At 73.1% G+C, this 227119-nt stretch carries 203 protein-coding genes, 3 rRNA genes and 1 riboswitch (2 of these 207 cut by a window edge); of the genes, 116 read left to right on the forward strand and 90 right to left on the reverse strand.

What is annotated here, in order from left to right; all coding sequences use genetic code 11:
* Positions 1–329, forward strand: the end of a protein-coding gene (locus AC5WAM_RS31660) for a CPBP family glutamic-type intramembrane protease (protein ID WP_495519620.1). 406 nt of this gene lie to the left of the window's left edge; the window shows 329 of its 735 coding nt (coding positions 407–735); its start codon lies off the left edge, out of view; the stop codon is at positions 327–329.
* Between the two features lie 23 nt (positions 330–352).
* Here AC5WAM_RS31660 and AC5WAM_RS31665 read toward each other — a convergent pair whose 3' ends face one another.
* The 5 genes from AC5WAM_RS31665 to AC5WAM_RS31685 all read right to left on the reverse strand — a co-directional run bounded on the left by AC5WAM_RS31665 (position 353) and on the right by AC5WAM_RS31685 (position 5721).
* Positions 353–1801 (reverse strand): peptidoglycan D,D-transpeptidase FtsI family protein, encoded by a 1449-nt coding sequence (locus AC5WAM_RS31665; RefSeq protein WP_495519621.1) that lies wholly within the window; start codon positions 1799–1801, stop codon positions 353–355.
* Positions 1802–1864: 63 nt separating this feature from the next.
* Positions 1865–2524, reverse strand: a complete 660-nt coding sequence (locus tag AC5WAM_RS31670; RefSeq protein WP_495519622.1) for a response regulator transcription factor — start codon at positions 2522–2524, stop codon at positions 1865–1867.
* A 42-nt stretch (positions 2525–2566) separates the two neighbouring features.
* The gene (locus AC5WAM_RS31675) at positions 2567–3841 is read right to left on the reverse strand and encodes a sensor histidine kinase (protein WP_495519623.1); all 1275 of its coding nucleotides are present in this window, start codon (positions 3839–3841) and stop codon (positions 2567–2569) included.
* Positions 3838–4839 (reverse strand): hypothetical protein, encoded by a 1002-nt coding sequence (locus AC5WAM_RS31680; RefSeq protein ID WP_495519624.1) that lies wholly within the window; start codon positions 4837–4839, stop codon positions 3838–3840. Before AC5WAM_RS31680 ends, AC5WAM_RS31675 begins: the two co-directional genes overlap by 4 nt.
* 108 nt (positions 4840–4947) lie before the next feature.
* Complete coding sequence (locus tag AC5WAM_RS31685) at positions 4948–5721, reverse strand: IclR family transcriptional regulator (protein ID WP_138959035.1); 774 nt, start codon at positions 5719–5721, stop codon at positions 4948–4950.
* Between the two features lie 166 nt (positions 5722–5887).
* On the opposite strand from AC5WAM_RS31685, the gene AC5WAM_RS31690 reads away from it, so the two are divergent.
* Entirely contained in the window at positions 5888–7417 is a 1530-nt protein-coding gene (locus AC5WAM_RS31690) for an aldehyde dehydrogenase (NADP(+)) (RefSeq protein WP_495519625.1), read from the forward strand.
* A 4-nt stretch (positions 7418–7421) separates the two neighbouring features.
* A complete protein-coding gene (locus AC5WAM_RS31695) occupies positions 7422–8048 on the forward strand; it encodes a DUF1349 domain-containing protein (protein ID WP_366792374.1) in 627 nt (208 codons plus the stop codon).
* Positions 8049–8136: 88 nt separating this feature from the next.
* Here AC5WAM_RS31695 and AC5WAM_RS31700 read toward each other — a convergent pair whose 3' ends face one another.
* Positions 8137–9255: a Gfo/Idh/MocA family protein gene (locus AC5WAM_RS31700; RefSeq protein WP_495519626.1), complete on the reverse strand. Its 1119-nt coding sequence runs from the start codon at positions 9253–9255 to the stop codon at positions 8137–8139.
* A gap of 62 nt (positions 9256–9317) precedes the next feature.
* Here AC5WAM_RS31700 and AC5WAM_RS31705 point away from each other — a divergent pair, with 62 nt between their 5' ends.
* The 3 genes from AC5WAM_RS31705 (at position 9318) to AC5WAM_RS31715 (ending at position 11737) form a co-directional block, all read left to right on the forward strand.
* Positions 9318–9728: a winged helix-turn-helix transcriptional regulator gene (locus tag AC5WAM_RS31705; RefSeq protein ID WP_495519627.1), complete on the forward strand. Its 411-nt coding sequence runs from the start codon at positions 9318–9320 to the stop codon at positions 9726–9728.
* Positions 9729–9782: 54 nt separating this feature from the next.
* A complete protein-coding gene (locus tag AC5WAM_RS31710) occupies positions 9783–10532 on the forward strand; it encodes a DsbA family oxidoreductase (RefSeq protein WP_495523683.1) in 750 nt (249 codons plus the stop codon).
* A 113-nt stretch (positions 10533–10645) separates the two neighbouring features.
* A complete protein-coding gene (locus AC5WAM_RS31715) occupies positions 10646–11737 on the forward strand; it encodes an aminotransferase class V-fold PLP-dependent enzyme (RefSeq protein WP_495519628.1) in 1092 nt (363 codons plus the stop codon).
* Here AC5WAM_RS31715 and AC5WAM_RS31720 read toward each other — a convergent pair.
* Positions 11727–12221: a MarR family winged helix-turn-helix transcriptional regulator gene (locus AC5WAM_RS31720; protein ID WP_495519629.1), complete on the reverse strand. Its 495-nt coding sequence runs from the start codon at positions 12219–12221 to the stop codon at positions 11727–11729. The genes AC5WAM_RS31715 and AC5WAM_RS31720 overlap by 11 nt on opposite strands.
* A 190-nt stretch (positions 12222–12411) precedes the next feature.
* On the opposite strand from AC5WAM_RS31720, the gene AC5WAM_RS31725 reads away from it, so the two are divergent.
* Entirely contained in the window at positions 12412–13473 is a 1062-nt protein-coding gene (locus tag AC5WAM_RS31725) for an alkene reductase (RefSeq protein WP_495519630.1), read from the forward strand.
* A gap of 52 nt (positions 13474–13525) precedes the next feature.
* Here the strand turns inward: AC5WAM_RS31725 and thpD are convergent, their stop codons facing one another.
* The 5 genes from thpD to AC5WAM_RS31750 form a co-directional block, all read right to left on the reverse strand.
* Positions 13526–14425 (reverse strand): ectoine hydroxylase, encoded by a 900-nt coding sequence (gene thpD, locus AC5WAM_RS31730; protein WP_495519631.1) that lies wholly within the window; start codon positions 14423–14425, stop codon positions 13526–13528.
* Between the two features lie 63 nt (positions 14426–14488).
* The gene (locus AC5WAM_RS31735) at positions 14489–14893 is read right to left on the reverse strand and encodes an ectoine synthase (protein WP_366792381.1); all 405 of its coding nucleotides are present in this window, start codon (positions 14891–14893) and stop codon (positions 14489–14491) included.
* Positions 14894–14949: 56 nt separating this feature from the next.
* Entirely contained in the window at positions 14950–16221 is a 1272-nt protein-coding gene (gene ectB, locus AC5WAM_RS31740; protein WP_495519632.1) for a diaminobutyrate--2-oxoglutarate transaminase, read from the reverse strand.
* An 81-nt stretch (positions 16222–16302) separates the two neighbouring features.
* The gene (gene ectA / locus AC5WAM_RS31745) at positions 16303–16860 is read right to left on the reverse strand and encodes a diaminobutyrate acetyltransferase (protein WP_495519633.1); all 558 of its coding nucleotides are present in this window, start codon (positions 16858–16860) and stop codon (positions 16303–16305) included.
* 385 nt (positions 16861–17245) lie between these two features.
* Positions 17246–18349 carry a pyridoxal-phosphate-dependent aminotransferase family protein gene (locus tag AC5WAM_RS31750; RefSeq protein ID WP_495519634.1) on the reverse strand — a complete coding sequence of 368 codons (1104 nt, stop codon included), beginning with the start codon at positions 18347–18349 and terminating at the stop codon, positions 17246–17248.
* A gap of 98 nt (positions 18350–18447) precedes the next feature.
* Here AC5WAM_RS31750 and AC5WAM_RS31755 point away from each other — a divergent pair, with 98 nt between their 5' ends.
* Both AC5WAM_RS31755 and AC5WAM_RS31760 read left to right on the forward strand, forming a co-directional pair.
* Positions 18448–19536 carry an amidohydrolase family protein gene (locus AC5WAM_RS31755; protein WP_495519635.1) on the forward strand — a complete coding sequence of 363 codons (1089 nt, stop codon included), beginning with the start codon at positions 18448–18450 and terminating at the stop codon, positions 19534–19536.
* A 356-nt stretch (positions 19537–19892) separates the two neighbouring features.
* Positions 19893–20816 (forward strand): SCO1860 family LAETG-anchored protein, encoded by a 924-nt coding sequence (locus tag AC5WAM_RS31760; protein ID WP_495519636.1) that lies wholly within the window; start codon positions 19893–19895, stop codon positions 20814–20816.
* 646 nt (positions 20817–21462) lie between these two features.
* Here AC5WAM_RS31760 and cobC read toward each other — a convergent pair.
* Positions 21463–23073 carry an Rv2231c family histidinol phosphate aminotransferase CobC gene (gene cobC / locus AC5WAM_RS31765; protein ID WP_495519637.1) on the reverse strand — a complete coding sequence of 537 codons (1611 nt, stop codon included), beginning with the start codon at positions 23071–23073 and terminating at the stop codon, positions 21463–21465.
* A gap of 102 nt (positions 23074–23175) precedes the next feature.
* Here cobC and AC5WAM_RS31770 point away from each other — a divergent pair, with 102 nt between their 5' ends.
* A complete protein-coding gene (locus AC5WAM_RS31770) occupies positions 23176–23904 on the forward strand; it encodes a ZIP family metal transporter (RefSeq protein ID WP_138959018.1) in 729 nt (242 codons plus the stop codon).
* A gap of 44 nt (positions 23905–23948) precedes the next feature.
* On the opposite strand, the gene AC5WAM_RS31775 is transcribed toward AC5WAM_RS31770, so the two are convergent.
* The 8 genes from AC5WAM_RS31775 to AC5WAM_RS31810 form a co-directional block, all read right to left on the reverse strand.
* Positions 23949–25301, reverse strand: a complete 1353-nt coding sequence (locus tag AC5WAM_RS31775; RefSeq protein WP_495519638.1) for a cobyrinic acid a,c-diamide synthase CobB — start codon at positions 25299–25301, stop codon at positions 23949–23951.
* On the reverse strand, positions 25295–25903 hold the full coding sequence (gene cobO / locus AC5WAM_RS31780; protein WP_366792389.1) for a cob(I)yrinic acid a,c-diamide adenosyltransferase: 609 nt from the start codon (positions 25901–25903) through the stop codon (positions 25295–25297). Before cobO ends, AC5WAM_RS31775 begins: the two co-directional genes overlap by 7 nt.
* The gene (locus AC5WAM_RS31785) at positions 25903–27912 is read right to left on the reverse strand and encodes a putative cobaltochelatase (protein ID WP_495519639.1); all 2010 of its coding nucleotides are present in this window, start codon (positions 27910–27912) and stop codon (positions 25903–25905) included. The genes cobO and AC5WAM_RS31785 overlap by 1 nt, the downstream gene beginning before the upstream one ends.
* Positions 27913–28036: 124 nt before the next feature.
* Positions 28037–29569, reverse strand: a complete 1533-nt coding sequence (locus tag AC5WAM_RS31790; protein WP_495523684.1) for a cobyric acid synthase — start codon at positions 29567–29569, stop codon at positions 28037–28039.
* Positions 29566–30525, reverse strand: a complete 960-nt coding sequence (locus AC5WAM_RS31795) for a cobalamin biosynthesis protein (protein ID WP_495519640.1) — start codon at positions 30523–30525, stop codon at positions 29566–29568. The genes AC5WAM_RS31790 and AC5WAM_RS31795 overlap by 4 nt, the downstream gene beginning before the upstream one ends.
* Positions 30526–30681: 156 nt before the next feature.
* Positions 30682–30766, reverse strand: a riboswitch (cobalamin riboswitch).
* Positions 30767–30926: 160 nt separating this feature from the next.
* Complete coding sequence (locus AC5WAM_RS31800) at positions 30927–31154, reverse strand: hypothetical protein (protein ID WP_366792392.1); 228 nt, start codon at positions 31152–31154, stop codon at positions 30927–30929.
* 12 nt (positions 31155–31166) lie between these two features.
* On the reverse strand, positions 31167–32432 hold the full coding sequence (locus AC5WAM_RS31805; protein ID WP_495519641.1) for an inorganic phosphate transporter: 1266 nt from the start codon (positions 32430–32432) through the stop codon (positions 31167–31169).
* Positions 32433–32646: 214 nt separating this feature from the next.
* The gene (locus AC5WAM_RS31810) at positions 32647–33384 is read right to left on the reverse strand and encodes a lysozyme (protein ID WP_495519642.1); all 738 of its coding nucleotides are present in this window, start codon (positions 33382–33384) and stop codon (positions 32647–32649) included.
* A gap of 196 nt (positions 33385–33580) precedes the next feature.
* Between AC5WAM_RS31810 and AC5WAM_RS31815 the strand changes: the two genes are divergently transcribed.
* The 3 genes from AC5WAM_RS31815 (at position 33581) to AC5WAM_RS31825 (ending at position 37095) form a co-directional block, all read left to right on the forward strand.
* Positions 33581–34276 (forward strand): class II aldolase/adducin family protein, encoded by a 696-nt coding sequence (locus tag AC5WAM_RS31815; protein WP_495519643.1) that lies wholly within the window; start codon positions 33581–33583, stop codon positions 34274–34276.
* Positions 34277–34373: 97 nt separating this feature from the next.
* Complete coding sequence (locus AC5WAM_RS31820) at positions 34374–35501, forward strand: alpha/beta hydrolase family protein (protein WP_366792396.1); 1128 nt, start codon at positions 34374–34376, stop codon at positions 35499–35501.
* 88 nt (positions 35502–35589) lie between these two features.
* Positions 35590–37095 (forward strand): hypothetical protein, encoded by a 1506-nt coding sequence (locus AC5WAM_RS31825; RefSeq protein WP_495519644.1) that lies wholly within the window; start codon positions 35590–35592, stop codon positions 37093–37095.
* Between the two features lie 37 nt (positions 37096–37132).
* On the opposite strand, the gene AC5WAM_RS31830 is transcribed toward AC5WAM_RS31825, so the two are convergent.
* Both AC5WAM_RS31830 and ypfJ read right to left on the reverse strand, forming a co-directional pair.
* Positions 37133–37543 carry a VOC family protein gene (locus tag AC5WAM_RS31830; protein ID WP_495519645.1) on the reverse strand — a complete coding sequence of 137 codons (411 nt, stop codon included), beginning with the start codon at positions 37541–37543 and terminating at the stop codon, positions 37133–37135.
* A 77-nt stretch (positions 37544–37620) separates the two neighbouring features.
* Positions 37621–38511 carry a KPN_02809 family neutral zinc metallopeptidase gene (gene ypfJ, locus AC5WAM_RS31835; RefSeq protein ID WP_172387511.1) on the reverse strand — a complete coding sequence of 297 codons (891 nt, stop codon included), beginning with the start codon at positions 38509–38511 and terminating at the stop codon, positions 37621–37623.
* A gap of 375 nt (positions 38512–38886) precedes the next feature.
* On the opposite strand from ypfJ, the gene AC5WAM_RS31840 reads away from it, so the two are divergent.
* From AC5WAM_RS31840 to AC5WAM_RS31850, 3 genes are all read left to right on the forward strand, one after another.
* A complete protein-coding gene (locus AC5WAM_RS31840) occupies positions 38887–40485 on the forward strand; it encodes an ABC-F family ATP-binding cassette domain-containing protein (RefSeq protein WP_366792399.1) in 1599 nt (532 codons plus the stop codon).
* A 414-nt stretch (positions 40486–40899) separates the two neighbouring features.
* The gene (locus tag AC5WAM_RS31845; protein WP_030684175.1) at positions 40900–41121 is read left to right on the forward strand and encodes a helix-turn-helix domain-containing protein; all 222 of its coding nucleotides are present in this window, start codon (positions 40900–40902) and stop codon (positions 41119–41121) included.
* 139 nt (positions 41122–41260) lie between these two features.
* Entirely contained in the window at positions 41261–42073 is an 813-nt protein-coding gene (locus AC5WAM_RS31850) for an enoyl-CoA hydratase/isomerase family protein (RefSeq protein ID WP_495519646.1), read from the forward strand.
* A 56-nt stretch (positions 42074–42129) separates the two neighbouring features.
* Here the strand turns inward: AC5WAM_RS31850 and AC5WAM_RS31855 are convergent, their stop codons facing one another.
* Entirely contained in the window at positions 42130–43002 is an 873-nt protein-coding gene (locus AC5WAM_RS31855) for a nucleopolyhedrovirus P10 family protein (RefSeq protein WP_495519647.1), read from the reverse strand.
* Between the two features lie 92 nt (positions 43003–43094).
* Between AC5WAM_RS31855 and AC5WAM_RS31860 the strand changes: the two genes are divergently transcribed.
* The 5 genes from AC5WAM_RS31860 (at position 43095) to amaP (ending at position 45628) form a co-directional block, all read left to right on the forward strand.
* Entirely contained in the window at positions 43095–43589 is a 495-nt protein-coding gene (locus AC5WAM_RS31860; protein ID WP_495519648.1) for an Asp23/Gls24 family envelope stress response protein, read from the forward strand.
* 125 nt (positions 43590–43714) lie between these two features.
* Positions 43715–43900, forward strand: a complete 186-nt coding sequence (locus AC5WAM_RS31865) for a hypothetical protein (protein WP_138959002.1) — start codon at positions 43715–43717, stop codon at positions 43898–43900.
* A 3-nt stretch (positions 43901–43903) separates the two neighbouring features.
* Positions 43904–44299: an Asp23/Gls24 family envelope stress response protein gene (locus AC5WAM_RS31870; protein WP_366792403.1), complete on the forward strand. Its 396-nt coding sequence runs from the start codon at positions 43904–43906 to the stop codon at positions 44297–44299.
* Positions 44296–45042: a DUF6286 domain-containing protein gene (locus tag AC5WAM_RS31875; protein ID WP_495519649.1), complete on the forward strand. Its 747-nt coding sequence runs from the start codon at positions 44296–44298 to the stop codon at positions 45040–45042. The genes AC5WAM_RS31870 and AC5WAM_RS31875 overlap by 4 nt, the downstream gene beginning before the upstream one ends.
* A gap of 7 nt (positions 45043–45049) precedes the next feature.
* Positions 45050–45628: an alkaline shock response membrane anchor protein AmaP gene (gene amaP, locus AC5WAM_RS31880; protein WP_366792405.1), complete on the forward strand. Its 579-nt coding sequence runs from the start codon at positions 45050–45052 to the stop codon at positions 45626–45628.
* Positions 45629–45943: 315 nt separating this feature from the next.
* Here amaP and AC5WAM_RS31885 read toward each other — a convergent pair whose 3' ends face one another.
* A complete protein-coding gene (locus AC5WAM_RS31885) occupies positions 45944–46699 on the reverse strand; it encodes an SDR family oxidoreductase (RefSeq protein WP_366792406.1) in 756 nt (251 codons plus the stop codon).
* Positions 46700–46704: 5 nt separating this feature from the next.
* Complete coding sequence (locus tag AC5WAM_RS31890) at positions 46705–48498, reverse strand: glycoside hydrolase family 15 protein (protein WP_495519650.1); 1794 nt, start codon at positions 48496–48498, stop codon at positions 46705–46707.
* 142 nt (positions 48499–48640) lie between these two features.
* On the opposite strand from AC5WAM_RS31890, the gene AC5WAM_RS31895 reads away from it, so the two are divergent.
* Positions 48641–48916, forward strand: a complete 276-nt coding sequence (locus AC5WAM_RS31895; protein ID WP_366792408.1) for a hypothetical protein — start codon at positions 48641–48643, stop codon at positions 48914–48916.
* A gap of 22 nt (positions 48917–48938) precedes the next feature.
* Here the strand turns inward: AC5WAM_RS31895 and AC5WAM_RS31900 are convergent, their stop codons facing one another.
* From AC5WAM_RS31900 to AC5WAM_RS31915, 4 genes are all read right to left on the reverse strand, one after another.
* Positions 48939–49730, reverse strand: a complete 792-nt coding sequence (locus AC5WAM_RS31900; RefSeq protein WP_495519651.1) for an SURF1 family cytochrome oxidase biogenesis protein — start codon at positions 49728–49730, stop codon at positions 48939–48941.
* Between the two features lie 165 nt (positions 49731–49895).
* Complete coding sequence (locus AC5WAM_RS31905) at positions 49896–50129, reverse strand: metallothionein (protein ID WP_078869160.1); 234 nt, start codon at positions 50127–50129, stop codon at positions 49896–49898.
* Between the two features lie 64 nt (positions 50130–50193).
* Entirely contained in the window at positions 50194–51237 is a 1044-nt protein-coding gene (locus AC5WAM_RS31910; protein WP_495519652.1) for a DEDDh family exonuclease, read from the reverse strand.
* A 77-nt stretch (positions 51238–51314) separates the two neighbouring features.
* Positions 51315–51953 (reverse strand): TetR/AcrR family transcriptional regulator, encoded by a 639-nt coding sequence (locus AC5WAM_RS31915; RefSeq protein ID WP_495519653.1) that lies wholly within the window; start codon positions 51951–51953, stop codon positions 51315–51317.
* An 82-nt stretch (positions 51954–52035) separates the two neighbouring features.
* On the opposite strand from AC5WAM_RS31915, the gene AC5WAM_RS31920 reads away from it, so the two are divergent.
* The 7 genes from AC5WAM_RS31920 (at position 52036) to AC5WAM_RS31950 (ending at position 58800) form a co-directional block, all read left to right on the forward strand.
* A complete protein-coding gene (locus AC5WAM_RS31920; protein ID WP_138958944.1) occupies positions 52036–52833 on the forward strand; it encodes an acetoacetate decarboxylase family protein in 798 nt (265 codons plus the stop codon).
* Positions 52833–53717 (forward strand): SDR family NAD(P)-dependent oxidoreductase, encoded by an 885-nt coding sequence (locus AC5WAM_RS31925; RefSeq protein WP_495519654.1) that lies wholly within the window; start codon positions 52833–52835, stop codon positions 53715–53717. The genes AC5WAM_RS31920 and AC5WAM_RS31925 overlap by 1 nt, the downstream gene beginning before the upstream one ends.
* A gap of 9 nt (positions 53718–53726) precedes the next feature.
* A complete protein-coding gene (locus AC5WAM_RS31930) occupies positions 53727–55085 on the forward strand; it encodes an amidohydrolase family protein (protein ID WP_495519655.1) in 1359 nt (452 codons plus the stop codon).
* Complete coding sequence (locus AC5WAM_RS31935; RefSeq protein ID WP_495519656.1) at positions 55082–56308, forward strand: amidohydrolase family protein; 1227 nt, start codon at positions 55082–55084, stop codon at positions 56306–56308. Before AC5WAM_RS31930 ends, AC5WAM_RS31935 begins: the two co-directional genes overlap by 4 nt.
* 24 nt (positions 56309–56332) lie before the next feature.
* Positions 56333–57043: a VIT1/CCC1 transporter family protein gene (locus AC5WAM_RS31940; RefSeq protein WP_366792415.1), complete on the forward strand. Its 711-nt coding sequence runs from the start codon at positions 56333–56335 to the stop codon at positions 57041–57043.
* 102 nt (positions 57044–57145) lie between these two features.
* A complete protein-coding gene (locus tag AC5WAM_RS31945) occupies positions 57146–58039 on the forward strand; it encodes a sterol desaturase family protein (protein ID WP_366792416.1) in 894 nt (297 codons plus the stop codon).
* Entirely contained in the window at positions 58036–58800 is a 765-nt protein-coding gene (locus tag AC5WAM_RS31950) for a lysoplasmalogenase (RefSeq protein ID WP_495519657.1), read from the forward strand. Before AC5WAM_RS31945 ends, AC5WAM_RS31950 begins: the two co-directional genes overlap by 4 nt.
* On the opposite strand, the gene AC5WAM_RS31955 is transcribed toward AC5WAM_RS31950, so the two are convergent.
* The 5 genes from AC5WAM_RS31955 to AC5WAM_RS31975 form a co-directional block, all read right to left on the reverse strand.
* A complete protein-coding gene (locus AC5WAM_RS31955; protein WP_495519658.1) occupies positions 58769–59842 on the reverse strand; it encodes a CopD family protein in 1074 nt (357 codons plus the stop codon). The genes AC5WAM_RS31950 and AC5WAM_RS31955 overlap by 32 nt on opposite strands.
* A gap of 102 nt (positions 59843–59944) precedes the next feature.
* On the reverse strand, positions 59945–61456 hold the full coding sequence (locus AC5WAM_RS31960) for a CoA transferase (RefSeq protein ID WP_495519659.1): 1512 nt from the start codon (positions 61454–61456) through the stop codon (positions 59945–59947).
* Between the two features lie 7 nt (positions 61457–61463).
* Positions 61464–62030, reverse strand: a complete 567-nt coding sequence (locus tag AC5WAM_RS31965) for a hypothetical protein (RefSeq protein ID WP_495519660.1) — start codon at positions 62028–62030, stop codon at positions 61464–61466.
* Positions 62031–62119: 89 nt separating this feature from the next.
* Complete coding sequence (locus tag AC5WAM_RS31970) at positions 62120–63670, reverse strand: S8 family peptidase (RefSeq protein ID WP_495519661.1); 1551 nt, start codon at positions 63668–63670, stop codon at positions 62120–62122.
* Positions 63671–63684: 14 nt separating this feature from the next.
* Positions 63685–65268 carry a S8 family peptidase gene (locus AC5WAM_RS31975; protein ID WP_495519662.1) on the reverse strand — a complete coding sequence of 528 codons (1584 nt, stop codon included), beginning with the start codon at positions 65266–65268 and terminating at the stop codon, positions 63685–63687.
* 359 nt (positions 65269–65627) lie between these two features.
* On the opposite strand from AC5WAM_RS31975, the gene AC5WAM_RS31980 reads away from it, so the two are divergent.
* From AC5WAM_RS31980 to moaA, 3 genes are all read left to right on the forward strand, one after another.
* On the forward strand, positions 65628–65996 hold the full coding sequence (locus tag AC5WAM_RS31980; protein ID WP_366792423.1) for a DUF485 domain-containing protein: 369 nt from the start codon (positions 65628–65630) through the stop codon (positions 65994–65996).
* Positions 65993–67654 (forward strand): monocarboxylic acid transporter, encoded by a 1662-nt coding sequence (locus AC5WAM_RS31985; protein ID WP_249401666.1) that lies wholly within the window; start codon positions 65993–65995, stop codon positions 67652–67654. Before AC5WAM_RS31980 ends, AC5WAM_RS31985 begins: the two co-directional genes overlap by 4 nt.
* A gap of 157 nt (positions 67655–67811) precedes the next feature.
* On the forward strand, positions 67812–68804 hold the full coding sequence (moaA, locus tag AC5WAM_RS31990; RefSeq protein ID WP_495519663.1) for a GTP 3',8-cyclase MoaA: 993 nt from the start codon (positions 67812–67814) through the stop codon (positions 68802–68804).
* Between the two features lie 27 nt (positions 68805–68831).
* Here the strand turns inward: moaA and AC5WAM_RS31995 are convergent, their stop codons facing one another.
* Both AC5WAM_RS31995 and AC5WAM_RS32000 read right to left on the reverse strand, forming a co-directional pair.
* Positions 68832–69068, reverse strand: coding sequence for a hypothetical protein (locus AC5WAM_RS31995; RefSeq protein WP_138958932.1), 237 nt, complete (start codon positions 69066–69068; stop codon positions 68832–68834).
* A gap of 178 nt (positions 69069–69246) precedes the next feature.
* Positions 69247–69636 (reverse strand): DUF3099 domain-containing protein, encoded by a 390-nt coding sequence (locus AC5WAM_RS32000; protein ID WP_495519664.1) that lies wholly within the window; start codon positions 69634–69636, stop codon positions 69247–69249.
* A 213-nt stretch (positions 69637–69849) separates the two neighbouring features.
* On the opposite strand from AC5WAM_RS32000, the gene AC5WAM_RS32005 reads away from it, so the two are divergent.
* On the forward strand, positions 69850–70125 hold the full coding sequence (locus AC5WAM_RS32005; RefSeq protein ID WP_366792428.1) for a GlsB/YeaQ/YmgE family stress response membrane protein: 276 nt from the start codon (positions 69850–69852) through the stop codon (positions 70123–70125).
* Between the two features lie 74 nt (positions 70126–70199).
* On the opposite strand, the gene tyrS is transcribed toward AC5WAM_RS32005, so the two are convergent.
* From tyrS to AC5WAM_RS32020, 3 genes are all read right to left on the reverse strand, one after another.
* The gene (gene tyrS, locus AC5WAM_RS32010) at positions 70200–71465 is read right to left on the reverse strand and encodes a tyrosine--tRNA ligase (RefSeq protein ID WP_366795888.1); all 1266 of its coding nucleotides are present in this window, start codon (positions 71463–71465) and stop codon (positions 70200–70202) included.
* Between the two features lie 60 nt (positions 71466–71525).
* The gene (locus AC5WAM_RS32015) at positions 71526–72920 is read right to left on the reverse strand and encodes a metallopeptidase TldD-related protein (protein ID WP_495519665.1); all 1395 of its coding nucleotides are present in this window, start codon (positions 72918–72920) and stop codon (positions 71526–71528) included.
* Between the two features lie 88 nt (positions 72921–73008).
* Positions 73009–74532, reverse strand: coding sequence for a TldD/PmbA family protein (locus AC5WAM_RS32020; protein WP_495519666.1), 1524 nt, complete (start codon positions 74530–74532; stop codon positions 73009–73011).
* Between the two features lie 242 nt (positions 74533–74774).
* On the opposite strand from AC5WAM_RS32020, the gene fabG reads away from it, so the two are divergent.
* The 3 genes from fabG (at position 74775) to AC5WAM_RS32035 (ending at position 76776) form a co-directional block, all read left to right on the forward strand.
* Positions 74775–75494, forward strand: coding sequence for a 3-oxoacyl-[acyl-carrier-protein] reductase (gene fabG, locus AC5WAM_RS32025; RefSeq protein ID WP_366795885.1), 720 nt, complete (start codon positions 74775–74777; stop codon positions 75492–75494).
* 5 nt (positions 75495–75499) lie between these two features.
* Positions 75500–76273, forward strand: a complete 774-nt coding sequence (fabI, locus tag AC5WAM_RS32030) for an enoyl-ACP reductase FabI (protein ID WP_366795884.1) — start codon at positions 75500–75502, stop codon at positions 76271–76273.
* Positions 76274–76380: 107 nt separating this feature from the next.
* Positions 76381–76776 carry a hypothetical protein gene (locus tag AC5WAM_RS32035; RefSeq protein WP_366795883.1) on the forward strand — a complete coding sequence of 132 codons (396 nt, stop codon included), beginning with the start codon at positions 76381–76383 and terminating at the stop codon, positions 76774–76776.
* A 12-nt stretch (positions 76777–76788) separates the two neighbouring features.
* On the opposite strand, the gene AC5WAM_RS32040 is transcribed toward AC5WAM_RS32035, so the two are convergent.
* Complete coding sequence (locus AC5WAM_RS32040) at positions 76789–77469, reverse strand: FadR/GntR family transcriptional regulator (RefSeq protein WP_495519667.1); 681 nt, start codon at positions 77467–77469, stop codon at positions 76789–76791.
* A gap of 149 nt (positions 77470–77618) precedes the next feature.
* Between AC5WAM_RS32040 and AC5WAM_RS32045 the strand changes: the two genes are divergently transcribed.
* From AC5WAM_RS32045 to AC5WAM_RS32060, 4 genes are all read left to right on the forward strand, one after another.
* Entirely contained in the window at positions 77619–79004 is a 1386-nt protein-coding gene (locus AC5WAM_RS32045; RefSeq protein ID WP_495519668.1) for a CynX/NimT family MFS transporter, read from the forward strand.
* A gap of 123 nt (positions 79005–79127) precedes the next feature.
* Positions 79128–79244, forward strand: coding sequence for an SGM_5486 family transporter-associated protein (locus AC5WAM_RS32050; RefSeq protein ID WP_107065829.1), 117 nt, complete (start codon positions 79128–79130; stop codon positions 79242–79244).
* A gap of 191 nt (positions 79245–79435) precedes the next feature.
* Positions 79436–79657: a hypothetical protein gene (locus AC5WAM_RS32055; protein ID WP_366795880.1), complete on the forward strand. Its 222-nt coding sequence runs from the start codon at positions 79436–79438 to the stop codon at positions 79655–79657.
* Between the two features lie 129 nt (positions 79658–79786).
* Positions 79787–80305, forward strand: a complete 519-nt coding sequence (locus tag AC5WAM_RS32060) for a SixA phosphatase family protein (RefSeq protein WP_366795879.1) — start codon at positions 79787–79789, stop codon at positions 80303–80305.
* An 82-nt stretch (positions 80306–80387) separates the two neighbouring features.
* Here the strand turns inward: AC5WAM_RS32060 and serB are convergent, their stop codons facing one another.
* A complete protein-coding gene (serB, locus tag AC5WAM_RS32065; RefSeq protein ID WP_366795878.1) occupies positions 80388–81656 on the reverse strand; it encodes a phosphoserine phosphatase SerB in 1269 nt (422 codons plus the stop codon).
* Positions 81657–81973: 317 nt separating this feature from the next.
* Positions 81974–83764, reverse strand: coding sequence for a streptophobe family protein (locus AC5WAM_RS32070; RefSeq protein WP_495519669.1), 1791 nt, complete (start codon positions 83762–83764; stop codon positions 81974–81976).
* Positions 83765–84072: 308 nt separating this feature from the next.
* Here AC5WAM_RS32070 and AC5WAM_RS32075 point away from each other — a divergent pair, with 308 nt between their 5' ends.
* Complete coding sequence (locus tag AC5WAM_RS32075; RefSeq protein ID WP_495519670.1) at positions 84073–86712, forward strand: ABC transporter ATP-binding protein/permease; 2640 nt, start codon at positions 84073–84075, stop codon at positions 86710–86712.
* A 136-nt stretch (positions 86713–86848) separates the two neighbouring features.
* Here AC5WAM_RS32075 and AC5WAM_RS32080 read toward each other — a convergent pair whose 3' ends face one another.
* Positions 86849–87538 carry a transglycosylase SLT domain-containing protein gene (locus AC5WAM_RS32080; RefSeq protein WP_495519671.1) on the reverse strand — a complete coding sequence of 230 codons (690 nt, stop codon included), beginning with the start codon at positions 87536–87538 and terminating at the stop codon, positions 86849–86851.
* Between the two features lie 601 nt (positions 87539–88139).
* Here AC5WAM_RS32080 and AC5WAM_RS32085 point away from each other — a divergent pair.
* From AC5WAM_RS32085 to AC5WAM_RS32100, 4 genes are all read left to right on the forward strand, one after another.
* Positions 88140–89285, forward strand: a complete 1146-nt coding sequence (locus AC5WAM_RS32085; protein ID WP_366795874.1) for a GAF domain-containing sensor histidine kinase — start codon at positions 88140–88142, stop codon at positions 89283–89285.
* Positions 89278–89952 (forward strand): response regulator, encoded by a 675-nt coding sequence (locus AC5WAM_RS32090; protein WP_242716196.1) that lies wholly within the window; start codon positions 89278–89280, stop codon positions 89950–89952. Before AC5WAM_RS32085 ends, AC5WAM_RS32090 begins: the two co-directional genes overlap by 8 nt.
* A 196-nt stretch (positions 89953–90148) precedes the next feature.
* Positions 90149–90394: a chaplin gene (locus AC5WAM_RS32095; RefSeq protein WP_495519672.1), complete on the forward strand. Its 246-nt coding sequence runs from the start codon at positions 90149–90151 to the stop codon at positions 90392–90394.
* A 122-nt stretch (positions 90395–90516) separates the two neighbouring features.
* Complete coding sequence (locus AC5WAM_RS32100; RefSeq protein WP_495519673.1) at positions 90517–90759, forward strand: chaplin; 243 nt, start codon at positions 90517–90519, stop codon at positions 90757–90759.
* Between the two features lie 356 nt (positions 90760–91115).
* On the opposite strand, the gene AC5WAM_RS32105 is transcribed toward AC5WAM_RS32100, so the two are convergent.
* Entirely contained in the window at positions 91116–91919 is an 804-nt protein-coding gene (locus tag AC5WAM_RS32105) for an Rv1486c family protein (RefSeq protein ID WP_495519674.1), read from the reverse strand.
* Positions 91920–92051: 132 nt separating this feature from the next.
* On the opposite strand from AC5WAM_RS32105, the gene AC5WAM_RS32110 reads away from it, so the two are divergent.
* The 3 genes from AC5WAM_RS32110 to AC5WAM_RS32120 all read left to right on the forward strand — a co-directional run bounded on the left by AC5WAM_RS32110 (position 92052) and on the right by AC5WAM_RS32120 (position 94415).
* Positions 92052–92843 (forward strand): ABC transporter ATP-binding protein, encoded by a 792-nt coding sequence (locus AC5WAM_RS32110; RefSeq protein WP_138958914.1) that lies wholly within the window; start codon positions 92052–92054, stop codon positions 92841–92843.
* A 48-nt stretch (positions 92844–92891) separates the two neighbouring features.
* Entirely contained in the window at positions 92892–93320 is a 429-nt protein-coding gene (locus tag AC5WAM_RS32115) for an NfeD family protein (protein ID WP_366795872.1), read from the forward strand.
* 147 nt (positions 93321–93467) lie between these two features.
* Positions 93468–94415, forward strand: coding sequence for an SPFH domain-containing protein (locus AC5WAM_RS32120; RefSeq protein WP_242716188.1), 948 nt, complete (start codon positions 93468–93470; stop codon positions 94413–94415).
* Positions 94416–94481: 66 nt separating this feature from the next.
* On the opposite strand, the gene AC5WAM_RS32125 is transcribed toward AC5WAM_RS32120, so the two are convergent.
* From AC5WAM_RS32125 to AC5WAM_RS32135, 3 genes are all read right to left on the reverse strand, one after another.
* Positions 94482–94988 carry an HNH endonuclease gene (locus AC5WAM_RS32125; protein ID WP_366795871.1) on the reverse strand — a complete coding sequence of 169 codons (507 nt, stop codon included), beginning with the start codon at positions 94986–94988 and terminating at the stop codon, positions 94482–94484.
* Positions 94989–95143: 155 nt separating this feature from the next.
* Positions 95144–95683, reverse strand: coding sequence for a YbhB/YbcL family Raf kinase inhibitor-like protein (locus tag AC5WAM_RS32130; RefSeq protein WP_366795870.1), 540 nt, complete (start codon positions 95681–95683; stop codon positions 95144–95146).
* 105 nt (positions 95684–95788) lie between these two features.
* Positions 95789–96571: a sporulation protein gene (locus tag AC5WAM_RS32135; protein WP_366795869.1), complete on the reverse strand. Its 783-nt coding sequence runs from the start codon at positions 96569–96571 to the stop codon at positions 95789–95791.
* 201 nt (positions 96572–96772) lie between these two features.
* Between AC5WAM_RS32135 and AC5WAM_RS32140 the strand changes: the two genes are divergently transcribed.
* From AC5WAM_RS32140 to AC5WAM_RS32165, 6 genes are all read left to right on the forward strand, one after another.
* On the forward strand, positions 96773–97414 hold the full coding sequence (locus AC5WAM_RS32140; protein WP_495519675.1) for a DNA-3-methyladenine glycosylase: 642 nt from the start codon (positions 96773–96775) through the stop codon (positions 97412–97414).
* 555 nt (positions 97415–97969) lie between these two features.
* Positions 97970–99495: ribosomal RNA gene (locus tag AC5WAM_RS32145) — 16S ribosomal RNA — on the forward strand.
* A 319-nt stretch (positions 99496–99814) separates the two neighbouring features.
* Positions 99815–102935, forward strand: a 23S ribosomal RNA gene (locus AC5WAM_RS32150).
* 133 nt (positions 102936–103068) lie between these two features.
* Positions 103069–103185: ribosomal RNA gene (gene rrf / locus AC5WAM_RS32155) — 5S ribosomal RNA — on the forward strand.
* The 16S, 23S and 5S rRNA genes sit together here, the layout of an rRNA operon.
* Before the next feature lie 243 nt (positions 103186–103428).
* Positions 103429–104649: a hypothetical protein gene (locus tag AC5WAM_RS32160; protein ID WP_495519676.1), complete on the forward strand. Its 1221-nt coding sequence runs from the start codon at positions 103429–103431 to the stop codon at positions 104647–104649.
* Complete coding sequence (locus tag AC5WAM_RS32165; RefSeq protein ID WP_366795762.1) at positions 104586–105314, forward strand: tetratricopeptide repeat protein; 729 nt, start codon at positions 104586–104588, stop codon at positions 105312–105314. Before AC5WAM_RS32160 ends, AC5WAM_RS32165 begins: the two co-directional genes overlap by 64 nt.
* Positions 105315–105475: 161 nt before the next feature.
* On the opposite strand, the gene AC5WAM_RS32170 is transcribed toward AC5WAM_RS32165, so the two are convergent.
* Positions 105476–106753, reverse strand: a complete 1278-nt coding sequence (locus AC5WAM_RS32170; protein WP_495519677.1) for a DUF1015 family protein — start codon at positions 106751–106753, stop codon at positions 105476–105478.
* A 71-nt stretch (positions 106754–106824) separates the two neighbouring features.
* Between AC5WAM_RS32170 and AC5WAM_RS32175 the strand changes: the two genes are divergently transcribed.
* Positions 106825–107865 (forward strand): HAD-IIA family hydrolase, encoded by a 1041-nt coding sequence (locus AC5WAM_RS32175; RefSeq protein WP_495519678.1) that lies wholly within the window; start codon positions 106825–106827, stop codon positions 107863–107865.
* Positions 107866–108012: 147 nt separating this feature from the next.
* Here AC5WAM_RS32175 and AC5WAM_RS32180 read toward each other — a convergent pair whose 3' ends face one another.
* Positions 108013–108162 carry a hypothetical protein gene (locus AC5WAM_RS32180; protein WP_495519679.1) on the reverse strand — a complete coding sequence of 50 codons (150 nt, stop codon included), beginning with the start codon at positions 108160–108162 and terminating at the stop codon, positions 108013–108015.
* 44 nt (positions 108163–108206) lie between these two features.
* Here AC5WAM_RS32180 and AC5WAM_RS32185 point away from each other — a divergent pair, with 44 nt between their 5' ends.
* From AC5WAM_RS32185 to AC5WAM_RS32200, 4 genes are read left to right on the forward strand one after another with little or no spacing between them, the layout of a single operon-like run.
* Positions 108207–109250, forward strand: a complete 1044-nt coding sequence (locus AC5WAM_RS32185; protein WP_495519680.1) for a FecCD family ABC transporter permease — start codon at positions 108207–108209, stop codon at positions 109248–109250.
* Positions 109247–110275, forward strand: coding sequence for a FecCD family ABC transporter permease (locus tag AC5WAM_RS32190; RefSeq protein ID WP_495519681.1), 1029 nt, complete (start codon positions 109247–109249; stop codon positions 110273–110275). Before AC5WAM_RS32185 ends, AC5WAM_RS32190 begins: the two co-directional genes overlap by 4 nt.
* On the forward strand, positions 110272–110451 hold the full coding sequence (locus AC5WAM_RS32195) for a hypothetical protein (protein ID WP_495519682.1): 180 nt from the start codon (positions 110272–110274) through the stop codon (positions 110449–110451). Before AC5WAM_RS32190 ends, AC5WAM_RS32195 begins: the two co-directional genes overlap by 4 nt.
* Entirely contained in the window at positions 110448–111263 is an 816-nt protein-coding gene (locus tag AC5WAM_RS32200) for an ABC transporter ATP-binding protein (RefSeq protein WP_138958902.1), read from the forward strand. Before AC5WAM_RS32195 ends, AC5WAM_RS32200 begins: the two co-directional genes overlap by 4 nt.
* Here AC5WAM_RS32200 and AC5WAM_RS32205 read toward each other — a convergent pair.
* The gene (locus AC5WAM_RS32205) at positions 111247–111594 is read right to left on the reverse strand and encodes an SCP2 sterol-binding domain-containing protein (RefSeq protein WP_366795755.1); all 348 of its coding nucleotides are present in this window, start codon (positions 111592–111594) and stop codon (positions 111247–111249) included. The two genes, AC5WAM_RS32200 and AC5WAM_RS32205, sit on opposite strands and share 17 nt — an antisense overlap.
* Positions 111595–111636: 42 nt before the next feature.
* Here AC5WAM_RS32205 and AC5WAM_RS32210 point away from each other — a divergent pair, with 42 nt between their 5' ends.
* The 3 genes from AC5WAM_RS32210 to AC5WAM_RS32220 are packed head-to-tail and all read left to right on the forward strand — an operon-like array spanning position 111637 to position 113694.
* Entirely contained in the window at positions 111637–111969 is a 333-nt protein-coding gene (locus tag AC5WAM_RS32210) for a hypothetical protein (protein WP_495519683.1), read from the forward strand.
* Between the two features lie 7 nt (positions 111970–111976).
* A complete protein-coding gene (locus AC5WAM_RS32215; RefSeq protein ID WP_366795753.1) occupies positions 111977–112792 on the forward strand; it encodes a TlyA family RNA methyltransferase in 816 nt (271 codons plus the stop codon).
* Positions 112789–113694, forward strand: a complete 906-nt coding sequence (locus tag AC5WAM_RS32220; RefSeq protein ID WP_138958898.1) for an NAD kinase — start codon at positions 112789–112791, stop codon at positions 113692–113694. Before AC5WAM_RS32215 ends, AC5WAM_RS32220 begins: the two co-directional genes overlap by 4 nt.
* Before the next feature lie 112 nt (positions 113695–113806).
* Here AC5WAM_RS32220 and AC5WAM_RS32225 read toward each other — a convergent pair whose 3' ends face one another.
* Positions 113807–115159: an FtsX-like permease family protein gene (locus AC5WAM_RS32225; protein ID WP_495519684.1), complete on the reverse strand. Its 1353-nt coding sequence runs from the start codon at positions 115157–115159 to the stop codon at positions 113807–113809.
* 182 nt (positions 115160–115341) lie between these two features.
* Between AC5WAM_RS32225 and recN the strand changes: the two genes are divergently transcribed.
* Both recN and AC5WAM_RS32235 read left to right on the forward strand, forming a co-directional pair.
* Positions 115342–117084: a DNA repair protein RecN gene (gene recN / locus AC5WAM_RS32230; protein WP_495519685.1), complete on the forward strand. Its 1743-nt coding sequence runs from the start codon at positions 115342–115344 to the stop codon at positions 117082–117084.
* Between the two features lie 351 nt (positions 117085–117435).
* Positions 117436–118575: a glycosyltransferase family 4 protein gene (locus tag AC5WAM_RS32235; RefSeq protein WP_366795750.1), complete on the forward strand. Its 1140-nt coding sequence runs from the start codon at positions 117436–117438 to the stop codon at positions 118573–118575.
* 42 nt (positions 118576–118617) lie between these two features.
* Here AC5WAM_RS32235 and AC5WAM_RS32240 read toward each other — a convergent pair whose 3' ends face one another.
* Both AC5WAM_RS32240 and AC5WAM_RS32245 read right to left on the reverse strand, forming a co-directional pair.
* Positions 118618–120276, reverse strand: a complete 1659-nt coding sequence (locus AC5WAM_RS32240; protein WP_495519686.1) for a PucR family transcriptional regulator — start codon at positions 120274–120276, stop codon at positions 118618–118620.
* Between the two features lie 120 nt (positions 120277–120396).
* Positions 120397–122208 (reverse strand): glycoside hydrolase family 15 protein, encoded by a 1812-nt coding sequence (locus AC5WAM_RS32245; protein WP_138966288.1) that lies wholly within the window; start codon positions 122206–122208, stop codon positions 120397–120399.
* Between the two features lie 463 nt (positions 122209–122671).
* On the opposite strand from AC5WAM_RS32245, the gene pyrG reads away from it, so the two are divergent.
* The 9 genes from pyrG (at position 122672) to AC5WAM_RS32290 (ending at position 133666) form a co-directional block, all read left to right on the forward strand.
* A complete protein-coding gene (pyrG, locus tag AC5WAM_RS32250; protein WP_138958892.1) occupies positions 122672–124321 on the forward strand; it encodes a CTP synthase in 1650 nt (549 codons plus the stop codon).
* 85 nt (positions 124322–124406) lie between these two features.
* Positions 124407–125033: an NUDIX domain-containing protein gene (locus AC5WAM_RS32255; RefSeq protein WP_366795748.1), complete on the forward strand. Its 627-nt coding sequence runs from the start codon at positions 124407–124409 to the stop codon at positions 125031–125033.
* Between the two features lie 198 nt (positions 125034–125231).
* A complete protein-coding gene (locus AC5WAM_RS32260) occupies positions 125232–127418 on the forward strand; it encodes a tetratricopeptide repeat protein (protein ID WP_495519687.1) in 2187 nt (728 codons plus the stop codon).
* A gap of 134 nt (positions 127419–127552) precedes the next feature.
* Positions 127553–128677, forward strand: coding sequence for an alanine dehydrogenase (gene ald, locus AC5WAM_RS32265; RefSeq protein WP_150510259.1), 1125 nt, complete (start codon positions 127553–127555; stop codon positions 128675–128677).
* A 468-nt stretch (positions 128678–129145) separates the two neighbouring features.
* The gene (locus AC5WAM_RS32270) at positions 129146–130168 is read left to right on the forward strand and encodes a ParA family protein (protein ID WP_495519688.1); all 1023 of its coding nucleotides are present in this window, start codon (positions 129146–129148) and stop codon (positions 130166–130168) included.
* Positions 130153–130716 (forward strand): hypothetical protein, encoded by a 564-nt coding sequence (locus AC5WAM_RS32275; protein WP_171075685.1) that lies wholly within the window; start codon positions 130153–130155, stop codon positions 130714–130716. Before AC5WAM_RS32270 ends, AC5WAM_RS32275 begins: the two co-directional genes overlap by 16 nt.
* A gap of 17 nt (positions 130717–130733) precedes the next feature.
* On the forward strand, positions 130734–131837 hold the full coding sequence (locus AC5WAM_RS32280; RefSeq protein WP_495519689.1) for a segregation and condensation protein A: 1104 nt from the start codon (positions 130734–130736) through the stop codon (positions 131835–131837).
* Positions 131838–131842: 5 nt separating this feature from the next.
* The gene (scpB, locus tag AC5WAM_RS32285) at positions 131843–132484 is read left to right on the forward strand and encodes an SMC-Scp complex subunit ScpB (RefSeq protein ID WP_366795763.1); all 642 of its coding nucleotides are present in this window, start codon (positions 131843–131845) and stop codon (positions 132482–132484) included.
* Positions 132485–132496: 12 nt separating this feature from the next.
* Positions 132497–133666 carry a pseudouridine synthase gene (locus AC5WAM_RS32290; RefSeq protein WP_366795745.1) on the forward strand — a complete coding sequence of 390 codons (1170 nt, stop codon included), beginning with the start codon at positions 132497–132499 and terminating at the stop codon, positions 133664–133666.
* 193 nt (positions 133667–133859) lie between these two features.
* Here AC5WAM_RS32290 and AC5WAM_RS32295 read toward each other — a convergent pair whose 3' ends face one another.
* From AC5WAM_RS32295 to AC5WAM_RS32310, 4 genes are read right to left on the reverse strand one after another with little or no spacing between them, the layout of a single operon-like run.
* Complete coding sequence (locus AC5WAM_RS32295; protein ID WP_495519690.1) at positions 133860–134606, reverse strand: nucleotidyltransferase domain-containing protein; 747 nt, start codon at positions 134604–134606, stop codon at positions 133860–133862.
* 21 nt (positions 134607–134627) lie between these two features.
* The gene (locus AC5WAM_RS32300) at positions 134628–135083 is read right to left on the reverse strand and encodes a Rieske (2Fe-2S) protein (RefSeq protein WP_495519691.1); all 456 of its coding nucleotides are present in this window, start codon (positions 135081–135083) and stop codon (positions 134628–134630) included.
* The gene (locus tag AC5WAM_RS32305) at positions 135080–135661 is read right to left on the reverse strand and encodes a DUF6529 family protein (protein ID WP_366795742.1); all 582 of its coding nucleotides are present in this window, start codon (positions 135659–135661) and stop codon (positions 135080–135082) included. Before AC5WAM_RS32305 ends, AC5WAM_RS32300 begins: the two co-directional genes overlap by 4 nt.
* A gap of 41 nt (positions 135662–135702) precedes the next feature.
* Positions 135703–136389, reverse strand: coding sequence for a hypothetical protein (locus AC5WAM_RS32310; protein WP_495519692.1), 687 nt, complete (start codon positions 136387–136389; stop codon positions 135703–135705).
* A 191-nt stretch (positions 136390–136580) separates the two neighbouring features.
* Between AC5WAM_RS32310 and AC5WAM_RS32315 the strand changes: the two genes are divergently transcribed.
* The 5 genes from AC5WAM_RS32315 to der all read left to right on the forward strand — a co-directional run bounded on the left by AC5WAM_RS32315 (position 136581) and on the right by der (position 141369).
* Entirely contained in the window at positions 136581–137024 is a 444-nt protein-coding gene (locus AC5WAM_RS32315; protein WP_495523685.1) for a YidB family protein, read from the forward strand.
* 180 nt (positions 137025–137204) lie between these two features.
* Complete coding sequence (locus tag AC5WAM_RS32320; protein ID WP_172386453.1) at positions 137205–138290, forward strand: prephenate dehydrogenase; 1086 nt, start codon at positions 137205–137207, stop codon at positions 138288–138290.
* Between the two features lie 174 nt (positions 138291–138464).
* Positions 138465–139154: a (d)CMP kinase gene (cmk, locus tag AC5WAM_RS32325; RefSeq protein ID WP_172386473.1), complete on the forward strand. Its 690-nt coding sequence runs from the start codon at positions 138465–138467 to the stop codon at positions 139152–139154.
* Between the two features lie 56 nt (positions 139155–139210).
* Positions 139211–139798 carry a lysophospholipid acyltransferase family protein gene (locus AC5WAM_RS32330; RefSeq protein WP_495523686.1) on the forward strand — a complete coding sequence of 196 codons (588 nt, stop codon included), beginning with the start codon at positions 139211–139213 and terminating at the stop codon, positions 139796–139798.
* 74 nt (positions 139799–139872) lie between these two features.
* Positions 139873–141369 carry a ribosome biogenesis GTPase Der gene (gene der / locus AC5WAM_RS32335; RefSeq protein WP_366795656.1) on the forward strand — a complete coding sequence of 499 codons (1497 nt, stop codon included), beginning with the start codon at positions 139873–139875 and terminating at the stop codon, positions 141367–141369.
* 91 nt (positions 141370–141460) lie between these two features.
* Here the strand turns inward: der and AC5WAM_RS32340 are convergent, their stop codons facing one another.
* Together AC5WAM_RS32340 and AC5WAM_RS32345 are read right to left on the reverse strand one after the other, a co-directional pair.
* Positions 141461–141799, reverse strand: a complete 339-nt coding sequence (locus tag AC5WAM_RS32340; protein ID WP_216678164.1) for a hypothetical protein — start codon at positions 141797–141799, stop codon at positions 141461–141463.
* A 112-nt stretch (positions 141800–141911) separates the two neighbouring features.
* The gene (locus tag AC5WAM_RS32345; RefSeq protein WP_366795657.1) at positions 141912–142703 is read right to left on the reverse strand and encodes a DUF8842 C-terminal domain-containing protein; all 792 of its coding nucleotides are present in this window, start codon (positions 142701–142703) and stop codon (positions 141912–141914) included.
* Between the two features lie 536 nt (positions 142704–143239).
* Between AC5WAM_RS32345 and AC5WAM_RS32350 the strand changes: the two genes are divergently transcribed.
* The gene (locus AC5WAM_RS32350) at positions 143240–143890 is read left to right on the forward strand and encodes a LysM peptidoglycan-binding domain-containing protein (RefSeq protein WP_495519693.1); all 651 of its coding nucleotides are present in this window, start codon (positions 143240–143242) and stop codon (positions 143888–143890) included.
* 131 nt (positions 143891–144021) lie between these two features.
* Positions 144022–144642 carry a transglycosylase family protein gene (locus AC5WAM_RS32355; RefSeq protein ID WP_495519694.1) on the forward strand — a complete coding sequence of 207 codons (621 nt, stop codon included), beginning with the start codon at positions 144022–144024 and terminating at the stop codon, positions 144640–144642.
* Here AC5WAM_RS32355 and AC5WAM_RS32360 read toward each other — a convergent pair.
* From AC5WAM_RS32360 to AC5WAM_RS32370, 3 genes are read right to left on the reverse strand one after another with little or no spacing between them, the layout of a single operon-like run.
* Positions 144617–145324 carry an ABC transporter ATP-binding protein gene (locus tag AC5WAM_RS32360; RefSeq protein WP_495519695.1) on the reverse strand — a complete coding sequence of 236 codons (708 nt, stop codon included), beginning with the start codon at positions 145322–145324 and terminating at the stop codon, positions 144617–144619. The two genes, AC5WAM_RS32355 and AC5WAM_RS32360, sit on opposite strands and share 26 nt — an antisense overlap.
* Positions 145321–147954, reverse strand: a complete 2634-nt coding sequence (locus tag AC5WAM_RS32365; protein WP_495519696.1) for an ABC transporter permease subunit — start codon at positions 147952–147954, stop codon at positions 145321–145323. Before AC5WAM_RS32365 ends, AC5WAM_RS32360 begins: the two co-directional genes overlap by 4 nt.
* Positions 147955–147958: 4 nt before the next feature.
* Positions 147959–148507, reverse strand: coding sequence for a hypothetical protein (locus AC5WAM_RS32370; RefSeq protein WP_495519697.1), 549 nt, complete (start codon positions 148505–148507; stop codon positions 147959–147961).
* A 125-nt stretch (positions 148508–148632) separates the two neighbouring features.
* Here AC5WAM_RS32370 and AC5WAM_RS32375 point away from each other — a divergent pair, with 125 nt between their 5' ends.
* The 5 genes from AC5WAM_RS32375 to AC5WAM_RS32395 all read left to right on the forward strand — a co-directional run bounded on the left by AC5WAM_RS32375 (position 148633) and on the right by AC5WAM_RS32395 (position 153922).
* Positions 148633–149193, forward strand: a complete 561-nt coding sequence (locus AC5WAM_RS32375) for an MTB12 C-terminal domain-containing protein (protein ID WP_495519698.1) — start codon at positions 148633–148635, stop codon at positions 149191–149193.
* Between the two features lie 3 nt (positions 149194–149196).
* Positions 149197–150507, forward strand: a complete 1311-nt coding sequence (locus tag AC5WAM_RS32380; protein ID WP_495519699.1) for an ABC transporter substrate-binding protein — start codon at positions 149197–149199, stop codon at positions 150505–150507.
* Positions 150508–150669: 162 nt separating this feature from the next.
* Complete coding sequence (locus AC5WAM_RS32385) at positions 150670–151935, forward strand: glycosyltransferase family 4 protein (RefSeq protein ID WP_366795664.1); 1266 nt, start codon at positions 150670–150672, stop codon at positions 151933–151935.
* Complete coding sequence (locus tag AC5WAM_RS32390) at positions 151932–152792, forward strand: hypothetical protein (RefSeq protein ID WP_366795665.1); 861 nt, start codon at positions 151932–151934, stop codon at positions 152790–152792. The genes AC5WAM_RS32385 and AC5WAM_RS32390 overlap by 4 nt, the downstream gene beginning before the upstream one ends.
* 74 nt (positions 152793–152866) lie before the next feature.
* A complete protein-coding gene (locus tag AC5WAM_RS32395) occupies positions 152867–153922 on the forward strand; it encodes a helix-turn-helix transcriptional regulator (protein ID WP_366795666.1) in 1056 nt (351 codons plus the stop codon).
* On the opposite strand, the gene ctaD is transcribed toward AC5WAM_RS32395, so the two are convergent.
* Positions 153807–155498, reverse strand: a complete 1692-nt coding sequence (ctaD, locus tag AC5WAM_RS32400; protein WP_138958863.1) for an aa3-type cytochrome oxidase subunit I — start codon at positions 155496–155498, stop codon at positions 153807–153809. The two genes, AC5WAM_RS32395 and ctaD, sit on opposite strands and share 116 nt — an antisense overlap.
* Before the next feature lie 539 nt (positions 155499–156037).
* On the opposite strand from ctaD, the gene AC5WAM_RS32405 reads away from it, so the two are divergent.
* Positions 156038–156253: an I78 family peptidase inhibitor gene (locus AC5WAM_RS32405; RefSeq protein ID WP_495519700.1), complete on the forward strand. Its 216-nt coding sequence runs from the start codon at positions 156038–156040 to the stop codon at positions 156251–156253.
* Positions 156254–156356: 103 nt separating this feature from the next.
* Here the strand turns inward: AC5WAM_RS32405 and AC5WAM_RS32410 are convergent, their stop codons facing one another.
* Together AC5WAM_RS32410 and AC5WAM_RS32415 are read right to left on the reverse strand one after the other, a co-directional pair.
* A complete protein-coding gene (locus AC5WAM_RS32410; RefSeq protein ID WP_495519701.1) occupies positions 156357–157385 on the reverse strand; it encodes a phosphatase PAP2 family protein in 1029 nt (342 codons plus the stop codon).
* A gap of 275 nt (positions 157386–157660) precedes the next feature.
* Positions 157661–158806 carry a glycosyltransferase family 39 protein gene (locus AC5WAM_RS32415; RefSeq protein ID WP_495519702.1) on the reverse strand — a complete coding sequence of 382 codons (1146 nt, stop codon included), beginning with the start codon at positions 158804–158806 and terminating at the stop codon, positions 157661–157663.
* 318 nt (positions 158807–159124) lie between these two features.
* Here AC5WAM_RS32415 and AC5WAM_RS32420 point away from each other — a divergent pair, with 318 nt between their 5' ends.
* Positions 159125–160744 carry an MFS transporter gene (locus AC5WAM_RS32420; RefSeq protein WP_495519703.1) on the forward strand — a complete coding sequence of 540 codons (1620 nt, stop codon included), beginning with the start codon at positions 159125–159127 and terminating at the stop codon, positions 160742–160744.
* A 191-nt stretch (positions 160745–160935) separates the two neighbouring features.
* Complete coding sequence (locus tag AC5WAM_RS32425; RefSeq protein ID WP_366795671.1) at positions 160936–162132, forward strand: acyl-CoA dehydrogenase family protein; 1197 nt, start codon at positions 160936–160938, stop codon at positions 162130–162132.
* Positions 162133–162141: 9 nt separating this feature from the next.
* On the opposite strand, the gene AC5WAM_RS32430 is transcribed toward AC5WAM_RS32425, so the two are convergent.
* Positions 162142–162585 (reverse strand): cell division protein SepF, encoded by a 444-nt coding sequence (locus tag AC5WAM_RS32430; RefSeq protein ID WP_138958856.1) that lies wholly within the window; start codon positions 162583–162585, stop codon positions 162142–162144.
* 386 nt (positions 162586–162971) lie between these two features.
* Between AC5WAM_RS32430 and AC5WAM_RS32435 the strand changes: the two genes are divergently transcribed.
* Complete coding sequence (locus AC5WAM_RS32435) at positions 162972–164213, forward strand: DUF5685 family protein (RefSeq protein WP_495519704.1); 1242 nt, start codon at positions 162972–162974, stop codon at positions 164211–164213.
* 33 nt (positions 164214–164246) lie between these two features.
* Here AC5WAM_RS32435 and AC5WAM_RS32440 read toward each other — a convergent pair whose 3' ends face one another.
* Complete coding sequence (locus AC5WAM_RS32440; protein WP_495519705.1) at positions 164247–165197, reverse strand: ABC transporter substrate-binding protein; 951 nt, start codon at positions 165195–165197, stop codon at positions 164247–164249.
* 647 nt (positions 165198–165844) lie between these two features.
* On the opposite strand from AC5WAM_RS32440, the gene AC5WAM_RS32445 reads away from it, so the two are divergent.
* From AC5WAM_RS32445 to AC5WAM_RS32500, 12 genes are all read left to right on the forward strand, one after another.
* Complete coding sequence (locus AC5WAM_RS32445) at positions 165845–166708, forward strand: amino acid ABC transporter permease (protein ID WP_495519706.1); 864 nt, start codon at positions 165845–165847, stop codon at positions 166706–166708.
* On the forward strand, positions 166705–168489 hold the full coding sequence (locus tag AC5WAM_RS32450) for an FAD/NAD(P)-binding protein (protein WP_366795676.1): 1785 nt from the start codon (positions 166705–166707) through the stop codon (positions 168487–168489). The genes AC5WAM_RS32445 and AC5WAM_RS32450 overlap by 4 nt, the downstream gene beginning before the upstream one ends.
* Positions 168490–168515: 26 nt before the next feature.
* Entirely contained in the window at positions 168516–169601 is a 1086-nt protein-coding gene (locus AC5WAM_RS32455) for an LLM class flavin-dependent oxidoreductase (protein ID WP_366795677.1), read from the forward strand.
* On the forward strand, positions 169598–170977 hold the full coding sequence (locus tag AC5WAM_RS32460) for an NtaA/DmoA family FMN-dependent monooxygenase (protein WP_495519707.1): 1380 nt from the start codon (positions 169598–169600) through the stop codon (positions 170975–170977). Before AC5WAM_RS32455 ends, AC5WAM_RS32460 begins: the two co-directional genes overlap by 4 nt.
* Before the next feature lie 6 nt (positions 170978–170983).
* Positions 170984–171787, forward strand: coding sequence for a DUF1684 domain-containing protein (locus AC5WAM_RS32465; protein WP_495519708.1), 804 nt, complete (start codon positions 170984–170986; stop codon positions 171785–171787).
* A gap of 302 nt (positions 171788–172089) precedes the next feature.
* Positions 172090–172989, forward strand: a complete 900-nt coding sequence (locus AC5WAM_RS32470; RefSeq protein ID WP_495519709.1) for a S1 family peptidase — start codon at positions 172090–172092, stop codon at positions 172987–172989.
* A gap of 114 nt (positions 172990–173103) precedes the next feature.
* On the forward strand, positions 173104–174021 hold the full coding sequence (locus tag AC5WAM_RS32475; protein ID WP_495519710.1) for a slipin family protein: 918 nt from the start codon (positions 173104–173106) through the stop codon (positions 174019–174021).
* A 288-nt stretch (positions 174022–174309) separates the two neighbouring features.
* Complete coding sequence (locus AC5WAM_RS32480) at positions 174310–175395, forward strand: S1 family peptidase (protein ID WP_366796283.1); 1086 nt, start codon at positions 174310–174312, stop codon at positions 175393–175395.
* 419 nt (positions 175396–175814) lie between these two features.
* The gene (locus tag AC5WAM_RS32485) at positions 175815–176771 is read left to right on the forward strand and encodes an ABC transporter permease (protein WP_249401657.1); all 957 of its coding nucleotides are present in this window, start codon (positions 175815–175817) and stop codon (positions 176769–176771) included.
* Between the two features lie 56 nt (positions 176772–176827).
* Positions 176828–178603, forward strand: a complete 1776-nt coding sequence (locus tag AC5WAM_RS32490) for an ABC transporter substrate-binding protein (RefSeq protein WP_495519711.1) — start codon at positions 176828–176830, stop codon at positions 178601–178603.
* Positions 178604–178606: 3 nt separating this feature from the next.
* Positions 178607–179599, forward strand: a complete 993-nt coding sequence (locus AC5WAM_RS32495; RefSeq protein ID WP_495519712.1) for an ABC transporter permease — start codon at positions 178607–178609, stop codon at positions 179597–179599.
* On the forward strand, positions 179596–181275 hold the full coding sequence (locus AC5WAM_RS32500; RefSeq protein WP_495519713.1) for a dipeptide ABC transporter ATP-binding protein: 1680 nt from the start codon (positions 179596–179598) through the stop codon (positions 181273–181275). Before AC5WAM_RS32495 ends, AC5WAM_RS32500 begins: the two co-directional genes overlap by 4 nt.
* A gap of 132 nt (positions 181276–181407) precedes the next feature.
* Here AC5WAM_RS32500 and AC5WAM_RS32505 read toward each other — a convergent pair whose 3' ends face one another.
* Positions 181408–184212 (reverse strand): M4 family metallopeptidase, encoded by a 2805-nt coding sequence (locus AC5WAM_RS32505; protein WP_495519714.1) that lies wholly within the window; start codon positions 184210–184212, stop codon positions 181408–181410.
* A gap of 162 nt (positions 184213–184374) precedes the next feature.
* Between AC5WAM_RS32505 and AC5WAM_RS32510 the strand changes: the two genes are divergently transcribed.
* A complete protein-coding gene (locus AC5WAM_RS32510; RefSeq protein WP_495519715.1) occupies positions 184375–185478 on the forward strand; it encodes a helix-turn-helix domain-containing protein in 1104 nt (367 codons plus the stop codon).
* Positions 185479–185577: 99 nt separating this feature from the next.
* On the opposite strand, the gene AC5WAM_RS32515 is transcribed toward AC5WAM_RS32510, so the two are convergent.
* The 3 genes from AC5WAM_RS32515 to AC5WAM_RS32525 all read right to left on the reverse strand — a co-directional run bounded on the left by AC5WAM_RS32515 (position 185578) and on the right by AC5WAM_RS32525 (position 188634).
* Positions 185578–186012: a subtilase-type protease inhibitor gene (locus tag AC5WAM_RS32515; RefSeq protein ID WP_366789580.1), complete on the reverse strand. Its 435-nt coding sequence runs from the start codon at positions 186010–186012 to the stop codon at positions 185578–185580.
* Positions 186013–186350: 338 nt separating this feature from the next.
* A complete protein-coding gene (locus tag AC5WAM_RS32520; protein WP_366789581.1) occupies positions 186351–187499 on the reverse strand; it encodes an AAA family ATPase in 1149 nt (382 codons plus the stop codon).
* A 106-nt stretch (positions 187500–187605) separates the two neighbouring features.
* On the reverse strand, positions 187606–188634 hold the full coding sequence (locus AC5WAM_RS32525; protein WP_495519716.1) for a DUF3533 domain-containing protein: 1029 nt from the start codon (positions 188632–188634) through the stop codon (positions 187606–187608).
* A gap of 148 nt (positions 188635–188782) precedes the next feature.
* On the opposite strand from AC5WAM_RS32525, the gene AC5WAM_RS32530 reads away from it, so the two are divergent.
* The 4 genes from AC5WAM_RS32530 to AC5WAM_RS32545 all read left to right on the forward strand — a co-directional run bounded on the left by AC5WAM_RS32530 (position 188783) and on the right by AC5WAM_RS32545 (position 195314).
* Entirely contained in the window at positions 188783–192304 is a 3522-nt protein-coding gene (locus AC5WAM_RS32530; protein WP_495519717.1) for a DNA polymerase III subunit alpha, read from the forward strand.
* Positions 192301–193269 (forward strand): DNA polymerase Y family protein, encoded by a 969-nt coding sequence (locus AC5WAM_RS32535; protein WP_495519718.1) that lies wholly within the window; start codon positions 192301–192303, stop codon positions 193267–193269. Before AC5WAM_RS32530 ends, AC5WAM_RS32535 begins: the two co-directional genes overlap by 4 nt.
* Positions 193270–193575: 306 nt before the next feature.
* A complete protein-coding gene (locus AC5WAM_RS32540; RefSeq protein WP_366789585.1) occupies positions 193576–194253 on the forward strand; it encodes a pentapeptide repeat-containing protein in 678 nt (225 codons plus the stop codon).
* 188 nt (positions 194254–194441) lie between these two features.
* Positions 194442–195314 (forward strand): esterase/lipase family protein, encoded by an 873-nt coding sequence (locus AC5WAM_RS32545; protein ID WP_366789586.1) that lies wholly within the window; start codon positions 194442–194444, stop codon positions 195312–195314.
* 3 nt (positions 195315–195317) lie between these two features.
* Here the strand turns inward: AC5WAM_RS32545 and AC5WAM_RS32550 are convergent, their stop codons facing one another.
* Positions 195318–196262 carry a lytic polysaccharide monooxygenase auxiliary activity family 9 protein gene (locus AC5WAM_RS32550; protein WP_495519719.1) on the reverse strand — a complete coding sequence of 315 codons (945 nt, stop codon included), beginning with the start codon at positions 196260–196262 and terminating at the stop codon, positions 195318–195320.
* 156 nt (positions 196263–196418) lie between these two features.
* A complete protein-coding gene (locus AC5WAM_RS32555) occupies positions 196419–197105 on the reverse strand; it encodes a response regulator (protein WP_366789588.1) in 687 nt (228 codons plus the stop codon).
* Positions 197106–197268: 163 nt separating this feature from the next.
* Between AC5WAM_RS32555 and AC5WAM_RS32560 the strand changes: the two genes are divergently transcribed.
* Genes AC5WAM_RS32560 through AC5WAM_RS32575 form a run of 4 tightly spaced genes read left to right on the forward strand, consistent with a single transcriptional unit; the run spans position 197269 to position 200873 of the window.
* Positions 197269–198264, forward strand: coding sequence for a Bug family tripartite tricarboxylate transporter substrate binding protein (locus AC5WAM_RS32560; protein WP_495523687.1), 996 nt, complete (start codon positions 197269–197271; stop codon positions 198262–198264).
* On the forward strand, positions 198261–198872 hold the full coding sequence (locus tag AC5WAM_RS32565) for a tripartite tricarboxylate transporter TctB family protein (protein ID WP_495519720.1): 612 nt from the start codon (positions 198261–198263) through the stop codon (positions 198870–198872). The genes AC5WAM_RS32560 and AC5WAM_RS32565 overlap by 4 nt, the downstream gene beginning before the upstream one ends.
* 1 nt (position 198873) lies before the next feature.
* Positions 198874–200382 (forward strand): tripartite tricarboxylate transporter permease, encoded by a 1509-nt coding sequence (locus AC5WAM_RS32570; protein ID WP_495519721.1) that lies wholly within the window; start codon positions 198874–198876, stop codon positions 200380–200382.
* Positions 200379–200873, forward strand: coding sequence for a GNAT family N-acetyltransferase (locus AC5WAM_RS32575; RefSeq protein WP_495519722.1), 495 nt, complete (start codon positions 200379–200381; stop codon positions 200871–200873). Before AC5WAM_RS32570 ends, AC5WAM_RS32575 begins: the two co-directional genes overlap by 4 nt.
* A 115-nt stretch (positions 200874–200988) precedes the next feature.
* Here AC5WAM_RS32575 and AC5WAM_RS32580 read toward each other — a convergent pair whose 3' ends face one another.
* The 4 genes from AC5WAM_RS32580 to AC5WAM_RS32595 form a co-directional block, all read right to left on the reverse strand.
* A complete protein-coding gene (locus AC5WAM_RS32580) occupies positions 200989–202167 on the reverse strand; it encodes a GDSL-type esterase/lipase family protein (RefSeq protein WP_495519723.1) in 1179 nt (392 codons plus the stop codon).
* Between the two features lie 221 nt (positions 202168–202388).
* Entirely contained in the window at positions 202389–202958 is a 570-nt protein-coding gene (locus AC5WAM_RS32585; protein ID WP_138958829.1) for a TetR/AcrR family transcriptional regulator, read from the reverse strand.
* Positions 202959–203020: 62 nt separating this feature from the next.
* A complete protein-coding gene (locus AC5WAM_RS32590) occupies positions 203021–203551 on the reverse strand; it encodes a ribonuclease FAU-1 family protein (protein WP_366789593.1) in 531 nt (176 codons plus the stop codon).
* Positions 203532–204464, reverse strand: a complete 933-nt coding sequence (locus AC5WAM_RS32595) for a GNAT family N-acetyltransferase (RefSeq protein WP_366789594.1) — start codon at positions 204462–204464, stop codon at positions 203532–203534. The genes AC5WAM_RS32590 and AC5WAM_RS32595 overlap by 20 nt, the downstream gene beginning before the upstream one ends.
* 69 nt (positions 204465–204533) lie before the next feature.
* On the opposite strand from AC5WAM_RS32595, the gene AC5WAM_RS32600 reads away from it, so the two are divergent.
* Positions 204534–204917, forward strand: coding sequence for a GntR family transcriptional regulator (locus tag AC5WAM_RS32600; protein ID WP_495519724.1), 384 nt, complete (start codon positions 204534–204536; stop codon positions 204915–204917).
* 41 nt (positions 204918–204958) lie between these two features.
* Here the strand turns inward: AC5WAM_RS32600 and AC5WAM_RS32605 are convergent, their stop codons facing one another.
* The gene (locus AC5WAM_RS32605) at positions 204959–206053 is read right to left on the reverse strand and encodes a DUF5925 domain-containing protein (protein WP_495519725.1); all 1095 of its coding nucleotides are present in this window, start codon (positions 206051–206053) and stop codon (positions 204959–204961) included.
* A 133-nt stretch (positions 206054–206186) separates the two neighbouring features.
* On the opposite strand from AC5WAM_RS32605, the gene AC5WAM_RS32610 reads away from it, so the two are divergent.
* Complete coding sequence (locus tag AC5WAM_RS32610; RefSeq protein WP_495519726.1) at positions 206187–207608, forward strand: GH39 family glycosyl hydrolase; 1422 nt, start codon at positions 206187–206189, stop codon at positions 207606–207608.
* A gap of 49 nt (positions 207609–207657) precedes the next feature.
* Here AC5WAM_RS32610 and AC5WAM_RS32615 read toward each other — a convergent pair whose 3' ends face one another.
* The 6 genes from AC5WAM_RS32615 to AC5WAM_RS32640 all read right to left on the reverse strand — a co-directional run bounded on the left by AC5WAM_RS32615 (position 207658) and on the right by AC5WAM_RS32640 (position 216229).
* The gene (locus AC5WAM_RS32615; protein ID WP_495519727.1) at positions 207658–211611 is read right to left on the reverse strand and encodes a lipopolysaccharide biosynthesis protein; all 3954 of its coding nucleotides are present in this window, start codon (positions 211609–211611) and stop codon (positions 207658–207660) included.
* The gene (locus tag AC5WAM_RS32620; protein ID WP_366789598.1) at positions 211604–212407 is read right to left on the reverse strand and encodes a polysaccharide deacetylase family protein; all 804 of its coding nucleotides are present in this window, start codon (positions 212405–212407) and stop codon (positions 211604–211606) included. Before AC5WAM_RS32620 ends, AC5WAM_RS32615 begins: the two co-directional genes overlap by 8 nt.
* A complete protein-coding gene (locus AC5WAM_RS32625; RefSeq protein ID WP_495519728.1) occupies positions 212404–213411 on the reverse strand; it encodes a glycosyltransferase family 2 protein in 1008 nt (335 codons plus the stop codon). Before AC5WAM_RS32625 ends, AC5WAM_RS32620 begins: the two co-directional genes overlap by 4 nt.
* Positions 213408–214304, reverse strand: coding sequence for a glycosyltransferase family 2 protein (locus AC5WAM_RS32630; protein ID WP_495519729.1), 897 nt, complete (start codon positions 214302–214304; stop codon positions 213408–213410). Before AC5WAM_RS32630 ends, AC5WAM_RS32625 begins: the two co-directional genes overlap by 4 nt.
* Before the next feature lie 430 nt (positions 214305–214734).
* A complete protein-coding gene (locus AC5WAM_RS32635) occupies positions 214735–215838 on the reverse strand; it encodes a GNAT family N-acetyltransferase (protein WP_495519730.1) in 1104 nt (367 codons plus the stop codon).
* Between the two features lie 34 nt (positions 215839–215872).
* Positions 215873–216229: a hypothetical protein gene (locus tag AC5WAM_RS32640; RefSeq protein WP_495519731.1), complete on the reverse strand. Its 357-nt coding sequence runs from the start codon at positions 216227–216229 to the stop codon at positions 215873–215875.
* 234 nt (positions 216230–216463) lie between these two features.
* Between AC5WAM_RS32640 and AC5WAM_RS32645 the strand changes: the two genes are divergently transcribed.
* Entirely contained in the window at positions 216464–217285 is an 822-nt protein-coding gene (locus AC5WAM_RS32645) for an SGNH/GDSL hydrolase family protein (protein ID WP_366789603.1), read from the forward strand.
* 40 nt (positions 217286–217325) lie between these two features.
* On the opposite strand, the gene AC5WAM_RS32650 is transcribed toward AC5WAM_RS32645, so the two are convergent.
* From AC5WAM_RS32650 to AC5WAM_RS32665, 4 genes are all read right to left on the reverse strand, one after another.
* Positions 217326–219047, reverse strand: a complete 1722-nt coding sequence (locus AC5WAM_RS32650) for a serine/threonine-protein kinase (RefSeq protein WP_495519732.1) — start codon at positions 219045–219047, stop codon at positions 217326–217328.
* A gap of 31 nt (positions 219048–219078) precedes the next feature.
* Entirely contained in the window at positions 219079–220473 is a 1395-nt protein-coding gene (locus AC5WAM_RS32655) for a nickel transporter (protein WP_495519733.1), read from the reverse strand.
* A 110-nt stretch (positions 220474–220583) separates the two neighbouring features.
* Positions 220584–221927: a tetratricopeptide repeat protein gene (locus AC5WAM_RS32660; RefSeq protein ID WP_495519734.1), complete on the reverse strand. Its 1344-nt coding sequence runs from the start codon at positions 221925–221927 to the stop codon at positions 220584–220586.
* 1 nt (position 221928) lies between these two features.
* Complete coding sequence (locus AC5WAM_RS32665) at positions 221929–223473, reverse strand: DUF4331 domain-containing protein (RefSeq protein WP_495519735.1); 1545 nt, start codon at positions 223471–223473, stop codon at positions 221929–221931.
* A 206-nt stretch (positions 223474–223679) separates the two neighbouring features.
* Between AC5WAM_RS32665 and sigK the strand changes: the two genes are divergently transcribed.
* The 3 genes from sigK to AC5WAM_RS32680 all read left to right on the forward strand — a co-directional run bounded on the left by sigK (position 223680) and on the right by AC5WAM_RS32680 (position 225429).
* On the forward strand, positions 223680–224222 hold the full coding sequence (gene sigK / locus AC5WAM_RS32670) for an ECF RNA polymerase sigma factor SigK (protein ID WP_495519736.1): 543 nt from the start codon (positions 223680–223682) through the stop codon (positions 224220–224222).
* 77 nt (positions 224223–224299) lie between these two features.
* Positions 224300–225043 carry an anti-sigma factor gene (locus tag AC5WAM_RS32675; protein ID WP_495523688.1) on the forward strand — a complete coding sequence of 248 codons (744 nt, stop codon included), beginning with the start codon at positions 224300–224302 and terminating at the stop codon, positions 225041–225043.
* Between the two features lie 116 nt (positions 225044–225159).
* Positions 225160–225429, forward strand: coding sequence for a hypothetical protein (locus AC5WAM_RS32680; protein WP_138958812.1), 270 nt, complete (start codon positions 225160–225162; stop codon positions 225427–225429).
* A gap of 186 nt (positions 225430–225615) precedes the next feature.
* Here AC5WAM_RS32680 and AC5WAM_RS32685 read toward each other — a convergent pair whose 3' ends face one another.
* On the reverse strand, positions 225616–227119 hold the 3' portion of the coding sequence (locus AC5WAM_RS32685; RefSeq protein ID WP_495519737.1) for a helix-turn-helix transcriptional regulator. The gene runs 1355 nt beyond the window's last position; 1504 of the gene's 2859 nt are visible here — the last part of the coding sequence; the start codon falls outside the window, past its right edge — the gene reads right to left on this strand; the stop codon is at positions 225616–225618.

Consider the following 227119-nt stretch of genomic DNA (forward strand, 5'->3'; position numbering starts at 1 on the left):
AGCGGCGGCTCGCCGTCGCCGCCGCCGTGACCGACGGGATCTGCGCCGAGTTCGTCTACCGCGGCCTGCTCATCGCCTTCGGCGTCGGCGCCCTCGGCCTGCCGCTGTACGCGGCCGCCGCGCTGTCGCTCGTCGTGTACGCGCTCGCCGGGTGGTACCAGGGCGGCACGGGCGTGCTCGTCTTCGCCCTCTTCGGGACCCTGCTCACCGGCCTGTACCTGGCCACCGGCAGCCTGCTGCTCCCCGTCGCCGTGCACGTCATGCTCTCCGTGCGCGACCTGACGATCCCCGCGCCCGACCTGCCGTACGCGCGGCGCGGCACGGCGTGAGCGCCCCGTAGGGGGCGCGGGCCTCAGCGCAGCGCGGCCCGCATCATGGCCGTGGCGATGGGGGCCGCCAGGCCGTTGCCGCTGACCTCGGAGCGGGCCGCGTCGGAGGACTCGACGATGACCGCGACGGCGACCTCCTTGCCGTCGGAGCCCTTGGCGTAGGACGTGAACCAGGCGTACGGCGTCTTGCTGTTGTTCTCGCCGTGCTGGGCGGTGCCCGTCTTGCCGCCCACGGTCGCCCCGCTGATGCGCGCGTTCGTCGCCGTGCCCTTCTCGACGACCGACTGCATCGCGGACGCGAGCTGATCGGCGGTGGACTCGCTGACGACGCGCTCCGAGCCGGTGTCCTCGTCGTAGTTCTTCAGGACGTCGCCGTCGGCGGTCGTGGTCTTGGAGACCATGTGCGGGGACTTCAGCTCCCCGCCGTTGGCGATCGCGGCCGACACCATGGCCATCTGCAGCGGCGTCGCGGTCACGTCGAACTGGCCGATGCCGGTGAGGCCGGTGCTCGCCTTGTCCATGTCCTTCGGGTAGAGGCTGACGCCCGCGCGCACCGGCACGTCCAGCTTCTCCGCGTTGAAGCCGAACTTCTCCGCCTGGGCCCGCAGCTTGTCCTGGCCGAGGTCGACGGCGAGCTTGGTGAAGACGTTGTTGCACGACCACTGGAGCGCGGTGCGCAGCGAGGCGTTCTCGCAGGGCGCGGACTTGACCTCGTTCGGGATGGACGTGCGCGTGCCGGGCAGCGTCCACGGGTCCGGGCTGTCGGTCCTCTGGTCGACCGAGTCGTACAGGCCGTCCTCCAGGGCGGCCGCCGCGACCACCAGCTTGAAGGTCGAGCCGGGCGGCAGCGGCTGGCGCAGCGCGCGGTTCACCATCGGCTTGTCCTCGTCGCCGGTGAGCGCCTTCCACGCGTCGCCGTCGTTGGAGCCGCTGATCTTCGACGGGTCGTACGACGGCGTGGAGACCATCCCGAGGATCTTGCCGGTCTTGGGGTCGATGGCGACGGCGGCGCCCTTCTTGCCGCCGAGCGCCTTGTACCCGGCCTTCTGGACGGCCGGGTCGATGGTGGTCACGACGTCACCGGGGTCGGCACGCTTGTTGGTGAGCGTGTCGAGCGGGTTCTTCAGCCGGTTGTCGCTGCCGTCCAGGAGGTCCTTGTAGATGCCTTCCAGCTGCGTGGCGCCGTACACCTGCGAGCTGTAGCCGGTGACGGACGCGTACAGCTGCCCGTCCTTGTACGTGCGCTTGTACGCCAGGTCGCCGCCCGACGTGCGCTTGGAGCCGGTGACGGACTCACCGGCCACGATGATGTCGCCGAGCGGGTTCGCGTAGGTCCTGATCGCGTTCCGTTTGTTCAGCTTGTCCTCCGCGAGCGCCTTCGAGTCGTGGAACTGCACCCAGGTGGCCCGCACAAGCAGCGCGACCACCAGGAGCAGCGTGAAGACCGCGGTGTGCCTGATCGTCTTGTTCATCCCTGACAAGGACGAGCATCCGGGGCCGGGACGTTCCCGGCTTGGAGGGATGTGTCCTGTTTCTCAGGCGTTCTTCATGAAGCCCGCCTCGTACGCCGCGATCACGGCCTGCGTGCGGTCCCGGGCGCCCGTCTTCGCGAGGACCGCCGCCACGTGCGTCTTGACCGTCGCCGGGCCCACCTCCATGCGCCCGGCGATCTCGGCGTTGGTGAGCCCGGCCGCCATCAGCCTCAGGACCTCGCGCTCGCGCCCGGTGAGCCGGGCCACCCAGGGGGCCTGCGCGGTCGTGGCCCGCGCGTGTTCGGCGGCCAGGGCGCGCACGGCCGCGGGGAACAGCAGCGAGTCGCTGCGCGCGACCAGGCGCACCGCCTGCACCAGGGAGTCCGCGTCGGCCCGCTTGAGCAGGAAGCCGGACGCCCCGGCGCGGAGCGCCTCGTACACGTACGCGTCGTTCTCGAAGGTGGTGACGGCCACGACGCGCGGCGGCTCCGCCATCGTCTGGAGGATCTGCTCCGTGGCGCGGATGCCGTCGACCTCCGGCATGCGCACGTCCATCAGGACCACGTCGGGCCGCAGCTCCCGGACGACGGACACCGCCTCGGCGCCGGTCGCCGCCTCGCCGACGACCTCCAGGTCGGGCTCGGCGGTGAGGATGACGCGCAGCGCCGTGCGCACCATGCGTTCGTCGTCGGCGAGCACGATGCGCAGCGGGGTGTCGGTCATGGGCGGGCCTCCAGGTGGGTCACGCGGGCAGCGGGCGGGCGGTCAGGCGGGCGGTCGCAGCGGCAGGCGTACGCGCAGCCGCCACACCCCGGCCTCGGGCCCGGAGGTGGTGGTGCCGCCGAGCAGCCGGGCCCGGTCGGCGATGCCGCGCAGGCCGTGGCCGCCGCCGGTCCGGTCGGCCGTGGTGTCGGGCGGCGCCGACGGCAGCGGGTTCTCGGCGCTCAGGTCGAGGCCGGTGTCGTCGCGCGTGATCCGCAGCGTCACGGCGGTGTCGGCGCCGCCGTGCTTGAGGGCGTTGCTGAGGGCCTCCTGCACGATGCGGTAGGCCTCGCGGGACACCATCGGCGGCAGCGCGTCGGCGCCGCCGGGGCCGAGGGCGACGGCGGCCTTCACGCGCAGGCCGCCCGCGCGGGTGCGGCGCAGCAGGCCGTCCAGGTCGGCGGCGAGCGTGGGCGCGGGGGCCGTCGAGGCCCGCTGGTCGCCCTCGCGCAGGACGCCGAGGACCGCGTCCAGCTCGCCGACGGTGCGCCGGGTGGTGTCCTCGATGGCGGCGAGGGCCTCGCGCACGAACTCCGGGTCGTGGTCGAGGACCCGGCGGGCGGCGCTCGCCTGGAGCGTGACCGCGCTCAGCGCGTGGCCCACGGAGTCGTGCAGCTCGCGGGCTAGGCGGTTGCGCACGGCGAGGTCGGCGGCGCGCTGCTCGGCGGCGGCCAGCCGGTCGGCGTGCGTGGGCCCGAGCAGCAGTGGCGCCCACCGCGCGAGCAGCCCGCCGGCGACCGCCGCGCACCCGGCGAGCACGAGGAGGCACGCCGTGCCCGAGACCGGTGCGAGGACCAGCGTCCAGGGGCCGCGGAGGCGATCGGGGAGACCGAGCCAGGAGTCCCACCCGCCCACGGCGAGGGGCAGCACGAGCTGGAACGCCGCGAACGGCACGAGCCCGAGCGTCATCCCGCTGATGATCCCGCCGAACCCGAGGTGCAGCGTGAACCACAGGGCCGTGCGCTCGCGCTCCTGGCGGGTGCGCGGCGGCCCGTCGGCCAGCGCCTCGTCCGGCACCCCGCACAGCGCCCGCACCGCCGCCACCGACATGGGCCGGGTCAGCGGGAACAGCGCGGTGACCGCGGCCAGCGGCAACCCGATGGCGAACGCGAGGAGTTGGGCGGAGAACGAGCCGAAGAACCGGTCGTCGCCGAAGAGCGGGCCCGACAGGATCGACCCCACGAAGACGTACGGCATGGCGAGCGCGCCGCCGAGGACCAGATGGATCCACCGGCGGCGCGCCCGCCGCCCGAGCAGGGCGGAGCCGACGCGTCTCACGCGGCTCCACCGCCGCCCGCGCGCTCCTTGAGCAGGCGCACGCCGACGGTGGCCACGAGCGTTCCGATGATCATCTGCACAGCGTAGGACAGGACCATGGCCGTCGTCGGCTGCTCGGCCGCGTCGGCCGCGGGCCCGAGCGAGGCGATCAGCAGCCAGGCGCCCCAGCACGCCACCGCCCCCGACCCCAGCCAGGCGAGCGCCAGCGGCACCCGCACGGGCAGCGCGCGCCCCCACCGGAAGGCGAGCGCCAGGGCGCCCGCCGCGGCCGCCGCGAGGTAGCAGGCCTCCAGTGTCTGCAGGACGTAGAAGTCGCTGGTGCGCTCCGCGGCCCGGGACGCGTTGAGGCCGAGCGTCGAACCGCTCGCCCACAGGAGCCGCAGGGTCGCCGGGTACAGCGCGAGGACCGCCGCGGCGAGCGCGCACCACCGCGCGCCCCGGCCGGGAGCCGCGAGCCCCGCCACCCGGCCGCGCCACACGTGGCCCCAGCGGTCGCGTGCGTAACCGGCGAACAGCAGGCCCAGGCTGAGGCCTTGGAGGATGAAGCCGCCGTACACCACCCCGAAGACCCACTCGTCGAGGAACGGCTCGCGGCCGGTGTCCTCGGCGCTGTTCACCGAGCCGCCGAGCGCCCGCACCGCGAGCTGCGCCGGGAACCCGGCCATGATCGGCGCGAGCAGTCCGGTGGCCGCCCACATCGGCAGGGCGAGCAGCCACGCCGGGACGCGGTGCCCCCAGGGCCGGGTGAGCAGCAGCGCGAGGACGATCACGGCCGCGTCCATGAGCACGGTCAGGGTGTTGGCGGCGACGATGACGCCGCGGTGGTCGAGCAGCGCGCTGCCCTCCGGGATGCCGATGTGGCTGCCGGCGATCCAGGCCGCTTTCAGGGACAGGTACGGCAGGCAGGAGACGATGGCGACGGCGCGCAGGACGCGGCGGGTCCGGCCGGTCCTGTCGGCGGCGGGGAGACCGGAGGCGGGGACGAGGATCTGGGTCATGCCTCCAGGCTGGCGCGCGGCGGATCGCGCCACCTCCTGCCCGGCGACGAACCGCCTCCGCCGCGCGGGGGAGGCGGCCCGCCGCCGAAGAGGAGGTCGAAGAGGAGGTCAGAGCCGCCGCGTGGCCAGGGTGAGCCGGTCGCGGGCGTCGAAGAGGGCGTCCTTGACCATCTGCTCGTGCGCGGGCGTGAGCCGGGCCACCGGCACGGAGCAGCTGATCGCGTCCCGCGCGGGCGTGCGGTAGGGGATCGCCACGCCGAAGCAGCGCAGGCCGAGGGTGTTCTCCTCGCGGTCCACGGCGAAGCCCTGTTCCCGCACGGTGCGCAGCTCCTCGATGAGCTGCTCGCGGTCGGTGATCGTGTTCTCGGTCAGGGACGGCAGCGTCTCCGGCAGGAGCTTGCGCACCTGCTCGTCGGTGTGGGTGGCGAGCAGCGCCTTGCCGAGCGAGGTGGAGTGCGCGGGCAGCCTGCGGCCCACGCGCGTGAACGGGCGCAGATAGTGCTGGGACTGGCGGGTGGCCAGATACACCACGTTCGTGCCGTCGAGCCGCGCGAGGTGGATCGTCTCGGTGGTGTCGTCCGAGAGCCGGTCGAGCGTGGGCCGGGCCGCCGCGACGACCTCGTCGCCGTCGATGTACGACGTGCCGACGAGCAGGGCCCGCACCCCGATGCCGTACCGCGTGCCGGTGGCGTCGGTCTCGATCCAGCCCAGCTCGACGAGGGTGCGCAGCAGCATGTAGAGGCTGGACTTCGGGTAGCCGACCGCCTCTTGGACGTCGGCCAGGGAGTGCATGCCGGGGCGGCCCGCGAAGAACTCGAGCAACTCCACCGTCCGCACCGCGGACTTGACCTGCGCGCCCCCGCCCGTCTCAGCAGCCGCCATCGCCCTTGACCCCTCACGTGCGACGAGAAATAGTCTCCACTGTCCCCGCCGGATTCACCATGGGAGACGGCGTTCAGTATATCGAACGGCCCTGGTGGGTGAGGAGCGAACGGCGGCGGCAACGGCACGTCAATCGTGGATTTCTGGGAAGCCTGGAGGACCCCCGGTGGCAGCAGCACCAGTGTGGAGCGTCGACCCCCGAACCGGGAAGCGGCGCGAGCAGGTCGCCGTCGAAGCCACGGCCGAGGAGGTCGGCCGGACCGTCGCCGCGGCGCACGCGGCGCGCGCCGCCCTCACGGACCGCGCGACCCGCGCGGCCTTCCTGCGCACCGCCGCGGACCTCCTGGGCGGTGCCGAGGGCCCGCTGGTGGAGGCCGCCGACGCGGAGACCGCGCTCGGCCCGGTCCGGCTCGGCGGCGAGCTCACCCGCACCCGCTTCCAGCTGCGCGCCTTCGCGGACGTCCTCGACGAGGGCGCCTATCTGGGCGTCGTCATCGACCACCCCGACGCGAGCACCACGCCCCCCACCCCCGACCTGCGCCGTTACCGGGTCCCGCTCGGAGTCGTCGCCGTCTACGGGGCCTCCAACTTCCCCTTCGCCTTCTCCGTGCCCGGCGGCGACACCGCGAGCGCGCTCGCCGCGGGCTGCCCCGTCGTCGTCAAGGCGCACCCCGACCACCCGGCCACCTCCGAGCTCGTCGCGTCCGTGCTGCGCCGCGCGGCCGCCGAGCACGGCCTGCCGCGCGAGGTCGTCGGCCTGGTGCACGGCTTCGACGCGGGCCTCGAACTGATCCGGCACCCGCTGGTCGCCGCCGCCGGGTTCACCGGTTCGGTGCGCGGCGGCCGCGCCCTCTTCGACGCGGCGGCCGCGCGCCCGGTGCCGATCCCCTTCCACGGCGAGCTGGGCTCGCTCAACCCGGTCGTCGTCACCGAGGCCGCGGCCGCCGAGCGCGCCGAGCAGATCGGCACCGGCCTCGCGGGCTCGATGACGCTCGGCGTCGGCCAGTTCTGCGTGAAGCCCGGCCTCGTCCTCGTCCCCGAGGGAGCGGACGGCGACCGCCTGGTGAAGTCCCTCACCGACGCCGTCAGCGACGGTGAACCGGGCGTGCTCCTCGACCACCGCATGCGCGACGCCTTCGTCGCCGGGGTCGCCGAGCGCGCCGGACTCCCGGACGTGAGCGCGCCGGTGACCCCGGGCGCGGGCGGCGAGCACACGGTGGCGGCCGGGTTCCTCACCGTCCCCGCGGCACGCCTGGCCGCGGCGGGGGAGCACGACCTGCTCCTGGAGGAGTGCTTCGGCCCGGTCACCGTCGTCGCCCGCTACGCGTCCCGGCAGGAGATCACCGCCGTGCTCGCCCGGCTCCCCGGCAACCTCACGGCGACCGTGCAGCTCTCGGCCGACGAGGCCGCGGGCGAGGGCCGCGGCACCGAACTGCTCGCCGAACTGACGCCGCTCGCGGGCCGCGTCCTCGTCAACGGCTGGCCCACCGGCGTCGCCGTGGCCCCCGCGCAGCACCACGGCGGCCCCTACCCGGCGACGACCAGCACCTCCACCTCCGTCGGCGGCACCGCCATCGAGCGCTGGCTGCGCCCCGTCGTGTACCAGAGCACCCCCCAGGCGCTCCTCCCGCCGGAGCTCCACGACGCCAATCCCCTGGGACTGCCCCGCCGTTACGACGGCCGCCTGGAACACTGACGGCATGAACGCCAAGGACACCGGCAGCCTCGCGCTGCCCGAACTGCCCTTCCCGCTCAGACCGTACGGGCCCGACGGGGACTGGGGTTACGAGGACGGGGTGCTCACCGGCTGGGCGGGCCCCCGTCAGGACCGCTTCGTGCCCCCCACCGGCGAGGCCCTGGACCCCGCGTCCGACGCGCCCCGGCTGCTCGGCGCGCCCGAGGGGGACTTCCAGCTGATCGCCCGCGTCACGGTCGGCTTCGCGGCCGCCTTCGACGCGGGCGTGCTCTATCTGCACGTCGGCGAACGGGAGTGGGCGAAGCTCTGCTTCGAGCGCTCCCCGGACCTGCCCACGATCTGCACCGTCGTCACCCGGGGCCGCTCCGACGACGCCAACGCCTTCGTGGTCGACGGCTCCCACGTATGGCTGCGGATCAGCCGCACCGGCACGGCGTTCGCCTTCCACGCGTCGACGGACGGCGCGCACTGGACGTTCGTCCGCATCTTCCAGCTCGGCGACGCGGACTCCGCCGGCGCGGCGCTCGTCGGCTTCCTCGCGCAGTCACCCCAGGGCGAGGGCTGCGTGGTGACCTTCGACCACATCGAGTTCCGCCCCAACTGGCCGAAGGCCCTGAGGGACGGTTCCTGAGGGGAAAGCGCCCGTCCTGAGGGGCAAGCGCCCCGTAAGGGGCGCGAGGAACTGCGCGACCAGCCACAACGAAGCCGCAGTTGTCCGGTCACAGCACAACGCGCGAACCCGTGGCGGCGGCCCGCTCGATCCCGTCGAGCAGCCGCTGCCGCCGGGCCGCGTGGGCGAAGTCCGGCACACCCGAAGTGGACTCGCGCAGGTCGCGCAGGACCTCCGTGTACTGGACGCCGATGTTGTACGGCACCTCGCCGCGCACGTCGTCCAGCGCGGGCACGTCGAAGTACCGCTCCGGCACGGGCAGTTCCCGCAGGGCGCCGTCCGTGCCCCGGGCGCCGCGCACGGTGAGGCGGGCCTGCTGGAGGTGCCCGTGGTCGCCGGTGACCACCAGGTCGCCGTCCGTGCCGTTGATCTCCCAGTGGAAGGTGGTGCCGCGGGCGAGCCCGCCCCGGAAGTGCACGGAGGCGACGGCGCCGGAGGTCAGCCGTCCGCTCACCGCGATCTGGTCGTCGGCCGTCATGGCGGCGGTGCGCCCCGAGCCCTCCTCGCGCACGAGCGGGCGCCGGGTCGCCGTGGTCGCCGAGACCTCGGTGAACTCCCCGAGCACCATGGCCAGGGCGTCAACGGTGTGGCCGAAGGGGATGGTGAGCATCGTGCCGCCGTTGGCCCGGTCCAGGAGGTAGTCGCCGCCCGGCTCGAAGGTGGGGCCCCAGCGGCGCCCCGACGCGACGAGGCTCGTGGACAGGACCTCACCGGCGAAGCCGTCGGCGACCAGGTCGCGCAGGTACCGCACGGCGGGCGCCGAGCGCGCCTGGAGCCCGGCGAACGTGCGCACGCCCGCGGCCGCCGCGGCGGCGGCCAGCTCCTCGGCCTCCGCGAGGCCGTTGCCGAGCGGCCACTCCGACAGGACGGCCTTGCCCGCCGCGAGCGCCGCCAGGATCACCTCGCGGTGCAGCGGCACGCGGACGCTGACCACGACGAGGTCGACGTCGGGGTCGCGGACGAGCTCGCGGGCGCTGCCGTACGCGCGCGGGACGCCGTAGCGCGCGCCGGCGGCGCGGGCGGACTCGGGGCTCGACGCGGCAAGGGCGAGCAGGTCGTAGCCGTCGAGCCGGGCCAGGGCGGGCAGATGCGACTGCGGGGCCCAGCCGCCGCGGGCGGACAGACCGACGATGCCGGTCCGGACGGGGTTCTGGGTGCGGATCTCCATGGCCGAAACGTAGGAGCGGACCCCTGATCACCCGCAAGGGCCCCAACTATATTCTGGAAACCATGACAGGTCAGAGCGGTGTTTCCCCCGTCGGCGCTCGGATGGACGCCACGTACAGGCACGACATCTACGGCCTGCTGTGCCCCGGCCGGGAGATCTTCGAGCTGCTCGCCAACAAGTGGACGGGCCTCGCGATCACGGCCCTCGCCGACGGGCCGCGCCGCTTCGGCGAGCTGCGCCGCACGCTGGAGGGGATCAGCCCCAAGGTCCTCACGCGGACGCTGCGGCGCCTGGAGGACTACGGCCTGGTGCTGCGCACCGTCCACGCCGAGGTGCCGCCCCGCGTCGAGTACGAGCTGACCGCGCTCGGCCGGGGCGCCCTGGAGCCGCTGGCCCACCTGCGCACCTGGATCCGGGCGAACACGGAACATTTCACCCGGCCCGAGGAATGGACGGGGCCCGCCGCGGGTTGAACCCCAGGAGCGGAGGCCGTCTCCGTATCGTCCGACCTGGAGATGAGTCAGAACATGCGCGTCGAGATCTGGAGCGACATCGCCTGCCCCTGGTGCTACGTGGGCAAGGCCCGCTTCGAGCGGGCGCTCGCGGACTTCCCGCACCGCGAGGCCGTCGAGGTGGTGCACCGCTCCTTCGAGCTCGACCCGCACCGCGCCAAGGGCGACACCACACCCGTGATCACCATGCTGGAGCGCAAGTACGGGATGTCCCGGGCGCAGGCCGAGGCGGCCGAGGAAGGCGTCGGCGCGCAGGCGGGCGCGGAGGGCCTCACCTACCGCACCAAGGGCCGCGACCACGGCAACACCTTCGACATGCACCGCCTGCTGCACTTCGCCAAGGCCGCGGGCGCCGACCGGCAGGACGCGCTGATCGCCGCCCTGTACCGGGCGAACTTCGCCGAGGAGCAGTCGGTCTTCGACGACGCCGAGCGCCTCGTCGCCCTCGCCGCCGAGGCGGGCCTCGACCCCGAGGCGGCCCGCGCGGTCCTCGCCGACCCGGCCGCCTACGCCGACGACGTGCGCGCCGACGAGCGCGAGGCCGCCGAGCTCGGCGCGAACGGCGTGCCGTTCTTCGTCCTCGACCGCAAGTACGGCGTCTCCGGCGCCCAGCCCGCCGAGGTGTTCGAGCAGGCCCTGGAGCAGGCCTGGGACAGCCGGTCGCCGCTGACGGTGCTCGGCGGCGGCGACGGCGACGGCGTCGCCACCGGCGGCCAGGACGCGGAGGCCTGCGGCCCGGACGGCTGCGCGGTGCCGCAGGCCTGACCCGACGGGGCCGGGAGCCGCGGGGCCCGCGCGTGCACGGATCAGCGGTGCTTACCGGTACCGCTCACGCATCCGCGATGGACCGGTGCGCGGCCAGCGGGCACAGTGATCCCATGGAGACCACCGGACCGCGCACCGGCCAGAGCCTCGACCCGACTCTCGTACGCTCCGCATTCGCTCCCCGCACCACGTATCTGAACAGCGCGAGCACCGGCCTGCTCCCGGCCCGTGCCGTCACCGCGATGCACGAGGGCGCCCTCTCCGTGGCGCGGGGCCGCCCGGCCGACATGTTCGCGGACGTGGAGGCGGCCCGCGCCGCCTTCGCACGGCTCGTCGGCGTGCCGGTGAGCCGGGTCGCGGCGGGCGCCTCGGTGGCCGTCTACAGCGGCCTGGTCGCCGCCTCGCTGCCGGAGGGCGCCGAAGTCCTCACCGCCGAGGCCGACTTCAGCTCGACGGTGAACCCCTTCCACATGCGCGCGGACCTGAAGGTGCGCGCCGTGCCCCTGGAGCGGCTCGCCGAGTCGGTCCGCCCCGGCACGGACCTGGTCGCGGTCAGCGTCGCGCAGTCGGCCGACGGCCGGATCGTGGACCTCGACGCGCTGCGCGCGGCCGTCCGCGCCCACGGCTCCCGCCTCTACCTCGACGCCTCGCAGGCGGTGGGCTGGTGCGACCTGGGCGACCACGTCGCGACGGCCGACTTCACGGCGTCCGTCGGGTTCAAGTGGCTCACCTGCCCGCGCGGCGTCGCGTTCTTCGTCGTGCCGGAGGAGTCCGAGGGCTTCGGCGGTCTGCGCCCGGTGCTCGCGGGCTGGGTCGCGGGAGAGCGTCCCTGGGACAGCTGCTACGGCCCGGTCGAGGAACTCGCCCACTCCGCGCGCCGGTTCGACGAGAGCCCGGCCCTGCTCGCGTACGCGGGCGCCCGGCACTGTCTGGAGCTCGTCGAGGAGCTCGGCGTGGCCGCGATCGGCGCGCACGACCTGGCCCTCGCGGACCGCTTCCGCGCCGGGCTCGCGGGGCTCGGCCTCGAACCGGTGCCCGCGCCGGGCTCGCCCATCGTGGCGGTGCCCGGACTCGGCGCCCGGCAGCCCGAGTTGAGCGCGGCGGGCATCGAGGTCTCGGACCGTGCGGGCCAGCTGCGGGCCGCGTTCCACTTCTACAACACGGCGGCGGACGTGGACCGCCTGCTCGCCGCCCTCAGCGGCTGACCTCCGGGCAGCCCGCCGTCTCCACGCACAGATTGGCCTCGACGCGGGAGAGCAGCCGCCCCAGCTGGGCGCGCTCGTCCGGGTCGAGGCCCGCGAGCGTGTGCTGCTCCAGCTCGGTCCAGGCGCTCTCCACGGCCTGCATCAGGCCGTTGTCGTCGTCCGTGGCCTCGACGAGCACGGCCCGCCGGTCGGCGGGGTCGGGGCGGCGCCGCACGTGTCCCGCCTGCTCCAGGCGCTGGAGCATCTTCGTGACCGTCGAGGGGTCGAGCTCGACCATCCTGATGAGCTCCGACTGGCGCACGGCGCCCGACTCCCACAGGTGCATCATCATGAGCTCCTGGCCGGGGTAGAGGCCGGCGTCCTTCAGGAGCTTGCCCGCGGCGACGCGGTGCAGCCGCGCGACCCGGGCGATGCTGGTGCTGACGGGCCCGCCCCGGGCCGCGGACGGACACGCGGGCTCGGCCCGCTCGGCTTCGGTCTTCATGGCACAGCTCCTCGTCGGTGCGGGCGGTCCGGTCGGCCGGTGTCGTCGACGCCTTCCCCCGCTCTTCGCGACGTCCCCACCGAGATTACCTTGGTCGGCCAAGGAATGCGTTACAGTGACTCCCGGTTGAATTACTTGGCCGACCAAGAATGGTGGGCCAGGACCAGCTACGGATGTTTTGGAGCCCGCCATGACCACCGCGTTCGACCCCATCGACCTCGCCGGCACCCCGCTCGCCAACCGCATCGCGATGGCCCCGATGACCCGCAGCAGGGCCGCGGCGGGCGGCGTGCCGACGGACCTCAACGCCGAGTACTACGCGCAGCGCGCCACCGCCGGCCTCGTCATCACCGAGGGCATCCAGCCGTCGGCGGTCGGCCAGGGCTACCCCGACACCCCCGGTCTGCACACCAACGAGCAGGTCGAGGGCTGGCGCAAGGTCACCGACGCCGTGCACGCCGCGGGCGGCAGGATCTTCGCCCAGCTCATGCACACCGGCCGCATCGGCCACCCGGTGCTCCTGCCCGACGGCCTCGTGCCCGTCGGCGCGTCCCCGATAGCCGCCGAGGGCCAGGTGTACACGCACGAGGGCCCCAAGGACTACGTCACCCCGCGCGAGCTGACCGGCGACGAGGTGCGCGCCACCGTCGGCGAGTTCGTGGCCGCCGCGCGCAACGCGATCGAGGCGGGCTTCGACGGCGTCGAGCTGCACGGCGCCAACGGCTATCTGATCCACCAGTTCCTCGCGCCGGGCTCCAACCGGCGCACCGACGAGTGGGGCGGCTCGGTCGAGAACCGCGTCCGCTTCGCCGTCGAGGTCGCCGAGGCCGTCTCCGCCGAGATCGGCGCGGCCCGCACCGGCATCCGCCTCTCGCCCGGCAACCCGCTCAACGACATCCACGAGCCGGACCCCGACGAGACCTACCTCGCCCTCGTCGAGCGGCTCTCCCCGCTCGGCCTGGCCTATCTGCACGTCATGGAGGTCGGCCCGATCCGCGAGCTGGTCACCGCCCTGCGCAAGGGCTTCGACGGACCCTTCATCCTCAACCCGGCCACCGAGGGGCCGACCGGGCCCGGCGAGCTGGCGCTCATCGAGGACGGCACCGCCGACCTCCTCTCCTACGGCTCCCTGTTCCTCGCCAACCCGGACCTGCCGGCGCGCCTGCGGACGGGCGGCCCCTTCAACGAGCCCGACCGCGCCACCTTCTACGGCGGCGACGCGAAGGGCTACACGGACTACCCGGCGCTCTGACCGCAAGGGCCCGGCACCGTGGGGTGCCGGGCCCTTGCGCGCGTGCGCGAGGTCACTTCACCGGGGTGAAGTCCCGCGCGCCGATGAACTCGGGCCGCCGCACCGGCGCCGCGAACGGCTCCACCGCCGTGTTCTCCACGCTGTTGAACACGATGAAGACGTTCGAGCGCGGATAGGGCGTGATGTTGTCGCCCGAGCCGTGCATGGCGTTGCAGTCGAACCACGTCGCCGAGCCCGCCGCGCCCGTGAACAGCTTGATGCCGTACTCGGCCGCGAGGCCGGTCAGCGCCTCGTCCGACGGGGTGCCCGCGTCCTGCATCTGCAGGGACTTCTTGTAGTTGTCCTTCGGCGTCTCGCCCGCGCAGCCCAGGAACGTCCGGTGCGAGCCCGGCATGATCATGAGCCCGCCGTTGGTGTCGTGGTTCCTGGTGAGCGCGATCGACACCGAGACGGTCCGCATGTTCGGCAGGCCGTCCTCCGCGTGCCAGGTCTCGAAGTCCGAGTGCCAGTAGAACCCGGAGGCCCCGAAGCCCGGCTTCACATTGATCCGCGACTGGTGGACGTACACGTCCGAGCCGAGGATCTGCCGGGCCCGCCCCGCCACGCGCGGGTCGGCGGCCAGGCGCGCGAAGACCTCACTGATCCGGTGCACCTCGAAGATGGACCGGATCTCCTGGGACCGCGGCTCGACGATGGAGCGCTCGTTCGCACGCATCCCGGGGTCGTTGACCAGCCGTTCGAGCTCCGCGTGGTACACGCCGACCTCGTCGGGCGTGAGCAGCTGCTCGACGGCGAGGAACCCGTCCCGGTCGAACCCCGCGAGGTCCTCGTCCGTGAACGGCCCCGGCGTGCCCGGCGCGGACCACACCACGGGGTCCTTGCGCTCGACGAGCACCTCCTGGGCGCCTCGGGTCGGGTACAGATCGCCGGTGCGTTCGGGTGCGGTGGTCATGGTGGTGCCTGCCTCTCCTCTCGTTGCGGCCCGTAGGGGGATGTCGGGGTGCGCGTCGCTCCGCTACGCCGGGTCCGGCTCGGTGAGCAGCGGGTAGACGCCGTTCTCGTCGTGGTCCTCACGGCCCGTCACCGGCGGGTTGAAGACGCACAGGCAGTGGAAGTCCTCCTTGACGCGCAGCGTGTGCTTCTCGTGCCCGTCGAGCAGGTACATGGTGCCGGGGGTGATGCGGTACGTCTCGCCGTTGGTGTGGTCGGTGAGCTCCGCCTCGCCCCGGGTGCAGACCACGGCCTCCACGTGGTTCGCGTACCACATGGCGGTCTCCGTACCCGCGTACAGGATGGTCTCGTGCAGCGAGAAGCCGACGCGCTCCTTGGCGAGCAGGATGCGCTTGCTCTCCCAGGTGCCCGACTTGGCCTTCACGTGCCGGTCGGTGCCTTCGATGTCCTTGAACGAGCGGACGATCACGGTGAGTCGTTGCCTTTCTTGCTGGTCGTACGAGTTCGGTGGTCGTACGAGGGGTGTCAGGCCGTCTCGCGGACGGCGCGGGTCAGGGTGCGCAGGCCCTCGTCGAGCTCGTCGGCCGTGATGGTCAGGGCCGGCAGGAGCTTGACGACCTCGCTCTCGGGGCCCGAGGTCTCGATGAGCAGGCCGAGCTCGAAGGCGCGCCGGGCCACCGCGGTGGCGCGCTCCTTGTCGCGGAACTCGATGCCCCACACCAGGCCGCGGCCCCGGTACTCCACGATGTCGGCGCGGTGTTCGTCGACGAGCGCGACGAGCGTCTGCTCGACCTGCTCGCCGCGGGCGCGGGTCTGCTTCTCCATCGCGGGCCCGTCGGACCAGTACGTCTGCAGCGCGGCGGCGGCCGTCACGAACGCCGGGTTGTTGCCGCGGAAGGTGCCGTTGTGCTCGCCCGGCTCCCAGACGTCGAGCTCCGGCTTGAAGAGGGTGAGCGCCATCGGCAGGCCGTAGCCGCTGATGGACTTGGAGACGGTGACGATGTCCGGCGAGATGCCCGCCTCCTCGAAGGAGAAGAACGCGCCGGTGCGGCCGCAGCCCATCTGGATGTCGTCGACGATCAGGAGCATGTCCTGGCGGCGGCAGAGGGCTTCGAGGGCACGCAGCCACTCGGCGCGCGCCACGTTGATGCCGCCCTCGCCCTGCACGGTCTCCACGATCACGGCGGCGGGCTTGTTCAGGCCCGAGCCCTGGTCCTCCAGGAGCCGCTCGAACCACAGGAAGTCGGGGACCTTGCCGTCCAGGTAGTGGTCGAAGGGCATCGGGGTGCCGTGCACCAGCGGGATTCCGGCGCCCGCCCGCTTGAAGGCGTTGCCGGTGACCGCGAGCGAGCCCAGCGACATGCCGTGGAAGGCGTTCGTGAACGACACGATCGACTCGCGGCCCTTGACCTTGCGGGCCAGCTTCAGCGCGGATTCCACCGCGTTGGTGCCCGTCGGGCCCGGGAACATGACCTTGTACGGCAGGTCGCGCGGGCGAAGGACCAGGTTCTGGAACGACTCCAGGAAGGCGCGCTTGGCGGTCGTCGACATGTCGAGGCCGTGCGTGACGCCGTCGCGCTCCAGATAGTCGAGCAGCGCCCGTTTCAGGACGGGGTTGTTGTGCCCGTAGTTGAGCGACCCGGCACCGGCGAAGAAGTCGAGGTACTCGTGGCCGTCCTCGTCGTACATGCGGCTGCCCTGCGCGCGGTCGAAGACAGTGGGCCAACCGCGGCAGTAGCTGCGCACCTCCGACTCCAGGGTCTCGAAGACGCTCAGGTCCGGCTGGGTGATGGTCACAGCGAATCTCCTGGGAGATGAAGGGGCGTGCGGGAGTGAGGGGGTCAAGCGGGGGAGGGCGGTGCTGCGGGCCCGGTCGGCTCAGGGGGCCAACGGGCCGATGACGTGCAGGACTTCGGGGTCGTGACCGTCGTCCTCGCCGGGGAAGTGGGCCGCGTCGAACAGGACCGTGCGCTCGACACCGGCGCCGTGCCGCTGGGCGTACGAGGAGAACAGGCGCTCGGAGGCGGTGTTGCCCGGCGTGATGGTCGTCTCCACGGTGGTGATCCCGCGCTCCCCGACGACCTTCGCGGTCAGCCCGTCGAGCAGCGCGGCGGCGAGACCGCGGCCGCGGTGCGCGTGGTCGACGGCCGTCTGCCAGACGACGAGGGTGCGCGGCGCGTCCGGGCGGACGTAGCCGGTGACGAAGCCGACCGGCTCGCCGTCGGGGTCCCGGGCCACGACGGAGGTCGCCGCGAAGTCGCGGCACCACAGCAGATAGCTGTACGAGGAGTTGAGGTCGAGGGCCTTCGAGTCGCGGGCGATGCGCCAGATCGCGGCGCCGTCGGCGACGTCAGGAGTGTCGAGTCGCAGTCCGTCGGGCATTCCGAGGAAATTCGCTTGCAGGTCGGTCGGTAGATCGGCTTGTGCAGCGGTCATGCGGATTGAATTTACCGAGCAATTTCTGGGATTGCATCGGGGGAAGGGGTTACATGGCGGACTCACATGTGTTATCGCGCAGGCGCGTACGCCCGCAGGAGCTGCCATGCTTATATCCCGATTCGCCCCGGTTATTTCGGGCTAATCGGGCGCGATGTGGAGTGCGTCACAGCGTCGTATTGCACCGATTTACGCTGACGAAACCCTGGTGTTTAGGAGTGGGGAAAGCGGGCAGACGAATACGGGAAGCTGTTCTCTTAAGGAATTCATGAAGGCAGAGTTAAAGGGGCCTGAAAAGCGTCCGGCTATACCTCGGATAAAAAACTTCCCCGCCCACCCGGCCCGGAGCGGGCGGCGAGTGGACGGGGAGCACGGCGGGAAGGGGCTAGGCCTGCCAGGCCTCGGTGACGGCGCGGCGGGCCCCCTCCAGGTCCACGGCGAGCCCGAGCTCGCCCATCGCGGCGCCGAGCGCGGCCAGGGACGCGTGTACGACGCCGCGCGTGGCGTCCGGGCCGTAGTGGTTGACCCGGATCATCTCCTTGGCCAGCGCCCCGCCGCCCGTGACCAGCGGGAGCACCGGGTCGGCCGCGAGGGACCTGGCCACCAGCTCGGCCGCGTCGACCCCGCGCGGCGCGCGCAGCGTCGTGGCGACGGGCGCCGCGTCCCGGGCCTCGTGGACGTACGGCTCCAGGCCCCCGCCGAGGGCCACCGCGCCCGCCCGCGTCGCCGCCGCGGCCGTCGTGTGCCGCGCCATCAGGGCGTCCAGGCCCTCCGACTCGATCCGCTCCAGGCACGCCTCCAGGGCGAGCATCTCCAGCTGCGCGGGCGCGTGCAGGAGCGCCTTGCGGCCGCCGTCGATCCAGCGCTGCTTCCAGTCGAGCAGCGACAGGTACGAGCGGCGCGGGGCCTGCGGGTTGGCGGCGATCCGCTCCCAGGCCCGCTCGCTCACCGACACCGCGGACACGCCCGCGGGCCCGCCCATGGCCTTCTGCGCGCCGATCACGCACAGGTCCACGCCCCACGCGTCCGGAAGCAGCGGCTCGGCCGCCACGGAGGCGACGGCGTCCAGCATGAACAGGGCGCCGTGCGCGCGCACGACCTCGCCGATCTCCGCGACCGGATTGGTGTTGCCGGTCGCCGCCTCGGCGTGCACGAGGGACACGAAGTCGATCTCGGGGTGCGCGGCGAAGGCCTCCTCGACCTGCGCGGCGGTGACCGCCGTGTGGAAGGGCACCGCCAGGTCGACCACCGTCGCCCCGCAGTCGCGGAGCCAGTCGCCGAAGGTCTGTCCGTACGGGCCCGTGATCACGTTGAGGGCGGTGGTGCCGGGCCGCGCGGCGCCCCGGATGCAGCCCTCCAGCGGAAGGAGCGCCTCGCCCTGCGTGATCACCACGTCCTGCCGGGTGTCCAGGAGCCGGGCGACGCGGTCCTCGATGGCGGCGAAGTGCGCGGCGCTCAGCGGCGCCAGGTCGAGAAGGGGGTGTGTCATGGTGCTTCGGCTCACTTCGGGCTGCGTCGGGACGGGCTGGTCCGACCGAGCCTACCGAGCCCCTCCGGTCAGGTCCTACGCCTCCTAAGCTGCTGTCCATGAGCGATCACGCGGTGCTGCACGTGAAGGGGCGGGTGCTCGTCGGGCCCGAGGACGTACGGGACGAGCTGTGGGTGGTCGGCGGGCGGGTGACGTTCGAACGCCCCGCCGCGCGGGACGCCGTTACGGTCGAGGGCTGGGTGCTGCCCGGCCTCGTCGACGCGCACTGCCACGTCGGCCTCGACGCCCACGGTGCCGTCCCGGCCGAGGAGGCGGAGAAGCAGGCGCTCACCGAACGCGACGCGGGCGCGCTGCTCCTGCGCGACGCGGGCTCGCCGTCCGACACCCGCTGGATCGACGACCGCGAGGACCTGCCGAAGATCATCCGGGCGGGCCGCCACATCGCCCGCACCCGCCGCTACATCCGCAACTACGCGCACGAGGTCGAGCCCGGCGACCTCACCGCGTACGTCGCGCGGGAGGCCCGCCGCGGCGACGGCTGGGTCAAGCTCGTCGGCGACTGGATCGACCGCGAGGCGGGCGACCTCACCGCGTGCTGGCCGCGCGGCGCCGTGCGGGAGGCGATCGCCGAGGCGCACCGGCTCGGCGCCCGCGTCACCGCGCACTGCTTCGCCGAGGACTCGCTGCGCGACCTCGTCGAGGCGGGCATCGACTGCGTCGAGCACGCGACGGGCCTGACCGAGGACACCATCCCGCTGTTCGCCGAGCGGGGCGTCGCGATCGTCCCGACCCTCGTGAACATCGCGACGTTCCCGCAGCTCGCCGCCGGTGGCGAGAAGAAGTTCCCCCGGTGGGCGGCCCATATGCGCCGCCTCCACGAGCGCCGCTACGACACCGTCCGGGCCGCGTACGACGCCGGGGTGCCGGTGTACGCGGGCACCGACGCCGGGGGCTCCCTCGCGCACGGCCTGATCGGCGGCGAGGTCGCCGAACTCACCAAGGCGGGCATCCCCGCCGTCGCCGCCCTCGCCGCCACGACCTGGGGCGCGCGGGCCTGGCTGGGGCGCCCCGGACTCGTCGAGGGCGCGCCCGGCGACCTCGTCGTGTACGAGGCCGACCCGCGGGCCGACGTGCGCGTGCTCACGGCGCCCCGGCGCGTGGTGCTCGACGGCCGGGTCGTGGGCTGACGGCACGAGGTGAAGAGCCCGCACCGCACGCGTTGTTGACGGACGGTGACGGATGGGGCGGCAGGGTCGTTGGTCTGGGTTCCGCTGCCTGTCGTCGTGCTCCGTGCCCGGCGGGCCGCCGTGATGCGGGGGGCTGGGGGGAACGTCCGTGTCAGCCGATTCGAAAGCAGGGGCGGAAACCTCCCGATGGAGTGAACTCACGCCAGGTTGCTGACCGTTCACTCTCAGTGCGTAAAGATGCCGGAGTCGGCGGCGCCTCCCGGCGCACACCGGCATCAGTGGCGCCCCGCGCACGCGATGTCCCCGTGTGGCGTGCGCGGCGGCGCCTTCAAGACTCATGTGGGGGTTCCACCACCTTGACCAGCAACGCCTTCCGCCGCCTGCCCACGCGCCGCATCGGCGCGCTCGCCGCCGCCACCGTGGTCGCCGCCGGTCCCGCGGCGCTCGGCACCGCGGGCACCGCGCACGCGACGGACGACCACCGAGGCGGCCGCGCCGGGGCCGTCGTGCTCCGCACCGGCCTTGAGGTCTCCCTGCTCAACAAGACCGTACGGGCGCCGCTCAACGTCACCCTGAACGAGGTGAGCGCGCCCGCGAGCGCCAGCAGGACCACCCTCACCGCGAAGCTCGACGGCGTCGAGGGCGGGCAGCCGTTCAGCGTGTTCCGGGCCGACGTCGCCACCGCGCGCGCCACCGTCAAGGGCGGCACCGCCCAGGGCTACAGCAACGTCGCCCGGGCCAAGGTGCACGTGCCCGGCCTGCCGCTGCTCCCGCTGGTGGAGGTCGACCAGATCACCTCCAAGGCCGTGTGCACGGCGGGCAAGCGGCCCGTGGCCTCCTCGACGTTCCTCGGCGGCGTGACCGTCCTCGGCAAGAAGGTCAGCGTCAAGTCCGCGGGCACGACCCAGGTGTCCGTCCCCGGCGTCGGCGAGGTCCGCCTCGACCTCTCGTCGACCCGCACCACGTCCCGTACGGCCGCCGCGACCGCGCTCCGGCTCCAGGTGTCCGTCGACCCGCTGAAGCTCGGGGTCGCCGCGGTCAAGGGCGCGGTGACCCTGGCGGGGGCGAGCTGCGAGGCCCCCGGGCCCGGGGCCAAGCCGCTGCCCGAGCCGCAGGGCGGCAAGCCCGCCGAGCCCGTCACCGCGCGGCGGGAGGCACCCAAGCAGACCGACGACCTCGCGGAGACCGGGGGGTCCTCCATGACGCCCTACGTGGCCGGCGGGGCGGTGGTGCTGCTCCTGGCGGGGGGCGGGGTCCTGGCCTACACCCGTCGCCGCTGACTCTGGCGGGGGCGCCTTGAACCGGGGCCTCGGCCTCGGGGCGGCGCCCCCCTTCCGCCCTGGCGCGGGCTTCTTGTGCTGCTCGGCACCTCCTGGCCGGGCCCCACTGACGCGGGAGCTTTCCCACCCGCCCGCCCGTTCCTGGGCGCTTCACGGCGGGGCCTCAATCCCGCTGCTCCGCGGTGGTGCTTTCCCGCCCGTCCGCCCGTTCCTGGGCGCCTCTTGGCGGGGCCCCATCCCCGCTGCTCCGCGGCGGTGCTTTCGCACCCGCCCGCCCGTTCCTGGGCGCCTCTTGGCGGGGCCTCAATCCCGCTGCTCCGCGGCGGTGCTTTCCCGCCCGCCCGTCCGTTCCTGGGCGCCTCTTGGCGGGGCCCCATCCCCGCTGCTCCGCGGCGGTGCTTTCGCACCCGCCCGCCCGTTCCTGGGCGCTTCACGGCCGGGCCCCAATCCCGCCGCTCCGCGGCGGCCCTCTCCCGCCCGCCCATCGCTCGGCGCCTCACGGCCCGGCCGCCCGTCGACCCGCACCTCATGCCCGAGCCGTCCGCCGCGCAGCGCTTCGTGCCCACGCACCCCGTACACGCGCGGCCCGGCCCCGCGCTGTTCGGTGCCGAGTCACGGGTGGGTGGGTGGGTGGGAAGGCCCCGCGTCAGCGGGGCCTGACCTTCGGGAGGGCGCGGAGGAAGGCTTCCGTGGTGGGGCGGTCGCGCACCGCCACCCGCATCCAGTCGGGCCCCAGGCCAGGAAACGTATCGCCGCGCCGCACCATGAACCCCTCCTCCCGCAGCCGTTCCCGTACGACGGTCGCCGCCCCGGCAAGGCGGACCAGGACGAAGGGCCCCTCGGCAGGTCCCACCACCTCCACCCCGGGCAGCGCCCTGAGCCCGGCCACCAGGTGCTGCCGCTCGGCGGCGACCCGGTGCGCCACGTGCCCCGCCTCGGCGAGCGCGCGCGGCGCCACACAGGCCTCGGCCGCCGCCAGGGCGGGCGACGACACCGGCCACAGCGGCTGCGCCCGCTCCAGGACCCCGATCGTCTCCGGGGCGGCGATGACGTACCCGATGCGCAGCCCGGCGAGGCCCCACGTCTTGGTGAGGCTGCGCAGCACCACGAGCCCGGGCACGTCGACGCGCCCGGCGAGGGCCTCCCGCTCACCGGGCACCGCGTCCATGAACGCCTCGTCCACCACGAGCACCCGCCCGGGGCGGGCGAGGCGGGCGAGACCGTCGGCGGGGTGCAGGACCGACGTCGGGTTGGTCGGGTTGCCCACGACGACCAGGTCCGCGTCGTCGGGGACCGCCGCCGGGTCCAGCCGGAAGCCGTCCGCGGCCCGCAGCAGCACCCGCTCCACCGTGTGCCCGGCGTCCCGCAGCGCGGCCTCCGGCTCCGTGAACTGCGGATGCACCACCACCGGCCGCCGCACCGGCAGCGCCCGCGCGAGCAGCACGAAGGCCTCGGCGGCACCCGCCGTGAGCAGCACCCGCTCCGGCTCCACGCCGTGCCGCGCCGCCACCGCGGCCCGTGCCGCCCGGCCGTCGGGGTAGGCGGCGAGGCCGTCGAGGGAGGCCGCGATGTGCTGCTTCAGCCAGGAAGGAGGCGTGTCGGAGCGGACGTTGACGGCCAGGTCGACGAGGTCGTCCCGCCCGCGCACCTCCGCGTCGCCGTGGTGCCGCAGGTCGACGTCGCCGCCCGCGGCCCCGGCCGCCGTGGTGTCCGTGCTCAAGTCCATGGCCGTGATGACGGTGCCTTTCGTCGGAGTCGGAAGGGGAGAGGGAATGAGGGAGGGAAGGGGAGGGGGAGTGAGCGGGGGGTTCGGCGGGGGCGCGGGGCCCCGCGCCGGGCGCGCCACCGCGCACGTCGCCCTCGCCGACTTCCGCTTGGGGACCAGGAGTTCCCCGCCCCGGGCGAGGGCGGCGGCCTCCGCCACGGACGGCGTACCGGCGGCGGCGAGCGGCGCGCCGGACGGATTCGGCACCGCGACGCCGGCCAGCTCGTGCGCCGGGTACGTCACCAGCGGCACCCCGAGCCGCGCCGCGGCCCCGACGACGCCGGCCTCGCCCCTTTTGGTGTCGACGGTCGCCAACTCCCGTACGGACAGCGGCGAGAGGCCCGCCTCGCGCAGACACTCCCGTACGAGACCGAGAACCTCGGCGGCCGGGACGCCCCGGCCGGCGCCGACCCCCACGACGACGGCGGGCGGCCGCGGCGCGGGAGCCCGGTCACCGGGCTCGGGGGCGCGGCCCGCCGGGCGGTCGGCCATGAGGGCTCCTCTCGTGGGAAGGCGGCGGGCGGATGCGGCCGCTCGGGTGGTGCGGCGCGGGACCGGTTAGCGGTCGCCGGGCCGATCGGCTAGCAAGGGCGCATGGCGGTGTTCGTGGCGCTCGGCGCGTTCGTGATGACCCTGGTCGGCGGCTGGACGGCGGGGCGGGTCACCGACCGGCGCCATCTGGTGCTCGGCCTCGCGGGCGGCCTGATGCTCGGCGTGGTCGGGCTCGACCTGCTGCCGGAGGCGCTGGAGGCGGCCGGCGGGCCGGTCTTCGGGGTGCCCGCGGCGCTGCTCCTCGCGGTCGCGGGCTTCCTGCTCGCGCACGTGGTGGAGCGCCTGCTCGCGCTGCGCCAGGCGGCGCACGGCGGCGAGGAGCACGACGGACGGGTGCCCGAGGTGGGTCTGACGGCGGCGGCCGCGATGGTCGGGCACAGCGTCATGGACGGCGTCGCGATCGGCGCGGCCTTCCAGGTGGGCGGGGGCATGGGCGCGGCCGTGGCGCTCGCCGTCATCGCCCACGACTTCGCCGACGGCTTCAACACGTACACGATCACGAAGCTGTACGGGAACGCCCGCCGCCGGGCGGTGGCGATGCTCTTCGCGGACGCCGTCGCCCCCGTCGTGGGCGCGGCCTCCACGCTCCTGTTCACCATTCCGGAGCAACTGCTCGGCGGATATCTCGGCTTCTTCGGCGGCGCGCTCCTGTACCTCGCCGCCGCCGAGATCCTGCCGGAGGCGCACCACGACCACCCGGCGCGCTCCACCCTGCTGTGCACGGTGGCGGGCGCCGGGTTCATCTGGCTGGTGGTCGGCCTGGCGGAGTGAGCCGCCCGGCACCGGCACGGCCGCCCGCCCCGGTCCGCCCCGGCTCATCCCGCGGCGCACCTCTCCACGAACCGGCGGGCGATCCCCGGCCCGGCGGCCCAGTGGGTGTGCACATAGCTCGCGTGGACGCCCCGCTGCACGAAGCCCTCGACCCGCCGCTCGGGGGTGTGCAGGCCCCACGCGGGCGCCGGGCCCGCGCCCGGTTCGACCACGGTGCGGTGGAACTCGTGGCCGCGCGTCCGCGTCCCCGCCGGGGCGAGCACGCTGTCGGACACCGCCACCGCCTCCCGGTAGCCCAGCGTCAGGCGCTCCGCCATCCGCGCCCGGGCGTCCAGGACCCCGCACATCGGCTTTCCGTCCAGCTCCCGGGTGAGGTACAGCAGCCCCGCGCACTCGGCGGCGACCGGCGCCCCGCTCTGCGCCAGCTCGGCCACGGCCTTGCGCAGCGGCTCGTTGGCGGACAGCTCCGGCGCGTAGACCTCGGGGAACCCGCCCCCGATGACGAGGCCCGCGGTCCCCTCGGGCAGCCGCTCGTCGTGCAGCGGGTCGAAGCCGACGACCTCGGCCCCGGCGGCCGTGAGCAGCTCGGCGTGCTCGGCGTACGAGAACGTGAACGCGGCCCCGCCCGCCACGGCGACCACGGGCCGCCCGGCAGGCCCGTCCGGGACGGCACCAGCCCCGGGGTCCCACGCGTCCCCGGACCAGACCCCCGCGCTGCGCGCGAGCGCCAGGATCCCCTCCAGGTCACAGCCCTGCCGCACCTGCTCGGCGAGGGCCGCCACGGACGCCACGGCCTCGGCCTGCCGCTCGGCGACCGGCACGAGGCCCAGGTGCCGGGACGGCGCCCGCACCTGCGGGGCCCGCCGCAGGGCGCCGAGCACGGGCACCCCGGAGGAGTCCAGCGCCTCGCGCAGCAGCTCCTCGTGGCGCGCGGAGCCCACCTTGTTGAGGATCACCCCGCCGAGGCGCACCTCCGGGTCCCAGGACGCGAAGCCGTGCACGAGCGCGGCCACCGACCGGGACTGCGAGGAGGCGTCCACGACGAGCACGACCGGCGCCCGCAGCAGCTTGGCGACGTGCGCGGTGGAGGCCAGCTCGCCCTGCCCCGCCGCCCCGTCGAACATCCCCATCACGCCCTCGACGACCGCGAGGTCGCAGCCCGCGGCGCCGTGCGCGAACAGCGGCCCCACCAGGCCGGGCCCGCACAGATAGGCGTCGAGGTTGCGCCCCGGCCGCCCGGTGGCGAGCGCGTGGTACCCGGGGTCGATGTAGTCCGGCCCGACCTTGTGCGGCGAGACGGCGAGCCCCGCCTCGGTGAAGGCGGCCATGAGCCCGGTCGCGACGGTCGTCTTCCCGCTTCCGGAGGACGGCGCCGCGATGACGACACGTGCTACCACTCGATGCCCCGCTGGCCCTTCTGACCGGCGTCCATCGGGTGCTTGACCTTGGACATGTCGGTGACGAGGTCGGCGTACCCGATCAGCTTCTCCGGGGCGTTGCGCCCCGTGATCACCACGTGCTGGGTGCCGGGCCGGTCGCGCAGGACCGCCACGACCTCGTCCACGTCCACCCACCCCCAGTGCAGCAGGTACGCGAACTCGTCGAGGACGTAGAACTTGTACGTCTCGGCCGCCAGGTCCCGCTTGACCTGCTCCCAGCCCTCGCGCGCCTTCTCCTCGTGGCTCGGCTCGCCCGCGGCGGGCTCCCGCTGGATCCACGACCAGCCCTCGCCCATCTTGTGCCAGTCGACGCGCCCGCCCTCGCCGCTGGCCCCGAGGACCTTCAGCGCGTTCTCCTCGCCGACCTTCCACTTCGCCGACTTGACGAACTGGAACACCCCCACCGGCCAGCCCTGGTTCCAGGCGCGCAGCGCCATTCCGAACGCGGCCGTGGACTTCCCCTTGCCGACGCCCGTGTGCACCATCACCAACGGCCGGTTCCGGCGCTGACGTGTCGTCAGGCCGTCCTCCGGCACCACGTTCGGCTGCCCCTTCGGCATTACGCGACCTTCCTCTCGTTACCCGCCCGCACGTTCCGTACGAGACCGGCGATGCTGTCCGCCCGCAGTTCGTCCAACGTGACGGCCGTGCCGCCCAGTTCACCGGCGAGCTGCCCGGCGAGCCCCAGGCGCACCGGGCCCGCCTCGCAGTCCACGACCACCGACGCGACCCCCTCGGCTGCGAAGAGCCGGGCGGCCCGCCCGGCGAGCGCCACAGGTTCGGGTCCGCCGGTGGCCCGCCCGTCCGTGACGACCACGACGAGGGGGCGCCGCGCCGGATCCCGCAGCCGCTCGATCCGCAGCACCTCGTGGGCCTTGAGCAGGCCGGTCGCGAGCGGCGTACGCCCGCCCGTGGGCAGGGACTCCAGACGCGCCGCGGCGGCGTCCACGGACGACGTGGGCGGCAGCGCCACCTCGGCGGCCGAGCCCCGGAACGTCACCAGGCCCACCTTGTCCCGCCGCTGGTAGGCGTCGAGCAGCAGCGAGAGCACGGCGCCCTTCACGGCGCCCATCCGCTTGCGCGCCGCCATCGACCCGGAGGCGTCCACGACGAACAGCACGAGGTTGCCCTCGCGCCCCTCGCGGGTGGCCTGCCTGAGGTCGTCCCTGCGCACGACGAGGCCGCGTCCGGCCCGGCCGCGCGCCCGCTGGTGCGGTGCCGCGGCCTGCACGGTCGCCGCCAGGTGCAGCTTCGTCAGGTTCCCGCGGGGCCGCCGCGACCCGGTCGTCCTGCCGTGCTCGGTGCGCGCCCGCGAGCGCCGCCCGGCCGCGCCGTCCCCGAGGCCGGGCACGCTCAGGACCTTCGTGCGGAACGGCTCCGCCGCCCGCACCGGCTGCTGCTCCGCGGCGCCCGCGCCCTGCGGCTGCCCGCCTTCGGAGGCCTCGCCCGGAGCGGGCGCGCCGCCGTCGGCGGGCGCGTCGGGCCCCTGGTCCTGCGGCGGCACGCCCCCGCCACCGCCGCCGTCGGGGCCCGGGTCGTCGTCACTGCCGTCGTGGTCGTCGCCGAACTCGTCCAGGGTCTCGTCGAGCTTGTCCTCGTCGAGGCCGGGCGCGTCGAACGGGTTGCGCCGCCGCCGGTGCGGCAGCGCGAGCAGCGCGGCCTGCCGCACGTCCTCGGCGAGCACGTCCTCGCGCCCCGCCCAGGCGGCGAGCGCCGTCGCCGTGCGGGCCATCACGATGTCCGCGCGCATGCCGTCGACCTCGAAGGCCGCGCAGGTCGCCGCGATCTGCCGCAGCACGCCGTCGCCGAGCCGCACCCGCGGCAGCAGCGCCCGTGCGGCCACGATGCGCGCCCGCACCGCCGCCTCGTCCTCGGTCCAGCGCCCCGCGAACCCCTCCGGGTCGTCGTCGTAGGCGAGCCGCCGCTTCACGACCTCCACGCGCTGGTCGGGCTCGCGGGACGCGGCGACCTCCACGGTGAGCCCGAACCGGTCGAGCAACTGCGGCCGCAGCTCGCCCTCTTCGGGGTTCATGGTCCCGACGAGCAGGAACCGGGCGGCGTGCCGCACGGAGACGCCCTCGCGCTCGACGTACGAGGCGCCCATGGCGGCGGCGTCGAGCAAGAGGTCGACCAGGTGGTCGTGGAGGAGGTTGACCTCGTCGACGTACAGGATCCCGCGGTGCGCGTCGGCGAGCAGGCCCGGCTCGAAGGCCTTCACGCCCTCGGCGAGCGCCCGCTCGATGTCGAGCGCCCCCACGAGCCGGTCCTCGGACGCGCCGACGGGCAGCTCCACCATGCGCGCGGCCCGCGAGGTGCCGGTACCGGGCTCGTGCGGCCCGTCCGGGCACGCGGGGTCGGGCGCCTGCGGAGCACAGGAGAACCGGCACCCGGCCACGACGTCCACGTCCGGAAGGAGCGCGGACAGCGCCCGCACGGCGGTGGACTTGGCGGTGCCCTTCTCACCCCGGACGAGAACGCCGCCGACGGCGGGGGACACGGCGTTGAGCAGCAGGGCGAGCCGCAGGTCGTCCTGCCCGACGACGGCGGTGAAGGGGTAAGGGGTAGTCACGCGGCGACCTCCATCTCCAGCCCGTCCGGCGTGTGGGGACGAGCCGCGAAGCGGCAATTTCGGGGGCCTGGGGGCGCGGCCCCCAGTTTCGGGAAGGGGAGGGCTCGGGGAGCCCCCGGCAGGGTCACGACGGCGCCCCCGGCGGCACGAAGGGAAGGCCGACGGGCGCCCCGCCGTCGATGAGCCGCAGCAGCGCCTCCGTGTCGGCGTGCTCTTCGATCAGGTCGCCCAGCAGATCCAGCTGCTCCTCGCGCAGGGCACCGAAACTGGTGTCCGGCGCGGGCACGAAGCGGCGCCCGGCCGCGCGGGCCACCTCGGTGAGGAAGCGCCGCCGGAACGCGTCGCTCTCCAGGGACCCGTGCCAGTGCGTGCCCCACACCTCGCCCACCCGGCAGCCGTCGAGGCTGCGTCCTCCGTCATCAGAGAAGAACGGTTCGCCCCCCAGGACCTCGGCGACGCCGTGGTGGATCTCGTACCCCTCGACGGGCTCGCCGAGGGCCCGACCGACGGGCCGCGCCAGGGTCTTCTCGCGCGCGAAGTGCACGCGCACGGGCAGCAGTCCGAGCCCGTCCACGGCCCCCGCGCGGGACTCCACGTCGTCCTCGATGCGCTCGCCGAGCACCTGGAAGCCGCCGCAGATGCCGAGCACGGGCCGCCCCGCGGCGGCCCGGCGCGCGAGCGCGTCCGCGAGCCCGCGCTCGCGCAGCCACGCCAGGGCGCGCACGGTGCCGCGCGTGCCCGGGACGACGACGAGGTCGGCGTCGGCGAGCTCCTCGGCCCGGTCCACGAACCGCACCACGACGCCGGGTTCGGCGGCGAGCGCGTCCACGTCGGTGAAGTTCGACATCAGCGGCACGGCGCACACGGCGACGCGCAGCACGTCCTCGCCGAGCGGCGGCGCGACGACGGACTCCCGGACGGCGCCGCGCAGCGACACCCGCAGCCCGTCCTCCTCGTCGATCCCGAGCCCGTGCTGGAACGGCAGCACGCCGAAGGTGTCTCGCCCGGTGAGCCCGCGCAGCATGTCGAGGCCCGGTTCGAGCAGCGACACGTCACCGCGGAACTTGTTGACGAGGAAGCCCGCCACCAGCTCCTGGTCGGCGGGGCCGAGCAGCGCGAGGGTCCCGAAGAAGGAGGCGAAGACGCCCCCTCGGTCGATGTCGCCGACGACGACCACGGGGAAGCGGGCGGCCCGCGCGATCCCCATGTTCACGATGTCGGTGCGGCGCAGATTGATCTCGGCGGGACTGCCCGCCCCCTCACAGATCACGGCGTCATACGTGCCCCGCAGCTCCTCCAGGCATCCCACGACGGTGTCGAGCAGCGCCTGCTGCCGCCCGCCGTGGTAGCCGCGCGCGCTCATCTCGCCGACCGGCTTGCCCATGAGGACGACCTGGCTCGACTTCTCGCCGCCCGGCTTGAGCAGCACCGGGTTCATCAGGGCCGAGGGCTCGACCCGGGCGGCCTGCGCCTGCATGGCCTGCGCCCGCCCGATCTCGGCGCCCTCGCGGGTCACGAAGGAGTTCAGGGACATGTTCTGCGCCTTGAACGGCGCGACGGAGATCCCCTTGCGGGACAGCCACCGGCAGATCCCCGCAGTGACGACGCTCTTCCCCGCGTCGGAGGTCGTACCGGCGACGAGCAGCCCGCCGCTCACAGGGTCCACCCCTTCTTCCTTCCCCGTGCCCGCACCAGGTGCGTGCCGACGGACACGCCGAGCGCGAGCCAGCTCACCCGCCGCGACAGCCGTACGGCCCGCTCGATGTCGTCCACGACCACGCTCCGCCCCTCCCCGTTCAGCACGGGCCGCTCCTCGACGCGCCCCGCATACGACAGCGTTCCCCCGAGCCGCACCCCGAGGGCACCCGCGAAGGAGGCCTCGACCACCCCGGCGTTGGGGCTCGGATGCCGGCGCGCGTCACTCCGCCAGGCGCGCAGCGCCCGCCGGGGCGCGCCCCCGGCGGCGACGGCGAGCAGACCGGTGAGGCGTGCCCCCGGCCACCCCGCGACGTCGTCGAGCCGCGCGGAAGCCCAGCCGTACCGCAGGTACCTGGCCGAGCGGTGCCCGACCATCGCGTCCAGCGTGTTGACGGCCCGGAACCCGACGAGCCCCGGCACGCCCGCCACGGCGCCCCACACGAGCGCGCCCACGACGGCGTCGGAGGTGTTCTCGGCGACGGACTCCACGACGGCCCGCGCGATACCGTCGGCGTCCAGGGCCTCGGGGTCACGGCCGCACAGATGGGGAAGGCGCTCCCGGGCGACGTCCACGTCCCCGGCGGCCAGCGCGCCGCCGATGGCCCGCGCCTCCCGGCCGAGCGAGGTGCCTCCGACGACGGCCCAGGTCGCGGCGGCCGTCAGACCGACGGACGCGGCGCGCGAGCGGCGCGCGGCGCGCGAGGCGAGGGCCCCCACGGCGACGGCGCCCCCGGCGCAGACGACGGCGTGCAGCACGCCCGAGCCCCGGTGGTCGCGCCACAGGACGCGTTCGACGGCTCCGGCCGCCCGGCCGAACGCGGCGACCGGATGCCCTCGGCGGGGGTCGCCGAGCAGCAGGTCACCGAGGAGTCCGGCGGCGGCGCCGTACGCGAAGTCGCGATCGGCAGCACGCATCGGTTCAGCCCGCCGTCTCGCGCCGAGCGCCGAACGGAACGCCCAGGGGAACGCTCGACCCGAAGGGAGCCCTGGCAGGGAACGGCGGTCGGCCGCGCATGGCGATGTGTCCTCACTCAGGGTGTCCGCGCCCTGGTTCGACGTGACAGGCGGCGAGAGTTCCTGGCTTCCGGGAGGGCGCTGGTCGGCGCCAGGCCGGTGACAGTGGCGGGACCGCGCCGGATTCGCACCGGACTTCCTCTGCTGCCGCCGTAGTTGGCCCCGGCAGTCCACCATGCCGCTCAGCGCCCGTCAACTCGCGGTTGACCTGCGACGGAACAGACGGAACAGACGGAGCGAGGGGGCGGCGCCCGGTGACCTCACCGGGCGCCGCCCCCTCGTCGTCGTTGCGCGGACCGCCGTCAGGCGACGATCAGATAGATCCCGTACGCCACCGCGGCCGCGCACAGCGCGAAGCAGGCGTACGCGCCCACGCGCGGGGCGAGCGCGGCGCCGCCGCCCCCGGCCGTGCGCGCCTGCTCCTGCTTGGTGAGGCCGACGATGCCGAGCGTGAACAGGCCCACGAGGGCGACGGTCACCACGAGACTGACTCCGAAGACGGAGCCGAGAGCTGCCCAGTCGATCTTCATGCTGCTGCTTCCTTAGACCGTGGCGGGCCGGGCGGGGTCCGCCACGGGCGCGGTGTTCTCGGACGGCTCGACGGCCACGACGGCCGCGGTGAGCGGGCCGGCCGGGGGCGGCGTGACCGCGGCGATCGCGGTGGTCACGACACCCGCGGGCTCGGTGTCCCGGGCGGAGCCGCCGATCTCGTCGGCCGTGACGTTGGTGTGGTCGACCGGCTCGCGGCGCGAGAGGGACCAGATGACGGCGGAGCCGCCGACGAGCAGCGCGGCCGTGGCCGCGACGCCCCAGTCGCCCTGCTTGGTGAGCAGCTCGGCGCCCGCGCCGACCAGGCCCGCGGCGGGCAGCGTCAGGCCCCACGCCACGAACATCCGGGTGGCGGTGGACCAGCGGACCACGCCGCCCTTGCGGCCGAGGCCCGCGCCCATCACGGCGCCGGAGCACACCTGGGTGGTGGAGAGGGAGAAGCCGATGTGCGAGGAGGCGAGGATCGCGGTCGCGGCGGAGGTCTGCGCGGCGAAGCCCTGCGGCGGGGCCAGCTCGGTGAGGCCCTTGCCCATGGTGCGGATGATCCGCCAGCCGCCGAGGTAGGTGCCGAGCGCGATGGCGATGCCCGCGGAGACGATGACCCACATCGGGGGGTTCGCGCCGGGGTTCAGGACGCCGCCGGTGATCAGGGCGAGGGTGATGATGCCCATGGTCTTCTGCGCGTCGTTCGTGCCGTGGGCGAGCGAGACGAGGCCCGCCGAGGCGATCTGCCCGGCGCGGTAGCCCTTCGACGTCGCCTTCTCGTCCGTCTTGCTGCTGATCCGGTACGTGAGCCGGGTGGCGAGCGAGGCGGCGATGCCGGCCACGAGCGGGGCGGCGATCGCGGGGAGCAGCACCTTGGTGACGACCGTGCCGCCGTTCACCGACGACCAGCCCATGGACATCACAGCGGCGCCGATCAGACCGCCGAACAGGGCGTGCGAGGAGCTGGACGGCAGACCCAGGAGCCAGGTCAGCAGGTTCCAGAGGATCGCGCCCACGAGGGCGGCGAATATGACCTCTGTCTTGAGGCCGTCCTCATTGATGATGCCGCCGGAGATGGTCTTGGCGACTTCGACGGAGAGGAACGCTCCGACGAGGTTCAGCACGGCGGACATGGCCACCGCCGTCTTGGGCTTGAGAGCGCCTGTCGAGATGGTCGTGGCCATCGCGTTGGCTGTGTCGTGGAAACCGTTCGTGAAATCGAACACGAGAGCGGTGACGATCACGATCCCGAGGAGAAGCGTGATGTTTTCCATTTACCCAGGCTTCTGTTAGACGTCAGTGGCTCGTGGACCGTAGGCAACCTGAGTGAACGGAAAGTGAACTGGACAGGGCTTGGTGGTGACCCTCCGGGGGAAGCTGCCGCGCCACGTCCTTCCGGCATACACCGGCAGGCGCGCCGGTGGAGCGGCGAGGGCCCGGCGCGGGCCCGGAATTGGGCCGTCCGAGGGGCTTTTGGAAGGCCCGTGCTCAGCCCCGCGCGAACCGCTTGAGCTGTGCCGTCGAACCGCCGAAGAGATTCTGGTCACCCGGCAGCGGGCCGCGGTCGGCGTACTGCCAGAAGGTCCAGGACGACCAGCCGCTCGGCAGCGGCTCGGGCGCGGCCGACCAGCGGGCGAGCCACAGCGGGTGCCCGCCGAAGGCGCGGCTCGCGCCGGTGCAGTCGTTCCACCACTTCGTGGTCGTGTAGATCACGGGCGTGCGGCCCGAGCGGCGCCTGATCTCGTCGCTGAAGGACTTGATCCAGGCGACCATGCGGGCCTTGCTCAGGCCGTAGCACTTCCGGTCCCCGTAAGGATTCTGCTCGATGTCGAGGGCGGGCGGCAGCGTCCAGCCGTCGGGCGTCCACTGCCCGCCGTTGCGCAGGAAGTACGCCGCCTGCGTCGCGCCGGACGACCGGTTGGGCAGGGCGAAGTGGTACGCGCCGCGCAGGAGCCCGGCCGCGCGGGAGCCGTCGTACTGCTGACGGAAGTAGGGATTGCGGTAGGTGTGGGACTCGGTGGCCTTCACATAGACGAAGCGCGCGCCCTTGGCCTTCGCCGCCGGCCAGTCGACGTTCTTCTGGTGCGAGGACACGTCGTGTCCCCGCGGCTCGCCCGCCGCCGACGCCGGCACTTCGGCGAGCACTGCCCCGCCGATCGCCAGGGCCGCGACGGACGCGGCGAGGGCGTGTGCGCGACGACGGGACGGGGTGTGAGCACGGGCCATTCTTCCCCCAGATGGCGACGTGTGTGAAAAATCACCCAGAGGCTACTGGAAGATTCACCTAAGAACGTTCAATCCTCGGCCAAGCGTGTCGAGCGGGGTGAATCGGTTCAAAGAGGCGCATGGGCCGGGGTGTTCGCGGGCGAGCGACCGCTGCGGGACCGGTCCCTTTCCGGCCGCCGCCTGACAGGATCGCGGCATGACTGAGCAGCGACAGGAGCAGGGGCGGGGCACGGCGGGCGGCGCGGCGCGGGAGGAGGTCGCCCGGGCGTGGGACGAACTGGTGGCGACCGCGCGCAGGACGGTGTCCGAAGGCCTCGTCGTGGGCACCTCGGGCAACGTCTCCGTACGCGTCGGGGACACCGTCCTCGTCACGCCGAGCGGCGTGGCCTACGACGCCCTCGGCCCGGCCGACGCGGTCGGCGTCGACCTGGACGGCAAGCGGCTCTTCGGCGCCCTGAGCCCCACCAGCGAGCTGCCCATGCACCTGGAGATCTACCGCGCCACCGGTGCGGGCGCCGTCGTCCACACCCACGCCGTCCACGCCACCGCCGTCTCCACGCTCGTCCCCGAGCTCCCGGCCGTCCACTACATGACCGGCGCCCTCGGCGGCCCGGTCCGCGTCGCCCCCTACGCCCTCTACGGCACCGACGAGCTGGCCGCGCACATGCTCCACGCCCTGCGCGACCGCACGGCCTGCCTCCTCCAGAACCACGGCACGGTCGCCTACGGAGACACCCTCACCCAGGCCTACGACCGCACGGCCCAGCTGGAGTGGATGTGCCAGGTGTGGCTGACGGCCCGTTCGGTGCCGGGCCTGACCCCGTCCCTGCTGTCCCCCGAGCAGGTGGCGCAGGCGGGCGGAAAGCTGAAGAACTACGGCCAGCGGACGTGAGCCCGTCCGGCGCACGGGGACGGGGCGCGAGCCCGGTGCGCACCCGTGAGGGCCACGCCCACTGGCCGCACCGCCCACCCCCGCAGACACTGGACCCGTGCGCCCAGCCAAAGCAACGGCCGCAGCCGTAACCGCCGCCACCACGGCCGCCCTGACGGCGATCGCGGCGGGCCGCTACGCCAGCGACGCCGCCCTCAAGACCCCGGCGGACCGCCCCCTGCCCACGGAGCGGCGCCTGACCGTGCACGCCACCGCGGCGGGCCAGGTCGCCCTGACCCGCTCCCTGGCGTCCCTGCGCCCGGGCGTCTACGGCCTGACGGGCCCCGACTGCCACGCCGTCGTCGGCCCCGTCGTCGAAACGGCCCCCCATCCGGCCGACACCGTCGTACGCCGCCTGGAACGGGTCACCCACGGCACCCTGGAGCCCGGCGCCAAGGTCTGGCTCACCCCGCAGGTCCACCTCGGCGACCCCCGCTCCGCCCTCGGCATCGACCACGCCGACGTGGAGATCCCCGGAGAACTCGGCGCGCTGCCCGCGTGGTTCGTGCCCGGCACCCGCGACACCTGGGTCATCGCCGTGCACGGCCTCGGCACCACCCGCGCGCACCCCATGGTCGTCCTGGACTTCCTGCGCGCGCAGCGCCTCCCGGTCCTCGGCCTCGGCTACCGCGGCGACCCGGGCGCCCCGCCCGCCACGGACGGCCTCGGCCACCTCGGCGAGACCGAGTGGCGCGACCTCGACGCCGCCATCCGCTACGCCGTGCGCTACGGCGCCCGGAGCGTCGTCCTGCACGGCTGGTCCACCGGCGCCGCCATGGCCCTGCACGCCGCCGCGCACTCCGCGCTGCGCGATCGCGTGGCCGGGCTCGTCCTGGACTCGCCGGTGCTCGACTGGGAGGTCACGCTGCGGGCCCTCGCCACCGCGCGCGGCATCCCCGCCCCGCTCCTGCCGCTCGCCGTGCGCGCCGCGCAGGGCCGCACCGGACTGCGCGGCGACCGCGTCGTGAAGAGCGCGGACCCCGGCGCGCTGCGGGTGCCCACGCTTCTCGCGCACGGCCCCGGCGACACCGTCGCCCCCTGGGACCTGTCCCGGAGCCTGGCCGCGGCGCGCCCCGACCTCGTGACCCTGCACACGGTTCCGGATGCGCCCCACGGAGCCATGTGGAACGCCGACCCCGCCCGCTACGAAGAGGCGCTGCGCCGCTTCCTCACCCCCCTCATGTGAATCTCCCGCACCGCGCGGCCACTGTCCTCGCGGCGCTCATCCGGGATTCCGTTTGGGTTTTCGGACCGTCAACAGGAAGACTGCTCCTGTGACGTCCCGTATTCCGCGCGACTCCCGGCTCCACCTCGTCCGCACCCCGTCGCCCCGGGCCGAAAGGCGAGCGGAGGCGGAGCGTGGTCAAGGCCGCGGCCCCCTCGGCGGCCCCGGCGCGATGACCCAGCGCCGAGCGCGTCGCCCGGCGCCCGTGCCCCCCGAGGGCACCCCCGCGCCCGCCGAACTGGCCCGCATGGCGCGCGCGGGCCTCGCGGGCGCCGTCCGCGCCGCCCGCTGGGCCGAGAACGCCCTGCGCCCCGCGCCCGGCACGGCCCGCCTCAGCGCCGCCGACCGCCCCGCCGCGACCACCGCCCCGCCCTGTGCCGCCGGCGCCCTGTCCGACGCCGCGGCCGAACGGGCCGCGGCCGCCCTGGACGTGACGGTCCACCAGCTGCGCGCGGACTGGGACGCGGCCCGCCTCGCCGGCCTCGTCGAGGTGCACGGCACCGCCGCCCGTCCCGGCTGGCGGCTGCGCGCCTGGGACCGGGACGACGCGGCCGTGCTGCGCGGCTGGGTCGCCCTCTTCGACGCCTGGTCGCTGGTCCACCCGGCACCGGCCGAGCTGCCGCCCGCCTCCGTCGCCGAGACCGTCGAGGCCGTTCCCCAGCTGCTCTCCTTCCTCCAGCTCTCCGCGGGCCCTGTGCCCGTGCCGCAGCTCCTGGACCTCCTCGACCAGCGCGTCCGCGAGCTGCGCACGGAGCGCTGCGAGATCCCCTACGGCCCCCAGGAGGAGCCCCGGCGCCCCGGGGGCGATGCCGGCCCCGCCCACGGCGACGACGTCCCGCTGGCCGACCTGCTCGACTGGGCCCTGCGCGCCCTGGCCGCCGTCGACGCGCTGACCTGCGCGGACGGCCAGGCCACGCTCACCCCGCTGGGCAGCTGGGCGGTGTGGGTCAAGCTGGAGCAGATCTGCGTGGCCGCGCAGAGCCCGGCGGGGAACATCGAGCAGTCCGCCGAGGACATGCTCCGCGGCTGCGCCCGGCTGCGGCCGAACGCGGCCCGCGCCGAGTACCGCGCCTGGCTCGCCGCCCGGGACGCGGGCAGCGCCGTCACCGAGCTCCTCGACGCCGCCCGGGGCGAGGACGCCCTGCTGCGCGGGCTCGCCTTCGAGGCGCTGCGCGTGGTCGGCGCCCCCGCCGAGCCCGACGTGCGCGCCGTCGTCGACGTGGCCTCGCTGCGGCCCTACGCCCTGCTGTGGCTCGCCGAGCACGAGGGCACCGACCCGGAGGACGTCCACCTGGTGCTCACCCGAGAGGAGTCCACCTGGCTGTGGGTCGACACGGCGGCCGCCGTCGCCGACCACGGAGAGGCCGAGCTCCTCGTGCGCCACCTGGAGTCCGCGCCGCAGCCCACCGTGCCCGCGCTGCTCGACGAGGTGCGCACCGTCGGCCACCCGCGCACCGTGCAGGTCCTCGTCGCGCTCGCCGCGGCCCACCCGGACCCGGCCCTCGCGAAGGCCGTGCGCCGCGCCGCGTTCCAGGTGCACACCGGGGGAGTGTGACGCCCGTCAGGCCCTGACCGGTCCCGTGCGGGGCCGGTCAGCCGCCTATTTCGGGGGCGTACGTACCGAAGCTCCAGACGTTGCCCTCGGCGTCCCGGGCCAGGTAGTCCCGGGAGCCGTAGTCCTGGTCCGTCGGGGGCACCAGGATGTCCGCGCCGTGCTCCAGGGCGTGCTGGTGATGGGCGTCCACGTCGTCCACGACGACGTAGATCCCGGCCGGTCCCGCGTTCTGCATCGTCTCCGCGAAGACGCCGCCGGGGCCCTTGGAGCCGAGCATCACCGCGCCGTTGCCGAAGCTCAGCTCGGCGTGCAGGACCGTGCCGTCCTCGCTCTCGTACACACTCGTCGCGGTGAAGCCGAAGGCCTCCGTGAGCTGCGCGATCGCCGCTTTCGCGTCCGCGTACAGCAGCGTCGGGAAGATGCTCGGCCGCCCCCTGCCACCTGCCATGTCGCCCACCCCTCGCAGAAGTCCGCGTGACGTGTCCCCCAGCATGACACCCGGGTCCGACAACGCCCCCGGGCCGCTCAGCGGAAGGTGTTGCACTGCGCCATGTCACCCGTGCGATAGCCCTGGTAGAACCACTGCTGGCGCTGTTTCGCCGAGCCGTGCGTCCAGGACTCGGGGGTGACCCGGCCCTGGTAGCGCTCCTGGATCCGGTCGTCGCCGACGGCGGCCGCCGCGTCCAGACCGTCCCGGATGTCGTCGTCCGTGAGCCGGGTGATCAGCGGCCTGCCCGTCGACTCGTCGGGCGTCCGCGTGGCGTTGTGCGCCCACACCCCCGCGTAGCAGTCGGCCTGCAGCTCGACCCGCACGGCGTTGCTGTCCGCGCCGGTCCGCCCGTCCTGGGAGCGGCCGAGGGTGCCCATCAGGTTCTGCACGTGGTGCCCGTACTCGTGCGCCACGACGTACGCCTGCGCGAACGGGCCGCCGCTGGAGCCGAACTTGGTCCGCAGCTCATCGAAGAACCCCAGGTCCAGATAGACCTGCCGGTCGCCGGGGCAGTAGAACGGGCCGACCGCGGAGGACGCGGCGCCGCACGCGGTGCCCACGCGCCCGGTGAAGAACACGGTCCGCGCGGGCGCGTACTGCCCCTGGCGGCGCGGGAACTCCTGGCGCCAGTAGTCCTGGACGCTGTTGACCACGGCGACGATCCGGCAGTCCTCCCGGGCGTTGGCGTCCTTGCCGGTGCGGCAGCTCTGCTGGACCTGCGCGAGCGAGGAGGAGGAGACGGCGGGCTCGTCACCGGAGTCGCTCAGGCCGAGCTGCTCGGGGCCGACGCCGAAGAACAGGCCGAGGAACAGGGCGATGAGCCCGGCGATGCCGCCGCCGACGGTCGCCCGGCCGCCCGGAATGCGGCTGCCGCGGACGTCCTTCACCTCGGAGGTGTCGAGGTTCGCGTCGTCGTCGAACTGCATGGGCGCACCAGCCTCTGCCTCGCGTCCGGGACGGCGTGGCGCCGCCCCGCGCCGGATCCGGCCACTTCATCCTGGTACGCCGCCCGCGTCCCGGCGCCGGACGGAGGGCCGAACGGGCGACGGGGCCCGTACCGGCAGGCCCGCCGCGGCCGCGCCGCGCCGTGCGAGCGGGCCCCGGCCGGGTCGCGCCCGCCGCGTTCCGCCGGACACCGGGCCGCGCGGGCGCGGCGGAAAATCGGTTGCACGCCCCCGGTAGAATTGCCCCATGGCCATTCTCCTCCTGCATTAGACGGCTCAGCGGCGCGCCCCGCGCGCGCATGTCGCCTTGCACCTTTCGCCCGCTTCCGCCGTCCTTACCCGCCCAGGAGTCTGACCGTGATCACCGCCTCCGGTATCGAATTGCGTGCCGGTGCCCGCATCCTCATCGAGAACGCGACGTTCCGTATCGCCAAGGGCGACCGCATCGGTCTCGTCGGCCGCAACGGCGCGGGCAAGACCACGCTCACCAAGTGCCTCGCCGGTGAGGGCTCCCCGGCCGGGGGCACCATCACCCGCTCCGGCGAGGTGGGCTACCTCCCGCAGGACCCCCGCACCGGCGACCTCGACGTGCTCGCCCGCGACCGCGTCCTGTCCGCCCGCGGCCTCGACGTCCTCCTGCGCAAGATGCGGGAGAACGAGGAGCGCATCGCCAACGGCAAGGGCTCCACGCGCGAGAAGGCCATGAAGCAGTACGAGCGCCAGGAGACGGAGTTCCTCACCAAGGGCGGATACGCCGCCGAGGCCGAGGCCGCCACCATCGCCGCCGCGCTCAACCTCCCCGACCGCGTGCTCGGCCAGCCCCTGCACACGCTCTCCGGCGGTCAGCGCCGCCGCATCGAGCTGGCCCGGATCCTGTTCTCGGACGCCGACACCCTGCTCCTCGACGAGCCGACGAACCACCTGGACGCCGACTCGATCGTCTGGCTCCGCGACTACCTGAAGACGTACCGCGGCGGCTTCATCGTCATCTCCCACGACGTCGACCTCGTCGAGACGGTCGTCAACAAGGTCTTCTACCTGGACGCCAACCGCTCCACGATCGACGTCTACAACATGGGCTGGAAGCTCTACCAGCAGCAGCGCGAGTCCGACGAGAAGCGCCGCAAGCGCGAGCGGCAGAACGCGGAGAAGAAGGCCGCGGCCCTGCACTCGCAGGCCGACAAGATGCGCGCCAAGGCCACCAAGACCGTCGCCGCGCAGAACATGGCGCGCCGCGCCGACAAGCTCCTCGCCGGCCTGGAGGAGGTGCGCCAGTCCGACAAGGTCGCCAAGCTGCGCTTCCCCGAGCCCTCGCCGTGCGGCAAGACCCCGCTCACCGCCGAGGGCCTGTCGAAGTCGTACGGCTCCCTGGAGATCTTCACGGACGTCGACCTCGCCATCGACAAGGGCTCCAGGGTCGTCATCCTCGGGCTCAACGGCGCGGGCAAGACCACCCTCCTGCGCCTCCTCGGCGGCGTCGAGAAGCCCGACACCGGCGAGGTCAGGGAGGGCCACGGCCTCAAGCTCGGGTACTACGCCCAGGAGCACGAGACCCTGGACCCCGACCGCACGGTCCTGGAGAACATGCGCTCGGCCGCCCCCGACCTCGACCTCGTCGAGGTGCGCAAGACGCTCGGCTCGTTCCTCTTCTCCGGGGACGACGTCGACAAGCCCGCGGGCGTCCTGTCCGGCGGGGAGAAGACCCGCCTCGCGCTCGCGACCCTGGTCGTCTCGTCCGCGAACGTGCTCCTGCTCGACGAGCCCACCAACAACCTCGACCCGGCCAGCCGCGAGGAGATCCTCGGCGCGCTGCGCACCTACAAGGGCGCCGTCGTCCTCGTCACGCACGACGAGGGCGCCGTCGAGGCGCTCCAGCCGGAGCGGATCATCCTGCTCCCGGACGGCGTCGAGGACCTGTGGGGCGCGGACTACGCGGACCTGGTCGCCCTCGCCTGACCTGCGTCGGGGCCCTGGCCGGCACACCCGGCGAGGGCCCTCTTGACGTGCACCGCCCCAGGTGGCCCCGGGGGCGTGATCGAATCACTGATCCACTCCGTATGGATCATTCGGCCGATCCGTGATCCTTCATCTGTGTGAGGCGTCCTCATACCGAGATGTGCGATACACGCATGTCGGCACCGCGCGCGGCCCGTGCGCCCCTGTTCTCCCGGCACGCCCCTGACCTGCCCCTTCCTCGCGGAACCCATTCGGAGGTAGGGAGAGAAGCGTGCGGAATCGTTAATTCCGCTCATGGCGTCCCGCTTCCGTACTGCGAATCAAGTCACACGGACCTTGCCGAATGGGTGGCCAGGACGCCCGGTAGGGGTGATCATGAGAAGTCCAGAGCGCACTTCCCATGAGGAGGCACGGGTGGCCGAGACTCTGAAGAAGGGCAGCCGGGTGACCGGCGCCGCGCGCGACAAGCTCGCGGCAGACCTGAAGAAAAAGTACGACGCCGGTGCGAGTATCCGGGCGTTGGCCGAAGAGACCGGCCGTTCGTACGGATTTGTGCACCGGATGCTCACTGAGTCGGGTGTCGTGTTGCGCGGCCGTGGCGGTGCGACGCGAGGCAAGAAGGCCGCCTCCGTCTGACACCCGCCGCTGTCCGCGGCTCTCGTGGCCCGAGGGTGACCACCCGGTCGGCCGTCCGTTCGGCCGGGTGGTTACTGTGCAGTCACTTAGGGGTGCCTCCCAGCGCCCCGACTGACGACTGCACCCATCGGAGGCACTGATGGCTTCGCCCGACAGCCGACAGAGCGCGGCGGCACCGGTTCTCGACAAGGACGGCGTACGCCTCACGGTCGAGGACGCCGTGGCCACGGTGACCCTCACTCATCCGGCCAAGCGCAACGCCCAGTCGCCCGCGCTGTGGCGGGCGTTGGCCGAGGCCGGACGGGCGCTGCCCGGCAGCGTCCGCGTCGTGGTCCTGCGCGGCGAGGGCAAGTCCTTCTCCGCCGGGCTCGACCGGCAGGCGTTCACGCCCGAGGGATTCGACGGCGAGCCGTCGTTCCTCGATCTGGCACGCGGCGCGGACGACGTCCTCGACGCGACCATCGCCGAGTACCAGGAAGCGTTCACCTGGTGGCGGCGCAGCGACCTCGTGTCCATCGCCGCCGTGCAGGGGCACGCCATCGGTGCGGGCTTCCAGCTCGCGCTGGCCTGCGACCTGCGGGTCGTCGCCGACGACGTGCAGTTCGCCATGCGCGAGACCAGCCTGGGCCTGGTGCCCGACCTCACCGGCACGCACCCCCTCGTCTCCCTCGTCGGCTACGCGCGCGCCCTGGAGATCTGCGCCACGGGCCGCTTCGTGCACGCGGACGAGGCCGAGCGCGTCGGCCTCGCCAACATCGTCGTCCCCGGGGACCAGCTCGACGCCACCGCACGGGACCTGGCCGCCGCGCTGCTCGCCGCGCCGCGGGACGCGGTCATCGAGACCAAGGCCCTGCTCCAGGGCGCGTCGGGCCGCTCGTACGAGGAGCAGCGCGCCGCCGAGCGCGCCGCCCAGGCCCGCAGGCTGCGGGACCTCGCCGGGCTCGGCGACTGAGCACCCGTCCCCACCCGTAAGGAGCAACCGCCCCTGCCCGTAAGGGAGCCGGTGCCCTAGTCCGGCTGCGCGCCGCCGTGGCCCGGCTCGTCGACCGCCGTCACCAGGACCGCCACCGACGGCCGGTCCGGTAGCGCGCCGCCCACCGCCGTCCGCACCGCGCGGGCCACGTCCAGGGCCCGCCGGTCCGCCGCCACGGCCAGCTCCACCTGGACGTGGCGGCGCGGCAGGGAGTCCGGCGACGCGAGCTCCCGTACGTGGACCGCGCGCCCCAGGCCGCCGAAGACGCCGGTCAGCCGGGAAACCCCCGGCACGGCGAGCACGGCCCGGGCGATCCGGCCCTCGGGGGAGTCCTCGGCGGCGGAGCCAGCGGGGTCGGCGGGGCCACCAGTGTCAGCAGGGTCTTCGGGGTCAGCGGGGTCACCGGCTTCGGCGGGGTCCGCGGGGGCCGCGTCGCGTGCGGGCGCCGCCGTCCCGTCCCGGTCCTGCCGCTCGCCCGGCCCCGGCGGCTCGTCGCAGAGCTCCGTGACCCGCAGGTCCACCCGCGCGACCACCAGGCCGAGCCGGTCCGCCGCGGCCGTCGCGAGGGCCGCGCGCAGCCGGGACGCCAGGGCGGGCAGCGGCTCGGCCGTGCCCGCCGCGACCTCCCCGCTGACGCACAGCGGCCCGGGCGGCAGCGCGCTCGGCGGCGCCGGGACCGCCAGCTCACACGCGCCCGGCGGACCCCCGGTGCCCGCCGCCTCCGGACCGGCCGGCGCGACCCGGACGGCCGTGAGCCGCGCTCCCGTCACCCGCTCGGCCGCCCGGCGCAGCACCGCCGTGGCCGCTGCTTCCGTCAGCCACGCGCCGTCCCCCGCACCGCCCAGGGGCAGCACCCTGCCGAGGCCCAGCTGGCGCCGTACCGCCGCCGCCCATCCGTCACCCGTCATCGCTCCAGTCTGCCGCATCCCTGGCGCGCGGGCGCGGGGCCGCGCTTAGTGTGGTGCGAGGAGCAGATCCCCTGTCGAAAAGGACCGCGGTGATGACCGACACCTCAGAGCGCAGGACGCCCCAGACGCTGGAGAAGGGCGCGCACGACTCGCCCGACGAGTCCGGGGGCCGGAGCGGGTCGGTACGGCGCGGCGGCGGTGATCCGGCGACCCGGGGGCGCACCACCATCGCGGACGGCGTGGTGGAGAAGATCGCCGGACTCGCCGCCCGCGACGTCGTCGGCGTGCACGCGATGGGCGGCGGCCTCGCCCGGACCTTCGGGGCCGTGCGCGACCGGGTGCCCGGCAGCTCGAAGTCCGTCACGCGCGGCGTGAAGGCCGAGGTCGGCGAGGTGCAGACGGCCCTCGACCTGGAGGTCGTCGTCGAGTACGGCGTGTCGATCGCCGATGTCGCGCGCGCCGTGCGGGAGAACGTCATCGCGGCCGTGGAGCGCATGACCGGCCTCGAAGTGGTCGAGGTGAACATCGCGGTCAGCGACGTGAAGCTGCCCGACGACGAGGACGACGAACAGCCCCGGCTGCAGTAGCGCGCGCGGCGCACGGCGCGGACCGCACGGCCCGCACGCCATCCGGCACCCGCGGCGGCGGAGTCATGGGCGCCACCCGCGGGAACAGCCTCAACAGCACACGCGCAGGAGCGAAGGAGCGCACGATGAGCATGGCCGTCATCGGCATGATCGCCGGAATGGCCCTGGGCTTCGCCGGGTACTTCGGCGGGTTCGGCGCCTTCCTGCTGGTGGCCGCGTTGGGCGCCATCGGCTTCGTCGCGGGGCGGTTCCTCGAAGGGGACCTGGAGCCCGGCGACTTCTTCCGTACGCGCGGCGACCGGCGGCGGTGAGCGGTGGCGGCGGAGGTCGTGGGGCAGGTCGCGCCCGCCGAGCGCGGCGCGACCCGGATCGCCGACCGCGTCATCGCGAAGATCGCCGCACGCGCGGCGCGGGAGGCGCTGTGGTCGCTGCCCGAGGGGGCCGCGCCGCCGCACGCCACGGTCAGCGTCCTGGCCAGGGCACGAGGCTCCGCGCGCGCCGGTGAGGCCCCGTCCGCGGCCGCCCGCGTCCGCGTCAGCCTGGAGCTGGACTACCCCAGTGACATCGGCGGCCAGTGCGCGGCCGTGCGTCGCCACGTCACCGAGCGGGTAAAGGCGTTGGCGGGCATGGAAGTGCCCGAGGTGGCGGTCCAGGTCGAGCGGCTGCACTCGGCGCAGGCGCGGGCCGCGGCACAGGGGAGGACCCGATGAGCGAGCCCCACGACCCGCACGAGGCCCCCGAGACCCACCAGGCCCCCGACGGGACCGGCCGGGCCCACGGGCCGGGCGGCACCCGGCCCGTGCCCGTCGTCGAGCGGGCCCCCGACGGCCCCGACCCGGCGGCGGGACCGGAGCAGTGGACGTCCGCGGCGTCCTTCGAACCGCACCCCACCCTCGCCCCCGACGAGGACAAGCCCCCCCGCTTCTGGTCCGCGCGCCGCGTGCCCGCCGCGCTCGTCGCGCTCCTGCTCCTCGGCGGCTGCGGGCTCCTCCTGTACGACGTCGTCGCGGTGCGGGCCGACCACCCGGCGATGCGCTGGCGGCGCGAGCTCGCGCGCGAGCTGGCGCAGCGGCCGCTGGACAGCACGGCCGTGCTCGCCGGTGCCGCGGGCGCCGTGGCCGTCGGCCTGTGGCTGCTGCTTCTCGCGGCGACGCCGGGCCTGCGGGCCGTCCTGCCGATGCGGCGCGGGCACGCCGACGTCCGCGCGGGGCTCGACCGGGCCGCCGCCGCGACCGTGCTGCGCGACCGGGCCATGGACGTCGCGGGCGTGCGGTCGGTCCGGGTCCGCATGACCCGGACCAAGGTCGACGTGCGGGCCGAGTCGCACTTCCGCGCCCTCGACGACGTCCGCGGCGACCTCGACCGGACCCTGGCCGACGGCATCCGGGGCCTCGGACTCGGCAGCCCGCCCACGCTCTCCGTCCACGTCGCCCGGCCCGGGAAGAAGGGGTGAGCGCGCCATGCCGCGTACGGTGAACCGCGTGCTGCTCGGCCTCGTCGGCCTCGCCCTCGTCGTGCTCGGCGGGGCCGTCCTCGCCGTCGGCCTCGGCGCCTCGCCGCCGTCCTGGTGGCTGCACGACGGGCGGCACGACGTGCTGCTCAGCGCGGCGCAGCGCACGCGGTGGCGCGAGCGCGGCTGGTGGTGGCCCACCGTCATCGGCGCCCTCGCGCTGCTCGTGCTCCTGTCGCTGTGGTGGCTCACCGCCCAGCTGCGGCGGCGGCGCCTCGCGGAGGTCCTGGTCGAGACCGGGGACGGCGAGGGGGCGCTGCTGCGGGGCCGGGCGATGGAGAGCGCCCTGGAGAGCGAGGCGGCGGGGCTCGACGGGGTGGGGCGGGCGCGGGTCCTCCTGACCGGGCGGCGCAACGCGCCCGAGGCGCGGGTGGGGCTCGTCCTGGAGGCCGACGCCGTGCCCGAGGACGCGTTGCACCGCCTGTGCGTGGAGGCCCTGGCCCATGCCCGGGACTCGGCGGGCCTGGCCCGGCTCCCGGCGACGGTCCAGCTCCGGGCGGACAAACACCGCCCGGAACGCGTGAGCTAGCCCTCGCGGGCGCGCCCCAGACCCGCCCCTTCCCGAACCGGGGGCCGGCCGCCCCCGGCCCCCCGCCTTCATCGGCGCTCCGCGCCCCGTCCTCAAACGCCGGACGGGCTTGATCCTTTGGGGCCGGGCCGGGTCGCTGGGGTGGAAACGGGTGGGTGGGTGGGGGAAAACCCGCCGCGGTAGCGGCGGGCAGTGCAAAGGACGGCGTGCAGGCCGCGAGGTCGGGGCCGGGCCGGGTCGCTGGGGTGGTAACGGGTGGGTGGGTGGGGGAAACCCCGCCGCGGTAGCGGTGGGGGCGGCAGGCGGAGCCCGGGGCTAGAAGCCGTGGCGGGCGCCGCCGTCGATGGGGAGCATCACCCCGGTGATGTAAGAGGCCGCCGGCGAGAGCAGGAAGGCGGCCGCCCGCCCGAACTCCTCCGGAGCCCCGTACCGCCGCAGCGGAATGCCGGACTCGGAGGCGTGCCGGGACGCCTCCGGATCGGCGGTGAGCCCGTCGAGCTCGCGCACGCGCTCCGTGTCGATGCGCCCCGGCAGCACCCCGACGACCCGGATGCCGCGCGGCCCGAGCTCGTCCGCGAGGGACTTGGCGAATCCGGCGAGGCCGGGGCGGAGGCCGTTGGAGATGGTCAGGCCGGCGATGGGCTCGTACACGGACGAGGACAGGACGAAGCCGATGACGCCGCCCTCGCCGAGCTCCGCCGCCGCGGCCCGCGCGAGCCGTACCGCGCCGAGGAACACCGACTCGAACGACGCCTGCCACAGCTCGTCCGTGGCGTCGGCGGCGAAGGCGAACGGCGGGCCGCCCACGCTGACGAGGATGCCGTCGAAGCCGCCGAAGCGCTCGCGGGCGGTGGCGACGAGCCGGGCGGGTGTCGCGGGGTCGGCGTTGTCCGCGCCGACGCCGACCGCGTTCGGGCCGAGCTCCGCGGCCGCCGCGGCGGCCGTCTTCTCGTCGCGGCCGGTGAGGACGACTTTGGCGCCGTCCTCGACGAGGGCGCGCGCGGTGGCGTTGCCGAGGCCGCGGGTGGCGCCGGTGACGACGTAGACACGGTTGTTCAGGCCAAGATCCATGGGCCCTATCCTGCCGTGCCGGGGTCGGGGCCGAACAGGGAGAAGGCGGTAGTGACGAGTCCCACGTGGCTGAACGCCTGCGGGAAGTTGCCCAACTGGCGGCCCTGCGCCGCGTCGTACTCCTCGGCGAGCAGCCCCACGTCGTTGCCCAGCTCCAGGAGCCGCTCGAAGAGGGCGCGGGCCTCCTTCGTCCGGCCGGACAGGTGCAGCGCGTCGGCGAGCCAGAACGAGCAGGCCAGGAAGACGCCCTCGTGGCCGGGCAGGCCGTCGACCGTGATGCCGTCGGTGCTGTAGCGGCGGACGAAGCCCTCGCGGGTGCCGAGGTCCTCGCGGACGGCGTCGATGGTGCCGAGGACGCGCGGGTCGTCGGGCGGCAGGAAGCCCACGCGCGGGATCAGGAGCAGCGCGGCGTCCAGCTCCCGGGAGCCGTACGACTGGGTGAACGTGCCCCGGTCCGCGTCGTAGCCGCGGGCGCAGACCTCGTCGTGGATCTCGTCGCGCAGCCGCCGCCAGCGGTTCGCGTCGCCCTCCAGGTCGGGCCGCTCCTCCAGGGTGCGTACGGTGCGGTCGGCGGCGACCCAGGCCATCACCTTGGAGTGCACGAACTGACGGCGCGGGCCGCGCACTTCCCACAGCCCCTCGTCCGGCTCGCGCCAGACCTGCCGCAGGAACTCCATGAGCGCGAGCTGGATGCGCCAGGCGTGCGGGCGCGTCGCCATGCCCGAGTGGCGGGCCAGCCAGAGGGAGTCGACGACCTCGCCGTACACGTCGAGCTGGCGCTGGCACACGGCCGCGTTGCCGAGCCGCACCGGCACCGAGCCCGCGTACCCCGGCAGCCACGCGGCGTCCGCCTCGGGCAGCCGCCGCTCGCCCCCGAGCCCGTACATGATCTGGAGGTCCGCGGGGTCGCCCGCGACCGCGCGCAGCAGCCAGTCGCGCCAGGCCTCGGCCTCGTCCAGGTACCCGGCGGTGAGCAGCGCGGCGAGCGTGAGCGTGGAGTCGCGCAGCCAGCAGTAGCGGTAGTCCCAGTTGCGGACACCGCCGAGCTCCTCCGGCAGGGAGGTGGTGGGCGCGGCGACGATGCCGCCGGTCGGGGCGTACGTGAGGGCCTTGAGGGTGATCAGGGAGCGGACGACGGCGTCGCGGTGCGGCCCCTCGTAGCGGCAGTGCGCCACCCACGCCCGCCAGTCGTCGACGCTCTCGCGCAGCGCCCGCTCGGCGTCGATGAGCGGCGGGCGCGGCTCGTGCGAGGGGTGCCAGGTGAGCACGAAGGTCACGCGCTCGCCCGCGCGGACGGTGAACTCGGCGTGCGTGGCGTCCGCGCGGCCCCAGGCGCGAACGTCGGGCTCGGTGCGCAGCCACACCGCGTCGGGGCCCGCGACCGCCACCCGGTGGCCGTCGCAGCGGCGCATCCAGGGCACGACCGAGCCGTAGTCGAAGCGAAGGCGCAGCGTGCTGCGCACGGTCACCTCGCCCTCGACGCCCTCGACGACGCGCACCAGGTCGGGGGCGCGGTCGCGCTGCGGCATGAAGTCGGTGACGCGGACCGTGCCGCCCGGGGTGTCCCACTCGGTGTCGAGGACGAGCGAGTCGGGCCGGTAGGCGCGGCGCGCGCAGAGGTCGGCGCCCTGCGGAGCGATGCGCCAGTGGCCGTGCTCGTCCTCGCCGAGCAGCGCGGCGAAGCAGGCCGCGGAGTCGAAGCGGGGCAGGCACAGCCAGTCGATGGAGCCGGTCCGCGCCACCAGGGCGGCGGTCTGGTGGTCGCCGATGAGGGCGTAGTCCTCGATGGGTCGCTGCACGGGGGACGGCTTCCCGGTTCGCCGACGCGCCAATCCGGCCCGCGGCGGCAGGGGCAACGGGGGCCCGGCCGTGCACGGTTGGCCCCCGCGGCTTCGCCCGAGCGCCGGACGCGGGAGGCACTCCTTCGGGATACTCGTGAGCATGCCGAACAACGAGGGCGGATGGCGGCCCCCCGGCTACGACGGGCCGGGCTGGGAGCCTCCCAGAGAGCCGCCGCAGGGCCCGCCTCCGGGCGGCGGGCGCGGGCCCGGCGGCGGGCCCCGCTGGAGCGTGCCGGGGGTGGTCGCGGTGATCGTGATCGCGGTCTGGTCCGTCCTGGCCTACCAGTGGACCCAGCAGAACGACTGCGGGCTCGTGGAGTCGTACGGCCTGGTCCTCTCGCACGGCACCCCCGACCCCTGGGAGATGTGCGGCTAGCGAAGCGGCACCGGAGGGTGCGTCAGGCGGCGGTCGCGGCCGCTTCGGGCGCCGCCTCCGCCGCGGCCGCCTCGCGGCGGTCCCGCACCTCCCGGCGCACCAGGACGATCCACCCGGCCGGCACGCCCGCCGCGAACAGCCACCACTGGATCGCGTACGCCATGTGCGCGCCGATGCTGCTGTGGTCGGGGGCGGCGATGAGCTGCGGGGAGCCGCCGGGGTTGTCCGGCGCGGTCTGCGCGACGTAGCCGCCGAGGACCGGCTTGCCCAGGGCGTGGGCCTGCTGGCCGCTGCTGATCAGCATGATCTGGCGGTCGGGCAGGCCGCGGACGTCCTTGATGCCGCTGGCCGCCGACGTCTCGTCGGCCATCAGACGGCCGGTGACGGTGAGCCGGCCCTTGGGCGGGGCGGGGATCTTGGGGAAGGCGGTCTGCGGGCCGTCGGCGCGGATCCAGCCGCGGTTCACGAGGAGCACCTTGCCGTCGCGCAGGACGAACGGGGTCAGCACGTGGTAGCCGACCTCGTCGTCGGAGTTGGTGCGGCGCCGGACGACGACCTCGTGCTTGGTGTCGTACGTCCCCTCGGCCGTCACCCGGCGGTAGACGTCGGAGTCCCGCACCTCGCGGCCGGGCGCGGTCAGCCGCTCGGCGGGCACCGGCTCGGCGTCGATGACCCGTGCGATCTTGTCGTTGCGCGCCACCCGCGCCTCGTGCCGGTGCAGCTGCCAGAAGCCCAGCTCGATCATCACGGGGATGAGGACGAGGCCGACGAGGGTGAGGATCACCCACTGGCGGGACAACAGGAAGCGGTACACGCCTCTGACGGTACCTGTGCGCGACGGAGCCCCCGACGGGAGGGTCCCGTCGGGGGCTCCGGTGGTTTCTCGTATGTCCGCTGTCACACCGCGACGCCCGCTGTCGCAGCACGACGTCCGCTGTCACGGCACGGCGTATCCGCCGTCACACCACGACGTCCGCCGTCACACCTTGTCGACGATGCCCACCCGCCCCTCCGCGCGCGAGCAGTGCGCCCCGCAGTACCAGTGCCCGTCGGCCTCGACGCCCTGGCCGATGATGCGGCACCGGCAGTGCTCGCAGATCGGCGCCATGCGGTGGATGGCGCAGGAGAAGCAGTCGAAGACGTGTACCGCGCCCTGGGCGTGGACTTCGAAGGACATGCCGTAGTCGTTTCCGCAGACCTCGCAACGTGCCATGCGCCACAGGGTGGGACCCGGCGGCGGTGCGGGGCGAGCGGCGGGCGGGCGAGTCGCCCGGCAATCACCCGTCTGACGCCGGGGGCCTCGCGCCGCGGGCGGTGCCCGCCGCCGTGCCGTCGGCCGGGGCCACGTCCTGGAGGAGCTGGCCGAAGGCCGCCTCGTCGATGACCGGGGTGCCGAACGACCGCGCCTTCGTCGTCTTGGACGTGCCCGAGTCCGGGTCGTTCGTGACGAGCAGGCTGGTGAGCCGGGACACGCTCGTCGCGATGTGCAGGCCCGCGTCGAAGGCGCGGTCCTCCAGGAGCTCGCGGTCCACGGAGGTGTCGCCGGAGAAGGCCACGCGCATGCCCTGCTTGAGCGGCTTGCCCGGCTCGTACCGCCCCGGGTTCGGGTAGGGGCAGGCGGGGCGCTTGCGGGAGGCGCGCCAACTCTGTGCGCGGTACGCGGACTCGGACGCCGGGGAGCCGGTGGCCTGGCGGCCGATGCGGGCCGCGCCGTCGGCCCACTCGGTCAGCGGGCGGCACTCCAGGAGCGGCAGCCGCACGCCGTCGCTCGCCGCCGCGCGCAGGCTCGGGCGGAACGCCTCGGCGAGGACGCGCGCGTCGTCCAGGGCGTGGTGCGCGTGCCGCTGGACCACGCCGAAGTGCGCGGCGAGCGACTCCAGCTTGTGGTTGGGCAGCGGCAGGCCGAGCTCCTTGGAGAGCGCGATGGTGCACAGGCGCTGGCGGACCGGCGCGGTGCGCTCCGCGCGCGCGTACTCCCTGGCGATCATGGACCAGTCGAAGACCGCGTTGTGCGCGACGAGGACGCGGTCGCGCAGGCGCTCGCCGAACTCCTCGGCGATGTCCGCGAAGAGCGGGGCGTCGGCGAGCTGGTCGCTCGTCAGGCCGTGGATCCACACCGGGCCCGGGTCGCGCTGCGGGTTCACCAGCGTGTACCAGTGGTCCTCGACCTCGCCGCGGGCGTCGAGACGGTAGACCGCGGCGGAGATGATCCGGTCGTCCTTGGACAGCCCTGTGGTCTCCACGTCGACGACCGCGTACCCCGACGGGTAGGCGGTCGGCCAGGAGTCTGCGGACGCGGCGAGCGTGCGGTCTTCGAGCATGGTCCCTGAGGATACGGGCCACGACTGACAGTCACGCCCGTGGGCCACCGGCCTCCCCTCGCACCCGGCCCTCCGCGTCACGGTGCCGGGCCGAGCAGACCCCTCACCAGGGCCCGCACCGAAAGGGTGAAGAGCCGCTCCGCGTCCAGGGGGCGCGCGAGGGCACGGGCGAGCGCGGGGTCGGCGTCCGCGGCGTCCGCGTCCCAGAGCCGGTGCTCGCCGGGGCGCTGGACGGGCGCGCGCTCGCGGTTGCGCTCCACCAGGACGTGGCCGACGACGTGGACCTGGAGCGCCCGCACGGCGTCGGCCGCGCGGGCGCCGCGCAGCCCCGCCGCGTGCAGCTCGCGCACCAGGACCCGCTGGGCGGGCAGGAACATGCGGTCCGTCAGGCCGCGTTCGTGGACCATCGCGACCAGATGGGGGTGGTCGCGCAGCTGGTGGCGCAGGGCGCGCGCCACGGAGACCACGCGCTGGTCCGGGGTGCGGCCCCGCGGCCGGATCTCGCCCAGGTCGGCGAGGGTGCGCTCGACGAGGGCGTCCAGGAGCGACTCGCGGTTGCCGACGTGCCAGTAGATGGAGGTCACGGCCGTGCCGAGCTCGGCGGCGAGCTTGCGCATGGTCAGGGCGCGCGGGCCGTGCTGCTTGACGAGGCCCGCCGCGGCGTCCAGGACCTGTTCCCGGTCGAGGTGGGCCGTCCGCGTCTCTTTACCCTTCACGGGCTCTGTTGTAACTGTGTTACAGAACCTCCCGCAAGACGTCGCAGAAACCTGACGGATCGTCAACGAAGGGCGGTACGACATGGCACGCGTACGCTACGGCGCGCGCACCGAGGCGGAGCTGGCCGCGGCACGGACAGCGAACGCGCGGCTCCCGGAGATCTGGTCCACGGGCGTGGTCGCCCTCTGGGAGAGCGACCCGGACGTGGTCGCGGCGGTCCTGCCGCCGCCCCTGAAGCCCACCGCGCGCCCCCTGGTGCGCGTGAACATCAGCAAGGTCGAGCTGCCCGGCTACCCCCTGGGCGCGGGCTCGGTCGCCGTCGCCGCCGAGCACGGCGCGGTGGCGGGCTGGTACCCCCTGGTGATGCCGATGACCCACGAGCGGGCCCTGACCGGCGGCCGCGAGGTCTTCGGCGAGCCGAAGAAGCTCGGCGAGGTCACGGTCGAGCGCGACGGCCTCGTCGTCCGCGCGGCGCTCGCCCGGCACGGCATCGCGTTCGTCGAGGTGCGCGGCGGCGTCAGCGGCCCCCTGCCGCTGCCGGAGCCCACGCGCAAGACCGACTTCTACTTCAAGTTCCTGCCCGCGGTGGACGGCTCGGGCTTCGACACGGACCCCGTCCTGGTCCACTGCGTCCGCAACGAGAAGGTCCGCAAGCTGGAGCGGATCACCGGGGACGTGGTCCTGCGCGAGTCGATGTACGACCCGGTGGCCGACCTGCCCGTGCGCCGCCTGGTGGAGATCACCATCGGCGAGAAGACCAGCGACCAGCGGGGCACCGTCGTCGAGCGGGTCAGCCCCGAGGCGCTCCTGCCGTACGTCCACCAGCGCTACGACGACGCCCGGCAGGTGCTCGACGGGCCTCCGGAGGGCAGTGCCTGATGGAGCTCGCGACGGGACAGGTGGCCGTCGTCACCGGCGCGGCCGGCGGCATCGGGCTCGCGCTCGCGCGCGGGTTCGCGGCGCGGGGCCTGACGGTGGTGCTCGCCGACGTCGAGGAGGGCGCCCTCCACAAGGCGGCGGACGGACTGCGCGCGGAAGGGGCGACGGTCCACGCGCGCGTGGTCGACGTCGGCGTGCGCGAGCAGGTCCACGCGCTCGCCCAGGACACCTACGAACGGTTCGGCGCGGTGCACGTCCTGTGCAACAACGCCGGGGTCGGCTCGGGCGCGGAGGGCCGCATCTGGGAGCACGAGCCGAACGACTGGAAGTGGGCCTTCGAGGTCAACGTGTGGGGGGTCTTCCACGGCATCCAGGCGTTCGTGCCCCGGATGATCGCCGGGGGAGAGCCGGGACACGTCGTCAACACGTCCTCCGGGGACGGCGGCATCGCACCGCTGCCGACGGCCTCCGTGTACGCGGTCACGAAGGCCGCCGTCGTCACCATGACGGAGTCCCTGTACGCGCATCTGCGGGCGGAGCACGCGCGCGTGGGCGCGTCCGTGCTCTTCCCCGGGCCCCACATGCTCCGCACCGGCCTGTGGGAGTCGCACCGCAACCGGCCCGAGCGGTACGCCAAGCAGCGCCCCCGCAAGGCCCTGTACCGCACCCTCGGCCAGTGGGAGGCCGCCATGCGCGAGGCCGGGCAGGAGGTCGTCTTCACCCCGGTCGAGGAGGTCGCGGACCTGGTGGCCGAGGGCATCGCGGCGGACCGCTTCTGGCTGCTGCCCGCGAGCGAGCACAGCGACCGGCAGATCAGGGCGCGGGCGCGGTCCATGCTGGAGCGCTCCGCGCCGGACTACCTGGAGAAGTTCATCCTCGACTGAGGAGTCCCGATGACGGACCCGCACGAGACGCACACGACGGACGAGACGCACGAGAACCGCGCGACCCCCGGGGCTCCCGCCGCCCCCGACGCCCACGACCCGTACCTGGTCATCTCCTCGGACTGCCACGCCGGCCTGCCCACCGAGGAGTACCGGCCCTATCTGGAGGCCCGGTACCACCGGGACTTCGACGCCTTCCTCGCCGGGCGCGAGCGGCGCCGCGAGGAGATGACGCGTCTGGGGATCCGCAACGAGGCCTTCGCCGCGAAGTGGTTCAGCGACAACGAAGAGGGCCTGAAGGGCGGCTGGGACGCCGGGCGGCGGATCAAGGAGCTGGACGGCGACGGCGTGGCCGCCGAGGTCGTCTTCCCGGACGCCGACGCCGTCGACAGCCGGACCGCGGCGCCCTTCGGGGTCGGCCTCGGCCTCTCCGGGGACCAGGACCCCGACCTCGGCATGGCGGGCGCGCGGGCGCACAACCGCTGGCTCGCCGACTTCGTGTCCGAGCACCCCGAACGGCACTGCGGCGTGGCCCTGCTGCCCGTCACCGCGGACCCCGAGCGCGTGGTGGCCGAGATCCACCGGGCCAGGGAGTCGGGGCTCGGCGCGCTGATGATCCCCTCCATGTGGGTCGACAAGGCGCCCTACCACGACCGCCGCTACGACCCCGTGTGGGCCGCGGCGGCCGCGTGCGCGATGCCGGTGATGACCCACTCCGGGGCCGCGCCGCGGCACGAGTACGGCGACCACCTCGGCGTCTACGTCTCCGAGGTGACGTGGTGGCCCGCGCGGCCCCTGTGGTTCCTGCTGTGGTCCGGAGTGTTCGAGCGCCACCCGGGGCTGCGGTTCGGCGTCGCGGAGTCCGGCTGCTGGTGGCTGCCGAACCTCCTGTGGTTCATGGACCGCCTCTACCTGGGCGCGCACGGCGGCAAGAAGCTGTCGCCCTTCGCCGAGCTGTCGCGCCCGCCGCACGCGTATCTGGACCGGCAGGTGTTCGTCTGCGCCACCAACACCAAGCGCCGCGAGCTGGCCCAGCGCTACGAGATCGGCGTCGACAACATCCTGTGGGGCAGCGACTTCCCGCACCCCGAGGGCACCTGGCCCGGCACGCGCGCGTGGCTGCGCGACACCTTCCACGACATCCCGGTGGCGGAGACCCGGCGCATGCTGGGCCTCGCCGCCGCCGAGGTGTTCGGCTTCGACACCGCGCGGCTCGCCCCGCTGGCCCGCCGCATCGGGCCGACCCCCGCCGAACTCGGCCAGGACCCCGACCAGGACGCCGTCACCGCCTCCTGGGCGCGCTCGCGCGAGGTCGGCCGCCACTGGCTGACCGGCCACGACTTCCCGACCCTTGGGGTGAACCGATGACCGAGCGCTACACCGTCATCTCCGCCGACTGCCACGCGGGCGCGGACCTCCTCGACTACCGGCCCTATCTGGAGTCCCGCCACCACGACGCCTTCGACGCCTGGGCGGCCACGTACGTCAATCCGCACGAGGACCTCCTCGCCGACGCCGCCGACCGCAACTGGAACTCCGAGCGCCGCCTCGCGGATCTCGCGCGGGACGGCATCGTCGCCGAGGTCGTCTTCCCCAACACCATCCCGCCGTTCTTCCCGTCGGCGTCCCTCATGGCGCCCGCCCCGACGCGCGAGGAGTACGCGCTGCGCTGGGCGGGCCTGCGCGCCCACAACCGCTGGCTCGCCGACTTCTGCGCGGCCGCCCCGGGCCGCCGCGCGGGCGTCTTCCAGATCCTGCTCAACGACGTCGACGAAGCCGTGAAGGAGATCCGCCGGGCCGTCGCGGCGGGGCTCACCGGCGGTCTCCTGCTCCCGGGCACCCCGCCGGGCTCGGGCCTGCCCGAGCTGCACGCGCGCGCGTACGACCCGATCTGGGCGGTCTGCGCCGAGCTCGGGGTGCCGGTCAACCACCACGCGGGCTCGGCGTCGCCGCCGCTCGGCGAGGAGCCCGCGGCGCGCGCGGTGTTCATGGTCGAGACGACGTGGTTCTCGCACCGGGCCCTGTGGCACCTGATGTTCGGCGGTGCCTTCCGCCGCCACCCCGGGCTCCGCCTCGTCCTCACCGAGCAGGGCTCCGGCTGGATCCCCGGCGTCCTGGAGATGCTGGACTACTACCACGGGCGGCTCGTCGCGGCGGCGACGCGGACGGACACCGCCGAGTCCAAGTTCGGGGCCGGGCTCGCGGAGCAGATGGGCGCGGGCCCCTCGCGGGTGTGGCGGGAGAACTGCTTCGTGGGCGCGAGCTTCATGCGCCCGCACGAAGCGGCGCTGCGGGAGCGCATCGGCGTGGACAAGGTCATGTGGGGCAGCGACTACCCGCACGACGAGGGGACGTACCCCTACTCCAGGGAGGGCCTGCGCGCCGCCTACGCGGGCCTTCCGCGCGCGGAGGTCGCGGCCATGGTCGGCGGCAACGCCGCGCGCGTGTACGGCTTCGACCTGGAGCGCCTGGACGCCCTCGCGGCCGAGGTCGGCCCCACGGTCGAGGAGCTCGCCGAACCCCTCAAGGAGCCTCCTGCCGATGCCACGAGTCCGGTGTTCGCCCCCGGAGGGTCGGTCCGCGTCTGGTGACGCGGGCGGTGCCATGCTCCCCCTGTGACGGAAGCCACGCATGAGGAAGCGCACGGCGGTGCCCTGGGGTCCCGCCTCAACTGGCTGCGGGCCGCCGTGCTCGGCGCCAACGACGGCGTGGTCTCCACCGCGGGCCTCGTCGTCGGCGTCGCCGGGGCCACCGACGACCGCGGCACCCTCCTGACGGCGGGCCTCGCGGGCCTGCTCGCGGGCTCCATGTCCATGGCGGCGGGCGAGTACGTGTCGGTGTCCACGCAGCGCGACTCCGAGAAGGCCGCCCTGGCTCAGGAGAAGCGCGAGCTGCGCGAGCAGCCGGAGGCCGAACTCGCGGAGCTGACCGACCTGCTGGCCGGGCGCGGGCTCAGCCGCGACGTGGCCCGCGAGGCCGCGCAGCAGCTCACCGAACGGGACGCGCTGCGCGCCCACGCGCGCGTGGAGCTCGGCATCGACCCCGACGAGCTCGCCAACCCCTGGCACGCCGCGTGGGCGAGCTTCGTCGCCTTCACCGTCGGAGCCCTGCTCCCGCTCCTCGCGATCGTCCTGCCGCCCGCCGCCTGGCGCCTGCCCGTCACCGTCGTCTCGGTCCTCGCGGCACTCGCCCTCACGGGCCTGGCGAGCGCCCGCCTGGGCGCGGCCCGCGTGCGCCCGGCGGTGCTCAGGAACGTCCTCGGCGGGGCCCTGGCGATGGCGGTGACCTATGCGGCGGGCGCGCTCCTGGGAGCGGCCGGAGTCTGAGGGGCAAGGGCGGAGATCGCCAACAACCGAGGGCGTACCGTCGGTAATACTTGTCGGTAACAACCTCTAGGCAGCAGCCCGGAGCCCGCCTACGGTGACGGCATGTCGTCCCCGAACCTGCCCGATGTGGTGCTCTGGTCGATCCCGGCCTTCGTGCTGCTCACCGTCGTCGAGATGGTGAGCGTCCGCCTGCATCCCGACGAGGACGCCGCCGGGTACGAGACGAAGGACGCGGCCACCAGCGTCACCATGGGGCTCGGCAGCCTCGTCTTCGACCTGCTGTGGAAGATCCCGATCGTCGCGGTCTACTCGGCCCTCTACTCCCTGACGCCGCTGCGCGTGCCCGTCCTGTGGTGGACGGTGCCGCTGATGCTGCTCGCGCAGGACTTCTTCTACTACTGGTCCCACCGGGGGCACCACGTCGTCCGCATCCTGTGGGCCTGCCACGTGGTGCACCACTCCAGCCGCAAGTTCAACCTGACGACCGCGCTGCGCCAGCCGTGGACGTCCCTCACGGTGTGGCCGTTCTACGTGCCGATGATCCTGTGCGGCGTGCACCCGGCGGCCGTCGCCTTCTGCTCGTCGGCCAACCTGGTCTACCAGTTCTGGGTCCACACCGAACGCATCGGCAAGCTGCCCCGGCCCGTCGAGTACGTCTTCAACACGCCCTCGCACCACCGCGTGCACCACGCGTCCCAGGGCGGCTACCTGGACCGCAACTTCGGCGGCATCCTCATCGTCTGGGACCGGGTCTTCGGCTCCTGGGTCCCGGAGACGGACCGCCCCGTCTACGGCCTGACCAAGGACATCTCCACGTACAACCCCCTGCGCGTGGCCACCCACGAGTACGCGGCGATCGCCAGGGACGTGAAGCGGGCGACCAGTTGGCGCGCCCGAGCGGGCCACGTCTTCCGGGGCCCGGGCTGGCAGCCGGCGCCTCCGCCCGAGCCGACGGCCGCCGCACAGCCGCAGAAGACTCCGGAGCGCGCGGCATGACCCGCCCCACGCCCACTGTGGGCAATCGTTCCGCAGGGCGAGCGGGGTGTCCCCTGCTCGAGCGAAGCCGAGAGCTTGGGGAAGGGTGGGCACGGCCCACGCCGCCCCGCGCCGGAAACCAGGGCCGGGCCCCCTGGGCCCTGGCCGCCTTCGCCCTGCTCGCGCTCGGCGACCTGGCGGGCGTCCTGGCCGGGTCCGACACCGCCCACACCCTCCTGAAGCCCCTCCTCATGCCGACGCTCGCCCTCTACGTGGTGTTCAGCGGCGGCCCCCGCCTCCTCGTGGCCGCGCTGGCCTTCGGCTGGGGCGGCGACACCCTCCTCCTGGCGGACGCCGATCCCGCGTTCCTCGCCGGGATGGCGTCCTTCGCGGCGGGCCACGTCTGCTACCTCGCCCTGTTCCGCCGGCGGGGGACCGCCCACTCCAGGCCCCGGGGCGCGGGTCTGGTCCTCGCGTACGGTGCGGCGCTCGGCGTCACCGTGGCGCTGCTCTGGCCCGACCTGCCGCCCGACATGCGCGTCCCGGTCGCGGGCTACAGCCTGCTCCTCACGGCGATGGCGGGCGGTGCCACCACCCTCGGGCTCACGGCGGCCGCGGGCGGCGCGCTGTTCCTGCTCTCGGACACGCTCATCGCGACCGACGTGGCCGACTGGCCGCAGGCCCCGCGCCCCGACTTCTGGATCATGCTCACCTATCTGGCGGCCCAGGCCCTCCTGGCCCGCTCCGTCCTCACCAGCGGATCGGCAGCGGCACGGCGGTGAGCAGCGCCGACACGGCGACCACGGCGCCGAGCACGAGCACTTCGGCGCGCGCGGGCGCGTAGGCCGCGATCCGCTCGCCGCCGGAACACCGCTTCAGCCGGCGCCGGGCGAGCAGCGCGAGGACGGCCACGACGGCCACGAGCAGCAGCTTGGCGAGCATCGTGCGGCCGTACGCGGTCGTCGTCAGCTGGTCGACGACCGTGTCCGGCGGCATGCGGCGCAGCGTGCTGACGATCCCGGTCGCGGTGATCGCGGCGAACAGAACGGCCGCCACGCGCGCGTAGAGGCCCAGTACGGCAACGGCTGCCTCCGGGGCGGACGTTCGCCAGCGCCACAGGACCCGCAGCGCGTACAGCAGGCCGCCCGCCCACAGGGCCGCGCACGTCAGATGGACGAGGGTCAGGCCGGATCCGGCCAGGGCGGCGTCCTCCGCGGGCGGGTGGGCGCGCAGCGCCTCCGCGACGACCACCGCCGCCAGCGGCAGGACCGCGCTGTCCGGGCGGCGCGTGCGCGCGCACAGCGCGGCCACGAGGAACGCGTTGACCTCCAGGAGCGCGAGGCGGCCGTCCCGCGACGCGTACAGGCCGCCGAGGTCCAGGTCCGACGGCCGGTGCGGCACCAGATTGCCGCTGGCCACGACCGACGCGAGCCCCAGCGCCGCGAAGAGGCCCGCGCCCGCGGCCCACCACCCCCACGCGGGCGGCGCCGACGCCACCGGCGCCCCGGGCACCCGGCGCGCGACCCGGCGGATGAACACCTCGCCGAGCTGTACGCACAGCGCGGCGAACAGGACCGTCCGCAGAAACGTGATGCCCTGCGTGCCGGGCGCCTCTGCCTCGCCGGTACCGTCGAGCACGGCCGAGGGGCCCAGCAGCGGCACCACCGCGGCGACGGCCACGAGCACGAGCACGGCGACGGCGCGTCCCGACGACGCGCGGCGGTGCGTAGCGCGGTGCCCCGCGCGCGAGGCGGCGGCCGCCTCCGCCGAGGCCTCGCCTCCCGCTGAGGGGGCGCCCGCCGCCAGGGAGTCTCCGGTTTCCACGGACGGTCGTATGGTCACTACACGATCTTCACCAGTCATCCCACTTCGGGGCAAGTCCGGGCAAACAACTGGTGCGGTGCCTTTCCGCCCGGTGAGGTCCGCTCAGCGCCACACGGGTGCGTCCGCGCCCCAAGGGCCCGGCGGGCACGCCCAGTTCGCCGGGCCGCCGGTGAAGGCGACCGGCGACCGGGCGTACCGCAGTCGCCCGAGGGGGCTGTCCGTGTGAGCGAGCCGGTCCGTGGGGTCGTACGCGCGCGTGCGGTCCGACGAGCCCGCGGGGTCGTCCGTGGCGGATCCTGTGCCGGACGCGTGGCCCGGTGGGTGTCCCGGTGCGGGCCCCGGGGCGCCCTCGCCGGCCACCGTCCCGGTCAGCCACGCCGCCGTCCGGGCCAGGGCGAGCCGGGCGAGGCGGGTGCCGCCCGCGCCGTTCGTCCGCTGCTCGGTGAGCGCCCGCAGGACCGCCGCGGCCAGCAGATAGCCGCTGCCGTGGTCCAGCGCCTGCGCGGGCAGTGCGCCGGGCCGCTCCGGCGAGCCCTCCGTGGCGGCGATGCCCGTCGCCACCTGTACCAGGCTGTCGAAGCCGCGCCGCCGCGCCCACGGACCCGTCGTGCCCCACGCCGACAGCTGCGCCACCACAAGGCCCGGGCGGCGCTCGGCCAGCGCGTCGGGGGAGAGCCCGAACCGGTCGAGGGCGCCGGGCCGGTAGCCGGTCACCACCACGTCGGCCCCGGCGAGCAGGTCCTGGAACGTCCGCAGGCCCGCGCGGCCACCGAGGTCGAGGGCCGTGGAGCGCTTGCCGAAGCCCGTGTCCGCGTGCTGGTCGGGCAGCTCCGGGCGGTGCGGCGGGTCCACGCGCAGCACGTCCGCGCCGAGCAGCGCGAGGGTGCGGGTCGCGACCGGGCCCGCGATGACCCGGGTGAGGTCCAGGACGCGTACCCCGGCCGCGGGCAGGAGCGGCCCCGCGGCGGGCGGTGGCAGGGTGCGCGGCGCGCCGCCGCCGAGCCGCTCGCGCCCCACCAGGGGCAGCCGCGCCACCGCCGCCGCCTGCGGATGCGCGGCCCACTCCCGCGGGGTGCGCAGCGCGACGGCGAGGCCCCCGGCGGCGTACACCGCGGCCTCGGCCTCGACGGCGGGCAGCGCGGCGAGCCGCGCGGCGACCGCGTGCACGGTCGCCTCGCTGTCCGCGTCGGCCGTGCTCGCGGCGAGGCCGAGGCCGGCGAGCAGGCGCTCCCGGTGGTGGGGGTAGTTCGCGTGCGTGCGCACCCAGCCGTCCGCGGTGCGCCAGAACCGGGACAGGGGCGCGAAGGTGACCGGTGCGCGCCCGTCCACGAGCAGCTGCCGCTCACTGGTGAACGCGGCGGCCACGGCACCGTCGTCCACGCGCGCGTGCGGCACGGGTCCTCCCGTGCGCAGGGCCGCGAGCTCGGCGGCCGCGAGCGCGCAGGCGCCGACGCAGGCCCGCGCGAGGGCGCGTACCGGAAGCCGTGCCGCCAGGGTGTCGTCGCGCACGACGGGGGAGAGGCGGGCCAGGGCCTCCGGGGCGCCGCCGAGCGCCGCCCACGCGTACGCGGTCCCGGCGGGCGACTCCCCGTCGGGCAAAGGTGGTTGTGTCATACAGTCACTATGGCGTGGGTCCCGTGGCGCCGGGTGCGGAGGCCGCCGACCACCACAGCCGGATCTCCTGCGCGGGGTCCGAGGGCCGCAGCTCCCAGCCTCGGGCCGCCGCCGCCTCGACCACGTAACCGCCGCCCACGCCCCGGTACTTGCGCAGCGGCACCTCGCACTCCACCGGCGGGGCGGGCTTCTTGTCCTCCTTGGGCTTCGACGCCCGCTCCGTCCAGGTGTCCAGGTATCCGTCGACCCGGGCCCGGTAGAAGGCGGCATCGCCCTCGTGCCGCAGCTCGGGCCAGGTCACGATCCAGCGCGGCCAGATCGCGATCAGGCCGAGGACCCGGTCCATGACGCGCTCGGCGCCGCTCTCGAAGCCCGGGATCACGGTGAGGATCTCCGCGAACAGGGCGATCACGAAGGCCACGACGGCGAGGACGAGGAGCAGCAGCCACCACACCGGCAGCACGACCACCGTGACCAGGAACCGCAGGACCAGCTGCCACGTCGGGCGCACCGGCTCGGCGCGCCACTGGTCGGGGCCTTCGTGGACGAATGACGAGTCTCGGTAGGCGTACATGGGCGGCATCCTCTCGCGAAGGGCCGGGCGGTCCGCAACCGCCCGGCCCCGACCGCCTCCCAGCGGTCCGGTGTTGCTCCCTCAAGGGGCTACTTCCGCACGGCGTCCAGCGCGTCGATCATGCCCACGCCGTAGAAGCCGTTCTTGTTCCTGCCGCCCTCGCACACCGCGTCGACCTTGCCGTCGCCGTCGATGTCGTAGGGGTCGGTGCACGCCATCGCGTCGGCCTGCCGGTACAGCAGGGCCTTCACCCGGGCCGCCGAGGCCTTGGGGTGCGCCGACTTGATCAGCGCGGCCACGCCCGCGGCGTGCGGCGACGCCATCGACGTGCCCGCCTTGTAGCCGAACTTGCCGCCCGGCAGCGTCGACAGGATCAGCCCGCTGGTGGCGGGCGGCTGCGGCTTCTGGAACGCCGTCGAGTCGCCGCCGGGGGCCGCGATGTCGATGACGCCCTTGCCGTAGTTGGAGAACGAGGACTTCAGGCCCTTCGCGCCCGTGGAGGACACCGTCACGACGCCCGGCAGCTGCGACGGCAGGTCGAAGCAGTCCGCGGTCTTGATGGTGCGCTCCACCGGCGTCGAGTCGTTCGGGCTCGACTTGTCGACGATCTCTTCCTGGGCGAGGTCCGTCTTGGCGTTGCCCGCCGCCGCCACGTTCACGGCGCCCTTGCGCTCCGCGTACCGGCTGGCGCGGCCGACCGCGTCGACCAGGGCCCGCTGGTCGTCGTCCGTACGGCAGTTGAACAGCCACGGGTCCGTGTAGTAGCTGCTGTTCGTGACGTCCACGCCGTGCTCGGCCGCCCACACGAAGCCGCAGACGACGGCCTCCGTGTAGTACAGACCGGTCGCCGGCTCGGCCACCTTCAGGCTCGCCACCTTCACGCCCGGCGCGACCCCGGTGACGCCGGTGCCGTTCTTCGCGGCGGCGATCGTGCCCGCCACGTGCATGCCGTGGTCGCTCTCCTTGGCCACCGGCCGCCAGGCGTTGTCCTTCTGCGTGGGCACACCGCCCAGACAGCTCGCGGACGCGTTCCTGTCGAAGTTCGGTGCGATGTCCGGGTGGGTGTCGTCGACGCCGGAGTCGAGGACGCCGACCGTCACCGCCGGGCTGCCCAGGGACTCCTTGTGCGCCTGGTCCGCCTTGATGGCGGGCAGGTCCCACTGGAGCGGCTCCAGCTCGTCCTGGCCGTCGGCCGCCGTGCCCGCGGCCGCCCGGGCCTCCTTCGCGGACAGCGGGCGCGCCGCGTCGATGTCGTCGCTGGACTGGGCGGACAGCGGCGTCGTGCGCGTGGCCCCCGCCGACTGCACGCCCTTGACCTGGCGGATCTTCTTCGCGAAGTCCGGGTCGGAGGAGTGCACGACGATGACGCCGATCTGGTCGTACGCGATGACGACCTCGCCGCCCGCCTTCGCGATGGCCTTCTTGACGTACGTCGCTGTCCAGCCGCCGTGTCCCTCACGGACGTTGACGACGTAGCTCATGGCGGAGCCGTCGGCCTTCTGCTGCTGCGCGGCGGGCGCGGACGGCGCGTCGGGCTGCGCCGCCGCCGTGCCCGGCAGGAAGGCGAGCGCGGACACCACGGCCACACCGAGGGGAAGGGCGAGCGCGCGACGCCCGAAGGATGCGGAGTGCCTGGTCACGTAGGTGCTCCCCCTCACTTCTTCGTCACGGCGTCGAGCGCGTCGACGATGCCGTAGCCGTAGAAGCCGTTGCGGTTCTTGTCGCCCTTGCAGACGGCGTCGACCTTGCCGTCACCGTCCGGGTCGTACGGCTTGTCCGGGCAGCCCGGGTTGTCCGCCTGCTTCTTGAGGAGCTTCTGGAGCTGGGCCGGGCTCGCCTTGGGGTGCGTGGACTTCAGCAGGGCGGCGACGCCCGCGGCGTGCGGCGAGGCCATCGAGGTGCCCTGGAGCCAGGCGTACTCGCCGCCCGGCATCGTGGAGAGGATGCCGCCGTCCTTCGAGGGGGTGTCCGTCGGCTTCTGGTAGCGGCGGTCGCCGCCGGGGGCCGCGATGTCGATGACGCCGTTGCCGTACGTCGAGTAGTACGACTTGGCCTTGTACACGCCGGTCGCGCTGACCGTGACGACGCCCGGGAGCTGGGTGGGCACGTCGAGGCACTTGTGCGGGTCGATGGTGCGCTTGACCGGGGTGGAGTCGTCGGGGCTCGACTCGTCGACGATCTCGTCCGCGTCCAGGTCGTGGTTGGAGTTGCCCGCGGAGGCGAGGTTCAGGGTGCCCTTGCGCTGGGCGTAGAGCTGGGCCCGGTTGACCGCGTCGAGGATGGCCCGCTGGTCCGGGTCGTCCTTGCAGTTGTACAGCCACGGGTCCACGTAGTAGCTGTTGTTGGTGATCTCGATGCCGTTGTCGGCGGCGAACACGAAGGCGCAGACGACGCTCTCCGGGTAGAACAGCTCGCTGACCGGGTCGGCCACCTTGATGCCCGCGACCTTGACGCCGGGTGCCACCCCGGCGACGCCTATGCCGTTGCGGGCCGCGGCTATCTCGCCCGCCACGTGCGTGCCGTGGTAGTGCTCCTTCTTCGCCGGACGCCAGGCGCCGGGCGAGGTGTCGGCCTTGCCGCCGACGCAGCTCGCCGACTGCTTGGCGGAGAAGCTGGGCGCCAGGTCGGGGTGGGTGTCGTCGACGCCGGTGTCGATGACGCCGACGGTGACCTTCTTGCTGCCCGGGTCGATCTGCGCGGCCTTGTCGGCGCCGATGGCCCGCAGGTCCCACTGGTCGCCCTCCAGCGGCTCGGACGCCGCCCGGCCCGAAGCGGCCTTCTGCTGGGCCGCCTTGAGCCGGTCGGCCCGGTCCTTGGACAGGAAGGTGGGCGCGCCCTCCTCGGTCGTCCCGGCCGCCGTCAGCGGGGCCGTGCGGGTGGCGCCCGCGGACTGCACACCGGGCACCGCCCGCAGCTGCTTGCCGAAGTCCGGGTTGGCCGAGTGCGCGACGATCACGCCGATCTTCCGGTACGTCACGACGACCGTGCCGTCGGCCCTGGCGATCGCCTTCTTCACGGAGGCGATGGTCTTGGCGTCGGTGCGGGTGTTCACGACGTACGCCAGCTTGCCCGCCGAGGGTGCCTCGACGGCCCGCGCCGCGGCCGGCCCCGGGTGGTCGAGCGGGGCCGCCGCCGCGCCCGGGCCGAAGCCGACAGCCGCGGCGAGGGCGACACCGAGCGGCACGGCGAGCGCGAGCCGTCTGGAGCGGGACGGGCGCGAGGAGCGCAGATGAGCCATGGGTTCTCCACATCATCCGGATACGGAACTGCCCGAACACTGCTGGTGCTCGGGCAGATGCTGACGGGTGGTGCCAGGTGCATGACTAGTTGTGCAGGGTGAAGCTAACCCCAGTGCTCCCGGGCCAGCAATGACTTCTTGCAAAAGGCCGGGAAAGGGCCCGTTCAAGCCGCTCCGGGCGCGCCGTCGTGACGTTGAACAGCGCGGAGAAGCAATATCAACCCCCTGTCGGATCACGTCCCCTGGGCCTAACATCACCATCCTCGGCCCACGTGATCCGCGTCACTTCGAGAGCAGAGCACATGGATCACACCGCTTCCGTTTCCGTCCCCACCACCCCCGTACCACGAGGAGACTCCGTGGCCACCGACGTAACCCCACCGTCGAAGGGCGGCCCAGAACCCACCCGCTCGGTGCCCTCCACCGAGGAGTACGTCCAGGTGCAGCAGAGCGCGGAGTTCGGCGAACTGCGCGCCGCCCACCGCTCGTTCGCGTTCCCCCTCACCATCGCGTTCATCACCTGGTACCTGGTGTACGTCCTCCTCTCGAACTACGCCGGTGGCTTCATGGGCACCAAGGTGGTCGGCAACATCAACATCGCGCTCGTGCTCGGGCTCGCCCAGTTCCTCACCACCTTCCTCATCGCCTGGTGGTACTCGCGGCACGCCGCCACCAAGCTCGACCCGCGCGCGGACGCCATCAAGTCCCGGATGGAGGGCGGCGCGTGAACACCCCGATCGCCTCGACCGCCACGGCCTTCCCCGAGGCCCGCTCCACCGTGCTCGCCGCCAGCCAGGCCAGCGAGCACCGCCCGCTGATCATCACGCTGTTCGCGATCTTCGTCGTCGCCACCCTCGTCATCACCGTGTGGGCGGGCCGCCAGACCAAGAGCGCCGCGGACTTCTACGCCGGCGGACGGCAGTTCACCGGCTTCCAGAACGGCCTCGCCGTCTCCGGCGACTACATGTCCGCCGCGTCCTTCCTCGGCATCGCGGGCGCCATCGCCCTGTTCGGCTACGACGGCTTCCTGTACTCCATCGGCTTCCTGGTCGCCTGGCTGGTGGCGCTCCTGCTCGTCGCCGAGCCGCTGCGCAACTCCGGGCGCTACACCATGGGCGACGTCCTCGCCTTCCGCATGCGCCAGCGCCCGGTGCGCACCGCGGCCGGCACCTCCACCATCGTCGTGTCGATCTTCTATCTGCTCGCGCAGATGGCGGGCGCGGGCGTCCTGGTCTCCCTGCTCCTCGGCATCACCAGCGACGGCGGCAAGGTCGGCATCGTCGCGCTCGTCGGCGTCCTGATGATCGTGTACGTCACCATCGGCGGCATGAAGGGCACCACCTGGGTGCAGATGGTCAAGGCCGTCCTGCTCATCGCGGGCGCGCTCCTGCTGACCTTCCTGGTCCTGCTGAAGTTCGACTTCAACATCTCCGACCTGCTCGGCACCGCCGCCGAGAACAGCGGCAAGGGCGCGCCCTTCCTGGAGCCCGGCCTCAAGTACGGCGCCACGTCGACGTCCAAGCTGGACTTCATCTCGCTCGGCATCGCCCTGGTGCTCGGCACCGCGGGCCTGCCGCACATCCTCATCCGCTTCTACACGGTGCCCACGGCCAAGGCCGCCCGGAAGTCCGTGAACTGGGCCATCGGCATCATCGGCGCCTTCTACCTGATGACGATCGCCCTCGGCTTCGGCGCCGCGGCCCTGATCAGCCCCAAGGAGATCACCGACTCCAACCCGGCGGGCAACACGGCGGCGCCCCTGCTCGCCCTGCATCTGGGAGGCACCGACTCCAACTGGGGCGCGATCCTGCTCGCCACGATCTCCGCCGTCGCGTTCGCCACCATCCTCGCGGTCGTCGCGGGCCTCACGCTCGCCTCGTCCTCGTCGTTCGCGCACGACATCTACGCCAACGTGATCAAGAAGGGCAAGGCCGACGAGAAGGAGGAGGTCAGGGCCGCCCGCTGGGCGACGGTCTTCATCGGCATCGTCTCCATCGGCCTCGGCGCGCTCGCCCGCGACCTGAACGTGGCGGGCCTGGTGGCCCTCGCCTTCGCCGTCGCCGCGTCCGCGAACCTGCCGACCATCCTCTACAGCCTGTTCTGGAAGCGGTTCACCACCCAGGGCGCCTTGTGGTCGATCTACGGCGGCCTGACCACCGCCGTCGTCCTGGTGCTCTTCTCGCCCGTGGTGTCCGGCAACGAGAAGACCTCCATGTTCAAGGGCGTCGACTTCCACTGGTTCCCGCTGGAGAACCCGGGCCTCATCTCCATCCCGGTGGGCTTCCTGCTCGGCTGGCTCGGCACGATGCTCTCCAAGGAGGAGCCCGACAAGGACAAGTACGCGGAGCTGGAGGTGCGCTCCCTCACGGGCACCGGCGCCCACTGACCCAAAGCCGTCGCGCGGCCGCGTCGTAGGGATCTACGACGCGGCCGCGCGCGTCCTGTGGAAACGGCCCCTGTCGATGTCGGTCACGTCACGTAGGCTCATGGTCAAAGGGCGTACTACCGAACGCACCACCGATCCGGACCGGGGAGGGGGCCACGTGCTCATCGACACGTACGGCCGAGTGGCCACCGATCTGCGGGTTTCACTGACCGACCGGTGCAATCTGCGGTGCACGTACTGCATGCCGGAGGAAGGCCTCCAGTGGCTGGCCAAGCCCGACCTCCTCACCGACGACGAGATCGTCCGCCTGGTCCGCATCGCCGTCACCCGCCTCGGCATCGAGGAGATCCGCTTCACCGGCGGCGAGCCGCTCCTTCGCCCCGGCCTCGTCGGCATCGTCGAGCGCTGCGCCGCCCTGGAGCCGCGCCCCAAGATGTCCCTGACGACCAACGGCATCGGCCTCAAGCGCACCGCCGAGGCCCTCAAGGCCGCCGGTCTCGACCGGGTCAACGTCTCCCTGGACACCCTGCGCCCGGACGTCTTCAAGACCCTCACCCGGCGCGACCGCCACCACGACGTCCTCGAAGGACTCGAAGCGGCCCGCGCGGCGGCCCTGACCCCCGTGAAGGTCAACACGGTCCTGATGCCGGGGCTCAACGACGACGAGGCCCCCGACCTCCTGGCCTGGGCCGTCGAGCACGACTACGAACTGCGCTTCATCGAGCAGATGCCCCTGGACGCCCAGCACGGCTGGAAGCGCGAGGGCATGATCACGGCCGGTGACATCCTGGCCTCGCTGCGCACCCGCTTCGACCTCACCGAGGAGGGCTCCGAGCGGCGCGGCTCGGCGCCCGCGGAGCGCTGGCTCGTCGACGGCGGCCCGCACCGCGTCGGTGTGATCGCCTCCGTCACGCGCCCCTTCTGCGCGGCCTGCGACCGCACCCGGCTCACCGCCGACGGACAGGTCCGCACCTGTCTGTTCGCCACGGAGGAGACCGATCTGCGCGCCGCCCTGCGCGCGGCGGACAGCTCGGACGAGGAGATCGCCCGCATCTGGAAGCTCGCGATGTGGGGCAAAAAGGCGGGATCAGGTCTGGACGATCCGGCGTTCCTCCAGCCCGAGCGCCCCATGTCGGCGATCGGCGGCTGACCCCGGCGCCGACCCGCCGGACGGACCCTAGGCCGCCGGGCCGTCCCCGGACGGCTGCGCGGCATCCCACTCCGCCAGCGTGACGACGTCCTTGAGGAAGCCCCGCACACCGAGGAACTGGGACAGGTGCTCGCGGTGATCCTCGCAGGCCAGCCACGTCTTCCGGCGCTCCGGAGTGTGCAGCTTCGGGTTGTTCCAGGCGAGCACCCACACGGCGGCCGCACGGCAGCCCTTGGCGGAGCAGACGGGGGTTTCGTCGGTCACGTATTCATCCCAAACAAGGCGACGCCGAGCAGCCACGGGGGGAGCTGCCCGGCGTCGGTCTGTCGCTCCGACGGGGGATGCGGAGCGCGTACGAAGTATGTCACGGCCAAGTGGCCGCCTGGCACCGGAACTCCATGATTGATCTGAGCTTTTCTTGAGCTTGGCGTAACGTCGTCGGTCAGCCCTGTTCCCGTGACGGCGCCCGGGGCTCCTCGCGGGCGGCCCCGAGCGGCTCTTCCGAGACGGATTCCGCGCTCCGCTCGCCGGGCGCGGCGGCGGCCAGCATCGGCCGCGACGGCGCCGGTACGAAGGTTGACGGAAGCGAAGGCGCGTTCTCCCGGCCCGCGTTGGCGATCACCACCGCGACGTACGGCAGCAGTATTCCGAGCACCAGCGCGACGAGCGCGACGTGCCGTTCGACGTTCCAGAGGACCGCGGCGGCAATGACCGAAACAGTGCGGACGGACATCGAGATCACATAGCGCCGCTGCCGTCCCCGCACGTCGTCCGCGAGGCCCTGCCTGGCCCCTGTGATCCGGAAGACCTGAGCGCCGTTCTGCTTCCGCATCACATTCCACCGCCTGCCCGTTCGCGCCAGACCCTCCCCGGCCTGGACCCCTCCACGTTACGCCGCACCTGCGCCGTCGCGTAGACCGGGTCCGGCCCCGCCCCACGGTCTCCGGTGCGTCGCGCCACGTATGGCGGAGCCCGACATGCGCCGTACGGAGGATGGACCGACACTGAGCGTAATGCTCATGTCGAGCCGTCTGAGGAGGCAGCTATGGGCTGGTTGTGGGCGATCATCGTGGGCTTCGTGCTCGGTCTGCTCGCCAAGGCGATCCTGCCGGGGAAGCAGCACAGTCCGCTCTGGCTGACGACCGTGTTCGGCATCATCGGCGGCGTGCTCGGAAACTGGATGGCTGCGGGACTCGGCATCGACGAGACCAAGGGCATCGACTGGGGGCGGCACGCGCTCCAGCTCGGCGCGGCGCTCGTGGTCGTGGCGGTCGGCGACATGTTGTACAAGGCGGTCAAGGGCAACAGACAGACGACCTGAACCGCGCCCGGAGCGCATGGGGAGGAGGGGCCGGTCCGCACGGACCGGCCCCTCCTCCCCATGCGCTCACCGGGTCAGCCGGTGACCTCCACCGCCGCCAGGTTCTTCTTGCCCCGGCGCAGCACCAGCCAGCGCCCGTGCAGCAGGTCCTCGCGGGCCGGGACGGCGTCCTCGGACGGCACCTTCGCGTTGTTCACGTAGGCACCGCCCTCCTTGACCGTGCGGCGCGCGGCCGACTTGCTCGCCACCAGGCCGACCTCGGCGAGCAGGTCCACGACCGGGCCCAGCTCGGCGACCTCGACGCGCGGCAGCTCGGAGAGCGCCGCGGCCAGCGTCGCCGCGTCCAGGTCACCGAGGTCGCCCTGGCCGAAGAGGGCCTTCGACGCGGCGATCACGGCGGCGCACTGGTCGGCGCCGTGCACCAGGGTCGTCAGCTCCTCGGCCAGCGCGCGCTGGGCCGCGCGCGCCTGCGGGCGCTCCTCGGTCTGCCGCTCGAGCTCCTCCAGTTCCTCGCGGGACTTGAAGGACAGGATGCGCAGGTAGCGGGAGATGTCCCGGTCGTCCACGTTCAGCCAGAACTGGTAGAACGCGTACGGCGTCGTCATCTCCGGGTCGAGCCAGACGGCGCCGCCCTCGGTCTTGCCGAACTTGGTGCCGTCCGCCTTCGTCATCAGCGGCGTGGCGATGGCGTGCACCGTCGCCTCCGGCGCCAGGCGGTGGATCAGGTCGATGCCCGCCGTGAGATTGCCCCACTGGTCGGAGCCGCCGGTCTGGAGCACACAGCCGTGGCGCCGGTACAGCTCCAGGAAGTCCATGCCCTGGAGCAGCTGGTAGCTGAATTCGGTGTAGCTGATGCCCTCCTGCGACTCCAGGCGGCGGGCCACGGACTCCTTGGTGAGCATCTTGTTCACGCGGAAGTGCTTGCCGATGTCCCGCAGGAACTCGATCGCGGACATGCCCGCGGTCCAGTCCAGGTTGTTCACCATCAGCGCGGCGTTCTCGCCCTCGAAGGACAGGAAGGGCTCGATCTGCGCCCGCAGCCGGCTCACCCAGCCTGCGACCGTCTCCGGGTCGTTCAGGGTGCGCTCGGCCGTCGGGCGCGGGTCGCCGATCTGGCCCGTGGCGCCGCCCACCAGGGCCAGCGGGCGGTGGCCCGCGAGCTGGAGGCGGCGCACGGTCAGGACCTGCACCAGATGCCCGACGTGCAGGCTGGCCGCGGTCGGGTCGAAGCCGCAATAGAACGTGACGGGACCGTCCGCGAGCGCCTTGCGCAGTGCCTCTTCGTCGGTGGACTGGGAGAACAGTCCCCGCCACTTCAGCTCGTCGACGATGTCCGTCACAGGTCTCTTGTCTCCTCGGGAGTGATCAGTACGTGCACCTCAAGGGTGCGGTCTACGAGGTTATACGCCCTGGCTGACCGAACTCATATTGAAATCCGGGACCCGCAGCGCGGGCATGGCCGCCCGGGTGAAGTAGTCGCCCCACTCGCGCGGCAGCGTCTTCTCCGTCCGGCCCGCCTCGGCGGCCCGCGACAGCAGGTCCACGGGCGACTCGTTGAACCGGAAGTTGTTCACCTCGCCCACCACCTCGCCGTTCTCCACCAGGTACACGCCGTCCCTGGTCAGGCCCGTGAGCAGCAGTGTCGCCGGGTCGACCTCGCGGATGTACCACAGGCAGGTCAGCAGCAGGCCGCGCTCGGTGGCCGCCACCATCTCGTCCAGGGAGCGGTCCGAGCCGCCCTCCAGGATGAGGTTGTCGATCGCCGGGGCCACCGGCAGGCCGGTCAGGGCGGCGCTGTGCCGGGTGGTGATCAGGTGCCGCAGCTCACCGTCGCGCACCCAGTCGGTGGGGGTGAGCGGCAGGCCGTTGTCGAAGGCCGACGCGTCGTCGCCCGAGGCGTGCGCGAGCACGAAGGGCGCCGCCTCCAGGCCCGGCTCGTGCGGGTCGCTGCGCAGCGTCAGGGGCAGCGGGGCGAGCCGCTCGCCGACGCGGGTGCCGCCGCCCGGCTTGGAGAACACCGTGCGGCCCTCCGCCGCGTCCCGGGCCGCCGACGACCACAGCTGGTAGATCAGCAGGTCGGCGACCGCCGTGGGCGGAAGCAGCGTCTCGTACCGCCCCGCGGGCAGCTCCACGCGCCGCCGCGCCCAGGCCAGGCGCTGGGCCAGCTCCTCGTCGAGCGCCGCCGGGTCGACGTCCTTGAAGTCGCGCGTGGCCCGGCCCGCCCAGGCCGACCGGGTGCGGTCCGGGGACTTCGCGTTCAGCTCCAGGGTGCCGCTCGGCTGGTCGTGGCGCAGCCGCAGGCCCGTCGACGTGCCCAGGTAGCTGGAGGTCAGCTCGTGGTTGGCGAAGCCGTACAGCTCGCGGCCGCCCGCCCGGGCGCGGGCGAAGGCCTCGCCGAGGGCGGGCGCGAAGTCCGCGAAGACGGCCGAGGACGTCTCGGTGGGCCCGTCCGTGAAGTCCGGAGCCGCCGGGGCGCCGGTCACCAGGGGCTGCGCGTCCTCGGCGGGCCCGGCCGCGCGCGCCGCGGCTTCGGCGGCCCGCACCAGCGGCTCCAGGTCGTCCCCGGTCACGGCCGCGCGCGAGACGACGCCGGACGCGGTGCCCTTGGCCCCGTCGACCGTGGCGATGACGGTGAGGGTGCGGCCCCGGGTGACGCCGTTGGTCGTCAGGGCGTTGCCCGCCCAGCGCAGGTTCGCCGTCGACTCCTCGTCGGCGATCACCACGCAGCCGTCGGCCGTCGACAGCTCCAGGGCCCGCTCGACGATCTCGTGCGGCTTGCTCGTACGAGGGCTCATCGCCCGGCCTCCTGCGTGGTGTTGAGACGGTGCTTTCCCGGGGGATAACCCCCGGACCCCCAGCCGATTCCGTGGGTGCCGCAGTTGATCATCGCCCGGCCTCCTGCGTGGTGTTGAGGATGTTGACGCCCTGGAAGAGGGCGGAGGGGCAGCCGTGGGAGACGGCGGCGACCTGGCCCGGCTGGGCCTTGCCGCAGTTGAAGGCGCCGCCGAGGACGTACGTCTGCGGGCCGCCGACGGCCGTCATCGAGCCCCAGAAGTCGGTGGTGGTCGCCTGGTAGGCGACGTCGCGCAGCTGCCCGGCGAGCCGCCCGTTCTCGATCCGGTAGAAGCGCTGGCCGGTGAACTGGAAGTTGTACCGCTGCATGTCGATGGACCACGACCGGTCGCCGACCACGTAGATGCCGCGCTCCACGCCGCTGATCAGGCCGTCCGTGGACAGGCCCGCCGGATCCGGCTGGAGCGAGACGTTCGCCATGCGCTGGACCGGCACGTGGGCGGGGGAGTCGGCGTACGCGCAGCCGTTGGAGCGCTCGAAGCCGGTGAGCCTGGCGATGCGCCGGTCCAGCTGGTAGCCGACGAGCGTGCCGTCCTTGACCAGGTCCCAGGACTGCGCGGCCACGCCCTCGTCGTCGTACCCGATGGTCGCGAGGCCGTGCTCGGCCGTCCGGTCGCCCGTGACGTTCATCAGTGACGAGCCGTACGCGAGCTTGCCGAGCTGGTCGAAGGTGGCGAAGGAGGTGCCCGCGTACGCCGCCTCGTAGCCGAGGGCGCGGTCCAGCTCTGTGGCGTGGCCGATGGACTCGTGGATCGTCAGCCACAGATTGGAGGGGTCGACCACCAGGTCGTACAGGCCGGGCTCGACGCTCGGGGCGCGCATCTTCTCGGCCAGCTGCTCGGGGAGCCGCGCCAGCTCGCCGTCCCAGTCCCAGCCCGTGCCGGTCAGGTACTCCCAGCCGCGGCCGACCGGCGGCGCGATGGTCCGCATGGAGTCGAACTCCCCGGTCGACTCGTCCACGGCGTGCGCCGTCAGCTGCGGGTGCAGCCGCACGCGCTGCTGCGTGGTGACCGTGCCCGCCGTGTCCGCGTAGAACTTGTTCTCGTGGACGGTGAGCAGCGAGGCGTCCACGTGCGCGACGCCGTCGGCGGCCAGCAGCCGCGCGCTCCAGTCCGCGAGCAGCCCCGTCTTCTCCTCGTCCGGCACCGAGAACGGGTCGATCGCGTAGGAGGAGACCCAGGTGCGGTCGGCGTGCACCGGCTCGTCCGCGAGCTCCACCCGTTCGTCGGACCCGGCCGCCTTGATGACCTGGGCCGACAGCTTGGCCATCGCCACGGCCTGGGACGCGACGCGTGCCGCCGCGTCCATGGTCAGGTCCACGCCCGAGGCGAAGCCCCAGGTGCCGCCGTGCACCACCCGCACCGCGTACCCCAGGTCCGTGGTGTCGGAGGACGCGGCGGGCTTGGCGTCCCGCAGCCGCCAGGCGGCGCTGCGCACCCGCTCCAGGCGGAAGTCCGCGTGCTCGGCGCCGAGGGCACGCGCGCGGGCGAGCGCCGCGTCGGCCAGCGCCCGCAGCGGCAGCGCCGTGAAGGCTTCGTCGATGGAATGAGGCACGGAACGTCTCCCTGCTGTCATCTGCGGTCGGCTCCGGTCCGCCGCCGTCTGCTCCGGTCCACGGCCACCCCCGGGCACCGGTCAGGTCCGATCATCGCGTGCGAACCGGTCGCTCGGCCATACCTTTCTGTAGGGATCCAACAGCGAGTCATCTGCGCCACTGTCGGACGCCGATTCTCCGGATCTCGCGCCGGACCGATAGGTTTCCGGGAGACCACACAGTCAAGAAGAAGGGTGATCCCTTGAGCCGCTCGGTTCTCGTCACCGGAGGAAACCGGGGCATCGGCCTCGCCATCGCGCGCGCGTTCGCCGACGCCGGGGACAAGGTGGCGATCACCTACCGCTCGGGTGAGCCGCCCCAGGACCTCGCCGCCGTCGGTGTCCTCGCCGTCAAGTGCGACATCACCGACGCCGAACAGGTGGAGCAGGCCTACAAGGAGATCGAGGAGAAGCACGGCCCGGTCGAGGTCCTCGTCGCGAACGCGGGCATCACCAAGGACCAGCTTCTGATGCGCATGTCCGAGGACGACTTCACGTCCGTCCTCGACACCAACCTCACCGGCACCTTCCGCGTCGTGAAGCGGGCCAACCGCGGCATGCTGCGCGCCAAGAAGGGCCGCGTCGTCCTCATCTCCTCCGTCGTCGGGCTGCTCGGCTCGGCGGGCCAGGCGAACTACGCCGCCTCGAAGGCGGGCCTGGTCGGCTTCGCGCGCTCGCTCGCCCGCGAGCTGGGGTCGCGCAACATCACCTTCAACGTCGTCGCGCCCGGTTTTGTCGACACCGACATGACCCAGGCGCTCACGGACGAGCAGCGCGCGGGCATCGTGGCGCAGGTGCCGCTCGGCCGTTACGCGCAGCCCGAGGAGATCGCCGCCACGGTGCGGTTCCTCACCTCGGACGACGCCTCGTACATCACTGGAGCCGTCATCCCCGTTGACGGCGGATTGGGCATGGGTCACTGATCACCATGAGCGGAATTCTCGACGGCAAGCGGATCCTGATCACGGGTGTGCTGATGGAGTCCTCCATCGCCTTCCACGCTGCCAAGGTCGCGCAGGAGCAGGGCGCCGAGGTCATCCTGACCGCCTTCCCGCGGCCCACGCTCACCGAGCGCATCGCCAAGAAGCTGCCCAAGCCCGCCAAGGTCATCGAGCTCGACGTCACCAACGAGGAGCACCTCGCCCGCCTGGAGGGCGTGGTCCGCGAGGAGCTCGGCGGCCTCGACGGCGTCGTCCACTCCATCGGCTTCGCCCCGCAGGACGCGCTCGGCGGCAACTTCCTGAACACGCCGTTCGAGTCGGTGGCCACGGCCATGCACGTCTCGGCGTTCTCGCTGAAGTCGCTGACGATGGCCCTGCTGCCGCTGATGCCGGAGGAGGAGGGCGGCGCGGTCGTCGGCCTGACCTTCGACGCACAGTTCGCCTGGCCGCAGTACGACTGGATGGGCCCGGCCAAGGCCGCCCTGGAGGCCACCAACCGCTACCTGGCGCGCGACCTGGGCCCGCGGAACATCCGCTGCAACCTGGTCTCCGCCGGCCCCATCGGCTCCATGGCCGCCAAGTCCATCCCGGGCTTCGGCGAGCTCGCCAAGGTCTGGGACAGCCGCTCCCCGCTCCAGTGGGACATGGCCGACCCCGAGCCCGCGGGCCGCGGCATCGTCGCGCTGCTCTCGGACTTCTTCCCGAAGACCACGGGCGAGATCATCCACGTCGACGGCGGCGTGCACATGATGGGTGCCTGACCCTCTGACGCGTCGACGCCCCGTTCCCGCAGCGCGCGGGGGCGGGGCGTCGCCCGTTCGGCCCCGCTGGCCGGGCGGCGCCGGGGCCGGGCCGCGCACCCTGGAGTGTGCGCTGGTCACCCGGTGCGGCGCTCGCCGCGCTCGCCCTCCTGATCACCCTGCCGTACGACGCCGTGTCCCACGCGGCGTCCCAGGCGGCCGGGCAGCGCGCGCGGGGGCACCAGGAGCGGCCCGCGAGCGCGGCCCCCGACCCGCGTCCGGCCCCGGCCGACCGGCCCTTCGGCGCGGAGTGCCGCAGCAACGTCGTCGGCTCCCACGTCGTCGCGTACTGCCACAACCCGTACCCCGACACCGACCGCCTGCGGCTGCACATCGAGTGCGACCGGTGGTGGGACATCGACAGCGACAGCCGTCCGGTCGCGGCCGGGCCCGCCATGACGGTGCGGCTCGCGGGCCGCTGCTGGAAAGAGGTCCGCTCGGTGTGGATCAGCCACCAGCGCTGACCCCGGCGGCGCTCAGCCGCTGAGCCGCTCCGGGTGGCACAGATAGGGGTAGCTGGCCGCCTCGGCGGCCGCCGCGTCCGCGTCCCGCGCGCGGATCGCCTCGACGAGACGGCCGTGGTCCATGTACGCCGCCGGCGTCAGCTCCTGGCCGATGTCCTCGCGCAGCCAGTCCCGCAGCACCTCGCCCAGGTCCGCGTACAGGGCGGTCAGGACGTCGTTGTGGGACGCGGCGACCACCGCCATGTGCAGGGTCGCGTCGGCCGTCACGAACGCTTCGGCGTCGCCCGACGCCCACGCCTCCTCGCGGCGCGCGAGCAGGGTGTCCAGCTGCTTCAGGTCCCGCTCGGTGCGGCGCTCGGCGGCGAGCTTCGCGGCGCTCGACTCCAGCGTGGCGCGCAGCTCCGCGATGTGCCGCGGGTCGGCGTCGGCGAACCTGCGCTGCATCACGCCCGCCAGCTCGCTGGTCGCGACCACGTAGGTGCCCGAGCCCTGCCGGATGTCGAGCAGGCCGTTGTGGGCGAGGGCGCGCACGGCCTCGCGGACCGTGTTCCTGGCCACGCCCAGCTGCTCGACCAGCTCGGGCTCGGTGGGGATGCGGGAGCCGACCGGCCACTCGCCCGACGAGATCTGATTGCGCAGGGCGGCGATGACCTGCTCGGACAGCGCGGAGCGGCGCGGGGTGGTCAGCGGCATGTGCTTCCTTCGGCGAGGTCGGCGGTGATGTCGTCGGGCACGGGGGGCTTACTGCGCGGGTGGGCCCGGCGGACCCGGTCAGCCTGGCGGCCCGGTGCGCCCGGCGCGGATTGGACAGGTAATCATCCCATGATTCTATGATGGCTCTCATGGTCAGTGAGGAAGCGGATACGACACGCGGGACGATGACACCACCGGGCCCGGCCGGAGCGGCCGTGCGGCAGGCGGCCGCCGCGGAGGGGCCGGCGGGTGCGCACGGCGGCGGACCGGCGCGCGGCGCCGCGGACGCGCCGGTCGAACCGGGCGGAACGACCGCCCCGCGCACGTGGGCGACGCGCCTGATCGTCGTCGGCATCGTCCTCGCCGCCCTCAACCTCCGGCCCGCCATCACCAGCCTCGGCGCGCTCCTCGAGGAGGTCCGGGACGGGCTCGGCATGAGCGGCACCCTCGCGGGGCTGCTCACCTCCGTGCCGCCGCTGTGCTTCGCCCTGTTCGGCAGCCAGGCCCCGCGCCTGGCCCGGCGCTTCGGCCCCGGCGCCGTGGTGTGCGCGGGCATGGCCGCGATAGCCACCGGCCTGCTGATCCGCCCCTTCATCGGCGGCACCGCGGGCTTCCTGGCCGCCACCGCGTTCGCCCTCATGGGCATCGCCGTGAGCAACGTCTTGATGCCGGTCATCGTCAAGCGCTGGTTCCCCGACCGCGTCGGCTCGATGACCGGCCTGTACTCGATGGCCCTCGCGCTCGGTACCTCCCTGGCCGCCGCCGTCACCGTGCCCCTGACCGACGCGCTCGGCGGCAGCTGGCGCACCGGGCTCGGCGTCTGGGCGGTGCTCGCGGTCGTCGCCGTCGTGCCGTGGCTGCCGCTGGTGCGCGAGCGCGGCACCGGTGCGGCCGCCGCCGAGCGGGTCCCGGCCGCCGTCCGGCGCGAGGACGACGCGCTGAGGATCACCCACAGCCGCACGGCCTGGGCCCTCGCCTGCTTCTTCGGGCTCCAGGCCACCGCCGCCTACATCACCATGGGCTGGCTGCCGCAGATCTTCCGGGACGCGGGCGTGCCCGCGAGCGAGGCCGGGGTGCTGCTCGCCGTCACGATGGCCATGGGCGTGCCGCTCGCCTTCGTGATCCCGCGCGTGGCGACCCGGCTGCCCCACCAGGGCCCCGTCGTGGTCGTCCTCGGCACCTGCGGCCTCGCCGGATACGCGGGCCTGTACCTCGCCCCCGCGGGCGGTGCCTGGGCGTGGGCGCTGTTGTGCGGCATCTCCAACTGCGCCTTCCCGCTCGCGCTCACCATGGTCGGCATGCGCGCCAGGAGCAGCGCGGGCGTGGCCAAGCTCTCCGCCTTCGCGCAGAGCACCGGCTATCTGATCTCGATTCCGGGCCCGCTCCTGGTGGGCGTGCTCTACCAGCACAGCGGGGGCTGGGGCCTGCCGCTCGCGCTCATGGCGGGCCTGATGGTGCCGCAGATCGCGGTCGGCTTCCTGGCGGGCCGCGACCGCACGATCGAGGACGAGGTGGCGGCGAAGGCCGCGGCCTGACCCGGCGGCCCGCCCGCCACCGGGGGCGGGCCGCCGCGGGCCGAGGGCGGGCGTCGGCGACCCCGGCCCGGGCCCGCGCACCCCGACGGCGGGCCCCCGGGCCCGGGATGGGAGACTTGCGGCATGCCAGTGCTCGACCCGAACCCCCAGAACGGCCAGAAGAAGCTCCTCATCGTGCTCGGCGCGATGCTGGCCATCACCGTCATCATCGGGATCATCGCGTCCGTCGCCTCGCCCTGAGGCCCCGCCGGACCATCGGCGAACCAGCCCTCCACCGCGGGATGGTGGTGCTAGCCCCACCATCCCCTAGGGGGCCAGTGTCAGGGTTATCTGGGTGGATCACCGGATGGGCCGAGGGCCCGGGACTCCGTACCTTCGAGATGTGGCCGCGACAACGCGGCACGGAGCACTCGAAGGTCCTTGGAGGCGGCATGTCGGCCCGTGCGCACACCCGACGCGACCCGGCACAGCGGGCGGAGCCGGCCGCGGTCGAGATCCAGCTCCCGTGGTGGGCCATCGCCCTGCCCGCGATCGCCTTCGCCGCCCTGCTCCTGCTGATACTGAACCCGGTGGACGCCCACGCGGCCGGCGGCGAGCCCGTCGTCACCCACCTCTTCGAGCGCGTCAGGGAGCTTCTCGCCTCCCTCCAGTAAGGCGTTCGTGCCTGGTCGCGGGCGCCCTGACCACCCCAGGAGACACCCGGTGAACGCCCCGTCACCCCTGGCGGGAGAGCCCGCCAACTCCCTGCGCCCGATGGCGTGTTTCATGCGAAGCTGGGACGCATGAGCGTCGCAGATCCCCGCAGGATTGTCCTTTTCCGGCATGCGAAGGCCGACTGGCCCCAGGTGTCCGACCACGAGCGTCCGCTCGCCGAGCGCGGCCGCAAGGACGCCCCCGTGGCCGGCCGCAAACTCGCCGACACCGGAATCGTCTTCGACCTGGCCCTGTGCTCGACCGCCGCCAGGACCCGCGAGACCTGGAAGCTCGCCGTCCAGGAACTCCCGCAGCGTCCCCGGACGGTGTACGAGGACCGGGTCTATGAAGCCTCCCCGGGCGAGCTGATCGCCGTGCTCAACGAGACCCCGGACGACGTGCGCGACCTGATCCTCATCGGCCACAACCCCGGCGTCCACGGCCTCGCCGACGTCCTCGCCGCAGAGGCCGAGGGCGACGCCCAGGTGCGGATGAACCGCCGCGGCTTCCCCACATCGGCCTTCGCCGTCCTCACGTACACCGGCTCGTGGAAGGGCTTGGAGCCCGGCACGGCGACGCTGGTGGACTACTGGGCGCCGTCCGCCTAGCGGCACGGCAGGACCCACCGACCCATGCGAAGGGCCCGGCACCCCAGGGGTGCCGGGCCCGACCCGTACGCAGAGCGGCGGCCTACTCGTGGTCCAGGTGCATGTCCGCGGCCTCGACCTCTTCGCGGGTGACGCCGAGCAGATACAGGACGGTGTCGAGGAACGGCACGTTGACGGCCGTGTGGGCGGCCTCGCGGACCATCGGCTTGGCGTTGAACGCGACGCCGAGACCGGCGGCGTTCAGCATGTCGAGGTCGTTCGCGCCGTCGCCGATCGCGACGGTCTGCTCCAGCGGGACGCCCGCCTCGTCGGCGAAGCGGCGCAGCAGCCGGGCCTTGCCCGCGCGGTCCACGACCTCGCCCGTCACCTTGCCGGTGAGCCTGCCGTCGACGATCTCCAAGGTGTTGGCGTGGGCGAAGTCCAGGCCGAGACGTTCCTTCAGATCATCCGTGACCTGGGTGAAGCCGCCGGAGACCACGCCGACCTGGTAGCCGAGGCGCTTGAGGGTGCGGATGAGCGTCCGCGCGCCGGGGGTGAGCCGCACCTCCGAGCGGACCTTGTCGACCACCGAGGCGTCGAGCCCTTCGAGGAGGGCGACGCGCGCGTGCAGCGACTGCTCGAAGTCCAGCTCGCCGCGCATCGCGGCCGTCGTCACCTCCGCGACCTCCTGCTCGCAGCCCGCGTGCGCGGCGAAGAGCTCGATCACCTCGTCCTGGATCAGCGTCGAGTCGACGTCCATCACGACCAGGCGCTGCGCGCGGCGGTGCAGCCCCGCGGCGACGACCGCGACGTCGACGCCGAGCGCCGCGGCCTCCAGCGCGAGCGCCGTGCGCAGGGGCTCGGTCTCCGTGCCGGACACCGCGAACTCCACTGCCGTGACCGGGTACTTGGCGAGCCGGAAGATGCGGTCGATGTTCCCGCCGGTCCCCGTGATGCTCGCCGCGATCGCGGCGGTCGACTCGGCGGTGAGCGGGTGGCCGAGGACGGTCACGTGCGAGCGGCCGAGGCCGCGCGGACGGTTGTCGCCCCGACCCGAGATGATCTCGGCCTGGAGGCTCACGGAGTCCGCCCACGAGTGGACGGTGGCCCGCAGATCCCCTTCGAGGCCGTGCGGCGGCGCGGTGACCAGCGCGCACAGCACTATCCGGCCCCGGGTGACGACCTGCTCGATGTCGACGACGTCCACGGAGTACGCCGCGAGCGTGTCGAAGAGGCCGGCGGTGATGCCGGGGCGGTCCTTGCCGAAGATCTTGACGAGCAGCGTGGGGAGATCAGCGTTGGCGCCCGCCGGCGAGGGGGTGCCGGGCGGCGCGGTGGCGCCCGAGGGCGCGGGGGGCGTGGAGGCACTCATGGTGATCCCCACGGTAGCTGGCGGCGCGGGCCGGGTGACGGGGGCGTCCGGCTGCCGGACACCCCCTTGCCCCCTTGTTCATCCCGCGGCCCCGCCGTGCTCGCCCGGTTCCCGTCTTCCTGTCACTCCCCGGCTCGGCGAGAGCGCTGTCGCCGTCGCGCGGACTCCCCCTGGCGGCTGGGAGGGCGCCACCGCTGCCGCGGCGACTGCTCTCCCAGCCGCCCACCCGAATCGCTCCGGCCTTGCGGGGGCGGGCCCCGACGCGGAGCGCTGCGGGTGGTGTCCTCCGGCGCCCGGCGCTACCGCCCTGGTGGACGTCAGGGCCTCCGCCTCGGTGGCGGCGGTGGCGGCGGGGGAGGAGGAGGCGGTCCAGGCCACTGCCGTGCCCCCCGCCGCCCCCGCTTCGCCTCGTCCGGCGGTGGCACAGGTGTGGCCACGGTAGGCACCCCGCTGCCCGGCGGCGGTGGCACGGGGCTCGCGGCGGTCGGGGTCCCGCTGCCCGAAGGCGGCCCGCCCGCGCCAGGGCCGGGGCCCCCGTCCTGTACCCGCAGGTACGGATTGGTCTCCGCCCGCGGGGGCCGGTACGGGGTGCTCTGCTGGTATGGCCCCGGAACCTGCGGCGGCGACGCCTCCGCGGAGGCCCGGGCCAGCGGCGCCACCCGGCCCCCCGCCGCCCCGGTGGCCCGCGCGAGCAGAGCCCCGGCCGCCCCGGCCCCCGCGCCCCACGCCGCGCCGAGGGCCGCGGCGAGCGCCAGGTTCCCGTGCAGTTCGAGCCCGGCCCCGAACGCGTCGAAGCCGAGGACGGAGAGGGAGGCGTCCGCGGACACCCCGGTCAGCCACGCCATCAGCGGCAGGGCCACCGCCGTGACCGCCCCGAGCGTCAGGGCACAGCGCGCGACGAATCCGGCGGTGCCCCCCGAGGAGCCCCCGGCGGAAGCCCCCGAGGCCCCCGAGGCCCCTGAGGCCTCCCGCGCCAGCGGACTGCGTACCGCCGTGAGCACCCCCGCGAACAGCATCATCACCGCGGTCGCGACCCCGAGCAGCCACACCCGGCCGTCGAGTTCGGCGAGCCGCCCCAGCGTCAGGGGCTTGTCGGAGCCGCTCAGCAGGTCGTCCACCGGGTCCGGCAGGAACCGCGTCAGGGCGCCCGAGGCCTCGCCGTCGTAGGGGACGAAGAGGCCGACGGGCAGGCCGAGGAAGACGCCGTTGGGGGTGCCGAGGAGCGCGCCGCCCATCACCCGCTTGGGGTGGTCGTCACCGATCGCCGCGTACGCGGCCGCGGCGAGCCCCGCGACGACGGCCATCAGGACGACCGCGACGAGGGCGGACGCCGCGGGCCGCAGCAGCCGGTGGACGACGTCGAAGCCGGGCGGCAGCGGTGTCCGGCGCGACGCGAGCAGCGCGATGAGCAGCACCACGACCGACCAGATCGCGCCACCGAGCAAGGTGGCTCCGGTGTCGACGGTGAAGCCGACCGCGGCCTTCGCCTCGACGAGGTCGCGCAGCCGGTCGGGCAGGAGCCCGCCGATGTCACCGATGCCGCCGATGTCCTTGAGGCCGTCGGGAATCCTGTCGCCGATGCCGCCGGGAAGGTCACCGAGCCCTTTGTCGATTCCCTTGTCAATTCCTTTGTCGATGCCCAGCTGTTCGCCGTTGATCGTGATGATGTCGTGACCGGCCCAGGCGAGTCCGCCGAGCATCCCGACGAAGAGCGCGATCACCGCACCGGCGCGCGCGGCGAGTTCGGCGGGTGAGATCACAACTCCCGCGCCGCGCAGGGAACGTAAAAAGAAGTAGGAGAGGAGGACCGCCCCGGCAAGCCCCACGCCCAAGGGCGCGACGTCAATGGCCGTGGTCGCCTCGGCACCCTTGAGGCCGAAGGCCGACACATCACCGGATGGGGTGATGGAGCCCCCGACGCCCAGGGCGATCGCCGCCGCCGTCATCGGCCCGAGCGACCCCGCGGCGTCCGCGCCGAGCAGGTGCAGACCAAGGGCCGCCGTGCCCGCCATGCCGATCAACGCCCAGCTGACCGCCGCGACCGCGGAGAGCAGGACGTCCCCCCAGGGCACGCTCCGCCGCCCGCCCTCGTACCCGCCGCTCACCATCAGACCCCCCGAGCTCGCCGCGCGTCGCCCTCGGCCCGCGGACACACGACAGGGGCGACATCGACGACATGGGTGACATGGTCGATATGTGCGGCATGCTCGTGATCCGTACTCGCTGAGAGCCCTTACCACTTTCCGAGGCGATATCTGCCCCGTCAACGGGGCAGTCATAGTGGCCCGTACGCAGTCTTCACAAGGCCCGACTTTCGGTCAGAGGCCTCCGCCTGAAATAGTTCCTCCCGATGTTCGACATCCCTAGACTCCCCATAGATGGGGGCAACTCGGGGGACAACTCAGTGGGGCATGGAGTGCCGGAACTCGTACTGGAATTGAATGGCAGGTCCTGGACGCTGGACGCGTCCCGGACCTACACCCTCGGACGTGATCCGCAGGGTGACATCGCGCTCGACGACGCCAGGGTCTCCTGGCGGCACGCGACGATCAGCTGGAGCGGCCGGAGCTGGGTCATCGAGGACCACGGCTCCACCAACGGCACCTTCGTGCAGGGGCAGCGGATCCACCAGAGGGAAATCGGCCCCGGGTCGGCCGTCCATCTGGGCAACGCGACGGACGGGCCGCAGCTCGTCCTCTCCGGCGGCGCTCCCGGCGCCGCCGCCGCTGCCGTGTCCGCGCCGGGCGCGCAGCAGGCGCAGCACGGCCCGCCGCAGGCGTCGCACGCGCCGCCGCAGCAGGCCCCTGGCCAGGCAGGACTCGGCCACCAGGAGGCCCCGGGCTGGGCGGCGCAGCCGCAGCACCAGGCGCCGCAGTATCAGCAGCACCAGCAGCAGATGCCGCAGCAGCAGGCCTGGCAGCAGGCGCCGCAGCACCACGCACCGCAGCCGCAGCACGCGCAGGTGCCACCGCAGCAGGGCCCGGGCGCGGGCGTGGGACCCGGTGGCGCGGCGGGGGCCCCGCCGGTCTACGGCGACCGCAGCCCGACCACGTACCACCAGTTCGCGCTTGGCCGAAAGATGCGCATCGGCCGCGCCCTGGAGAACGAGCTGGTGGTCTCCGACCTCCAGGTCTCACGCCACCACGCCGAGTTCACCTCGACGCCCGACGGCCGCTTCGAACTGCGCGACCTCGGCTCGCACAACGGCACGTACGTCAACGGCATGCCGATCGCCAAGGCGTCGACGGTCCAGATCGGCCCGAACGACATCGTCGGCGTCGGTCACTCCACGTTCCGCCTGGTCGGGGACCGTCTCGAGGAGTTCGTCGACACCGGTGACGTCTCCTTCTCCGCGCGCCATCTGACCGTCACGGTCGACGGCGGCAAGCAGATCCTCAAGGACGTCTCCTTCGGCGTCCCGGAGAAGTCCCTGATCGCGGTCATCGGCCCGTCGGGCTCCGGCAAGTCCACCCTGCTCAAGGCGCTGACCGGCTACCGGCCCGCCAACCAGGGCGACGTTCTCTACGACAACCGGAACCTGTACAAGCAGTTCGCCGAGCTGCGGCAGCGCATCGGTCTGGTCCCGCAGGACGACATCCTGCACAAGGAGCTGACCGTCAACAAGGCGCTCAAGTACGCGGCCAAGCTCCGCTTCCCCGCCGACACCAGTGAGCAGGAGCGCCAGCAGCGCATAGGCGAGGTCCTGCGCGAGCTGAAGCTCGACATCCACAAGGACAAGAAGGTCACCTCCCTCTCCGGCGGCCAGCGCAAGCGCGTCTCGGTCGCCCTGGAGCTGCTCACCAAGCCGTCGCTGATCTTCCTGGACGAGCCCACGTCGGGCCTCGACCCGGGTATGGACCGCGACGTCATGCAGCTCCTGCGCGGGCTCGCCGACGACGGCCGCACGGTCCTCGTCGTCACGCACTCCGTGGCCGAGCTGGCGCTGTGCGACAAGCTCCTGGTGATGGCGCCGGGCGGCTCGGTGGCGTACTTCGGTCCGCCCGAGGAGGCCCTGAACTTCTTCGGCTACGACACCTGGGCCGACGTCTTCTCCGCCTTCGAGAACTACCGCGACTACGACTGGGCGGGCCGCTGGAAGGGCTCGCAGCACTACCAGATGTACGCCGCGGACATCGACGCCGTCGCCGCGCAGTCCGTACACATGCCGCCGCCGCAGGCGATCAAGCCGCCCAAGCCGCAGGGCTGGGGCTCACAGCTGATCACCCTGATCCGCCGCTATGTGTCGGTCATCGCGTCCGACAAGGGCTTCATGGCGCTGATGCTGATCCTGCCCGCGGTCCTCGGCGCGGTCAGCCTGCTCATCGACCCGGACAAGGGCCTGCTGCCGGTCGTGAACCCGAAGACCGGCAAGATCATCCCGAACGGCACGGCCACGACGGTGCTCCTGATCCTCGCGGTCGGCGCCTGTTTCGCGGGCGCCGCGAACTCCGTACGCGAGCTGATCAAGGAGCGGGTGATCTACGAACGCGAGCGCGCGACCGGTCTGTCGCGCTCCGCGTATCTGATGTCCAAGGTCATCGTCCTCGGCATGATCACGGTGCTCCAGGGCGCCCTGGTCGGCGCGATCGGCTTCTCCACCCGGGAGATCCCGGAGAAGGGCCTGGTCCTCGGCGGCCAGGTGCTGCTCGAACTCTCCCTGCCGATCATGGGCCTCGGCTTCACCTCGATGATGTTCGGCCTGATCATCTCGGCCCTGGTGAAGACCGCCGAGAAGACCATGCCGCTGCTGGTCATGTTCGCGATCATCCAGGTCGTGTTCACCGGCTGTCTGTTCATCCTGCACGGCACGGTCGGCGTCAACGAGTTCTCGTATCTGATGCCCTCGCGCTGGGCGGTGGCCGCCGCCGGCAGCACGCTGGACTTCAACAGGATCAGCCCCAACCCGGACGACCCGGGCAGCACCGACCCGCTGTGGGACCACGAGGGCGGTGCCTACGTCATGGACATGGCCGCGCTGCTCGCCCTCGGCGCGTTCTGCGGCTTCCTCGTGGCCCGCTTCCTGCGCCGCCACGAGCCGGAGGTCATGCGCAAGTAGCACCGCTCGCGCGGACACGCCTCGCGCCAAGTCGGGCGGAGCGGACACACGAAGAAGGGCGGCACCCCACGCGGGGTGCCGCCCTTCGGCGTCTGAGAGCTCGGCCTCGGGGGAGGTCCGGTCCTGGAGGTGGGGCTCAGTAGGCGCCGTTGACGTTGTCGATCGAGCCGTACCGGTGGGCCGCGTAGTTGGCGGCGGCGGTGATGTTGGCGACCGGGTCATAGATGTTCGTCGAGGTGCCGTCGACGTGGTACGCGCTGAACGTCGGCTGGATGACCTGGAGCAGGCCGATCGACGGGGTGCCCTTCTGGGCGTTGATGTCCCAGCCGTTGATGGCGTTCGGGTTGCCCGTGGACTCGCGCATGATGTTGCGGTGCAGGCCCTCGTACGAGCCGGGGATGCCCCTGCTCTTCATGATGTCGAGGGACTGGCGGATCCAGCCGTCGAGGTTGTTGGCGTAGACCGGCTTGCGGGCGGCCGCGCGGCTCGCGGCCTCCTTCGCCTTGCGGTCCTCCTCGACCTTCTTCTTCGCCGCGGCCTCGTCCTCGGCCTTCTTCTTCGCGGCGGCGTCCTTGGCCTGCTTGTCGGCGTTGGCGTGCTGCTTGCTGACGTTCTCGTGCACGGCCTGCTGCGTCTTGGCGGGCACGGACCAGGCGGCGGCGTGGGCGCCGAGGGCCTCGGTCCGCGTCGCCTCGGTCTGGGAGCTGCCCGGCGCGATGGAGAAGGCGAGGGCGGCGGCGCCGAGCGTGGCGACACCGGCGATCGAGAACTTCTGGGCCTTGGTCAGGGTCGAGCGACTATGACCAGAGGGGGTGCGCTTGGACATGCGGAGTGGACCTCTTCGTATCGGGAGGCCGCTCTGGCACCGGCGGGGGACGTGTTGCTACCGGCAAAACGCCGCGGTGCGAGGACCGCGGCGCCGAGCGACGGGAGCAATTCTTAGCGGGCGCAAAATTCGGTGGCAAAGCTGCGACGTACGATCCGCGATAGTGGACCGGGGGGTCGGCGGCCCGCGCCGAGACCCCCGCTTAGCCTTCCTTTACTGCGTCCCGACCTCCACTAAGATGCTTCGTACGTGATGTGCGTCCTATGCGCGGGCTCACATCGGACGCGTAACAGTTTCACCACCAGTTGCTGAAGCAATGCTCTCAGTGAGCAAACTCCTCCCGGAGGGCGAGGTGGGCGTCGCCGGACTCGTGCCACGGGTGGAGACGGCGTACCGCCCCGGCAGCACTCCGCTCCCCGTACCGACGGCGGACGGCCCCTCCGGCCCGCCCGCGCGCGGGCGCCGCCCCTGCCCGTCGGGCCCGGGCGCCGGGCCGTCCCGGGGCGGGGACCGAGGGCCCCACGACCTAGTCCCAGCGCCCTAGCCCCGGGCCGCCACAGGTCGGATACGGCCCGTCACACCCCGCCGGTACGGTGGGCGCATGAGTCAAGGTCCCCGGTCCGGGCTGTACGCGGTCAGCTCGGCCCTGCTCGCCATGAGCAGCCAGCTGGAGGTGCGCGACGTCCTCAAGACGATCGTTGTCTCGGCCCGCGAGCTGCTCTCCGCGGAGTACGCGGCACTCGGCGTCCCCGACGACCACGGCGGCTTCGCCCAGTTCGTGGTCGACGGCGTCACCGAAGAGCAGTGGAAGGCCATCGGCCCGCTCCCGCGCCAGCACGGCATCCTCGCCGCGATGCTCCAGAGGGCCGAGCCGGAGCGGCTTGCCGACGTCCGCGAGGACCCCCGCTTCGAGGGCTGGCCGTCCGCCCACCCGGACATGTCCGACTTCCTCGGCCTGCCCATCCGGTACGGCGACGAGACGCTCGGCGCCCTCTTCCTCGCCAACAAGAACTGCTCCAAGCCCACCGGCGGCTGCGGCTTCGACGAGGACGACGAGGAACTGCTCTCGATCCTCGCCCAGCACGCGGCGATCGCCCTCACCAACGCCCGGCTGTACGAGCGCAGCCGCGAGCTGACCATCGCCGAGGAGCGCTCCCGGCTCGCCCACGAGCTGCACGACGCCGTCAGCCAGAAGCTGTTCTCGCTGCGCCTGACGGCCCAGGCGGCCACCGCCCTGATCGACCGGGACCCGGCCCGCGCCAAGGGCGAGCTCCAGCAGGTGGCCGCGCTCGCGGCCGAGGCGGCCGACGAGCTGCGCGCGGCCGTGGTGGAGCTGCGCCCCGCCGCCCTCGACGAGGACGGCCTCGTCGCCACGCTGCGCACCCACGTCCAGGTCCTCGACCGCGCCCACTCGGCCACGGTCACCTTCGCCAGCACCGGCGTACGCGCCCTGCCCGCGGCCCAGGAGGAGGCCATGCTGCGCGTCGCCCAGGAAGCCCTGCACAACGCGCTGCGGCACGCCGAGGCGGAGTGCGTGGGCGTCGCCCTGGAGCGGCACGGCACGGGCGCGGTGCTGCGCGTCACGGACGACGGCAAGGGATTCGACCCGCGCGCGACGCGTCGCGCCGGGCGGCACTTGGGCCTGGTCTCCATGCGGGACCGGGCCGGCGGGGTCGGCGGACGGCTGACCGTGGCATCGGAGCCCGGCAAGGGCACGACGATCGAGATGGAGGTTCCCGGTGGCTGAGAACGAAGGGGCGGTGCCCGCCCCGGTCACACGGCGGATCCGGGTGCTCCTGGTCGACGACCACCAGGTGGTGCGCCGCGGCCTGCGTACGTTCCTGGAGATCCAGGACGACATCGAGGTCGTCGGCGAGGCCTCGGACGGCGCCGAAGGCGTCGCGCACGCCGAGGAGCTGAAGCCGGACGTCGTCCTGATGGACGTCAAGATGCCCGGCATGGACGGCGTGGAAGCCCTGCGCAAGCTGCGCGAGCTGGCCAACCCCGCGCGCGTGCTCATCGTCACCAGCTTCACCGAGCAGCGCACGGTCGTGCCCGCCCTGCGCGCGGGCGCCGCCGGCTATGTGTACAAGGACGTGGACCCCGACGCCCTCGCCGGAGCCATCCGCTCCGTGCACGCCGGACACGTCCTGCTCCAGCCCGAGGTGGCGGGCGCCCTGCTGTCCCAGGAGGAGGCCAACAACTCACAGGGCAGGGGCGGCTCCCTGACCGAGCGGGAGCGCGAGGTGCTCGGCCTGATCGCGGACGGCCGTTCGAACCGCGAGATCGCCCGCGCCCTGGTGCTCTCCGAGAAGACCGTCAAGACGCACGTGTCGAACATCCTCATGAAGCTCGACCTCGCCGACCGCACCCAGGCTGCCCTCTGGGCCGTGCGCCACGGCGTGGCGGGCTGATCCCCCTTGGTGCGCCGGGGCGGCGAGCGCCCCGGGCGCACACCGGGCGCGGTCAGTACGGACCGTCGCGTTCCGGGCTGAGATTCATACCGTCGTGTGGATGTCCCCCGGATGGCGCATCCCCCGGGGCGCGCCGCCGTTCTCCAGTGCGTGCTGCGGCGCCTCAGCCGCAGCTTCCGCTAGGAGGGTTTCAGCAGTGAAGAACGTGAAGAAGGCCGCGGCCATCACGATGATGGCGGGTGGCCTGCTGGTCGCCGGCGCCGGTATGGCCTCCGCCCACGGTGGCGCCGACGCCAACGGCGAGGCCAAGAACTCCCCGGGTGCCGTCTCCGGCAACCTGGTCCAGGCCCCGGTGCACATCCCGGTGAACGCCTGCGGCAACAGCGTCAGCGTCGTCGGCATCCTGAACCCCACCTTCGGGAACGTCTGCGAGAACGTCTGACCCGCTCGCGCGCGGCCTCCCCCCCCCGGCCGCGCGCGTCGGCGTCGCCCCGCACAGCCCCCGGCCGCACGGCCGGGGCCCCCGCCACCAGCGCCACCCCCGCCACCAGAAGGAACACACCCATGAGCATCGCCAAGAAGGCCGCCCTGGCCGTAGCCGTCGCCGGGATCGCCGCGGGCGCCTCCGCCGGAACCGCCTCCGCCACCGACGCCCACGCCGACGGCAAGGCCACGAGCTCCCCGGGCGTCGGCTCCGGCAACCTCGTGCAGGCCCCGATCCACATCCCGGTGAACGCCACCGGCAACAGCGCGAACGTGGTCGGCATCCTCAACCCCGCGTTCGGCAACCAGTCGGCGAACCACTGACGCGCGACACCCCCGGGCCCCGGACCCCGCGGACCACGGTCCGCGGGGTCCCGCGTGCCCACTCCCGCGTGCCCACTCCCGCGCGCCCACTCCCGCGCGTGTGCTACCGCGCACTCACTACCGCGTGCCCACCCCGCGCGTCCGCCGTGCTGATTCCCCCGGCATCCGCCCGTTCCCCCGGCATCCGCCCGTTCCCCCGGCATCCGCCCGGCGCGCCCGCGCCGCCGCCCGTGCTGAGGCCCCCGGCCCACACGGCCGCGCTGACCCCACCGGTACCCCGCCGGTACCCCGCGCCCGCGCCCCCGGCTGACACCCCGGCACCCGCCCCCGCCGCCGCCCCGGCACCAGACGCCGACCTACCCCCGCCCGCCCTCCAGCACCTCGACATACGCGTTGTACGCGGCGACCTGCGCTCGCCGAGCCGTTCGCTCCACCGGCTGCAGGGCCCCCGCCCGCGCCGCCATCTCCGAGGCGCTCACGGCCCCGCCGTGCCCGTGGTCGTAGGCCATCGACACCAGCAGGCCCACGCGCTGCGCCAGCTCCAACACCCGGACCGCGCGCGGCGGATACCCCGGCGCGAGCAGCTCGCGCCCCCGCTCCGCCCGCGCCCGGTAGGCGTCGAGCGCCGCCTCGGCGAGCGGCCCCGAAGCAGCCACGTCGAGCCGTGAGAGCACCCGCGTGGCCTCCCGCATCGCCTCCGCGAGCTCCCGCTCCGCCTCACCGAGCGACGGCACGTCGGCGGGCGGCGCCTCCCGCACCGGCAGGCAGTGCCACACGACCTCCACGTGGACGTCCTCGGCGTCCGCGGCCTCCTCGGGGCCCGCCTCGTACACCTCGGGCACGAGACCGATCGCCGCGCCGAACGCGACGACGGCCTCCTCGGCCTCCAGCGCCCGCTCGTTGAAGGCGGGCGGCCCGCTCAGCCCCAGCGGATGGCCCGGCACGGGCAGCGCCACCCGGAACCCGGTCACGCCGAGCCCCCGCAGCCGCCCGAGCGCGAGCGTCAGACCGACGGGCGCCGACTCCCCGGGCAGCCCCTCGACGCGGTGCACCGCGTCGTCACCCACGATCGCGTGCACCGCGTCGTCCGGTGAAACAAGTCCGGCCAAAAGGGCGTTTCCCCATGCGGCCAAGCGTCCTGAGCGTGGTTCCGAGAGCATGCACACAGCCTAAGGACCGGCCTCAGCACGGGAACGGTCGGCCAGTGGCGTAGGTTTTATCCGGGGGCTGCGTCCACATCGAAATCCACGGGCGCCGCGACAGCCGAGACTGCAATGGGAGAGACCGCGCTCATGAGCGAAGTACTGGAGCTTAAGGACGTATCCGTGGTCCGCGAGGGCCGGGCTCTGGTGGACCAGGTCTCCTGGTCGGTCAAGGAGGGGGAGCGCTGGGTCATCCTCGGCCCGAACGGGGCGGGCAAGACCACCCTCCTCAACGTCGCGTCCAGCTACCTCTTCCCGAGCAAGGGCACCGCCACCGTCCTCGGCGAACAGCTCGGCAAGGTCGACGTGTTCGAGCTGCGCCCGCGCATCGGCGTGGCCGGCATGGCCATGGCCGACAAGCTGCCGAAGCGCCAGACCGTCCTGCAGACCGTCCTCACCGCCGCGTACGGCATGACCGCGGGCTGGCGCGAGGACTACGAGGACGTCGACGAGCAGCGCGCCCGCGCCTTCCTCGACCGCCTCGGCATGAGCGACTACCTGGACCGGCGGTTCGGCACCCTCTCCGAGGGCGAGCGCAAGCGCACCCTGATCGCCCGCGCCCTGATGACCGACCCCGAGCTGCTGCTCCTCGACGAGCCCGCCGCGGGCCTGGACCTCGGCGGCCGCGAGGACCTCGTGCGCCGGCTCGGCCGCCTCGCCCGCGACCCCATCGCCCCCTCGATGATCATGGTCACGCACCACGTCGAGGAGATCGCCCCGGGCTTCACGCACGTCCTGATGATCCGCCAGGGCGAGGTCCTCGCCGCGGGCCCCCTGGAGCTCGAGCTGACCTCGCGCAACCTCTCGCTCTGCTTCGGCCTGCCGCTGGTCGTCGAGCAGCGGGGCGACCGCTGGAGCGCGCAGGGCCTGCCGCTCGGCTGACGCGGTACGCCCTGTCCGTAACGGGAGCCGCGGCCCTACCATGATTATGTGGACATCGACGCATGGGTGTGGTGGCTGATCGGCGCGGTCGGTCTGGGAATCCCACTGGTAATGACCGCGATGCCGGAGTTCGGCATGCTGGCCGTCGGCGCCGTGGCGGCCGCGGCCACCGCGGCCGCCGGCGGCGGAGTCGCGGCGCAGACGATCGTCTTCGCCGCCGTCTCCGTCGCCCTGATCGCCGTCGTACGGCCCATCGCCAACCGCCACCGCTCCCAACGGCCCGAACTGGCCAGCGGAATCGACGCCTTGAGGGGCAGGTCGGCGATCGTCCTGGAGCGGGTCGACGCCTCCGGCGGGCGCATCAAGCTCGCCGGTGAGGTGTGGTCGGCCCGCCCGCTCGACACCGAGCAGACCTTCGAGGCCGGCCAGCAGGTGGACGTCGTCGAGATCGACGGAGCGACCGCCGTCGTCATGTGACGGCGCGAAGCCGTCCGCCGGGCCGCCGTACGACGCCGCCGGGTGATCGGAACACCTCACGGGGCAGGCGGCGTTCTGACAGACTCGCAGCGAGATCGCCAAGATCCTCCGGACAAGCCGAAGCACGAAGGGTAGTGGGGAACCACGATGGAACCAATCATCATCGTCCTGATCATTCTGGTGGTGCTGGTCTTCATCGCCCTGATCAAGACGATCCAGGTCATCCCGCAGGCCAGCGCCGCCATCGTGGAGCGCTTCGGCCGCTACACCCGCACCCTGAACGCGGGCCTGAACATCGTCGTCCCGTTCATCGACTCCATCCGCAACCGCATCGACCTGCGCGAGCAGGTCGTGCCCTTCCCGCCGCAGCCGGTGATCACCCAGGACAACCTGGTCGTGAACATCGACACGGTCATCTACTACCAGGTCACCGACGCCCGCGCCGCGACGTACGAGGTCGCCAGCTACATCCAGGCGATCGAGCAGCTCACCGTCACCACCCTGCGCAACATCATCGGTGGCATGGACCTGGAGCGGACCCTGACCTCCCGCGAGGAGATCAACGCGGCCCTGCGCGGCGTCCTCGACGAGGCCACCGGCAAGTGGGGCATCCGCGTCAACCGCGTCGAGCTCAAGGCCATCGAGCCGCCCACCTCCATCCAGGACTCGATGGAGAAGCAGATGCGCGCCGACCGTGACAAGCGCGCCGCGATCCTCCAGGCCGAGGGTGTCCGGCAGTCGGAGATCCTGCGCGCCGAGGGCGAGAAGCAGTCCGCGATCCTGCGCGCCGAAGGTGAGGCCAGGGCCGCGGCGCTGCGCGCCGAGGGCGAGGCCCAGGCCATCCGCACGGTCTTCGAGTCCATCCACGCGGGCGACCCCGACCAGAAGCTGCTGTCCTACCAGTACCTCCAGATGCTCCCGAAGATCGCCGAGGGCGACGCCAACAAGCTCTGGATCGTGCCCAGCGAGATCGGCGACGCCCTCAAGGGACTCGGCGGCGCGCTCGGCAACTTCGGCCCCATCGGTGGCGGCGGCCCCGCTGCCCCCAAGACCCCGAGCAGCGTGGAGCGCCGCGAACAGCCGCCCATCGACTGACGCGCGTACGGTACGAGGCTGGGGCCGCACTCTTCGAAGAGTGCGGCCCCAGCCTCGTACCGGCGCTCAGGCGGCCGGTTGTCCCAGCCAGTCGGGCAGGGCCTCCAGGTCCTCACGCCCGAGCGCGAGCAGCATCGCGTCGGCGGGCGTCGGCTCGAACGGCTGCCGGAGCAGCGGCATCCCCGCCTGCTCCGGTGTCCGGTCCGCCTTGCGGTGGTTGTCGAGCGCGCACGACGCCACCGTGTTCAGCCAGCTGTCCGCGCCGCCTTGGGACCGCGGCACCACGTGGTCCACGGTCGTCGCGCGCCTGCCGCAGTACGCGCAGCGGTGCCGGTCGCGCACCAGCACACCGCGCCGTGACCACGGAGCGCGTCTTCGGAACGGCACGCGTACGTACCGGCAGAGCCTGATCACCCGGGGCACCGGAAGATCCAGGTCGGCGGCGCGCATCCGCAGCCCGGGGTGGGCGTGCTCCACGACGGCCTTGTCCTGGAGGACCAGCACGACGGCGCGGTTCAGCGTCACCGTCGACAGCGGCTCGAAGCTTGCGTTCAGGACCAGCGTGTCTCGCATCTCGCCCACCTCCCGTGTGCACCGGCCCACCCCCTGGCGGGCTTGGATCAACTCTGGCCGGGCGCGCCGGGATGGACAACGCAATAAAAGATGCCCGCCCCTGATCACTTCCAAGACCAGGGGCGGGCAAACGTTCCATGAACGGTCGGCAGGTGCTAGTCCTCCGCGAGCGCCGCGTACTCGGCGACCACGTGCGCCCGCGCGAGCGTGTGGAACCGCAGGTTGAAGCCGACCACGGCGGGCGTGGCGTCCGCGTCGGGGCCCAGCTTCTCCTGGTCGACCGCGTACACGGTGAAGACATAGCGGTGCGCCGGGTCACCGGGCGGCGGGGCGGCGCCCCCGAAGTCCTTCGTCCCGTAGTCGTTGCGCACCTGGACCGCGCCCTCGGGCAGGCCGTCGAACTTGCCGGTGCCCGCACCGGTCGGCAGCTCGGTCACCGAGGCCGGGATGTCGAACACGACCCAGTGCCAGAATCCGCTCCCCGTGGGGGCGTCCGGGTCGAAGCACGTCACGGCGAAGCTCTTCGTCTCCGGCGGGAACCCCTCCCACCGCAGCTGCGGCGACGTGTTCCCGGCCGCGTACACCTGAGCGTCCGGCAGCGTCGCGCCCGCCTCGAAGTCCGCGCTCGCGACCGTGAACGACGGCACGGGCGGGTGGAAGTCGTGCGGCAGCGGCGGCCTGTTGACCTCGGCCACGTAGGCACCTCCTGATCGGTAGGGACTGATCGGTACAGACGACGGTTCGTCGACGCGGCGACCGTCCACGCTCACGACGGTCGCCCGCGCTGCCGAGCCTAGGCCTTAGAACCAGTTGCGCCGACTGCCGACCTCGGACAGCCACGTGTTCAGATACGCGGCCCAGTCCGTGCCCTGGAAGTCGTGGAGGCCGACCGTGAACGACTTGTAGGAGTCGCTGCCCTCGCTGAACAGGCCGGGCTTCTTGTCCATCTCCAGGATGACGTCCATCTCGCGGTCGTCGGCGACGAAGCTGAGCTCGACCTGGTTCAGACCGCGGTACTGCTCCGGCGGGAAGAACTCGATCTCCTGGTAGAAGGGCAGCTTCTGGCGCGTGCCGCGGATGTGGCCCTTCTCCATGTCGGCGCTCTTGAAGCGGAAGCCCAGCTGCCCGAAGGCGTCGAGGACGGCCTGCTGCGCGGGCAGCGGGTGGACGTGGATCGGGTCCAGGTCACCGGAGTCCACGGCACGGGCGATCGCCAGCTCCGTCGTCACGCCGATGTTCATGCCGTGCAGCTCGCGCCCGGCGAAGTGGGTGATCGGCGTCTCCCAGGGGATGTCGAGCCCGAACGGGACCGCGTGCACCGCGTTCGCCTTCAGCTCGAAGGCACCGCCGAGGCGCTGCTTGGTGAACTCGATGTCCTGCTTGAACTCCTGGTCGTTGCCCTCGACCTCGACCCGGGCCTGCAGACCCACGGAGAGTCCCTCGATCCGCTGGTCGACGGAGCCGCCCTGGATGCGCACCTCGCCCTGGACCACACCACCCGGCACGACATTGGCCTCGGTCAGCACCGTCTCGACGGACGCGCCGCCGGCACCCAGACTCGCAAGGAGCTTCTTGAACCCCATGACACTCCTCCCCAGGACCCTGCCTGTGGCTTGATTCGATCGGATCGTCGACTTCGATCCGTACAAACGCGACCAGCGCGTGTGTGGTTCCGCGCTCTCACCCTCGCGTCCTCACCCTCGCGGCGAGAAGACCCTCGGGCCAGGCTCCGCCCGCCCTCCGCGCCGAACCCGCACACATCCGGTGCACTACGCTCGTACGGCATGATCGCGGGACCTGACCGTACGCCCCTGCCCCGAGAGTTCTTCGACCGGCCCGTCTTGGAGGTGGCCCCCGACCTGCTCGGCCGCATCCTCGTGCGCGCCTCCCCGGACGGCCCGATCGAGCTGCGCCTCACGGAGGTCGAGGCGTACGCGGGGGAGCTGGACCCCGGCTCGCACGCCTATCGGGGCCGCACCCCTCGCAACGACGTGATGTTCGGACCGCCCGGGCACGCGTACGTGTACTTCACCTACGGCATGTGGCACTGCCTCAACGTCGTGTGCGGCCCGGAGGGCATCGCGAGCGGAGTGCTGCTGCGCGCGGGCGAGGTGGTCGAAGGCGCCGAGCTGGCTCGCAAACGTCGACTCTCGGCCCGCAACGACAAGGAACTGGCCAAAGGCCCCGCACGCCTGGCCACGGCCCTCGACGTGGGCCGCGCTCTCAACGGCGCCGACTTCTGCGCGGGCCCCGAGGCGCCGCTCAGCCTCCTCACCGGGACGCCCACCCACCCCGACCAGGTCAAGAACGGGCCCCGAACCGGAGTCGGCGGCGAGGGGAGCGTCCACCCCTGGCGCTTCTGGGAGGCCAACGACCCGACGGTCAGCCCTTATCGGGCCCATACGCCCCGGCGCCGACGAACTTGACGTGGCGTTGGCAGGTCCGTAATGTGGCCCGAGCCGCTTGACCCGGGTACGGCATTCAGCCTGCAGCCGGAAGCGGCCAACCACTACCTACGACTTCCCCTTCGCGGGGTCCTATTTCGCATGTCCGCATGCCGAAATTCGAATCCGCAGACTCGATTATGAGTCGCCGGGAGAATCCGCTAAAGTAGTGACCACGCCGAAAGGCAAAGGCCCTCCAACGGCCACCGGAAATGAAATCCGAACCGGGAACGGAACGGAAAACGGATCTGGTAGGGTTGGAAACACGAAATACCGAAGGGAAGCGCCCGGAGGAAAGCCCGAGAGGGTGAGTACAAAGGAAGCGTCCGTTCCTTGAGAACTCAACAGCGTGCCAAAAGTCAACGCCAGATATGTTGATACCCCGTCTGCCGGACATCAGTTCCGGCGGCGAGGTTCCTTTGAAAAAGTCCTCTCGCCGATGTGTGGGAGGCGCACAGCGAGGACGCTGTGAACGACCGGGATTATTCCTCCTGGTTGTTCCGCTCTCGTGGTGTTGCACCCGATTACGGGTACACATTCACGGAGAGTTTGATCCTGGCTCAGGACGAACGCTGGCGGCGTGCTTAACACATGCAAGTCGAACGATGAAGCCCTTCGGGGTGGATTAGTGGCGAACGGGTGAGTAACACGTGGGCAATCTGCCCTGCACTCTGGGACAAGCCCTGGAAACGGGGTCTAATACCGGATATGACACGGGATCGCATGATCTTCGTGTGGAAAGCTCCGGCGGTGCAGGATGAGCCCGCGGCCTATCAGCTAGTTGGTGAGGTAACGGCTCACCAAGGCGACGACGGGTAGCCGGCCTGAGAGGGCGACCGGCCACACTGGGACTGAGACACGGCCCAGACTCCTACGGGAGGCAGCAGTGGGGAATATTGCACAATGGGCGAAAGCCTGATGCAGCGACGCCGCGTGAGGGATGACGGCCTTCGGGTTGTAAACCTCTTTCAGCAGGGAAGAAGCGAAAGTGACGGTACCTGCAGAAGAAGCGCCGGCTAACTACGTGCCAGCAGCCGCGGTAATACGTAGGGCGCGAGCGTTGTCCGGAATTATTGGGCGTAAAGAGCTCGTAGGCGGCTTGTCACGTCGGTTGTGAAAGCCCGGGGCTTAACCCCGGGTCTGCAGTCGATACGGGCAGGCTAGAGTTCGGTAGGGGAGATCGGAATTCCTGGTGTAGCGGTGAAATGCGCAGATATCAGGAGGAACACCGGTGGCGAAGGCGGATCTCTGGGCCGATACTGACGCTGAGGAGCGAAAGCGTGGGGAGCGAACAGGATTAGATACCCTGGTAGTCCACGCCGTAAACGGTGGGCACTAGGTGTGGGCGACATTCCACGTCGTCCGTGCCGCAGCTAACGCATTAAGTGCCCCGCCTGGGGAGTACGGCCGCAAGGCTAAAACTCAAAGGAATTGACGGGGGCCCGCACAAGCGGCGGAGCATGTGGCTTAATTCGACGCAACGCGAAGAACCTTACCAAGGCTTGACATACACCGGAAACGGCCAGAGATGGTCGCCCCCTTGCGGTCGGTGTACAGGTGGTGCATGGCTGTCGTCAGCTCGTGTCGTGAGATGTTGGGTTAAGTCCCGCAACGAGCGCAACCCTTGTCCCGTGTTGCCAGCAGGCCCTTGTGGTGCTGGGGACTCACGGGAGACCGCCGGGGTCAACTCGGAGGAAGGTGGGGACGACGTCAAGTCATCATGCCCCTTATGTCTTGGGCTGCACACGTGCTACAATGGCCGGTACAATGAGCTGCGATACCGCGAGGTGGAGCGAATCTCAAAAAGCCGGTCTCAGTTCGGATTGGGGTCTGCAACTCGACCCCATGAAGTCGGAGTCGCTAGTAATCGCAGATCAGCATTGCTGCGGTGAATACGTTCCCGGGCCTTGTACACACCGCCCGTCACGTCACGAAAGTCGGTAACACCCGAAGCCGGTGGCCCAACCCCTTGTGGGAGGGAGCTGTCGAAGGTGGGACTGGCGATTGGGACGAAGTCGTAACAAGGTAGCCGTACCGGAAGGTGCGGCTGGATCACCTCCTTTCTAAGGAGCACTTCTTGGCTGCCAGCCTGGCTGACAGTCCAGAGGCCAGTACATCAGCGAATGTCTGATGCTGGTTGCTCATGGGTGGAACGTTGACTACTCGGCCTGGTTCACGGGTCGGAGGCTGCTAGTACTGCTCGTCAGAGCGTGGAACGCATGATCTCCGGGCGGGACCGGGTCGGGCACGCTGTTGGGTATCTGAGGGTACGGAACTTGCTTTCCGAACCTCAATGCCGACCCCGGTAAAGATCTGCTTCGGCGGGTTGTGACGGGTGGTTGGTCGTTGTTTGAGAACTGCACAGTGAACGCGAGCATCTGTGGCCAAGTTTTTAAGGGCGCACGGTGGATGCCTTGGCACCAGGAACCGATGAAGGACGTGGGAGGCCACGATAGTCCCCGGGGAGTCGTCAACCAGGCTTTGATCCGGGGGTTTCCGAATGGGGAAACCCGGCAGTCGTCATGGGCTGTCACCCACCGCTGAATATATAGGCGGTGTGGAGGGAACGCGGGGAAGTGAAACATCTCAGTACCCGCAGGAAGAGAAAACAACCGTGATTCCGGGAGTAGTGGCGAGCGAAACTGGATGAGGCCAAACCTCAAGCGTGTGAGACCCGGCAGGGGTTGCGCTTGGGGGGTTGTGGGATCTCTCTTTCACAGTCTGCCGGCTGTGAGACGAGTCAGAAACCGTTGATGTAGGCGAAGGACATGCGAAAGGTCCGGCGTAGAGGGTAAGACCCCCGTAGTCGAAACGTCAGCGGCTCGTTTGAGAGACACCCAAGTAGCACGGGGCCCGAGAAATCCCGTGTGAATCTGGCGGGACCACCCGTTAAGCCTAAATATTCCCTGGTGACCGATAGCGGATAGTACCGTGAGGGAATGGTGAAAAGTACCGCGGGAGCGGAGTGAAATAGTACCTGAAACCGTGTGCCTACAAGCCGTGGGAGCGTCGGAACAAGGCTTGCCTTGTTCTCGTGACTGCGTGCCTTTTGAAGAATGAGCCTGCGAGTTTGCGGTGTGTTGCGAGGTTAACCCGTGTGGGGAAGCCGTAGCGAAAGCGAGTCCGAATAGGGCGACCCAGTAGCGCGCCCAAGACCCGAAGCGGAGTGATCTAGCCATGGGCAGGCTGAAGCGGAGGTAAGACTTCGTGGAGGGCCGAACCCACCAGGGTTGAAAACCTGGGGGATGACCTGTGGTTAGGGGTGAAAGGCCAATCAAACTCCGTGATAGCTGGTTCTCCCCGAAATGCATTTAGGTGCAGCGTCGTGTGTTTCTTGCCGGAGGTAGAGCACTGGATAGGCGATGGGCCCTACCGGGTTACTGACCTTAGCCAAACTCCGAATGCCGGTAAGTGAGAGCGCGGCAGTGAGACTGTGGGGGATAAGCTCCATGGTCGAGAGGGAAACAGCCCAGAGCATCGACTAAGGCCCCTAAGCGTACGCTAAGTGGGAAAGGATGTGGAGTCGCAGAGACAACCAGGAGGTTGGCTTAGAAGCAGCCACCCTTGAAAGAGTGCGTAATAGCTCACTGGTCTAGTGATTCCGCGCCGACAATGTAGCGGGGCTCAAGCGTACCGCCGAAGTCGTGTCATTCCAGCATGAGGGCCAACGCCCGCTGGGATGGGTAGGGGAGCGTCGTGTGCCGGGTGAAGCTGCGCCGGAAGGCAGTGGTGGACGGTTCACGAGTGAGAATGCAGGCATGAGTAGCGATACATACGTGAGAAACGTGTGCGCCGATTGACTAAGGGTTCCTGGGTCAAGCTGATCTGCCCAGGGTAAGTCGGGACCTAAGGCGAGGCCGACAGGCGTAGTCGATGGATAACCGGTTGATATTCCGGTACCCGCTTTGAAACGCCCAATATCGAGCCCATTAATGCTAAGGCCGTGAAGCCGCCCTGGAGCCTTCGGGCAAAGGGGAGTGGTGGAGCCGCCGATCCAAGGTGGTAGTAGGTAAGCGATGGGGTGACGCAGGAAGGTAGTCCAGCCCGGGCGGTGGTTGTCCCGGGGTAAGGGTGTAGGACGTCAGGTAGGCAAATCCGCCTGACATTAAGTCTGAGACCTGATGCCGAGCCGATTGTGGTGAAGTGGATGATCCTATGCTGTCGAGAAAAGCCTCTAGCGAGTTTCATGGCGGCCCGTACCCTAAACCGACTCAGGTGGTCAGGTAGAGAATACCGAGGCGTTCGGGTGAACTATGGTTAAGGAACTCGGCAAAATGCCCCCGTAACTTCGGGAGAAGGGGGGCCACACCCGGTGACGGCACTTGCTGCCAGAGCTGGGGGTGGCCGCAGAGACCAGCGAGAAGCGACTGTTTACTAAAAACACAGGTCCGTGCGAAGCCGTAAGGCGATGTATACGGACTGACGCCTGCCCGGTGCTGGAACGTTAAGGGGACCGGTTAGTCACTCTTCGGGGTGGCGAAGCTGAGAACTTAAGCGCCAGTAAACGGCGGTGGTAACTATAACCATCCTAAGGTAGCGAAATTCCTTGTCGGGTAAGTTCCGACCTGCACGAATGGCGTAACGACTTCTCGACTGTCTCAACCATAGGCCCGGTGAAATTGCACTACGAGTAAAGATGCTCGTTTCGCGCAGCAGGACGGAAAGACCCCGGGACCTTTACTACAGTTTGATATTGGTGTTCGGTTCGGCTTGTGTAGGATAGGTGGGAGACTGTGAACCCGGTACGCCAGTATCGGGGGAGTCGCCGTTGAAATACCACTCTGGTCGTGCTGGATGTCTAACCTGGGTCCGTGATCCGGATCAGGGACAGTGTCTGATGGGTAGTTTAACTGGGGCGGTTGCCTCCCAAAGGGTAACGGAGGCGCCCAAAGGTTCCCTCAGCCTGGTTGGTAATCAGGTGTTGAGTGTAAGTGCACAAGGGAGCTTGACTGTGAGACTGACGGGTCGAGCAGGGACGAAAGTCGGGACTAGTGATCCGGCGGTGGCTTGTGGAAGCGCCGTCGCTCAACGGATAAAAGGTACCCCGGGGATAACAGGCTGATCTTCCCCAAGAGTCCATATCGACGGGATGGTTTGGCACCTCGATGTCGGCTCGTCGCATCCTGGGGCTGGAGTCGGTCCCAAGGGTTGGGCTGTTCGCCCATTAAAGCGGTACGCGAGCTGGGTTTAGAACGTCGTGAGACAGTTCGGTCCCTATCCGCTGTGCGCGTAGGAATATTGAGAAGGGCTGTCCCTAGTACGAGAGGACCGGGACGGACGAACCTCTGGTGTGCCAGTTGTTCTGCCAAGGGCATGGCTGGTTGGCTACGTTCGGGAGGGATAACCGCTGAAAGCATCTAAGCGGGAAGCCTGCTTCGAGATGAGTATTCCCACCCACTTGATGGGGTAAGGCTCCCAGTAGACGACTGGGTTGATAGGCCAGATATGGAAGCCTGGTAACGGGTGGAGTTGACTGGTACTAATAGGCCGAGGGCTTGTCCTCAGTTGCTCGCGTTCACTGTGTTGGTTCTGAAACCACGAACAGCCGTGTCGGCTGAACAACACCACTTAATTGAAGAGTGTGCTTGTTCGCTGCCCTGTTTGAGGTCCCGCTTCGCGGCGGGAATTCATAGGGTTTCGGTGGTCATAGCGTGAGGGAAACGCCCGGTTACATTCCGAACCCGGAAGCTAAGCCTTACAGCGCCGATGGTACTGCAGGGGGGACCCTGTGGGAGAGTAGGACGCCGCCGAACAATCTTTGGAGGACCCTTGGTCCCAGCGTTCACGCTGGGACCAAGGGTCCTTTTTGTTTTGCCGAAGGGCGCAGACTACGCGGCTGCGTCAGAATGACTGCGGTACCGAAGACTAGGAGTCACCGATGTCCACCAACTCTCCCGACGAGCGACCGGAGCGCGAGCAGCGCCGCCGGGACGGTGGCGACCGGGGCGGCTACCGAAGCGGACCGCGTCGCGACAACGACCGCGGCGGGTTCCGCCGTGACGACCGCGGTGACCGTGGTGACCGCGGTGGGTTCCGCCGTGATGACAACCGTGGTGGCTTCCGTGGCCGCGACGACCGGCGTGACGATCGCCGGGATGACCGGCGTGACGACCGTGACCGTGGCGATCGTGGCGGTTTCCGTCGTGACGACAGCCGTGGTGGGGACCGTGATCGTGGGTTCCGTCGTGATGGGGACCGTCCGGCCTTCCGCCGCGACGACCGCCGCGACGACCGCGGTGACCGCGGTGGGTTCCGCCGTGATGACAACCGTGGTGGCTTCCGTGGCCGCGACGACCGGCGCGATGACCGTCGTGACGACCGGGACCGTGGTGAGCGCGGTGGCTTCCGCCAAGACGATCGCGGTGGCTTCCGTCGCGACGACCGGCGCGATGACCGTGACCGTGGCGGCTTCCGCCGCGACGGCGACCGCCCGGCCTTCCGCCGTGACGACCGGCGCGACGACCGCGACCGTGGCGATCGTGGCGGTTTCCGTCGTGACGACAGCCGTGGTGGGGACCGGGACCGTGGGTTCCGTCGTGATGGGGACCGTCCGGCCTTCCGCCGTGACGACCGGCGTGATGACCGCGGTGACCGCGGTGGGTTCCGCCGTGATGACAACCGTGGTGGCTTCCGTGGCCGCGACGACCGGCGTGACGATCGCCGCGATGACCGCCGTGACGACCGCGACCGCGGTGACCGTGGCGGCTTCCGTCGCGACGACCGTCGTGACGACCGCGATCGTGGTGAGCGCGGTGGCTTCCGCCAGGACGATCGCGGTGGCTTCCGTCGCGACGACCGGCGCGATGACCGTGACCGTGGTGACCGTGGCGGCTTCCGCCGCGACGGCGACCGCCCGGCCTTCCGCCGTGACGACCGGCGCGACGACCGCCGCGATGACCGGCGTGACGACCGCGACCGCGGTGACCGCGGTGGCTTCCGCCGTGACGACAACCGGGGTGGCTTCCGTGGGAACGGGCCCCGGCGCGACGACGGCCGGGGACGCCCGGGCGGCGGCGGTTTCCGTGGCCGCGACGACCGGGGCGACCGCGGCGGCTTCCGCCGTGACGACCGCCGTGACGACCGCGGTGACCGCGAGCCGGTCAAGCGGCTGCCGATCCCCGAGGACGTCACTGGCGAGGAGATCGACAAGGACGTGCGCCAGGAGCTCCAGAGCATGCCGAAGGGGCTCGCTGACGACGTCGCCAAGAACCTGGTGATGGTCGCCAGGCTCATCGACGAGGACCCCGAGCAGGCCTACGGCTACGCGAAGGTCGCCCTGCGCCTCGCCTCGCGCGTCGCGGCCGTACGCGAGGCTGCGGGCTTCGCCGCGTACGCGAACCAGAAGTACAGCGAGGCGCTGGCGGAGTTCCGCACCGCCCGGCGGATGACCGGCAACGTGGAGCTGTGGCCGGTCATGGCCGACTGCGAGCGCGGGCTCGGCCGGCCGGAGAAGGCCCTGGAGATGGCCGGTGCGCCCGAGGTGCACAAGCTGGACAAGGCCGGGCAGGTCGAGATGCGCCTCGTGGCCGCCGGAGCCCGGCGTGACATGGGGCAGCTCGACGCCGCGATCGTGACGCTGCAGAGCCCCGAGCTGGCCTCCAACTCGGTGCAGCCCTGGACCGCGCGGCTGCGGTACGCGTACGCCGACGCGCTGCTGGCCGCCGGGCGCGAGGACGAGGCGCGCGAGTGGTTCGCCAAGGCTGTCGAGTCCGACAAGGACGGCAGCACGGACGCCTCCGACCGGCTCGCCGAGCTGGACGGCGTCGAGTTCGTCGATGCCCTCGTGACGGACGGCGAAGCCCCCGAGCAGCCGGTGGACGGCGACGAGCCGCAGGCCCCCGCCGAGGCCGACGCCGAGACCCCGGAGCGGGACGAGGACTGACGTCCAGGCGCAGCAAGAGCAGTACGAGCAGCAAGAGCAGTGAGCGACAGGGGCGGCCCTCCACACGGAGGGCCGCCCCTGCGGCGTAACGGATGACCGCGTACGGATAGAGAGACGTACAGGCGCGTCGGCGGGTGGCCGTCGCGCCCGTCGGCCTCGGGCTAGAACGCCAGGTCGCGCAGGACCACGCCCGTCGCGGGCTTCGGGCCGAACGACGTCGACTTGCGGGGCATCGTGACGCCCTGCTGCGCCAGGTCGCGGACGACCTCCTCACGGACCGGGTGCATGAGGACGGCCGTGCCGCCCTCGCGCTCGGCCTTCTCGACCGTGGCCTCCGTGTGGTGGATGTACGCGATGTGCTCGGGGGCGTCCGGGATGCGCCAGATGTGGTCCAGGAGCGTGGCGTGCAGGACCGTCGCGTCGAGGGTGCGCCACGCCTCCGGACGGCCGAGGGGGACCGTACGGGCGATCAGGTCCGGGGACGGGCGGTCGATCAGGTGGTACGTGCCGTCGCCCGCCAGCAGGAAGGCGTTGCCCTCCGAGACGGCGTCCGCGAGGGCGTCCAGGGCCTGGCCGAGCGGGCACTCCAGAGTGCGTACCCGGAAGGAGCCGTCCAGGGCCGCCAGGGCGTCGGCGACCGGGAGGCGGTGGAGGTAGCGGTGGATGGCGCGGACCCGCAGCGGATAGCGGAAGGTGTCCACGAGCAGGACCAGACCGAAGTCCCACGGGCTCGGCGAGCCGTGCTCGCCGCGCAGCCGCAGATAGGTGGCCCAGCGGTGGTGGCCGTCGGCGATCAGGGCCTGGTGACGGGCCAGATCTGACTGGATCACGGCGACCTCGGCCGGGTCCGTCACCGCCCACAGACGGTGGCTGAAACCGTCCTCCGTGGTCGTCGAGAGCAACGGCTTGTGGAGTATGGCGCGCTCTATGGCGGTGGCGGCGCCTCCCGGGGCCGCGTCACCGCGGTAGGTCAGGAGCAGCGGTTCGAGGTTCGCCGCCGTCGCGCGCATCAGGGCGGCGCGGTCGTCGATCACGTGCGGCATGACGTCCTCGTGCGGCAGGACGACGCCTTGCGACGGCTCGGACAGGCGCAGGGCGCCGATGATGCCGCGCTGCAGGATGTCGCCGTCGTGCTGTTCGTACACGTACAGGCTGGGCAGCGCGTCCGGGGCGAGGACGCCCTCGCTCAGCCAGTCGTGCAGGGTGTCCGCGGCCTGCTGGTCGCGCGCGGCCTGGGTGGTGGCCTGCGGCAGGATGAGACGGACGATGTTGTGCGGGTCGGAGGACTCCAACTCCAGGAGCCCGTCGGGCCGTACCACCACGTCGTACGGAGGTGAGGTCACGGCGGCGAGACTGCCGACCTGCTGCGGGTCGTAGCGCACGCCGCGGAACGGAATCAGGTCGAGGCCTTGGACGTCCGTGTGACCCACTGTGTTCATTAGTGCATCGTAAGTGTGTCAGTGGCATGCGCGATGATCGGTGTAGTGGATCTCACGAGGAGCGATACGTAATGAGCCAGACCGGCGGTCAGAGCGTCCGGACCCGGCCCGCGGGCAGCGCGCGTGCGCTCAGCGAGGCGTACGACACGGCACTGCTCGACCTGGACGGAGTGGTGTACGCGGGCGGGCACGCGATCGCGCACGCCGTGGAGTCGCTCGAAACGGCCCGCTCAGGCGGCATGCATCTCGCGTACGTGACGAACAACGCGCTGCGCACCCCGGAAGCCGTGGCGGAGCACCTGACCGAGCTCGGCATCCCCGCCGAGCCGTCGGACGTGATCACCTCGGCGCAGGCCGTGGCGCGCCTGATGAGTGACCAACTGCCCACGGGAGCAAGGGTGTTGGTGGTCGGCGGCGAGGGCCTGAGGGTCGCTCTGCGTGAGCGCGGCCTGGAGCCCGTGGAGTCGGCGGACGATTCGCCGGCGGCGGTGGTGCAGGGGTACGGCGGGCCCGAGTTGCCGTGGGGGCGGTTCGCGGAGGCCTGTTACGCGATCGCGCGCGGGGTGCCGTGGTTCGCCTCCAACACGGACCTGACGATCCCCGGCGCCCGGGGCATCGCGCCGGGGAACGGCGCGGCCGTGGAGGTGGTCCGCATCGCCACGGGAGCGGAGCCGCAGGTGGCCGGGAAGCCGCTGCCTCCCATGCACCGGGAGACGATCCTGCGGACCGGGGCGAAGCGGCCGCTGGTGGTGGGCGACCGGCTCGACACGGACATCGAGGGGGCGTTCAACGGCGGTGTGGACTCGCTGCTCGTCCTCACGGGCGTGACGGACGGGGCGGCACTGCTCGCCGCGCGGCCCGAGCACCGGCCGACGTACGTCGACGCCGACCTGCGGGGGCTGCTGGGCGGGCAGCCCGAAGTGGAGTCCGTAGAGGGCGGGTTCGCGTGCGGGGGCTGGAGCGCTTCCGCGCGCGGGGACGCGCTGGCACTCGAAGGCGAAGGCGCCGCGCTCGACGGGCTGCGGGCGCTGTGCGCGGTGGCCTGGAGCGAGGCGGGGGACGGGGCGTGCGGGCTCGACGGGGAGAAGGCGCTGGCCCGGCTCGGGTTGTGAAGGGCCGCCTCTCCCGGGGCCGCCCCGGTCTTCAGGGCGTGAGTTTCGCGGACTTGGCGACGGCCTCGGCCAGGAGTTCCAGGACCGGGGCGTAACCCGTGTAGCTGTAGCGCTCCTCCACGGATTACGGGACGATCTGGCCCGCCTTCACCGCGGGGAGCGCGGCTTGCTCACGTCGAGGTCGCCCGGCTGCGGGTCGAGGTCGAGGGCGGCGCCCGCGGACAGCAGTGCGTGCCGGGAGGGACCGGCGGGCCGGAGGGCGCGAGAGGACCGGGGCGTGCGTGGTTCTTCTCTCATCGAACCAGCAGGGGGTCAATGGGAGGGTAGGCTAACCTAACCTCGTGTTGGTCGACAGTCCCCCCGAACCCCGCGCGGAATCCCCGGCCGCGCCGCCCAACCGCCGCGCGCTGCGCGGCATCGGGCTGCTCCTCTCCGCCGTCCTGCTGCTGGCCGTCGTGTTCGCCAGCATCTCCGTCGGAGCCAAACCGCTGTCCATGGGCCAGGTCTGGCACGGTCTTTTCCAGGACTCGGGGACGTACGCCGACGTGGTCGTCGGCGAGCGGGTCTCGCGGACGCTGCTCGGGGTGCTCGTGGGGGTCGCCCTCGGCCTCTCCGGCGCCGTCCTGCAGGCCCTGACCCGCAATCCGCTGGCCGACCCGGGACTGCTCGGCATCAACATGGGCGCCTCGGCCGCCGTCGTCACCGCCATCAGCTTCTTCGGCGTCACCTCGCTGAGCGGCTATGTGTGGTTCGCCTTCGCGGGGTCCGCGATCGTCGGTGTACTCGTGTACATGCTCGGCGGCACCCGCAACGCCACGCCCGTGCGGCTCGCGCTCGCCGGCACGGCCCTGACCGCGGCGCTCACCGGCTATCTGCAGGCCGTGATGATCACCGACAACACCGCGCTCGACAAGATGCGCTTCTGGACCGTGGGCTCGCTCGCCTCGGCCAAGACGGAGACCATCCAGCAGGTCCTGCCGTTCCTCGTCCTCGGCATCCTCATCGCGCTGGGCCTCGCCCGGCCGCTGAACGCGCTCGGCATGGGCGACGACACCGCCCGCGCCCTCGGCGCCCGGCTGAACCGGACCCGCGCGCTCTCCATGGCCGCCGCGACGCTGCTGTGCGGGGCCGCCACCGCCGCCTGCGGGCCCATCATGTTCGTCGGCCTGATGGTGCCGCACGTCGTGCGCTCCTTCACCGGGCCCGACATGCGCTGGATCATGCCGTACGCGGCGCTCCTCTCGCCCGTGCTGCTGCTCGGCGCGGACGTCCTCGGCCGCGTGGTCTCGCGCCCCGCGGAGCTCCAGGTCGGCGTCGTCACCGCGGCCATCGGCGCCCCGGTCTTCATCTTCCTGGTACGACGGCAGAGGATGGCCCAGCTGTGAAGGCGATACGCACCAAGGGCGGGCTCTCCGTCCGCCTCGACGTCCGCTCGGCCGTGGTCGTGGCGGCGCTCGTGGTCGCCGGGCTCGCCGCGAGCGTCGTGCTGATCGGCACCGGCGACTTCCCCATCCCGGCCGCCGACGTCATCCGCACGCTGCTCGGCAACGGCGACGCCGGGCAGGAGTTCATCATCAACGACCTGCGGCTGCCGCGGGTCCTCGTCGGCCTGCTCGTGGGCGCGTCCCTCGGGCTCGGCGGCGCCCTGTTCCAGTCCATCTCCCGCAATCCGCTGGGCAGCCCGGACGTGCTCGGCCTCGGGCAGGGCGCGACCGCGGGCGCGCTCCTGATGATCGTCGTCTTCTCCGGCGGCGCGGCGCAGGTCGCGGCCGGAGCGCTCGTCGGCGGCCTCGTCACCGGCGCCGCGATGTATCTGCTCGCCTGGAAGCAGGGCGTGCACGGCTACCGGTTCGTCCTCGTCGGCATCGGCATGAACGCCCTCGCCGTCGCCGTGAACGGCTATCTGCTCACCAAGGCCGACTTCGTCGACGCCGCGCGCGCCGTCGTGTGGATGACCGGCTCGCTCGACGGCCGCGACTGGGAGCAGGTGTGGCCCCTGTTCTGGCTGTGCGTCGTGCTGCTGCCGATCGTCGTCGCGCACGCGCGCCCGCTGCGGATGCTGGAGATGGGCGACGACGTCGCGTACGCGCTCGGCGTGCCCGTCGAGCGCACCCGCGTCGCCCTGATGGGCTCCGCCGTGCTGCTCACCGCCGCCGCGACGGCCGCCGCCGGGCCCGTCAGCTTCGTTGCCCTGACCGCGCCGCAGCTCGCCCGCCGCCTCACCCGCTCACCGGGGCCGAACCTGCTGCCGTCGATGTGCATGGGCGCCACCCTGCTGATCGTCGCCGACTGGACCTCGCAGCGGGCGTTCGGCGCCGACCAGCTGCCCGTCGGCGTCGTCACGGGCGTCCTCGGCGGCGTCTATCTGCTGTGGCTCCTCGCTACCGAGCGCAAGGCGGGGCGGATATGAGCCGCACGGCACACGGCGGGCCCGCGCGGAGCGGTACCGCGCGCGGCGGAATCGGCAACAGCGGTACCGCGCGCGGCGGAACCGGGAACAGCGGCACCGCGCGCGGCGGGGCGTGGACCGGACCGCGCACCACCCCCTCGTACGAAGAAGCACACGACCAGGAGCGTGCCCAGTGAACCGGCTCATCGCCGACGACGTGACCCTCGGCTACGACCAGCGCGTCATCGCGGAGGGGCTCTCCGTCGAGATCCCCGACAACTCCTTCACGGTCATCGTCGGCCCGAACGCCTGCGGCAAGTCCACGCTCCTGCGCGCCCTGTCCCGGATGCTCAAGCCGTCGGCCGGGCGGGTGCTCCTGGACGGCGACGTCATCCACTCGATGCCCGCCAAGAAGGTCGCGCGCACCCTGGGGCTGCTCCCGCAGTCCTCGATCGCGCCCGACGGGATCACGGTGGGCGATCTGGTGGCACGCGGCCGCTACCCGCACCAGGGTTTGCTGCGCCAGTGGTCGGCCGACGACGAGCGGATCGTGCGGGAGTCGATGGAGTCCACCGGCGTCGCCGAACTCGCCGAGCGGTACGTCGACGAGCTCTCCGGCGGCCAGCGCCAGCGCGTGTGGATCGCGATGGCACTCGCCCAGCAGACACCGCTGCTGCTGCTCGACGAGCCCACCACCTTCCTCGACATCCAGCACCAGATCGACGTACTCGACCTGTGCGCCGAGCTCCACGAGGAGCAGGGCCGCACGCTCGTCGCCGTGCTGCACGACCTCAACCACGCCGCCCGGTACGCCACGCACCTCATCGCGCTGCGCGACGGCAAGGTCATCGCGCAGGGCGCGCCCCGCGACATCGTCACGGCGGATCTCGTGGAGGCGGCCTTCGGGCTGTCCTGCCAGGTCATCGACGACCCCGAGACCGGGACGCCGCTGGTGGTGCCCGCGGCCCGGCGGGCGCGCAGGACCGCGGTGGCTACAGCAGCTTCCTGAGGCGCAGCAGATCGCGGAAGCCCGCTTCGAGGCGGACACGGCCCGCGGCCCAGGCCTTGGCGAAGTCCAGGCGACCGGACACCAGCGCCACCAGGTCGTCGCCCGTCAGGGCGAGCCGGACCTGGGCCCGCTCGCGCGGCGGCCCCGGGTGATGGCCCGACACCTCGATCCGGCCGTTCTCCAGACGGCCGGTGAAGGTGGCGTCCAGATCCTTGATGTGGCAGCTCAGCGAGCGGTCCAGCGCCGCCGCACCGCGAACGTCGCCGTCGGCCGCCGCCAGGCTCGCCGACAGCCCGTCCAGTGCGCTGCGGCACTCCGCCATGGTCGCCATCGTGATCGACAGTACCGCAGGGCTTCGAGGTAGCGTCGGGGCATGAGCGACTCGACGCCGGGCCCCGAGCCCGAGGTCACAGAGGCGGACGTGCCCGTTCCGCAGCTGACGGAGGCGGCGGAGGAGGCCCACGCCGAGCCCGTCGACCCGGCCGCGCCCGCCCCCCTCGGCGTGCCCCGCACCCCCACTGGCAACGCCGACGTGGACGCCGGACTCGACCGGCTCGGCGACGCCGACCACCTCGCCACGGACGGCCACATCGAGGTGTACGAGGATGTGCACCGGGGCCTGCGCGACGCGCTGACCGCGCTGGACGCACGCCCCGGGCCCCCGACCCCCTCAGGGGCACCGACCACGAACGACAACAGGAGCTGAACCGAACGTGGCAGGAGTGGCACGCCGCCGCCTCGACGCCGAGCTGGTGCGCCGGAAGCTCGCGCGCTCGCGCGAGCACGCGAGCCAGCTGATCGCCGCCGGTCGCGTGACCGTCGGCAAGACCGTGGCGACCAAGCCCGCGACCCAGGTGGAGACGGCCGCCGCGATCGTCGTAGCCCAGGACGACGGCGACCCCGACTACGTCTCGCGCGGCGGCCACAAGCTCGCCGGCGCCCTCAAGGCCTTCGTCCCCGAGGGCCTCGTGGTGAAGGGCCGGCGCGCCCTCGACGCGGGCGCCTCCACCGGCGGTTTCACCGATGTGCTGCTGCGCTCCGGCGCCGGGCACGTCGTCGCCGTCGACGTCGGCTACGGCCAGCTCGCCTGGTCCCTGCAGAGTGACGACCGGGTCACCGTCAAGGACCGTACGAACGTACGCGAGTTGACGCTCGACCTCATCGACGGCGTCCCCGTCGACCTGGTGGTCGGCGATCTCTCCTTCATTCCGCTGGGGCTCGTGCTGCCCGCCCTGGTGCGCTGCGCGGCCCCGGACGCGGACCTCGTCCTGATGGTCAAGCCGCAGTTCGAGGTCGGCAAGGAGCGGCTCGGCAGCGGCGGCGTGGTCCGCTCACCCGAGCTGCGGGCCGAGATGGTGCGCACCGTGGCCCGGCAGGCCCACGAGCTCGGCCTCGGGGTGCGCGGGGTCACCGCGAGCCCCCTGCCCGGACCGTCCGGGAACGTCGAGTACTTTCTGTGGCTGCGCGCCGGGGCGCCGGAACTCGACCCGGCGGACGTCGACCGTGCCGTGGCGGAGGGGCCCCGTTGAGTCAGAGCCGAGCTCGTACAGTTTTTCTCCTTGCACACACCGGCCGTCCCGCGGCCATCCGCAGTGCCGAACTCGTCGTGCAGGGGCTGCTGCGCAGCGGTCTCGGCGTACGGGTCCTGGAGGCGGAGGCGGCCGACCTGCCGCTGCCGGACTCGGTGCAGACCGTCAAGGAGGCGACCCCCGCCTGCCTCGACGGGTGCGAGCTGCTCATCGTCCTCGGCGGTGACGGGACGCTGCTGCGGGGCGCCGAGTTCGCCCGCGCCTCCGGCGTGCCGATGCTCGGGGTGAACCTCGGCCGCGTCGGCTTCCTCGCCGAGGCCGAGCGGGACGACCTGGACAAGGTCGTCGACCGCGTCGTCACCAAGGCGTACGAGGTCGAGGAGCGCATGACCGTCGACGTCGTCGTGCACAGCAACGGCGATGTCGTCCACCGCGACTGGGCCCTCAACGAAGCCGCCGTGCAGAAGATGTCGGCCGAGCGGATGCTCGAGGTCGTCCTGGAGATCGACGGGCGTCCCGTCACCGGCTTCGGCTGCGACGGCATCGTGTGCGCGACCCCGACCGGCTCGACGGCCTACGCCTTCTCGGCGGGCGGGCCCGTGGTGTGGCCCGAGGTGGAGGCGCTGCTCATGGTGCCGATCAGCGCCCACGCCCTGTTCGCCAAGCCGCTGGTGACCTCGCCGGACTCGGTCCTCGCGGTTGAGGTGCAACCGCACACGCCGCACGGAGTGCTGTGGTGCGACGGGCGGCGGACCGTCGAACTGCCCGCCGGGGCACGGGTGGAGGTGCGCCGGGGGGCCGTGCCCGTACGGCTTGCGCGGCTGCACCACGCCTCGTTCACGGACAGGCTCGTGGCCAAATTCGCCCTGCCCGTGTCCGGGTGGCGGGGAGCGCCGCACTGACGCTGCCGCTGGGGCTGCGGGGGTGGCGCGTGGGGCGCCCGCGGGTTCGTCGGGGCTGGGCGCGCCGTTCCCCCGCGGCCCTGAAGGGGCGCTCCGTCTGCACGTCCGGGGATCAGGTGCCGCTCACCACGGATATCGCGCGGCGGCGCAGCACCGATGCGACCGGCAGGCCGGTGGCGGCCAGCGTCAGCAGGAGGGTGCCCGCCGCGATGCCCGCCACCACCGCACCCGGCAGATACGGCACCGCCGAGCCGAACGCCGTACTCAGGATCGGCGCGAGCGTCGCGAGGGCTATCGCGCCGCCGACGAGCAGCGCGGTCCCGGCCACGACCACGGCCTCCCACGCCGCCATCGCCCGCACTTGGCGGCGCTGGGAGCCGACCACGCGCAGCAGCGCCAGGTCGCGGCGGCGCTCGAAGGAGATCATGGCCAGCGTGTTCGCCGAGGCTATGGCGGCGAAGCCCGCGTACAGCCCCGTGCCCATGTAGTCCAGCCAGACTTCGCCGGTGGTGCCCGCGGAGCCCGTGTGGTGCTCGGCGGTCGTATGCATCGCGATCTTGGTGATGCCGAAGCCGACGACGAGCAGCAGGGGCACCACCGCGGCCGAGAAGCGCCGGGGCTGGGAGCGGACGTTGACCATCGCGAGCCGGGCCGAGGCGCCGCCGAAGCGGCCGACCGCCGCCGACACCAGCCAGGCCGCGGGCCCGATGAGCCGCGGACCGAGCAGCCCCGCGCCCACGCAGAACAGGATCAGGACCAGGAAGGCGCCCTCGCTCGCCTCGGCCGCGTCCTGCCGCGAGAGCAGCACCGACAGGGCCACGGCACCGGCCACCGCGAGCAGCCCGAGCGGGGCCCGCAGCCAGCCGAGGTCGCGTCTCCCTGCCGTCGCCTCGGCCAGCGCGCGGGCGGGACGCAGCAGGGAGAACCGCAGCGCCGACAGCACGGCGGCGAGCGCGGAGGTGACCGCCGCGACGCCCACGCACACCGGCAGCGCCAGCCAGCTGAACCGGAAGGGCACCTCGGCCGGGACCAGGCCGTGCTCCACCATGCCCGTGAACCACACGCGGGCCAGCACGCCGCCGACGGCGAAGCCGGCCAGCGCCGCCGGTATCGAGGCCGCCAGGGCCTGCCCGGCCACCGCGCGGCGGACCTGCCGGGGCCTGGCGCCGATGGAGCGCACCAGGGCCAGCTCGCGGTGCTGCTGGACGACGGCCGTGCCCATGGTCGACGCCACCACGAATATCGACATATAGATGGAGCCGATCAGGAGCACCGTGGCGATCTCGCCCACGCCGCTCTCCGTGAGGCGATGGCGGGCCTCGGCCGGGAGCCCGCTGGTGCTCGTGCTGCGCAGCACCATCGTCGAAGCGCTCACCACCGTCGCGGCGAACAGCGCCGCCACGGCCGTGCCGATGAACGCGGGGCGGTGCGCCCGCAGCGCCGCCCGTGCCAGTCCCGTACTCATACAGATCATGGTGGGGTGCCGGAGCCACCGGCCACCATGAAGATCGCCCCAGGATTTCCTGGGGGATAACCCCACTCCCGTGGGTGACAGGCGGCTCCGGCACGGCACGCCTTACCTGCGCCTTCACAGAACAGCTACGCGATGACACCAGGGCACGTCGCACACCGCCGCCCTGACCTCGTATGGTCTTGTCCGTGTTGGAGGAGATGCGGATACGGTCGCTCGGAGTCATCGACGACGCCGTGGTCGAGCTGTCGCCCGGCTTCACCGCCGTGACCGGCGAGACCGGAGCGGGCAAGACGATGGTCGTCACGAGCCTCGGGCTGCTGCTCGGCGGGCGCGCCGACCCCGCGCTGGTGCGGATCGGCGCCAAGTCGGCGGTGGTGGAGGGGCGCCTCACCGTGCCCGCGGGCGCCGCCGCGGCCCTGCGCGCCGAGGAGGCCGGGGCCGAACTGGACGACGGCGCCCTCCTGATCAGCCGCACCGTCTCCGCCGAGGGGCGCTCCCGGGCCCACCTCGGCGGTCGGTCCGTGCCCGTCGGGCTGCTGGCCGAGCTCGCCGACGACCTCGTCGCCGTCCACGGCCAGAGCGACCAGCAGGGCCTGCTCAAGCCCGCCCGGCAGCGCGGCGCGCTCGACCGGTACGCGGGGGACGCCGTCGCCGGGCCGCTGGACAAGTACACGGCGGCGTACCGGCGGCTGCGGGCCGTCAGCGCGGAGCTGGAGGAGATCACCACGCGGGCGCGGGAGCGCGCCCAGGAAGCCGACATGCTCCGCTTCGGCCTCGACGAGATCGCCGCCGTGGAGCCGCGCACCGGCGAGGACGTCGAACTCGCCGCCGAGGCCGAGCGGCTCGGCCACGCCGAGGCGCTCGCCTCCGCCGCCACCGCCGCCCACGCGGCGCTCGCGGGCAACCCCGAGGACCCGGAGGGCGTCGACGCCTCCACGCTCGTGGCGGGCGCGCACCGGGTCCTGGAGACCGTGCGGTCCCACGACTCCGCCCTCGCCGCCCTCGCCGAGCGCATCGGCGAAGTCGGCATCCTGCTCGCCGACGTGGCGGGCGAGCTCGCCGGGTACGCCGACGACCTGGACGCCGATCCGCTGCGGCTCGCCGCCGTCGAGGAGCGGCGGGCGGCGCTCACGCAGCTGACGCGCAAGTACGGCGAGGACGTCGGCGCCGTGCTCGCCTGGGCCGAGGCCGGGGCGGCGCGGCTCGCGGAGCTGGAAGGCGACGACGACCGGCTCGAGGACCTCACCGCCGAGCGGGACGCGCTGCGCACCGAACTCGCCGGGCTCGCGCGGGAGCTGACCGAGGCGCGCGCCGAGGCCGCCGCGCGGTTCGCGGCCGCCGTCACGGAGGAGCTGGCCTCGCTGGCGATGCCGCACGCGCGCGTGACGATCGACGTACGGCAGACCGACGACCCCGAGGGAGTGGAGATCGACGGGCGGACCGTCGCCTACGGCCCCTCCGGCGTCGACGAGGTCGAGCTGCTGCTCGCGCCCCACCCCGGGGCGCCGCCCCGGCCCATCGCCAAGGGCGCGTCCGGCGGTGAGCTGTCGCGCGTGATGCTCGCCGTGGAGGTCGTCTTCGCCGGGACGGACCCCGTGCCGACGTACCTCTTCGACGAGGTCGACGCGGGTGTCGGCGGCAAGGCGGCCGTCGAGATCGGGCGGCGGCTCGCGAAGCTCGCGAAGTCCGCGCAGGTGGTGGTGGTCACCCACCTTCCGCAGGTGGCGGCGTTCGCGGACCGGCAGCTGCTGGTGGAGAAGACGCACGACGGGTCCGTGACGCGGTCCGGCGTACAGGTCCTCGAGGGCGAGGACCGGGTGCGCGAGCTGTCGCGGATGCTGGCGGGCCAGGAGGACTCCGAGACGGCGCGGGCCCACGCGGAGGAGCTCCTCGCGGCGGCCCGGGCGGACGGCTAGCCCCCGGCGCGCGCCGGGGCCGCCCTCCAACACGCCCGGCGAGCACGTCGGATTCGTCAGAGACTTCCTGTCGAGGGGGCGCTCTTGCGAAGATGCGGGGGCCGACGGGGGAGGGGGCGTGTGGTGGGTGGACGCCGGGGCCGGGTCGAGCGCGTGCTCATCCGTGAGAGTGATCCCTTACGCGGAGTTGTCCGGCCCGATCCGGAAGGGGGCCTTTCGGCTGTGCCGGAACGGCCGTACGGACTGGCATCCTTGGCGCGGTGACGGGCGGGGACCGACCGCCCGGACCGCCGGCGCCCACCCGTTCCGTCGGCGCGCCGCCCGCCGACCCGACCCAGGAGTCCCGGCCACGTGAGCCACGTGAGCACCCCCGTACCGCAGGGCCAGACGCCGCTGCACACCGTGCAAGTCCTGGGCGGCGGCAGCGCGGGAAGCAGCGCGCACGTCCGGTCGCTCGCCACCGGCCTCGCCGCGAGGGGCGTGCGCGTCACGGTGTGCGCCCCCGCAGAGGCCGGCGAGGTCTACGACTTCGCGGGCACCGGCGCCCAGCACCTGGCGGTGCCGCGCCGCAGCGACCCCGCGTCGGTGGCCGCGCTCAGGGCGGCCTGCGCGGACGCCGACCTCGTGCACGCGCACGGGCTGCACGCCGGGCTGCGCGCCGCCATCGCCCTGACGGGGCGCCGGGTGCCGCTCGTGGTCACCTGGCACACCCGCGCCCACGCGTCCGGTCCCCGCGCCCAGGTCCTGCGCCTGCTCGAGCGGCGCGTCGCCAGGGCCGCGGCCGTGGTCCTCGGCACCTCGTCCGACCTGGTCGACCGCGCCCGCCGCAGGGGCGCGCGCGACGCCCGGCTCGCGCCGGTCGCGCTTCCGGCGCCCCGGGGCGCACGGGCCCCGGAGCACGAGCCCGAGCTGCCCCGGCACAAGGTCCGCGCGGAACTGGGTGCCGTGGACCGGCCGTTGCTGCTGGCCGTCGGCGCCCTCGAAGCGCACCGCGGCCACGACGTGCTCCTGGACGCCGCGCGGACCTGGACCGCGCTCGATCCGGTGCCGCTGCTGGTGATCGCGGGGGAGGGGGCGCGGCGGTCCGCGCTCCAGACCCGCATCGACGCCGAGGAGCTGCCCGCGCGCCTGCTCGGGCGGCGTGACGACGTGCCCGAACTGCTCGCGGCGGCCGACCTCGCGCTGCTGCCGAGCAGCTGGGAGTCGCGCTCGCTGCTCGCCCAGGAGGCCCTCCACGCGCGCGTACCGCTCGTGGCGACCGCGGTGGGCGGCATCCCCGAGCTGGTGGGCGACGCCGCCGAGCTCGTCCCCTACGGCGACGCCCAGGCCCTCGCCGACGCCGTCGTACGGCTGCTCACCGACGACGCGCGCCGTCGGGAGCTGCGGGACCTGGGCGCGGCCCAGGCGGCCTCCTGGCCCACCGAGGACGAGACGGTCACCCAGGTCCTCAGCGTCTACGACGAGCTGACGCAGCCCCTCACGTCGTACTGAGCGCCGGAGCCCCGGACCTAGTCATCGGAGCCCCGGACGGGGTCAGGCCGTGCCGGTCGGCGTCCCCGGTACGTGTCGGCGGGCCCGCAGGGCCAGGCTCAGGGCCAGGACCGTCTGCGGGTCGTCGAGGTCGGTGCCCAGGAGTTCGCTGATCCGGGCGAGGCGGTTGTAGAGGGTCTGGCGGTTCAGATGGAGTTCGCGGGCGGTCTCCGCCTTGCGGCCCGCGTGGGCCAGGTACGTCTCGAGGGTGGGCAGCAGCGGCGGCTTGGAGCGCTGGTCGTGGGCGCGCAGCGGGCCGATCGCGCGGTCGACGAACGCCGCCAGGTCGGGGTGGGCCCGCAGCCGCCACAGGAGCAGGTCGATGTCCAGGCGCCGCGCGTCGTACCAGGGGCGTTCCGGCAGGCCCTGCGCCGCCGTCGCGGTCTCGGCCGCGTGCCTGAGCCCCGCCGACGCCGCCGCCCAGCCGCCCGCGACGCCCACCACCACGACCGGAGGCGGGGAGTCCGCTCGCTGCATGCCCGCCCGCTCCACCCCGGCCCGCAGGGCGGCGGCGACCCGGTCCGCGACCGTGGCGCGCTCCGCCTCGGCCCGCAGGCCGAGCAGGAGCGGAACCCTTCCCTCTACGGGGCGCACGCCGAGCAGCACCGGCACGCCCACCGCCGTCAGCTCCTCCGCGACCGCGCGCGCGAGCACCGCCCAGCCGCTGCCCGACGGCGCCCCGGCGGCGGCTCCGGCCAGGCGCATCACGACCGGAAGGAGCGGGCCGCGGCCCGGTTTGAAGCCGAGCACGCGAGCCTGCGCGGGCGCGTCGTCGGCGGTGATGCGGCCCTCGGCGAGGTCGGTGAGGAAGTCGCCCCGGCCGCGCGCGGCGAGCTCCTCGTCCTGGCGCGCCTGCATCAGGACCACCGCGAGGCTGCCCGCGGCGCGCTCGGCCGCGATCCGGTGCACGGGAAGCAGCGCGGACTCGACGGCGAGCAGCACGAGCCGGGCCCGCACCGAGCCCGCCCCGGGGCCGCCGCCCGGCACGTCGACGAACACGGCGCCCGCGGGCGGCTCGTCCCGGTCGGCCTGCCGCCCGCGCAGGCCCTCCCACACCTGGAGCGGGTCCGCGCACGCGCCGCCCGCCCCGGCGGCGTACAGGAGCTGTCCCTCGGCCGTCTCCAGGAAGACCGGGTTGCCGCTGAACTCCGCGAGGACGGAAAGGACCTGGGGCACGCCACCGCCGCCGAGGAGCGCTTCGGTGCAGCGCCGGTGCACCTCTTCGGCGCGGCGCAGGAGCGCGTAGTGGCCGTTGACGATCTCCGTGTGCACCTCTTCGGTGACCGTCACGAACGGCACCTCGCGGTGCAGCTGCACGAGGGGCAGCCCCGCCGCGCGCGCCGTGTCCACGAGCGCGGCGGGCAGCCGGGAGAAGCGCGGCCCGAGCTCGACGACCAGGGCGGCGATACCGCGCTCGGCCAGGTCGCGGACGAAGGCGCGCTGGTCGGCGGGGCGGGTGCCGAGGCCGAGGCCCGTGGTCAGGAGCAGCTCGCCGCCCTTGAGGAGCGAGGCGATGTTCGGCACCTCGCCCGCGTGCACCCAGCGCACCGTCCGGTGCAGCCGGTCGGCGCCCGCGAGGACCTCCGGAAGGCCGCCGCGCAGGCCCGGAAGCTCCAGTGCCCGCTGTACGGTGATGCCGCCCTGAGAGTCCTGACTTTCCATGGGGCGGACGCTACCTGACCTGGGCCGGGGCATCGGCCGCCGTCCGAGGGCCGCGCGGCCGCCGCCCCGCCCTGTCCTGGCGGCCAGGACTTCACCCGGCCGCCATCCGTGCGTGCGGTCTCAGCCGCCGTACGCCCCCGACGCCGTGAGCCGCAGGGCCGTGTCGATGAGCGGCACGTGGCTGAACGCCTGCGGGAAGTTGCCCACTTGGCGCTTCAGGCGCGGGTCCCACTCCTCGGCGAGCAGCCCCAGGTCGTTGCGCAGGGCGAGCAGGCGCTCGAAGAGCTTGCGGGCCTCGTCCACGCGGCCGATCATCGCCAGGTCGTCGGCCATCCAGAACGAGCAGGCGAGGAACGCTCCCTCGTCGCCCTCCAGGCCGTCCACGCCCGCGTCGTCACCGGACGTCGGATAGCGCAGGATGAATCCGTCCGGCGTGGACAGCTCGCGCTGGATGGCCTCGATGGTGCCGATGACGCGCTTGTCGTCCGGCGGCAGGAAGCCCACCTGGGGGATGAGCAGCAAGGACGCGTCCAGCTCCTTGGAGCCGTAGGACTGCGTGAAGGTGTTGCGCTCCTTGTCGTAGCCCTTGTCGCAGACGTCCCGGTGGATGTCGTCGCGCAGCTCGCGCCAGCGCTCCAGGGGGCCGTCGGCGTCGCCGGACTCGATGAGCTTGATGGTGCGGTCGACGGCGACCCAGGCCATCACCTTGGAGTGCACGAAGTGGCGGCGGGGGCCGCGGACCTCCCAGATGCCCTCGTCCGGCTCGTTCCAGTGCGTCTCCAGGTAGCGGATCAGCTTGAGCTGGAGCAGCGAGGCGTAGTCGTTGCGGGCGAGGCCCGTCATGTGGGCCAGGTGCAGGGCCTCGGTGACCTCGCCGTAGACGTCGAGCTGGAGCTGGTGCGCCGCGCCGTTGCCCACGCGGACCGGGCCGGAGTTCTCGTAGCCCGGGAGCCAGTCGAGCTCGGCCTCGCCCAGCTCGCGCTCGCCCGCGATGCCGTACATGATCTGGAGGTTCTCCGGGTCGCCGGCGACGGCGCGCAGGAGCCACTCGCGCCAGGCGCGGGCCTCCTCGCGGTAGCCGGTGCGCAGGAGCGAGGAGAGGGTGATGGCCGCGTCGCGCAGCCAGGTGAAGCGGTAGTCCCAGTTGCGGGAGCCGCCGATGTCCTCCGGCAGGGAGGTGGTGGGGGCGGCGACGATGCCGCCGGTGGGGGCGTACGTCAGGGCCTTGAGCGTGATCAGGGAGCGCACCACCGCCTCGCGGTAGGGCCCGTGGTACGTACAGTGCTCGACCCATTCGCGCCAGAAGTCCTCGGTCGCCGTGAGGGCGGCCTCCGGCTCGGGGTGGGCGGGCGGCTGCTTGTGGGAGGGCTGCCAGGAGAGGGTGAAGGCGATGCGGTCGCCGGGCCCGACGGTGAAGTCCGAGTACGTCGTCAGGTCCTTGCCGAAGGTCTCGGCGGAGGTGTCGAGCCACACCGAGTCCGGCCCGGCCACGGCGACCGTGCGGCCGTCGACCTTGTGCACCCACGGCACGACGCGGCCATAGCTGAAGCGCATCCGCAGGGCCGAGCGCATCGGCACGCGGCCGCTGACGCCCTCCACGATCCGCACCAGCTGGGGGGCGTCGCTGTCACGCGGAGGCATGAAGTCGATCACCCGGACCGTGCCGCGCGGGGTGTCCCACTCGGACTCCAGGACCAGTGAGTCCCCGCGGTACGTCCGTCGGCTCGCGGCCTCGGGCCGCGCGCCCGGAGCGTGCGCGGGGCCGAGGCGCCAGAAGCCGTGTTCCTCCGTGCCGAGGAGGCCCGCGAAGACGGCGTGGGAGTCGAAGCGGGGCAGACACAGCCAGTCGACCGTGCCGTCCCGGCAGACCAGCGCCGCGGTCTGCATGTCTCCGATCAGTGCGTAATCCTCGATGCGCCCGGCCACGTGCATCCCCATTCAAACGGCCACGTTCGCCCGCTCTCGGGGCGCTCGTTCTACGGTCAAGGGTTCGCTGCAAAGAACGAACTGCCGGGCCCGAGTGTTTCCGGTGGTCTCCAGAAATGGCGACGGGGGATGGTTCCGCCCGCGCGCGTGGGTCGGCAGCAAGTGTCCGAGCAACATACATCGGCGCCGCCGCAATCTGCCCCCTCGTCCAGCCAACGTGGCTAGGCCGAACGAGTTGCGGCACGCACATGTGTGCGCGGTGAAGATCGTGTACGTGACGTGAATGCGCGTGTCAAGGGGTGGCCGGAAGCGGGCCCCTCTTGACGCTGATACCCTGGTAGCCCGTGAGCCGGTGGTCATCGAACCCCCGAACCGCAGCGACGGCACCTCCCTCCGAGCGGAGAAGCAAGCACGGAGCGGACGCCGGTACGCACCCCAGACCGCGACGCACGGGAGCCCCCTCTTGGCCATGCCACCCACATCCACGACGACCAAGCACATCTTCGTCACCGGGGGCGTCGCCTCCTCGCTCGGCAAGGGCCTGACGGCCTCGAGCCTGGGTGCGCTCCTCAAGGCCCGGGGCCTTCGGGTCACGATGCAGAAGCTCGACCCGTACCTGAACGTGGACCCGGGCACGATGAACCCCTTCCAGCACGGCGAGGTGTTCGTCACCAACGACGGCGCCGAGACCGACCTGGACATCGGGCACTACGAGCGCTTCCTGGACGTCGACCTCGACGGCTCGGCCAACGTCACCACCGGCCAGGTCTACTCGCAGGTCATCGCCAAGGAGCGGCGCGGCGAGTACCTCGGTGACACCGTGCAGGTCATCCCGCACATCACCAACGAGATCAAGCACCGCATCCGCCGCATGGCCACCGACGACGTCGACGTCGTCATCACGGAGGTCGGCGGTACGGTCGGCGACATCGAGTCGCTGCCCTTCCTGGAGACCGTCCGCCAGGTCCGCCACGAGGTCGGCCGCGACAACGTCTTCGTCGTGCACATCTCGCTGCTGCCCTACATCGGCCCCTCCGGCGAGCTGAAGACCAAGCCGACCCAGCACTCGGTCGCCGCCCTGCGCAACATCGGCATCCAGCCGGACGCGATCGTGCTGCGCGCCGACCGCGACGTGCCGACCGCCATCAAGCGCAAGATCTCGCTGATGTGCGACGTCGACGAGGCCGCCGTCGTGGCCGCGATCGACGCCAAGTCGATCTACGACATCCCGAAGGTCCTGCACACCGAGGGCCTGGACGCCTACGTCGTGCGCAAGCTCGACCTGCCGTTCCGCGACGTGGACTGGTCGACCTGGGACGACCTGCTCGACCGCGTCCACAACCCCGACCACGAGGTCACGGTCGCGCTCGTCGGCAAGTACATCGACCTGCCCGACGCCTACCTCTCCATCACCGAGGCGATGCGCGCCGGCGGCTTCGCCAACCGGGCGCGCGTCAAGGTCAAGTGGGTCACCTCGGACGACTGCAAGACCCCGGCGGGCGCCAAGAAGCAGCTCGGCGACGTAGACGCGGTCCTGATCCCCGGCGGCTTCGGCGACCGCGGCGTCTCCGGCAAGGTCGGCGCGATCCAGTACGCCCGCGAGAACAAGATCCCGCTGCTGGGCATCTGCCTGGGCCTGCAGTGCATCGTGATCGAGGCCGCCCGCAACCTCGCGGACATCCCGGACGCCAACTCCACCGAGTTCGACGCCGCCACCGCCCACCCGGTCATCTCCACGATGGCCGAGCAGCTCGACATCGTCGCCGGTGAGGGCGACATGGGCGGCACGATGCGCCTGGGCATGTACCCGGCCAAGCTCGCCGAGGGCTCCATCGTGCGCGAGGTGTACGACGGCAAGGAGTACGTCGAGGAGCGCCACCGCCACCGCTACGAGGTGAACAACGCCTACCGCGCGGACCTGGAGAAGAACGCGGGCATCCAGTTCTCCGGCACCTCGCCGGACGGCAAGCTCGTCGAGTACGTCGAGTACCCGCGCGAGGTCCACCCGTACCTGGTCGCCACCCAGGCCCACCCGGAGCTGCGCTCGCGCCCGACGCGTCCGCACCCGCTGTTCGCGGGCCTGGTCAAGGCCGCGGTGGAGCGCAAGACGGGCAAGTAACACCAGAGCGATACGGTTGCCGGGGTACGGCCCTTCGGGGCGCGTGCCCCGGCTTTCGTATGGACGTGTGGAAGGGCAGGACGACATGACGATCAAGGACACCGCGGAGGAGTGGCGGATCACGGCGACGGCCACGCCGTTCGTCGGGAACAAGACCTCCGTGCGCACCGACGACGTCGTCATGCCCGACGGATCGGTCTCCCGCCGCGACTACCAGGTCCACCCCGGCTCCGTCGCCGTCCTGGCCCTCGACGAGTCCGGCCGCGTCGTCCTGGTGCGCCAGTACCGCCACCCGGTGCGCCACAAGCTCTGGGAGATCCCCGCGGGCCTCCTCGACGTGCCCGGCGAGAACCCGCTGCACGCCGCCCAGCGCGAGCTCTACGAGGAAGCGCACATCAAGGCCGAGGACTGGCGGGTCCTCACCGACGTCTACACCACGCCCGGCGGCTGCGACGAGGCCGTGCGCGTCTTCCTGGCCCGCGATCTGTCCGAGGCCGAGGGCGAGCGCTTCGAGGTCGAGGAGGAGGAAGCCGACATGGAGATCGCGCGCGTCCCCCTCGACGACCTCGTCCGCGGCGTCCTGGCCGGTGAACTGCACAACAACTGCCTGGTCGTGGGCGTCCTGTCGCTCACGGCCGCGCTGCGCGGCGCCGGCTTGGACGCGCTGCGTCCGGCGGACGCGCCCTGGCCCGCGCGGCCCTTCGAGGCGTGACGGCCGCAACCCCGGCCCCTGCGGCGCGCCCGTCCGGGGCCCGCGCGACACCCCGTGCGGTGTGACGATCTCCTGATCCGATCGGGCGACTTCCGCGCGCCGTGGCACCGGGGTGACGGCAGGGCCTGAACTAGGCTCTGCAAGCGTCCCGCCCGGAGTTCCGGCGGGCTCGTGCGCAGGCGGACGGGAGCGTTACCCGTGACGGATCAGGCGGTCGACACGGACGGTGCGGCGCGGGGTGCCGTGCCGCCGCCCACGAGCGCGGCGGCCGGTGCCGACGGGGCCCGGTTCGTGGGCCGCCACCGAGAGTTGAAGGAACTCCGCGCCGACATCGACCGCGCCGGGCTCGACACCCTCTCGGGCCGCAAGGCCCCCCGCGCCCGCGTCCTGCTCATCGCGGGCCGCCCCGGCTCGGGCCGCACCGCCCTCGCCGAGGAGCTGGCCCGGCAGCTCGCCGACGCCTACCCCGACGGCATCCTGCGCGCCCGCCTCTGCGACCCCGACGGCACCCCCGTACCCACCGAGCGCACCGCCCGCGAACTCCTCGACGCGCTCGCCGTGCCCGCCCCCGCCGGCGCGGGCGAGGACGACCTGACCGCGACGCTGCGCGCGGCCCTCGCCGACCGCCGGGCGCTGCTGCTCCTGGACGACGTCGCGGAGACCGCCGCCCCGGCCCCCGCCAAGGGCGCCGACGAGAGCGGCACCGCCGACGCCGACGCCGTGGACGCCGCCGGGGCCGCACAGGTCGACCCGCTGCTCCCGGACACCCCCGACTGCCTGGTCGTCGCCGTGTCCGGCGGCCCGCTGACCGGGATCCCCGACGTGCGGCCCTGCACCCTCGGCGGCCTGGACACCAAGGCCGCGCTCGACCTGCTCACCCGCAGCGCGGGCTCGGTGCGCGTCACCGTCGACCCGCGCTCCGCCGAGAACCTGGTCGAGGCCTGCGGCGGGCACCCGGCGGCCCTCGTGATCGCCGGGGGCTGGCTCGCCGCCCGGCCCAAGGCGGCCGTCGCCGACCTCGCCAAGCAGCTGCGCGAGCTCCCCGAGGACGGCGCGGCCGACTCGGGCCTCGCCCGCGTCTTCCGGCAGGCCTACGCCGGACTCCCCGGCCCCGCCGCGCGGATACTGCGCCTGCTGTGCCTCGCCCCCGCCGGGTACGTCGACCCGCACACCGCGTCCGCGCTCGCGGGCTGTTCGGTGAACGCGGCGCGCGCCGCGCTCGACGACTTCGTCGCGCTCGGCCTGCTGCGCACCGTGGACTCGCCGCTGCCGCAGTACGACGTGCCGGGCTGTCTGGTGCCGCTGCTCCGGGAACTGATGGAGGCGCAGGACCGGCCCGGGGAGGTGCAGTTGGCGCGCGCCCGGATGCTGGAGCGGACCGTGCGGCTGCTCCAGTCCTGCCGCGCGATCACCGAGCCGGGCGACTCGGCCGCGCGCAAGAAGCTGGCCGGACTGCCCCGCGCCCTGCGCTTCCCGAACCCGCGCGCGGCCGCCGACTGGCTGCGCATCCGCAGGCCCGCGCTGCTCGCCGCGGCCCGGCTCGCGGTCGCGGACGGCGAGCTCGACACGCTCGCCCGGCGGCTGATGTCGGCCCTGACCCGGGCGCTCGCCGCGCACTGGGGCACCGAGGCCGCCGCCCCCGACCTGTACGGCATCCACCAGCTCGTCCTCGACGTGGCCGAGCGCCGCGACCTGCCGCGCGAGCAGGCGGCCGCGCTCCTCAACCTCGCCGACCTGGACGCGCGCACCGGCCGTACGCACGAGGCCCTGGCCCGCTACCGCGCCGCCCTCGACTGCGCCCGGGCGGCGGGCGACCCGTACGCGACCGGGCGCGCGATGGAATCCGTAGGCGGCGCCTACCAGGAGCTGGGGGACTACCCCCGGGCCGCCGACTGGTACGGCCGGGCCCTCGCCGAGCGCCAGGCCCGGGACGAGCGGGCCGACGCCGCCCGGCTGCACGGCCGCATCGCCACCGCCCACACCTACGCGGGCCGCTACGGCGAGGCCCTGCGCAACTGGCGCTCGGCCGTCGCGGGCCACCGCAGGACGGGGGACCTCCCGGCCCGGGCGCGGGCCCTCAGCGAGCTGGCTCGGGTCCAGGAGTACGCGGGGCGGCCCGAGGACTGCCTGCGCACCTGCCAGGAGGCGATCGACCTGGCCCGGCAGGCGGCGGACAGCCGGCTCCTCGCGGCGTTGCAGCTGCGGCTCGCGGACACCCTGGACCGGCTCGGCGACCCCGCCGCGGCCCGGCTGCACCGCGCGGCCGCCGAGCGCATGCTGGGAAGTGAGCTGAGCGGTGGGTCCGCCGAGGTCGGGAGCCCTGCCCCGGTGGATGGAGCCCCAGCCTCCGCCTACGAAATCCGTAGTGCATCCGGTCGAGATTGATGCTTTGAAAGGCTAGACAGCGAGAACTCCTTCATTAGAATGGCTCCGCCGCGTGTCTACGTGGTGTCTTCCGATGCGCTCAGATGCGTACCGGTATGTACCGCTTTGCCCTAAATCCCCCTGAGCCAAGGACCGTGATCGACGTGAAGGTCGGCATCCCCCGCGAGGTCAAGAACAACGAGTTCCGGGTGGCCATCACCCCCGCCGGCGTGCACGAGCTGGTGCGCCATGGCCACCAGGTCGTCATCGAGCGCAACGCCGGTGTCGGCTCGTCGATCACGGACGACGAGTACGTCGCCGCGGGCGCCGAGATCCTCGAGACCGCCGACGAGGTCTGGGCCTCGGCCGACCTGCTCCTGAAGGTCAAGGAGCCGATCGCGGAGGAGTACCACCGCCTCCGCAAGGACCAGACGCTCTTCACCTACCTGCACCTGGCCGCCTCCAAGGAGTGCACGGACGCGCTCCTGGAGTCGGGCACCACGGCCATCGCGTACGAGACGGTGGAGCTGCCCAGCCGCGCCCTGCCGCTGCTCGCCCCGATGTCCGAGGTCGCGGGCCGTCTCGCCCCGCAGGTCGGCGCCTACCACCTGATGCGCGCGGTCGGCGGCCGCGGCGTGCTGCCCGGCGGCGTCCCGGGTGTGGCGGCGGGCAAGGCCGTCGTCATCGGCGGTGGCGTCTCCGGCTGGAACGCCGCGCAGATCGCCATCGGCATGGGCTTCCACGTCACCCTGCTCGACCGTGACATCAACAAGCTCAAGGAAGCCGACAAGATCTTCGGCACGAAGATCCAGACCGTCGTCTCCAACGCCTTCGAGCTGGAGAAGGCCTGCCTGGAGGCTGACCTCGTCATCGGCGCCGTCCTCATCCCGGGCGCCAAGGCCCCCAAGCTCGTCACCAACGAGCTGGTCTCGCGCATGAAGCCCGGAAGTGTTCTTGTCGACATCGCGATCGACCAGGGCGGCTGCTTCGAGGACTCGCGCCCGACCACGCACGCCGAGCCGACCTTCCCGGTGCACAACTCGGTCTTCTACTGCGTGGCCAACATGCCCGGCGCGGTGCCCAACACCTCCACGTACGCGCTGACCAACGCGACGATGCCGTACATCGTGTCCCTGGCCAACAACGGCTGGGTCGAGGCCCTGCGCCGCGACCCGGCGCTGGCCCTGGGTCTCAACACGCATGACGGCAAGGTCGTTTACAAGGAGGTCGCCGAGGCCCACGGCTACGAGCACCTGGAGCTCGCCTCCCTGCTCGGCTGATCTCGGCGAACGTCAACAAAAGTCGTCAATCTCACGCCAGCGGCCGGACCTTGTGAGGGGTCCGGCCGCCGCCGGTTCGGCGCGAACACGGTCAACTCGCCGTGAAACTTACCCTTTAACCGTTTCGCGCACCCCGGAATCGTGCCGACGAAGCGGCATACGCCCTTGACACCGGGGTGTTCCGTTGCCGACACATCGGGCCGGGTCCGGCGGATTGTGTTGCTGCGGAGCGGTGACACGCCATAGAGTCGCCAACCGTCGGCATGGTGCCACGCTGACCTATCTAGAAATTTCCTGGTCACCAAGGAGGTAAGACGACTTGTGAATGAGTCGACATTTGCTCCCGGGGGTGGTCAACCAGGAACGTCTGGACGGGGCCAGGGCCCCGTCGGGCTCGAGGCTGTCGGCTCCGTCGCTGTCCGCACCTTCGAAGCCCGCCAGAGTCCGACACCGTCAGCACCCCAGAGCATGGATGGCCAACACGTGAACGCCATGGCCGGCGACCGGAGTGGCGACAACACCACCCCTACCCCCCTCGCCGACTACGAGGAACTGCCCCAGGGTCACTTCTACGACCCCGACGCGGAGTACGAGCCCGACCCCGAGTACGCGGCCACGCTCGCCCCCGACGCCGCGCGTCAGCGCCGCGAGCGCATCGGCCCGACCGGGCGTCCGCTGCCGTACTTCCCGATCCCGGGACCCCTGACCGACCACGGCCCCGCGAAGATCATCGCGATGTGCAACCAGAAGGGCGGCGTCGGCAAGACCACGTCGACCATCAACCTGGGTGCCGCGCTCGCGGAGTACGGACGCCGGGTCCTGCTCGTCGACTTCGACCCGCAGGGCGCGCTCTCGGTCGGCCTCGGCGTGAACCCGATGGAGCTCGACCTCACGGTCTACAACCTGCTCATGGAGCGGGGCATGTCCGCCGACGAGGTGCTCCTGAAGACCGCGGTCCCCAACATGGACCTGCTGCCGAGCAACATCGACCTGTCCGCCGCCGAGGTGCAGCTCGTCAGCGAGGTCGCGCGCGAGTCCACGCTGCAGCGCGCCCTGAAGCCGCTCATGGCCGACTACGACTACATCGTGATCGACTGTCAGCCCTCGCTCGGCCTGCTCACGGTCAACGCGCTCACCGCGGCGCACAAGGTCATCGTGCCGCTGGAGTGCGAGTTCTTCGCGCTGCGCGGGGTGGCGCTGCTCACCGAGACCATCGAGAAGGTCCAGGAGCGGCTCAACCCCGACCTGGAGCTCGACGGCATCCTCGCGACGATGTACGACTCGCGCACGGTGCACAGCCGCGAGGTCCTCGCGCGCGTGGTCGAGGCGTTCGACGACCACGTCTACCACACGGTGATCGGCCGGACGGTGCGCTTCCCGGAGACCACGGTCGCCGGTGAGCCGATCACGACGTACGCCTCGAACTCGGTCGGTGCGGCCGCCTATCGCCAGCTCGCCAGGGAGGTGCTCGCCCGGTGTCACGCCGAGTGAGTCTGCCCGGGGCCGACGAGCTGTTCCGCACGACCGGGGGCACGGCGCTGCAGGCCTCGACGCCGCGGCGGCAGACGAACGGCGAGGCGAGGGTGCCCGCGCCCGCGGGCGAGAGCGACGAGGCCGCCGCGGAGGAGTCGCACGCCTCCGCCGCCGCGCAGGGTGACGGCGAGTCCGCCGAGCACCCCGCGGGCGAGGCGGAGCAGGGCCGCGGCGACGACGCGCAGGGCCGCCGCTCGGCGCAGGAAGGTTCTGGCAGCTCCGGCACGGGCAAGAACGCGGCCTCGACGGCCACCCAGACGCGCAAGCGCGGCCGGGCCGCCAACCGGCGCCCCAGCGGGCGCGAGCGGCACGACGAGAAGATCACGGTGTACGTCTCCGCCGAGGAACTGATGGACCTGGAGCACGCGCGGCTCGTGCTGCGCGGGGAGCACGGGCTCGCGGTGGACCGCGGGCGCATCGTGCGCGAGGCCGTCGCCGTCGTCCTCGCCGACCTGGAATCGCGGGGGGACGCGAGCATCCTCGTACGACGGCTGCGCGGGCGGTAGCGGTACCTTTCCGCGTAATGTCCACCACCTCGACGAGCAGCACGTCCGCACCGCCGCCCGCCCGCCGACGCGCCCTGGGCCGAGGGCCGGGGACGGAGGCCGTCCCGAGCCCGCCCCCTGCCGAGACCGGGAGCGAGCCCCCGCGCCCGCAGGGCGGTCCCGCCGAGGCCCCGCACGACGGCTCTGCCGAGGTCCCGCAGGACGGACCCGCCGAGACCCTGGCGGACGGTCCCGTCGAGACCCCGCAGGACGGACCTGCCGAGGCCCCGGCGGACGGTCCCGTCGAGGCCCCGGCGGACCCCGCGCCCGACGACGGGCGGTTCACGGTCCGGCTCGCCAACTTCGAGGGCCCCTTCGACCTGCTCCTCCAGCTCATCGCCAAGCACAAACTGGACGTCACCGAGGTCGCGCTCTCCAAGGTGACCGACGAGTTCATGGCGCACATCCGGGCCATGGGGCCGGACTGGGACCTGGACCAGACGACCGAGTTCCTGGTGGTCGCCGCCACCCTGCTCGATCTCAAGGCCGCCCGGCTGCTGCCCGCCGCCGAGGTCGAGGACGAGGCGGACCTGGCCCTGCTCGAAGCGCGTGACCTGCTGTTCGCGCGGCTGCTCCAGTACCGCGCGTACAAGCAGATCGCCGACATCTTCAGCGGCCGCCTCGACGACGAGGCGCGCCGCTACCCGCGGACCGTCGGGCTCGAACCGCACCACGCCGAGCTGCTGCCCGAGGTCGTCATCAGCATCGGCGCCGAGGGGTTCGCCAAGCTCGCCGTCAAGGCGATGCAGCCCAGGGCCGAGCCGCAGGTGTACGTCGACCACATCCACGCGCCGCTGGTCTCCGTGCGGGAACAGGCCGCCGTGGTCGTGGCCCGGCTCAGGGAGCGCGGCGAGGCCAGCTTCCGGGGCCTGATCGAGGAGCTGGGGCCCGACGACACCCTGACCGTCGTGGCGCGCTTCCTGGCGCTCCTGGAGCTGTACCGGGAGAAGGCCGTCGCCCTGGAGCAGGAGGACGCGCTCGGCGAGCTCGTGGTGCGCTGGACGGGCGGCGAGGGCGACGGCGAGCCGACCGTCACCGACGAGTTCGACCGGGCCCCCGAGCCGCAGGAGGAGAAGCGTTGAGCAGCATGGAGAGCCCGGTCGGGGAGTTGCGGTCCGAGGTCGCCGAGCTGGAGTTGCGGCCCGCCCTGGAGGCCGTCCTCATGGTCGTGGACGAGCCCGCCACCGAGGAGCACCTGGCGAAGGTCCTCCAGCGGCCCCGGCGGGCCGTCGCCGAGGCGCTGCGCGAACTCGCCGACGAGTACACCGCCCAGGGCCGGGGCTTCGAGCTGCGCCTGGTGGCGGGCGGCTGGCGGTACTACACGCGCCCCGCGTACGCGCCGGCCGTCGAGGGCTTCGTCCTGGACGGACAGCACGCCCGGCTCACCCAGGCGGCCCTGGAGACGCTCGCCGTGGTCGCCTACCGCCAGCCGGTCAGCCGCTCCCGGGTCTCCGCGGTGCGCGGAGTGAACTGCGACGGGGTCATGCGCACCCTGCTCCAGCGGGGTCTGGTGGCGGAGGCGGGCGCGGAACCCGAAACAGGTGCGATCCTGTACAGGACGACGAACTACTTCCTGGAGCGGATGGGCCTGCGCGGCCTGGACGAGCTCCCGGAGCTCGCGCCCTTCCTCCCGGAGGCGGAGGCGATCGAGGCCGAGACGCAGGAAGGACTTCCGTCGTTCGATCCGGACGCGCCCGACGCCCCGGACGAGAAGACGCAGACGACCTAAGACGGAATTTTGATGCGAAGCAGCAGCGGCAGGAACAGCAGCGGAAACAACGGCGGGAGCCGTGGTGGCAACAGCGGCGGCCGCGGCAGCAGCGGCGGGCGCGGCGGCGGCGCCGGGCGCGGCGGCAGCGGCGGCGGTCGCGGCAACTACCGCGGCGCCGGCAACGACCGCGACGACCGGCAGGGCCGCCCCAGCAAGCCCCGCCCCGAGGAGCGCCGCTACGACGTGGGCCCGGGCGCCTCGCAGGACGGCCCGAAGTCGGGCCGCGGCGCCTCGGCGCGCGGCGGCGCCAAGGGCGGCCCCAAGCGCTCCCAGGACCAGCGCGGCTCCGGCGCCGGGCGCGGCCGCACGGCGCCCGCGCGCTCGCGCGAGTACGAGGCGCGCACGGAGGAGCGCAACCGCGACCGGTACGCGGGCAAGAAGGACGTCAAGCTCCCCAAGACCTTCCCGGGCGCCGAGCAGGAGGGCGAGCGCCTGCAGAAGGTCCTGGCCCGCGCGGGCTACGGCTCCCGGCGCGCCTGCGAGGAGCTGATCGAGCAGGCCCGCGTCGAGGTCAACGGCGAGATCGTCCTGGAGCAGGGCCTGCGCGTGGAGCCCGAGAAGGACGAGATCAAGGTCGACGGCCTGACCGTGGCCACGCAGTCGTACCAGTTCTTCTCGCTGAACAAGCCCGCCGGTGTCGTCTCCACCATGGAGGACAACGAGGGGCGCCAGTGCCTGGGCGACTACACGAACAACCGCGAGACGCGGCTGTTCCACGTGGGGCGGCTCGACACCGAGACCGAGGGCGTCATCCTGCTCACCAACCACGGTGAGCTGGCCCACCGCCTGACCCACCCCAAGTACGGCGTGAAGAAGGTCTACCTCGCGCACATCGTCGGCCCGATCCCGCGCGACCTGGGCAAGCAGCTCAAGGACGGCATCCAGCTGGAGGACGGCTACGCGCGCGCGGACCACTTCCGCGTCGTCGAGCAGACCGGCAAGAACTACCTGGTCGAGGTCACCCTGCACGAGGGCCGCAAGCACATCGTGCGCCGCATGCTCGCTGAGGCGGGCTTCCCGGTGGACAAGCTGGTGCGGGTCGCCTTCGGCCCGATCACGCTCGGCGACCAGAAGTCGGGCTGGCTGCGCCGCCTGTCCAACACCGAGGTCGGCATGCTGATGAAGGAAGTCGACCTCTAGAGCGCACACCGGAGACCGGACACTTAGTCCGTACACCGGACATGCAGTCCTCGCACCGGACATGTAGTCCGCACACCGGACACGACGACGGCCGCCCCCGCCTCCTGGCGCGGGCGGCCGTCGCCGCCTCCTGGCGCGGGCGGCCGTCGCCGTCGAACGGCTGCGCGCCGTGCCGGACGAGGCGCGGGCGGCCTCAGTCCTGCCGGGCGTGCACACCGCCCACGACGCCCTGCACGGCCTGGTCGTCCGCGTGCGCCTGGGCGGCTGACGCCCGGCGGGCGCGGTACAGGAAGTCCTCGACGCGGCGGTGGTCCGGCTCCGGCGGGAGCGGGGTGCGGGCCGTCGCCGCCTCGCACTCCGCCGCGAGGCGGGTCATCCGGGACTCCACCTCGGGCCAGGGCACCTCGCCGCGCTTGACCGCGAGCAGGGGCTCGCGCAGGTCGCCCACGTCGATCCGCAGCTCACCGGTGCGCAGCAGGTCGCGGCAGCTCGTCAGCAGCCGCAGCAGGTGCATGGCGTGCTTCCAGCGCGGGGCACCGCTGGTGCGGACGTCCGCGTCGAGCTTCTTGCGCTGGCTGAGGGCGTAGGCGGCGAAGGTCTCGTGCGCTCGGCGGGACAGGAACGCCCCGCGCAGCGCGAGCAGCTCGCGACCGGTGTCCGTGAGGTGCTCGACGAGGGGGGAGTGCAGGCACTCCAGGATGTTCGGGTTGGCGCGCAGCGCGAGGGCGCAGAAGCGCTCCAGCTCCCAGCTGAACTGCTCGTCCGCCGGCCCCTCCACGTGCGTGGGCGGCTTCTCGAAGCGCCAGTACAGCGGGGTCGGCGCGAGGAAGACGCCCCGGCGGTCGGTGTCGCTGTCGTCGGTGGCCAGGCCGAAGGCGCGCGACCCCATGACACAGGCGTAGATCGTGTGGTCGCGGACCAGGTCCTGGGGGTTGTCCATCTCCGGAGCGTACGCGGTTGGTCAGGTGAGCCTGATCGCGTTTCCCGTGACGTCGATGCCGCGTGGGGCCAGCGGGCGCGGCGCCGGGCCGTCCGCCACCGAGGCGTCCGCCACCCGGTACTTGCTGCCGTGGCACGGGCAGTTGATCGTGCCGCCGGACACGTCGCGGACCGTGCAGCCCTGGTGCGTGCAGACCGCGGAGAACGCCTTGAAGTCCCCCTCCTCGGGCTGGGTGACCACCACCTTCTCCTTCTCGAACACCTTGCCGCCGCCGACCGGGATCTCGGACTTCTCGGCCAGGGGCGGCGCCTTGGACGGCTTCGCGCCCGAGGGCCCCGAGGACGCGGGCGTGGACTTCGGCGGGTCCGGCTCCGCGCCCTCGTCGCCGTACTTGTCGCACGCGGTCAGGGCCGCGGCCGCGCCCGCCAGCAGGGCCGTGCGCCGCGTGGGGCCCGGCGCGGGCCCGCCGCCGCTCACGTCGTCACCCCGACCGTACGGAAGAACCACAGCGCCGACGTCACCCACACCAGGGTGAGCACCGCGAAGACCAGACCGCCCACCAGCGGCAGGAGCCAGCCGGGCAGCCGGGCCGAGCGGAGCAGCAGCATCTTGGCGCTGAACGCGCCGAAGAAGAAGCAGCCGAGGAAGGAGTGCCACAGCACGCGCGTCGAGTACGTCTGGTAGCCGAGCGCGTAGAGGCAGTGCACCGCGACCGGCACGGCCACCAGGAACGCGATCCGGCCCGACCAGCGGTGCAGCGCCGCCGACCAGGACGGCCCGGGCAGCCTGCCGTAGACCATGAGGGCGGAGGCGACCTGGACAAGCGCGAAGCCGAACGCGGTGGTGGCGAGCCAGGACTTCACGGCGCTGGTGGAGCTGAAGCCCGCGAGGTTGAACGCGGTGCCCTCGGGGTCGTGGGCCTTTCCGTACGCCCCCAGGCCCACGGCGACGGCCGCCGCGACCACAGCGGGCACCAGATAGCGGGCGGGATGCTCACGGCGCGGGCCCGCGGGGAACCCGGCTCCTTGGGTGGGGGCATTGGGGTCGACGCTCACGGGGCCTCCCGGGGCGGGCACGGATGGGTGCGGCGGGTTGCTCAGGGCACGACGGGCCGGGCGGTGAGACGGCCGCCGCCGGGCAGCCGGACGGCGCCGGTGCCGGGGTCCAGACGGGGGGCCTCGGCGGGCTTCCCGTCGCGGCTGAGGACGCCCACCTGGCTGCCGTCGGGCTGCACGATCCAGCCGCCGTCGAGGCGCTCGCCGCGCACCTCGGCCCGCGCGCGGTACAGCCCCGCCGACTTCTTCTTCGCCCGGGGGGCGGTGAAGGGCCGGGGCCCGCCGCGGACGTCGACCGTGCCGCGGACCGCGTCGCCCTTGACGCGCCCGTCGAGCTTCGCACCGCCCTTGCCGGTCAGGCGCAGCGAGCCGTCGTCCTCGACGTCGCCCTTCAGCCAGGACTCCGTGGTCCTGCCGTCGCAGAAGTACGCCGTGGCCCTGCCGCCGCGCAGCGTGATGGCCACGGAGGCGGTGTCGTCGTCCGTGCGGCCCGTGTACTTGCCGTCGGCGGGCGGCCGCGGCTTCTTCGCAGGGGACGGCTTCTTCGAGGGGGACGGCTTCGCCGAGGGGCTCCCGCTCGCGGCGGGCGGCGGCGCGGGCTTCGCCGCGCCGGACGAGGAGTCGCCGTACGACGAACTGCCCGAGCCCGTGGTCGCGTTGAGCGTCAGCATGAACAGGGCGAGCAGCAGCCCCCCGAGCAGCGTGAACAACGGTCCTGAGCGCTTCATGCGTCCCCCCGAGGCGCGCGGCCTGCCCCTCCATGCAAGCCGACCCGCACCCCGGCGTCCAGGGGCGCACGGGGGCTGTGCGCTCGTGATGCGGATGGGTTCCGCGCCGGTCGCTCCGAGTGGCGGGGCGCGGCGGTCCGGGTGACATTGGCAGGGTCCGGGGCCCCTGGCCCGCGGGGCGGGGCCCGGCCATCGAAGCGAAAGGCACGACCATGGCGGGTAACGATCTGGGCGGCCTCCTGGGCGGTCTCCTCGGCGGCGGCCAGCAGGGCGCAGGCCAGTCCGGGGGCGGCGCCAACATCCTCGGCGCCCTGCTCGGCGCGCTGATGAGCAAGGGCGGCGGCGGGAACAACCCGCTGGGCGGCCTCCTCGACGGGCTGACCAAGGCCGGTCTCGCCGACCAGGCCCAGTCGTGGGTCGGCTCCGGCGAGAACCAGCCGGTGTCCGGCGCGCAGGTCAAGGAGGCCCTGCCCGACGACACGCTCCAGCAGGTCGCCCAGGACGCCGGGGTCTCGCCCGAGCAGGCCGCCGACGAGATCGCGCAGCAGCTTCCGCAGGTCGTCGACAAGCTGACCCCGAGCGGACAGGTGCCGACCGGCTCCCTGGAGGACATCATCAGGCAGCAGCAGCTCTGAGGCCCCCGCGGCCTGCGCGGCGCCCGCCCCGCCGGGGCGGGGCGGGCGCCGCGCACCCCTGTCACGGGCGGTGACTAGGCTGTACGCACATCACGACCGGATCGGCGGGACCCGATCGACCCGGCCCGGTCACCCTGACCCGATGGACAGCAGCACGGAAAACTACGGGGACATCGCCCAGTGAGAACAGCCCTCGTCATCGGCACCGGCCTCATCGGCACCTCCGCCGCCCTGGCCCTGGCCCGCCGCGGCGTCGCCGTCCACCTCGCCGACCACGACACCGAGCAGGCCCGCACGGCCGCCGCGCTCGGCGCCGGGACCGCGGCGGAGCCCGAGGGCCCCGTCGACCTGTGCGTGGTCGCGGTGCCGCCCGCGCACGTCGCCGCCACCCTCGCCGACGCCATGCGCCGCGGCCGCGCCCGCGGCTATCTGGACGTGGCGAGCGTCAAGGGCGGTCCGCGCCGCGAGCTGGAGTCGCTCGGCCTGGACCTGACGCCGTACATCGGCACGCACCCCATGTCGGGGCGCGAGCGCAGCGGCCCCCTGGCGGCGTCCGCCGACCTCTTCGAGGGCCGCCCCTGGGTGCTCACGCCCACCCGGGACACCGACACCGAGGTGCTGAACCTCGCCCTGGAGCTGGTGGCCCAGTGCCGGGCCGTGCCCGTCGTCATGGACGCCGACGCCCATGACCGGGCCGTCGCCCTCGTCTCGCACATGCCGCACCTGGTCTCCAGCATGGTCGCGGCCCGCCTGGAGAACGCCGAGGAGTCGGCGGTCCGGCTGTGCGGCCAGGGCATCCGCGACGTCACGCGCATCGCCGCGTCCGACCCGCGGATGTGGATCGACATCCTCTCGGCCAACCCGGGGCCGGTCGCCGACCTGCTCGCCGACGTCGCCGCCGACCTCCAGGAGACCGTCGCCGCGCTGCGGGGCCTGGCCTCGGCCGACGAGGGCAAGCGGCACGAAGGCGCCGCGGGGGTCGCGAGCGTGCTGCGGCGGGGCAACGCGGGCCAGGCCCGGGTGCCCGGCAAGCACGGCTCCGCCCCGTCCGCGTACGAGGTCGTGGCCGTGCTCATCAACGACCAGCCCGGGCAGCTGGCCCGCATCTTCGCCGACGCCGAGCGTGCCGGGGTCAACGTCGAGGACGTCCGCATCGAGCACGCCACCGGTCAGCAGGCCGGTCTGGTCCAGCTCATGGTGGAGCCCGCGGCGGCGGCCCCGCTGGCCGCGGCGCTGCGGGAGCGGGGCTGGTCGCTGCGGCCGTAGCGCGGGAAGCGGCGGCCGTGGCGCACGGCGGCGGCGGTCGCGGCGCACGGGAGCGGCGGCGGGTGGGTGGCCAGGCGAGGGCCGGGGCGGGAGCCAGTAACCTTGTGCGGGGCGTCGCATGCGTCCCCCATCCGACCCGCGCCCCGAGAAAGGCACCCGCAGCCCGTGGAAACCCTGGAAAACAGCGCTGCCGCAGGCACCGTGATCGTCGCCATCGACGGGCCGTCCGGCACGGGCAAGTCCAGCACGTCCAAGGCCGTCGCCGCGCAGCTCGGCCTGAGCTACCTGGACACCGGCGCCCAGTACCGGGCGATCACGTGGTGGATGGTCAGCAACGGCATCGACCTCACCGACCCCGGCGCGATCGCCGCCGCGGCCGGCAAGCCCGAGATCGTCTCGGGCACGGACCCGGCCGCCCCGACGATCACGGTCGACGGCACGGACGTGGCGGGCCCGATCCGCACGCAGGAGGTCACCTCCAAGGTCAGCGCCGTCAGCGCCGTCCCCGACGTGCGCACCCGGATCACCGAGCTGCAGCGCTCCATCGCCCTCGGCGCGGAGAAGGGCATCGTCGTCGAGGGCCGGGACATCGGCACCACCGTCCTCCCCGACGCCGACCTGAAGATCTTCCTCACGGCGTCCCCGGAGGCCCGGGCCGCCCGCCGCTCCGGCGAGCTCAAGGGCGCCGACGTGAACGCCACGCGCGAGGCCCTGATCAAGCGCGACGCCGCCGACTCCAGCCGCAAGACGTCGCCGCTCGCCAAGGCCGACGACGCCGTCGAGGTCGACACCACCGAGCTCTCGCTCCAGCAGGTCATCGAGTGCGTCGTCACCCTCGTTGAGGAGAAGCGGGCCGGGAAGTGACCTCCGGGGCATCCGAGCGCGGGGCCGAGGTCGGGCGGCGCATCGGCGTCGGTCTGATGTACGGCCTGTGGAAGCCCCGCGTGCTCGGCGCCTGGCGGGTGCCGACGAGCGGCCCGGTCATCCTGGCCGTCAACCACTCGCACAACGTCGACGGCCCGATGGTCATGGGCGTGGCGCCCCGGCCGACGCACTTCCTGATCAAGAAGGAGGCGTTCGTCGGCCCGCTCGGCACGTTCCTCGCCGCCATCGGCCAGGTCAAGGTCGACCGCTCGACGGCCGACCGCACGGCGATCACCGACGCGCTCGGCGTCCTGGCGCAGGGCGGCGTCCTGGGGATCTTCCCGGAGGGTACCCGGGGCGACGGCGACTTCGCCTCGCTGCGCGCGGGCCTCGCGTACTTCGCCGTGCGCTCCGGGGCGCCGATCGTCCCGGTGGCCGTCCTGGGCAGCACGGAGCGGACCGGCCGTCTGATACGGCAGCTGCCGCCGCTGCGCAGCCGCGTCGACGTGGTCTTCGGAGACCCCTTCGAGGCGGGCGACGGGAGCGGGCGGCGCACGCGCAAGGCGCTCGACGAGGCGACCGTGCGCATCCAGGGGAAGCTGACCGACCACCTGGAAGACGCCAGGCGCCTGACCGGGCGCTGAGTAAGACTTTCAGTAGTGACCCGCCGTACGGAGGGGTCACCGATCACCACGATGAACGACGAGGTACGGACTTCATGAACGACCAGATCCAGCCCGAGGGCGAGCCGACGGAGCACGTCGAGCACGACCATGGGGCACTTGGCGACGCCGAGTACGCGGAGTTCATGGAGCTCGCCGCCGTAGAGGGCTTCGACGTCGAGGACGTCGAGGGCGCCATCGAGGCGGCCGGGCACGGCCCGCTCCCCGTCCTCGCCGTCGTCGGCCGTCCGAACGTCGGCAAGTCGACGCTCGTGAACCGCATCATCGGCCGCCGCGAGGCCGTCGTCGAGGACAAGCCGGGCGTGACCCGCGACCGCGTCACCTACGAGGCCGAGTGGGCGGGCCGCCGCTTCAAGGTCGTCGACACCGGCGGCTGGGAGCAGGACGTCCTCGGCATCGACGCGTCGGTGGCCGCGCAGGCCGAGTACGCGATCGAGACCGCCGACGCCGTCGTGTTCGTCGTCGACTCCACCGTCGGCGTCACCGACACCGACGAGGCCGTCGTCCGGCTCCTGCGCAAGGCCAACAAGCCCGTGGTGCTCTGCGCCAACAAGGTCGACGGCCAGAGCGGCGAGGCCGACGCCACCGCCCTGTGGTCCCTCGGCATCGGCGAGCCGCACCCGGTCTCCTCGCTGCACGGCCGCGGCACCGGCGACATGCTCGACGCGGTCCTGGACGTCCTGCCGGAGGCGCCCGCGCAGACCTTCGGCACGGCCGTCGGCGGCCCGCGCCGCATCGCGCTCATCGGCCGTCCGAACGTGGGCAAGTCCTCCCTCCTGAACAAGGTGGCCAACGAGGAGCGCGTCGTCGTCAACGAGCTCGCGGGCACCACCCGCGACCCGGTCGACGAGCTCATCGAACTGGGCGGCGTCACCTGGAAGTTCGTCGACACGGCGGGCATCCGCAAGCGCGTCCACCTCCAGCAGGGCGCCGACTACTACGCCTCGCTGCGCACGGCCGCCGCCGTGGAGAAGGCGGAGGTCGCGGTCATCCTGATCGACGCCAGCGAGTCGATCAGCATCCAGGACCAGCGGATCGTCACGATGGCGGTGGAGGCGGGCCGCGCCGTCGTCATCGCGTACAACAAGTGGGACACGCTCGACGAGGAGCGCCGCTACTACCTGGAGCGGGAGATCGAGACGGAGCTCGCGCAGGTCGCGTGGGCGCCGCGGGTGAACGTGTCGGCGCGCACGGGGCGGCACATGGAGAAGCTCGTCCCGGCGATCGAGACGGCCATCGCGGGCTGGGAGACGCGCGTGCCGACGGGCCGTCTGAACGCGTTCCTCGGCGAGCTGGTCGCCGCCCACCCGCACCCCGTCCGCGGCGGCAAGCAGCCGCGCATCCTCTTCGGCACCCAGGCGGGCACCAAGCCGCCGCGGTTCGTCCTGTTCGCCTCGGGCTTCATCGAGCACGGCTACCGCCGCTTCGTGGAGCGCAGGCTGCGCGAGGAGTTCGGCTTCGAGGGCACGCCGATCCACATCTCGGTGCGGGTGCGCGAGAAGCGCGGGCAGAAGACCCAGAAGAAGAAGTAGTAGCGGGAGCCGCGGCGCCCGCGGTCCGTACGTGCCGGTGCCCGGCCCTCCACGCGGAGGGCCGGGCACCGGCATGAGGAGGGGCGGGTGGTCAGCCCCGGCGCGGGCCCGGGGGGAGGGCGGCCGGGAAGAGGTGGCCGTAGCTGTGGTGGTCGACCTGGGTGGGCTGGCCGTAGCGGGCGACGTTGAAGGGGTTGTGCCGGGGGTCGTGGCGCGGGTCGTGCCGGGGGGTGTGGCGCGGGTCGTGCCGCATGGCGCCGTGGTGCCCGGCGTTGCCGTACGGCCCGGGGCCGAAGCCGGTGAACCTCAGCTCCTCCTCGCCGGTCCGGTCGCCGGGCAGGGCCCGGAACGCCCTGAGGTACTCGGAGTACAGGGCGTCGTAGATCGGCGTGGCCGAGAAGGCGGCCGCGGTGTCCTGCGCGCCGCGCATGGACGGGATCGGCCCGGCGTACGGCCGGTGGTGTGTGGCGTCGTATACGTGCACGTCTGGGCCAACGACCTGGGGGGTTCCCGGGATGCGGGGCCCGGGCCCCCAATGTGGCTCAGGTGCCCGCGAGCGGCATCGCGCACGCGACCAGCTGGCCCCGGGAGGCCGCGCGGTCGAGCGCGCCGCGCAGCAGGTCCTCGCGGGGCTGGCGGCCGACGGTGCCCGACGGGGTCGCGTACAGCAGGACGGACTGGAGCTTGTTGGCCGCCGCGCGCCAGCCGTCGGTGACCTGGAGCGGCTGGTGGGCCTGCCACCAGGCGACGGGGGAGCCGCCGCCGGTGCCCGGCTGGAGGATGGCGTGCAGCTGGCCCACGGCGAGCAGCACCGACCAGCCGTGCAGCGTCGGGGGCGCGCCCGCGAGCGAGGTCACGGGCATGAAGCCGTGCTCGATCAGGAGCGGCAGGAAGTCGTCGCCGCCGCCGGGCGCCGCGCCCGGGCGGGCGATGGGGCCGGTCGGCTCGACGACGAGCGCGGGGTGCAGCTCGCCTTCGATGAGGACGAGGCCGCTGGTCACGCCCAGCACGGCCTGTTCGGGGGCGCCGTCGGCGGGGCGCTGGGAGGGCACGGCGTCCTCGCCGGTGATGGACCGTACGGCCCCCTGGAGCTGCTCCTCGGCGACCTCGACGATCTGGGACGGCAGGCAGGAGGCGTGGGCGAAGGCGAGCACGGCGGTCTCGTCGCCGACGAACAGGACCGTGCTGGTGCGCTCGCGCTCGGAGTCGCCCGGAGTGCGGCAGGACGTGCAGTCGTAGGCGCCCGGGGCGTTCTCCCCGGCGAGCAGGCGGTCGGCTTCTTCGTCGCCGATCTCGGCGCGTACCTCGTCGCTGAGGTCGAGCATGCGCGGCACGGTGACTCCTCGGAATCGATGCGTGGGGTGTCCGGGTGGTGCCCGGCTCATAAAGGAGACAACGGGCGATCAGTGGCCCAAGTCACGCACGGGAGGCGCGGAATTGAACTAACCGAAGCAGAGGGTGAGTTGAGAGTCGGAATTTGTCACTCCGCGCCAACACCTGGTGCGTACACGGAAGTTGCGCCGGTGAGGTGAGTCACAGATCGCCGGTGCGGGAGGGTGATAGATGCCCTCATGTATGCATAAAACGGGTGTCCGAAAGTCGACGATACCCCAGGTAACCGGCAACTGGCCTGGAATGACGAGGAGTCGGTTGATAGCGGGGCGAGGGGGCTCCTAGATTCCACCGCCGTGTGCAGCGAGCACCGCTCGGGTAAGTCCGCCGGCCGCGCCCGCCGGTTCGATCAGCAGGCGCGGCGGAGCAACGCAGAACAACACCACCCCGGCGGACGGGGCTCGGCGGGACCCCGGCGCCGGACGCGTACGGGGCCCGCGGGGCCTGGGGTAGCCCGGGTCCTCCGAGAGGGAAATCCATGTCCGAACGTCCCAGGAACATTCGCAAGACGGCAGTGATCGGCGGAGCCGCGCTCCTCGCGCCGCTGGCACTGCTCGCCGCGACCGGGCAGGCCGCGGCGGACGGCGGAGTGTGGGACCGGATCGCCCGCTGCGAGAGCGGCGGCAACTGGCAGGTCAACACCGGCAACGGCTACTACGGCGGACTCCAGTTCTCCGCCGGCACCTGGCGGGCGTACGGCGGCACGGCCTACGCGCCGACCGCCGACAAGGCCTCCCGGGCCCAGCAGATCGCCGTCGCGGCGAAGGTCCAGCGCGCTCAGGGGTGGGGCGCCTGGCCGTCGTGCTCGGCACGGGCGGGTGCCTCCGGGCCCGCTCCCGGAGCGGCCGCGCCACAGGCCGCGCCCAGGCCCGCTCCCAAGGCGGCGCCACAGACCGCACCGCAGGCCGCGCCGAAGACCGTCAAGCAGCGGCCCGCCCACCGCGCGCCCGGTCACGCCGACCGGGGCACCACGCGCGGCTCCGGCGGCTACGTCGTGCGCCAGGGCGACACGCTCAGCCGCATCGCCGCCGCGCACGGCGTCGGCTGGCAGCGGCTCTACGCCGTCAACCGGGGCGTCATCGGCGGTGATCCGAACCTGATCGTGCCCGGGCAGCGCCTGGCGATCTGACGGTCCCGGCCGTCCCCTCCGGCGAGCCGGAACCCACGAGCGGCCCCGCCCTGTCCGCTGACCGGGTGGGGCCGCGCGCACGGCGGCGCGGCACGGCGGGCCCCCGGCCGGGACCTGCGTAACGTGGCCCGATGCACTCGACGCACCCGATGTCGAACAGACGTCCAAGGTTCGTGACGTCGCTCGCCGCCGCGGCCCTGGCGCTCGCGGCACCCCTGACCGCCCCGGCCGCCGCGGTGGCGGCGCCCCCGCCGCCGCGGCCGGGCCCGGCCGTCACCACGTACCTCTACGACTGCTCCCGCACCGAAGGGCCGTGGAACTGCCTCGCCGAGTGCGAGAGCAGCGGCCGGTGGCACATCAACACCGGCAACGACTACTACGGAGGCCTGCAGTTCAAGCAGACCACCTGGGAGGAGCACGGCGGGCTCGCCTACGCCCCGCGCGCGGACCTCGCCACCCGGGAGGAGCAGATCGAGGTCGCCCGCAAGGTGCTCCTCAACCAGGGCTGGCAGGCCTGGCCCGTCTGCTCCAAGAAGGTCAAGGAGGCCAACCTCGACCACCTCGCGCTGCTGCCCGGCGACCGCACGCACGTCGTCAAGCGCGGCGAGACCCTCAGCTCCCTGGCCAGGCGGTACCGGGTCAAGGGCGGCTGGAAGGCCCTCTACCAGGCCAACCGGCACATCGTGGGGCCGCGCCCCGACCGCCTCGCGATCGGCACGGTCCTGCTCATTCCGGAGCGGGCGAAGGCCTGACCCCGCCGTCCGGCAGCCGCCCGAGCTCCGTCAGCTCGCCGCTGAACACCACCTCGCCGCGGCGCAGCTCGTACGCCACCGCCGCCCGGCCCGCGAGCCCGCGCAGCCCGGGCGGCGGCCGCTGCTCGGCGAGGACCACGCACGCCTCCAGATCCCCGAGCAGCGCGTACGTACGGGAGGCGACGGCCGGGGACATGCCCTGGGTCGGCTCGTCGGCGAGGACCACGCGCGCCCGGGAGAGCAGGGCCCGTGACAGCGCGAGCATGCGCTGCTCGCCGCCGGACAGCAGGCCCGCGCGGCGGGCCAGGAGCGGGCGCAGCTCCGGGTAGGCCGTCAGGGCGGGCGTCACGTCGCCCCCGGCGAGGGCCAGGTTCTCGCGGACGGTGAGGCCGCCGAAGACGGCCTGCCGGTCCGGTACGAAGCACAGGCCCCGGCGGGCGCGTTCGTGCGCCGAGAGCCGGGTGACGTCCGCGCCGTCCCAGACGACGGCGCCCCCGGACAGCGGGACGGCCCCGGCGAGCGCCCGCAGCGCGGTGGTGCGGCCCGAGCCGTTGCGGCCGAGCAGGACGGTCAGGCCGGGGGCGGGGGCCGCGAGGGTCACGCCGTGCAGGGCTTCCAGGGGGCCGTAGCGCACGCGCGCGTCCCGCAGTTCGAGGGTGCGGGGGCGCGCGGCCGGGCTCATTGCGCCCCGCCGTCGAGCACCTCGTCCGCCGGGCCCGACGCGACGATCCGGCCCGCCGTCATCACGTGCACGGTGTCGGCCAGGCCCGCGACCAGGTCCAGGTCGTGCTCGACCACGAGGAGCGCGGTGCCGTCGGCGGCGAGGGCGCGCAGGACCCGGGTGAGCGCGGCCACCTCGCCGGTGTCCAGGCCCGCGGCGGGCTCGTCCAGGAGCAGCGCGTACGGGTCGCCCGCGAGCGCGCGGGCCAGCTCGACGCGGCGCAGCGTGCCCGTCGGCAGGCCCGCGGCCGGACGGTCGCGCACGGACGTGAGGTCGAACAGGCGCAGCGCCCGGTCGAGTGCCGCCGGGTTTCGGACCCGGCCCTGTTCGGCGCCCACGCGCACGTTCTCGGCGACGGTCAGCGTCGGGAAGACCGCCAGCTGCTGGAACGTGCGCGCCACGCCCGCGCGGGTGCGGGTGTGCGCGGGTAGCCGGGTGAGGTCCCGCTCCCCGAAGGCCACCCGCCCCCGGTCGGGCCGCACCGTCCCGGCCAGACAGTGGAACAGACTGCTCTTGCCCGCGCCGTTGGGCCCTACGACAGCGGTCACCTGGCCGGGGACGACGCTGAGGGACACCCCGCGCAACACGGCGAAGCCACCGTAGGAAAGAAACAACTCGTCGGCGACGAGAGCGTCACGACTGTTGCTGCTGTGGGCGATCGTCCCGCGGGGCGTGCGGGGCATCCCCTGCTCGAGCGGAGCCGAGAGCGGGGCCGGGGCCGGGGCAAGGGCAGGGCCCGTGGCGGCTGGGACGAGGGCACCGCGCACCCGGGCGCCCAGCGGTGTGAGCCGGGGCCGCCGCCGCAGCCGCCGCGTGGCCGCGCGCAGCGCCTCGTACGGCCCCCCGGGAAAGCGGCCGACCAGTATCGCGAGCACCCCGACCACCGCCGCGGCGACCCCGCCCCGCGCCCCCGCGTCGAGTCCCACCAGCAGCGCCGCCGCCACGAGCGCGCCCAGCAGGCTGTCCGCGCCGAGCACGACCACCGCCGCGAACCAGAGCAGCCCCCGCACCGGGTCGTACGCCCCGGGGTCGAACGCCCGAAGGCCCATCCCGAGCATCCCGCCCCCCAGGGCGGCGAGCGCCGCGCCGGTCACGAACGCCGCGAGCTTCAGCGTGCGCACGGGGACCCCGGCCGCCGCCGCCCCCGCCTCGTGGTCGCGCATCGCCGCGAGCGCCCGTCCCGCGCGGCCCCGGCGCAGCGCCGCGACGCACCCCAGCGCGCCGCCGAGCAGGGCCAGTTCGAACAGGTAGTACGCGCGGTCGCCGCCGAGGCCGGCGGGCCGCTCCAGGGTGAGGCCCGAGGTCGCGTACGGCTGCGCGAACACGAAGCGGCTGACGCCCACGCCGACCGCGAGGGTGGCGAGCGCGAGCGCCAGGCCGTGCCTGCTGATGGCGGGCCAGCCGGTGAGCAGGCCGAGCGGCGCGACGAGCAGCACGGCGACCGCGAGGGCGGGCAGCGCGGGCAGCTCGGGCAGGCCGGGGAAGCGGCCGCCGGTGAGCAGCGCGGTGAACAGCGCGCCCAGGCCCGCGTACGCCGCCTGGCCCAGGGAGATCTGACCGCCCCTGCCGGTGACGACGACGAGGGAGAGCAGGATGACGCCGAGGGCGGGGACCTGCACGGACGTGGTGAGGTCCGAGCCCGCGAAGCCGAGCGGGAGCAGGAAGAGGACCACGGCCACTATCCAGGCGCCGGACGGGGTCGGGACGCGGGCGGTGGCCGTGCGGGGCAGCGCGTCCCCGGCGCCCACCCCGGGCAGGACGAGCGCGGCGATCAGCAGGGCCACGACGAAGAGGTTCGCGCCGACCGCCTGGAGCAGGGGCTCGCCCCACCCGGACGGGTGCAGGCGCGTGAGCTGGCTCTGCGCGACGCCGATGCCGAGCGCCACCACGACCGCCACCGGCAGGTTCCGCATCCGGGCCGCCACGGCGACGGCCATCACCTCCATGACGAGCAGGGGCAGGCCGTACGGGTCGAGGCGGACGTAGGGGGCGAGGAGCACGCCGGTCAGGCCCGCGGTGAAGGAGCCGAAGGCCCAGCCCGCCGCGGCCACCCGGTCCGCGTCGATCCCGGCGAGCACCGCGAGGCGGCGGTCGTCGACCACCGCGCGCAGCTCCCCGCCGAAGCGGGTGAAGCGGGTGAGGGCCCACACGGCGAGCGCCAGCGCCACGGCGACCGCGAGCTGGCCCCAGGGGTCGGCCGAGACGAGCGTCGGCGCGTCCGCCCGCGCGCCCTGCCCCCAGATCAGCGCCGCCGCGCCGACGAGCAGGACGAAGACGCCGATCGAGGCCACCAGGGTCTGCGCCGGGTCGCCGCCCTGGACGGCGAGCGGGCGGAAGACGGCGCGTTCGAGGACGAGGCCGATGGCGGGGGCCGCCACCAGGAGCGTCACCGCCGCGGCGAGCGACAGCGGCCAGCCCCACTCGACGGTGAGCTGGCGCAGCAGATAGGCGCAGACCATCGCGATCGCGCCGTGCGCGAGGTTGAGCACGCCGGTCGCGCGGTGGGTGACGACGAGGCCTATGCCGGTGAGGGCCGCCGCGCTGCCGACGGAGAGCCCGGCCAGGGTCAGGTCGTAGCTCAGCGAGGCCACCGGCTCAGTCCTCCGGGGACTCTTGCGGCCGGGGCCCCGGCGGTGCGCAGATCGGGCACGGGGTCAGGCCGCCCGCCGCCGGGGCCGCGGCGTCGACGGCGACGGCCTCCGGCCTGCCCGCGACCAGCGGGCAGTCCGCGCGGTGCCACAGCGTGCCGTCGGGCACCGCGCGCAGTGCCTCGCTCGTCGCCACCGGGGCCTTCGCCCGTTCGGCCCCCGCGTCCGCCGGGGCCTGGTCCTCGACGGCCACGAGCAGGCCGTACAGCTCCTCGACCCGGGCCGCGGCGAGCGCGCCCCGGCCGTGCGCGAGGAGCACCGCGCCCGCGACGATCAGGGCCGCGCCCGGCACCGTGCAGGACGCGAGGTAGGGCAACTGCCGCTCGGCGAAGCGCTCTCCGGAGATCCCGTACCAGCCGATGACGCACAGGACCGCGCCGGTCGCGAGCGCGGCGAAGGCCGCCCACAGCATCGGGTGGACCGCCCGCAGCCGGGCCGCGCGCGATGCGGCCCGTGCCGCCGCGGGAGTGGTCCCGTCCGTCGTTGCCGCCCGCATCGAGGCCCCCCGGGTGCCTGGTGGGTCTGTTCATGGAAGCCAATGGATTGCACTATGCCTTCTGGAAGCCGACCCTGAAAGCACCGGGCGCTCTTCGTCCGGTCCGATACCCGGTGGTGAGCCAGATGGTGCTCTGGACAGGACCCAGGCGGGGGAGCGATCCACGACGGGGGCGGGTGCGGAGCCCGGTCCTCGCGGCCGCCGCGGTCCTGCTGTTCGTCCCGGCCGTCGCGGCCTGCGGCGACGACAGCGGTGACGAGGGCGGGAGCCCGCCGCCGCAGCCGTCCGTGGAGACGAGCGGCAAGGCCGGTGACGCCGCCGGGCCCGCGGACCCGGCGGCCGCCGAGAAGGAGGTCCGGGCGAACTGGCAGAGGTTCTTCGACCCGGCGGTGTCCCTGAAGGACAAGGAGGCCGTCCTGGAGAACGGCGCCGAGATGCGTCAGGTCCTGCAGAGCTTCAGCGGGGACGAGCGCGGCAAGCAGGTCCGGGCCCGGGTCGCGAAGGTCGAGTTCACATCGGCGAAGGACGCGGACGTGACGTACGCGCTGACCCTGAAGGGCGCGACCGCGCTGCCGAGCGCGAGCGGCACCGCCGTCGACCAGGACGGCACCTGGAAGGTGTCCGTCAAGACGCTGTGCGCGCTGGTGCAGCTGAGCGGCAACAAGTCGCCCGGTCCGGGCTGCTGAGACTTGGGCCGCCGACGGGCCCTCGTGGCCGCGCTCGCCGTGGCGGTGCTCCTGGGGAGCGCGGCCTGCGGCAGCCGGCTGCCGGAGAGCGACTTCGAGCGGCGCGCGCCGTCGGGTGGCGTGGTGCCGCCCCGCGGCGGCCCGCCCCTGCGGGTCGGTGTCATCACCAGCGCCACCAGCCCCGTCGGCGGCTCCGCCTTCACCGGGCCGCGCGACGGCGCCAAGGCCTACTTCGAGCGGCTCAACGACCGCGGCGGGATCGCCGGACGCGAGGTCGAGGTGCGCACCTGTGACGACGGCGGCAGCGGCGTCGGCAACAACGAGTGCGTGCACAAGCTGCTCGACGAGCAGAAGGTGGTCGCCCTGGTGGCCACCACCGTCCTGGACTACGCGGGCGCGCCCCGGGTCTCCGAGGCGGGCGTGCCCGACATCGGCGGGCAGCCGATCGGCCCGGCGTACGACACCTATCCGCACCTGTACGGGATCTACGGCAGCCTGGCGCCGCGCGCGGGCAAGCCGGGCTGGGGCGGCGAGCTGTACGGCGGCACCGAGGTCTACCGCTACTTCAAGCGCGAGCAGGGCGCCCGCACGGCCGCGGTGGTCTCCTACAACCAGGCCGCGTCGGCGGCGTACGCGCGCCTGGTGAAGCGGGGCCTGGAGGCCGAGGGCTACGAGGTCGTCACCGAGCAGGTCGACTTCGCGCTGCCGAACTTCCGCGCCGCCGCGGCCGACCTCAAGGACCGGGGCGCCGATCTGGTCTTCGACGCGATGGACACGCACGGCAACGCGCGCCTGTGCGAGGCCATGGACGACGTGGGCGCGAAGGTCACCGCGAAGGTCACGAACGTACAGAACTGGTCAGCCTCCGTCGCCGACGACTACAAGGACGCGCCGCGCTGCCGCAACGCCTTGTGGGCCACCGGTTCCAGCCGCAACTACGAGGACACCGGCCACCCGGCCGTGCGGGAGTTCCGCGCCGGCATGAAGAGGGCGGGCAAGGGGGCGGACTCGCTCTCCCAGTGGCAGCTGGAGGGCTGGGCCGCCGGCCTGTGGTTCACGGCCGCCGCCCGCTCCTGCGCGGCCTCGGACGGGGATGTCACCCGCGCCTGCCTGGACCGCTTCATGAGCCGGGGCAAGCCGTACGACGCCGACGGCCTGCTACTGCCGGTGACGTACGAGCGGCGGGCCGAACCGCCGAGGACGCGCCGGACGTGTGTGTCCGTGGCCCGCTGGAAGGACGATGAGGGCTGGGTCACACAGGGGGACATGAACGCCAACTGCTTCGAGGTACCGCAGCTCTCCTACCAGCCATGACCGGTGTACCACTCATGGAGTTCCCTGTTCCGCATTGCGATCGCGCATCCGTTCAAGAACAAGGCGGGATCTCGACCCAACCCTTGGCCTGAGATTCCCGTCTAACCCCTCGGTAGGCGGACGAGACGGCTGTCCACGGGCAAACGCGGAATACGGGTACGCATGCATATCTCTTTCCTGATTCACAACGCGTACGGGATCGGAGGGACGATCCGGACCACGTACAACCTGGCGAACACCCTCGCGGAGCAGCACGACGTGGAGATCGTCTCGGTGCTGCGCCACCGCGACGAGCCGGTCTTCGCGCCGGATCCGCGGATCCGGCTCAGCCATCTCGTGGACATCAGGAAGGACAGCCCCGGATACGAGGGCGACAGCGCGGCCCACACCACCCCGGCCCGCGTCTTCCCGAGCGCCGAGGGCCGCTACGCGCAGTACAGCGCCCTCACCGACGAGCGCATCGAGGCGCACCTGAAGTCCCTGCGGTCCGACGTCGTCATCGGCACCAGGCCCGGCCTGAACGTGCACGTCGCCCGGCAGACCCGGCGCGGCGTGCTGCGCGTCGGCCAGGAGCACCTCACGCTCGACAGCCACTCCGACGAACTGCGCCTCCAGCTGCGCAGCGTCTACCCCCGCCTCGACGTCCTCACCACCACGACCGAGGCCGACGCACGGGACTACCGCAAGCGGATGCGGCTGCCCGGCGTACACGTCCAGGCCGTGCCGAACCCGGTGCCCGCACCCGGCATCGAGCCCGCCGACGGCTCCCACAAGTGGGTCGTCGCCGCCGGGCGGCTCGCCCCCGTCAAGCGGTACGACCTGCTGATCCGCGCCTTCGACAAGGTGCGCAGGGAGCGCCCCGACTGGCGCCTGCGGATCTACGGCGGCGGCCGCCAGAAGGAGAAGCTGCGCCGGCTGATCGACGACCTCGGCCTGTACAACCACGTCTTTCTCATGGGCCCCGCCCACCCCATCGAGCCCGAGTGGGCCAAGGGCTCCATCGCGGCCGTCAGCTCCAGCCTGGAGTCCTTCGGCATGACCATCGTCGAGGCCATGCGCTGCGGCCTCCCGGTGGTCTCCACCGACTGCCCGCACGGCCCCGGCGAGATCATCGAGAACGGCGTCGACGGCCGTCTCGTCGAGGTCGGCAACGCCGACGCCATGGCCGGCGGCCTGCTCGAACTCATCAACGACGACGCGCTGCGCCACCGGATGGCGGACGCCGCGCTGGAGGACTCCGAACGCTTCGACCCGGCCCGCATCGCCGAGCGCTACGAGGTGATGTTCCACGGCATGCTCCAGCGCGGCGGCTCGCTGGGCGGCCGGGTGCGCGGCACGATGCACCGCGCCAGGGGAGCGCTGCTCGGCGGCGCGTACGCCGTTCGGGACGCCGGAAGAACCGCACCGACGAAGGGGCGCTTGGCATGACGGCCGTGTCCACCCAGGACACCATCGGATCCAGTGACGACGCGCGCGGGGCCGGGCAGGTGCCCCCGCCCCGGGCGGACTGCATCGCCGACTCCGCGGGCGGTCTGACCTTCGACGTCACCGACCCGGGCGAGGCGGGCACCGCGCATCTGCTGCTGCGCCTCAGGGACTCCGACCCCGTCGACGAGGTGCGGCTGCCCCTCACCCCCGCGGGCGACGGGCGGCTGCGCGCCGCGCTGCCCAGCAGCGTCGAGCTCGCCGAGGGCCGCTGGAACGCGTACGCCCTGGTGGACGGCGGGGAGCCGCGCCGGCTCATGCCCGGGGTCAACGACCTGCGCTCGCTCGTCGACCGCGCGCCCAGCGGCAGCCGCGGCCACGTCTCGGTGCGCATCCCGTACGCCACCAAGCAGGGCAACCTCTCGGTGCGCGCCTGGGTGCGGGCGCCGCACGCGGAGGCCGGTGAGCTGCGCATCACCGACACCGGGCTCACGGCGCACGGCCGCGTGTACGGCACGGAGCTCGCCGCGCGGGCACGGGTCGAGGCGGTGTTCCGCAAGGAGCCCGAGCGGGTCGTGCGCGCCGAGGTCACGGCACAGGGGCCGGAGTTCGACGTCACGCTGCGGTACGAGGACCTCGCCGCCGGGCGCGGGCCCTGGGACCTGTGGCTGCTGCCCGGGGGCGACGAAGGGCCGCGGGTGCGCCTGGCCCGGCTGCTCGACGACGTGGCGGACAAGAAGCCGATCTTCACCTACCCGGTGACGGTCCTCGAAGGCCCGGACGGGCCGGTCGAGGCCGGTCCGTACTACACCAACGACAACGACCTGGCGGTGCGCGTGCGGGCGGCCGTCGGCGACTGAGGGCACGCGCGCCGGGAGGAGGGCTCCGCCATCGCGGACCGTAGCTGTCCGCGAGAGGCGGCAGAATCGGCCGCATGTTGGAGACCTCCGCACGACTGCTCCGCCTGCTCTCGCTGTTGCAGGCCCACCGGGAATGGTCGGGCGCGGACCTCGCCGAGCGCCTCGGCGTGACCGCGCGCACGATCCGCAGGGACGTGGACCGGCTGCGCGAGCTCGGCTACCCCGTCAACGCGAGCCCCGGCACCGGCGGCGGCTACCAGCTGGGCGCGGGCGCCCAGCTGCCCCCGCTGCTGCTCGACGACGACGAGGCGGTCGCCGTCGCCGTGGGCCTGCGCACCGCCGCGGGACAGGGCATCGAGGGCATCGGCGAGAGCTCGGTGCGGGCCCTCGGCAAGCTCGAACAGGTCCTGCCCGGCAGGCTGCGGAGCCGGGTCGGCGCCCTGAACGCCTTCACGGTGCCGATGCTGCACGCGCCCCGGCAGCAGGCCGTCGACGCCTCCGTCCTCACCGACCTCGCCGCCGTCTGCCGGGACTCCGAACGCCTGCGCTTCGACTACCTCGACCACGGCGGCGGTTCGAGCCGCCGCACCGTCGAGCCGCACCGCCTGGTGTGCACCGAGCGCCGCTGGTACCTCGTCGCCTGGGACCTGGACCGGCAGGACTGGCGCACGTTCCGCGCGGACCGGATCACGCCCCGGCCGCCGCACGGCCCGCGCTGCGCGCCCCGCACCCCGCCCGCCGACGACCTCGCCGCCTACGTCTCCCGGGGCGTGTCGACCCGCGCCTACGCCGAGCAGTCCACGATCCGCCTCCTGGTGTCCCTGGAGGAGGCCGCGCAGCGGGTGAAGCCGCTGGACGGCACCCTGGAGGCGGAGACCGAGCACACCTGTCTGCTGCGCACGGGGGCGGCCAGCCTGGAGTTCCTGGTCTTCCACGTGATGTTCCTGGGCTTCGAGTTCGAGGTGGTCGAGCCCGTGGAGGTGCTCGACCGGATCCGCTCCCTCAGGGACGTGCTCAGCCGGGCCCTGGACCGGGGTGGCGCACCTGGTCGTCCGGCGCCCGGAACGCCGCGTACTCCGGATGGTGCAGATCGAACGCCGGGGACTCGGAGCGGATCCGGGGGAGCGTGACGAAGTTGTGCCGGGGCGGCGGACAGGACGTCGCCCACTCCAGGGAGCGGCCGAAGCCCCAGGGGTCGTCGACGTCCACCTTCTCGCCGTACTTGGCCGTCTTCCAGAGGTTGTAGAGGAACGGCAGCGTGGAGATGCCGAGCAGGAAGGCGCCGATGGTCGAGAGGGTGTTGAGCACCGTGAAGCCGTCCGCGTCCAGATAGTCGGCGTACCGCCGGGGCATGCCCTCCGCGCCCAGCCAGTGCTGGACCAGGAACGTGGTGTGGAAGCCCACGAACAGCGCCCAGAAGTGGATCTTGCCGAGGCGCTCGTCGAGCATCTTGCCGGTGAACTTCGGCCACCAGAAGTAGAAGCCGCCGAAGGTCGCGAAGACGACCGTGCCGAACACCACGTAGTGGAAGTGCGCCACGACGAAGTACGAGTCGGTGACGTGGAAGTCGATCGGCGGGGAGGCGAGCAGGACCCCCGTGAGCCCGCCGAACAGGAACGACACCAGGAAGCCGACCGCCCACAGCATCGGCGTCTCGAAGGACAGCGAGCCCTTGAGCATCGTGCCGGTCCAGTTGAAGAACTTCACCCCGGTGGGCACCGCGATCAGGAACGACACGAACGAGAAGAACGGCAGCAGCACCGCGCCCGTCGCGAACATGTGGTGCGCCCACACGACCACCGACAGACCGGTGATCGCCATCGTCGCGCCGACCAGCGGCAGATAGCCGAAGATCGGCTTCCGGCTGAACACCGGGATGATCTCCGTGATGATGCCGAAGAACGGCAGCGCGATGATGTAGACCTCCGGATGCCCGAAGAACCAGAAGAGGTGCTGCCACAGCAGCGCACCGCCGAACTGGGCGTCGAAGACCACGGAGTGGAAGCGCCGGTCCGCCTCCAGGACGAGCAGGGCGGCCGCGAGCACCGGGAACGCGATCAGCACCAGGACCGAGGTGAACAGCACGTTCCAGGTGAAGACGGGCAGCCGGAACATCGTCATCCCCGGCGCGCGCATCCCGATGATGGTGGTCAGGAAGTTCACCGAGCCGAGGATCGTGCCGAACCCGGAGAGCGCGAGCCCCATGATCCACAGGTCGGCCCCGATGCCGGGCGACCGCTCCAGGCTGTTGAGCGGCGCGTACGCGAACCAGCCGAAGGCCGCCGGGCCGCTCGGCACGAGCAGCGAGCCGAGCACCATCAGACCGCCGAAGAGGAACAGCCAGTACGAGAGCATGTTGAGCCGCGGGAACGCCACGTCGGGCGAACCGATCTGCAGCGGCATGATCTCGTTGGCGAAGCCCGCGAACGTCGGCGTCGCGAACAGCAGCAGCATGATCGTGCCGTGCATCGTGAAGAGCTGGTTGAACTCCTCGTTGGTCAGCATCTGGAGCCCGGGGCGGGCGAGCTCGGCCCGCATCAGGAGCGCCATCACGCCGGCGATCAGGAAGAAGACGAACGACGTGATCAGATAGAGGTGGCCGATCTTCTTGTGGTCGGTGGTGGTCAGCCAGTCGACGAGGATCGCGCCCCGCGTCCGCCGCCGCGCCGGGCGCTCCGCCGCCGCCCCCACCGTCTGCGTCCCCATGCTTGTTGCCCCTTCGCTGTCGCGTCCTGGGCTGCCCGAAGCACAGGCCATGATGCTCGTGTGCCCCCGACTGCGACAGAGGGCGTACGGCACTGCGGCGCCGGGGCGCGCTCCGGCTCGCGGGAGCGCGGAGGGCGGGCAGTGCGCGGGGAAGGGGCGGTGAGCGGGCGCGGGAGGCGCGGGGAGAGGGAGAGGAATCATGAATTCCCGGCACTCCGTCACCGTCCGCGCGGCGCCCGGGAATCCGGAATGCGAAGGATCTGCAGAGGGTTTCGGAAAGTATTCGCGCGAGGTTTCAAACGCTCCCCGGGCAGGGCCGGACGGGATTTTCCGACGGAGTCTCAAGAGGGGCGCAAGAGCTTCGGAGTTCGGCCGGAATTCCGCCGTACCGAGGGCGGAACCGCTCGTACGTGTGACGGAGTTAGGGCGAAACACGCGTCGTGATCCTGTGACAAAAGCGTGACCGGAGGGGGATCCGTGACGCATGGTGCCGCGCCCCAGCCTTCCCCCGCGGGAATCGGCCGCCTAACGTGGCCGGTATGGCACCCATCCCGACCCCGCCCGCCGAGCCCCAGGACACCCCGGACTCCTATGTCGGCCTCGACGCCGCCGAAGCGGAGAGCCGGGCGCGCGCCCGTGGGTGGTCCACCGTCAGGTCGCTGCCGCCGGGCACGTTCATCACCCTGGAGTACCTCGTGGGGCGGCTGAACTTCGAGGTCGAGGGCGGTCGGGTGAAGCGCTGCTGGAAGGGCTGAGCCCGGCGTCCCGTACGAAGGCCCCGGCTCCTTGCCCGGAGCCGGGGCCTTCGCGGTGCGGGAGTCAGTCGTGCGTACCGGTCCCGCGGTCCTCGGGGGCGCGTCAGGCGCCGGTGACGGGCCGGGCCGACGCGCCGCGCACCCGGTCCGCGTGCGGCGGGCGGCGGGGGCCCGCGGGGGTCACCGGGGTGCGCTCGCAGCGGGCCGTGTGCGGGCCGGGGGCGAGATAGGCCGGTGTGCGGCTCCGGCCCGCGGCGACGGGCTCGCGCACCGGCGGCTGCTCGCCGGAGCCCTTGCCGGAGGCCGGGGCCGGGGCCGCGCCGGCCCCGGACCGCTGCGGCACGAGCGCGGGGGCGGGCGCGACGGCGACCGGGGGCCGGGCCCGGAAGCGGTGCCAGAGGCCGAGCGCGAACGGCTCGACCCGGGCGACGAGCGGCTCGAACCAGGGCAGCGCGAGCAGGATGAGCAGGCCCGCGGCCCAGCCGAGGAAGACGTCGCTCAGCCAGTGCGTACCCAGGTAGACGGTGGTGAGGCCGACGCTCAGGGAGACGACGGCGGACAGCGCCGACAGATAGCGGCGGGTCACCGGGGTCGAGGCCAGATAGGCGAGGATTCCCCAGGTCACGACGGCGTTGGCGGTGTGGCCCGAAGGGAATATATCGCCGCCCTGCCCCATCTCGTTCGAGCCGATCACGGTGGCGTAGTGCGGGCCGAGGCGGCCCATGCCGATCTTGGCGGCGCCCACCGTGGCGTTGAGCAGCAGCAGGGCCGTGCCGAACATCAGGAGCGGGCGGAGCGTGTGCTGCCGCCAGGAGCGCCAGCCCAGCCAGGCCGCGACCATCACGGCGGTGGGGCCGCGCTGGCCGAGCACGACCCAGTAGTCGAGGAAGCCGTGGATCTCGGGCCACTGCTGGTAGGGCCGGAAGAACATGACCTGCCAGTCGAACCGCACGAGCCAGGAGGTGGCCAGGACGGCGACCACGATGGCGAGGTAGAACGCCAGGGTCGCGCTGAAGAGCACGACTCTGTGCCGGCTCATCCTCGGCACATCGAGGTGAACCGGCCGTTCCGGCTCACGGTCAAGACGGGCGAAGAGCCGGTCCAGACGGGTCAGGTTTCGTTCGGTACGCACCCAATCGACGTTACAGCGAGTGAGCGCCGTTCCCGGTCGAATCGGTGGGGTTGTGATGACGATGTGATGTGGCATTGCTCTCAGGTCCCGGCGTATTCCCGCCGGAATGCCTTTTCAATCGGGGCCGTTATACCCAATTCGTTGATCGTCGCTCCCCGGGTTTTAGGGCGCTTATGAATTCGTTCACCGGGATCTGGTGCGGAATTCTCCGGGTGCTCACCGGGCGGCCCGGAGGGCGCAGCCGACGGACGCCCGGATAAATGATCTTGGCGTGATCAGGGTGGCCCCGAGCCGTTCAGCCAGAACGCCCCGTACACCGCGCCGGCCACGGCGACACCACTGATGACCAGCACCGATCTCGACGTCCGCAGCCGCGCGAGCACCACCGCGAGGGGCAGGAGCAGTGGGAAGGCGGGCATCAGCAGGCGTGGTTTGGAGCCGAAGTAGCCCGCGGCGCACAGGGCGAGCACCAGGACGACCCCGGTGTAGACGAGCAGCGGCAGCGGCTGGCGCTGCCGCACCCCGGCGACGTACAGCCGGATCAGCAGCGCGACGCCGACGATCAGGCCGAGCCCGGCGAGCGCGCCCGGCACGGAGGTGAACTTCGCGCCGATGAACCGCGCGAAGGCGTAGCCGCCGTCGAAGCCGTTGCCCCAGCCCTCCTGCACGTCGAGGTAGCCGAGGAGGCCGCCGCCCGTGCGGTGTCCGACCCACAGGACGTAGGCGGCCGCCCCGAGCGGGGCGAGCAGTGCGCCGAGCGCGACGCGCGCGTCGATCCGCCCCCGGCGGCGCACCTCCACGACCGCCGCCGCCCACAGCGCGAGGACCACGGCCCCGCCCACCGGCCGGGTCAGGCCCGCGAGGGAGGCGAGGAGCCCCGCCGTCACCCAGCGTCCCGCGAGCACCGCGTACAGCGACCAGGCGGCGAGCGCCGTGAACAGCGACTCGCTGTACGCCATGGACTGCACGATGCCGACGGGCAGCACCGCCCACAGCGCCACCGCGCACACGCCCGCACGGCGTCCGTACAGACGGTCCGCGACGGCGAAGATGCCGCCCGCCGCGCACAGCGAGGCGACCGCGCTCACCAGCAGGCCCGCGTCCGCGTGACCCAGCGGACCGGCCGCCGCCACCAGCCGCTCCAGCCACGGGAGCAGCGGGAAGAACGCGAGGTTGGAGTGCACGCTGCCGTCCGGCAGGGTCACCTCCCAGCCGTAGCCGTGCTCGGCCACGCGCACGTACCAGAGGGAGTCCCAGCGGGCGGAGAGCAGCGTGTGCGGGCTCTTGCCGGTCCCCGCGGACCACACGGCCAGGACCGCGAGTCCCAGGGCGCGCACCCCCGCGTACGCGAGCAGCGCGGTCGCTGCCGCGCGGCGCCTTTCGGTGGCCTTCCCCGCGGGGGGCTTTTCAAGATCGGTCACCCGGGCGATTATCCCCGTCCCCCTCTTGTCCTTCCCCGTCGCCTCCTGGGTGTCCCATGCGCATGGGGCTGCGCCCCTTTCCCCCTTGTTGGCGCTTCGCGCCTCGTCCTCAAGCGCCGGACGGGCTTTTCGCTGTGGCGTATGCCACAGGCTCTCGGGGCAACCGTGAGAGGTCCGCCACGCGCGGCGTGCGCGGACTCGCGTACGCTGACGGCCACTCGCTGTTCACAGCCGCCACAGCCGGACGACCTGATCCCGTTGGGTCCCACGGGATCCCGCTGGGCCGCATTTCGCGAGGTATCACTGGGAGGTACGCACATGTCCGGGACGACCACGGCCGCCGCTCCGTCCGGCCGTCGGCCCCCCGGCGCGGGCGCCAACCGCTGGGTCGTGCTCGTCGTCCTCTGCGTCAGCCTGCTGCTCGTCGCCGTCGACGCCACCGTCCTGCACGTCGCCGTGCCCGCCGTCACCGAGGACCTCACGCCCGGCGCGATCGAGCTGCTGTGGATCGTGGACATCTATCCGCTGGTCTGCGCCTCGCTGCTCATCCTGTTCGGCACGCTCGGCGACCGCGTCGGACGCAGACGCGTGCTGCTGCTCGGCTACGGCCTGTTCGGCGTGGCCTCGGCGGTCGCGGCCCTCGCGGACACCGCGCAGGTGCTCATCATCGCCCGCGCGCTGCTCGGCGTCGGCGGCGCCATGATCATGCCCGCGACCCTCTCGATCCTGCGCCAGGTCTTCCCCGACCGGCGCGAGCGGGCGCTGGCCATCGGCATCTGGAGCGCGGTGGCCGCCGTGGGCGCGGCCGTCGGGCCCCTGCTCGGCGGCTTCCTGCTGGAACACTTCTGGTGGGGCTCGGTCTTCCTCATCAACATCCCGCTGATGCTCGTCAGCCTGCCCGTCGGCCGCTGGCTGCTGCCGGAGTCCACCGGCGAGCGCGACGGACCGTGGGACGTCGTCGGCGCGCTGATGGCGGCGGGCGGGCTCTTCTGCCTCGTCCTCGGCGTCAAGCGGCTCGGCGGCGGCGAGTCGCCGCTCGGCACGACGACGCTGCTCGCCCTGGCCGTCGGCGGCGGGCTGCTCGTCGCCTTCGTCCGCAGACAGCGGCGGCGCACGCACCCGCTCGTCGACCTGGCGATGTTCACGCGGCCCGCGTTCAGCACGTCCGTCGGGTGCATCGTGCTCGCGATGCTCGCCCTCGTCGGCCTGGAGCTGATCGCCGCCCAGTACCTGCAACTGGTGCTCGGCCTGTCCCCCCTGGAGACCGGCCTCAGACTCCTCCCGCTCACCATCGCCGCCATGGCCGCGGGCCTCGCGGGCTCCCGGCTGCTCCAGCGCTTCGGACCGCGCCGCATGGTCGCCTGCGGCTTCGGCCTCACCGCGCTCGCCGTGGTCGCGCTCACCGGCATGGGCGGCGACGACAACGCCCCGCTGCTGCTCACCGGCTTCGTGCTGCTCGGCTTCGGCCTGGAGACCACGCTCTTCGGGGCGTACGAGTCCATGCTCAGCGAGGCCCCGCAGACCCAGGCCGGCGGTGCCGCAGCCATCGGCGAGACCTCCTACCAGCTGGGCGCGGGCATCGGCATCGCCCTGCTCGGCAGCGTCATGAACGCGGCGTACGCGCCCGGGCTCTCCTCCGTGCGGGGCGTCCCGGCGGCCGACAGCGCGGCGGCCGGGCACTCCCTCGGCGAGGCCTACGAGGTCGCCGACCGGCTCGGCGGGGGACAGGGCGAGGCCCTGCGGTCCGCCGCGCGGAACTCCTTCGTCCACGGCCTGCACGTGACCCTCCTGGTCAGCGCGGGACTGCTGCTGCTCGGCGCGCTCGCGGCCCTGCGGCTGCCGCGCCGCATGGACTGCGGCGCCCCTGCCGGGCAGGGCGAACCGGGGATGCCCGTGCCCCGGGACGGCGCGGGCCTTCCCGCGGAGTCCCTCCGCTGACCTCGGGCCCTCGGTGGGGGCAATCGTTCGTACGGGGGCTCCCCTCCTCAAAGGCCGGAGGGACTGTCAACCGCCCCCGGCCCGGTGAGCCCCGCCGGGTTGCTCTGGACGTGCGGGAAGCCTCGTCGTAGCGTCAGCCGGGCCGTGACTGACTACCAGCGCTAGTTAAGAACGCCCCGCCGGAGGCCCGCATGTCGTCCGCAAGCAGCCGCACCCGCCCGCCCTTCGACCCCGCCGATCCGCTCGGCGTCGACGACCTCCTCGCGCCGGAGGACCTCGCCGTCCGCGACACCGTCCGGTCCTGGGCGGCCGACCGCGTGCTCCCGCACATCGCCGAGTGGTACGAGACCGGCGAGCTGCCCCAGGTGCGGGAGCTCGCCCGCGAGCTCGGCTCGATCGGGGCGCTCGGCATGTCGCTCACGGGCTACGGCTGCGCGGGCGCGAGCGCCGTGCAGTACGGGCTCGCCTGTCTGGAGCTGGAGGCGGCCGACTCCGGCATCCGCTCGCTCGTCTCGGTGCAGGGCTCGCTCGCCATGTACGCGATCTGGAGGTTCGGCTCCGAGGAGCAGAAGCAGCGGTGGCTGCCGGGCATGGCCGCGGGCGAGACCATCGGCTGCTTCGGGCTCACCGAGCCCGACCACGGCTCCGACCCGGGCTCCATGCGCACGTACGCGAAGAAGGACGGCACCGACTGGGTGCTCACCGGGCGCAAGATGTGGATCACCAACGGCTCGGTCGCGGGCGTGGCCGTGGTGTGGGCGCAGACGGACGACGGGATCCGCGGCTTCGCGGTGCCCACCGACGCCCCGGGCTTCTTTGCCCCCGAGATCAAGCACAAGTGGTCGCTGCGCGCCAGCGTCACCAGTGAGCTGGTCCTGGACGAGGTGCGGCTGCCCGCCGACGCGGTGCTGCCCGGCGCCAGTGGGCTCAAGGGCCCGCTGAGCTGTCTCACGCACGCGCGCTACGGCATCACCTGGGGCGCGATGGGCGCGGCCCGCGCCAGCTTCGAGGCCGCGGTCGAGTACGCCAGGACCCGGGAGCAGTTCGGCAGGCCCATCGGCGGCTTCCAGCTCACCCAGGCCAAGCTCGCCGACATGGCGGTCGAACTGCACAAGGGGATCCTGCTCGCGCACCACCTCGGGCGGCGCATGGACGCCGGGACCCTGAGGCCCGAGCAGGTCAGCTTCGGCAAGCTCAACAACGTACGGGAGGCGATCGAGATCTGCCGCACCGCGCGCACGATCCTCGGCGCCAACGGGATCTCCCTCGAATACCCCGTGATGCGGCACGCGACGAACCTCGAGTCGGTGCTCACCTACGAGGGCACCGTCGAGATGCACCAGCTGGTGCTGGGCAAGGCGCTCACCGGAATCGACGCCTTCCGGTGAGGCCCCGCCTCAGCTCTGGTTGAAGAAGCCGTCGGCGCGGCGGCCGGGGCCCTCGCCGTTGACGATCTCCGTGTGGGCCGGGGTCAGCAGGAAGACGCGGTGCGCCACCCGGTCGATGGACCCGCGCAGACCGAAGATGAGCCCGGCGGCGAAGTCCACCACGCGCTTGGCGTCGGCGGGCTCCATCGCCGTGAGGTTCACGATGACCGGAACCCCGTCACGGAAGAGCTCGCCGATGCCCCGGGCGTCGCGGAAGCTGTCCGGCGTGACGGTGCCGATCCTGGCGCCCTTCTCCTCGGCCGCGTCCGACGCCACCTTCACGCGCGGGTCCGTGACCCAGGCGTCGGACTCGGGGCCATCGGCCCCGTCGTCTTCGTAGCCGTCGTAGTAACGCTCGTCGTTGTTGTCGTCGACGAGGCCAAGCCAGGCACTCGCCTTGCGCACCGATCCCATGGACGCCTCCTCTCGCTGCGGTCTGCTCGTGTTCCGCACCCCTATCGTCGTCCATGATGCGGATGGTGCGCCAAGGGGATAGACGCCGCACGGGGGTTTCGTGACGGTACTGGTGCACAGTCAACGGGCCGACACGCGTGGTTCTTCAAGGGGATTGCCCTGCCCGGCTGCTGACTGTGAGTGAAATATGATTTCTCTCGGCGTCCGGGTGACGAGCGGTGCGTCCGGGTGAACGGGCCGGTCGCTACGATGCCCGCGGGGGGTCCGTGGCGCGGCGCCGAGCCGACGTTGACGGACGTCAGTAGTCGTTCGACCACGCACGGGACCGCCGGTGGGCCACGCATGTGACGCGTCGGCGCACGGGGGAGCACACGGGGGTAATCGTCTTGTTCGGAATAGTCAGGCCCTGTGCCCATCGCCTCGGTGACGGGCTCAAGACCCAGTGGATGGCGCATCTGTGCGGGCTCTGCCTCGCGCTGCGCGGTGACCACGGACAGTTCGCACGCGTCGTGACCAACTACGACGGGCTCATCATCTCGGTCCTGACGGAGGCTCAGGCCGAGCGCACCACCGGCTGGCGGCGCACGGCGGGCCCCTGCCCGCTGCGCGGCATGCGCACCGCGTCGGTCGCCCGCGGCGAGGGCGCGCGGCTCGCCGCCGCCGTGTCGCTGGTCCTCGCCTCCGCGAAGGTGCGCGACCACGTCGTCGACGGTGACGGCCTCCTGGCCCGCAGGCCGGTGGCCGCCGCGGCGCGCCGGGTCGCCGGGCGCTGGGACCGGGCGGGCGCGCGCACCGGCGCCGATGTGGGCTTCGACACGGCCGTCCTCGTCGACGCCGTGGAGCGGCAGGAGGGCATCGAGGCCCTGGCGGGCCCCGGCACGTCCCTGCTCACCGTCACCGAGCCCACCGAGACGGCCACTGCGGCCGCCTTCGCGCACACCGCCGTCCTCGCGGGCCGCCCCGGCAACGCGGAGCCGCTCGCCGAGGCGGGGCGGCTCTTCGGCCGGCTCGCGCATCTGCTCGACGCCGTGGAGGACCGGCAGGCCGACGCCGCCGCGGGCGCCTGGAACCCGATCACGGCCACCGGCGCCACCGCCGCCGAGGCGCGCCGCCTCGCCGACGACGCGCTGCACGGCATCCGGCTGGCCCTCGCCGAGGTGGAGTTCACCGACGCCGAGCTCGCGCACTTCCTGCTCGTGCACGAGCTGGGCCGGTCGGTGGACCGGGCGTTCGGGACGGCGTCCTGCGGTCACACCGTGACGGCGTACGACGGTTCCGGCTCCTACGGCGGCGGGAGCGGGCAGGGGCCCTACGGCGGCTCCGGCGCGTACGGCGGCGGGCCGTACGGCGGCGGGTCGCCCTACGGCGACGCGGCCGGGGGCGGACACGGCGGCGCGGCCGGCGGGGGCGGACACGGCGGCGGGGGCTTCGGCCCCTGGTCGGGGGAGCCGAAGAAGCCGCGCGGGTTCTGGGCGGGCTGCCTCGTCGCGATCGGCCTGTGCTGCACGTGCCAGCTGTGCTGCGCCCGCGAGTACGAGGGGCCGTGGTCCCGGAAGAAGCGCAAGGGCGCCTGCCGGGACTGCGACTGCCCGTGCGAGTGCTGCGAGTGCTGCGCGTGCGACTGCTAGCCGCGCCCCCGGCCCCGCCGGGGTGACGCCGGGTCAGTCCTTGATCTCCGGCGGTGAGATCCGGGACGCGTCGATCGCCGACGCCCGCGTGCCCCACTTCTTGAGGATGCGGTCGTACGTCCCGTCCGCGATGAGCTGATTGACCGCCGCCTGGAACGCGGGCGCCAGCTTCGTGCCCTTCTTGAAAGCGAAGCCCACGTCCAGGCGGTGGAACTCGCCGAGGAACTTCAGGCCCGGCTGCTGCTTCACCGCGTACCGCAGGCCGTTGATCGTCGACATCACCACGTCGCTGCGGCCCTGTTGCAGGGAGCCCCAGATCGCGCCCTGCTCGGTGTACGTCTTGACGCTGTACGGCTTCTTGCCCGCGTCGGCGCACACGTGCTTGTTGTCCTCCAGGGTCACCTCGAACGTGGTGCCCGCGCCGGTGGCCACGTTCAGACCGCACAGCTGACGGAAGTCCGTGACCTTCTTGAGGGCGCTGTCGTCGCGGACGGCGAAGCCCTGGCCGTCGTTGATGTAGGTGACGAAGTCGATCGTCCTGCGCCGCTCCTCCGTCACGCCGAAGTTGCCGGTGCCCAGGTCGTACTTGCCGCTGCCGAGGGCCGGCAGGATCGCCTCGAAGCTCGCGGTCTCCCGCTTCAGGCGCAGGCCGAGGGTCTTGGCGACGGCGTCGGCGAAGTCGATGTCCTGGCCGACGACGGTCCTGCCGTCCTCCAGATAGGCGGAGCCCGGTGGGGTGCCGCCGACGCTGCTGCCGATTCTCAGGGTGCCGCGCTCGCGCACGTCGGCGGGCAGGAGCGCCGCGGCCTTCTCGTTCTTCCGCACCGACGACACCACGTCCGTCGTCGGGAGCTTGCCGCTCCTGCCCCCGGGCGCCGCGCCCGCCGAGGCTTCGGAGGAGCCGCCGGAGCCGCACGCGGTCAGCGCGAGCGCGGCGGTCGTGATCAGGGCGAAGGCGGACAGGGACGTGCGGGACGTGCGCATGGCGTGACGTTCTCCGGTGTCGGGGCGCGAAGGCGGGCGGAAGGAGGGGCGAGCGAGGGGAGGGGTGTGGCCGCGTCCACGGACGCGTGTGAAGACGGGGGCAACCGCGCGCGGACGCACGGGAGTTACGGCAGGGCGGGCGTACGGGACCGCGTCCGTACGGGGGTACGGGCGCGCGGCGCACGGACGTGCGGGGACGCGGGAAGGAGAAGTGCGGGAGTACCGGAGAAGGTGAGACGACCGGTCCGAGGAGTGGGACGCGGTGGGCGAAGGGCCCGAAGACGCGGCGGGGCGGTCGGCTCAGAGGAGCATCGAGTCGGCTCGGAGGAGCATCAACAAGACGCCGACCACACGCGACCGAAGTCGATGTGGGAGCGCGTGACCAGCCACTGCTGCGGATGCATGAGCACAAGTGGAACAGGCATCCGGAAAGGCGTCAACTGCGTTGAGACGTACGGCTCATATTCTGGACAGATGCGTGAGACGGCGCGACGGACGGCCTTGACAGCGGGCGCGACGTGCCACGTAGTCTCAGGAGGCGGACGCGTGCTGAGGGGCTCGCTCCGTGCGGGCCCCTCGGCCCACCGTGGCCCGCGTGTCGCACGCGGCGCATGTGAAGGCATCACTCGCACCATCGGAGCCTTCGCATGTCATCCGACGCCCTCACCAAGGTGGCCGTCCACCGGCCCGACCCTCCCGGACAGCATCCGGCCGAACCCCGCATCGTGCCCCGGCGCCACCTCGGCCAGTGGGCGGCCGCAGCCGTCGTCGTCGCGGCGCTCGCGCTCGCCCTGAACTCCGTCGTGCGCAACGACGCCTTCCAGTGGAGGGTCGTCGGCGACTACTTCACCACCGCGGCCGTGCTGCGCGGACTGTGGCTCACGCTGTGGCTGACCGCCGCCGTGATGGTCCTCGGCTTCGCGCTCGGCACCCTGCTCGCCCTCGGCCGGCTCTCCGGCAACCCCGTTCTGCGGGCGGTCAGCTGGGGCTACGTCTGGTTCTTCCGGTCGATGCCGATCCTGGTGCAGCTCCTCTTCTGGTTCAACATCGGCGCGCTGTACCCGACGCTGCTCGGCATCAAGACCGTCGACCTGCTCGGACCCGTCACCATCGCCGTCATCGGACTCACCCTGCACGAGGCCGCGTACGCCGCCGAGGTCGTGCGCGGCGGCATCCTCTCCGTCGACCGGGGACAGACCGAGGCCGCGCAGTCGCTCGGGCTCGGCCGCGCGCGCCGCTTCCGGAGAATCGTTCTTCCGCAGGCCATGCGCTCCATCGTGCCCCCGGCGGGCAACATGCTGATCGGCACGCTCAAGGGCACCTCGATCGTCAGCGTCATCGCCGTACAGGACCTGCTGTACTCCGTGCAGCTCGTGTACCACCGCACCTACCAGGTCATCCCGCTCCTGCTCGTCGCCACGCTCTGGTACGTCGTCGTCACCTCCGTGCTCAGCGTCGGGCAGTACTACGTGGAGCGGCACTACGCGCGCGGCTCGGAGCTCGCCCGATGAGCACCGCCACGGCCTCGTCGGCGGTGGCGGGGACGCCCACCCTCGTGATCGTCGGCGCGGGCCCGCGCGCCACCGGCCTCATCGAGCGCATCGCCGCCAACGCGCCGTCCCTGTACGCCGGGGCACGCCTGGAGATCCACCTCGTCGACCCGTACCCACCGGGGCCGGGGCGCATCTGGCGGGAGCGGCAGTCGCCGCTCCTGTGGATGAACTCGCACGCACAGGACGTCACCCTCTTCACCGACGACACCGTGGACCTCGCGGGACCCGTCCGGCCGGGCCCCGCGCTGCACGAGTGGGCGGGCATCGACGGACAGACCTTCGCCGGGCGCCGCACCCAGGGCGCCTATCTGCGCTGGGTGTACGAGAACTCCGTGGCCGCGCTGCCGCCGGGCATCACCGTGCACCACCACGCCCGGCGCGCCCTGCGTCTGACCGGGCCCCGCGCGGGCCGCCAGCGGGTGTGGCTCGAAGGCCGCCCGCGCCCGCTGCTCGGCGACCTCGTGATCCTCGCCCAGGGCCACCTCGACGCCGAACCCGACGCCGAGCAGCTCCGCCTGGCGCGGCACGCCCGGGAGCACGGGCTCGTGCACCTGCCGCCCGACTTCACCGCCGACAGCGACCTCGACGCCCTCGAAGCGGGCCAGGACGTGCTGGTCCGCGGCTTCGGGCTGGCCTTCGTCGACCTCATGGTGCTCCTCACCGAGGGGCGCGGCGGGCGCTACGACGGCGACACCTATGTGCCCTCGGGCCGCGAGCCGGTCCTGTACGTCGGCTCGCGGCGCGGCGTGCCGTACCACTCCAAGCTCGGCTACACCTGGGACGACGGCGAACGGCCGCCGCTGCCCCGCTACCTGGGGCCCGCGCAGATCGACGAGCTGCTCGCCAGGCCCGGCGGCTTCGACTTCGGGCGCGACGTGTGGCCGCTGGTCGACAAGGAGCTGGGCTTCGCCCACTACCACCGCCTGTTCGGCGCGCACCCCGAGCGCACGGCCACCGCCTGGCACGACTTCGACGAGAAGTACGCCGCCTGCCCGCCCGGCAGCCCCGAGCTGCACGCGCTCGTCTCCGCCGCCGTGCCCGACCCCGCCGACCGGCTCGACCTCACCGCCCTCGACCATCCGCTGGACGGCGTCCGCCACTCCTCGTACGCGGGGCTCCAGGAGGGCCTGCGCGCCTACATCACCGCCGACCTCACCCGCCGTCACGACCCCGCGCACAGCCCCGACCTGGCCGTCTTCCTCGGTCTGCTCTCCGTCTACGGGCAGCTCACCCGGCTCGGCGACATCGGGCCCTGGTGGCACGGCTACTTCAGCTACCTCGCGTCGGGGCCGCCCGGGCCGCGCCTGCGCCAGCTGCTCGCCCTGTCCCGCGCGGGGATCGTGCGGTTCCTCGGCGCGGACCTGCGCATCGAGCCGCGCGAGGGGGTGTTCCGGGCGACGAGCGCCACCGTGCCCGGACAGCACGTGGACGCCCGCGCCCTGGTCGAGGCGCGCCTTCCGCAGCCCACGCTCGCCCGCACCCGCGACCCGCTGCTGCGCGCCCTGCACGCCGAGGGGGTGGCCGAGACGCCCGACGGGCTCCTCGCCGTCGACCCCGCCGACGGCCGTGTCCGGGACCGCGCGGGCAGCCCGCACCCGCGCCGCTTCGCCCTCGGCCCGCACACCGACGCGCGCGGCGCGGGCGCCTTCACGCGGCCGCGCACCAACAGCCCTTCCTTCCGGCAGAACGACGCCACCGCGCGCGCCGTCCTCACCTTCCTGCACGAGGCCGGGCGGTGACCGCCGCCCGAGAGAGGTGTACTCCGATGTCCGCAAGCCCACCCCCAGGCCGGGGCCCGCTGCATCTCGCGGCCGCCGTCGACCTGCCCGGCGCCCACGACGCCGCGCCCTTCGTCGAACTCGCCCGGCTCGCCGAGCACGGCGCCCTCGACTTCGTGACCCTCGGCGACGGCTTCGCCCGCCGCGGGCTCGACGCGCTCGCCGTGCTCTCCCGCGTCGCGCCCGCCACCGGCCGCGTCGGCCTGGTACCCACCGTGACCACCACGCACACCGAGCCCTTCCACGTGCAGGCGGCCGTGGCCACGCTCGACTGGGTCAGCCACGGCCGGGCCGGGTGGGCCGTCGAGGTGTCCGCGACCGAGGCCGAGGCCAGGCTGTTCGGGCGGCGCCGGGCGGCCCCGCGCGACGCGCTGTGGCGCGAGGCGGGCGAGGTCGCCGACGTCGCCCGGCGGCTGTGGGACAGCTGGGAGGACGACGCCGAGATCCGGGACGTGGCCACCGGCCGCTTCGTCGACCGGGACAAGCTGCACTACGTCGACTTCGAGGGCACCGCCTTCTCCGTGCGCGGGCCCTCCATCGTCCCCCGGCCGCCGCAGGGCCACCCCGTGGTCGTCGTCGACGCCACCGCCGAGCACACCCGGGACGTGGCGGTCCGGCACGCGGACGTCGCCCTGGTCCGGGCCGCGAGCCCGGCCCAGGCCGGGGCCGCCCGCGCCGAGCTGCGCGGCCGCGCGGCCGCGCTCGGCCGGGACCCGGAAGCGCTGCGGGTGCTCGCCGCGCTCGTCGTCGACCTCGGCGGCGGCGAGCACGCCGCGCAGCCGGGGCACGGCGGCGGCCCGCACCCCACCGCCGACGGACCGCTCTACCGGGGCGGGCCCGTCGACCTGGCCGACCTCATCGCCTCCTGGCACGCGGCGGGCGCCGCCGACGGCTTCCACCTCACGCCCGTGGAGCCGCGGCGCGACCTGGAGCGCCTGGTCAACGGCACGGTCTCGCTGCTCCAGCACCGCGGCCTGTTCCGCACCTTCTACCCGGGCGCCACGCTCCGGGACCATCTGGGCCTCGCCCGGCCCGCCAACCGCTACGCGGCGCACGCGAGGGAGGCGTCATGACGTCCGGCACCCACGGATCCGCTCCGCAAGGGCCTCCTGCGCGGGGGTCCCGTACGGCCGGACCCCCCGTGCGCAAGCAGATCCACCTCGCCGCCCACTTCCCCGGCGTGAACAACACCACCGTGTGGGCCGACCCCCGGTCGCGCTCGCAGATCGAGTTCTCGTCGTTCGAGCACCTGGCACGGACCGCCGAGCGCGGGCTCTTCGACTTCTTCTTCCTCGCCGAGGGCCTGCGGCTGCGCGAACACAAGGGCCGCATCCACGACCTTGACGTCGTCGGCAGGCCCGAGTCCCTCACCGTCCTCAGCGCCCTCGCGGCCGTCACCGACCGCCTCGGCCTGGCCGCCACCGTCAACGCGACCTTCAACGAGCCCTACGAACTGGCCCGCAGGCTCGCCTCGCTCGACCACCTCAGCGGCGGCCGCGCCGCCTGGAACGTCGTCACCTCCTCCGACGCCTTCACCGGCGAGAACTTCCGGCGCGGCGGCTTTCTCGACCGCGCCGACCGCTACACCCGCGCGGCCGAGTTCGTCGCCACGGCCCGGGAGCTGTGGGACTCCTGGGCTCCCGGGGCGGACGGCGCCCCGGGCGGGCCGCGCCCCTTCGCGCACAGCGGGCGGCACTTCACCATCTCCGGGGAGTTCGGCGTGGACCGGCCGCCGCAGGGCCACCCCGTCGTGATCCAGGCCGGGGACTCGCCCGAGGGCCGCGAGTTCGCCGCGTCGGCCGCCGACGTGGTCTTCACCCGGCACGGCACCCTGGAGGCGGGCCGCGCGTTCTACGCGGACGTCAAGGGCCGCCTCGCCCGGTACGGCCGCGGGCCCGAGGACCTCAAGATCATGCCCGGCGTCACCTTCGTCCTCGGCGACACCGCGGCCGAGGCGCAGGAGCGGGCCACCGAGATCCGCCGCCAGCAGGTCTCGCCGCAGAACGCCCTCCTGGCCGTGGAGCAGGTGTGGGGCGTCGACCTGTCGGCGTACGACCCGGACGGGCCGCTGCCCGACATCGACCCGGACCCGCACTCCACGCTGGTCCAGGGCCGGGTGCAGGTCGGCGACCCGTTCGCCGTCGCCGAGAAGTGGCGGGCGCTGTCCCGCGCCAAGGGCCTGTCCCTGCACCAGACCGTCATCGAGACGACCGCGCGGCAGTCGTTCGTCGGCACCCCCGCCGCCGTCGCCGAACAGCTCGACGAGTTCGTCCGGACCGACGCCGCCGACGGCTTCATCCTCGTCCCGCACCTGACGCCGGGCGGGCTCGACGAGTTCGTCGAACGGGTGGTGCCGCTGTTGCAGGAGCGCGGCGCGTTCCGCACGGAATACCAGGGCGCGACGCTGCGCTCACACCTCGGGCTGTCCGAGCCCGCACGGAAGGGTTGATGCACCATGAGTACGACAAGCACCACCGAGGACGCGCTCGGGGACTGGAAGCAGTGGCACGCACAGCGCGTCGAGACGGTGTCCGCGCCCTACGGCCCGCTGTCCCTCACCGGCACGCACTGGCTCGCCGACCACCCGGACGGCGCCCTGCCCGGCCTCCCGGGCCACTGGGCCGAGGACGGCGACGAGGTCGTCCTGACCGCGGGCCCCGACGACGGCCTCACCCTCGACGGGCGGCCCTTTTCCGGCACGGCCCGGCTCACCGCGGACCCCGGCCCGGTCACGGCCGCGCGCCTCGCGCTCGGTGAGCGGCGCCTGGTCGTGCTGCGCCGCGAAGGCCTGTGGGCGGTGCGCGACTTCGACCCCGGCGCACCGGCGCGGCGCGCCTTCACCGGCATCGAGGCCACCGCCCACGACCCGCGGTTCGCGGTGGAGGGCCGCTTCACCCCGTACGGGGAGGACCGCACCGTGCGGGTGTCCAACGCGGACGGCGTGGAGCGCGGGCTGGGGCTCGGCGGGGAACTCGCCTTCCGCCTCGCCGGGCAGGACCACACGCTCCAGGTGAGCGTCGAGGCCGACGGTTCGCTGTGGGCCGTCTTCGCGGACGCCACCAGCGGCGGCTCCAGCTACCGCTTCCGCTTCCTGCGGCCCGCCGCGCCCGGCGCCGACGGCCGCGTCACGGTGGACTTCAACCGCGCGCTGCTGCCGCCGTGCGCGTTCGCCGACCACTTCATCTGCCCGTTCCCGCCGCCCGGCAACACCCTGCCCGTCGAGATCGCCGCGGGCGAGCGGAACGTGTCGCTTCGCTGACCCGTCACCGGGGCCGCGGGACGCTTCGACTCGCCGTCGGGCGTCCGCGGCCCCGTCGTGGCCGGTCGCGCCCGCGCGGCGGAGCCGCTGTGCGAAACGGCCCGCGCCCCTTCGGGACGCACGCGTCAGCATCGGGCCGCAGTGGCCGGAAACGACGCCTTGTGCGGTGCGTCACCCCGCCGAATACTCCCGTGCAGCGCTTGTCAGGGGCACGGCGTAGCCGGAATCCGTCGTGTCCGATGGCTGCGCCTCACGGGCCCTGCCCCCACGGGCCCCCTGACTTCCCTCGGGAGGAACCAGCAGTGAGGATCAAGCGCACCACCCCCCGCGGCACCCCGACGAGACACCTCCGCGCAGTCGCCCTCGCGACCGGTCTGGTGGCCGCGGCGGCGCTCGCCGTGCCCGCCGCCAGCGCCGACGAGGCCCGTACGTACAGCGCGTCCGACCTCACGGCCGCCAGTGACGCCGTCCTCGAAGCGGACGTGGCGGGCACCGCCTGGGGCGTCGACGCGAAGACCGGACAGGTCGTCGTGACCGCCGACAGCACGGTGTCCGCGGCCGAGATCGCCCGGGTGAAGAGCGCGGCGGGCGACAAGGCGGGCGCCCTCAGGATCGAGCGCACGCCGGGCACCTTCCAGAAGTACATCTCCGGCGGCGACGCGACCTACGCCGACAGCTGGCGCTGCTCGCTCGGCTTCAACGTGCGCAACGGCAGCACCTACTACTTCCTCACCGCCGGGCACTGCACCGACGGCGCCGGCACGTGGTGGGCCAACTCCGCGAAGACGACGGTGCTCGGCACGACCTCGGGCTCCAGCTTCCCCGGCAACGACTACGGCATCGTCAAGTACACCAATGACTCGGTCACCAAGTCCGGCACGGTCGGCAGCCAGGACATCACCCGCGCCGCCGACCCGACGGTCGGCCAGAGCGTGACGCGGCGCGGCTCGACCACCGGCACGCACAGCGGCCGCGTCACCGCCCTCAACCAGACCGTGAACTACGGCGGCGGTGACGTCGTCAGCGGCCTGATCAAGACCACCGTGTGCGCCGAGCCCGGCGACAGCGGCGGCCCCCTGTACGCGGGCTCCACCGCGCTCGGTCTGACCTCCGGCGGCAGCGGCAACTGCTCCTCCGGCGGTACGACCTTCTTCCAGCCGGTCACCGAGGCGCTGCGCGCGTACAACGTCAGCGTGTTCTGACGCCGCGCTCCGAGCCGCTCCTGGCGAGCCCCCGCCCAACTCCCGGGCGGGGGCTCGCCCTTGGCGTGACACGGGGCTCGCCCTGGGATGGGTGGCGCGTTACCTTCGTACTGCATGCCCTATTCGCCCCATGAGACCCCGGGGGCCGTCGTGGTCGAGGAACTGGTGGCGGCCGGAGCGGCCGTCGCGTCCGCCGGACTGCTGTACCTGCTGTCCGCGGCGCGTGTCGTCAAGCAGTACGAGCGCGGTGTCGTGTTCCGGCTCGGGCGGCTGCAACAGGGGGTGCGCGGCCCCGGCTTCACGACGGTCGTGCCGATCGTGGACCGGATGCGCAAGGTCAACCTCCAGATCGTGACGATGCCCGTGCCCGCGCAGGAGGGCATCACCCGGGACAACGTCACCGTCCGGGTCGACGCGGTCGTCTACTTCAAGGTCGTCGACGCCGCCAACGCGGTCGTGCAGGTCGAGGACTACCGCTTCGCCGTCTCCCAGACGGCCCAGACGTCGCTGCGCTCGATCATCGGCAAGAGCGACCTGGACGACCTGCTGTCCAACCGCGAAAAGCTCAACCAGGGCCTGGAGCTGATGATCGACAGCCCCGCCATCGGCTGGGGCGTGCAGATCGACCGCGTCGAGATCAAGGACGTCTCCCTGCCCGAGACCATGAAGCGCTCCATGGCCCGCCAGGCCGAAGCCGACCGCGAACGCCGCGCCCGCGTCATCAACGCCGACGCCGAACTCCAGGCCTCCAAGAAACTCGCCGCAGCCGCCAAGGAGATGTCCGAGCAGCCCGCCGCCCTCCAGCTGCGCCTGCTCCAGACCGTCGTCGCCGTCGCCGCCGAGAAGAACTCCACCCTCGTCCTGCCCTTCCCCGTCGAACTCCTGCGCTTCCTGGAACGGGCGCAGACGGGGGCCGGGCCGTCGGGCCCCGCGCCCGCCGCCGCCCCGCCGCAAAGCGGAGTGGAATCTTCAACCACCGGTCCCGCCGTGCCGCCCGGCGCCACCGGAGCGACGGAAACCGGACAGGACTAGTCCTCACCCGCTGCCCACCCCCCGCTCGCACCCGGTGTTTGCAACGGGGACCCGCGAGGGGACGACTAGGCGTGACCACGCTGGGTCAACGGGCCCCGGAGGCAGGCGCGTTGCCGGGCGGGCGTCCTGAAGTCGACCTTGTGTGCTGCCTGTGGGGCTGGGAATAGTGGGCCGCGTCCTATTGGCATGGACGCGGCTTCACCAGGGCCGTGCCGCCATGCGCTCACGCTTTTCGGCCGCCGAGGTCCCCACACCGGAGCGGGCGGACCCCCCACAGGAGGACATGAGTTGAAGCACCGACGCATACCCAAGCGGCGCGTCGCCGTGGCAGGCGCGGGCGCCGTCGCCCTGATCGGCGCGGCAGTCACCTTCCAGACTGCGAACGCGAGCGACGACACCCCCGCCCCCACACCGGACACGCTGTCGGTGGCGCAGGCCGGAAAGCTCGCCTCGTCGCTCGACAAGGAGCTGGGCGCCGACGCCGCGGGCACGTACTACGACGCCGGGGCCAAGCAGCTCGTCGTGAACGTCCTGGACAAGGACGCGGTGAAAACCGCCGAGTCGGCGGGCGCCAAGGCCAGAGTCGTCGAGAACTCCCTGGCCGCGCTGAAGAGCGCCCGCACCACGCTCAGCGACAAGGCGTCGATCCCCGGCACGTCCTGGGCCACCGACCCGGCCACCAACAAGGTCGTGGTGACCGCGGACCGCACCGTGCGGGGCGCCGCGCTCCAGAAGCTGGACGCGGTCGTGAAGCAGCTCGGCGGCAAAGCCGAACTCCAGCGCTCCAAGGGGGAGTTCAAGCCCCTCATCGCGGGCGGTGACGCGATCTACGGCGGCAGCAGCCGCTGCTCCCTCGGCTTCAACGTGGTCAAGGACGGCGCCCCGCACTTCCTGACGGCGGGCCACTGCACGGAGGCCGTGTCCAGCTGGTCCGAGAAGCAGGGCGGCCCGGCCATCGGCGAGAACGCGGGCTCCAGCTTCCCCGACAACGACTACGGCATCGTCAAGTACAGCGGCGACACCGCCCACCCGAGCGAGGTCAACCTCTACGGCGGCGGCACGCAGAAGATCACGAAGGCGGGCGCGGCGACCGTCGGCCAGCAGGTGCAGCGCAGCGGCTCCACCACGCAGGTCCACGACGGCAAGGTCACGGGCCTGGACGCCACCGTGAACTACGGCAACGGCGACGTCGTCAACGGGCTCATCCAGACCGACGTCTGCGCCGAGCCCGGCGACAGCGGCGGCGCCCTCTTCGCAGGCGACACCGCGCTCGGTCTGACCTCCGGCGGCAGCGGTGACTGCTCCGCCGGCGGCGAGACGTTCTTCCAGCCGGTGCCGGAGGCGCTCGAAGCCTTTGGCGCGAAAATCGGCTGACGCCTGGTTCGACGGCCCGAAGGCCCCGGAAACCTTTCGGTTTCCGGGGCCTTCGGTTATTCCGGCCGGAATTAAGAAGGCGGGTTGAAGAAATCCACCGCCCTGAATTCCCAAGGGGTTACGCGCGTAGATTTATGCGTGATGTGTAGGCCGATCGGGGATGTGACCTTGCGAAGCAAGGTTGAGACCACCATGAGCCTTCTATGGTGTGGGTATGTGGCGCAGATCTCAATGCGGTCGAGATGCCCGTTTGGCCCCTGTTTGGGGGGGGCTGTAATGTTGCGCCTCTGTAAATCTCCGCAGCATTTCGGAAATGTCTTCTGTGGAGGATTTGCAAGGGCGCCGTATTGCTGGCTCTAATGATGCGCACCCCGACGCGGGACACCTCCGCGTCCGCACGTCATCAGGAGTTGGGCAGCATGGCCGACGCGCCACGAACCGAGCCCCGCGGCCCGCTCGCGGCAGCCGTCGGCGCCTTCCGCAGGGACCGCGTCGGCCTCGCCGCGCTCGGCGTGGTGGCCTTCTTCGTGCTGCTCGCGCTCGCCGCCCCGCTGGTCGCCGCGCTCTACGGCAAGAACCCCACCGAGCACTACGGCCAGAACGAGACGGGCCTGCTCAGCCCGGAGGGCCTGCCGGTGCTGCCCAACGGCGGCATGTCCGGCGAGTTCTGGTTCGGCCTGGAGCCGGGCCTCGGCCGGGACGTGTTCACCCAGCTCCTGTACGGCATCCGCACCTCGCTGCTCGTCGCGGGCGCCGCCATCGCCGTCATCGCGGTCCTCGGGGTCGTCCTCGGCGTGACCGTCGGCTATCTGAGCGGCCTCGCCGACCGGGTCTTCACCTTCGTCTGCAACGTACTGCTCGCCTTCCCGACGCTGCTGCTCTTCCTCGCGCTGAGCCCCATCGTGCAGACCCGCTTCGTCGACCCCGGCGAGAACGAGCCCGCCTGGATGCAGTTCACCGTCCTGGTGCTCGTCTTCGCCGCCTTCGGCTGGGTGCCGCTGGCGATGGTCCTCAGGACGACCGTGCGCTCCCTGCGCGAGCGCGAGTTCATCGAGGCCGCACGGGCCGTGGGCGCCTCGCGCCGCCACATCGTGCTGCGCGAGCTCCTGCCGAACGTGTGGGCGCCCGTCCTCGTGCACATCACGGTCGCCCTGCCGGGCATCGTCACCGCCGAGGCCGCCCTGTCCTTCCTCGGCGTGGGCATCAGCGAGCCCATCCCCGACTGGGGCCGCATGATCGCCCGCGGCTCCGAGGTCTTCTACGACGACCCGACCTACATGATCTTCCCCGGCGTGACGATCCTGCTCTTCGTCCTCGCCTTCAACCTGCTCGGCGACTCCGTACGGGACGCGCTCGACCCCCGTACCGGCCGCTGAGACCCGGCGCGTTCCGCGCGCCACCCTCACCCGCACCATCCGCAATGGAGTTCACCATGCCCAGGATCACGTCGCGCACCGTGGCCGTCCCCGTCGTCGCCGCCGCTTCCGCCATGCTCGTGCTGTGCTCCTGCTCGGCCGGGGCGGGATCCAAGAGCGATGCGGCCGCGCCCCGCAAGGAGGCCGACCTGGTCGCCGGAGTGGGCAGCGCCAAGGACAGCACGGGCCCGGCGCCCGCCGTCGAGGGCGCGCGGAAGGGCGGCACCATCCGCGTCGCCAACCTGCGCGACTACTCCCACCTCGACCCGCAGAAGATCTACGCGGGCGAGGCGTACAACACCTCGCTCCTGTGGGGCCGCCAGCTCACCCAGTACCAGGTGATCGACGGCAAGCCCAAGCTCGTCGGCGACCTCGCCACCGACATCGGCAAGTCCTCCGACGGCGGCCGCACCTGGACGTACAAGCTCAAGGACGGCATCGCCTGGGAGGACGGCAAGCCGATCACCTCCGAGCACGTCAAGTACGGCATCGAGCGCACCTTCGCGCCCGGCTTCGAGGTCGGCCCGCCCTACTGGCCGCAGTGGCTCACCGGCAAGTCCGACCTCGCCCAGGCCCGCAAGGTCTACGGCGGCCCCAAGAAGGACGGCGACTTCGACCGCATCGAGACGCCCGACGCCAAGACGATCGTCTTCCGCTTCCACAAGCCGCAGTCCGACGTGCCGTTCATGGCCGCCCAGTCCTCCTCGTCGCCGGTGCGCCCCGACAAGGACACCGGCACGCGCTACGACCTCAAGCCGTTCGCGACCGGCCCCTACCGGATCGTCTCCCACCGCCAGAACCAGTCGCTGACCCTGGAGAAGAACCCGCACTGGAAGGCGGACACCGACCCGATCCGCCACCAGTACGCCGACAAGTTCGAGTTCACCTTCGAGAAGAAGGAGCTCAACACCGCGCAGGAGATCCTCAACGGGCGCGGCGACGGCGCGGACACCGTCACCACCAAGAACGAGTTCCCGCCCGAGCTCATCGGCGAGGCCGAGCGCGACCGGGACAAGAAGGACCTGATCGTCGACGGCCGCCGCGGCGCGTTCACCTACCACCTGATCATCCGCAACGACCGCGTCGCCGACCCCGAGGTGCGCAAGGCCGTCCACTACCTGCTGCCGCGCCAGCAGGCCCGCCAGGCGCTCGGCGGCCCGCGCGTCGGCGACATCGCCACCACGTACTCCTCGCCCGCCATCGTCGGCTGGGAGAGCTACGACACCTACCCGGTCAGGCCCACGGGCGACATCGAGAAGGCCAAGCAGCACCTGGCCAAGGCCAAGAAGAAGGTCAAGCGCCTCTCGTACGCCTACGAGTCGAACGCCGTCAACGACCGCATGGCGCAGGTCCTCGTCGACGCCTTCGCCAAGGCGGGCATCGAGCTGGTCACCAAGCCGCTGCCGCTGCCCGCGTTCACCAACGAGGTCCTGCGCGGCACCGACCCGAAGTACGACCTGTGGATGTCCGGCTCCTCCGTGGACTGGCCGACCCCGGCCACCGGCGTGCCCTACCGCTTCGACAGCCGCCGTGACTCCCTCGACAACGACCCGCGGTACCGGAACCCGGCCGTCGACAAGGAGCTCGACCGCATCGCGAAGATCACCGACGCGACGAAGAAGGCCAAGGCGCTCATCGCCCTGGAGAAGAACACGATCATGAAGGACGTGCCGGTCGTGCCGTTCCTGCACCAGCGCGTCCAGCAGGTCCGCGGCGCCAACGTCGGCGGCGCCTTCATCCACCCGATCTACGGCACCATCAGCCCCGCCTGGCTGTACCTGAAGAAGTCCTGACCCATGCTCGCCTACGTCCTCCGACGGGCGCTGACGGCGGTCGTGGTGCTCCTCGCGATCTCCGCGACCGCCTTCGCGCTCTTCTACGCGGCGCCGTCCGACCCCGCCGTCATCGCCTGCGGCCCCAAGTGCGACGCCTCCCAGGTCGCGGCGGTGCGCGAGTCCATGGGCCTGGACCAGCCGGTCCTCGCGCAGTACGCCGACTACGTGCGCGGCCTGTTCGCGGGCCGCACCATCGCAGACGTCGACGGCACCCCGATCGCCTGCGACGCCCCCTGCCTCGGCTACTCGTACGCCCTGCACGAGCCGGTCCGCGCGGCCATCACCAGCCGCTTCCCGGTCACGCTCTCGCTCGCGGCGGGCGCGCTCGCCGTCATCCTCGTCGTCGGCGTCGGCGCGGGCTTCGTGTCCGCGCTGCGCCGGGGCCGGCTCTCCGACCGGCTCCTGTCCGCCTTCACCCTGGTCGGCGCCAGCGTGCAGATCTATTTCCTCGGCTACGCGCTGCAGTACCTGCTCGTGTACCAGACCGGCTGGTTCGCGCTGCCCGGCTACACCTCGCCCGGCGAGGACCCCGGCGCCTGGCTCGCGGGCCTGCTGCTGCCCTGGCTCGTGCTCGGCTTCGTCAACGCGGCCGTCTTCGCCCGGCTCTCCCGCGCCCAGATGCTGGAGGTCATGCACGAGGGATACGTGCGCACCGCGCGCGGCAAGGGCCTCAGCCCGCTGCGCGCCCATCTCAAGTACACCGCGCGCGGGGCCGCGGCACCCCTGGTGCAGCTCCTCGGCCTGGAGGTGGGCGCGCTGCTCGGCGGCGCGTTCATCACCGAGACCGTCTTCGGGCTCAGCGGTGTCGGCAAGCTCGCCGTGGACGCGGTCGTCCAGAACGACCTGCCGACCGTCGTGGGCACCGTGCTGCTCGCCGCGTGCTTCGTCGTGGTGTTCGTCGCCGTCGCCGACCTCGTGGTCGCGTGGCTCGATCCGAGGGTGAGGCTCGCATGACCGCTCCTGCTCCTGCTCCGACGACTGCTCCCGCGCTGCGCGTACGCGATCTGAGCGTGACGTTCACCGGGCCGCGCGGCGCCGTCACCGCCGCCGAGGGCGTCACCTTCGACCTGGCGCGCGGCGAGGTGCTCGGCCTGGTGGGGGAGTCCGGCTCGGGCAAGTCCACCGTGGGCCTGGCCGCGATGGGGCTGCACGACCCGGCGCGGACCCGGATCACCGGCAGCGTCGCGGCGGGCGGCACGGAGGTCGTCGGCGCGTCCGACGCCGAGCTGCGCGCGCTGCGCGGCTCGAAGGTGGCGATGGTGTTCCAGGACGCGCTCGCCGCCCTGTCCCCCTTCCACTCGGTGGGCGCCCAGCTCGCCGAGGCCTACCGGATCCACCACCGGGGCGCCTCGCGCGCGGAGGCCCGGGACCGGGCCGTCGACATGCTGGAGCGGGTGGGCATCGCCGCCGCCCGCTCCCGGGACTACCCGCACCAGTTCTCCGGCGGCATGCGCCAGCGCGTGATGATCGCGATGGCGCTGATCAACAGCCCGGACGTGCTGATCGCGGACGAGCCCACGACGGCGCTCGACGCCCGGGTCCAGCGCCAGGTCCTCGACCTGCTCGACGAACTGCGGCACGAGCACGGCACCGCCGTCGTCCTGGTCACCCACGACGTGGGCGTCGTCGCGCACGCCACCGACCGCGTCCTCGTCATGCGCCACAGCCAGCAGCTGGAACTGGGGCCGACCGAGCGCGTGCTCACCGCCCCCGAACACCCCTACACCCGCGCCCTGATCGGCGCGGCCCCCACGCTCACCACCGTCCCCGGCACCCGCCTTCCGACGGTGGACGAGCCGGATCCCAAGCCGCGCACGGCGGCCCGCGCGCTGGTGGCGCCCCCCGAGCGGCCCCTCGCCGAGGTCACGGACCTGCGCGTGGAGTTCGGCGGCGGCCGCACCCTGCTCGGGCGGCGCCGCGAGCCCGCCCGCGCGGTGCGCGGCATCAGCCTCCAGGTGCGCGAGGGCGAGACCCTCGGCCTGGTCGGCGAGTCCGGCTCGGGCAAGTCCACCACGGCCCGCGTGCTCGCCGGACTCCAGCGGCCCACCTCGGGCGAGGTCCGCTTCAACGGCCGCGACATCTCCGGCGCCGCCGGGTCCGCCGCGCTGCGCCGCGAGCTCAGCCGCGAGGTGCAGCTCGTCTTCCAGGACCCGTACGCCTCGCTGAACCCGCGACGCACCGTGCAGGAGATCGTCACCACGCCCCTGCGGGTGCACACCCGGGCGGACGCGGCCGAGCGCCGCGAGCGCGCCGCGGAACTGCTTCAACAGGTCGGCCTGTCCGCCGACCACCTGGACCGCTACCCGCACGAGTTCTCCGGCGGCCAGCGCCAGCGCATCGGCATCGCCCGCGCGCTCGCGCTGCGCCCCCGGCTGATCATCGCGGACGAGCCGGTCTCCGCGCTCGACGTGTCCGTGCAGGCGCAGGTCTTGAACCTGCTGATGGACCTGCGCGACGAGCTGGGCCTCTCGCTCCTGTTCGTCTCGCACGACCTGGCCGTCGTCCGGCACTTCTGCGACCGGGTCGCGGTCATGCGGCACGGGGAGGTCGTCGAGACCGGCACCCGGGACGAGGTCTTCGACGCGCCGGGCGCCGCGTACACCCGCGAGCTGCTCGCCGCCGTCGTCTGAGCGGCCCGACGCGTCCCGGTCCGCCGCCCCGTGGAGGGGGGGGGCGGGACGGCGGGCCGGGACACCCGAAGGCGGTGCCCCGCCCCCCCCTCGCGAGGGGGGGGCGGGGCACCGCCGTTTCGCGTACCGGGATCAGCAGGTGCCCGCCGGGCGGGCCCGGGTCACCAGGTCCGTGTGGCCCGTGGTGCCGTCGATCCACACCACGCGCTTGCCGGTGTCGGCCGCGTGGCCGGTCTGCTCACCGCGGTTGCAGGAGACCCGCTTCAGGCCCTTGCCGTCCAGGTCGGTCTGGACGAGCTTGGTGAGGTTGCCGTTGCTCCAGCCGCGCTGCGGCTTCCACTGCGTGAGGGTCACCGCGGAGTCCGAGGCGTCCACGTTCCAGAAGTACGCGGTGGCCGAGTCCTCGGGGATGACGTCCGTCAGGCCGGTGCCGTCCAGGTCGGCGCGGCGCAGGCCCATGCGGTTGTCGTCGGCGATGTCGTCGACCAGCCAGTAGAGGTACTTGCCGTTGATCGCGGGGGTCGCGACACCGAGGTGGGCGCCCTTGGCCGGGACCAGGGTCTGCTTGCCGCTGCGCACGTCCGTGATCTCCGTGGAGACCTGCTGCTGCCCGTCCTTGTCGACGTACACCTTGGCGTAGCCGAGCTTGTCGCCGCTGAGGGTGGGCAGCGCGGTGACCACGTCGTAGCGGCCGCCGTCCACGAACACCGGCTCGCGCTCGCCCTTGCGCAGGTACGCGACCCGCTGCTGGCCGTGCGGGCTGGACTCCTGCCAGGTCACGGTCCGGCCCGAGACGTGCACGTTGGCAACGGTGGTGCCCGCCGACCACAGCTTCTTGACCGGGCCGCCGGTCAGCGGCCGGGAGAGCACCTCGACGCTGGTCGGGCCGTACGCCACCCACGCCACGGTCCTGCCGTCGGTGTCCGGGTAGACGTGGTAGCGCCCGTCGTTGGGGCTGATCAGCTTCTTCGTGCCCTTGCCGTCGGTGCGGCCCGCCCAGACGGAGAAGGCTTCCTGGCCCTCGTCGTCGGACTTCGACGCGGCCCACCAGCCGCCGCCCGCGCCCGCTCCGGTGTTCGGAAGGCGGCCGCCGACGCGGGTGGCGTTCACGTCGCCGAGGAGCTTGTCGGAGTCGGCGCCGATGGCCTTCTCCCAGCCCTTGGTGATGCCGTGCGCGTCGAAGGCCCGGTTCACGGACCGCAGCTTCGCGCCCTTGACACCGAGCGCCTTGGCCGCGGCGACCACCGCGTTGCGGGCGTCGGTGTAGCCGTCGAGCGGCGTCAGGTACTCGGCGAGCGCCTTGTAGACGATCCGGTCGGCCAGGGTGCCGCCGAGGTCCTCGCGGATGTCCCACAGGGCGCCCGAGAAGATCGTCGAGTTGAGGTGCACACCGCCGCTGTCGGTGCCGATGGTGACGCCGAGGAAGTCCTTGGCGGTGGTCCGCCCGTCGTTCAGATTGCGGAACGCGCAGTCCTCGGGCGCCTTGGTGCGGCACAGGTCCTCGCCGATGAGGGCGGCCTTCGGGTCGCTCATCGGGGTCTTGGACGCGGTCACGTCGATGGCGTTGCCGAAGTAGTCGGCGAGCGCCTCGTTCAGGGCGCCGGACTGGCCGACGTAGACGAGGCCCGCGGTGTGCTCGACGACGCCGTGCGTCATCTCGTGGCCCACCACGTCCAGGTCGGCGGAGAGGGTCTTGGTCTCCTCGTCGCCGCCGCCGTACACCATCTTCTGGCCGTCCCAGAAGGCGTTGACGAACGGGAACCCGCCGTCGGTCACGCCCACCAGGGAGTTGATGGCCATGCCCTTGCCGTCGAGGCTGTCGCGGCCGTGCTTCTGCTTGTAGTAGTCGTAGACCTGCCCGGCCGCCCAGTGCGCGTCCACGGCCCCCGACTCGGTGGCGTCCTTGCCGAACTCCTTGGTCTTGGAGGCGACTTCGGTGATGCCGCTCGGCCAGGTGCCGGACGCGTCATTGGCGTCGACGCCGCGCGCGTCCCAGGTGGTCAGCGCGTTCTTGCTGCCGTTCCACTGGTGGCGGTAGTCACGCAGCTGGTACGAGTCCGACGCCGCGTCGTGGGTGAGGTCGAGGTCGACCTTCTTGCCGTCCAGCCTGACGCCGCTGCCCGTCGTGCCGGGGAAGTCGGCGTCGTCGGCTATGGACTGGATGCCCGAGTACTGGAGCACCGGGAAGCCGGAGGCGGCGTCGACGTACACCTCCTGCTTGACCGGCGCGCCGCTCACGGGGTCGGTGCCGGTGACGGTGACGTGGTACGTCAGGAGGCCCTTGCCCTGGGGCAGGACGACCAGGCCGTGCGAGGAGCCGGAGAGCGGGGTGCCGCTCTTGGCGGTGCGCTTGCCGGCCTTGGCGTTCGCCTCGGCACCGGCCGACTTGGGGGCCAGCTTGGTCAGGCTGCCCGTGCGGCCGTCACCGGCGGCGGTCGCCGCCACGGCCCGCGCGACCGCCGTCTTCTCCGCGACCCGCGCCTTCGTCCCCACGGTCAGGCCCGTGAAGTACTTGCCGGAGGTGCCGGTGACGACCCGGTCGCCGTCCTTCTTCTCCATCCGCACCAGGTACTGGCCGCCGAGGACCGGCAGCCCGCGGTGCTTCTGCTGGAAGCGGACCGTTTCGCCGGCGCCCTGCTTCAGCGTCTGCTCGGCCGTCAGGTCCCGTGCCGGGTCGGCGATCTCGTACCGGTCCTTCTTGGCCGCGAGGTGGCCGCGGGCCGCGGCGGCCGGGCTGCCCGAGTCCTTGGCGGCCTCCTCGATCCCGTCCACCAGGGCCGGGGTCTTGGTGCCGGTGCCCGGGACGACCTCGGTGGCCGGTCCCTGGGGCGTCTCGTCGGCGGCCTGGGCCGCCGGAACGCCGGACGCGAGCAGCGCCGCCGCGCCCAGGAGCGCGGCGCCGCCGGATATGCGGGCCCGTCTGCGTGACTTGCTCATGTTCCCCTCCACACGCCGAAAGGCGCACGTCAACAGAGCGCACGTCATGTACGTGCGTCAGCCATGCAAGTCGTTGCCCGAGTGTTGATCAAGGAATAACTACGGGTCACAAGTGGGTCCGCACACTTGTGTGCACCCGGGGGCGGCGTGAGACTTCCCGTCATGACCATGGTGGGGAGCGGCAAGGGAAGCGCGCTGCGCGACCTGGGCCTGGGGGAGTCGGACGAGCGGGTGTACGGGGCGCTGCTGCGGCGCCGGGCCGCGGCGGCCCTGGACGCGGAGCAGCTGCGGCGGGAACTGGGGATCACCAGGGGCGAGTTGGAGCGGTCCCTCGCGCGGCTGCGGGAGCACGGCTTCACCCTGCCGGAGCCGGACGTCGCGCCCGGCGCGGGGCAGGCGCGGCCCGCCCTGCCGCGCCCGGTGCCGCCCGCGCCCGCCGTGCGCGCCCTGATCCGCCGAAGACAGGCGGAACTGCACTACCGGGCGGCGGAGTTGGAGCGCCTGCGGCGGGAGGCCGACGAGATCGCCGAGCGCCTGGAGCCGGACCCGGCCGCCGCGCCCGGCGTCGGCGCGGCGGTCGAGACGGTCAGGGGAGCGGCCGCGGTCCGGCGCCGCGTCGACCATCTGCTGGCCCACGCCGAGCGGCAGGTGCTGATCCTGGACCGGCCGCCGGGCCTGGACTTCCGGGCGGCGGGGGACACCGCCCCGGCCACCGGCTCCCGGGCGGCGGACGGCGTCCTGCCTGGCGCGGGCGTCGCGGCGCTCCTGGAGCGCGGGGTGGCGGTGCGCGCGGTCCTGGCCCGCGAAGGCGTCGCGCCGCCCGGCCTGCTCAGGCCGCTTCCCCTGCTTCTGGAGCGGGGCCTTCAGGTGCGGACGGCGGCCCATCTGCCCACCGGGCTCATCGCCGTGGACGGCCGTGCCGCGCTGCTGCTGCCCGCCCCGGACGCCACGGGGGACGCGGGGGACGGTGCCGCCGTGGTGGTGCGCGGCACGCTGCCCCGGCAGGTCTTCGGGCCGCTCTTCGAGGCGCTCTGGGAGCGGGCCCTGCCGCTCGGCGGCGGTGCGCGGCGCCCGCCCGAGGAGCACCGCGACCTGCTCCGGCTGCTCGCCGGGGGCCTCAAGGACGAGGCGATCGCCCGCCGCCTCGGCGTCCATGTGCACACCGCGCGCCGCCGCATCACCCGGCTGCTCGACGAGCTGGACGCCGACACCCGTTTCCAGGCGGGCGCCCAGGCGGCGCTGCGGGGCTGGCTCGCGGGCCCGTGACGGAGTGAGCCCCGCCGCGCGGGGAACTCGTCCCGGCGTGACGGGGCTTCACGAGGCGTGGGGGCCGCTGCGGCTCGCGCGGCCTCAGATGGAGCGGCCTCAGAAGGAGAAGACCTGCCCCTGGCCGATCTTCAGCGCGCAGGGGTTGGCGAAGGTGTGCGCGTACGAGACCCGGCGGCCCTCCCACACGCCCTGGGCGGTGACGACGATCGGGTTCCACTCCTTGGTACAGGGGCGCGGCGACGACTTCTTGGTGATGGCGTCGAACTTGCCGCCCACCGAGCGCAGCTGGTCGCACGCGGCGGCCGCGTCGGGGTGGCTGCCGACGCCGCCGGAGGAGCAGCCGAGCGTCACGGCACGCTGGATGTCCGCGGTCTCGGCCTTGTCGCCGTAGCCGATGGTGAGCACCAGCTCGGAGGGCGCGTACCCCTGGGCCCGGGTGGGCTCGGGCGCGGGGCCGGCCAGGGCCGCCGTGGACAGGCCGCCGAGCGCGAGGGCGGCGCCCAGCGCGATCCCTCCAGTGATGTACCGCATTTCGAACACTCCCTTGCTTGATTTCCCGGATAACGAACGGAACCGGAAGCGAGTCTTGCTCAGGGCGTCACGGAAAGCACATCGGACGCTTACTTTCAGTCGTTGGTTGAGAACTGAGGGTAGTGGCGTGAAGTGATGTGCTTCGACGGGCGCGCCGGGACGTCCGATACCCCCTGTGACCGGCGGGGAGTGGGCATTGGGGTGGAATTTCCGGATCGCCGCAAAGCGGAGTGCATGGCTGCGAATGGGTGGTCTGTGCCGCGCCGTGCGCCCCGCGGAAGGGACGGGATTGGCCGGAGGGCGCACCTCGAACGCGTCTGCGGCGGGTGTGCGCGGGGTCAGCGCTTGGGCCAGTACCAGAGGGGCTCGTCCAGCAGGCTGGCGCGGCCCGCCACCCGGGTCTCGCCCCGCTCCTTCACCAGCTCTATGGAGTTGACGTCCGTGCGGTGGCGGCGCGCGCCCTCGGCGATCGCGTCCGCGAGGTCCTGGGCGTGGGTGACCAGGACGACCTGGGTGTCCTTGGCGGCCGTCAGGATCAGGTCCGCGAGGGGGCGCAGGAGCTCGGGGTGGAGGCTGGTCTCCGGCTCGTTGAGCACCAGCAGCGCGGGCGGCCGGGGCGTCAGGAGCGCTGCCGTCCACAGCAGATAGCGCAGGGTGCCGTCGGACAGCTCGGCCGGGCCGAGGGGGCGCCGCAGCCCGCGCTGGTGGAGCTGGATCTCGAACCGCCCGCCGTTGTCGGCGATCCGCACCCGGCTGCCCGGGAACGCGGCGTCCACGGCGGCGTCCAGGGCCTCGTCGTCACCGGTCTCGCGGATGGTCTGGAGCGCGGCCGCGAGGTCGGCGCCGTCGTGGGCGAGCACCGGGGTGCGGGTGCCGACGCGGGCCGCGCGGGCGGGCGCCCCGGCGTCCGTGCGGACGTGGTCGTAGAACCGCCAGGAGCGGATCAGCTCGCGCAGCCTGAGCAGGTCCGGCGCGAGCTGGGGGTCCGCGAACTCGCTCAGCATGCTGTCGTACGGGCGGATGCCCTGGGAGCGGTGCCAGCCGCCGTCGGCGGTGCGGGTGCGCACGGCGGGGCCCGCGCGGTCACAGAGCAGCGCGGCGGTGCGCAGCACCGGGCCCGCCCAGGTGCACTCCCGCTTGATCTCCGGGTCGAGGGCGAACATGGACGGGGCGCCGCCGGGCTGCGCTCCGCTCGACTGGGGGACGCCGAAGTCCACGGCGTAGCCGAACTCGTCCCCGGCGAAGCCGAGTCGCAGGGCGGCGGGCTCGTCCTTCTTCTCGCCCGCCCACAGGGCGGAGGGCACGCCGCCCTCGCGGGCCAGGGCGGCTACCGCGCCCCCTTGGGCGGAGTCCGCCAGCAGCCGCAGGGCCCGGTACAGGCTGGACTTTCCCGTGCCGTTCGCTCCCGTGATCACGTTCAGTCCGTCCAGGGGGACGATCAGTTTGCGGAGGGAGCGGTAGTTTTCGACGGCGAGTGTGCGGATCATGCTTTTCAGGGTTGCAGGTGGGTGTGACAGTGGGGTGTATAGGGGGCTTCGCCCCTTTCCCCCTTTGTTGGCGCTTCGCGCCTCGTCCTCAAACTCCCCCAAGCTCTTAAGGAGCAGGGCGGGGCCCCCTTGACGGGCTTTCGGTCCGGCGCCTGAGCTTTGCCGTCACCAAGGTGACGGCCGTCCCCGCCACTGCCCACGCCGACAGGACGAGCAGCGGGCCCGTGGTCGCGTTGCCCTTGAAGTACGCGATCGAGCGGGCGACCCAGGTGCCCGCGCCCGGGGGTAGCGCGGGGCCGATCGCCTCCCAGAACGGGGGCAGCATCGGCAGCGGGAAGGCGCCGCCCGCGCTCGGGTTGCCCGCGACCACGATGAGCAGCACCGCGAGGCCGATGCCGACGATGCCGGTGAGCTCCTCCAGGGCGAGGGTGATCGCGCCGACCGCGAAGGTGAGCAGTGAGCCGAGGCCCCACAGGGCCAGGACCGAGCCGGGCAGGGCGCCCAGGATCGGGCCGACGATGACCGCGCCGCCGATGCCGCCCGCGATCGAGAGCAGGGCCATGGCGCCGAGCCTGATCGCCGCGCGCTGCGGGGTCGCGGGCCGGGAGCCCGCGCTGATCGACATGATCGACGCGCACAGATAGCCGCCGACGCACCAGCCGACGACCAGGTAGAAGGACGACAGGCCGTTGAAGTCCTGGGCCGACGCCGGGGCCACGTCCACGGTCTTCACGGTGCGCTTCTCGGCGCCCGCGACCCCGGTGCTGATCGTCTCCAGGGCGTTGGCGAGCGCCTTGCCGCCGCCGGAGGCGACCAGAAGGGTGTCGTTCGTGCCCCGGGGGTCGACGACCAGGGCCCCGTCGATCTTCCGGTCCATGATCTGCTTCCGGGCCGCGGCCTCGTCCTTGAGCACGCGCGGGTCGAGCGGATCCCCGGGGAGCCGGGACAGCTGCTCCTTGGTCTGCTCGGCCGCGGGGCCCGGCGCGACGACTCCGAAGGGCACGTCCGTCGGCTTCGGGTGGTGCAGCGCCCCCACGTAGGAGGTGATGAACAGCAGTTGCAGGGCCAGGACGCCGATGACCAGCAGGGCTGCTCGCGGTGTGACGGCGCTCTTCAACTCGTCGGCGAAGGTCATGCCCCCACGCTCCGAGGCGCCCGCGGGGGGCGCAGGCGGGGCGGGGCCGAATGGATGAAGGGTGCCCCGCGCGTGCGGTCGAACTAATATTCGAACGTGGTCTATGGTGGAGGTGGGGGACAGGAAGCGGAAGGTTCAGGAGGTGCGTGTGCCCGGGTTCACGCATCTGCACACCGCCTCCGGGTTCTCCCTGCGGTACGGGGCCTCGCACCCGGAGCGGCTCGCCGAGCGCGCCGCCGAGCGGGGCATGGACGCGCTCGCGCTCACCGACCGGGACACCCTCGCGGGCGCGATCCGCTTCGCCAAGGCGTGCGAGAAGGCGGGCGTGCGGCCGCTGTTCGGCACGGAGCTCGCGGTGGACCCGCCCGCCCCCCGGGAGGACGGCGAGCGCGGCGCGCGCCGCCGCGCCCCGGTGCGCGGCGGCGCCTTCATCGACGAGTCGACCCCGAGGGTGACCTTCCTCGCCCGGGACGGGGCCACGGGCTGGGCGGCGCTGTGCCGCCTGGTCAGCGCCGCCCACCGCGACGGCAGGCCCGTGCTGCCCTGGGACGACAACCACGGCGAAGGCCTGACCGTGCTGCTCGGCCCCGCGTCCGACGTCGGCCGGGCGCTCGCCGCCGGGCGCCCCGACCGCGCGGCCCGCCTGCTCGTCCCCTGGCGCGAGCGGTACGGCGACGCCCTGTGCCTCGAAGCGGTGTGGCACGGCCGCTCGGGCACCGGGCCCGGCTCGCTGCGGCTCGCCGCCCGCACCGTCGGCTTCGCCGCCGAGCAGCGGCTGCGCCCCGTCCTGACCAACGCCGTCCGCTACGCCGACCCGGGCCAGGGCCCCGTCGCCGACGTCCTGGACGCCGCCCGCCGCCTGGTGCCCATCGACCCGCGCGGGGAGCACGACGGCGGCGAGCGCTGGCTGAAGGGCGAGGCCGCCATGCTGGGCGCCGCCGAGCGGATCGTCGAGGCCGCCGGGTTCCGCCGCGACACCGCGCACCGGCTGCTCGAACAGACGGCGGCGGCCGCCGCCGCGTGCCTGGTCGACCCCCAGGACGACCTCGGCATCGGCTCCGTGCGCTTCCCCGAGCCCGCCCTCGTCGGCGCCGGGCGCCGCACCGCGCAGCGCGTCCTCGCCTCCCGGGCGGCCGCGGGCATGGTGCTGCGCGGCTACGACGGGCGCGCCGACCGGCGGGCGTACTGGGAGCGGATGCACCACGAGCTGGACATCATCGCCCACCACGGCTACGCCTCGTACTTCCTGACCGTCGCCCAAGTCGTCGACGACGTACGGGCCCTGGGCATCCGTGTGGCCGCGCGCGGCTCCGGCGCCGGGTCCCTGGTCAACCACCTCCTCGGCATCGCGCACGCCGACCCGGTCGCGCACGGGCTGCTCATGGAGCGGTTCCTGTCCACGCGGCGGCGGGTGCTTCCGGACATCGACATCGACGTGGAGTCCGCGCGCCGCCTGGAGGTCTACCGCGCGATCCTCGGCCGGTTCGGCCAGGAGCGGGTGGCGACGGTCGCGATGCCGGAGACGTACCGGGTCCGGCACGCGATCCGCGACGTGGGCGCGGCCCTGTCCATGGGCCCCGCCGAGACCGACCGGATCGCCAAGGCCTTCCCGCACATCCGCGCCCGCGACGCCCGCGCGGCGATGGCGGAGCTGCCCGAGCTGAAGGGCATCGCGGCCGAGGCGGACCGGCACGGCCGGCTGTGGGAGCTGGTCGAGGGCCTCGACGCGCTGCCGCGCGGCGTCGCCATGCACCCGTGCGGCGTGCTGCTCTCCGACGCCTCGCTGCTCCGTCGCACCCCCGTCGTGCCCACCAGCGGCGAGGGCTTCCCCATGTCCCAGTTCGACAAGGAGGACGTGGAGGACCTCGGCCTGCTCAAGCTCGACGTGCTCGGCGTGCGGATGCAGTCGGCGATGGCGCACGCGGTCGCCGAGGTCGAGCGGGCCACGGGGGAACGGGTCGACCTGGACGACCCGCGCCGGGTGCCGGAGGGCGACCCGGCGACGTACCGGCTCATCCGCTCCGCCGAGACGCTCGGCTGCTTCCAGATCGAGTCGCCGGGCCAGCGGGACCTGGTGGGACGCCTCCAGCCCGCGACCTTCCACGACCTGGTGGTGGACATCTCGCTGTTCCGGCCCGGGCCGGTCGCCGCCGACATGGTGCGGCCGTTCATCGAGGCCAGACACGGCCGCGCGCCGATCCGCTATCCGCACCCCGACCTGGAGGAACCGCTCAAGGAGACGTACGGGGTCGTCGTCTTCCACGAGCAGGTCATCCACATCGTCGCCATCATGACCGGCTGCGGGCGCGACGAGGCGGACCGGGTGCGCCGCGGTCTGTCCGACCCCGAGTCGCAGGGCCGCATCCGCCACTGGTTCGCGCAGGCGGCGGCCGCGAAGGGCTACGACGCCGAGACGATCCGGCGGACCTGGGAGATCGTCGAGGCCTTCGGCAGCTACGGCTTCTGCAAGGCGCACGCCGTGGCCTTCGCCGTGCCCACGTACCAGTCGGCGTGGCTGAAGGCCCACCATCCGGCGGCCTTCTACGCGGGCCTGCTCACGCACGACCCGGGGATGTACCCGAAGCGGCTGCTGCTCGCGGACGCGCGGCGCCGCGGGGTGCCCATCCTGCCCCTCGACGTGAACCGGTCCGCGGCGGCCCATCGCATCGAACTGGAGTCCGAATCCGGAGCGTGGGGCGTACGGCTCGCGCTCTGTGACGTGCACGGGATCAGCGAGGCCGAGGCGGCCCGGATCGCGGCCGGGCAGCCGTACTCCTCGCTGCTCGACTTCTGGGAGCGGGCCCGGCCGAGCCGCCCGCTCGCCGGACGGCTCGCCCAGGTGGGCGCCCTCGACGCCTTCGGCGCCAACCGCCGTGACCTGCAACTGCACCTGACGGAGCTGCAGCGCGGCGCCCGTGGCGGGCGTGGCCCCCAGCTGCCGCTGACCGGCGGCCGGGACACCGCGCCCGCGGGCCTGCCCGACCTCGACGACGCGGAGCGGCTGAGCGCCGAGCTCGGCGTGCTCTCCATGGACGCCTCGCGGAACCTGATGGACGACCACCGCGCCTTCCTCGACGAGCTGGGCGTCACCTCCGCACGCCGGCTGCGCACCGCGCGGCACGGCGACACCGTCCTGGTCGCGGGCGCCAAGGCCGCGACGCAGACCCCGCCGATCCGCTCCGGCAAGCGCGTCATCTTCACCACCCTCGACGACGGCACCGGCCTGGTCGACCTGGCCTTCTTCGGCGACGCCCACGCCGCCTGCGCGCACACCGTCTTCCACTCCTGGCTGCTCCTCGTCCGCGGCGTGGTGCAGCGGCGCGGCCCGCGCAGCCTCAGCGTCGTCGGCTCGGCCGCGTGGAACCTCGCGGACCTGGTGGAGCTGCGCCGCGCGGGCGGCCTGGACGCGGTGGCGCCACGCCTGGCCGAGGGCGGTGCGGCGGCCGGGGCGTCCGCGGAGTCCGGGTCCGCGGAGGCCGGGGAGCCCGGGGCGGTCGCGGAATCCGGGGCGGTCGCGGCGGCGGGCCGGGGCGGCGACCCCGCAGGCGGCCGCCGCATCCGGATGGAGACCGGATACGAGATGCACCCGTGGGCCGACCTCCAGCCGCCCGGCGAACGGGCGCCCACGGGACGGAAGTTGTGGCACCGGAGCCCGGGGAGTGCGGGATGACCATCCTCTGCGTACGTTTCCAGCTGCCGCCGATGTACGAGGCGGCCCTGCCGGGCCTGCTCGGGCTCCTGGAGGAGTTCACCCCGGTTGTCGAGGCGCTGCCGCCGGACGGGGCCCTCGCCGATCTGCGGGGCGCCGAGCGGTACTTCGGACGCGACGCCGTCGGCCTCGCGTCGGTGATCCGCGTGCGCGCCCTCGCGCTGCACGGCGTCGACTGCCTGATCGGCGCGGGCCCCGGGCCGATGCTCGCCCGGGTCGCGCTGCGCGACGCCCGGCCCGGCGCGCCGTGCGCGGTGCCCGCGGACGCCGCTGCCGAGTTCCTCGCCGGGAAGCCCGTCGCCGCGCTGCCCGGCGTCGGCGCGGCGACCGCCCGCACCCTGTGCGAGTACGGCCTCGACACCCTCGGCCGGGTCGCCGCCGCGCCCCTGTCCACGCTCCAGCGCCTGATCGGCGCCAAGGCGGGCCGCGAGCTGCGCGAGCGGGCGGGCGGCATGGACCGGGGCCGGGTGGTGCCGAACGCGGTCTCCCGCTCCCTGGCCACCGAACGCGCCTTCTCCCACGACGAGATCGACCCCGGCAGGCACCGCCGTGCCCTGCTCTCGGCCGCCGAGGAGCTGGGCACCCGGCTGCGCGCCCTCGACAAGGTCTGCCGCACCCTGACCCTCACCGTCCGCTACGCCGACCGCTCCGCGACCACGCGCAGCCGCACCCTGAAGGAGCCGACCGCGCACTCGGCGGAGCTGACGCGGGCGGCGTACGGCCTGTACGAGGCGCTCGGTCTGCAGCGGGCCCGGGTCCGCGCGATCGCCCTGCGCGCCGAGGGCCTCGGCCCCGCCGACCAGGCCGCCCACCAGCTCACCTTCGACCCGGCGGACGAGCGGGCCCGCCGCATCGAGGCGGTGGCGGACCGGGCCCGGCGGAAGTTCGGGGCGACCGCGATCGTGCCGGGGTCGCTGGCGGCGTAGGGCGCGCCGAGCGCAGGATCCGTCTGAGCGAATCGGCGGGGGAGCCGGTCGCGGGAGCTTCCGTGGCTCCAAGTCGCGCTACTGGAAGGAGAGTTGGGGTGATCGCATCCCTAGGGGCGCCCTCTGTTCAGTGATGCACGTCACATGGGCGGTGGTCGTTTTATGGCGATATCGACCATTCCTTCGAGGGTACTTCTTGATGTCGGCTGGTGCGTCGCGGGCGGGTGTCCGGCGCCGCGCGATTGGGCCGCCCCGGCCCGTACGCGGTACAACGACGGCACCCCACCCCCTTTCGAGAGGACCGTCATGGCCGCGACCCCGCACCGCGCCGCCCCCGCTCCCCGCGACCTCGCGGACCTGCCGTACGCGCACCGGCTCGAGGTGTTCGCGGGGGAGCTGGAGCGCGACGGCGACCACGAGTCCGTGCACTTCGACGGCGGAGACTTCGTCGACCTGGACGGCGGCGGCACCGTCTTCCTCGAATGCGCCTTCTCCTCGGTCGCCTTCGAGGGCGGGCGCTACCGCCGGGCCCGCTTCAACGACGTCTGGGCGCAGCGGACCCGCTGGGTGGGGGTCGACCTGGCCGAGACCCAGTGGACGGACTGCGAGGCGGACGCCGGGCTGCTCGCCGGGGTGGAACTGCACAGCTCGCGGCTGCGCCGGGTGGTCTTCCACCAGTGCAAGTTCGACTCCGTGAACCTGCGCGCGGCCGAGCTGCGCGACGTCACCTTCGCGGACTGCCTGCTGCGGGACGCCGACTTCAGCGGGGCGCGGCTGGCGGGGGTCGCCTTCCCCGGCACCACCCTGGAGCGCGTGCGCTTCGACAACGTCACCGTGGACCGGGCCGACCTCAGCGGGGCCGCGGCCCTGGGCATCGCCTCCGGGCTCGACGCACTGCGCGGGGCGACGATCAGCGGTCTGCAACTGGTCGAGCTGGCACCGGCGCTGGCGCTGGTGCTCGGCCTCGAGGTGAAGGACGGCTGAGCCCGCCGCGGCGGGCCGTCCGTGCGCGCAATCGCGCCGGTGATCACTGGGAAGTCGTGCCCGCGCGCAACTTCACACTTCTACTACCGGCACGTAATTTAGCATGAACGCGTCAATTCCGTGATCCGGGTCACAGTCGATCGTTAGCCGGTCATCGCACCTGCCCCGATCCGCGAGGAGATCGCCTGATGCTGCCCTGGAGACGAGCGCTGCGCGCGCTCACCGCCGCCCTGCTGATCACGGGCGCCGCCACGCTCACCCCCACCGCCACGGCCGCCGCGTCCCCCGCTTCCGCCGCCGCGGTGGCCCCGACGCGCGGCTGGAACGACTACGACTGCCGCCCGTCCGCCGCCCACCCCCGCCCGGTCGTCCTCGTCCACGGCACCTTCGCGAACTCCGTGGACAACTGGCTCGTCCTCGCGCCCTATCTGGTGGGCCGCGGCTACTGCGTCTTCTCGCTCGACTACGGCCAGCTGCCGCTCGTGCCCCTCGTGCACGGGCTCGGCCCCCTCGCGAAGTCCGCCGAGCAGCTCGACGCGTACGTCGACAAGGTCCTTGAGGCGACCGGGGCCGAGGAGGTCGACCTCGTCGGGCACTCGCAGGGCGGCATGATGCCCCGTCACTATCTGAAGTTCCTCGGCGGCGCCGCGAAGGTGAACGCGCTCGTCGGCCTCGCGCCCGACAACCACGGTACGACCCTGCTCGGCCTGACCAAGCTCCTGCCGTACTTCCCGGGCGTCGAGGCCCTGCTCACCACGGCCACGCCGGGTCTGGCCGACCAGATCGCCGGCTCGAAGTTCCTGACCAGGCTGAACGCGGGCGGCGACACCGTGCCCGGCGTGCGCTACACCGTCATCGCCACGCGGTACGACGAGGTCGTCACGCCGTACCGCTCGCAGTTCCTCGACGGGCCGAACGTGCGCAACGTCCTGCTGCAGGACCTGTGCCCCGTGGACCTCTCCGAGCACGTGGCCATCGGGGCCTTGGACCGGATCGCCCACCACGAGGTGGCCAACGCGCTCGACCCGGCCCACGCGACCCCGACGACCTGTCTGTCCTAGGGCCTAGCGGTTCGTGGCGGCCCGTCGCCGTGCCGCCACGAACAGCGTGCCCGCGCCGAGCGCGATCGCCGCGGCCCCGCCCACGGCGTACCGCGCGCCGGAGCCGTCGCCGCCGGTCTCGGCGAGGCTCTCGCCGCCGGCCGCCACCGGCTGCGCGGCGCCGCCCATGGCCGAGGGCCCCTTCGCCCCGCCGCCGTCACCGAGGTCGCCGTGGCCGTGGTGCTCCACGGTGGACCTCCGCGCACCGGCGGCCATGTCCTTCTCCGACGGCGCGACGGCGGCCGGGGTGAGAGCATCCTTGCTCCCGGCCTTGCCCGCGCCGAAGACCACGTCCGAGCAGGTGTAGAACGCCTCGGGCGAATCGGACCGCTGCCAGATCGAGTACACGAGATGCCGCCCCGACCTGGCCGGGACGGTGCCGCTGAACTCGTACGAGCCGTTCACCAGCTTCGGGTCGGTGACCTTCGCGAAGGGCCGCGGCTGGAGGTCCGACCACCTCAAGGGCTTGGCCGGGTCGTACGAGGCCTTGGTGACGTACAGCTCGAAGGAGCCCCGGTGCGGGGCCGTGGCCCGGTAGCGGAAGGTGTGCTTCCCGGCGCTGAGCCTCGCCGCGGGCCAGTCGGTGCGGGGCAGGTCGAGCCCCTTGTACTTGGCGTTGCCCGCGCTGCACAGCTTGCCGTCGGGGATGATCTCCTTCGACCTGCCCGCGGCGTTCGCGATGTTGACCTCGTTCCAGTCGTACAGGGGCTGGGTGCCGCCCGCCCGGACGAGCGCCTTGCAGGCCGCCGACTTCGGCGCCTCGGGACCCTCCTGGAAACACGCGGCCACCCGGCTCACCGGATCCGTCATCGACCCGTGCGCGGCAGCGGGCGCGGCGGTGAGCACGGTGAGGGCGAGCGGTGCGACACCTGCCGTGGCGATCGCGGCGGCCTTGCGGGCAGCAGTCATGGGGGATCTCCTAGCCGACGTACGGGGTGGGGGGGGGAAGCGGGGTGAAGACCCCGCGACGATCAGCAAGCTAGCCCCCGCCCGACCCGAATCCCCCTGCTAAAAGGGGCCGCGGGCGATCCTTATGCTCCCGTTAAGGACCCCCTCAGCCTCCCCTCAGGTCACCCACCGGTACCGCCGCTCCGGACGCCCCGCCCCGCCGTACTTCAGGGTCACCTCCGCGCGGCCCGTCACCGCGAAGAACTCCAGATAGCGGCGGGCGCTGACGCGTGAGAGGCGGCCCGCCGCCGCGCACTCGGACGCGGACAGGCCCCGGGGGTGGGCGCGCAGGGTGTGCTCCACCAGGTCCGCGGTGTGCGGGGCCAGGCCCTTGGGGAGTTCGCGGGAGCCGGGCGGACGGCCGCCGAAGAGCTGGTCGACGTCCTCCTGGCGGGCCTCGGCGAGGCCGTCGAGCCGGGCCCGCAGGGCCGCCACGTGCCGCAACTGCTCCCGCAGCGCGGCCTGGTTGAACGGCTTGATCAGATAGTGCAGGGCCCCGGCGCGCAGGGCCGCGCGGATCACCCCGGCCTCGCGGGCGGCGGTGATGAACAGGGCGTCCACCGGCACCCGGCCGGGGTCGAGCCCCTCCGCCGCCCGCACCTCCCGCAGCACCGCGAGCCCGTCCATGTCGGGCAGGTACACGTCCAGGAGCAGCAGATCGGGCCGCAGCCGCTCCACCGCCCGCAGCGCGTCGGCGCCGCTGTGCGCCACGCCCGCCACCACGAACCCGTCCACCGCGGCGACGTACCGGCTGTGCAGCCTGGCGACCATGAAGTCGTCGTCGACGACCAGCACCTTCGTCATCGCCCGGCCCCCTCGGCCCCTCGTCGTCGCCGCAGGGTACGAGCGCGACCACAACGACCACAACGTCCGTTGATTGCGGAAGGGAGACAGGTTCCGCACGCGTGGGCAACATGTGGGCCACCTCACACGCGTATCCGGCCGGAAGGCGGTGGCACCCGTGCGACTGCGCGCCCCCAGGCGACTCCGCACCCCCCTGGCCCTGTGCGGGGCCGTGCTCCTCGTCCTCGTGGGGCCGCCGCTGCTCACCACGGGCGACGGCGACGACTCCGGCACCCGGATCCCCGGCCTGCGCCTCATGGTCCCCAACACCCCCGGCGGCGGCTACGACATCACCGCCCGCACCGCGGCGAAGAACGTCGAGGACGCCGGACTCACCCACAACGTCGAGGTGTTCAACCTGCCCGGCGCGGGCGGCACCGTGGGCCTCAGCCGCCTCGTCGGCGAGCACGGCAACGGCCGGCTCGCCATGTCCATGGGCCTCGGCGTCGTCGGCGCCGTCCGCTCCAACGACGCGCCCAAGTCCCTCGCCGACACCACCCCCATCGCCCGGCTCACCGAGGAGCAGGACGTCGTCGTGGTGTCGAAGGACTCCCCGTACGACACCATCGACGAGCTCGTCGCGGCCTGGAAGGAGCGGCCGGGGAAGATGCCCGTCGGCGGCGGTTCGGCCCCCGGCGGGCCCGACCACATCGCGCCCATGCTGATGGCCCGCGCCGCCGGGATCCCGCCGAAGGACGTCAACTACGTGCCCTTCGACGGCGGTGGCGAACTGCTCGCGTCCATCCTCGGCGACAAGGTCGCCTTCGGCGTCTCGGGCGTCGGCGAGTACCTGGACCAGATCAGGTCCGGGGAACTGCGCCTGCTCGCCGTCACCGGCCCGAAGCGGGTCAAGGGCCTCGACGGACCCACCCTCAAGGAGTCCGGCTACGACGTGGACTTCACCAACTGGCGCGGCATCGTGGCGCCCCCCGGCCTCTCCGGCACCGAGCGCGACAAGCTCATCGGGCTCGTCCGCGCGCTCCACGGCTCCGAGGAGTGGCGCGCGTCCCTCAAGAAGAACGGGTGGGACGACGCGTTCCTCGTCGGCGACGCGTTCGGCGACTTCCTCGACGCCCAGGACCGGCGCGTCGTCTCCGTCCTGAAGGAGCTCGGACTGTGACCCCCGCCGAACCCGCCCCCGCCGAACCCGCCCCCGCCGAACCCGCGCCCGCGGCCCGCGACCGCCGCGCCTGGCTGCGCGAACACTCCGAACTCGGCGTCTGCGTCCTGCTGCTCGCCCTCGGCGCCGTCGTCCTCACCGACGCCCTCACCATGGACGTCGCCATCGCCCAGCGCGGCCCCATCGGCCCGCGCACCGTGCCGATCGCCGTCGGCTGCGGTCTGCACCTCGTCTCCGTCCTGCTCGCCGTGGACGTCCTGCGCGGCGGTTCAGGGGTGCCGCGCGAAGCGCGTCCTGCCGGGGCGGCGGTCGGGCGGCGGGCGGGAGAGGCCGAGGGCGGTGAGGACGTCGACCTGTCCGAACCCGCCGACTGGCGCACCGTGCTGCTGCTCGCCGGGGTCTTCCTCGCCACCGCCGTCCTCATCGAGCCGGTGGGCTTCCCCGCCGCCGGAGCCCTGCTCTTCTGGGGCGCCGCCTACGCGCTCGGCAGCCGCGCGGTCCACCGCGACCCGCTCATCGCGGCCGGGCTCTCCCTGGTCACCTACGCCGTCTTCGACAACCTGCTCGGCGTGCCGCTGCCCGGCGGCCCCCTGATGGGAGTGCTGTGACATGAACTCCTTCACCTCCCTCATGGACGGCTTCGGCACCGCCCTCACCCCGGTCAACCTGCTCTGGGCCGCGGTCGGCGTGCTCCTCGGCACGGCCATCGGCGTCCTGCCCGGCATCGGCCCCGCGATGGCCGTGGCCCTGCTGCTCCCGGTGACGTACGGGCTCGAACCCACCGGCGCCTTCATCATGTTCGCGGGCATCTACTACGGCGCGATGTTCGGCGGCTCCACCACGTCGATCCTCCTGAACACGCCGGGGGAGAGCGCCGCCGTCGTCGCCGCCATGGAGGGCAACCCGATGGCCAAGTCCGGCCGCGGCGCCCAGGCGCTCGCGGCCGCCGCCATCGGCCACTTCGTGGGCGGCACGATCGGCACGATCCTGCTCGTCGCGCTCGCCCCGAAGGTCGCCGACCTCGCCGTCGACATCGGCGCGCCCGACTACTTCGCCATCATGGTGCTCGCGTTCATCGCCGTGACGTCGGTCCTCGGCTCCTCCCGCATACGGGGCCTTGCGTCCTTGCTGATCGGCCTGACCCTCGGCCTGGTCGGCCTCGACCAGATGACCGGCCAGCAGCGCCTCACCTTCGGCTCCCTCCAACTCGCCGACGGCATCGACGTGGTGATCGTCGCCGTCGGCCTGTTCGCCATCGGCGAGGCCCTGTGGGTCGCCGCGTACCTGCGCCGCACCAGCGGCCAGGCCATCCCCGTCGGCCGCCCCTGGCTCGGCAAGCAGGACGTCAAGCGCACCTGGAAGTCCTGGCTGCGCGGCCCGCTCATCGGCTTCCCGTTCGGCGCGATCCCCGCGGGCGGCGCCGAGATCCCCACCTTCCTCTCCTACGTCACCGAGAAGCGCCTGTCGAAGCACAAGGACGAGTGGGGCAAGGGCGCCATCGAGGGCGTCGCGGGCCCCGAGTCCGCGTCCTCGGCCTCCGCGGCGGGCACCCTCGTGTCCATGCTGACCCTCGGCCTGCCCACGACCGCCGTCGCCGCCGTGATGCTCGCCGCCTTCCAGCAGTACGGCATCCAGCCCGGACCCCTGCTGTTCGAGCGCGAGTCGGAGCTGGTGTGGGGCCTGATCGCGTCCCTGTTCGTCGGCATGGTGCTGCTCCTCGCCCTGAACCTGCCGCTGGCCCCCGTGTGGGCGAAGCTGCTGCGCATCCCGCGCCCGTACCTGTACGCCGGGATCCTGTTCTTCGCCGCGGTCGGCGCGTACGCCGTCGGCGGCGAGGCGTTCGACCTGGTCATCCTGCTCGTCATCGGCCTGATCGGCTTCGGCATGCGCCGCTACGGCCTGCCGGTCCTGCCTGCCGTCATCGGCGTCATCCTCGGCCCGAACGCCGAGCAACAGCTGCGCCGCGCCCTGCAGATCAGCGACGGCAGCGTCCGGGGCCTGGTCGACACGCCCTTCTCGGTCAGCGTCTACGCGCTGATCGCGCTGATCCTGCTCTGGCCCCTGCTGCGGAAACCGGCGCGCGGCCTGCTGAACCCCCGCCGTACGGTGAGGGAATGACCGACAAGATCACCCCGGCCGGCGCGCAGGCCGCCGTCCGCCCCGCCACCGCCGCCGACGTGCCCGCCGTGCGGGCGATCACGCACGCGGCGTACCACCACTACATCGAGCGCATCGGCCGCGTGCCCGCCCCGATGGAGTCGGACCACGCCCGGAACGTGGCGGCGGGGCGGGTGCACGTCGCCGAGACCCCGGAGGGCACCGTCGTCGGCCTGGTGGTCGTCTACGCGTACGACGACCACCTGTACCTGGACAACATCGCCGTCCACCCCGACGCCAAGGGCACGGGCCTTGGCCGGCGCCTCCTGGAATTCGTCGAGGAGCACGCGCGCGGCCTGGGCCTGCCGGAGATACGGCTCTACACCAACGCGATGATGTGGGAGAACCAGAAGCTCTACCCGCGCTTCGGCTACGAGTTCGTGGAACGGCGCGTCGAGGGGATCTACGACCGCTTCCACTACCGCAAGTCCCTTGCCGCGGATACCCCTTAAGGGGCGCGGGGAACTGCGCGACAAGCCACGAAGGCGCCGCAGTCGCGTCTGCCGGGTGACCGAGCAGACGCGACTGCGGCTTTTCGCGCGCTGAGCGCGCAGTTCCCCGCGCCCCTTACAGGGCCGTGAACGCGCCGCCGGAGGCGAAGGCGAGCGCGGCGAAGCGCTGAGCCATGTGGCGATGGGTGGCGGCGTCCGGGTGGAGGTTGTCCGGCAGGGGGAGGCGGGCGGCGTCGGCCTCGCCGTACAGGGCGCGGCCGTCCAGGTAGGACAGGTGAGGGTCCTCCGCGGAGCGCTCGCGCACGATGCGGGACAGCTCGTCGCGGATGACGGTGAGCGTCAGCTTCCCGGCGGCGCGCTCCGCGGGGTCGCCCGCGGCCACGAACCGGAGCTTGCCCTCGCCGATGCCGCTGAAGTCCGGCGCGCTGGGACCCGGCGTGTCCTCGTGGATGGGGCACAGGATGGGCGAGACGACGAGGAGCGGGACGTCGGGATGGCCCTCACGGATGGTGTCGAGGAAGCCGTGGACGGCCGGTCCGAAGGCGCGCAGCCGCATCAGGTCGGCGTTGACCACGTTGATGCCCAGCTTGACGCTGATCAGGTCGGCGGGCGTGTCCCGCAGGGCGCGGGCGGTGAACGGGTCGAGCAGCGCGCTGCCGCCCAGGCCCAGGTTGATCAGCTCCACGCCGCCGCGCGCCGCGGCGAGCGCGGGCCAGATGGTGGTGGGGCTCGCGGCGTCGGAGCCGTGGCTGATCGAACTGCCGTGGTGCAGCCACACCTTGCGACCGCGCTCGGGCAGCGGCGCGACCGGGGCGTCGGTGCGCAGCGCGACGAGCTCGGTGGTCTCGTTGTGCGGCAGCCAGATCTCGATGTCCTTCTCGCGGTCCGGCAGGCCCGCGAAGCGCAGGGTCCCGGTCGGACCCGGCCGCGTCTCGGCGGACCCGGCGGCCATGTCGATGGTCAGGGTGTTGCCCTCGGCCAGGCTCTCCCGGCCTGCGAGGTCGCCGTCGACGAGCAGGTCGTAGACGCCGTCGGGCCGGGGCGGCGCGCCCACGTAGACCCGCTTGGTGGGCAGCGCGTCCAGTTCCACGACCGTGGCCCGGCTGCGGAAGGCGACGCGCACGCCGGAGGGCTGGGACTCCGCCATGGCGAGCTGGCCGTCGGCGCACTGGGCGCGGGCCCGCGCGGGCAGCCGGTGCGGCAGCAGCCCGTGCGCGGTGCGCTCCAGGTCGAGGGCGCCGCGCAGCAGGCCGGCGGTGAGGGGAACGGTGGTCAAGGGGTGCTCGGTACGCATGTCTCAGCCTGTTGGGGTGGGGTGGGGAAGTGAAGTCCGGGCGGGGCGGGGCCCACGCGGCGCTCCTCGGCAGGGTGGGGCGCGACCCGCGCGGTGCTCCCGGCAGAGCAGGGCGCGGCCCCGCGGGGCAGGGGGCGCGACCCGCGCGGTGTCTCCGGGCAGGGCGCGGCCGCCGTGCCTCCGGTCGCGGCGGGGCACGGCAGGGCGGGGGAGCGCCTGCCTCAGGGCGCGGGCCAGTTCCGCAGCAGGGCGTCGAGGGAGTCCAGGATCCGGACCCAGCTCTCCTGCGGATCCGGCTCGCTGTGGCTGAATCCGCCCGCCGTCTCCAGGCTGACGTAGCCGTGGAAGACGCTGCCGAGCAGCCGGACCGCGTGCGTCTGGTCCGGCTCCGCCAGGTCGTAGCCGCGCAGGATCGCCCGCATCATCGCCGCGTGCCGGACGCCCGCGCTCGCGGCCGCCGTCTCGGGGTCGAGCCGCAGCCGGGCCGCGGCGTAGCGCCCGGGGTGCTCCTTGGCGTAGTCGCGGTAGACGTGCGCGAAGGCGGTCAGGGCGTCCTTGCCGGAGCGCCCGGCCAGCGCGTCGGCGGCCCGGTCGGCGAGTTCTCCCAGGGCCAGCAGGGCGATCCTCGTCCTGAGGTCCTGGGAGTTCTTCACGTGCGAGTACAGGCTCGCGACCTTGACGTCGAACCGCCGGGCGAGCGCCGAGACGGTCACCTGGTCGAAGCCGACCTCGTCGGCCAGCTCCGCGCCCGCCCGGGTCAGGCGTTCCGGGGTCAGTCCCACGCGTGCCATATCGGTCCTCTCCTTCGACAGAACCGATTATGCATTTACCTAAAGGCTTTAGGCAAGCCGGATTACTCCTTAGGCTGAGCCGGGAGGGCCGCGGACGACCTCGGGAGGAGCCCCCGCTCGGCGAGCCGCTCCAGGTCGTCCAGGGCCCGCACGGCCGCGGCAGCCGCGGCCGGGTCGGCCTCGGTGATGCCGCTCGCCGCGAACTCGTCCTCGTCCAGGCGCAGCACCGCGCCGCGGTCCGCCGCGCACCACAGGTCGAGGTCCAGGTCCTCGACGGTGAGGACGGCGCCGCTGCGGACGGCGGGCCGGGTCACGTCGCAGTACCAGCCCTTGAGCGCGCCGTCCGCGGCGTACACCTCCTTGACGGCGTACCAGCGGTCGCGCCAGTAGTGCTCCACGAACGTGTCGCCCGGCTCGAAGCGGACGAAGCCGAAGTCCCGTACGCCCGCGCCCGCCCAGGGCGCGCGGACCGTGACGCGGGTGCCGTCGTCCGAGAGCAGCCGGGCCGGATAGCGGATCTTCGTGCGCCCCGCCTTGCGCAGCTCGACCTCGACGTCGGCCGAGGGCTCGACGTCAGTCGACAGAACGGACATGACGGACCTCCGTGTCATGGATTTCGTATCCGAACCACTGGTTGATCGCGACCATCGGGCCGTTCTCGCTGTCGTTGCCCGTGAACGCCTCCGCGAAGCCCGCCGCCCGCGCCCGGTGCAGCGAGGCGTTCTTCGCGAGCTTGGCCAGGCCGCGGCCCCGGTGGGCGCGGGCCGTGCCGGTCATGCCCGACGCGTACCGGGACGCGTCGTCGGTGTGCGCCAGCGTGAACGCGGCGGGCTCCCCGTCCACCACGGCCACCGTGGTCAGCTCGTGGTTCAGGAGCGGGTGGTGCCAGGTCTCGGTGAGCCAGTGCGCGTAGTCCGTGAACTGCGCGGTCACGTCGCCCGGTTCGTCCGCCACGGTCTCCGCGTCCAGGGCGAACAGGGGACGGGGGTCGTCCCGGAAGTCGGCCGCCGAGCGCAGTTCGACACCCGGGGGCGGGTCGGCGAGCGGCGGCAGCTCGCCCCGGGCCAGGTCGAGGCGGAGGAAGTGCGCGGTACGGCTCGCGCGATAGCCGCGCCGGGCCGCGAACGCCCGGTCGCGCGGAGTGTCGAGGACCCACGAGTACAGCGCCGTCGCGCCCTCGCCCACGAGGTGCTCCTCCGCCGAGCGCACGAGCAGCGAGCCCGCGCCCAGGCCGCACCGCTCCGGGTGCACATAGACGTTGAGGAAGCCCTGCCCCGGCTCCGGGCTGTCGTGTGCGATGCCCACCTGGGCCGTGCCGACGACCTCGCCGTCCGCCTCCGCGACCAGCGCGCGGTAGCGGGCGTCGGGGTGGGCGTGCGCGCAGGAGTACGCCACGGACGCGGCGGTGGCCAGCAGCGCGGGCACCGCCGCGCGCCGCACCGCCGCGTAGGCCGCGGTGTCCCGCGGGTCAGAGGTGCGCAGGTCACGCACGTGGATCTCCGTCATGGCCCGGACGGTACGCGCGGGGCGGGCCCGAGTGCCTCCGAATTTCCGCGGGTGCGGGACAATCGGCGGGTGGCTCTGAAGATCGTCATCAAGGAAGGCGCGGGCGCCGCGCCGCCGTTCGAACAGGTGCGGACGCAGATCGCCGAGCAGGCCCGGGGCGGGACGCTGCCCGTCGGCTACAAGCTGCCGACGGTACGCGGGCTCGCCGAGGAGCTGGGGCTCGCGGCGAACACCGTGGCCAAGGCGTACCGGGCGCTGGAGGCGGACGGGGTGGTCGAGACGCGGGGGCGGCACGGGACGTTCGTCGCGGCTGCTCGCGAGGCCGGGGCTCGTGCGGCGGCCGGAGCCGCGCAGGCCTATGCCGAGCAGGTCCGCCGCCTCGGCCTCTCCGAAGCCGAGGCGGCCTCGGCGGTCCGCGATGCCTTGCGCGCGGCTTACGGCTCCACTGCCTGAGCCCGGTGCGACGGGTGGGCACGGCAGGAAGGCGCTTGGGGCTACAAGTACAGCCCCGCGTCCGTGCTGTCCCGGGTGGACGGGATGGACGGCGGGGTCGTGCCCCGGCGCAGGGCGTACAGCTCGGCCAGGGTCGCGCCCTCGCGGGAGACGCCCTCGGTGGTGCCGAGCCAGCTCACCGACTCGGCGCGGGTGAGCGCCCCCACCTCGATCCGGGCCAGACACCGCCCGGGCCGCACCACCGCGGGGTGCAGCCGCTCCAGGTCCTCGTTGGTGGTGACCCCCACCAGCACGTTGCGCCCCTGGCCGAGCAGGCCGTCCGTGAGGTTGAGCAGGCGCGAGAGGGCCTGGCCCGCCGTGTGCTTGGCCTCGCCGCGGATCAGTTCGTCGCAGTCCTCCAGGAGCAGCAGCCGCCAGCGGCCCTTCGCCGTGCCCTCGTCCTCGCCGATGGCGATGTCCATCAGATAGCCGACGTCCGTGAACAGGCGCTCCGGATCCAGGACGCAGTCCACCTGGCACCAGTCGCGCCAGGAGCGCGCGAGCGTGCGCAGCGCCGACGTCTTGCCCGTGCCGGGCGGACCGTGCAGCAGCAGGAGCCGCCCGGAGATGTCCTCCGGCGTCGTCTTCATCAGCTTGTCCATGGCGTCGGCCACCGGCGCGGTGTAGTTCTGCCGCACCTCCGACCACGTGCCGGCGGAGATCTGCCGCGTCGTGCGGTACGGGCCGCGCCGCGGCGAGACGTACCAGAACCCCATGGTCACGTTCTCCGGCTGCGGCTCGGGGTCGTCCTGCGCGCCGTCCGTGGCCTGTTTCAGGACGTCCTCGGCGAGCTCCGCGGTGGTCGCCGTGACCGTGACGTCCGCGCCCCGGTTCCAGCGCGAGACGAGCAGCGTCCAGCCCTCGCCCTCGGCGAGCGTCGCGCTGCGGTCGTCGTCGCGGGCGGCCCGCAGCACGCGGGCGTCCGGCGGCAGCAGCGTCGAGTCCGCCTTCACCCGGTCGATGTTCGCACTGTGCGAGTACGGCTGCTCGCCCGTCGCGAAGCGGCCGAGGAACAGCGCGTCGACGACGTCCGACGGGGAGTCGCTGTCGTCGACGTTGAGCCGGATCGGCAGGGCGTCCTGAGGGTTCGCAGACATGCCGCCATGATCCGCCACGGACGCGCCCCTGTGCACCCCGGTTCCGGTACTCCGCCCGAACGCCACGCGTAAGTCCCGGACACTCGTACGGAACGCGCCCGACCGGGAATCGTCGCCGTTACTCTGGCCCTCGATGCGACGGCATGGGTGGAACTCGGATGCGCGGAAGTGGCGTCTCGCCGCTCTGCTCGGCGTTGGTGCGGCCGCTCTGGCCCTGGTCCTGACCGTGCTCACGCTGCCCGACGAGCGCGGCGGCAGCACCGCGGGCACCACCAAGGACGGCGACAAGGTGCACGGCACGCCCCTGGACCCGCCGCCCCGCGGGGAGGCACAGGTCGGCTGGGGCTTCACGCACACCCAGCACAGCGCGGACCAGGGCGAGGACGCCGCCGTCGCGCGCGCCGAGAAACTGCTCAAGGGCCAGCCGCGCCCACTGCCGCAGATCCAGCACATCATGGGCTGGGGCTCGGGCAACCCCGAACCGGTGAAGGGGCGCTACGACTTCGGCGCCATGGACCGCCGCATCGACTTCATCCGCGCCACCGGCGGCACGCCCGTCGTCACCCTGTGCTGCGCCCCCGACTGGATGAAGGGCGGCACGCCCGGCTCCGACCACACGGACTGGAGCAAGAGCTCCCTGGAGACCGCCCCGGAGCCCGAGCACTTCGACGACTTCGCCCGGCTCGCCGCCACCGTCGCCAAGCGCTACCCGGACGTACGGCACTTCATCGTCTGGAACGAACTGAAGGGCTTCTGGAACAGCACCGAGCACCGCTGGGACTACGAGGGCTACACCGAGCTGTACAACCGCGTCTACACGGCGCTGAAGGCCGTCAACAAGGACATCATGGTCGGCGGCCCGTACGTGGTGATGAACAGCGTCGACCCGCGCCAGACCGACGGCGTCTCCAAGGAGTTGAAGGGCCCCTGGGGCGCCATGGACCAGCGCTCGCTCGACGCCTTCGACTACTGGAACAAGCACAAGACGGGCGCCGACTTCGTCGTCGTCGACGGCGCCGCCTACACGGTCGACGACGAGCTGATCCCCGACGAGTTCCAGGCCACCGAGAAGTTCACCGACGTCAGCCGCTGGCTGCGCGAGCGCTCCGGCGACCTGCCCGTGTGGTGGGCCGAGTACTACGTGGAGCCCGGCGACGGCGAGGACGAGCGGGACGGCTGGTCCGAGGCGCACCGCGTGGCCGTGCACGCCGCCGGACTCATGGCCCTGGCCCGCGGCGGCACCACCAGCGGCTTCTACTGGAACCCGCAGAAGCGCGGCGAGTGCGCGGGCTGCCTGTGGAGCTCGACGCAGCTCGCCGACGGCGGCCGCGGCAAGCCGATACTGGACCTGCTCGGGAAGTTCTCCGCGGCCTTCCCGCCCGGTACCCGGTACGAGAAGGTCACCGTCGCCGAGGACGACGTGCCGAACGTCCGCGTCCTCGCCGACGACGCCACCGTCCTCGTGGTGAACACGCTCGACCGGCCCATCAGCGCGCTGGTGGACGGCAAGCGGTTCGACCTCGCCGGGTACGGGGTGAAGTGGCTCAAGCGCTGAGCCGCTCCACCACCGGCCGCGAGCGGCGGGCCCAGCGGGCCCACCGCGGCTACGCCATCGTCAGGAACCGCTGGATCAGCGACGCCAGGAACACCGCGAGCAGCGGCAGCGAGAACCAGAAGCTGCTCTGCAGCCAGCGCTGCTGCGCCATGCTCGGCGGCACCGCGACGCGCACCACCTCGCGCGCCGCGAGCAGCAGCACGAGCGCCACCACCGCGAGGCCGCCGACCACCGACCACGGCGTCCACGTCACCTTGGGGCCGACCGCGCCCGGATCCGCCTTCGGCACCGCGCCCTTCGGCTGCTCGCGCAGCGCGTACAGCGTCGCGTCGGCGTTGCTGAGGACCTTCTTCAGGTCCGCGCGCCGGTCCAGGTTCCGCACGAGCCGGGTGTCCCAGTGCTCCGGATAGCCCGAGTCCATCTGGAGGTACACCGTCTGGCCGCGGTTGACCATCAGATAGGAGTTGGGCCCCGCGTCCTTGAGCGCCTTCACCAGGCCCGACACCAGGCGCGGGTCGGGCGGCGCGAGCGTGGGCAGGTACTCGACCTTCTCCGGGTCCTGCTTGCCCCAGGGGATCGCGGGCGTCACGTTGGTGACGGTGTCGTTGCTCATCCACAGCAGCCGCACCGTCGGGTCGTCGTGCGCGTACACGTACTCCATCGCGGCGACCTCGCCCGTGCGGACGCGCTCGAAGGGCTCGTTGCCCCAGCGGGCCACCAGGAAGCCGCCCACCAGGACGAGCCCCGCGAGCAGCGCGGCGTACGGCGCGAGGCTCACCCGGTCGCGGTCCCGCTCCTTGGCGGTCGCCCCGGTGCGCGGGAACAGCGCGAGCCCGCCGAGCAGGGCCGCGCCCGGCAGCGCGAACATGAAGACGCGCAGCGCCATCTCGCCGCCGTAGCTCTGCATGCCGAAGCCCAGGAACGGCACGAAGGCCAGGACGACGAGGGACACCTCGCGGTACTTGAGCCTGCGCCTGCGCAGCCAGCCCCAGCAGGCGAGCGCGAGCACGCTCCCGGCCAGCGCCACGCGCGTGTACAGGACCAGCTTGTGCGTGGGGTCGCCGCCCTCGATGCGGCCGGAGACGGACGACGACACGTTGCCGCCGACCCCGCCCACGCCGCCGAACAGCTCGTCGAAGTGGCCCGACCAGTACGGCTCCGCGAGGAAGCCCAGCCAGAGCACCACGAGGACGCCGAAGAGCAGCGGCAGGCCCCGCAGCTCGCAGCGGCGCACGAGCACGAGGACCGTGACCACGCCGAGCATCACGAACGGCGTCAGCTGGTGCGCGGGCACCGTGGCCGCGAACAGGCCCATGAGGACCAGGAGCAGCACCGCCTGCTGGCGCCGGTTCGCCGGCTCCACCTCGGCCTCGCCGGGCCGCCGCTTCGACCACAGCACGCGCGGCGCCCGGAACCACACCAGGAGGATCGCCACGAAGGCGATGTACAGCAGATAGGTGAAGCCCTGCGGGGAGAAGTAGTCCTGGCCCACCCAGCCGCTCAGGACGAAGAGCCACAGGCCCGTCCACTTGGCCCGCCAGCTCGCCCGCATGTGCCGGGTGAGCAGGAACATCGGCGGCAGGTACAGGAGCTGGACCGTCAGCGGCCACCAGCGGATGAGCTCGGTCAGGTCCGAGACGCCGCACGCCTCGGCGAGGAACGAGGCGCCCGCGAAGAACCCGGGCCAGCTCCAGCGCGCGTCCAGGTCCGGCGCCGCCGTGCCGGTCCGGTCGATGAACTCCATGAAGCCCAGGTGCTGCCAGGCCGTCGCGAACCGCGGCTCGGTCTCGATGACGGCGGGCAGCGCGTGCAGCGACACGACGGTGGCCACGAGCGTCACCGCGAGCAGCCAGGTGCGGGGCCGGTCCAGGCGCAGCAGTGAGGCGAACACGACCACGAGGAGCACCGCGCCGACCAGCGTGGGCACCGGCAGGACGGAGACGAGGCCGAGCCCGCCCATCGCGTCGAGGTCGCCCTCGCCGAGCCCGAGCGCGGGCACCCAGTACAGGCCGAGGGCCAGCGCCAGGAGCAGCGCGAGGACCAGCGGGGTGCGGTCGGGGGCCGGGGCGGGGCGCGGCGGGGGAGCGGGGGTGGCGAACGCCGGTGAACCGGCGGGCGGCACGGGCGGCTTCGCCGTGGCGGGCCCGGACGCGCCCCGGGCGGCCGGGGAGCCCGTGACGGGTGTCGGTGTCTTCATGCCCGGTGAACCGGGCGAGGCCGGGGCCGGTGACGGCACGGCGGCCGCACCCGTGGCGGAACCGGGCGCGCGGCCCGGGCCCGGGCGCTCCACCGGTGTCCCGTGCGACGGCGTGCCGCCGAACGGCCGCCCCACGGCCCACGTGGGCCGGTGCCCGTCCGCGCCGCCCCCGTCCGTGTCCCCCGAGCCCGGGCGCGGCCGCGCCCCGAAGACCGGCGTCGCCGGGCCGGGCCGCACGTCCGGCCTGCGCTCCTGGTGGTCCAGGTCGGCCCGGTGGATCGCCAGTTGCAGGGTGTCCGAGTCGAGGGAGTCACGCACCGCCCACGCCGGGCCGAGGCGGTGCCCGGGGGCCTTCCTGAGGGTGGTTCCCTGGGCGCGGGCCACCGGTGACGGCGGGACGTCCGGGGTGCCGAGGTCCGCGAGGTCGCCGTCCGGCGCGGCCTCCGGAGCCGTGCGGTGCGTGATCGCGTACAGCTTGGGGGCGGCGATCGCCACGATCACCGCGAGGCTGGAGATCTCCGCGACGCCCGCGCCCGTCAGGCCCATCCGCGGCAGCAGGACCAGCGTCAGACCGAGGACGAGCACGCACAGCAGGCCCTGTAGCCAGGCGAGGCCGGACGTGCGGCTCTGCGCCCTGAGGACGGCGAAGTACGTCTCCATGACGACCCGCAGCGCGGACCCGACGGCGAACCAGCGCAGCAGCGGCGTCGCCGCCTCCGAGTAGCCCTGCCCGAACACGTGCAGGATGTAGGGCGCGCCCAGGAAGATGACGGCGCACACCGGCAGCATGATCCGCAGCATGCGGCGCAGCGCCGCGCGGGTGTTCGCGGCGAGCCGCGCCGGGTCGTGCGCCCCCTCCACGGTCAGCGAGGCGCCCATGTTGATCGCCAGGAGGTTGGTGGTGCCCGCGATCGTGGTGGTGATGTAGAAGTACGCGTTGTCCTCGGAGCTGACCTGCGAGGCGACGATCACCGGGACCAGGTACACCACGGCGAGCGAGAACAGCGAGCCCGTGTAGTCACCGGCCAGGAAGCGGCCGATCTCACGCAGCGAGGGCGGCTTCGCCTTGCCCTCGGTGGCCCGCACGTGGCGCGGCACGAGGCGCCGGAACACCAGCCAGCCGAGCGGCACCACCGACAGGGCGATGGCGGCGACCCACGACACGAACACCCCGGCCGTGGGGACGGCCGCCGCGAAGACGATCAGCAGGCCGAGCTTGACCACGGAGAACACGGTGTTGCCCACCGGCACCCACACCGCGCTGCGCAGGCCGGTGAGCACGCCGTCCTGGAGGGTGAGCAGACACCAGGCCACGACCGCCGCGACGAAGCCCACCCCGGCGAGCGGGCCGTGCAGGAAGCGGTACGAGGGACCCCACAGGTCGAGCGTGCTCAGGAAGATCAGCGCGGCGAAGCCGACGACGATCGAACTTCCCGCGTACGTACGGAAGATGAGCTTTCCGGTGGCGCGGCCGGCCACCGGGATGAAGCGCGCGAGGGCACCCGTGAGCGTGACGGCGGTGACGCCCGCGAGGAGCTTCATCGCCGCGATGGCGGCCGAGCCCTGGCCGACCGCCGACTCCGAGTAGTACCGGGCGGCGGCCAGCCAGAACCCCAGGCCGAGGACGCCGGAAATACCGGTGTTCAGCATCAACGCGTACGCGTTGCGGAACAGCGGGCTGCCCCCGCCCGCGCCTGGCAGACGCACCCTCCGGGACCTTCTCTCCTTTCCGCCGGACGGCGGTGTGCCGCCGGTACTGCTGGTGGTCCCAGTGACCTCTGCCTGTGCGGTGGTCGTGTCAGACACGGGAGCGAGCTGCCTTCCGGCGGGCTTGTTGGCAACGGCGGACTATCGCATAACCCTTGGTGAGGACCCGGTCCCTGGCGAAGGTCCGGGTGACCGAACGGCCCTCGGCGAGCCGCTCGAACTCCTCCAGGCCCGTACTGCGCCGCACCGTGACCCGGCGCAGTGCGTACGGGCCCTGACATCGGCGGGCCAGGGTGTTCCCCACGGCGAGCGACTGGCAGAAGCCGGCACCGCGCACCGCGCGCCGCACCCGGCGGCTGGAGTAGCCGTACGGGTAGGCGAACGACACGGGCGGGGTGCCGAGCTCACCGGCCAGGATCTCCTTGCAGCGCACCACCTCGAACCACAGGGCGTCGTCCGAGAGCTGGTCGAGCTGCGGGTGGGTGTGGCTGTGGCCGCCGATCTCCACGCCGGAGTCGGCGAGGTCGCGCACCTGGTCCCAGGTGAGCATGGTGTCGAGGCCACCGCCGGTGTTGTACGTGCCGCGCAGCCAGCCCGTCGCGATGAACAGCGTCGAGCCGAACCCCTGCTTGGTCAGGATCGGCAGGGCGTGCCGGTGCACGCCCTCGTAGCCGTCGTCGAAGGTGATCACGACGGGCCGGGTGGGCAGCGGCCGGCTCGGGTGGCGCCAGAGCCGGGCCAGCTGCGCGGTGGTGAGCGGGGTGCAGCCGAGCGCGCGGAGCACTTCCATCTGCTCCGCGAACGCCTCGGGCGACACGGACAGCTCGTGTGTCGCGTCGTTCGGCAGCTGCGAGACCGAGTGGTACATGAATATGGGGATCCCTCTTCGGGTCATCCGGTCGCCCCCTCCACGCGTCTCTCCTCGGGGCCCTCCGTCACGTCCACGACGGCGAACTCCGTCCCCGCCCTGCGTGCGCGTACGCTCCCGACGACGTACCCACCGGCCGCCGCCAGCACGCCTGTCACGATGGCGCCCGCGCGGCCCGCACCGCCGGGGCGGCCGAGGACCGCGTCCCGCAGCCCGCGCCCGACCCCGGCGGGCAGCACCCGCGTGGTGTAGCGGCGCTCGGACTCCAGGCCCTTGTCCGCGCCCACGCTGCGGGCCACCAGGGCCTTGGAGAGCCCCTCGGCGTAGGCGCGGGAGCGGAAGTAGCGGAACCGCTCGCGGGCCGCGGGCACCCGGTGGTGGATCACCGCGCGGTCGTCGATGAGCAGCACGGCGTCGGGCCGGGCCCGGGTGAGCCGGATGCACAGCTCCGTCTCCTCGCCGCCCAGCGGGCGCTTGTCGCCGTCGCGGCCGATGCCGCTGGCGAAGCCCCCGGCGAGCTCGAAGGCGGTGCGCCGGAACGAGGCGTTGCCGCCCAGCACGTTGCGCACCCGCACCCGGCCGGTCGGGTGGCCCCGGTACATGCATCCGACGACCCAGTCGAACTCCTCGGGGAACCAGGCCGGGCGGCGCCGCGAGGCCCACACCGGCCGGGTGGCGCCGCCGACGGCGAACACCCGCGGGTCGTCGTACGCCTCGGCGAAGCGCAGCAGCCAGTCGCGCTCGGCGACCGCGTCGTCGTCGAGGAAGGCGATGACCTCGCCGCGGGAGGCGGCGATGCCGGTGTTGCGGCCCGCGGACAGGCCGCGGGGGCCCGCGTTGGCGAGCACCCGCACGTCCGGCGCCTCCTTGTACTCCTTGGAGAGGCGTTCTCCCAGTGCTGTGTTGTGGTCGACCACGAGCAGGGTCTCGTGGGCCGCGTGGGACTGTGCCCGGACCGAGGCGACCGCCGAGAGGATGTCCTCCCAGCGGTCCTCGGTGTACACGCAGATGACCACCGAGATAGTGATCAAGAAGCCTCTCCCTGGCGCGCCGAGACGGCGGCGGTGCGTGTGACCCGCCGTTGGGTGCGCCGGTTGGAGCGCTCGGTGAGGATCACCCTGAGCACCCGCAGACCGTCGCGCACGGCGCTGAGATTGCTCACGCCGTGGATGCGCAGGTACTCGTGGCTCGGGATCTCCTGGACCTTGAGCCCCGCCTTGACGACGCGGATGTTCATCAGCGTCTCGACCTCGAAGCCGGTGCAGTCGAGCTCGATCTTGTCGAGGCAGTGCCGCCAGAAGGCGTTGTAGCCGTAGCACAGGTCCGTGTACCGGGCGCCGAACTTGGCGTTCACGACCGCGCACAGGGCGAAGTTGCCGAGCTTGCGGATGAGCGTCATGTCGTCCGTGCCCCCGCCGTTGGCGAACCGGGAGCCCTTGGCGAAGTCGGCGCCGGAGACGAGCGCGGAGACGTAGGAGACGATCTCGTGGCCGTCGGCGGAGCCGTCCGCGTCGACCATCACGATGATGTCGCCGGTGCACGCCTCGAAGCCGGTGATGAGCGCGTCGCCCTTGCCCTTGCCGAGCTGCCTGACGACCTTCACGTCCGGCCACAGCTCGCGCGCGACCTTGACCGTGTCGTCCGTGGAATTGCCGTCCACGAGCACGACTTCGTGGATCCACTCGGGCAGGGTCTTGAACACATAGGGAAGATTCTCCGCTTCGTTCATCGCGGGAATCACGACGCTCACCGGAGGCGCAATCGCCAGATGCGAGGAGACCGGCCGGTATTGCTGCTGGCTCGGAATGGCGGCCATTCCGCCTTTGGTCAGCGACGGCCGTGCCGACTTCGCGGAGGAGCCGTTCTGCGGCGGGTCGATTAAAGGATCTTGGCCCGAATTGAACGGGCGCACGACAGAACTCATGAGTCTTTGGTCCCTCTCGTCCGGTGGACCACCCGCCCCCGGGCGGTCCGGTTGTGGATCCGGTTCGAAAGAGGGGGTTCTCACGTCCGGCCATGGCGGAGCCCACACCGTGCTGTGAGCTCCGGGACACGCCCGGGTGAGCTGGCATGACTGCGCGGCACGTGACCCGGACGACTTGTGGTCACCGGGCACGGGCACCCCCCTACCGCGCCCCGCACCGGGATCATCGCGGTCTTGAGCCCTCCCCTAGACCGACTGCCGATGAACCGTTGCGGGTGGATGTACGACGGTATTGATGCTTGCGACCGTATGGCAAGACCTGGAACGAGGTCTCGCGTTTTCGATAAATTGACTGTTGTCTTAGGACACTTTGGGTGTGCCCTGTTCACTGGTTCTTCTCTGACGTTCCCTGGCGCTTCTTGCGCGCTTCTCACTCTTTTCGACGCCGGGAACGGATCTTTCCCAGGCCCTTGAGCAGGCGGTCTGCCGGTTCGAACAATTCCGGTCGGGATACGACCGTGTTGCGCAGCGCCCGGACCGGCGCGCGATGCGCACGATGTCCGAGAGCCATGGGGTGGCGCAGCGCCACCCACCCCTCGGACACGGCGAGTTCCCGTGTCTTGAGGGAGTCCTTGTACTGTTTCTGGCCACGTCCGAGATCGAGGTGGGCGATGCCGTCGGCGGCGGCCGCCTCGGCCATGTGCAGATGCAGCAGCAGGCCGGGCGAGTACTTCGCGAACGCCGGGTCGTAGGCCGGGAACCAGCAGGAGAGCACGCGCTCGGTGCGCGGGCCGAAGTGCGCGGCGACGGGTGCGCCGTCGACGTAGAGCACGGAGAGCAGCCCCTGGAAGGTCTCCGAGCGGGTGTGGAAGAGCTGGTGCACCAGCTGGGTGATCCAGGCCTGGGAGAAGCGGTCGCTGCGGCCGGTCCTGCGGTACTGCGCGGACTTCCAGGCCATCAGCGTGCGCAGCGCCTCGGGGTCGCGCTCGTCGTGCACGTACCGCACCTCGCGGTGGGCGCGGCCGAGCTTGCGGCCCTTGGCGAGGGTGCTGCGCAGGAACTTCGGCGAGTACGCGCGCAGATGGTCGAGGTAGGCCTCGTAGCCCTGGTCGAGGTCCATGACGGGCGAGGGGTAGGAGCCGGTGGCCCCCTCCTCGAACGCCGGCTGGCCGTCCACGAGGTGGTCGTACTCGTACATCACCAGGCGGCAGGCGCGCAGCAGTCGGCGGGCGTCCCAGGTGAAGCCCGGCCGGTGCACGACGCCCTGGCTGTCGGAGACGCCGAGGCCGACGGCCCGGCCCACGCCGGTTCTGGATCTCTGGTACGGGAAGAAGGCGGCGGGCTCGCCGTCCTCCCGGGCGACCGCGATCCGCACGTCGCGCCGCACCCGGGCCACGGCCAGCGTGAACTCGGGGGCGAGGAAGGGGTTCGCGAGGCCCGGTGAGCCGTTCAGATGCGCTTTGGACTGCAGGGCGGTCCAGGCCACCCGGTCCGCCGCGGTGAGTTCGCCGGGACGGTGGACGGTGATCTCCACGTCTTCAAGTCCGTCTCCTCGGGGCGCGGGGGCGCTAGCGCCGCGCCAGTGCCGACAGGAAGATGACCGAACTGATCCCCGCCACCGCCGCGACGCCGCCGCGGACCGACCACACGTGCAGGGCCAGCATGGCCTGGGCGACCAGCAGGTCGACCACGACGGCCGCCGAGACGGAGGCGAGGACACGGCCCCAGGGGTCGAGCCCCCGCAGCCAGGGCGAAAGCGCGGCGGCGGGGGCGGCGACGAGGAAGAAGAGGGTCAGGGGTCCGCGCACGGGTGAGGAGAGGTCGAGCAGCGCGAACAGCGCCCCGACGCACCCGGACGTGACGGCCGCGCCCGTGAGCAACGGGCTCAGATCCCTGTGCGACGACTTGAATCTGATGGTCTGCATTGGCGACTTTGCCCCCCGACGCGCCGGATGCCGGGCTTCAATGTGGCGCAGTCGGCGGCGGCTCGTCAAGACGCGCAGGGAGTGCGCAGATGTTCGCCGTCACCCCGTCGGATGATCGGTGAACTCATGGAGCGGGCAAGGGAATTACTGAAGAATTGATTGTCATGAACACTATCGACGGCGGTGGTGCGGTGCTACCACTGTCCAGGCGGAAATCCTGTTCAAGGAGGAACCATGAGATTGTCCCGTTTCACCGCCTGTGCGGCGTCGCTCTTCCTCGCCGCGGCCGCCGCCCTCACCGGAGTGGGCGCCGCGCACGCCGACTCCGGCGACCGGCGGAGCGCGGCCCCCGCCTATGTGGCGCTCGGGGACTCCTACTCGTCCGGCGTCGGGGCCGGCAGCTACGACAGCGGCAGTGGCGGCTGTAAACGCAGCACCCGGGCCTTCCCGGCGCTGTGGGCCGCCGCCAACTCGCCCTCCGGGTTCAGCTTCACGGCCTGCTCCGGCGCCCGCACCGACGACGTGCTCGCCAACCAGCTGGGGCCGCTCAACTCCGGCACCGGCCTCGTGTCGATCAGCGTGGGCGGCAACGACGCGGGCTTCAGCGACGTCATGACGACCTGCGTCCTGCAGTCCGAGGACACCTGCGTGGCACGCGTCAACCAGGCCAAGGCCTACGTCGACACGACGCTGCCCGGCAAGCTCGACCGCGTGTACGCGGCGATCAAGAGCAAGGCGCCGTCCGCCCGGGTCGTCGTCCTCGGCTACCCCCGCTTCTACAAGCTCGACGGCAGCTGCCTCGCCGGTCTGTCCGAGCGCGAGCGGACCGCCATCAACGGCGGCGCCGACTACCTCAACGCGGCCGTCGCCAAGCGCGCCGCCGACCACGGCTTCGCCTTCGGGGACGTCACCACCACGTTCGCGGGCCACGAGATCTGCTCCGGCTCCCCGTGGCTGAACAGCGTCGTCTGGACCAACATCGGCGAGTCGTACCACCCGACCGCCGCGGGACAGTCCGGCGGCTATCTGCCCGTCTTCAGCAGGAACGCCTCCTGAGGCCCGACGCGCGCCGGAGCGCGGCGCGGCCGGTGCGCCCTCAGGGCGCGAAGGCCTCGTAGGACGAGGAGGAGCCCCCGCCCGTCGTGGGCTCCTCCTCGCACGTCACCGAGTACGCCACGGCGTTGGACGCGGCCGTCACGGGGGAGCGGACCTCGACGCTGAGTTCGTTGCGGTACGTCCCGCTCGTCGTGCCCGGCTGCTCCGTGTGGTTGACCTGCTTGGTCCTCCCGCCCCCGGCCGCGAAGGAGAGCGACTTCCAGCCCGGGTCACCGGACTCGCCCTCGGCGGTGACCCAGCGGTACTCGACCGTCACCGGGACGCGCCCGACGGTGAACGTCGCCGTGAACGAGGCCGCCCGCGTGGGCGGGCAGACCCCCGTGTACTCCGTGCCGCTGCCGGTGAGGGAGACGCGCACGGACTGGGGCGGGGGCTTGGTGGTGCCGCCGCCCGTGCCCCCGCCGTGGGTGGAGCCGCCGTCCGTCGAACCGCCCTTGCCGCCCCCGCCGTCGGTGCCGCCGCCCCCGCTCGAACCCCCGCCGCTGCCGCCGCCGTCGGAGCCCCCGCCCCCGCCGCTGCTTCCGCCGCCGTCCTTTCCACCGGTGGCGCCGCCGCTGCCGCCGCCCGCGTCGGAGTTGTTGCCCGTGTCTTTGCCCCCGTCGTCCCCGTCGCCGTCGTGCACGAGGGCGTACGTGATGCCGCCGATGGCGAGCACCAGCGCGGCGGCGCCCGCGACGAGGGCCGCGGCCGCGCGCCGCGAGCGGGGTCTCTCGGGCGTGGCCGTCGAGGTCGTACCGCCGTACGGGGTGCCCGCGGGGGCCGTGGGTGCGGCCGCGTGCCCGCCGGGCGGCGGCGGGGGCGGCACGGGGACCGGCGGCTGGTGGGAGACCGCCGTCGGCGCGTACGGAACGTCCCGTCCGCCGCTCGGCGGGTGGCCTTCGGCGATCAATCGCAGATCGCGCTCGGCGTCGGCGGCCGTGGCGCGCTCGGCGGGGTCCTTGCGGAGCAGGCCCTCGATGACCGGCGCCAGGGGCCCGGCGTCGCGCGGCGGCGGCAGCTCCTCGTCGACGACCGCGCGCAGCGTGCTCAGCGGGGTGTCCTGCCGGAACGGCGACACGCCCTCCACCGCCGCGTACAGCAGGACGCCGAGGGACCACAGGTCGGACTCGGGCCCCGGCCGCTGCCCCAACGCCCGCTCCGGCGCCAGGAATTCGGGCGAGCCGACGACCTCGCCCGTCATCGTCAGGGCCGAGCTGCCCTCCACCATCGCGATCCCGAAGTCCGTGAGGACGACGCGGCCGTCGTTGCCGAGCAGGACGTTGCCCGGCTTCACGTCGCGGTGCAGGACGCCCGCGCCGTGGGCGGCCCGCAGCGCGCCGAGGACCTCCGCGCCCACACGAGCGGCCCGCTGCGGCGTCATCGGCCCCTCGGCCTCCAGGACGTCCGACAGGGCCAGGCCGCGCACCAGTTCCATGACGATCCAGGGGCGGCCCTCCTCGCGCGTCACGTCGTACACCGTCACCACGTTCCGGTGGGGGATGCGGGCAGCGGCCCAGGCCTCGCGCTCCAGGCGCGCGTACAGCCGCTCCACCTCGCTCGCCGGGAGGCCCGCGGGCGCACGGACCTCCTTGACCGCGACCTCACGGCCGAGCACGTCGTCCCGGGCCCGCCACACCGTGCCCATGCCGCCCTCGCCGAGCGGGGAGAGGAGGCGGTAACGCCCCGCGATCACGCGCGCCTGACCGGTCACGGTCCCCCCCATTCGCAGCCGTGCGATTCTCCACAAAAGTAGCTCAACCGAGCGCGGTTGCAGCCCCCTTGAGCACCAATCCACACCCGAGGGCGAGGACCACGCAGGCGGAGCCGAGCGGTGCGAAGCGGCGGGCGAGGCCGGGGGTGCGGCCGTGGGCCAGGCGCCGTCCGGCCACCGCGCCGAGCCGTACGACGAGGAACCCCGCCGCGGTCAGCGTGACGGCAAGACCCGCCCCGTACGCGAGGACGAGCAGGAGGCCGAACCAGGCCTCGCCCAGGGCGGCCGCGCCCACAAGGACCACGACGGCGGAGGGGCTGGGCACGAGGCCGCCGGCGAAGCCGAGCAGGAGGGTGCCGCGCAGGGTGGGCGGCGGGTGGTGGTGCGCGTGGTGGTGCGGGTGCGCGTGGTGGTGTGCGGGCCGGTGCCTGCGGCGCCAGGCCCGCCGTACGAGCAGCGCGCCCGCGCCCGTCACCAGGGCCCCGCTGGCCACGCCCAGCCAGGCGACGACCGAGGGCGCGGCCGCCGAGCCGCCCGCCACCAGCAGCCCGAGCGCCACCACGCCGAGGGTGTGCGTGACCGTCACGGACGCGGCCAGAGGCAGCACGTCCTGCACCGAGGCGCTGCCGCGGGCGGCGGCGGTCGCGGCCATCAGGGTCTTGCCGTGGCCGGGCGCGAGCGCGTGCAGGGCGCCGAGCAGCAGGGCGGTGCCGAGCGCGAGCGCCGCGAAGGCCGGGGTGAGGTCGTGCCGGGCCACCAGGCCGGTGAGCGCGTCGGTCGCGGCGCGCGGCAGGGCGGAGCCGGGGGCCGGAGGCGGCTCGTCGGCGAGGGCGGGGCCGCCGGGGCGGGCCCGCAGCGAGGCGGTGGTCGCCTCGGGCGAGGAGGCGCCGGACGGGTAGCGGGTGAGGCGCTCGGAGCGGGACGTGCGCGGCACGCTCGATCCGCCGAGGGTCATGCGGTCGCCGCGCGCGGTGATCTCCCGCCAGCCCGGGGCGGCCTGGGGCGCGGCGCGGAAGCGGACCGTCAGGGCGCCGGGCGGCAGCGGGGCGGTCAGACGGCACTCGACCCGGACGGTGGGCAGGCCCGCCTGGCCCGGGCGCACGCGGGCCGTGGCCGCCGCCGTGCGCAGGGCGACGGTCCGCCCGCCCACGTCCACCCGGCCGCGCACGGCCGCCGCGCGGCACCGCTCCCGTGCCCAACGGTCCCTTCCCTTGCGGTCGATGGCGGGCTCCGCCTGCGCGGCGGGGATCTCGGCGAGGTCCTCCACGTGCTCCACGCGGAGGCGGCCCGGGGCCAGGACCAGGCCGTCGTACTGGTTGACGGTGAAGTTGCCGAGGGGGTGGGCGTGGGCGGGCGCGCTTGCCCCCAGGGCGACAGCGAGGACCACGAGCCCTTGCAGGGCCCAACGCCAGGCCCTGGTGAACCGGTTGCGCGGCACCTCGGGCTGTGCCCACCCTTCCCCAAGCTCTCGGCTTCGCTCGAGCAGGGGATGCCCCACTCGCCCAGCGGGACGATGGCCCACAGCAGGCAGGTGCCACCGGGGCGCGGTCACCGGTGCACCCCCAGAAGCCGTCGCGCCTCCCCGGCGCCCCGGGGGGAGAAGCCGGGGTTCAGGTCCAGCGCGGCTCGCAGCCACTCGTGGCCCGCCCCGGGGGAGAGGGCGGACTCGATGGCCCCCCGGTGGTAGAGGAAGGAGGCCTCCCGCACCCCCGTGCTGGTGGCGCGCCGCGCGTACCGCACGGCCTCCCGGTCGTGCCCGTTGACGTGCAGGGCCCAGGCCAGCGCGTCCGCCGTGTGCACGGTGTGCCGCCGCTTCCACTCGTCCCGCGCCGCGTGCAGCGCCACGGCCCGGTCGCCGTGGTCCGCCGCGGCGAGCGCGGTGTCGAGGTCGGGATTGACCCCGTGCGCGCGGGCGAGCCGCACCCAGGAGCCGATGAGCCGGTACTGCTCGCGGGCGCGCGCCGGCTCCCCCTGCGCGTCGTACAGCTCCCCGAGGGCCACGAGCGTTCCCGGCAGCGGCCGCCGGGTGACGACGGCGCGCAGATCGGCGATCGCGGCGTCCGTCTCGCCCCGCGCCGCCCGGGCCCGCCCCCGCGCCTCCAGGGCGGGCAGGTTCCCGGGGTCGGCCCGCAGCGCGGCCGCGCAGTGGCGCAGGGACGCGGCGTAGTCGCCCTGGCGCCAGGCCAGTTGGGCGAGCGCCGTGGCGACGTACGAGACGTCGCCGGGGGACCGCGCCGCCGTGGCGGCCCGGCGCAGCACGCTCCGGGCACCGGCCACGTCGCCGTGCAGCTCGCGCACATAGGCGTACCGCGTGAAGACGGGGACGCCGGGGCGGCGCGCGTCGGCCTCCCGCACGGCCCGCGTCGCCTGGTCGTAGCGGCCGAGTTCGACGAGCGCGTCGACGCGGGAGGCCAGCGCCCCCTCGCTGTAGGGGTTCACGGCGAGCGCCCGCTCCGCGTACCGCAGGGCGCCCCCGAAGTCGTGCCGGGCGGCGGCGAGGGCGGCCTGCCCGGCGAGCGCCGAGTCGTCGGCGGGGCGCAGCGCGAGCGCGCGGTCCAGGGCCCGCTCGGCCTCCGCGTAGCGGGACGGGTCGCCGCGGAGCCGGGCCTGCTCGACGTACGCGGTGCCGAGCGCGGCCCAGGACCGGGCGTCCTGGGGCTGGGCGCGCAGCCGCGCCCGCAGCGCGGCCACCCCGCGGTCCAGGTCGGAGGCGAGCAGCCGGCTCCCCAGGGCGTCCGGCGCGCCGCCCCGCGCGGCGGGCGGGGCGGCCGCCGCTGACGGCCGCCCCTTGTCCGAGTCCGACGGCACCCCGCCGAGCGCCAGCGCCCCGCCGGTCAGCGCGACCGCGAGGACGGCGGCGGCGAGGAGCCCGCGGCCGGAGACGTGGTTCACCTCAGGCACCCCCGGCCGTGACCCGGGTGCGCCGCCACCACAGGAGGCCGCCGCCGACGAGCAGCACCCCGGCGCCGCCCACGGCCGCGGACGTGATCAGCACGGTGTCGGTGGAGCCGGACGAGCCGGGGCTCACGGGCGGCGCGCCACCGCTGAGGGCGTTGCGCGCGCTGGTGCCGCCCTTGCCCGCCACCGGTCCCCGCGACCCGGCCGTGGGCAGCGCCAGATAGGGGAAGGAGCGCCCGAAGGCCTTGTCGTTGGTGTCGACCGCGTCACCCAAGTCGTTCTTCTGGCCGACGAGTTCGCCCTCGACGACCTGGAGCGAGATGTCCAGGACGTCGTCGGTCAGGCGCCGGCCGTTCGGATAGCCCGCGTTGTCGCCGTCGAGGACACCGAGCCGCTTGGGCGTCTCGGCGGGCTTGACCGAGGTGTTCAGGCGCAGCGCCTCGGCGGGCCGTACGTTCGGCGGCTGGTTGAGGTCCTTCACGCCGGTGAGGAACACCGAGACCAGGTCCTTGCGGGGCTCCTTCGGCGCCTTGATCTTGTAGAGCTTCTCGATGATCCGCGGCAGCTCCGGCTTCTGGACGTACGGCAGGAACTGCGCGTCGTCCCACGGCGCGGAGGCGTTGAACTTGTCCTTGTCCTTCCTCGGCACGACGACCTCGTTCACCAGGGGCGCGCCGAGCCGGGACACCTGGGTCCACTTGCCCGCCGCGTTCTTGCGCTGGGTGGTCGACCAGACGCCGACGGTCGGCTGGTCCTTGGACTGCCGTATCTCGGCGGTCGGTACCTGGAGCGCCACCGAGTTCACGTTGTACCCGGCGACCGTGTCCCGGCCGACCTCCGACAGGTCCTTGCCGTACACCAGGTCGAAGACCCTGAGGTCCAGGAAGAAGGGGTCGTCGGCCTGCCCCACGAAGGAGGCGCCGCCGCCGGGGAGCTTGCGCACGGCCTGGTCGCGCAGCTTGCCGTAGTCGGGCATGGACGCCTTGCCCACGTGCGAGGGCGCGATCGGCAGGTCGTCGGCGATCTTCTTGGTGGAGACGACCTTCTGGTCCTTCAGCCGCAGCAGGTCGATGTCGTACGTCTGCGTCACGTTCAGGTCCGGGTCGTCCAGGCTCGTGACCTCACCGGTGTTGTAGAGGAAGGTGTCGCCGTTCCTGGTGCGGGTGTCGAAGGTCCAGCGGTAGAGCAGGTCGCCCTGCGCGTCGCCGTCGTTGTCGATGTGCACGTCGTACTGGGCGTCCTCGGGGAACGGGTAGAAGTTCGGCCCGCCCGCCGGCTCCTCGAACGGCACCCAGTTCGCGACGAGGGTCGTCGTGTCGGGCTTGTCGGGGCTGACGAAGGCGTACACGTCGGTGTTGTCGTACTGCGGCTGCCCCGAGATCAGCGGGGCCTCCCGGTGGCTGGAGGCGCTCGCGGCCTCCGGTCGAAGCGTGCTGACCCCGGCGGCGGCGAGCCCCCCTGCGGCCAGCGCCCCACAGACCAGCGCGGCGACGCCACGGATCCTGCGGCGCTGTGCGCGGCGTGTGACGACTGCTGTCATCGCGTCCGTCCTCAGTTCGGTGGTACGGGCCGCGCGCTGACCGCACGGTCCGCCTGACGCATGCCATTCGGCGCGCGGGCGGCGGTGGATTGGCCCGCGGCCGGTGATTTCCGCGGCGATGCGCCAATCCGGCCCGGGGGCTCGCCCCGAATCTCCGCCGAGTCCAGAATTGAGCGCCCGGGATGCCGGGAGAGTGGGGGACGGCTGTGGACGCGGACGCACTGCTGCCACGCGTGGCCGACGGCGACCACCAGGCCTTCGAGGAGCTGTACGCGCTGGTGTCCGGGCCGGTCTACGGCCTGGTGCGGCGCGTCCTTCGCGATCCGGCGCAGTCCGAGGAGGTGGCCCAGGAGGTGCTGCTCGAACTGTGGCGCACGGCGGGCCGCTTCGACCCGGCGCGCGGCACGGCCCTGGCGTGGGTCCTGACGCTCGCCCACCGCAGGGCCGTCGACCGGGTGCGCAGCGCCCGCGCGGCCGGTGAGCGCGAGCGGCGCCTGGCCCGCCGCGGCGAGGGCCCGGCCTTCGACCAGGTCGCCGAGGCGGTGGAGGGCAGCCTGGAGCGCGAGTGGGTGCGCCGCTGCCTGGAGCGTCTGACCGACCTCCAGCACCAGGCGCTCACCCTCGCCTACTACGACGGCTACACCTACCGGGAGGTGGCGCGGCGCCTGTCCGTGCCGCTCGGCACCGTCAAGACCCGGATGCGGGACGGCCTGCTGCGCCTGCGCGACTGCCTGGGCGCCGCCGCATGAGCCCTGCGGAACCCGGACCGCTGAGCCGCCTGCGCCGGTACGCGAGCGGCCGCTGGCCGGGCGGCCTGCCGCACTCCATGCACTCCCTGGCCGTGCCGTACGCGCTCGACGCCCTCGACCCGGAGGAGACGCGCCGCTTCGAGAGGCATCTGGCCACCTGCGGCCGATGCACGCAGGAGGTGCGCGCGCTCGCCGCCGACACCGTGCGCCTGGCGCGCGCGGCCTCCGTTCCCGCCCCCGAGGATCTGCGGGAGCGCATCCTCGCCGCCGTACGCACCACCGCCCAGGAGCCCGCCCAGCGGCGGGCCGCGCCCGAGCCGCTCGCGGTGCCGCGGCGCCGCGGCACCGGCCTGGCTCCGCTGGCCCTTGCCGCGTCCGGCGTGGTTCTCGCCCTCGTGGCGGCGGCCTTCCTCGCCCTCGCGCTGGTCCGCACCGACGGCGAGCTGTCCGACGAGCGGGCGGCCGCACGTGAGATCGCCCACGTCCTGGCCGCTCCCGACGCCCGTGCGAGCACCGGCCGGGACGCGCGGGGACGGGGGATCGGCGTGATCGCGTCCCGTGCGGAGCGGCGGGCCGTGGTGAGCGTCACCGGCCTGGGCCGGCCTCCGGACGGGCGTGCGCATCAACTGTGGGTGATGCGCGCCGGGGCCGCGCCCCGTTCGCTCGGGCTGCTCGATGGCGAAACGCCGGTGGTCGCGAAGGATCTCAGCACGCGAGCGAAATCACTCGCTGTCACCGTCGAACCCGACGGCGGCTCCGCGCGGCCCACAAGTAAGCCCCTCGTCCAACTCACCCTGGAATCAGTTGGATTCGGAGAGTAACCGTCAACGTCCTTGTGGAGAAGGTGAATCCCGCCACCGGGATACACGAGTGTCATGGTGGGGCGATAGGGTTAACCTGCCCTGGGCCGGGTGCCCTCGTACGGGTGGGGAGTGACATGGAACAGATAACAGTGCGCAGCAGGGCGAGGGTCCCTGCGATCACATGTGGGAGCGGCGCGAGCAGTTCGCGTCTCGACCGCCATCTCTCGGTGCTGGGCGGCCCCGCCGTCCCGCAGCGCGAGGCGGCCGAGGCGACCCTGCTGATGCGTGAGCTCACCTCGCGTGGCGCCGCGCACGACCGGGGCGGCAAGCGCGCGCAGGTGCGCCGTGTCTCGCTGTTCGCACCGCTGCGCAGACTGCGCCGCTCGCTTTTCGGCGGCCACTGACCTCGGGCGCGGGTGCCTCCGGCCTCGCCCTGGGGTGCCCGCGCTTCCCCCTCTCCCCGCCGTCACTCCCGGCACGCGGCGGGCACCGGTGACTCCCCAAGGCTCCGCTGCCGACCGGCCCGTGCGCCGCGCGTGGCTGGTCGCGCAGTTCCCCGCGCCCCTTCGGGGCGCCACCGGCAAGCGCGCTCAGGCGCTCAGCTCCTCTTCCGTCCCGAAGCCGAGGCGGGCCAGTTCGCCCCGTGAGGACACCCCCAGCTTCGGATACGCGTTGTACAGGTGGTAGCCCACCGTGCGCGGGGACAGGAACAGCTGGGCGCCGATGTCGCGGTTGGTCATCCCCGCCGCCGCGAGCCGCACCACTTGGCGCTCCTGCGGCGTGAGCCGCTCCAGCGGCACCCGCCCGCCGTCCTGCCGCGCCCGGCTCTCGCCGGTGGCCCGCAGCTCCGCGCGGGCCCGGCCCGCCCACGGCGCCGCCCCGATCTGCTCGAACGCGTCCAGGGCCGCACGCAGCGGGGCACGGGCCTCGCTCCTGCGGCCCGCCCGGCGCAGCCACTCCCCGAACAGCAGCCGCGTACGGGCCTGCTCGAAGGGCCTGCCGTCGCCGGTGTGCAGCGCCAGGGCCTCCTCGTACGCGGAGTGCGTGGCGGGCGCGGAAGACGGGGAAGATGCCGAGGCCGCGGAGGATGCAGGGGTCGCGGAGGATGCCGAGGTCGCCGTCCGGGACGTCTGTGCCGTCGCCTCGTCGGCGAGCAGGGCGCGGCAGCGCGCCGCGATGGCGCGCGCCCAGGCCGCGCCCGTGTGCTCCGCCCAGTCCGCGTACCGCCGTGCCGCCTCGTGCGCCGCGTCGGGCCGCCCGGCCCGCACCGCCGCCTCGACGTGGTCCGGCAGACAGTGCAGCGCCACCACGGTGTGGCCCGCGGGGCCCGCCGCCAGGTCCTCGTAGCCGCGCAGCGCCGCCTCGTAGCGGCCGAGGCCCAGATCGAGCAGGGGCAGGGCGGCCGCGCCCCACACCCGCCCCGGCGGTGCCTGCCGCGGGTCGAGGTGCCCGGCGAGCTCCCGGACGCGGGCCTCGTCCCCGTCCAGCGCCGCGAGATGGGCGAGGACGCCCGTCAGCTGGTGAGCGTAGTGGTGCTGGCCGCTGTCGCGGGCGATGCGGACGCCGTCCTCGGCGCCCGCGAGGGCGCAGCCGTGGCGGCCGAGCAGCACGCGCGCCCTGGCCCGCTGGAGCAGCACCAGCGGCAGCGGCCCCACCGCGCCCTGCTCGCGGCACTCGCGCTCCAGGTCCGCGGCGAGCTCGACGCCGCCCTGAAGGTCGCCGAGCGGCGCGAACCACCCGGCGACGGAGGCCCGCTCGCGCAGGTCGAGGCCGTGCTCCCGGCTCCGCGCGGCGTCGAAGAGGCGCCGCAGCGGCGGCAGGGCGGCGCCGGTGTCGCCCGCGGCGAGCCGCGCGAGGCCCGTGACGGCGGGCAGATAGGGCGGTGCCGCGGCCGACGGCTCGACGCCGAGGGCGGCCGCCCGCTCCACGACGGCGTCGACCGCCGTGCGGTGGCCGGACGCCCAGGCCGCCGTCATCGCCTCGTACAGCAGGTGCGCCGCCGTCTCCGGGGCCCGCTCGGCGAGGGCCGACGCGGTGTCCACGAGGACCGTGTGCGCGGCCTCCAGCTGGTCGCGCTCGCGGGCCACGCCCGCG

The sequence above is a fragment of the Streptomyces sp. JLYT201 genome, from assembly GCF_059448825.1.

Excerpts from the sequence above, each read along its gene's own strand:
- AC5WAM_RS32055 (WP_366795880.1), top strand. The coding sequence starts at position 79,436 with ATGTCGGCCCGTGCGCACACCCGACGCGACCCGGCACAGCGGGCGGAG.
- fabI (WP_366795884.1), top strand. The coding sequence starts at position 75,500 with ATGAGCGGAATTCTCGACGGCAAGCGGATCCTGATCACGGGTGTGCTG.
- AC5WAM_RS32360 (WP_495519695.1), bottom strand. The coding sequence starts at position 145,324 with ATGAGCCCGGCCGCGCGCCCCCGCACCCTCGAACTGCGGGACGCGCGC.
- AC5WAM_RS32440 (WP_495519705.1), bottom strand. The coding sequence starts at position 165,197 with ATGCGCACGTCCCGCACGTCCCTGTCCGCCTTCGCCCTGATCACGACC.
- AC5WAM_RS32255 (WP_366795748.1), top strand. The coding sequence starts at position 124,407 with ATGACGATCAAGGACACCGCGGAGGAGTGGCGGATCACGGCGACGGCC.
- AC5WAM_RS32375 (WP_495519698.1), top strand. The coding sequence starts at position 148,633 with ATGGTGCTCTGGACAGGACCCAGGCGGGGGAGCGATCCACGACGGGGG.
- AC5WAM_RS32350 (WP_495519693.1), top strand. The coding sequence starts at position 143,240 with ATGTCCGAACGTCCCAGGAACATTCGCAAGACGGCAGTGATCGGCGGA.
- AC5WAM_RS32100 (WP_495519673.1), top strand. The coding sequence starts at position 90,517 with ATGAGCATCGCCAAGAAGGCCGCCCTGGCCGTAGCCGTCGCCGGGATC.
- AC5WAM_RS32450 (WP_366795676.1), top strand. The coding sequence starts at position 166,705 with ATGAGCACCGCCACGGCCTCGTCGGCGGTGGCGGGGACGCCCACCCTC.
- AC5WAM_RS32545 (WP_366789586.1), top strand. The coding sequence starts at position 194,442 with ATGCTGCCCTGGAGACGAGCGCTGCGCGCGCTCACCGCCGCCCTGCTG.
- AC5WAM_RS31805 (WP_495519641.1), bottom strand. The coding sequence starts at position 32,432 with ATGGAAAACATCACGCTTCTCCTCGGGATCGTGATCGTCACCGCTCTC.
- AC5WAM_RS31700 (WP_495519626.1), bottom strand. The coding sequence starts at position 9,255 with ATGGAGATCCGCACCCAGAACCCCGTCCGGACCGGCATCGTCGGTCTG.
- AC5WAM_RS32550 (WP_495519719.1), bottom strand. The coding sequence starts at position 196,262 with ATGACTGCTGCCCGCAAGGCCGCCGCGATCGCCACGGCAGGTGTCGCA.
- AC5WAM_RS32535 (WP_495519718.1), top strand. The coding sequence starts at position 192,301 with ATGACCATCCTCTGCGTACGTTTCCAGCTGCCGCCGATGTACGAGGCG.
- thpD (WP_495519631.1), bottom strand. The coding sequence starts at position 14,425 with ATGACCACCGCACCCGAACGCACCGGCGATCTGTACCCGACCCGAGGC.
- AC5WAM_RS31725 (WP_495519630.1), top strand. The coding sequence starts at position 12,412 with ATGACCACCGCGTTCGACCCCATCGACCTCGCCGGCACCCCGCTCGCC.
- AC5WAM_RS32105 (WP_495519674.1), bottom strand. The coding sequence starts at position 91,919 with ATGCTCTCGGAACCACGCTCAGGACGCTTGGCCGCATGGGGAAACGCC.
- AC5WAM_RS32430 (WP_138958856.1), bottom strand. The coding sequence starts at position 162,585 with ATGGGATCGGTGCGCAAGGCGAGTGCCTGGCTTGGCCTCGTCGACGAC.
- AC5WAM_RS31715 (WP_495519628.1), top strand. The coding sequence starts at position 10,646 with ATGGAGACCACCGGACCGCGCACCGGCCAGAGCCTCGACCCGACTCTC.
- amaP (WP_366792405.1), top strand. The coding sequence starts at position 45,050 with ATGCCGCGTACGGTGAACCGCGTGCTGCTCGGCCTCGTCGGCCTCGCC.
- AC5WAM_RS31910 (WP_495519652.1), bottom strand. The coding sequence starts at position 51,237 with ATGCTCGAAGACCGCACGCTCGCCGCGTCCGCAGACTCCTGGCCGACC.
- AC5WAM_RS32225 (WP_495519684.1), bottom strand. The coding sequence starts at position 115,159 with ATGAGTACGGGACTGGCACGGGCGGCGCTGCGGGCGCACCGCCCCGCG.
- AC5WAM_RS31860 (WP_495519648.1), top strand. The coding sequence starts at position 43,095 with ATGACCGACACCTCAGAGCGCAGGACGCCCCAGACGCTGGAGAAGGGC.
- AC5WAM_RS31950 (WP_495519657.1), top strand. The coding sequence starts at position 58,036 with ATGACCCGCCCCACGCCCACTGTGGGCAATCGTTCCGCAGGGCGAGCG.
- AC5WAM_RS31960 (WP_495519659.1), bottom strand. The coding sequence starts at position 61,456 with ATGACACAACCACCTTTGCCCGACGGGGAGTCGCCCGCCGGGACCGCG.
- AC5WAM_RS32000 (WP_495519664.1), bottom strand. The coding sequence starts at position 69,636 with ATGCGGAAGCAGAACGGCGCTCAGGTCTTCCGGATCACAGGGGCCAGG.
- AC5WAM_RS32355 (WP_495519694.1), top strand. The coding sequence starts at position 144,022 with ATGCACTCGACGCACCCGATGTCGAACAGACGTCCAAGGTTCGTGACG.
- AC5WAM_RS32575 (WP_495519722.1), top strand. The coding sequence starts at position 200,379 with ATGACCGACAAGATCACCCCGGCCGGCGCGCAGGCCGCCGTCCGCCCC.
- AC5WAM_RS31925 (WP_495519654.1), top strand. The coding sequence starts at position 52,833 with ATGGAGCTCGCGACGGGACAGGTGGCCGTCGTCACCGGCGCGGCCGGC.
- AC5WAM_RS32520 (WP_366789581.1), bottom strand. The coding sequence starts at position 187,499 with ATGATCCGCACACTCGCCGTCGAAAACTACCGCTCCCTCCGCAAACTG.
- AC5WAM_RS32650 (WP_495519732.1), bottom strand. The coding sequence starts at position 219,047 with ATGGGGGGGACCGTGACCGGTCAGGCGCGCGTGATCGCGGGGCGTTAC.
- AC5WAM_RS32170 (WP_495519677.1), bottom strand. The coding sequence starts at position 106,753 with ATGAACACAGTGGGTCACACGGACGTCCAAGGCCTCGACCTGATTCCG.
- AC5WAM_RS31800 (WP_366792392.1), bottom strand. The coding sequence starts at position 31,154 with ATGAAGATCGACTGGGCAGCTCTCGGCTCCGTCTTCGGAGTCAGTCTC.
- AC5WAM_RS32420 (WP_495519703.1), top strand. The coding sequence starts at position 159,125 with ATGTCCGGGACGACCACGGCCGCCGCTCCGTCCGGCCGTCGGCCCCCC.
- AC5WAM_RS32080 (WP_495519671.1), bottom strand. The coding sequence starts at position 87,538 with ATGTCCAAGCGCACCCCCTCTGGTCATAGTCGCTCGACCCTGACCAAG.
- ctaD (WP_138958863.1), bottom strand. The coding sequence starts at position 155,498 with ATGGGGACGCAGACGGTGGGGGCGGCGGCGGAGCGCCCGGCGCGGCGG.
- AC5WAM_RS31710 (WP_495523683.1), top strand. The coding sequence starts at position 9,783 with ATGCGCGTCGAGATCTGGAGCGACATCGCCTGCCCCTGGTGCTACGTG.
- AC5WAM_RS32490 (WP_495519711.1), top strand. The coding sequence starts at position 176,828 with ATGCCCAGGATCACGTCGCGCACCGTGGCCGTCCCCGTCGTCGCCGCC.
- AC5WAM_RS32395 (WP_366795666.1), top strand. The coding sequence starts at position 152,867 with ATGTTGGAGACCTCCGCACGACTGCTCCGCCTGCTCTCGCTGTTGCAG.
- AC5WAM_RS32460 (WP_495519707.1), top strand. The coding sequence starts at position 169,598 with ATGACGTCCGGCACCCACGGATCCGCTCCGCAAGGGCCTCCTGCGCGG.
- AC5WAM_RS32370 (WP_495519697.1), bottom strand. The coding sequence starts at position 148,507 with ATGCGGGCGGCAACGACGGACGGGACCACTCCCGCGGCGGCACGGGCC.
- AC5WAM_RS32175 (WP_495519678.1), top strand. The coding sequence starts at position 106,825 with ATGAGCCAGACCGGCGGTCAGAGCGTCCGGACCCGGCCCGCGGGCAGC.
- pyrG (WP_138958892.1), top strand. The coding sequence starts at position 122,672 with ATGCCACCCACATCCACGACGACCAAGCACATCTTCGTCACCGGGGGC.
- AC5WAM_RS32135 (WP_366795869.1), bottom strand. The coding sequence starts at position 96,571 with ATGGGGTTCAAGAAGCTCCTTGCGAGTCTGGGTGCCGGCGGCGCGTCC.
- AC5WAM_RS31965 (WP_495519660.1), bottom strand. The coding sequence starts at position 62,030 with ATGTACGCCTACCGAGACTCGTCATTCGTCCACGAAGGCCCCGACCAG.
- AC5WAM_RS32645 (WP_366789603.1), top strand. The coding sequence starts at position 216,464 with ATGAGATTGTCCCGTTTCACCGCCTGTGCGGCGTCGCTCTTCCTCGCC.
- AC5WAM_RS31905 (WP_078869160.1), bottom strand. The coding sequence starts at position 50,129 with ATGGCACGTTGCGAGGTCTGCGGAAACGACTACGGCATGTCCTTCGAA.
- AC5WAM_RS32465 (WP_495519708.1), top strand. The coding sequence starts at position 170,984 with ATGAGTACGACAAGCACCACCGAGGACGCGCTCGGGGACTGGAAGCAG.
- AC5WAM_RS31850 (WP_495519646.1), top strand. The coding sequence starts at position 41,261 with ATGGCTTCGCCCGACAGCCGACAGAGCGCGGCGGCACCGGTTCTCGAC.
- AC5WAM_RS32290 (WP_366795745.1), top strand. The coding sequence starts at position 132,497 with ATGCGAAGCAGCAGCGGCAGGAACAGCAGCGGAAACAACGGCGGGAGC.
- AC5WAM_RS32050 (WP_107065829.1), top strand. The coding sequence starts at position 79,128 with ATGCCAGTGCTCGACCCGAACCCCCAGAACGGCCAGAAGAAGCTCCTC.
- AC5WAM_RS31945 (WP_366792416.1), top strand. The coding sequence starts at position 57,146 with ATGTCGTCCCCGAACCTGCCCGATGTGGTGCTCTGGTCGATCCCGGCC.
- AC5WAM_RS31930 (WP_495519655.1), top strand. The coding sequence starts at position 53,727 with ATGACGGACCCGCACGAGACGCACACGACGGACGAGACGCACGAGAAC.
- cobO (WP_366792389.1), bottom strand. The coding sequence starts at position 25,903 with ATGCCGAAGGGGCAGCCGAACGTGGTGCCGGAGGACGGCCTGACGACA.
- AC5WAM_RS31670 (WP_495519622.1), bottom strand. The coding sequence starts at position 2,524 with ATGACCGACACCCCGCTGCGCATCGTGCTCGCCGACGACGAACGCATG.
- AC5WAM_RS31810 (WP_495519642.1), bottom strand. The coding sequence starts at position 33,384 with ATGGCCCGTGCTCACACCCCGTCCCGTCGTCGCGCACACGCCCTCGCC.
- AC5WAM_RS32330 (WP_495523686.1), top strand. The coding sequence starts at position 139,211 with ATGTACGGCCTGTGGAAGCCCCGCGTGCTCGGCGCCTGGCGGGTGCCG.
- AC5WAM_RS31875 (WP_495519649.1), top strand. The coding sequence starts at position 44,296 with ATGAGCGAGCCCCACGACCCGCACGAGGCCCCCGAGACCCACCAGGCC.
- AC5WAM_RS32060 (WP_366795879.1), top strand. The coding sequence starts at position 79,787 with ATGAGCGTCGCAGATCCCCGCAGGATTGTCCTTTTCCGGCATGCGAAG.
- AC5WAM_RS32455 (WP_366795677.1), top strand. The coding sequence starts at position 168,516 with ATGTCCGCAAGCCCACCCCCAGGCCGGGGCCCGCTGCATCTCGCGGCC.
- recN (WP_495519685.1), top strand. The coding sequence starts at position 115,342 with ATGGTCTTGTCCGTGTTGGAGGAGATGCGGATACGGTCGCTCGGAGTC.
- AC5WAM_RS32680 (WP_138958812.1), top strand. The coding sequence starts at position 225,160 with ATGGAACAGATAACAGTGCGCAGCAGGGCGAGGGTCCCTGCGATCACA.
- AC5WAM_RS32605 (WP_495519725.1), bottom strand. The coding sequence starts at position 206,053 with ATGTCTGCGAACCCTCAGGACGCCCTGCCGATCCGGCTCAACGTCGAC.
- AC5WAM_RS32485 (WP_249401657.1), top strand. The coding sequence starts at position 175,815 with ATGGCCGACGCGCCACGAACCGAGCCCCGCGGCCCGCTCGCGGCAGCC.
- AC5WAM_RS32195 (WP_495519682.1), top strand. The coding sequence starts at position 110,272 with ATGAGCCGCACGGCACACGGCGGGCCCGCGCGGAGCGGTACCGCGCGC.
- AC5WAM_RS32595 (WP_366789594.1), bottom strand. The coding sequence starts at position 204,464 with ATGACGGAGATCCACGTGCGTGACCTGCGCACCTCTGACCCGCGGGAC.
- AC5WAM_RS32515 (WP_366789580.1), bottom strand. The coding sequence starts at position 186,012 with ATGCGGTACATCACTGGAGGGATCGCGCTGGGCGCCGCCCTCGCGCTC.
- scpB (WP_366795763.1), top strand. The coding sequence starts at position 131,843 with ATGGAGAGCCCGGTCGGGGAGTTGCGGTCCGAGGTCGCCGAGCTGGAG.
- AC5WAM_RS32620 (WP_366789598.1), bottom strand. The coding sequence starts at position 212,407 with ATGACCCGAAGAGGGATCCCCATATTCATGTACCACTCGGTCTCGCAG.
- AC5WAM_RS31865 (WP_138959002.1), top strand. The coding sequence starts at position 43,715 with ATGAGCATGGCCGTCATCGGCATGATCGCCGGAATGGCCCTGGGCTTC.
- AC5WAM_RS32140 (WP_495519675.1), top strand. The coding sequence starts at position 96,773 with ATGATCGCGGGACCTGACCGTACGCCCCTGCCCCGAGAGTTCTTCGAC.
- AC5WAM_RS32125 (WP_366795871.1), bottom strand. The coding sequence starts at position 94,988 with ATGCGAGACACGCTGGTCCTGAACGCAAGCTTCGAGCCGCTGTCGACG.
- AC5WAM_RS32295 (WP_495519690.1), bottom strand. The coding sequence starts at position 134,606 with ATGGACAACCCCCAGGACCTGGTCCGCGACCACACGATCTACGCCTGT.
- AC5WAM_RS32475 (WP_495519710.1), top strand. The coding sequence starts at position 173,104 with ATGCCCTATTCGCCCCATGAGACCCCGGGGGCCGTCGTGGTCGAGGAA.
- AC5WAM_RS32585 (WP_138958829.1), bottom strand. The coding sequence starts at position 202,958 with ATGGCACGCGTGGGACTGACCCCGGAACGCCTGACCCGGGCGGGCGCG.
- AC5WAM_RS32505 (WP_495519714.1), bottom strand. The coding sequence starts at position 184,212 with ATGAGCAAGTCACGCAGACGGGCCCGCATATCCGGCGGCGCCGCGCTC.
- AC5WAM_RS32070 (WP_495519669.1), bottom strand. The coding sequence starts at position 83,764 with ATGGTGAGCGGCGGGTACGAGGGCGGGCGGCGGAGCGTGCCCTGGGGG.
- AC5WAM_RS31935 (WP_495519656.1), top strand. The coding sequence starts at position 55,082 with ATGACCGAGCGCTACACCGTCATCTCCGCCGACTGCCACGCGGGCGCG.
- AC5WAM_RS32310 (WP_495519692.1), bottom strand. The coding sequence starts at position 136,389 with ATGAAGCGCTCAGGACCGTTGTTCACGCTGCTCGGGGGGCTGCTGCTC.
- serB (WP_366795878.1), bottom strand. The coding sequence starts at position 81,656 with ATGAGTGCCTCCACGCCCCCCGCGCCCTCGGGCGCCACCGCGCCGCCC.
- AC5WAM_RS31920 (WP_138958944.1), top strand. The coding sequence starts at position 52,036 with ATGGCACGCGTACGCTACGGCGCGCGCACCGAGGCGGAGCTGGCCGCG.
- AC5WAM_RS32540 (WP_366789585.1), top strand. The coding sequence starts at position 193,576 with ATGGCCGCGACCCCGCACCGCGCCGCCCCCGCTCCCCGCGACCTCGCG.
- AC5WAM_RS32240 (WP_495519686.1), bottom strand. The coding sequence starts at position 120,276 with ATGGAAAGTCAGGACTCTCAGGGCGGCATCACCGTACAGCGGGCACTG.
- ypfJ (WP_172387511.1), bottom strand. The coding sequence starts at position 38,511 with ATGCAGTTCGACGACGACGCGAACCTCGACACCTCCGAGGTGAAGGAC.
- AC5WAM_RS31815 (WP_495519643.1), top strand. The coding sequence starts at position 33,581 with ATGACTGAGCAGCGACAGGAGCAGGGGCGGGGCACGGCGGGCGGCGCG.
- AC5WAM_RS32270 (WP_495519688.1), top strand. The coding sequence starts at position 129,146 with ATGGATGGCCAACACGTGAACGCCATGGCCGGCGACCGGAGTGGCGAC.
- AC5WAM_RS32245 (WP_138966288.1), bottom strand. The coding sequence starts at position 122,208 with ATGCACGTGGCCGGGCGCATCGAGGATTACGCACTGATCGGAGACATG.
- AC5WAM_RS32675 (WP_495523688.1), top strand. The coding sequence starts at position 224,300 with ATGCACTCCCTGGCCGTGCCGTACGCGCTCGACGCCCTCGACCCGGAG.
- AC5WAM_RS32120 (WP_242716188.1), top strand. The coding sequence starts at position 93,468 with ATGGAACCAATCATCATCGTCCTGATCATTCTGGTGGTGCTGGTCTTC.
- AC5WAM_RS32610 (WP_495519726.1), top strand. The coding sequence starts at position 206,187 with ATGCGACGGCATGGGTGGAACTCGGATGCGCGGAAGTGGCGTCTCGCC.
- AC5WAM_RS32555 (WP_366789588.1), bottom strand. The coding sequence starts at position 197,105 with ATGACGAAGGTGCTGGTCGTCGACGACGACTTCATGGTCGCCAGGCTG.
- AC5WAM_RS31750 (WP_495519634.1), bottom strand. The coding sequence starts at position 18,349 with ATGACACACCCCCTTCTCGACCTGGCGCCGCTGAGCGCCGCGCACTTC.
- AC5WAM_RS32405 (WP_495519700.1), top strand. The coding sequence starts at position 156,038 with ATGGCACCCATCCCGACCCCGCCCGCCGAGCCCCAGGACACCCCGGAC.
- AC5WAM_RS32510 (WP_495519715.1), top strand. The coding sequence starts at position 184,375 with ATGACCATGGTGGGGAGCGGCAAGGGAAGCGCGCTGCGCGACCTGGGC.
- AC5WAM_RS32495 (WP_495519712.1), top strand. The coding sequence starts at position 178,607 with ATGCTCGCCTACGTCCTCCGACGGGCGCTGACGGCGGTCGTGGTGCTC.
- AC5WAM_RS31665 (WP_495519621.1), bottom strand. The coding sequence starts at position 1,801 with ATGAACAAGACGATCAGGCACACCGCGGTCTTCACGCTGCTCCTGGTG.
- AC5WAM_RS32525 (WP_495519716.1), bottom strand. The coding sequence starts at position 188,634 with ATGACCTTCGCCGACGAGTTGAAGAGCGCCGTCACACCGCGAGCAGCC.
- AC5WAM_RS32445 (WP_495519706.1), top strand. The coding sequence starts at position 165,845 with ATGTCATCCGACGCCCTCACCAAGGTGGCCGTCCACCGGCCCGACCCT.
- AC5WAM_RS32180 (WP_495519679.1), bottom strand. The coding sequence starts at position 108,162 with ATGAGAGAAGAACCACGCACGCCCCGGTCCTCTCGCGCCCTCCGGCCC.
- AC5WAM_RS32210 (WP_495519683.1), top strand. The coding sequence starts at position 111,637 with ATGAGCGACTCGACGCCGGGCCCCGAGCCCGAGGTCACAGAGGCGGAC.
- AC5WAM_RS31855 (WP_495519647.1), bottom strand. The coding sequence starts at position 43,002 with ATGACGGGTGACGGATGGGCGGCGGCGGTACGGCGCCAGCTGGGCCTC.
- AC5WAM_RS32390 (WP_366795665.1), top strand. The coding sequence starts at position 151,932 with ATGACGGCCGTGTCCACCCAGGACACCATCGGATCCAGTGACGACGCG.
- AC5WAM_RS32580 (WP_495519723.1), bottom strand. The coding sequence starts at position 202,167 with ATGCGTACCGAGCACCCCTTGACCACCGTTCCCCTCACCGCCGGCCTG.
- AC5WAM_RS32630 (WP_495519729.1), bottom strand. The coding sequence starts at position 214,304 with ATGAGTTCTGTCGTGCGCCCGTTCAATTCGGGCCAAGATCCTTTAATC.
- AC5WAM_RS32045 (WP_495519668.1), top strand. The coding sequence starts at position 77,619 with ATGGTCAGTGAGGAAGCGGATACGACACGCGGGACGATGACACCACCG.
- AC5WAM_RS32590 (WP_366789593.1), bottom strand. The coding sequence starts at position 203,551 with ATGTCCGTTCTGTCGACTGACGTCGAGCCCTCGGCCGACGTCGAGGTC.
- AC5WAM_RS32110 (WP_138958914.1), top strand. The coding sequence starts at position 92,052 with ATGAGCGAAGTACTGGAGCTTAAGGACGTATCCGTGGTCCGCGAGGGC.
- der (WP_366795656.1), top strand. The coding sequence starts at position 139,873 with ATGAACGACCAGATCCAGCCCGAGGGCGAGCCGACGGAGCACGTCGAG.
- AC5WAM_RS31895 (WP_366792408.1), top strand. The coding sequence starts at position 48,641 with ATGCCGAACAACGAGGGCGGATGGCGGCCCCCCGGCTACGACGGGCCG.
- AC5WAM_RS31705 (WP_495519627.1), top strand. The coding sequence starts at position 9,318 with ATGACAGGTCAGAGCGGTGTTTCCCCCGTCGGCGCTCGGATGGACGCC.
- AC5WAM_RS32280 (WP_495519689.1), top strand. The coding sequence starts at position 130,734 with ATGTCCACCACCTCGACGAGCAGCACGTCCGCACCGCCGCCCGCCCGC.
- cobC (WP_495519637.1), bottom strand. The coding sequence starts at position 23,073 with ATGGCCGACCGCCCGGCGGGCCGCGCCCCCGAGCCCGGTGACCGGGCT.
- AC5WAM_RS32640 (WP_495519731.1), bottom strand. The coding sequence starts at position 216,229 with ATGCAGACCATCAGATTCAAGTCGTCGCACAGGGATCTGAGCCCGTTG.
- AC5WAM_RS32040 (WP_495519667.1), bottom strand. The coding sequence starts at position 77,469 with ATGCCGCTGACCACCCCGCGCCGCTCCGCGCTGTCCGAGCAGGTCATC.
- AC5WAM_RS31885 (WP_366792406.1), bottom strand. The coding sequence starts at position 46,699 with ATGGATCTTGGCCTGAACAACCGTGTCTACGTCGTCACCGGCGCCACC.
- AC5WAM_RS32665 (WP_495519735.1), bottom strand. The coding sequence starts at position 223,473 with ATGACAGCAGTCGTCACACGCCGCGCACAGCGCCGCAGGATCCGTGGC.
- AC5WAM_RS31755 (WP_495519635.1), top strand. The coding sequence starts at position 18,448 with ATGAGCGATCACGCGGTGCTGCACGTGAAGGGGCGGGTGCTCGTCGGG.
- ectA (WP_495519633.1), bottom strand. The coding sequence starts at position 16,860 with ATGACCGCTGCACAAGCCGATCTACCGACCGACCTGCAAGCGAATTTC.
- AC5WAM_RS32085 (WP_366795874.1), top strand. The coding sequence starts at position 88,140 with ATGAGTCAAGGTCCCCGGTCCGGGCTGTACGCGGTCAGCTCGGCCCTG.
- AC5WAM_RS32015 (WP_495519665.1), bottom strand. The coding sequence starts at position 72,920 with ATGAGCCCTCGTACGAGCAAGCCGCACGAGATCGTCGAGCGGGCCCTG.
- AC5WAM_RS32340 (WP_216678164.1), bottom strand. The coding sequence starts at position 141,799 with ATGCGCGGCGCGCAGGACACCGCGGCCGCCTTCTCGGCCACGCCGATC.
- AC5WAM_RS31795 (WP_495519640.1), bottom strand. The coding sequence starts at position 30,525 with ATGCGTGCTGCCGATCGCGACTTCGCGTACGGCGCCGCCGCCGGACTC.
- AC5WAM_RS32385 (WP_366795664.1), top strand. The coding sequence starts at position 150,670 with ATGCATATCTCTTTCCTGATTCACAACGCGTACGGGATCGGAGGGACG.
- AC5WAM_RS31720 (WP_495519629.1), bottom strand. The coding sequence starts at position 12,221 with ATGAAGACCGAAGCCGAGCGGGCCGAGCCCGCGTGTCCGTCCGCGGCC.
- AC5WAM_RS31975 (WP_495519662.1), bottom strand. The coding sequence starts at position 65,268 with ATGGCTCATCTGCGCTCCTCGCGCCCGTCCCGCTCCAGACGGCTCGCG.
- AC5WAM_RS31830 (WP_495519645.1), bottom strand. The coding sequence starts at position 37,543 with ATGGCAGGTGGCAGGGGGCGGCCGAGCATCTTCCCGACGCTGCTGTAC.
- AC5WAM_RS32500 (WP_495519713.1), top strand. The coding sequence starts at position 179,596 with ATGACCGCTCCTGCTCCTGCTCCGACGACTGCTCCCGCGCTGCGCGTA.
- AC5WAM_RS31680 (WP_495519624.1), bottom strand. The coding sequence starts at position 4,839 with ATGACCCAGATCCTCGTCCCCGCCTCCGGTCTCCCCGCCGCCGACAGG.
- AC5WAM_RS32425 (WP_366795671.1), top strand. The coding sequence starts at position 160,936 with ATGTCGTCCGCAAGCAGCCGCACCCGCCCGCCCTTCGACCCCGCCGAT.
- AC5WAM_RS31770 (WP_138959018.1), top strand. The coding sequence starts at position 23,176 with ATGGCGGTGTTCGTGGCGCTCGGCGCGTTCGTGATGACCCTGGTCGGC.
- AC5WAM_RS31695 (WP_366792374.1), top strand. The coding sequence starts at position 7,422 with ATGAACGCCAAGGACACCGGCAGCCTCGCGCTGCCCGAACTGCCCTTC.
- AC5WAM_RS32005 (WP_366792428.1), top strand. The coding sequence starts at position 69,850 with ATGGGCTGGTTGTGGGCGATCATCGTGGGCTTCGTGCTCGGTCTGCTC.
- AC5WAM_RS32570 (WP_495519721.1), top strand. The coding sequence starts at position 198,874 with ATGAACTCCTTCACCTCCCTCATGGACGGCTTCGGCACCGCCCTCACC.
- AC5WAM_RS31685 (WP_138959035.1), bottom strand. The coding sequence starts at position 5,721 with ATGGCGGCTGCTGAGACGGGCGGGGGCGCGCAGGTCAAGTCCGCGGTG.
- AC5WAM_RS32205 (WP_366795755.1), bottom strand. The coding sequence starts at position 111,594 with ATGGCGACCATGGCGGAGTGCCGCAGCGCACTGGACGGGCTGTCGGCG.